The sequence below is a fragment of the Melioribacteraceae bacterium genome, from assembly GCA_019638015.1.
In the GTDB taxonomy this organism is placed as follows: Bacteria; Bacteroidota; Ignavibacteria; order Ignavibacteriales; family Melioribacteraceae; genus JAHBUP01.
In genome coordinates this window covers 3633300-3863985 of record JAHBUP010000001.1, presented here as the reverse complement: position 1 = coordinate 3863985, position 230686 = coordinate 3633300, and the positions used below count along the sequence as shown (strand labels likewise).

Below are 230686 nucleotides of genomic sequence, written 5' to 3'. Positions count from 1 at the left end.
TCTAGTTAGAGAATATTCACCTTCGTTGGAGATAAAAGAATTCTCCCAATAATTATATCCTTTCTCAACTTTTAATTGACTGCCAGGAGGCACATATAGATCAACACCGTATCGTAGTGTTAAGCCTCGGAGAGCATTAAGAATACCATCCACAATTACTCTTCCACCATTTTCAGTTTTATGAATGTTCAAATCACTATTTATTATTCCTCTTATATGTCTGTCTGTTCCATTAGTTGAAAGAACAATTGACCTAATTTGTGTTTTTCCAAATCCATAATAATTTCCTCCAATTAATTGGAGCGTAATTCCCCCATAGCCCGGCGTAGTTTGAAATGTACCATAATTTTTGATGCTACCATTCATCGTCAATGTTCTACCAGCACTTGCTTCATCTGAAAGAATTTTCCCCTCTGCAATTGTCATATTTCCACTAAATGTAACAGAACCAATTCTCATATTTCCGGTTCCACTTAAAGTATAATCACCCGCTAAACTGGAATTAAATCTTCCGGTGATATCTATTTCTCCATTAGAATTAATAACTCCGCCGTAAATATGATTTCCAGATTCAAGATCAACTTTTGATAATTTAGTGAACTTAAAATTCCCCATAACTAGTTCATCGCTCGAAAAATCTATTGTACTTGTCGAATCAAAAACTAAATCACTTGAAGCATTAATTTTACCATTCGGATTTTTCCAAACACTTGTACAACTGAACTTCTTAGTTCCGCCTATAGTTTGTTCATCATTACCAATAAACTGAAGACGGCTACTAAATATTCCATGATTTAAAATATTACCCTCGGCTCTAATCGTTAACCCACCCTGATTCTCTCCATTCCTAATGGTGCCATTATTAATCAAATTTCCTTTCAGAGTTATTTCTCTTCCGGCGCAGCACTCTTCTTCTATTATTTTTTCTGATGAAACTGTCATTGTGCCAAATATTTCATTACTGCCGGTAAATCGCATAGGTCTATTGCCAACCAAGGTAAAATTTCCATCTAAGTTTGATCCCATTCTACCGCTAATATCTATTTGACCGTTTGAAAAAATCTTTCCTCCGTAGATAAGCTCATCCGCATTTATATTAGCCCGGCATATTTTAGTTAATTTATAAGAACCCATATCGAGAATATCATCTCGAATATCAATAGTGGTTGTTGAATCAAAAGTGATATTACTTTGAGCATTTATTTTACCATTGGGTAATTTCCAAATGGTGAGATTACTAAAAATTTGTGTTCCCGAAATAGTCTGATTATCCCCTCCGGTAAATACCAGTCTCGATGTGAACACACCATTGTTTGAAACATTCCCCTCAACCTCAACTGTAAGTCCCCCTTGATTTGGGGCGTTCCGTATTGTGCCATTATTTACAATATTTCCTTTCACATAAATTGTTCTTCCTGCGCAGCATTCATCCTCAACAATTTTTCCTGCACCAACAACTAAATTACTCTCAATAATATTTCCTCCTGTAAAGCGCATTGGTCTGTTGCCAACCAATGTAAAATTACCATTGAGATTAGAGCCGAATCTTCCGCTAATATCAAGTTCCCCATTCGATAAAACCGTACCGCCGGTTATCATTTCACCGGCCTCAATATTTGCCCTGCACAATTTTGTTAGTTTGTAGCTCCCCATGTTCAGAACGTCATAATTCAAATGCACAGTGGTAACTGAATCAATAACAATATTTGATTGAGCGATAATATTACCATCAGGACTTTTATCAATTCTGTTTACCTTTATTAACTGATTACTGGTGATATTCTGATCGCCGCTACCACTGAACCAAATTCCATTACTTTCGAGTGTACCGTAATTAAACAGACTACCTTCTATACTAAGTGTAACGCCCGCATGACCCGGAGTTGTAAAAACCCGCCCATTATTAGTCAGATTACCTTTTATTGTTAATGTTCGTCCTGCGCTTGGCTCATCTGTTATTGAGCCGGCGGTGTTAATAGTTAAATTATTACAAGTGTGATTACTAATAACAATAGGACCGTTAATAACTACATCATTATTCTGATTAGGTACTGTACCCCCAACCCAAGTAGCGGCAGTATTCCAATGGCCTCCGTTAGTTGTTGATGTGATTGTTTGGCTAATTATTTTTGATGAGGAGGAGAGGAGAGTTAAAGTTAGTAGTAACAAAACAACTTTTTTCATATAACCTCCAAAAGTCATATTCTGTATTTGTTGTAAATTCAACTTAAGATAATGAGATACCTATGTCAAGAAATAATTTATTTGGAATAATTAGCTGTGTTATACTTAACAGTTAATTAATTACCGGGAATGAATGAAAAAACATAAATAAAACTTTTAATTGAAGAACAAAGTTTAGCCTTCAACAAATAATTGTTCGTAAACAATTTTATTCTGTGAACAACCCGGGTTTTATTTCGTCTAACAAATGGTTTTCTTTTAAATTTTATTTATATTTTTGGTAATCAAACCCCGCGAATAATAGTTAACAATAATTAGGAGCATTATTAATGAAGAGAAATCTATTTTTATTCACTTTATTAGCTTTTTCATTTGTCGTGACTGCTCAGTCCCGAAAAATTGAGTACACACAATATGCATTAGCTAACGGTATTAATGTAATATTACACAAAGACAACACTACGCCAATAGTGGCAGTAACAATGACTTTTCATGTCGGTTCAAAAGATGAAAAAGCGGATAGAACAGGATTCGCTCATTTTTTTGAACATCTAATGTTTGAAGGGTCCGCAAATATTCCCCGCGGTCAATATGATAAAATATCTCAGGGCGCAGGTGGGCAAAATAACGCCAGCACTTCTTTTGATAAAACTTTCTACTATCAAATTTTACCTTCAAATCAACTTGAACTTGGGTTATGGATGGAATCGGAAAGATTACTTCACTTAAAAATTGATAGCATTGGAGTTGAAACACAACGAAAAGTGGTTAAAGAAGAAAGAAAGCAACGTTACGATAATCAGCCTTACGGTTCATTAATCGAAGAAACATTTAAACGCGCTTATAAAGAATACCCATACAAATGGACACCTATCGGATCTGCTCAATATATTGATCAGGCTACTATTAGTGAATTTATGGATTTTTACAAACACTTTTATGTACCGCAAAATGTTACTCTTTCTATAGCAGGCGATATTGATATCGAATCAACTAAAAAATTAATTGATAAATATTTTGCTGATATACCAAAAGGTCAGCATGAAATTAAAAGAATTACAGTAAAAGAACCACCACTAGGTGGAGAAGTGAGAGACATAGTTTATGATAACATTCAATTGCCGCTAGTTCTTCATGCTTATAGAATGCCGGAACAGGGAACCCAAGATTATTATGCACTAAATATGCTTGCTAAATTATTAGCTGGGGGACAAAGCTCGCGCCTATACAAATCAATAGTTGATAAACAACAAAAAGCTGTAAATATTGGCTCAATCCCACTCGCTCTTGAAGGACCAGGATTATTTATTGTTTATGGAATAACAAATGTTGGAGTAACCGCGGAAGATTTAGAAAAAGCAATTGAAGCAGAACTAACTACAGCCAAAACTAACATGATAAGTGATAGCGAATTTCAAAAATTAAAAAATCAAACTGAAGCAGAATTTGTAAATAAAAACAGCACAGTCCTTGGTATTGCAAATAGTCTTGCTGATTATCATGTCTATTATGGTGACGCGAATTTGATTAACACGGAAATTAGCAGATACATGAAAGTTACAAGAGATGATATTAAACGGGTGGCAAACCAATATTTTACCGCAGATAACAGAGTTGCTTTAACTTATCTGCCTAAGGCGATGAAAAAAGATTAATAAGCAAGATTAATTAGAAAGAATAATTGGAGATAAAAATGAAAAGTAAAGTTTTAGTATTAATGTTGATCTTGTTTGTTTCGGGAATTTCGTTCGCGCAGTTAGACCGTTCGAAACAACCGGCTCCCGGCCCAGCACCCGAAATAAAAATTGCAGATTCAGAAAATTTTACATTAAAAAACGGATTAAAAGTTTTTGTTGTTAGAAACACAAAACTTCCGAGAGTTGCATTCAATTTGGTCATCGATCGTGATCCAATACTTGAGGGAGAGAATGCAGGTTATGTAGAAATCGCAGGACAATTACTAAGGACAGGAACAAAGACCAGAACAAAAGACAAACTTGATGAGGAGATTGATTTTATTGGGGCAAATCTATCTACATCGTCAACCGGTGTATACGCGGCATCACTAAAAAAACATGTTAATAAGCTATTAGAATTAATGTCGGATGTAGTGCTTAACTCAAACTTTAAGCAGGAAGAATTAGATAAAATTCAGAAGCAAACACTTTCGGGGCTTGCGGCCGCTAAGGATGATCCGAGCGCGATAGCAACTAGAGTTCGAGATGTTTTATTTTTTGGTAAAGATCATCCATACGGAGAAGCAACAACAGAGCAAACTGTAAAAACAATCAACCTTGAAATAGCAAAAAAATATGTTGATGATTATTTCCGTCCTAATGCCGCTTATTTAGCAATTGTTGGTGATATAACAAAAGCTGAAGCACAAAAACTTACTGAAAAATATTTTGGGAAATGGAAATCAAAAGAAATACCAAAAAGTACTTTCTCTGCACCTAAGTCCCCTGTTGTTAATAAAGTTTGTTTGGTCGATCGTCCGGCTTCAGTTCAATCCGTACTTACTATCGGATATCCGGTCGAACTCAAAAAGGGAAGCGAAGATGTTATTAAGGCTTCTATGTTGAATATGATATTAGGCGGTTCATTTTCTTCGAGATTGAACCAAAACTTGAGAGAGAAAAATGGATATACTTATGGGGCGCGTTCTGCAATAGCATCTGATAAATATATCGGACATTTCGAAGCATCTACTACGGTAAGAAATTCGGTTACAGACAGCGCGATTACAGAAATGTTAAATGAGATCAAAAAAATTAGAACAGAAAAAATTGAGGATGCTGAACTGCAATCAACCAAAAATTATATGACGGGAAATTTTGCCCGCGCTTTGGAAAGTCCACAAACCATAGCAAATTTCGCAATCGATATTGAGCGTTATCAACTGCCAAAAGATTATTATAAAAACTATCTTAAAAATTTGAATGCTGTTACTAGTGATGATCTGTTAGCAACAGCAAAAAAATATGTAAAACCAAATAATAGTTATGTGTTGGTGGTTGGTAATGGCGAAGAAATAGCAAAAAACATCGCCAAGTTTTCTTTAAGCAATAAAGTTGAATATTATGATATCTACGGCGAGAAGTATGATCCTTCTGTAAAAAAAGTACCCGAAGGAATTACCGCAGTTTCTGTTATTGATAAATATGTTGAAGCCATCGGTGGTAAAGAAAACGTTTCTAAAATTACAGATCAAACATTCAAATTTTCAGGCTCGGTACAGGGAATGACAATAACCGTAACAATGGCTAAGAAAGCTCCAAACAAATTTTATCAATTAGTTGATTTTGGTGTTGGTCAACAAAAAACTGTATTTAACGGGGAAAAGGGAATAGCAAGTGGTATGGGGCAGGAAGTAGAATTAACCGGTGCACAACTAGAAGCAATGAAAGTAGAAGCACCTCTTCATCCCTATTTTGAGTATGAAAAAATGGGAATCAAAGTTGAACTTGCCGGTATTGAATCAATTGAAGGAAAAGATGCTTACAACTTGACTATTACGGCTCCATCAGGAAAAAAATCAACGCAATATTATGATATTGAAAGTGGACTTATGGTTAGGACAATTACAACCGCGGAGACACCACAGGGTAGTTTCTCATCAACAATTGATATGAGTGATTACAAAGAGGTTGCCGGTGTAAAATTCCCGCATAGATTAAATCAGAGTACTCCAATGGGTTCCATTGAACTTACAGCAACGAGTATTGAGGTTAATACTAACCTTCCCGATTCGATGTTTGAGATAAAGTAATATTCTCAAATTATTAAACTTTATAAAGACCGCTATCTACTAGATTGCGGTCTTTTTTTTTTGTAAATACTTTAGTGATGGAAACGATTTAAACAAATATTGTTTCCAAAGGAACTTTTCGTTATAACTCCTGGTTTTGAAATATTATTTGAAATGGTTATGAAAACAGAAACTGAAATTAGAATACTTGAAAAAGCAAAAGAGTTATTTGAGCAATTTGGTTATTCAAAAGTAACAATGGAAGAAATTGCACTGTCTTTGGCAATCAGCAAAAAAACTCTATATAAGAATTTTAGCAATAAGGATCATATACTAAAGGAAATCATTCTAAAGCAAAAATGTGAAGCGGGCGATTTTATAGAAAAGTTGATAGTTGATGATTCAATTGACTTTGTTACTAAATTAAAAAAACTGATGAATTATATGGCCCAACTTTCAGAAAAAATGCAAAACCCAATGATACAGGACCTTCATAAAATCAATCATAACATGTGGTTAGAAATTCAAGATTTTAGAAAAAATAAAGCGATAAAAAATTTTTCTGAATTACTTAAAAATGGAATTGACGATGGAGTATTTAGAGATGACATTGATCCACAAGTATTAGTCCCGGCATATTTAGCCGCAGTGCACTCAGTTTCCAACCCATCATTTTTGAGCACTATTCCTTTAACCGCCGAACAAGTATATAAGGAAGTTGCAAAACTTTTTTTTGAAGGATTGTTTACTAAAGAGGGTAGAAAAAAATATAAGAATATTGAAAAGAAGGAGTTAAATAAATGAGCAGATTGCTAAATCATTTCCCCTTTGTGTTATTGCTGCTATTATCATTTAATTATATGAATGCTCAATCAAATTTAGAATTATCGGTTGACCAAGCGATCCAACTTGCGCTAAAAAATAGCAAGAGTCTAAATTCATCACTAATGAAAGTTAGAGGAGCGGAGGCCAAAGCTTCGGAAGCTAATACATTAAGTTTGCCATCTGTAAAGTTATCGGCCGCCTACAGAAGAATAAGTGAAGTGGATCCATTTACTATATCCACTCCCTTTGGAAATTTTGATATCGCCCCGGTAATTCTGGATAATTATTCGGCACAGCTTTCACTAACACAGCCTTTGTTTACCGGTTCAAGGATTAGCAGTGGAATTGAAATTGCTGAGTATTCAGCCGTTGCCGCCAATGAAGAATATATTAAGGATAAAGCTGAATTAGTATTTAGTGTACGTAATGCTTATTGGTCACTTTATAAGTCGGCTCAATTGAAAAAGGTATTCGACGAAACTTTAGAGATGGTTAAGGCTCATCTTGAGGATGCTAAAAATTTAGAGAAGGCGGGATTTCTAACGCGAAATGATATTCTTCGATTCGAAGTGCAGTATTCAGACGCAAAATTCAAACAAGCTGAAGCTGAAAATGCTCTCCAGATTTCTAGAGTATATCTAAACTCAATTGTAGGTATTCCATTGAATTCTTTAATTGAGACTAAATCAGAAATTAATTTATCCATTATAGAATCTGAAGAACTCACAAAATTGATAAATGAGGCATCAGAAAAAAGACCGGAATTGAAAGCCGCGTCATTAAGAGTTAGAGCGAGTGAATCTGCGGTTACAATGGCCAAATCATCCTGGTATCCTCAAATTGGAATGTTCGCGAACTTCTATTACAGTAAACCAAATCAAAGAATTTTTCCCGCACAAAATAAATTTAATGATACCTGGGACGCTGGGGTAAGTTTGAATATTAATGTTTGGGATTGGCTCTCAACCTCGTACCAAACTCAACAAGCCGAGGCACAATATTCTCAAGCTAACGACGCGGTCTGGATTATAAAAGATGCAATTACTCTTGAAGTTACTCAAAATTATCTTACTCTTAATCAATCGAAAAAGAAAATTGAATTAGCCGCACAAAGTGTTGAACAAGCCGAAGAAAACTTGAGAGTTACTAGCAGTAAATTTAAAAATGGTTTGGCAACATCATCCGATTTAATTGATGCTGAAACATCTCTTACTAACGCTAAATTTAATTACACGGTCTCATTAGTAGATTATGAATTGTCAAAAGCAAAATTAGATAAATCATTAGCAAAAGAAGTCTTATAAAGGAGTTTTAAATGAAAAAGTGGAAACTAATAATTCCAGTTGTTTCGCTAATTGCAATAATAGTATTAATACTTGTTTATAATAAATCAAAACTATCCACCCAGAAACGAGGTGGGGTAGAGCAGATATTTTACGTTAAAGTTGAAAAAGCGCAAAAGAAGATTTTGACCGAAACTATTTCGCTTACGGGTACAGTAACCGCAAACAATGATGTAAATATAATATCGGAAACGAGCGGACGGGTTACCGCTGTTTACGCCAATGTTGGAGATTACAAACCAGCAGGTTCTATTTTGGCGCAGGTTGATGATGAGTTAAAACGGGCAGCTTTTATAAGTGCTGAAACAAATTACAATAAAGCAAAAAAAGATTTGGAACGCTTCCTTCAATTATATGATCAAAAATCAGCGAGTGATTCACAGCTGGATCAGATTAAACTTGCGGCGGCAGTTGCTGAATCGCAGTACATTGTAGCTCGCAGACAATTAGAAGATACCAAAATTAAAACGCCGATTTCAGGTTATATAACCGCCCGTTACATTGATGTTGGTTCTATGGTTCAAGGCGCACCACAGCAAACATTAATCGCAAACGTTGTTGATATATCGAGATTAAAAATAAAAGTAAATGTTGCAGAAAAAGACGCGGTAACTCTTAAGCCTGGTGATAATGTTTCGGTAATGGTTGATGTTTTTCCAAAAGAAAAATTTGTTGGTAAAGTTGATTGGATTAGTTCTAAAGGAGATGATGCTCACACTTTTCCTGTTGAAATAAGTATTAAGAATGAGAGTGGCAGAAAATTGAAAGCCGGATTATTTGCGCGGGTCGAGTTTTCAAATCTCAAAAATCAAGAAGAGTTAGTTATCCCACGCGAAGCTCTAATTGGCAGCGCAAGAAATCCAAAAGTATATGTAGTTAATAATGGAATCGCCTATTTAAAACCATTAGTTATTTCTGGAATAATTGGAAATTACATACGGGTAATAGATGGAATTAAAGAGGGGGATGCAGTAGTTACAAACGGGCAAAGCAACCTATCAGATAAAACTGAAGTGAATATTCTTAATTAGTTTATAAAAAGGAAATTAGTATGACCATTACCGAACTATCGATTAAGCGACCTTCGTTGATAATAATAATTTTTGCCGCTCTGATAGCTGTTGGATTATTCAGCTATCAAACTTTGAAGTATGAATTACTGCCTCGGTTTTCTCCTCCAATTATAACAATCTCTACAATTTATCCAGGAGCTTCTCCATCAGAAGTTGAAACTGGAGTGAGCAAGGTAATTGAGGATGCTGTTTCGGGTATGGATAAAGTGAATGAAGTCCGCTCCACATCAATGGAAGGATTTTCGCTAGTTATTATTGAATTATCTTTATCGGCCAAGACAGATATTTCATTACAGGACGCGCAAAGAAAAATTGGCGAAGTAATAAATCAGCTCCCCACGAATGCGGAAACTCCGATAGTTTCAAAATTTGCTTTCGATGAAATTCCCGTATTGCGAATGGGTGTATCTGCCGATGTTGATTCGCGGGAATTATATCAATTCGTAAAAGATAAGATTCAACCTTCACTATCCCGGGTTGCGGGAGTAGGTCAAATTGCGATGATTGGCGGTGAGGAAAGAGAGATTAAAATTAATCTTGATATGCAGAAACTGAAAGCTTATGGAATTTCAATTCTGCAAATAACAAACGCAATAAAATCGGCAAATTTAGATTTCCCAACCGGTAGAATTAAGGATAGCCAAAATCAATTTATTGTAAGAATTGCCGGAAAAATTGAATCGATCGAAGAGCTTAAGAATTTATCAGTTGGACAATCGAGGCAAGGGGGAGAAATTAAACTTTCGGACATAGCAGAAGTTGAAGATGGAATTAAGGAAGGTACGAACATCACAAGAATTAATTTTAGAAATACGATTGGTTTGAATCTACAAAAACAATCTGATGCAAATGCGGTTGAAGTTGCGGACTTGGTTAAAAAGGAAATTGCAAGTTTGGAATCCCGATATGCAAACATAAACTTATCATTCGATATTGCGCAGGATGCTTCTCTATTTACAATTGAGGCGGCTGATGCGGTTAAAAAAGATTTGGCTATTGCGGTTATACTTGTAGCAATTGTAATGTTAATGTTTTTACACAGCTTTCGAAATTCGATAATAATTCTTGTAGCTATACCCTCCTCCTTAATTTCAACATTTATTGGAATATGGGCATTTGATTATACTCTTAATCTTATGACACTGCTCGGGCTTTCACTAGTGGTGGGAATATTGGTTGATGATTCTATAGTTGTATTGGAAAATATATATCACCATCTCGAAAAGGGAGAAGAAAAAAGAGCAGCCGCTCTTCGGGGTAGAAATGAAATAGGATTCGCTGCGCTCGCAATAACTCTGGTTGACGTGGCGGTATTCCTCCCACTTGCTCTTACGGGGGGAATTATAGGAAATATTATGAGGCAGTTCGCGATGGTAGTAGTTATTTCAACTCTCATGAGTTTAGTTGTATCTTTTACAATTACTCCAATGTTGGCGTCCCGATTTGCAAAGGTTGAAAGATTAACTTCAAAAACTATCTTGGGCAGATTTGCACTTTGGTTCGAAAAGAAATTTAAGGAGTTTACCGAGTATTACATCGAATTGTTGAAATGGAGTTTTGTTAATAGAGGTAAAGTAGCTATTGGAACATTAGTATTATTTTTTAGTTCGTTTACTCTGTTCCCATTGGGTTTAATAGGATTTGAGTTTATTTCACAAACGGATAGAGGTGAATTTGCGGTTACTTTGGAAATGCCTCCCGGAACCCCTCTCGAAAAGACTAATAAAATTTCGCAAGAGGTTGAACAAATGATTGGCTCGCTTCCCGAAGTTAAAAAGATTTATGCTAATGTTGGAGCATCAAACGAAGGATTAATTGGGTTTGCGAATTCCAACGCAACAGAAATTACAGTGTTCTTAATTCCCTCCGATGAGCGGTCGAAAACCACCGATGAAATAGGCGATGAAATAAAAATTATGGTGCAAAAAATTCCGGGATTAAAAACGAGAGTGAATCCCATCGGATTGTTTGGTGTAGCAAACCAAACTCCAATTCAATTAGTTGTAAGTGGACCAAATTATGATGATGTAGTAAAAGCCGCAAAAGAGGTAATCGATTCAGTAAAAACAATTCCAGGTACTGCGGACGTAAGATTATCTGCTGAAGAGGGAAATCCAGAAACAAGAATTACTGTCGACAGAAAAAAACTGCTAACACTGGGGTTAACGCTTGCTGAAGTTGGAACGGCACTAAGAGTTGCACTCACCGGAGACGATGATTCAAAATTACGGGAGGATAATACAGAGTACCCAATCCGAATAGTGCTTGATCAAATTGACCGCTCAAAAACTGATCAACTTGAGAATATGACTTTTTTGAATAGAAAAGGGCAAACTATTTATCTCAAACAATTTGCTGATATTGAGCTAGCTACCGGACCAACAAAATTATCACGCCAATCCAGAAATTCAAGTGTTACTGTTTACTCCCAGGCTGTAGGGAGAGCATCGGGTAATATTGCACAGGATATTGATAAAAAACTTAGCGGACTAAAATTTCCAGCTGGAATTACATTTACCTATGAAGGAGATATTAAAAATCAGCAACAATCATTCGGTGATCTTGGATTGGCGCTATTAGCAGGCATATTATTTACATATATGATTATGGTGGCATTATATAATTCGTTCGTTTATCCATTTGTAATATTATTCTCGATTCCTTTGGCACTTATCGGTGCATTTGTAGCACTGGCTCTAACTATGAAATCATTATCAATCTTTTCAATACTTGGCATTATTATGCTGGTTGGATTGGTTGGCAAAAATGCTATACTTCTTGTTGATAGAGCAAACGCTATGAGGGAACAGGGGGAAGGGGTAATGGAAGCGTTAATTGATGCGGGCAGAATGAGAATTCGACCAATTTTTATGACGACACTTACAATGATATTTGGAATGCTTCCAATTGCTCTTTCTCAAAGTTCGGGATCCGAATGGAAAACCGGACTGGGCTGGGCACTAATTGGAGGATTAACAAGTTCTCTATTTCTAACATTAATTGTTGTTCCGCTTGTATACATTAAAGTAGAAGAATTACGTGTATATTTCTCAAGTAAATTTGGGTGGTTAATAAAAAAGGTATTTGAATAATTATATGAATTGCAGCTGAAATTTTAAGAACTGTAATTTGTTATTTGGAATCATTGATGAAATCAACAAGTTTATCAAAGGCTTCATTTTCTTCTTTTGATAATTTATTCCTGTAAGCTTCTGCAACGTTTGAAAGCCAGCGAGTGTTTAATTCTTTTGTTGCGAGTTTGATTTGTTCTTCGTATTTGGTCAAGTTTCCAAAAAGAATTTCGGAAAATTTAATAGCGGCTTTAACATTAATTAATTGATCTGAGTTCTTTTGATTTGATATTTTGATAAGATTTTTAATAGCATAATCTCTTTGAGAACAAAGTTCTACAGCTACAATTCCAGCCTGGTACATCCACTCACGGCTGTTAAAATATGGTAATTCCTTATCCGACGTTATGGTTGTTAGTGTACTAATAGCCTCTTCTATATCCATTTTCTGTCTTGAAAAACGGTCTATTACTTTAATTATCAGATTGTTTACAGAGAGAGGAATTCCAGCTTTGGCTTTGGTTATTGATTCGGGGTTATAAGTTACATCTTTTGCTACTTTAATTAATTCTTTATACTTACCCTCATCAATTAATTTGTCAAGATTGTCATGTTTTTTATTAACATTCTTTTTTAAATCTAATGAAGCCGCATATCTTTTCAGTTCTTCCCGATACTTATCGTTAGAATTTTTTATAATCTCAATTATTTTTTCATCTGAAGATTCAATATAAAATCCATTGATCGTAAGTGATTCTACTAAAATATCAAGTTTACTACGGTAGGATACATGCAATGAATAATTTACATTTTCACTTTTTGGTTCAAATTCTGGTTCCGAAAGATCAAGATCCTTCATGATATAACTTAACCGCTCTATTAAATACTCAAGTCGCGATTTATCATCTTGATGCACGGTTATTCTAATGAACTTCTTACCTAATTTAGACATGTAACTATTCTGTTGCCGATATTATTAATATATTTAACTGTAAAAATAATAATTAAGAATTAAAAATCTTGTTTATTTAAAAACTTAAAAACAAATAAAAGCTAGACTTATCTCTTTTATTTCAGAAACGGTTAATTATCAAGGAGAATAAAATGCACAATTATTCAGTAATTGTCTTCGATTTGGGCAATGTACTAATTCCATTCGATTATTCTCCGACAAAAGAATTCTTGAACAATAAAAAAGAGGGGCTCGGCGATATATTTTTTCAAACCTATAAAAACAATTACAATATTCACCAAGATTTTGAAAAAGGACTATTATCTAGTGAGGAATTCCTTTCAATAATGATGAAGTGGACTGAAAATAAAGTTACTGGGAAAGAGTTTTGTGAAGTTTTCTCTAACATTTTTACTAAAAATGATGATGTAATAGCGCTTCTTCCAATATTAAAACAAGAATATAAATTGGTACTGCTTTCAAACACAAACGAAATACATAAAGAGTATGGTTATGGAAATTATGATTTTTTGACTCATTTTGATAAACTAATTTTGTCTCATGAAGTGGGAGCTATTAAACCAGAAAAAGAAATTTACCATGCAGTTGAGAAATACACTCAAAAGCCCGCTTCAGAGCATTTGTTTATTGATGATGTAAAAGAATATGCTGAAGGCGCGATTAACTGTGGGTGGGATGCAATTAATTTTATTGGTTACGAAAATCTGGTTAATGATCTGAAAAAAAGAAATATTATTTAATACTAGAGCCACGATTTCCAAATATCAGGTTCAAACCCAATAGTGGATAGTTTTCCGTTTCGAACAATGGGGGTTCTGAATAAAAGTGGATCACTCAACAATTCTTCCTCCACGTTATATGTCATATACTTTAGATTTCTCTTTGTAAACCGTTTCCCCTCTTTATCAATTAAATTTTCTAAAGGATGAACGCTCGAAATGTTCTCAAGTTCACCTTTAGATACCCCTTTTTCGGCTAAATTACGGAAATGAAATTCTATCTTTCTTTCCTTAAAAAAGCGTTCCGCCTTTTTTGTGTCGTTACAGTCTTTTCTTCCAAATATCTGAATATTCATAAAATAGCACTCATTTAATTCATTGTTTAAGGAAAACAAATGTTATATTTTTTCACCCAATTATCAACAAGTAAAAAGGTTTTTATGAACTTAAAGAATACTTTTTTAATAATTATTGCGGGATTAATTTTTATGAATTGTTCAACAAAAGAAAAGCAAGAAGACAATTTTAAGTATGTTACTGAGCAGTTTGCTGATCTCAGAATCCAGCGATATCAAGTACCCGGATTTGAAGACTTATCACTAAAGCAGAAAAAATTAGTGTATTATTTATACCAAGCAGCACTTTATGGCCGGGATATGATTTATGATCAAAACTATAAACACAACCTTTATATCCGACGTACACTTGAAGGGATTGTAAGAACATTCAACGGCGATAAGAGTACTCCAGAGTTTGAAAAGTTCTTGGTTTATACAAAAAGAGTTTGGTTTTCGAACGGTGTTCATCATCATTATTCAAATAAAAAATTTATTCCTGAATTTTCAAAAGAATATTTTAAGGAGTTGATTGACGGTTCCGATGACTTTGAATTACCTCTTCAGAATTATGAGACAAAAGAGGATCTGTACAAAAACCTTGTTAAACTGATATTTGATCCAACCGTTGATGCTGTAAAAGTTAATCTTGATACGAAATATGATTTGGTAAAGAGTTCGGCTGTTAATTTTTATGAGGGAGTTAATCAGAAAGAAGTTGAGGAGTTTTATAAAAATAAAATAGACCCGAATGACCAGCGCCCGGTTGAAATTGGGCACAACACAAAGCTGATAAAAGAAAAGGGAGAAATATTCGAGCGAACCTGGAAAGCTAACAGCATGTATGCTTTTTCAATTCAAAAAATTGTTTATTGGCTTAATAAAGCAATTGAGGTTGCGGAAAATGAACAGCAGGCAAAAGCCTTAAAATTATTAGTAGAGTTTTATGAGACAGGTGATTTAAAAAAGTGGGATGAATATAATATTGAATGGGTAAAAGATACTTCCTCTGTGATTGATGTGGTTAATGGATTTATTGAGGTTTATAATGATCCGTTAGGTTATAAAGGTACATTTGAAGCCATTGTTTCAATTAAAGATGAAGAAGCGACAAAAAGAATTGAAGCAATAAGCAACAACGCCCAATGGTTTGAAGATAATTCACCACTGTTTCCCCAGCACAAAAAGAAAAATGTGAAAGGAGTATCTGCGAAGGTTATCACAGTTGTTGTAGAATCGGGGGACGCTTCTCCCTCCACACCTATCGGAATTAATTTGCCTAATTCTAATTGGGTAAGAAAGGAACATGGATCTAAATCTGTTAATCTTGGTAATATTGTTTATTCATACAACAAAGCGGCAGAAACGAGCGGGGTTTTGGAGGAATTCGCCTATTCAAAAGAGGAAATTGAATTGGCAAAAAAATATGGAGCCCTCGCCAGTGATCTTCATACTGATATGCACGAGGTCATTGGTCATGCATCGGGACAAATAAATCCGGGCATCGGTATGCCTAATGAAACTTTAAAAAACTACTCTAACGCACTCGAAGAAGCTCGTGCCGATTTGGTAGCGCTATATTATATACTTGATAAAAAGTTAGTTGATATTGGAGTAATGCCTTCGCTTGAAGTTGGAAAAGCAGAATATAATTCCTATATACGAAATGGTTTGATGACACAACTTTCGAGAATTGAGTTGGGTGATAATATTGAACAAGCACATATGAGAAATAGACAACTGGTTTCTCTCTGGGCGTTTGAAAAAGGGAAAAGTGAAAACATAATTGAAAGGAAAAACAAAGAGGGCAAAACATATTTTGTAATTAATAATTATGAAAAGCTGCGAAGTATCTTTGGTGAGTTACTTAAAGAGATTCAAAGAATAAAATCAGAAGGAGATTATGAAGCAGGTAAAGCCCTCGTTGAAAATTATGGTGTTAAGATCGATCTAGAACTCCATAAGGAAGTATTAGAGAGATATAAAAAGTTGAACATTGCTCCATATGCCGGATTTATTAACCCTAAACTTGTGCCGGTTATGAATGGCGATGAAATTATTGATGTAAAGGTTGAGTATCCCGATGATTTTACAAAACAGATGCTTGAATACGCAAAAGAATATTCAACATTGATGACATATAATTAGTTTGAAATATTTGATACCACAAGGTTTTCGAGTAATTTTAAGTTAAACATCTAATGATCTATCTCTGAACGCCTCCTAGTGAGGCGTTCGTATCATCTGCCAGAGTCACTCACTATTATCAAAATAATTTTTATTTTGTTGGGTAAAAGTTTCAGCTACCACGTCATAAATGATAGTCAAATTAAGAATTTGTTGCTTCCAATAATTTCAGTCTACGTCAATTCAAATTAGGAAATAAATTATGTCCAGTTTAAGAAGTAAAATTATTATTGGTCTATTGAGAAAGAGACATCTGTTCAAAGGAAAGCTTCGAAAGGAAGTTTTTGATGATAACTCCTCGATTCAAAATTTTAGAGATGAATGTGAAAAAGGTGCGTCGAAGTATTCTAAAATTCCCGATGGTGTAAAAATAAAAGAGGAAATGATTGCCGGAATAAAAGGCGAGTGGATAATTCCAAAGGGATCGAATAAAGATAAACTAATAATGTATGTTCATGGTGGAGGATATGTATCCGGCTCATGCGCTGATCATAGAGGATTTGTATCTAAGTTCGCGGAAAGATGCGGGGTTATTAATTATCTCTATGAATACAGACTTGCACCTGAGCATCCATTTCCGGCCGCACTTGATGATTCGGTAAAAATTTACGAACAATTATTAATTATGGGAAAAAAAGCTGAGAATATAATTATCGCTGGAGAATCTGCCGGAGGAGGATTAGTTCTGGCAATTCTTTTAGCTCTTAAAGAAAAAAAGATTCCACTTCCAAAAGCAGCGGTTGCAATTTCACCTTGGACAGATTTAACCTGCTCAAGCCAATCATACACTTCTAAAAATAAAGTATCACTCGCGCCCCTTAACTCTTGGTTGGTTTTCAGTAAACACTATATTGGGAATGACAAAGCTGATAATCCATTTATATCCCCTTTGTTTGGCGACCTTACCGGATTACCCCCAATATTTATTAATTCTGGTGAAGATGACGAATTGTACGAAGACGGTGAAAAGTTTTATCTAAAAGCAAAGCAAGCAGGCAATGATATTATTTTTATAGCAGGGAAGGGGATGATTCACTGTTATCCCTTGTTAGCTCCAATGTTTAAGGAGGCTACCGAGGCAATGGATGAAATTTGCGGATTTATAAAAAAACAACTGATCGACGAATGAAGCAAAAATTGAGACGCAATTATTTGCGTCTCAAAATAACATTAATTTAACCCGCACATCCCGCTTGCGCATCCGCCGTAAGATGGAACTGAACAACTTCCATTGCTACAGTTGGAACTAGGAGAATAATTCGAAGAACTAACAGATGCAGCAAAGGAAGAAAATAATTTGTTCGCATTTTTGGAATGACAATCGGGACAAATAATTTCTTCGAGTGATGTTGATGATTTGTGAAGCACTTCAAATTTTTTGTTGCAATCTGAACATTTATATTCAAAAACAGGCATTATTACCTCTAATTATTTTTTAATCACTTCAGTTTTTATTTTTCCAATATTTTCCAATTCCGCCTCAATTAAATCCCCGGGTTTAACTCTTCCAACTCCCTCCGGTGTTCCGGTAAATATTAAATCACCTTTTTCCAGAGTTAATCTTGCGGAGATATATTTTACTATATCTACTGGAGAGAAAATCATATTATTAATTGAAGTATTTTGTTTTTCAATACCATTAACAGAAAGGGAGATAATCTCATTTCCTTTTAGCACGTAATCTTTTTTAAGAACTACATCCGATACAACAGCAGCCGTATCAAAACATTTAGCAAGAGTCCATGGCTCCCCCTTTTTCCTAAATTCATTTTGAAGATCGCGAAGTGTCATATCCAATCCTACAGCGTAACCATAAATTGCTCGTTCAGCGCTTGCATCATCTGCGTCTTTGACTTCTTCACCAATATAGAGTACTAGTTCAACTTCATGATGAAGATCATTCGAATATGGTGGATGCACAACTGTATCTCCATCATAAATCACCACGGAAGATGGTTTGAGGAAGATTATTGGAAAGTCGGGTACTTCATTCCCGAGTTCTTTTGCGTGAGCAGCATAATTTCTACCTACGCAAACCAGTTTACCAATTGGCACTTGTTCATTATGATTCTTGAATTTTAATGTTTTCATACTTTCTCTTAACTAGCTCGTTTGATGCGGTAATTGATAATTAGATTCAAGTTTTCTGTTCCTTTTTTTTAGCTGCTGGAAAGAGAATATTATTTAATATTAATCGGTAACCTGGAGAATTTTTGAACAAATTTAATTCGGTTGGGGGATCTCCAACAGCATGCTGGTAATCTTCGGGATCATGTCCTCCGTAAAAAGTAAACGTGCCTCTTCCGTAATTTCCATGAATATATTTAACTTGATCTGTACCGGGTCTCTCTGCCAGAATCTGAACTGAGTTTTTAATTAGATTTTTTCTAAACATTGTTGTTTGCCCCATAAAACCTCTAACTACATTAACATGGTTCTGAACCAACATAGTTGGAACAGGATCATATTTTGCAGAAAAATCGAATAAAGTAAAATAATCATTGTTTTGATCAGCAATTTCAAGGGGTTGAATATCGATATTACTATATTCGTAAACCATGGGATTCATTTCCAACTGAAATTTTTGGAAAGCAAATGTCCTATCAAAATTTAGATTTTCCTCGGCATTTGCATCCGGAGGATCTCCATCATACATTTTATCAACAATATCAATATCCAACGCCGCGAGAGCAATATCGTATGAATCGGTCGCAGAGCACATCGCAAATAAAAATCCACCTTGCGAAACATAGTTTTTAATTTCGAGCACAACAGCTTTTTCCATATCCGATACTTTTTTATAACCCAATTCGGTTGCTTCTTTTTCATAAAGATACTGCTGTTCTATATACCATTGAGCACCGCTGAATGCGGCATAAAACTTTCCATATTGTCCGGTGAAATCTTCATGATGCAAATGAAGCCAATCATATTTGCTAAGACTTCCAGCCAGCATTTCCCTTATCCAAATTTTATCATAAGGAACTTCGGCATAATTAAGGGCAAGTATAACAGCGTCATCCCAAGGTTGATAACCCGGAGGTACATAAACTGCGATTGTAGGAGCTTTTTCTAAACGAACTACATCGGAATTATTTTCTTCACTTTGAACCTCGGCATATATTTGCGCCACTGCGGATGCCGAAACGGTTTCGAAAGAAACTCCCTTAACCTGACACTGCAAAATAATCCGTTCTGAATAATCTAATAAAAACGATCCGCCCCTATAGTTTAAAAGCCAGTCGGCACTCGAACCAGTTTTAAGTGAATTAAATGTAATTCCATAAGCTTTCAAGTGATCCGTTTGGCGTATATCCATTGGTATCAATATTTTGGATTGACCCAAAACCTGCAATGTTATAGTAAAAAAGATGATTGCAATTTTCATTCTTTTATAAATTCCAATACTCTACTATCAAATTGACTAAAAATTTCGTTTAAAAAAAAGCCATGCTTTGCTGCATGGCTCCTTTAAAAAATTAATAAGAATACTATGCTGTTTTTCTGTCACTCTCAATATAAATAGGTTTTTCGTTATAAGTAACAACATCGCGGGTGATGAGGCATTTATCAATATTTTCCTTTGTTGGCAATTCATACATTACATCTAAAAGAATTCCCTCTACAATAGAACGAAGAGCGCGAGCACCGGTTTTTCTTTCCATTGCTTTTTTTACAATTTCGTTTAGTGCGTTTTCATCGAACTCCAATTCAACGCCCTCGAGCATAAACAATTTTTGATATTGTTTTACAATAGCATTTTTTGGTTCTATCAAAATATTTTTCAAAGCATTTTCATTCAACGAATTAAGCGGTGCGATAATTGGAAGCCGACCAACCAACTCCGGAATCAAACCATATTTTACAAGATCTTCTGGCTGGACTTTAGACATCAAGTTATCCTTATCAAGAGTTTCAGTATCTGCAGTGCTAGAATCAAAACCGATTGTGTTTTTATTGATTCGGCTGGCAATAATATTTTCAATTCCATCAAAAGCTCCGCCGCAGACAAACAGAATATTTTTAGTATTGACGTTTATTAAACTCTGCTCGGGGTGTTTTCTACCACCACGCGGAGGAACGCCGGCCACAGTACCTTCTAATATTTTTAAAAGAGCTTGTTGTACGCCTTCTCCTGAAACATCACGGGTAATTGAAGTACTCTCACTCTTACGTGAAATTTTATCAATTTCATCGATGTACACAATTCCTTTTTGGGCTTTTTCAAGATTATAATCAGCCGCCTGTAATAATCTAACTAGTACAGTCTCAACATCATCGCCAACGTAGCCTGCCTCAGTTAAAGTGGTTGCATCTGCAATGGCGAATGGTACATCGAGAATTCGAGCTAAAGTTTGTGCGAGAAGAGTTTTCCCCACACCAGTTGGTCCAATCAATAGAATATTGCTCTTTTCAATCTCTACATCGTCAAGATCAAAAAGTGAATTTGTTGCATTAATTCGCTTGTAGTGATTATAAACCGCTACCGCAAGTATTTTTTTCGCAAGGTCTTGATCGATTACATATTCCTCTAAACTCTTTTTAATCAGGTCCGGGGTTAAAGATGAGTGGTACGATTCTTTTTTGGTTGAGGCGGGTGTGATGTTGTTTTTTAGGATTTCAATACTTGTTTTTATACAGATGTCGCATATGTAAACATCCGGTCCGGCAACCATGCTCGAAACTTCGCTACCATCTCTTCCACAGAAGGAACATTTGACTGTTTTGGGTTCTCTTTTGCTCATTTTAGATTTAAATTTTTATTTAAAAAATTAATTTGAGTACGGGCACGGTCAAAATATAATGAGTTAGGGAATTTTGCAAGTAATTTTTGGTAATATTCAAGGGCTGCAGAATTGTCTTTTTTACAAAAAAAGAGTAATTGTGCTATTAAAAAAGTTGATTTATCGTCGAAAATCGTTGTTTTTTCATCGTCTATTAAAGATTTAAGTATATCTTCGGCTTCAATAAAATTACCCATTGCTAAAAAAATTTCTACAATTTTTATCTGAGCGAACTCATTTAGTATCAATAGATTAGGATTATCAGCTAAAGTTTTTAATTCAACAAGTGCTTCTTTGGGTTTATTTTGAAACAAGAAAAGGTCAGATTTAGCATATCCTAACAAGCTCAGTGAATCACTTTTTGCTGCGGTAATTACAGCCGTTAATTCGATTGCATCGTTGGTAAAATTCATTTGGAAATTTGACACAAGCTCAACCAACTTAATTGATGCGTCAGAAAATTTCCCCTCCCAGAAATCAATTTTTGCACTTATAAATTTAGCTTCATTTAATTCCTCAGCAGAATAACGGGAATTGCTAAACGCTTGTTCTAAAAAGTTACGGGCATGAGAAAGATTATTAAGAGAGATCGAATTTTTTGCAAGTCCAATGTTTGAATTTAAAGCAAAGATCGAAGTAGGAGATTCAATCAAAATTAGTTTATATAAAGAATCTGATTGTTCATAATCACTAAACTTAGTTCTTAATATTTCGGCCGCATTAAAAAGTGCTTCAACTCTGGCGGCATTCGATCTATAACTTTCGGCAAATAGTAAATACATTCTTATAACATTTTCGTAATCAACTCTAAATTTTGTATTCTCAAACCTGATGGGCAACCATTCATTTTCTGTAATCTCTTTTTCCTTAATTGAGGACTCTAAAGTTTTAGCATAACCAAGTTTTGAGGGCATTATATTTATCGATGCGGGATAGTTATCAATCAAATACTCAAATACTTTTGCCGACCATGAATAGACTTTGTTGCGATATAGCTCTTGGGCTAAAATATAAATCATTGTGCCATCTTTGCCTAGTTTTCTTTCCCCCTCAATTGTGGTTTTAAATGCTTCTTCGTAATTACCTATGGCCAAATAAACCGATGAAACAATGTCGTAAAGTGCATGAATAGAGTTTAAATTTTTCTTGAATATTTCAATAATTTGTTGGGCTGCATCGGGGCGCGTAATAAAATTTGTAATTCGCGATTTAATATATTGATTCTGATCAGGTCGCAATTTCAGAATTTCGCAATATTCTTCTGCGGCTTCACGATACTTCATATTGGCCGCGTAAATATTGGCAAGATCAAGGGAAAACATAAAAGATTCACCGCTATTTCTCTTCCCTCTTGTCAGTACTTCTATTGCCTTTGAGTAGTCTCTTGATTCAATTGCATAGTTTGAGATTACTCTATAGATAATTGACTGATTTGGGTTTGTTCTTATTCCAGCCTCCCAAATTGAATCTGCTTTTGCCGAGTTGTTTTGATATTTATAAACAAGTCCCATCATTCCATAAAGATTAATATCCATAGGATTTTCATTTAATCTCGTTTGAAGTAGATGAATTGACCGCTCATATTTTTTTTGGTTAATCAGTACCCGATTTAATGATTCAAAGAAAGTATAATTTGTTGGCTGAAGGGTGAATAATTCCAGGTAAAGTCGCTCAGCATTTTCTAATTGATTAGATCGCTCGTACGATTCCGCAAGTCTGTATTTATTATCCAGATTTTGCTGTTGAGCGATTACCTGCCATGAAAAAATTAGAAACGCAATAATAATTTTATAAATTAGACTTAAGTTCATCAATCAATTCTTCATTAAATAAATTCCCTGGCGAAAGAATGTTTTTGGGATCAAAATAGAGTTTTACTTTTGCCATCTCCTTAATTGTTTTCTCCCCATACATCATTGTTAAATAATCTCTTTTTGCTTTTCCTATTCCATGCTCAGCTGAAACAGTTCCGCCTAACTTAACCGCTTTTTTACAGATCTCGGTATAAATATTTTTTGCCTTCGCAAACTCATCATTATTCTTTGGCAGCATATTTAAGTGCGGATGACAATCGCCAAAGTGACCATAAATCACATAATCTATATTTTCCCTTTGAGGTAAGGCTTTCATGAAATTAAAGTAATCACGAAATGAATTAACTGGAACAGACGTATCGGTCCCCACTTTTCTAAAATTATGCCGTGTTATGTATTCATTCACTTTCCATGAAATTGAATGGCGAAAATCCTTAAATTTTTCAAGGTCAACGGCATTGGCGGCAATCCACGCCTTTTCTGCATCAGCATTATGTTTTATTATCAAATCCAACCATTTACCAAGCAGTTCATCGGTAAAATTCTCTTGTTCGAACCAAACTGCGCAACCAGCTTCATCTGGAATGTTGTTAAATTCATTTGAGAGAAATTTGAGAGAATTGCCATCAAAAAATTCCAGACCTCTGGCGGATAATTCTGATTCGGAATTTTCACTGTTGCGTGATGCGGATCGGGCTTCATCAATGAAATTAAGGCCATCATTCTCATCATCAAAAAATACAATTACTGACAAAAGTTCTTTAGGAAGCGCAATCAACTTAAGTTTTATTTCAGTAATAATCCCTAATGTACCTTCTGAACCAATGAATAAGTCAATCAAATCCATACCGGATTTAATAAAATAACCGGAAGCATTTTTTACAGTCGGCATTTGTACGTTTGGCAATTCTAATGAGTAACTATTTGTTTCGGTACTGAATCTTAATGAATTTCCATCAGCGATAAACTCACCACGACTAATACTAAGAATCTCACCGCAAGGTAAAATAACATTTAACCCAATCACATAATTTCTGGTAGCACCATATTTAAATGATTTAGCTCCAGAGGCATTTGTAGCTACATTACCACCAATAAAACAATTTCTCTCGGTTGGATCGGGAGGATAAAATAGTGATTTGCTCTCCACAAAATTTTGTAGCTCAGATAGAACTAATGCTGGTTGAACCCTAATCCATTTTTCTTTCTCATTAAACTCAATAATATTATTCAATTTTTGAAGTGAAAGAATTGAACCTGACAGAGGCACTCGTGATCCAGTGACACCTGTTCCGTTGCCGGCTACCGTAATTTTTTCTCCAGTAAGATTACAACTTGTTAGAATAGAACTGATATCTTTTTCGGATTCTGGAATATATAGTTTCTCGGCATCCCCTTTAAAGTTAGATGCGTCAACCAAAAAATCTAAAAATTCATCTTTGTTCGTTTTTTCAATCATGACCAGCTATACATTAACGTTATACTTTTTCATAACAGTTTCCCATTCATCAATGGAAAGTTGAACTGATTCTTCGATTAACATAATCGGGATATCATTTTCAATTCTATAACACCGCCTTGTTTTTTTATCCATTGAGACCAACCTTGAACCATCCAAAACCAAATCGGCCTTAGTTTGGGGGCAGCACAAAATATCCAACAATTCTTTTGCAATCATAATTACTCCGCTAAAATCGTTGTTCAAAATTTAGGAAGAAAAGTAGACAAATATATGGTATTGAAAAATCCCCTATCTTAGTAATGCTAATTTTCGAAAATAGATGAACGAAGAACTTTCATACAAAAAAATATTTCAATTTTGGTTCCCGCTTTCGGCAACCTGGTTAATGATGGCCGTAGAAGGCCCATTTTTAACAGCTTTAATAGCACGATTTGCCGATCCGGAATATAATTTAGCCGCCTATGGTGTGGCTTTTTCAATTGCATTAATTATTGAATCTCCGGTTATATTGCTGCTAAGCGCATCAACTGCACTTGTCGAAAATCGTGAAACTTATCAAAAACTTAAAAAATTTGTTTATATACTAAGCGCATTCACAGTTTTCTCAATTTTGGTTTTGCTGATTCCATCAATTTATAATTTTGTTGCTATTAATCTTATTAAGCTGCCACAAAGAGTTGCTGATCTAAACTATTACGCTCTTATAGTCTTAATTCCTTGGGCTCCTTCAATTGGATACCGAAGGTTTTATCAAGGGATAATGATTCGTTCCGGAAAAACAAAACTGGTGGCTTACGGAACTGTGATACGATTAGCAGCTATGGGTTTAACTGGTACATTACTATATTCATCCAAAATGGTTGATGGAGTTATGATAGGCGCTTGTGCTCTCTCGGCAGGTGTAATCACCGAAGCAATAGCTACTAGAGTTATGGTGGGGAAGTTACTAGTTAATTTTTTTGATAATAATTCAGAAAACAAAAAAAGTATTAATCAAAAGGATATATTTAAGTTTTATTACCCTTTGGCACTTACATCATTTATTTCTTTAGGAGTGCATCCAATTGTTACATTTTTTATGGGACAAAGCAGAATGTCTTTGGAATCGCTAGCGGTACTACCGGTTCTACATGGACTTGTCTTTATTTTCAGAAGTTTTGGTTTATCGTATCAGGAAGTTGGAATAGCGTTGATCAAAACACAAAAGGAATATATTAAACTTCGCAACTTTGCATTCGGAATGGCGGTTTTGGTTTTCACGGCGCTGGGGTTAATAGCATTAACGCCATTATCGATGTTGTGGTTAACAAATGTTGCTGGTTTAACCACGAAACTAGCTGAGTTTGCCAGAATTCCATTAATTATCTATTCGTTCTTCCCTGTTACAACCGTGTGGATTAATTTTCAGCGAGCCGTTCTTGTTAACACTAGGCATACTGAACCAATCACAATGGCGACAGTATTGGAAGTATTAGGAATAATTTTTGTATTAATAGTTTTTATTAATTACCTATCGGTTGTTGGAGCGGTAGCCGCTGTTTCAGCATATACCGTTGGAAGGTTGGCGGCAAATTTTTATTTAGTGAAACCTTTTAATAGATATCTAAAAGAAATTCCTAATTAATATTACTTTATTGTTAATCTGTAACCCGTACCATGAATGTTCTCGATCTCACAGCACTTATCTTCTTTCAAATATCCTCTCAATTTTGTTATATAAACATCCATGCTTCTAGCGGTAAAATAATTATCAATTTTCCAGATTTGATTTAAAGTCTCAGATCTTGAAACAATTTTACCTACATTTTTACACAAAATAAAAAGCAGATCAGCTTCTTTGGGGGTGAGTTTTTGCTCCAATTTATTTATCCGTAGAATTCTTGAATTATGATTGAAATAAAAATTGCTGATTGTAAATACCTCTGTTTCAATATTTAGTATGCCAGACGATGACCTCTTCAATATAGCATTTATTCTCAATACTAATTCTTCAACACTAAATGGTTTGGTTAAATAATCGTCGGCACCCAATTTAAATCCTTCAACTTTATCTGTTACTAATGATTTTGCCGTTAGGATTAAACATGGAGTCTGCTGATCTTCTCTTCTTATTTTTTTGAGAAGTGAAAACCCATCCATCACCGGCATCATTACATCAATAATGCAGATATCCGGTTTGTGGATATTGTAAAACTCGAAACCTTCATCTCCATTTATAGCATGAACAACTTGATAATTTTTTAGATTAAGAAATTCAACCAATATTTGACTTAAATTTTTATCATCCTCCACAAGCAATATTTTTACTTTTCGTATCATCTTGATATTGGCAGTTCAATTATAAATGTTGATCCTTTTCCTGGTTCACTATTTACCCTAATAATTCCACCGTGAGCAATCACAATTTTTTTTACATAGCTCAATCCTATTCCATTGCCTCTTACATTTTGAATATTACCCGATTGTACACGGTAGAATGAATCGAATATCTTGTTTATATGCTCTTTTGAAATACCAATCCCATTATCAGAAACCCTAATTATTATTTTTTGATTTTCATTATGTGTCGAAATATTAATTGTGGGGTTGTTCTGATTATACTTTATTGAATTATCAAACAAATTGGAAAACATATTATTAAGGTGGAACGAATCTCCCCAAATTGGACACACCGCAGCATTTAATTCTAAGTTAATCTTTAATTTACTATCCCTTTCTAAACTAGAAATTTTCTGAACCGACTGACGAATTATATCGTGAATATCCACCCGCTCATTTTTTAGATTAAATGATTCCTTTTCAGATAAAGCCGCATTTAGAATAGAGTCCACCATTGTTTGTAAACGTATATTTTCTTCCCTAATAATTGAAGCATATTTTCCGAGCGATTCAGAATTGTTTACCAAAGCAGGCTCATTTAACGCTTCACATGCAAGAGAGATTGTCGAAAGGGGAGTTTTAAATTCGTGTGTGATATTGTTAATTAAATCATTCTTAATCTCGGTTATTCTTTTTTGTTGCAGAAGCATTTGAACTGTCTTGTAAAAAACACCCGAAATCACAAGTGTTAACAATAATGCTACAATTAGCATCAAAGAAATTTTACTAATAATAAATGAATTGACATTCGGGAAATAAACCAGCAGTTGACTTGGCGTTCCTATTATTTCTTCAGGGAACAAAAATGTGCTGTGTTTGGAATTTGCGAGATTTAGCGAATCACTCTTGATAGGTAAAACGGAGAACAAATTATTACTTGTTGATTTAATGCCAAAACTGAATTGTAAATCTATTCCTCTATTTTCAAATTCATTTTTAAGAATATTATTTAACTCTTGCGGATTGATTCTTTCATGAATGGGTTTAAGTTTGTTTTCGTTTATTAACTCGGTTACTACCTCTTGAACCAGGATTTTTCTTCGATTCTTGTTTGTTTGTTGCTTTTTCTTCCCATTACCATCATCCAACATAATTTTTAAATTGGGACTTGGAGCAACTATTCGTATGTGCAGAGAATCTGTTTTCGGCTTCCCGTCTCCTTTTATCGTATCAATTTTTTTCTCAACTATATTTAAGTATTTCACTTTTCTGGAAGTGTCTTTGTAATTCCATGTGAAAGTAGTAGAATCTGCATTCTTTACAAAGAAGAGAAAATCTTTATCTCCACTAGCTTTTTGGGTGATTGCCTTAAACACTTCTTTCTTTTCAAGTTTTTGCACTGAATAAAAAAGTGCGTCGTTTACCGTTCTGTTAAATCGTTCCTCTTCAATCTTTATTAGGGTTACAATCCAATAAATTTGAATCGCTATTAAACCGGCAACTGCTGCAACCATTAAAGCAACAATGAATTTTAATTTTTTCCTATTCATGTATTCAAAAATATACTAATGTATTGAAGAATACATACTTTTAACACTTTTTAACATTTTTTAAGGACTCTTTAATACTATTTGAATGTACAAGATTCTAATTTTACTCAAAACAAAAAGGAGAATAACATGCAGTACAATTCAAACACTAAGCTGGTTGCATCCCTAACAATCATGATAATTCTTATAATTAGTGGAGCAATTCTAGCACAGGATAAACCGGAAGTAAAATCGAAGCTCGATGGTAAGATTGAAAAAATTACTGTTAAGGTCGATGGAAAAGATGTGGTTTATGAAGGTAAAGAGGCGGAAGAGCTTGGCAAATTATTGAGAGCAAAATCTGATAAGAAAATGATTTTTATTACCTCAGATGGCGAAGAAAACTTTTCGGGAGAGGCCCGTAAATTCAAATTTATTGCTGAAGAGGGAGATGCAAAAGAAATCAAAAAAACAGTTAAAGTTGAGCGGGTTGACGGGAAGAAAAAAATATTGATTACAACTGATAAGGATGGAAAAGTAGAAACCAAAGAATTAGAGGGAGATGAAGCCGATGCCTTTTGGAATGAAAAGGAAAGCGGCAAAGAATTCAAGATCAAAATTAATAAAGATGGAGATGATGAAAATGTAATGATTTTTAGATCCGCTCCAAGACACAGAGGCTGTTGTTGCTGTGGCGGAGGAAATATGCATTCACCCATGCACGAAAAAAGAATTGAAAAAATTATAATCGAAAAAGAGAAATCGGATAACAAAACTGATGATAAAAAAACTGAAAAAACGAAATAGTTAATTTAGAATGCCCGCTCTCTCAAAGCGGGCATTTTTACCCAATATCTTTTTTCTTTCCATTTATATTACCGTTCACTAAATTCACACCGGCATACAAACAAAAAAGTGTGGCATCATGAAATTAAAATTTCCTCACTCTTCACAAAATTGGATTTCTCTAATAGGGGCAACAATTGCGCTAATCAGCTTTTTTATGATTGTTTTCCTTTTTGTTGTAGATACATTCTTCGAAAAGGGGAATACCTATTTAGGACTAATTATTTTTATGGTTCTTCCTGCAGTGCTTTTATTTGGATTAATTTTAATTCCAATCGGCATGTATAGAAAGATCAGGAGAGAAAAAAGAGGCATAGTTACAGAAAAGCCGGGCTGGCCTGTAGTTGACTTAAACAATATAAGAACTAGAGGTGGTTTTATTATTTTTTCTGTTGGAACATCAATATTTTTACTTGCAACCGCAGTAGGGAGTTATGAGGCATTTCATTACACCGAATCGGTAGAATTTTGTGGTGAATTATGCCATGAAGTTATGAAACCAGAATTTGTTGCTTACCAAAATTCATCTCACTCTCGGGTAGCTTGTGTAAGTTGCCATGTTGGCGATGGTGTTGGCTGGTATGTAAAATCTAAAATGTCGGGGTTATATCAGGTTTACGCAGTAGCTATGAACAACTTTCCCCGCCCAATTCCCACACCAATTGCTAATTTGCGTCCAGCGAGAGAAACTTGCGAGGAATGCCATTGGCCCGAGAAATTTTATTTTAGAAAACTCCGTATTCAAAAGCATTATTTAAGTGATGAAAACAATTCTGAATGGGATATTAATTTAACCATGAAAATTGGATCGGAGTTAAGCGCGTTAGGTTTACAGGAAGGAATTCATTGGCATATAAATCCCGATATTAAAATCGAATATAAAGCCTCAGACAATCAGAGAAAAAATATTCCATGGGTAAAATATACAAACCTTAAAACCGGCAAAGAGACGATATATCTCGAAGAGGGTATAAAATTATCAGCACAGGAATTGGAAAACCTCGAAACCAGAACAATGGATTGTATGGACTGCCATACGCGCCCATCCCATAATTATCAGCCCCCAGCATTTTTTATTAATAATGCAATTACAGCGGGTAAAATTCCTAAAGAACTAAAACAAATAAAATTTGCCGCAATGGAAATTATGAGAAATGATTTCCCGACCAGCGATTCGGCAATGAAAGGTATTTCCAGGATGATTAATGATTTCTATAAAGATAACTATCCCGAGATATATGCGAATCAACAAAATTTAATTAAGAAAGCAGTTGTGGGAATCCAAGCCGAGTATTCAAAAAATATTTTTCCCGAAATGAAAGTTAAATGGAGTCATTATCAAAACAATATTGGGCATCTTGAGTTTAATGGATGTTTCCGATGTCATAATGACAGTCACAGTTCTAAATCTGGTGTAAAAATTTCTAAAGACTGCAATTTGTGCCACACAATTAATGCGCAAGGATACACGGATAAGCTGGAGATATCAAATATTAATTCTTCGCTCGAGTTTAAGCATCCAGGTAATTCTGTAACCGATGAATGGAAAACTATGTTGTGTGTTGAATGCCATACCGGATTGAATCCATAAAAATTACTCCTAATTAAATGAAGTAGTTTTTGATATAAAAGAGTTATTCATAGTCTGGATAACTCTTTTTTCTTTTCTATATTTCAGCTGTAATTAATCAATTTTAACAATGATCGAAATTAAAAGTCTTCATAAATCATTTGGCTCAAATAAAGTGTTACGCGGCGTCGATCTTTCGATTAACGAAGGAGAATCGTTAGCGATTATTGGGAGAAGCGGTTGTGGCAAGAGTGTACTTCTAAAACATATAGTTGGATTGCTAAAACCTGATGAAGGATTTGTAAAAGTTGAAGGGGAAATAGTTCATCAAATGAACGCAACTCAAATGTATAAAATGAGGCAAAAATTTGGATATCTTTTTCAAGGTGCCGCTTTGTTTGATTCTATGACCGTTGAGGAAAATGTTGCCTTAGCTTTAATTGAAAACCAATCCCAAATCTCGAAAAAACAAATTGATGAAATAGTTGATGAAAAGTTATTATTGGTGGGACTCCCTGGTACTCAAAAACTAAAACCTTCAGAATTATCGGGCGGGATGAAAAAAAGGGTTGGGCTTGCAAGAGCGCTAGTCACAAATCCAAAATATATTATGTATGATGAACCAACTACCGGGCTTGATCCGGTTATGTCCGACGCAATTGATGATCTAATAAAATCATTAAATGAAAAACTAACCGTAACATCAATAATTGTTACGCATGATATGTTTAGTGTGAAAAACACCGCTGACAAAATTGCAATGATGAATGAAGGACAGATATATTTTGTTGGAACTCCCGATGAATTACTAAATAGTCGAGATCCAGTTATTCAAAAATTTATTCAGAGAACCGGAATATAAATGAGCAAAAACAAAATTAAATATATTTGCTCTAGCTGCGGATTCGACTCACCAAAGTGGTTGGGAAAATGCCCTTCGTGCGAGGAGTGGAATTCATTTACAGAGGAATTAGTTGAAGAAAAAAAAGGAAGAAGCAAAAAAAATACTTCTCAAGTAAAAGTTCAAAAACTAAATGAACTTAGCTTTCAATTGGAAGAAAGAATTACTACAAATTTAGAAGAATTCGATCGTGTACTCGGCGGGGGATTAATGCCCGGCTCTGTTGTATTAATTGGGGGTGATCCCGGCATTGGAAAATCAACTTTGGTGATGCAGGCCGCTTCTAAAATTAAGGGGGATGTTCTTTATGTTACCGGGGAAGAATCGGCAAATCAAATAAATTTAAGAGCCAAGCGACTTAAAATAAATACCGATAGTTTATCAATTCTAACCGAGACAGATCTCGATTATATTTTAAACGCCATAAAGAGTGAAGAACCTAAAGTTGTTATTATTGATTCAATTCAAACAACATATAAATCCGAATTTGACAATGCCCCTGGGACAGTAACCCAGATTAGAGAATGTACTTATGAATTAATGCAGGCGGCAAAAAAGAATGGATTTGTTGTAATTGTAATTGGGCATGTTACTAAAGAGGGAGCAATTGCGGGACCTAAAATTCTCGAACATATAGTTGATACGGTATTACAGTTTGAAGGGGAAAGAAGTCATTCCTACAGAATACTGCGAGCTCAGAAAAACCGTTTTGGAAGTACCAATGAAATCGGCATTTTTGAAATGCACGACGATGGACTACGGGAAGTTACAAATCCGAGTGAAATATTCTTAAGTGAAAGAGATCATCAGATTACAGGTTCTGTAGTAACCGCGAGCATTGAGGGTACACGCCCCGTTTTGCTCGAAGTGCAGGCACTGGTAACCCCTTCGCCATATGGGATGCCTCAAAGAGTTGCAACCGGATTTGACTACCGGCGTCTTTCAATTTTACTTGCGGTGCTGGAAAAGCGTGCGGGTTTAAAATTATCATCCCAAAATGTTTTTTTAAATATCGCTGGAGGAATACGAATTGAAGAACCTGCCGTTGATTTGGCAATCTGTTGTGCGATAGCTTCAAGCTATACAGACAAATTTGCGAAAAATGATATTGTAGTTATAGGCGAAGTAGGTCTTGGTGGAGAAGTTAGAAGTGTGAGCAACATCGAGAAGAGAATTCAAGAAGCTATCAAACTTGGTTTTAAATCAATTGTTGTTCCCGTGAATAATATTAAATCTATTAAGCAGAATAATCAAATAAAGATTATTTCCGCCTCAGATATCAAAACAATAATTCAACAAATACTTTCATAGAAATAGAATCCAGTAATGAATCTTATTTATAACCGGGAAGAAAAACTTTCGGTAGAAGAGTTTGTTAATGTTTTAAATGAATCGGGATTAGGGGAGCGAAGACCTGTTGACGATAAAGACCGAATCGCCAAGATGGTGGCTAATGCCAATTTAATTATAACTGCGCGCTATAAAGGTAAATTAATCGGGGTTGCCAGAGCTTTAACAGATTTTACCTACTGCACTTATCTTTCAGATTTGGCGGTTAAAGTTGATTTTCAAAAGAGGGGAGTTGGTAAAGAACTTATAAAACTAACTTATGAGGCTTCAAAACCTGCTAAATTAATTTTACTTTCGGCACCGGCGGCTGTTGATTACTATCCTAAAATTGGAATGGAAAAGCATAATTATTGTTACATACTCTCCGATATTGTAAAGCTTAAATAATAATATGTTTTTAAATAAAAGTGACTCGATTGATTTGATGAACATTTATGGTGCAATGCATAAGCCATTTTTGTTTATAATTGATTTTGAACAAAAACACATTTTTATATCTGAACCTGAGAGTATTTCAAAAAGAGTTCTATTCGATTTAAACGGCATCAAAAATTATAATATAAATCAACAACATCATTCAAAAATTCGATTAATAAAATACCCTGTTTCATTTGATGAGTATAAAGAAGCGTTTGAAAAAGTGAGTAAAGAAATTTACAACGGTAACACGTATCTGCTGAATTTGACATTCCCGACTGTAATAGATCTGAACCTCACTATTGAAGAAATATATCATACGAGCAGAGCAAAGTATAAACTTCTGTTTGATGATGAATTTGTGGTTTTTTCTCCCGAATGCTTTGTAAAGATTAAAGATGGTTATATTTATTCTTATCCGATGAAGGGAACAATTGATGGCTCAATAGAAAATGCGGAAGCAATAATACTCGCCGATCCAAAAGAGGAGGCGGAACACTTTACCATTGTTGATTTAATTAGAAATGATTTGAGCCTTATTTCGAAAAATGTACACGTTGAAAAATTCCGGTACGTAGAAGAAATTAAAACTCATGAAAAAACGTTACTTCAGGTGTCATCATTAATTAAAGGAACACTTGAAAATAATTATCAACAAAATATTGGAAATATTATTTTTGAATTATTACCGGCGGGTTCCATAACGGGTGCACCAAAGAAAAAAACTGTAGAAATTATAAATGCGGTTGAAAAATGTCCACGTGGGTTTTATACCGGAATTTTTGGAATATTCGATGGCAATAATCTTGATAGTTCAGTTATGATTCGTTTTATAGAAAAGAGAAATGAAAAATATATTTTCAGAAGTGGTGGCGGAATAACGTATATGAGCAATGCCCAATCGGAATATCAAGAATTAATTGATAAAGTATATGTGCCTTTTAGTTGAATCTATAAAAGTTAAAGATGGAATAATCCATAATATTGAATACCATAATCGCCGTTTAAATTATTCTCGCTCCACTTTGTTCAATGCGATTAATAAAATTAATTTATCTGACTATATTGTAATTCCAGAGCAATATTCTGTGGGGTTGGTAAAGTGCCGAGTCCTATATAAAGAAAATATTAAAAGTGTGGAGTTTCATAATTACAATTTTAGATTAATTGAAGAGTTGGTTTTAATAGAGGATAATGATATTAATTATGAATTCAAATATACAGACAGGAAAAAACTAGATTATTATACCGCAAAAGTTGCACCAGCAATTCCATTGTTTATAAAAAATGGCGGTATTACAGATACCGCCTGGGCAAATGTTGTTTTTTATGATGGAACTAATTTTTTTACTCCCGCATTTCCATTATTGAGGGGAACAAAACGGGAGAAGTTAATTGAGCAGAAAATTATTATTGAAGAGGATATAAAAGTTGATCAGATTAATAACTACACTACTATCTTTATTATTAATTCGATGATTGATTTGGAAGATAAAATTGGCGTTCCAATTTCCAAAATAAAACAGGTATCAAATGAATTTTAGTTTTGTGAGAAATGAAAAAGTAACTCTGCTGATTAGAATTATTTTATCAGCTGTATTTATCTTGTCCGCGTATTCAAAATTAATTGTACCAGGATTAATAGAAATAATACTTATTGATCAAGGTATAGCGGCAACCCGAGAAGTTGCAGGCTACTATACAAGATTATTGGTGGGATTGGAATTATGTATCGGAATTCTATTCTTACTTCCTTATTATGTAAAAAAAATAACTATTCCACTTACAGTAACAGTAACAATTTTATTCTCAATCTATCTTATTTACACAGGATTTGTGCTTGGGGAAACTCAGAATTGCGGATGCTTCGGCGAGATGTTCAAAATGTCACCTCTGGAATCCTTGATTAAAAACATCATAATATTGGTTTTAGTGTTTATTCTTTATTTCATTATTAAAGAAAAAGAGAGAGGAATATTTATTAACGCGACTGTACTTATATTCTCCCTTGTTGCTGTATTTGCGGTATCTCCTCTAAAGGAGAAAAGTGAATCGATATTTTCACGATTTACAAGCTTTAATAATGGAGAGAGAGCGGATTTATTAAGCGGCAGAAAGCTTGTTGCAGTGTTTGATCCCGATTGTGAACATTGTCAAGAATCGGTTGAAGAGTTAAAAAGACTCAATGAAGAAAAAGTAGTTTTACCCTCATTATATATTCTTTTTCTAAATGAAAGTGGATCAACGCCCGAAAAATTTTTTGAAAAAACGAAGATTTCTTTCCCATTTCATGAAATTACTATAAATGAATTTTTTGATCTAATCGGAAACAGTCCCCCACGTTATTATTTGCTCGAAGAAGGAAAAGTAGTTGAAACTATAGACGACAGCTTTTATGTGAAGCTTAAAAGAATAACTTTAAAATAAAAACGGGTATTTCAATTAAGGTTTTCTTGAAATACCCAGTAAACATATCAACCATTTTTATAACTGAATATTTTTCTCAACATTCTCAGAAATTTCAGCGGCTATTAAAATTCTACCGCAAGATTCGCAGGAGTAAACTCTTTTGTTCTGTTTAATTTCTAATTGACGCTGTGGTGGAATATGATTATGACATCCGCTGCAAGCTTCACGAATAACTGTTACTACCGCTCTTCCGTTAAGTGCTTTACGGATTCTGGAATAGGTGTTGTAATCTGGTTTTTTAACTTTTGAGGCAATTTTTTCTCTTTTGTCCAAAAGTCGCGCTTCTTCTCTTTCGTTTGCTTTTATAATCTGCTTTAATTCGGTTTCCTTTTCCTTTAAGTCTGCTGAAAGAACTTCAAGCTGTGGTTGAACCTCATTAATTTCATTTTTCAATTTTTGAATCAGATCTTCGAGCGCATTACTTTCTGCTTCAAGTTTTTGAATCTGCTCTTCCGCATGATCAATTTCTTTTGTGAGAGCATCATATTCTTTATTATTTCTTACTTGATAAAGCTGGGCTTTGAATTTTTTAAGATTTGTTTTGAGCCTGTCAACATCCTCATCGTTTTGTTTCCGTTTATCAAGCGATTTTTTCTTTTCATCTTCTTTGGCTTTAACCTGATCTTCTATAGACTGCATCTGAAATTTAAGATCATTTACAGCCGCGGGAAGATCTCCCCGCAACTCCTCCAATTCATCAAGATGGTTATCGATTAATTGGAGTTCGTAGAGTGTCGAAAGTCTGTCAATCAATTTATTGCTCCTTATTGTTTATAAAACTTTATGGGGTTTGTTGAACCCCCAAACTCAAGGACTTTGGTACCTTTTATGTTCTTGAGATATTCTTCAATTTTTTCTTTTAATACTTTTAAGCCAAAAATTTCTGTTTCGAAATGACCGGCATCTATTAATAAAATTTTATTCTCTGCTTCCTGAAATTGGTGATATTTTAAGTCTGCTGTTATAAACGCATCAGCACCAACGGCAATTGACTTATTAAGCAAATCGCCGCCAGATCCACCACAAACCGCTACAGTTTTTATTTTATTTTTTCCTTGCGCGTAACGGAATGAAACACATTTAAGTGACGATTTTACATAAGCAAGAAAAGTTTTCTCATTCATCTCATCTTTTAAATGACCAATTGCACCAATACCATAATTAATATTTTTATTTTGCAGAGGGAATACATCGTAAGCAGGCTCTTCGTATGGGTGATTTCTTTTGATAGAATTTATAACTCTACTCAAATTCCATGAATCAACCACACATTCAATTTTTATTTCACTCACCGCTTCAAAATTGTTCCTCTTTCCAACGGCCGGTGTTGAATTGGTCGATCCTTTAAATGTGCCGGTCCCATTAGTTCTGAAACTACACTCAGAATATTCTCCAATAATTCCCGCACCCGATTCAAACATTGCTTTAGAAATTTTATCAGCGGAGTCAATCGGTGCAAATACAGCAATTTTAAATTGAGAAGATTGTACTGACTCAAGAAATTCTATATTCTGCAATTTTAGTTTTTTAGCGAGAGCAAAGGAAACTCCATTTTTTACGAAATCAAGATTAGTGTGCATTGAAAAAATGGCAATATTCTTGTTTAGTGCGAATTTTATTATTTGGGATTTTGAATCGGAATCGGTATCTAATTTTTTAATTGGGGTAAAAATGATTGGGTGATGTGAAATAACTAAGTTACAATTTTTTTTAGCGGCTTCATTAAGGACTTCAAGGCTGATATCGAGGGACAGCATTACATTTTTGATTTTTTGCTTTCGAGAGCCAACCTGAAGTCCAACGTTGTCTCTATCCCATGCAATTCCGGGCGGTGCAAAACCTTCTAGATATTTTGTCAATTCATCAACGGTCATAAATAAAAAAAAATGCACCCGTTTAGGAGTGCATTTAATAAGTTTTTAATTCTGTAAATCCGAACTACAGTATATTTTTGGTTTGATAGAAAATTCTCTCATAATTGCAGACAAAATATATCATATTTGTTTTTCATGTTCAAGGAGTCTGGCTTTAAATTTGTTAAGAATTTCTCCTACATTGGGTAAATATTAAGTATTATAGGTAAAAATTAAGAAAATCAGCGAAAAATATTCTCTGGTTCAAATATTAATCTTAAAGTTTAACGGGTTCTACCCAAACATTATCTTCTTTTATCAATTCAATCAACTCATCAAGCGCGTTTTCCGAGTTTACACTCCTCTTAATTACCTCTTTTCCCCTGTACAATGTAATTTTACCAACCCCCGATCCAACATATCCATAGTCGGCATCTGCCATTTCGCCGGGACCATTTACGATGCATCCCATTATCGCGATTTTTACCCCTTTAAGATGCTCTGTTCGATTTCTAATTTTATTGGTCACTTCTACTAAATCAAAAAGGGTTCTTCCGCAAGAAGGGCATGCAATATATTCTGTTTTGGAAATTCTTGTTCTAGCCGCCTGAAGAATTCCAAATAGTGTTCTATTTATAAACTCAATTCCGGAAGTTTCAATGGACTGAATCCATGCTGCATCACCAAATCCGTCAATTAGCAATCCGCCAAAATCGGTTGATGAATAAAGACGAAGATGCTCATCATCAATTCCACAATAACTTCTCTTTACTACAACGGGATTATCAATTCCACGAGCTATTAGCTCAAAAAAGAATCTTCTTAACTCCGGCATTGCACTTACATTTTCTGTAGCCGCTACTAAAATTACATTTTGCTTATTTGCTAATTTTGAAAAATCATCTTTAAATAAATCCTCAATCCCAACTTCAACGAAATTTGCGGCAAATGATTTTTCAGAGGCATTAATAAATTCATCATATTTGAAGTGGGGGAGTCCAATTGTCCGGTCACTGAACGCAAGCCATTTTTTGTAACTGAAGATTAATTTGAGATTATTAGGGCTATCGAATTGAAGTTCATTATCTCCAAGAAAAAGAAAATCGGAAGCAGTATCGTTCATATTCCATTTATCGGTCGGCTCATCATAATAATAACCGATAGACTTAAATGAATCATAGTTTATTTCATTCATCAGGCTGAAATTTGAAATTACTTTTGGTACTGTAGTTCCCCCAATTCCAACAACTTCAAATGATTTTCTTCTTTTATATTCGAAAGGATTTATGGGAGATTGTTCAATCTCGATAATGGCTTTATGATTTGCTCTATCATCATATCTTCTTGCGAGAGAGATAGCCACCGGCGCTTCATACTCCGGTTCTTCTGTTAATGATACTCTAATTGTATCTCCAATTCCATCTTCGAGAAGCGTACCTATTCCCAATGCCGATTTTATTCTTCCATCTTCACCATCCCCGGCTTCTGTTACGCCAAGATGAAGAGGATAATTCATCCCTTCCAAGTTCATTTTATTAATTAGAAGCCGGTATGCCTGAACCATAACCTGCGTGTTACTGGCTTTCATGGAGAGAACTATATTGTGATAATTTTCATCTTCACAGATTCTTAAAAATTCCAATGCCGATTCAACCATTCCAAGGGGAGTATCTCCGTACCGGCTCATAATTCTATCAGAGAGAGAACCATGATTTGTACCGATGCGCATCGCGGTTCCATATTCTTTGCAAATTTTTACGAGAGGTACAAACCGCTCTCTTATTCTTTCAAGCTCAAGCTGATATTCTTTATCGGTGTATTCAATAGTCTCAAATTTTTTCTTATCAACATAATTCCCCGGATTAACGCGAACCTTTTCAACTATCCGCGCAGCAAGCTCGGCGGCATTTGGTGTAAAATGAATATCGGCTATCAATGGAGCTTGATAGCCGCGAGCCCGCAATTCCTTTTTAATATTTTCCAGATTACGTGCCTCATTTATGCTGGGTGCTGTAATTCTAACATACTCGCATCCTGCATTTATCATTCTAATCGACTGCTCAACCGTTGCTAATGTATTCATCGTGTCGGTTGTTGTCATCGATTGAATACGTATTGGGTTTTTACCTCCGAGAGGAATATCTCCAATACTTACCTCACGGGTTTTGAGCCGTGTATATTTTGTGAGAGATTCACAATACTTCTTAAGGTTTTCTATTTTAGTTTCCATAAGTAATGAAACAAGTCTTATTTAAAAAGAGTTCTATAGTTTTTTTCTGAGAAAATTGATGACCGTATCGGCAAATTCTTTAGAAGAGGCGCTATCCTTCCCCGTAATTACATTTTTTGAAACAACAACAGAGTTATCGATAAATTCAATTCCATAAGATTCGAAAATTGACTTATCGGCTGGATAGCACACACCTTTTTCAAATTTTATTCCCACTTTGGCAAATATTATTGGCGCGCTGCAAATTGCCGAGATTAATTTTCCGGCATCATAAAATTTGGATGAAAGGCTATGCAGAATATGATTATCCCAATATTGCTTTATTCCGCTTCCACCAATAATTACTAATCCGGCAAAATTATTATGATTGGCATTTACCAGACTAATATCATTTTTGATTTTTTGTCCGTTTGAACCTATACATAAAGAATTAGCATCCGAGACAATGAATAAATTATACCCGGCTTTTTTTATTTCGTTAGAAATTAGGAGAAACTCGGTTTCATTAAATCCGGTTGATGGTAGAAACATTAAGATGCTTTTGGAACAAAACATAAAACTCTGTCAAATTTGAGGTAAAAGATAGAAATATAAAAGGGATTGGGCAATTTTGAATTGTGGTAGACTTTACTCTGCGAATCCTCAGCGTACTCTGGGCTTAAAGCTTTAACGCAGAGAGCGCAAAGTTTTTCGCAAAGGGTGCAGAGATAATATGCATTATCAACTATAATATTATTTGAGTGATGATTAAAAAACTGCCGGTAATAAACCGGCAGTTAATTCTACAATTCTAGTAAAAGTAATAAACCGCGAAGAGTAATCTCAAGTTTGAAATGCTTTTAATATTTTCAACCTTACCTTTGTTTAAATTATTTATAACTCCATAACCGGCAGAAGTATATTCAAGCTCAGTAGATAATCTCGCCTTACCTGAATTCCACTGTACTCTTGGTGAAAAACGAATTACATTTTCTATATTCGTTCCTCTGCCAAAATAAGTTCCAGTAGTGTTATCCGCCGCGCCAAGATTTTTTGTGTATCCTCCAAATAGTGCCAGCTCAATTTCCTTCCCGGTTGAAATTTCACCCCAAACAGAAAATACTGATAATGAAGTGTATTCTTCCTCACCGGTAGTATTGTCAATAGATTTAACCGCATATCCTCCGAGCATTAAATGATCGGCTAAATTATTTCCATAAACAGCCTGAGCTTTGATCAATATAGGATCAAAATTAAGTTTGGAATATCCCGTGAATGAAATTGAATTAATCGAATTATTCGTAACTATTTTTTTTGATGTAGCCAGCCTGGGTGTAAGTTTTTTAAAGTCTATTCCGGCTCCAAATAAATTGTTATCCTGATTGATTTGAATTTGTGCATGAAGATTTGGAATTACAGAATTTCTCAAATAAGTACTTGTGAATCCGTCCGGGCCATTGCTCTGAAAATCACGCTGAGATAAAGCCGCGAAAATTAATTTAACCTTATCGACTGAGTAAGTTAATTTAATTTGGGGATTTCTTGAGAAAGGCTGAAACGGAACTCCTGTATTAAATGAAACCACACCGGGAAACATTTCAAGAATAAACATTGGATGCCATGTTTGTCCGGCAAGCAATGATAAATTTTCCCAATCAAATTTTACGAATGCATGACGGAGTCTGAAACCATTAATGTCGCCATCAGATGTACCAAAAAATTCACCTTCAATTTGTCCCCCGGTTTTTGCTCCAAAAGCATCCGGACTGGTAATCCTTCCGGTTAATCTTGATTGAATGGAAAGTATATTAAAATTTGATTTAGCATTAATATCCTTTCCATTTACATCAAGGTTTTCACTTTGAGGATAAAGTAAAAAGTGTCCTTCCCTAATAGAAACTGTCTGCCTCGAATCAAAAATAAAATCCGATTTTACAAATCCTGAAAAAGTGATTCCGAAATTTTGCTTCTCGGATTGAGCGAAAAGAAGAGTACTAATTAAAACCAGAAAAATGATTTTTCTCATTTTGTTGCTCCTTGAATCATAGAAAAATTATTCTGCGCCAATTCCGAGATAAGTCCTAAGTTTTTCATCTTCAAATTTGTCTGCCGCGTCATTTTCTGTTGTGAGTAATGATACTATTATTCCGATTGCAAATGATGCGGTCATTGATATAATTGCAGGATTTTTTAAACCAAATATTGCTTCAGGATTGTGGAAGATATCTACCCAGACTGTTGGGCTCAGGATTATAAGAATAACCGCCAATGTAGAGCCTGTAATAATACTTGCGACTGCACCTTTAGTAGTAAACTTTTTCCAAATAATAGAAAGTAGAAGGGAAGGAAAGTTTGCGCTGGCTGCAATTGCAAATGCTAGTCCTACCATAAACGCAACATTCTGCCCTTTAAAGATTAACCCAAGGGAAATTGCCAATGCTCCAATAATTAATGTAGCAATTCGTGCAACCTTTACTTCTCCTACTTCATCAGTTTTGCCTTTTTTAATTACATTAACGTAAAGATCATGAGACAAGGTTGAAGCACCCGACAAAGTTAATCCGGCTACTACCGCAAGAATTGTCGCGAAAGCAACCGCGGCAATAAATCCAAGGAAAAATTGTCCACCAACAAATTCAGCCAATAATAGGGCGGCCATATTTCCCCCCTTATCAAAACTGCTAACAGTATCTTGACCGACTAACACCATGGCACCAAATCCAATAAAAAAGGTAAGTATGTAGAAATAGCCAATAAAACCAGTAGCCACAAAAACCGATTTTCTTGCTTGCTTAGCATCGGGTACAGTAAAAAATCTCATTAAAATGTGGGGTAGACCTGCTGTGCCAAGTATCAGGGCAATTCCAAGAGAAATTGCATCCCATGGGTTTGTAACAAATCCTCCCGGGGATAAAACGGCATCTCCATACTTTATTGCCGCTTGTTCAAAAAGAGTGATTGGGTTCATTCCAAATTGAGCCAAAGTCATAATTACTAAAAAAGTAGCCCCGCTGAGAAGCAATACTGCTTTAATTATCTGTACCCATGTTGTTGCAAGCATTCCGCCAAACAATACATATGCAATCATCACAATTCCAACAATTATAACAGCATACTCGTATGGAAATCCAAATAAAATATTTACTAAAGATCCAGCACCTACCATCTGAGCGATGAGATAAAATACTATGGTCATTAATGATCCAATTGATGAGGCAATTCTAACCGGTTTTTGTTTTAAACGATATGCAACAACATCGGCAAAAGTAAACTTTCCTAAATTTCTAAGTGGCTCTGCAATCAAAAACATCACTAAAGGCCAACCTACCAAAAATCCAATTGAGTAAATTAAACCATCGTAACCTTTAAGTGAAACCATACCGGCAATTCCCAAAAATGAAGCAGCACTCATATAATCACCCGATAAAGCTAAACCATTCTGAAATCCGGAAATACTTCTATCGGCGGCATAGAATTCAGAAGTAGTTTTTGTTTTTTTTGCTGCCCAATAAGTTATCGCAAGAGTTATCGCGACAAATGCAAAAAATATAATTACAGATGCAATATTAACCTGCCCGAGAGTTGATTGAACTGTATCCAACTTAATCCTCCATTATCTTTTAATTTTTATTATTTGGGGGTTATTTCTCAAGAATTTCGTTTCGTAATTCTCTAACCGATTTATCATATTTTTGATTTGCCCAACGGGTGTAGATGCCCGTTAGAATCCAAGCAAACAGAATAATACCGATTCCAATTGGAAGTCCGAGTGTGATATAGTCCCCAATTTTAATGGAGAGAAAATCTTTATAGAAGGCAATAGTAAGTATAAAGCCAAAATACACTATTAAAATAATAGCGGTAAGTGTCATTGAAACTACGAGTCTCTTTTTTACTAAATCTTTAAACTTTTCAGAACTTAGAATATCATTTACACGGTCAACTTTAATTCCCATAAATGTCTCCTATTTTGTTATGTTTATTTTGGTTTGATTTTCATCCGATCTGTTGATATAAATTATATTATTTTATTTGAATATAAAAGACAATTCCCTCTTTTAATTTGATATTTAATGCTCTTTGAATCACTAATTAATTTAATACTATCTTACCAGCGTTCCCTTAAAATCCAGATTGATTTTATCTTTTATCTCTTTTAATAACTCCATGTATCTTTTTAATATAAGAAAATGAATCTCAGAAAGATTTTGATTAGTTACTAAATTATTAACCGGCATATTCAGCGAATTCAGTTCCGCTTGGTGTAAAAAACGAATTTGCATGAAAAGTTTATAAGAAAAAAACAATTCATTATAAAGGGTAGTTGAAATAACTCCCTGTTCATGAATGCTATCCAACCTATCAATTGTGTTGCTTGTGCTCATGTTTAATTTTAACCCGTAGAGTCGTACAAAGTCAACCACGGGTAATAATAATAATTTTATATCTATTGGAAATTTAAGTTTAAGAATATTCTCAGGCAGTTCAGCCCGTAAAATACTTTCAGCGAGGTAAACAAAAAAAGTATCATAACTCTTTAAAAGATGATCGACATGTGTCTTTAAATATTTGGTTAAACTCTCATCCCCATAAACATATCTGAAATCAAAAAATATTTTGAGATCCAACAAATCTTGAGGTGAAGATGAAGTTATCCACCTTGTAAAATACTTTTTCCAAATAGATAATGGTTGACACCATTTAACGTTCATGGACATAATTTGTCCTTTACAGTATGAATACCCTGAAGCATTCAAGTTGTCTGAAATTATTCTTCCCAGTTTTAAAAAATAATTTTGAGTAATCTCAAATTCAGACTCTGGAACATCTTCAAAAATTATGGCATTATCCTGATCTGTGGATAGTGTTTGTTCTTCTCTGCCTTCACTTCCCATACATATAAATGTAAAATTGCATGGAGGGGTCCCAATTTCTTTAATTGCATTGTTAATAATTCTTTTGGTAATAGAATCTGAGGTAAGAGTAATGATTTTGGTAATACTTATAAGATCAACATTATTTTTAATCATTCCATGAACAAGATGCATTAAATAATTATGAAAGCCGGTCAAAGTTTTAACATTTTGGGCATTATTAATGTTTTCCATAAAGAACAAATAATTCGAGTATGAACCCTCAAATAGATCCTGGACATCAAGAATACCAAGCAATTTTTCTAAAGAATCCTTAACTAAAAGCTGCTTTATTTGATTCTCTTGCATTTTAAAGATAGCATCATATAGAGAAGCGGTTGATTTTATTGTTACAACTGGAGCTGTCATAATAGAATAAACGGCAACAGAATTGTTAATATTTTTACCCGTTACTCTTTCTCGCAGATCTCCGTCTGTAATTATTCCGATTTCTTCATGATTATCGCCTGAAACAATAATTGAACTACTTTTATATGCGGTCATTAATTTTGCTGCCTCTTCAACTGAAGAGAGATAATGACAAATTGGTACTTTTTTGATGTAAGGAGCGATTCGTTGACTTAGCACTATAATAGATGACTGCAGATTTGCAATTAGTTTTTCTTTTTCCTTGTCCGAACTTTGCTGTTCTGTAATATCCTCAATAATGCCATCAATTGATTGATTTTCCCCTTTCGAGTTTTTTACAAGAACAGCTGAAATAGAGGATATAAAATTTGTTCCATTTTCCTTGGTTATTCTAATGATTTTGTTCTTCAATACCTGCTGAGTAAATATATCTTTTATAAAGGGGGTTACATCATCCTGGTTTTCAAAATAATCAAGAAGTGATTTATTAATTAACTTATTACTCGATTCAGCTCCTAAAAGTTGAACAAGTGCCGGATTAATTTCTAAAATTTGCAATTTTTTATCAGCTTGTGCTCTAAATACCCCTATTGATATTTGATTTGTGAGTGCAAGATACTTTTCTTTTTCATAGCCCAGAGCTTCTTCAATTTCCTTATTTATGCTTACATCTTTAATACTAATTATAATTCCATTGTTATTCGAAAACGAAATGGAGGATAAATCCAGTATAGCATCAATAAATTCACCATTTTGTTTTATCAACTGTGCTTCAATTTTTTCATTGAATGATTGATTGTCGTTCAATTTTTTCAATGAAACAAAATCAAATATGTCCGACTTGGGAATTGTTCGAAAAATTTCGCTTAAATGAAATGCCTTGCCAGTCTCAGGATAGCCCAACATTGAATAAAAGGTTTTATTGTAAAATAATTGTCCATTATCAAGTACCATCACCAACCCTTCGCTCGAGGTTTCTACAAGTAGCTTGTATCTTTCACGCGACTCTTTAAGTTCATCTTCTACTAACTTTTTTCTTTTTTCACTTTTCATATTTTGAAAGGCTATATAAAAAAGGAGTAATGAGCTTAGTATTGTAATTAATATTGAAATGTTAATAATTTTTCTTTCTAGGCGTGCTATTTCGTCTTTTACGTCTTCGATATAAATACCGGTCCCAATTACCCAGTTCCAAGGGGTAAATAATTTTACATAGGATAATTTTGGAACGATCTTTAGTGAATCATCTTTCCATTGCCAGGTATAATCAACGTATCCTTCAGAGCTTTTTTTGACAACTTCAACCATTTCCACAAATAATTTTTTGCCGTGAGAATCTTCGAAATTATTAAGATTAGTTCCATCCAATTCTGGTCGGTATGGATGGACTACCATTTTAGGTAGAAGGTCGGTCACCCAGAAATAGTCTTTTTGCTCTGAACCATAACGTAAACTTCTAATTATATTGATTGCTGAAGATTTAGCCTCTTGCTCCGAAATTTTACCTTCACTTTGCAATTTATGCCATTTACTTATCATGCTGTGTGCAGAATTGGTAAGCTCCCTTATCATTTCTCTTTTTCTATCAATAACAATATTTTCAAATTGAGGAATGATAACAAAGAAAATTGCTGTGATAAACAAGGCAATAGTTAAAAATGTTGGAAGAAGAATTTTGGTGTATGAAACAGCACTCGAATTTTTTCTGAGTTGGTTCATTTTCTACCTTCAAAAATTATTCTAAAATATTTATACCAAGTCCTACTTTAAAGGCACAGTTCTAATTTCTTTCTCTAATGTATTCAAGAAAAGAATACCATTGGCTCGTGTAGTTCTTGCGACACAGGGAACAACTATCCATTGACTTTCATTAAGCAATTTGTGTTTTCCAAACTTCAATGAGGCAAACTTATCTTCTGTAACTCTTATCGCACCTTCCGGATGACCATGCCCCGAAAAACTTATCGAACATAAGTTTTCATTCATGAAATTAAAGTGTTTTTCGAGGTGAAAACTCTGAGATGGAAAAAAAATCGCCGATCCAGAAAAATCGGGATAGCAAAAATGTGAAACCATCAGTCGTAGTTCCCCGGCCTCAAAGAATTGGACTTCTTTTAGTGTTGACAAATAATCTTTTGATGCATCATTCAATTTGACTTTAATCTCGTTATCCTCATATAACCAAATTCTATTCTGTGCTTTTTTTGATCTATAATTATAATCCTTATCGTACCAGTCTTCTTCATAATTAAATCCTGATTTGAACTCGGGGATCTTTTTGATTCCAAATAAATCATGATTGCCTATCACTGCGGTCGTACAATTTTCTTTTATTAACTTTATACAAATATTTGCATCTCTATCATCGATATAACGGTAGAAAGGCAGAGCAAAACCAATTATATCACCCAGACAAATTATATGATCACAATTTTCTTCGGAAATTAGTTTTAAAGCTTTTTGCAAACTTTTGTAATCTTCATGTATATCGCTTATAAAAGCTATTTTCATATTATATTTGCTGCAGTAGTGAAAAAAAATAAAATGTAATTTTTATTGGTCTCAATTATAAACCTAATCTTCATTTTTGTTAAAAACAATATTTTTAAAGAGATATACAATTGAGAGAGCTTAATTTTGATGAGTTTTAATCAGTTATTACCGCTTCCTTTTTTACTTTCAAGTAAAATATTATAATTTGACAGGTCATCTAAAAATATTTAATGAAAATACCAGAAAGACAAATAGAAGAAATACGAAACTCGGCCGATATTGTAGATATTGTTTCCGGATATGTGCAACTCCGGAAAAGAGGGAAGAATTTTATTGGATTGTGCCCATTCCACACCGAAAAAACTCCTTCTTTTACCGTAAGCAATGAAAAACAAATTTATAACTGTTTTGGGTGCGGTAATGGAGGAAATGTATTTAAGTTTTTAATGGAATTTAAAAATATCTCCTTTGTTGAAGCGGTTGAGGAATTGGCCGATCATCTCGGAATAAAACTGGAAAGTGAATCCTCTTTTAATGATCAAAATGATGAACTCGAAATTTTATATGAACTCAATCTGTTTGCGGCAAGATTTTTTTCAGATAACTTGCTTAAAAGCAGTACGGGTGAAGAAGCTCGAGAGTACCTAAAGCAACGAAATATTAAACTGAATACTCAAAAAGTTTTTGGACTCGGTTACGCAATTCATGGATGGAATAATCTCCTTGATGCGGCAAAGGAAAACAATCTCAATCTTCAAAAAATGAAACAGCTTGGCTTAATTGATACTAACGATAGAAATGAGTTTTACGATAAATACCGAGGAAGAATTATTTTCCCGATTTTTTCTCCAAACGGAAGAGTAATTGCGTTTGGTGGAAGGATATTTCCCAATCAAGATAATGTTGCTAAATATTTAAACTCCCCAGAATCACCGGTATATTCAAAGAGAAGAGTGCTTTACGGCTTGTTTCATTCAAAAGAGGAAATTAGGAAATTCGACCGGGCAATCCTTGTAGAAGGTTACATGGATTTAATTTCGTTGTATCAGACTGGAATTAAAAATGTAGTAGCCTCTTCGGGAACCTCTTTAACAGAGGAGCAGGTTCAGCTTCTATCCCGCTTCACAAAAAATATTATTGTATTGTTTGATGCAGATGCCGCGGGAGAAAAAGCCGCGCTTCGAAGTATTGAAATATTGTTGAAATATGATTTTGATGTGAAAGTTATGACGCTTCCTAAGGGAGATGACCCCGATTCATTTATAATTAGAAATGGTAAAGAGAAATTTGAGGAACTTGCCCTAAAAGCAAAAGGATTTCTTGAATATCAAACTCAGCAATTTGAAGAAGCTGGAGCATTTGAAGATCCTATTGAAACTACAAAAGCAATTAGAGAATTGGTAAAAACTCTTGCAATTGTAAATGATGAGTTGAAAAGAAGTATACTTTTAAAGAGTATTACCAAAAAATTTAATCTTCGCGAAAAACTAATTGAATCGGAACTGAATAATTATCTAAATCAGTCAAAAGCGAGGCCTGTCCAGCAGAGTGTCAGCAGAACTTATGTACAAAACAGCAATCAACAGTTAAAGCTTTCACCAAAGCAAGAGAAAGAAAATCCCTTTGAAAGAGAGTTGGTCCGTATGCTCTACTCGGGTGCGCTCGAGATAATTGAACATATATTCGATAATATTTCTGTAGAAACATTTTCGAATAAGATTTTGAAGAATCTAGCTATGGTTGCCAGTGAGGGATATAATGTTAATAAAATATCACCGGCCTATTTAATTGATCAGATCAACGATGAAGAATCACGCAAATTTATATTAAAATTAACATTAGAAGATAGAACAATTAGTAAAAAGTGGGATGATTTTTCATTTAACGGAAAGATAGATAAAGATACAATTGAATACGCAAAAGATACTGTTCGGAATTTTCTTCTTTTCCAAAAGGATTTGGAAATTGAGGAGAATATTAAAATCATTTCTGAGTCGAAAGATGAAAGGCTTCATATTGAATTATTAAAAAGGAACAAAGAATTATATGAAGAGAAAAATGAAATTTTAAGCCATAAACCGGGAATTTAATAATGAATAATTCTGCCGCCTTGTACGAAATAAATACCCGTATCTGGTTTTCTAAATTTGATAAGCATAATGTGAAAAATTTGAGTGAAGTACCCGATGGATATTGGCAAAGACTTAAAAGTTTGGGGATTGATTATGTTTGGTTGATGGGAATATGGAAAACGAATGAATCTGTAATTGATAAGTACTGTTTTGAAGAAGGATTAGTAAGAAGTTATAACCATGCTTTAAAACATTGGTCGCGTGAGGATGTAATAGGCTCGCCATATTCAATAGATGCTTATGAGATGAATCCACATCTCGGAAGTAATAAAAATTTATTAGATCTTAAGGCAAAGCTAAATAAAATAGGAATAAAATTAATTCTCGATTTTATTTCAAATCATTACAGTGCTCATAGTTCATTAATTAAAACGCATCCTAAAATATTTCTTCAGGCCGATGAAGAGTCTTATTCGATTGATCCACATACATATTTTAAACCTTTTGAGGATTGTAAAAATTATTTTGCTCATGGGCGCGATCCATTTTTCCCGGCTTGGGGAGATACAATTCAGCTAAATTGTTTTGCAGAAGAATCAAGAGAGTTTTCAAAAAATGTATTATCAAACTTAACTCAATTATGCGATGGCGTTCGTTGTGACATGGCAATGCTTTCCATTAATAATGTATTTAAAAATACTTGGGTTGGGATAATTAATCGTAATCATATTGAAATTCCAAAAACCGAATATTGGGAAGAGGTAATTGGGCATACAAAGAAAATACGCCCCGATTTTGTCTTTATAGCCGAGGCATATTGGGATTTAGAGTATAATCTTCAACAGCTGGGCTTCGATTATACATATGATAAAAAATTAACCGATAGATTGAAATTTGCGCCAGTTTCCGAAATAATTTCGCACTTAAACGCAGAAAAGTCGTTTCAGCAAAAATCACTCCGGTTTCTTGAAAATCATGATGAAGAAAGAATTGTAACTGCAATTGGAGTAGAAAAATCTAAAGCTGCGGCTGTCGTAATTAGTACAATTCAGGGATTAAGATTTTTTCATGAGGGACAATTTGAAGGTAGAAAAATTAAATTACCTCTTCAGCTTGGGCGGGAGCCAGTAGAATCTGAAATTCCCCATCTCAATGAATTTTATGAAAAATTATTAAAGATTACCTCGCTTGATGTTATTAGAAAAGGAGAGTGGTCGTTACAAGAAGCTATAGCTTCTTGGCCCACAAACGAAACTTTTAAAAATTTTCTCGCGTGGAAATGGGAATTGGGAGATGAAAAAATTTTAGTAGTAATTAATTATTCCAATGTTAGCTCTGCGTGCCGGATTGTTTTAGATTTTGAGGGATATCCAGAGGAGTTTGTAATTACCGATTTACTCAATGATGTAAATTATCACCAAAATGGCGAAGAGGTCTCTCGTTATGGATTGTATGTTGATCTAAAGCCATGGCAAGCACACATATTCAGCTATTAGAATTTTATTGAGTATTAATGCATTAATATTGTAAAACATGATTGGTGGAGTAAAAATTGTTATGCAAAAAAGCCGCTAAGTTTAATAAGCGGCTTTTTCAAAAAGAAAAAATTAAAATGTAAATGTAACTCCAAGTTTGAACGTTTCGTAAGTTAGAGGGGTTTCGGTGCTAAATGGCCAGTTCATTTTGTCCTTCTTTAAGGTATAGAAAGCATAAGATATTCCATTCTTTAACACAAAATTTACTATTGGAGCGGCTGCCGGCGATGAATCAGAAATTTTGTTTATGAATTTATCTAATATTCCATTTGCCGCGCTTTCAATAATTAAGCTACCCATATGTTTCCAGAACATCCAGCGGGGAAATATAACTGCGGCTTCATATCCAGCATTTATTGATAATGTGTTTGCTATTTCAAATCGCACGCCAGTTTCATTGAGGGTACCGAATCTAAAATTCTCTTCATACCTATTTATAATTTCAACATCTTCCATTTCCATAACTTGTCCTGGCAGAGGAGGAAATATAGCCGGCCAAGCCCTATAAGGATAATCAAATTTTATACGGGACCATGAAATACCTTCTGTAGAGTAGGGAAGGATACGTGTGCTGCCTAATTCATATCCGTAGCCTTTGCGTTTTGCGAATCCGAAACGCCACATGTCAGTTCCTATTTCCATCGTTCCTAGTTTAGATGAGTAAATCTCATTTGAAATATTAGATACAAAGAAATATTTGTCGCTAAATTCAACTAAGCCCTTTCTCTGAAATTCTGATGAGTAGGTATAACCCAGTTTCAATTCTGCAACTCCAATTTTTGCAGGATCATTATTAAGTTTTTTGTGATAAGGATTACCAAAGCCGTAGGTTGCCTCAATTATTGGTGAACCAGAAAATTCTTGATTAACCCAGTTTTTATCCCATTTCCAATTCCATCCCCAATCCCATTCCTTATCATCATCTTCATCCCAGTCAACTTCAGTTGAATCTTCAACTTGAGCAAAAATTGCCATATTAAAGGCAAGGAGTGAAAAAAGAATAAATAGTAATTTGCGCATATGATCTCCTCATTTATTTTATGGATTTTTAGACGCAAAGAGAGAGCTGGATGTTACAGAAATCAGTAAATTTTTTAGTGTAAAAAGTTTTTTTTGAGATTATTCTAAATCGATGCCCCGTCTATCTTTCAATACTTTCAAAATGGCCGCGAGCAAAATATGATTCTGCACTGGTTTAGTTATAAAAACATCAACCCCGGCATTATAAGCATTATCTTTATCTCTCTGAAAAGCATGAGCAGATAAACACACAATTGGTAAATTTTTATAATTATCGCTACTTCTAAGCTCTTTTGTAAGTTGAAGTCCATCTTTTTTGCCTCGCAGTGAGATATCCATAATCAAAAGATCAAACTCATGTTTGGCTAGTTGTTCGTAGCAAGTATCGGCAGAATCGCATACATCAACATTGAACCTTCTTTGAAGAAATATTTTTAAAAACTTTTGATTTTCAAAATCATCTTCGACAACCAGAACCCAGGGTTTTGATGCTTCGTTCATAAGATATCACCATTTATTAACTCTAAAATACAATTTTCTTAATACTCATCCCAACTTTTAGGTTCGAGGTTCAACGGATCTTTATTTATAATAGCTTCAGCTAAGCGCATGGCAAGCTGGCGGTTTGTAATAAGGGGTATTTTATAATCAACTGCGGTTCTTCTAATTATATAGTCGTTCGTTAACTCTTCTGCTTGGAAATTTTTCGGAATATTTATAACTAAATCAACCTTGCGAGCTTTTATTAGATCCACAGCGGTTGATCCTTTGCCATTTAGGGGCCATTCGATTTCTTCCACTGGAATATTATGTTCTCTCATAAATTTTGCTGTTCCACCAGTTGCGTAAAATTGAACTCCGTTTTTATATAAATCTAAAGCAGGTTGCAGCAGTTCTGTTTTTGATTCAATTGTTCCCGATGAAATTAAAATTGATTTAATTGGGAACTTGAATCCCACAGAAGTCAGGGCCTTTAAAAAAGCTTCGTCAAAATCTTCACCCAAACAAGCAACCTCGCCGGTTGAAGCCATTTCAACACCGGTGGTTGGATCAGCGCCTTCTAGTCGTGTAAAGGAAAACTCTGGTGCTTTAACTCCAACATAATCATAGTTAAAAATTTCATCCGGGATCGACTCAACTTTCTGACCGATAATAACTTTAGATGCAATCTCAATAAAATTCCTTTTTAATGTTTTCGATACAAATGGAAAACTTCGAGATGCACGCAGGTTACACTCAATAACTTTTACTTTATTATCCTTCGCTAAAAACTGAATATTAAAAGGACCATTAATGTTAAGAGATTTCGCAATCTTTGCGGAAAAATCTTTTATCTGTCTCATAGTTTCAAGGTAAGTTCTTTGAGCAGGAAGTACTAAGGTAGCGTCTCCGCTGTGTACGCCGGCATTTTCAACATGCTCAGAAATTGCAGAGCAAACTATATTTCCGTTCTGAGCAACTGCGTCAAACTCAAGCTCTTTGGCATTAATTAAAAATTTGGAAATTACTACTGGATGCTCTTGAGATATATCAACTGCTTTCTGTAAAAATTTTGAGAGTTCCGCATCATCAGTTGCAATTGCCATTGCGGCACCGCTCAGTACATAAGAGGGACGAACGAGAACGGGATAACCAACCTTATCGGCAAATTTTAATGCATCCTGTATGGTGCTTAATTTACTCCATTCCGGCTGACCAATTCCAAGTTCATCGAGCATGGCCGAAAATTTACTTCTGTTTTCAGCTTTATCAATTGATTCGGGAGAAGTGCCAAGAATTTTAATGCCAATCTTTGCGAGTTTTAATGCAATGTTATTCGGGGTTTGACCTCCCATACTAACAATAACACCGCGGGCCTTTATTGCATTATAAATTTCCCAAATAGTTTCTGTAGTTAATTCTTCAAAAAAGAGTGCATCACTCTCATCGTAATCTGTTGATACTGTTTCGGGATTGCAGTTTATTATAACTGTTTTGCATCCTAATTCGCGGAGTGTTTTGCCAGTGTTAACACAGCACCAATCAAATTCAACGGAGCTTCCAATTCTATAAGGTCCTGAACCAAGAATAATTACAGAATTTTTTAGTTTGAATTCGAAATCATTAACTGTGCAATTATAAGTAAGATATAGATAATTAGTTTTTGCAGGATATTCCGCCGCAAGTGTATCTATATGCTGAATAAAGGGATGAATATTGTTTTTCTCTCTAATCTTATATACATCATGAGCATCTTTACCAATAACGTTTGCTATCTGCCGATCGCTAAACCCATGCTGTTTAGCTTCAAGAATTAATTGGGGGGAAAGTTTTTTGGAGGATTTTTCAATTCGCTTTTCAATCTCAACAATGTTCTGAATTTTATATAAAAACCATTTATTTATATGAGTTAAAGAATGCACCCACTCAACCGAGTAACCTTGTTTCAATGCCTGAACGACAGCAAACATTCTTTCCTCAGTAGGATTTTCGAGTGCTTCTTTTAATTCATCAAACTCAACTTTACGACGGCTTGCAGTTAATCCTTCAACGCCAATATCAAGCATGCGCATCGCCTTTTGAATCGCTTCTTCAAACTTTCTTCCTATTGCCATTACTTCACCAACAGATTTCATTGATGAACCAAGCTTTCGTTTTACCAGGCGAAACTTTTTCAAATCCCAGCGGGGAACTTTAATTACTATATAATCAAGTGCAGGTTCAAAAAAGGCTTTTGTGGTTTTTGTAATTGAGTTAGGAAGCTCATGCAGACCATAGCCAAGCGCAAGTTTTGCGGCAACAAATGCAAGCGGATAACCTGTTGCTTTTGATGCAAGTGCTGAACTTCTCGATAATCGTGCATTAACCTCAATAACACGATAATCTTGAGATTCGGGATCAAGCGCATACTGAATATTGCACTCACCTACAATTCCCAAATGACGAATAGTTTTTATCGCAACCTCTCTGAGCATATGATATTCTGAATTGCTCAATGTTTGACTGGGTGCAACAACTATACTTTCACCGGTATGAATCCCCATTGGATCAATATTTTCCATATTACAAACGGTAATGCAGTTATCATATTTATCGCGGACTACTTCATATTCAATTTCTTTCCATCCTTCGAGATATTCTTCAACCAAAATTTGAGCTGAATAACTTAATGCTTTAACAGCAAGTTTTTTCACTTCACTTTTATTTCTGCAAACTCCCGATCCAAGACCTCCGAGCGCATATGCAATTCTAATTATTACAGGAAAACCTAGTTCCTCCGCAGTTTCTAGAGCACCTTCTACCGTAGTAACGGCTTTACTTTGAGGAAATTTTACATCAATCTCTGCTAATTTATTGCAGAATAATTGACGATCCTCGGTATTTTCAATTGCGGATATTTGAGTGCCGAGTACCTGTAATTTATATTTTTTTAGAATTCCTTCACGATGAAGCGAAAGTCCGCAATTCAATGCCGTTTGTCCCCCGAAGCCCAGAATTATTCCATCCGGTTTTTCTTTCGCAATTACTTTTTCTACATAGTTTGTGTTGATTGGCAGAAGATAAACTTTATCGGCCAAATAATCGGAAGTTTGAATTGTAGCGATATTCGGGTTAATCAGAACGGTATATATTCCTTCCTCTTTTAGAGCTTTAATTGCTTGAGATCCTGAATAATCAAATTCTCCAGCTTCTCCAATTTTTAGCGCGGAGCTTCCAATAATTAATACTTTTTTTAGCTTCATTTATTTCCTTAAATTTTATTACACTAAGGGCGTACCAAATCGGGCACTATGTTAAAATTATTACTTCACATCTTTTAAAAATTCATCAAATATAAATTCGGTATCAACTGGACCAGGTGCGGCTTCGGGATGAAACTGTACGCTCCTAAAGGGTAATTTTTCATGTCTTATTCCCTCATTGGAATAATCATTTAAATTTTCGAACCAGGGCTGCCATCCGCGAGGTAATGTTTTTGTATCAACAGCAAAACTATGATTTTGAGAAGTTACATAACATCTATTTGAATCGACGGTTTTAACTGGCTGGTTTTGGCTTCTGTGTCCATACTTTAGTTTATAAGTCTTGGCACCAGCGGCAAGAGCCAAAATTTGATGCCCCATACAAATGCCCAATGTTGGTACTTGTTTCTTTATCAATTTTTTAGCTGATTCTACTAGTTGTGTGTACACTTCAGGATTGCCGGGACCATTTGAAAGAAGGACCCCATCAAAATCTTCATTTTCAATTTCATAATTATATGGAACTCTCATTACCGACACATTTCTTTGAAGAAGGTTTGTAAGAATACTTCTCTTACATCCGCAATCAATTAATAAAATTCTCTTTTTCCCCGAACCATAAAACTCCGCCTGCTTGGGTGTAACCTTCGAAATAAGATTATCAACGTCGGGGTTATAATATTTTACTTTATGCTCACCGACTTCAATTTTGCCGAGCATTGTGCCATGCTCTCTTAAAATTTTAGTAAGTGACCGGGTATCAATTCCATAAAGACCAGGTACGTTATGCCTTTTTAACCAGGAATCGAGACTCTCATTTGCGTTCCAATGATTGAATGCCTCTGATTCTTCTGAAACAACAAGAGCTGTAATTTGAATTTTATCCGATTCAAAATATTTTATAATCTTATCGGATTTAGTAAAGGAATCAAATTTTTTATCCATTGAAGGTACACCGTAATTACCGACAAGAGGATACGTAAGGACGAGTATTTGCCCTGTATAAGAGGGATCAGTCAAAGTTTCAGGGTATCCCATCATTCCAGTATTAAAAACAACTTCTCCGGCAACCGATTTATGAGCTCCGAAAAGTGTTCCTTCAATGGTTGTGCCATCTTTAAGTGTTAGTTTGGCTTTTTGTTTGTGAGTGATCTTATTGCTCAACTTAAATTCCTCGTATTATGGAATGTATTTTATGGGCGGAAAAGTGATTAAGGTAAGAGGTACAAAATTTGCCCGACAAACATAAAAAATATTTGGGCTTTTTCAAACGATTGAGGAGGAAGAACAGACTTTATGTTAATATTTATTCACGGGAAATTAATTATTTTAGAATAAATTCAATAAATCTTTCCCTTTGTCAAAAATATTTCCTTCAGGAAGTTTGCCTTCGGGAGTTAGCTTATCAATAATTCCGGGAAGAAAGCCAGCAAGAATAGATGGAACCGTTGATGAGGGAAATCCAATTGCATCAGCAATTTTCTCAATCTTTTCGCTACCCAGTACATCTGTTAGCTGGGAACTGGTGATTTGTGCGTTTTTCCCGGTTCCAACCCATGATTGAATAATATCTCCCAAACCTTTATTTGTGAATTGAGAAACAAGGTCGCCGAGATTTCCATTTTCGCCAATTACAATTTTTGCTGCATCAATAAAACTAGAACTGGAATCCTCTGATCTGCCACCTGAATTTAATAAACTATCAAAAATATCCATTAAATATCTCCTTTTATTTATACCACTTTTGTGTGTTTAATACCATTTCTTCTGTTCCAAATATAATTAGCGTATCATCACCCTTCAAAGTATAATCGGGCTGTGGAAACATTAATGATTCGCCTACATTATCTTCACTATATGGAGATGCGTGTTCCCTGATCATCAAAACTTGTACACGATAAACATTTCTTAGATTTAGTTCGCTTAATGATTTACCAACAAATTTAGGAGGGACTGATCTTTCCGCTATTAGAAATTCATCAAATAATTTAAACTGTTTCTCGGTGCTAATTTTTTCAAGCTCATGGCTAAATTCTTCGGCGCTATTTCCCTTTATACTCTCTTTATTATAAGCGGCAATTACATCCTTTCGTCTTATAGAGCCAATTACCAAATCGGGATTGATTGAACTTTTTACGGGAAACTCATCTGCATCCGTTTTCTCAAATAATTTCATTACATGATCAAGATTATCCGAATCGGCAACTGTAGTTACTTTTGACGAAGCTATATCTCGGGCAACCAATACTTCGCGCAGACTATCATATTCTGTAATGATGTACCGAAAATCATTTTCCGAAATGGTTCCAGTTAGTTTATCTGAACTATTAATTGTGTAGAATGTTCGATGATTGCTCTCCATTAGTAGGTTTAGCACTTTGGGGAGGGGAGTATCTTCGGGGAGAAGCACCACATCTCTTTTCATTATCTGAGAAACCAGGATAGACCTTAACAGCGAAACGTCACTATTGGAATTAAATTTATATCCTTGTTTCTCTAAATGCCGCTGATGTATTGATTTTTTAAGCGAAATTTGCACAACCATTGTGCTGCTTACAATAGCCAGCATTAGTGGGAGAATAAAAGTATAATCTTTTGTCATCTCAAAAATTATAAGAATAGATGAGATAGGAATAGAATTAATTCCTCCTAAAAACGCTCCCATTCCAACTAATACAAAGGCAGTTATATCAAGATTCAACCCGAAAAAGAAGTTAAGTGAAAACGCAAACAAGAAACCAAAACAAGCCCCCATAAAAAGAGATGGAGCAAAAACACCGCCAAATCCTCCTGAATTAAGTATTAACGGAACCAATAAAAATTTAAGAATTAGAAGGATCAAAACAACATTCCAATTAAATTTTATTGAGAGAACATTATTTATTCCTGAGTACCCGATTCCAAAAATATCCTCATAAAAATAACCGCACACCCCCACGATTAATCCAATAAAAGTCATCACGCTCCATTGTGGTAGATGCTTTAATATTTTCTTGTGAAAAATATCATCTAAAAAATTTGAATATTTTATAAAGAGAATAGACAAAAAGCCTGCACTGATTCCAAGCAATGCGTAGATATAAAAATGATGATACTGCCCAACATCCGGGGCAGAAAATATAAACACCGAAGAATTTCCTAAAAATATCCGGGAGATTGCGCTTGCTGTAACAGATGATAAAATTAGTGCCGAGAAGACCGATGTTTTGAAATCATTTAGCAAAACAATTTCTATTGCGAAGAAAATACCTCCGAGAGGAGTATTAAAAATTGCGGCAATTGCCGCTCCTGAGCCTGCGGCAGTAAAAATTCTTGTTCTGTTGTCGGAAAAATTTAATGATTGAGATATTTTATTTGCAACACCTCCACCAAGCTGAGCAGCAGGACCTTCGGGACCAACCGTATTTCCGGAACCAATTGAAATTACTGGCGCGAGAAAATGAAATAGTGTGGTTCTGAATGGAATTTTTGTGCCCCTCATAGATACTGCTTTAATAATTTCAGCAACACCCCTTTTCCTTGAAGTTTCAGGAGAGAGCATGATCATAATACTTTGAATTAACATCCCGAGCATAGGAAGTGCTATTACTGCAAAACCACCCAAGAAAAATAGTCCCTCGGCAGTCTGCTGAAAAAAAAGTTGATTAAAAAACTCGATTGAATGATGAAATAAAACTGATGATAACCCAACGGCAATACCAATTAATACAGAATAAATCGAGAATAAAGTATAATCTGGAAGATTAATATTTGAGAATAATTTATAAGTCTTTATATAAAGTCTGGATATCAGCGATCTTCGAATATCTATTTTATTTGCCGGCTCACCCATATTTAAGTAATCACTTGATTCGTTTAATAACCATTACAGTAGCGTCGTCTTCCCATTCTGTTCCGAAACCAAATTCAAGTGCGGCATCAAAAATAATTTTAAGCAGTTCATCGGAATCTTTTTCATAATTAGCCGCAATTACCTTTTTTAACTCTTCGGTAACAAACATATCGCCAATTCTATTCTTTCTTTCAATAATACCATCGCTGTATAAAACTAAAACGGCATTTACCGGAAGAAATGCATATCCACGGTGAATTTCAATCTCGGGAAGTGCTCCGAACACCAATCCAGTTGATTCCAACTCGGTAAATTTTTCACCATCATAAATTATAGGCGAAGGGTGCCCCGCGTTTACATAAACTATATTTCCATTCTTCTCAAGCTCACCATAAAAAATTGAAATAAAACTTGTTGAAAAAACGCTTCTATAAATAACGCTATTAAGTTTTTCAAAAGTGTAAACAAGCTTAAGGTGTTTTTCAAGCCCCATTCGTAAACCTGTAACAACATCGCGAACCAGAAGAGCTGCGGGTAATCCATGTCCGCTTGCATCTCCAACGCAAAATCCAAAAACTTCATCATCAAAATCAAAATAATCATACAAATCGCCGCCGACTAATTCAGCAGGAATAGATTTAGCCGCAACTGAGTATCTTTCTAGTTGAGGTGGCGATGAGGGTAATAAGCTTTGTTGAATATGCGCCGCTTGTTTTAGTTCGCTTTTTACTGAATCAGAAAATAACCGATGATCGATTGCCGTTCGTACAGCATTAAGGCAAAATTCAACTTCTTCTCTAATCCAACCGCTTTTTAGGTCGAATATAAATAACCATCTATCATTGGGGCTTTTAATTGAAATGGCTGCAGGAATTCGATATTCCGCAACTGAAGAATTAATATTCTCTTCAATTGAAAAGGAGGGATTATCAAAAATATAAGTACAAGATTTTAATAATGCTTTAATTGGTTTTGTGTTTCCATCAATAAACTTTATTAAACTCATATCGGGTTTGTCAACATTCGAAATAATCTGAAAACCATTATCTGTTTCCTGGTAAATTCTTCCATTTCCAATTTTTAAATCATAACCAAAAGTATTCTCAAGTTCAGTCAATATCTTTAGAAGGAAATCTTTGCCGCTCTTCTCCGAACCAATTTTGCTCAAAAGAGAATCAAGTTTTCTGTAAAATGTTTTTGGATCAAGCATAAGTATCTTCTTTATTTATTATGATTACCATGCAAATATACAAATGAACCGAAATAAAAATTGTTATGAAGGTATTAATTTAATTAGATGTGTGCACCGGCATTAAAGACGACGCGGTGATTTTCCAACTGCCCGATTTATCTTTTTCTAATAAAATAATTCCTCGATCGAGTGCAATCATCGGAGAATCGGCAAAGGATGGTTTGAATGACCAGCGAAGAATTACCTGGGCATTGCAAATATGATCTGAAATTGCAGAGTTAATGGTTTCGATTGTAAGTGAAGTTTTTAAATTCTTGTTTGAAAATATTGTTGTGAATTGCTGAACAACCGATTCATACGATTGTTCAGGTTCGCCAGGATAATACCCGGTAAAGCTCGGGGAATAAAAGGAGAGAAATCCATTTAAGTTGCTCTCATTAATATTTTTTGCGTAAGAATCAAAATATGAATCAATGTTAAAGTTTTCTTGGGCATACCCGATTTGGAACAACAGGATAATTAGTAGGAAGATTTTCATTTTCACCTTTCGAGGAGAGGATAAATAAATTAAAGTCAGCATCAAATTATGAATTTAGGGCAATATCTTTATTAATTTTATCCAGTACACGTAAGATTTCATCCCGTGTAAATGGCTTGGCAATATAATAGTTACATCCAGCTGCTAAAAATTCTTGCTTATCCCCACGCATTGCAAATGCTGTTTCGGCAATAATGGGAATATCTTTACACTCGGGTATAAGTCGAATTTCCTTTGTAACGTCTATTCCACTTTTACCCTTGCCAAGATTAATATCCATTAAAATTGCGAAATATTTTTTGGACTTTACCGCTTCAAGAGCGGCAATGCCGTTTTCTACTACATCAAGGTCATAATAATCCTGTACAAAAAATCTTATTACTTCTTGAGTAATTGTATCATCTTCAACTAATAAAACTATTGGCTTTTCCATACTATGTCCCAATTAAATTAAAACCAAGTAAATATTTATTCTAAAATAAATATACATCTAAATTTTATAAATCTCTTGGGAGAACAACACTAAAGGTTGAGCCCTCGTTCTCTTTGCTGATAATAGAAATCTTTCCACCTAAGAGATTGATATACTTATGTGTTATTGCAAGTCCGAGTCCCGTACCTTCAAAACTTCTTCCAAATCCTTCGCTAACTTGGCGGAATTGCTCAAAAATTAAGGATTGGCTTTTCTCTGGAATTCCAATCCCGGTATCAATTACTCTGATGTTTGAATAATTATCGAAAAATTCTGCTTCAATAGTAATCGATCCCGAATCTGTAAATTTTATGGCATTATGTACTAGGTTGTTGAAGATATCCCTAATCATTGTTCTATCAGAATTAATTTCCCATTTTTCAAAAGTATGATTAAATGTAAGCAATAAGTTCTTTTTTTCCGCCTCCGGTTTAAAAAGATTATACGTTTCTTCAATTAGTTCTACAAGATCGAATAGAGAAGCAGAAGGTATGTATAGTTTGGACTCAATTTTCGAAAGATTAAGTACTTTATTTAAAGTGTCGAGAAGTCGTTTCCCGCTTTTATTTATTACTTCTCCCATTCTTAAAAGTGTTTCATCACTCGTTTTTTCTAATAGCATTTGGGAATAACCCAAAATTCCAAAAAGAGGAGTTCTAAGTTCATGACTCATATTTGCAAAGAAGTTTTGTTGTGTCTTCTGCAGTTCCTCAACTCTTATTTTCTCATTCCGTAAATCGGATTCAATATTTTTTAATTCGGTAACATCTGTCGCAGAAAAGAGCATGATTAGCTCATTATTTATCAATGGCAGAGAATAATTTTCAGTAAATAATAAAATTTTCTTTTTTTGATCTTTAGTAATAATGGATCGTATGATGCCATAGTTAATAATCGTTTTTTGAAAACTATTTCTATGGTTGTCAAATCTTTCCTGCTTTTCTTCAGGAGGGACTAAAATATTAAACCAGTTTTTCCCAATTAATTCATCATCGTTATATCCTAATATTTCTAATCCTTTTTTGTTGATGAGCTTAATTTCACCCTCATGATCAAGAAGGCAGATTATTGCTCCAGCGTTATCTAGATAAAGTTTGGTTTGATTCTTCTCGTGCTCAATTTGTGATGTTGTAATTATTAATTCCTTAGTTCGCTCTGAAACTCGATCTTCCAAACTCGATTTAATTTTTAACAACTCTCTTTCGGTAGCTTCTCTTACTTTTACTTCTTCTCGCAACTTGTTTTGTTGCTCAAAATAATCTCTAATCAATTTAGCAAGCGCCCCAAACTCAGTCCTGGAAGACATAACTTCACCCAAATGAACCATACTTCCTGTGCTTAACGCTGAAGCGAGTAAGCTGATGGATTTGCCTATATTTAAATGAATCCAAACAGAAATTATAATTAGTATAAGTAATGCAACAATTAAGATTGTTGGAATGTAATTCGAAATAGAATTGAAGTATTCGTTAAGTGCTAAATTATTATTTAAAACTAAAAGGTATCCGGATTGTGAATTATTCCAATTCAAAAATGGATACGCGGCCCAAATTACCTTTTCATCGGTTGCTCGCCTTGTGATTATATTTAGTGAATCCAATTCTGCAATGACTGAAACGCTATCGCTATAGGTTAAATTCTTAATTTCATCAAGATAATTCTGATCAAACAATCTTGTTGTGATTAACCAACCTTGAGGAGTGCTCGTTCTTTCAACATCTTCTGATGGCTGAATGGGAGAAATGAAGACTTCAGTTATTCCCTGATTTGTATTGTAAAAAAAATGTGGGAACCACGTTTTCTTCAATATGTTTTTAAGCTCGGAAGGTGATATGAAAAATTTGTCTAATTCGTCATGGTTTTTTTTTGTAGTAGAATAGATTTGTTTGAAATCAACATTTATAACGTACGCTGAAGTGTAGCCATAAGTAGAAATTGGTTCTTCCAGATTGATTTTTGCCCACTCCGGATCCAGAGTCTTAGTAAACGAGACCATTTCACCCCAATAAGAATAGTCATAATTAAATTGAAATTGCCTTTTCCCAGAAGCATCTATCGAGCCCTTTAATAAAGAAGAAAGTTTTTCCCCTTCGAGTTTTGCTATGTAATCTGCAGTTTTATATGATTCTCTTTGAATAAAATATATTACAGCAAAGATCAATAGTAATAAAGTAGTAATCAAAAGGGTTAATCTTCGCTGTATAGTGTTAAACATTTTATATCTCTAAGTTAGTGGTGATTCCCATGTTGAAAAAATTGCTTTTAATAATTTCAGAAATTTGAGAATCCAATATTCTATAGTATTCTACAAATGGTTGTAATGCTAACTTCTCAGACAACAGATATTTAAAGGTAATATTTGTCTGAAAATAATTTGCAGCTAATTTCTCAATACCAACATGGTAGTTATTAAATTTTTTATCGGCCCAACCAACAGAAGCCATCACTGATAAGTTCATATATTCATTGAGAGTATTGTTATAAGTTAGATCATGCTGGAAAGAAAACGCACCGGTAGCTCCCTTAAAATCCATATTAACCGAGGAGGATAATTCGAATTCACCAAATGGATAATTAAAAGAAGTACCAATTGCACCGGTAGACTCGGCATCCTGTCCGGGATAAGTATAATACATAATTGTAGGAGAAATGACCATTTCACCTAATTGCAGATTGTACCACAAATAAAAATCAATTTCAATCTGAGAGGCACTCTGATTTAATTCATGAAGAGCTACGTTGCTCCATATTTGCGCGCCCCAATTATCTGCATTTACTGTTACTGCAGGCTGAAATACCAGTCCCTCGTTGTATATTATTCCCCACCAGACATATTTGGATGCAAATGTTGATTCAATGTCGAATAGGTAATTGTTTTCTTCAGTATCTTCTTTTTGTGCAAAGATTCTATCACTAATTAAGATAATTAGGGTTGATGTAATAAGAATTGGGAGAAACCTCCTCATGCAAAACTCACTTTTTGCCTATTATCGAAGATTTTAAAGTGAAATTAAGCAGAGGAAATAATATTTAAAGGCGCCTTGACTGACTCTCTTTAAAGTTTTCTATAAATGCATCTACCTTTTGATTATAATCATGATCTATTGTTCTAAGATTTGGATGATCCTCATAAAACTTAATCACTTCTTTTATTCCTTCATTAAAAGTAATCTCGGCTTTATACCCGGGAACGAGCGCTTTAATTTTGGAATTGTCAAAAACGCCATTATATGCCTTATCACCTAAAATTCCATCACCCCAATCGTCATTCATTTTTTTGATAAACTCCCCCGGAATGTGAACGACACTTAATTTAGCGCCCAGATTATTAGCAATTGTCTCGGCAATCTCATTCCATGTTAATGTTTCGTCTGAAGTAATATGATAAGCTTCTCCAAGTGTTTTAGGGTTACCGATTAAACCAATAAATCCCTTTGCAAAATCTTTCGAATTAGTTAATGTCCACTTGGAATTACCATCATTATGGATAATGATTTCTTTTCCTTTGATAATTCTGTCTAGAAATGAATAATCGCCGTTGAATGGAATTTTGGTATGGTCGTACGTATGTGAAGGTCTGCAAATTGTTACCGGAAATCCCTCATCTTTATAAACCTGCATTAAATAATTTTCACATTTTATTTTGTTGCGCGAATATTCCCAGAAAGGATTTTCTAGCGGAGTGCTTTCGGTAATTGGTCCTACGGGCAGAGGTTTTTGATAAGCTGATGCGGAGCTTATAAAAATAAATTGATCGGTTTTTCCCCTAAATAAATTATGGGCATACTTAATTTGATCTTCAGTAAATGCAATCCAATCAACAACCGTATCAAACTTTTCATTGGCGAGAAAATTTTGCATCGCGTCTAAATTCCGGTAATCAATATTTATATGTTTTGCGCCATCGGGTAATGATCTAATAGATTTTCCTCTATTTAGCAGATAGAGATCAAAACCTTGTTTAATGCACAACTTCGAAACTTCAGTGCTAATAACTCCGGTACCACCAATAAATAGTACTTTCATAAAATTCTCCACTTTATTTTTTCATGTATTTCCAATTTCTCGGTTTACCTTCAGAAATCCACTCAATCGCTGTTTTCATTCTTTTGTTCTTGGTTTCATCTGTTTTTGCTTCGACTATCCATTCAATATACTCCTTTTTATTTGAGTAGCTGAAATCATTAAATATTGAAAAGGCTTTTCTATTCTTTTTCAATAATTTTTCAAAGTAATCGGGTGTTTCAATTTCTCGTTTACCATTAGAAGTAGCTTTTGACGGCAGTTTTATCCCTTCATCATTCAATTTTACCGCTTCTTTAATGTATGAAATCAGTTTTTTATCTGAAGGTAAATCTTTAATTGATTTAATTTTTCCAAGATGTCCCATCGCCGTTTCAGATTTTGCATTTAATATGAGGAGGGGATCCTTCATTAGGGAAGCTTTCCAAAATCCAAAAGCACAATGCTGTTTAAATCCAGCCATATGGCATAGTGATCCCTTGTAATCAAAATGTGGCATTCCCCATTTAATTTTTTCTTCAACATCTGGACAAGCATTATGAACTAAATCCCTCAAGTGCTCTAAAATTGGTCTGGCAAAATCTGCTGATTTCGAGATATAAGAATCTATTTGGTTGTTGGTTTTCATAAAAAATTACCTTCCTACTTACAATTTTCTGTTTATTAAAATATTCATTGATATTTTCGTGCAATGAATTTCATAAAAATAACAGATGAAATATAAATTGAATTTAATTGAAATAGGATTATATGTCAAAATTTAAACTTTACATCGAATATGAAGGAACTCGCTACAGTGGTTGGCAAATGCAGAAGAGTGGAAAAACTGTTCAGGGTAAATTAATAGAAGCTGCAGAAAAGGTTTTTAAAACACGCGACTTTGAAATTTATGGAAGCGGAAGAACAGATGCGGGTGTTCACGCATTGTGTCAGGTTGCTCACTTTGAAATTAAAACAATGCTGGCGCCCGAAATTATACGCCTAAAATTAAATGATGAACTGCCCGCCGATATCAATATTGTTGAAGTTGAAAAAGCCCATCCAAAATTTCATGCGAGGCATGACGCGAATCTCAGAAGTTATATCTACCAAATTTCATGTAGAAGAACTGCATTCGGAAAACCATTCGTCTGGTGGATAAAAGATGAGTTAAATGTCAGCAGAATGTCGAAAGCCGCACAACTATTTGTTGGAATGCATGATTTTATTTCGTTTGCCGATAAAGATGGTGATGAAAAATCCACAAAAGTTCTTTTGAAAAATGTTGAGATTAAAAAAGAGGGAGACTTAATACTAATTAGAATTTCAGGTTCCCATTTTTTATGGAAGATGGTTCGAAGAATGGTTGGTGTACTTGTAGAAATTGGAAGAGGGAATATGAAAGAGAGTGACATCACATATTTTCTCGAACATAATTCTCCCACCCCAGCTCAATATACTGCTCCTCCATCAGGCTTATTTTTAGAAAATGTTCTTTACGATGAATCGCGTCAGTTAAAAGAGCTTGAACAGATTATTAGAATAGCAAATAAGAATTATTATATCCAATGATTAAACATCCCGCATCTCAAATATTGAATACGCTGAAATCATTCTGGAAACCATTAGCTACAATATTTTTTTGGGGAAACTCATTTATTGCCACAAAGTATGCGCTTGAGTTTTTAAATCCTCTTACAATAATATTTCTGAGAATGATTATCGCTGTCTTCTTTTTGAGTGTCGTCGCTATCTATACAAAACGCAATTTTTCTTTAAATCTTCGTGATCATGGAGGAATTTTTGTGTTGGCCTTAATAGCAACACTGCATTTGTGGATTCAAGTCGAAGGCTTAAACTTTACATCGGCGGCAAATACAGGGTGGATAATTGGATTCAGTCCGGTTTTTATAGTGTTAATTGGATTCTTATGGTTAAAAGAAAAATTGCTGACGCAGCAATTTATCGGAATTCTCATTGCGTTCGGAGGATTAGTTTTGCTTGTTAGCAAAGGTCATATAGAAAGTATAAGTTTTATTTCGAATAAAGGGGATTTCCTTGTTCTGGGAAGTACTCTCACCTGGGCGGTATATTCTATTGTTGGTAAAAAAATTACAGTTAATTATCCCCCTATAATGACAATACTTTTTCAGTTTTTATTTATGGCTATCATTATTTCGCCTTTCACGATCAACTCTCAAAATTTTGATGCGGTTGCAAACCTGGCGACTGATTACTGGGTTGCAATATTATTTCTTGGAATATTCTGCTCGGGAATCGCATATGTATTGTGGGCTCAATCATTGGCCGAAATGGAGGCATATAAGGTTGGAGCATTTTTGTATATCCAGCCATTTATTACTTTCTTTTCTGCATGGATATTACTTTCGGAAGAAATTACTCTTATTACACTTATAAGCGGATTAATAATTATTAGCGGTGTTATATTAGTTAACAGAAAATAAAATACTACAAATGAATTAGAGAGAAGAGATGTACAAAAAAGGAACGTTAATTTTGTTTATTACAATGTTATGTTTTACTCTGACTAGCAGTAAGATTTATAGTCAGGAAGAAACAAATTCGCTAACTGAAACTATACAAAAACTTATGAATGGAATATCAATATCGGGGCAGTGGTATTTGGGTTATCAGAGCGGAAGAAAAGGAGGTGTAACCGATAATGAATTTCTTTTGAAACGGGGATATATCACATTTAAAAAAACCTTTAATAAAAATTTATCAGCAAGATTTACTCAAGATGTTTCTGTTGATCGCGAAGGGGATGGGGAGGGAGATATAGAAATAAGATTGAAATATGGTTTTCTCAAGTATGAATTTGAGAATATTGGATTGCTGACTTCTCCGCAAATCGATTTTGGGCTTGTTAGCCGTCCTTGGATCGATTTTGAACAATCGATAAATCCATATCGGGTTCAGGGTTCAATGTTTTTAGAACGTTATGGAATATTAAGTTCTGCTGATTATGGGATTACTTTTCAATCATTATTTGGGGGCGAACTTGATGATGAGTACAAAAAAGAGGTTAACAAAAATTTCCCGGGTAAATATGGAAGTTTATCCTTTGGTATTTATAACGGAGGAGGATATCACGCAATTGAAAAAAATGAAAATAAATTGCTTGAAGGAAGATTATCAATAAGACCTCTTCCTGAATTACTAACTGGATTTCAACTTACGTACATTGGTGCCCTCGGAAAAGGAAACATTGAATCATCACCAAATCATAATCTTCATTCTCTATTTACTTCATTCGAAACAAAATTATTAACAACTACGGCAAGCATATACAAGGGAAGAGGTTTCGAGGATGGTAGAAATATTGATACAGATGGAATAGCACCTATAAATAGTGGTTATTCATTGTTCGGCAATTTTAATATCCCTAATCTTCCTTTTAGTTTATTTGCACGATATGATTATTTTAATTCAGAAATATCATCACGGGAAGTCATTTCAAAGCGGACAATAGTTGGCGCCGCATATAATTTTCTTCAAGGATCAAAAATTATTATTGATTACGATTTCATCAAAAAAAGCAACTCTTTAAAACCATACGATTATATTTTTGAAGCGGCAATTGAAATAAGATATTAGAGGAAAGTCATGAATACCAAAATATTTTCGAAAATAGCTTTATCATTACTATCAATAATTATGGTGGGATGTATGCAAAATAACAAACCCATTTTGGAAGCCGATTTAATCCTTACTAATGGAAATATCGTAACTGTTTCGGAGAAATACCCTATTGCGGAATCAGTAGCTATAAAAGAAAATAAAATTATTTGGATTGGCAGTAATGATGAAGCGAAGAATTATATAGGCGGTTCAACTGTTAAAATTGATTTAAAGGGTAAAACGGTTATTCCCGGATTTATTGAAAGTCATGCTCATTTTTTAGGATTGGGAGAATCTTTAAGAATTCTTGATTTACGAAATGCGGCCAATTGGGAAAGCATAGTAAAAATTGTTGAGGAAGCGGTTGCTAAATCCAAGCCGAATGAGTGGATTATTGGTCGTGGATGGCATCAAGAAAAATTTAGCTCGGCACCTAAACCAAATGTTCATGGATATCCCATTCATGATATGCTGAGTAAGATTTCTCCGAATAATCCAGTGCTACTTTCGCACGCAAGCGGACACGCGACTTTCGCAAACTTATTAGCTATGGAAATGGCCGGAGTTACAAGAGCAACAAAAAATCCAGAGGGGGGAACTATTATTAAAGATAATAATGGAAACCCAATTGGTGTATTTGAAGAAAATGCCGAACTGCTTGTAACTAAAGCATATAACAATTACCTAAATAAAAGAACAGATGAAGAAAAATTAGCAGATTATTATATGCAGGTTCAATTGGCTTCTGAAGATTGTTTAAAAAAGGGAATTACATCATTTCATGACGCGGGAGAAACTTTTGAGGTAATCGATATTCTTAAAAAGTTTGCCGATGAAAAAAAATTACCGATCCGCTTAAATGTAATGATTGGTGAAACTATTGAAAATATAGAGGCAAAACTTACCAATTATAAATTGATTGGTTATGGAGATAATTTTTTAACAGTTCGTTCAATAAAACAGTATAGTGACGGCGCTCTAGGTTCTCGCGGTGCTTGGCTGTTAGAGCCATATTCGGATCTTAAAAATCATATTGGCTCAAATGTAACTCCTGTAGAAACATTAAAAAAGATTAGCGAAGTCGCAGCAGCAAATGGTTTCCAGATGAGAATTCACGCAATTGGTGATAGAGCAAACAGAGAGGTTCTTGATATTTATGAGCAAGTTTTTAATCAGAATAAAGATATAAAAGATTTTCGATGGTGCATTGAGCATGCCCAGCATATTTCAAATGAGGATATTGATAGGTTTGCAAAACATGGAGTAATTGCGGCAATGCAGGCTGTGCACTGTACTTCAGATGCTTCATTCGTGGATGAAAGATTAGGAGACACAAGAGCAAAAGAGGGCGCATATGTTTGGAAAAAATTAATCGAATCGGGTGCTGTAATTTGCAATGGCACCGACGCCCCTGTGGAAGATGTGGACCCAATTAAATGTTTTTATTCAGCAGTTACTCGTAAATCGGCTGATGGATCAGTATTCTATCCCGACCAAAAAATGACCAGAATGGAAGCGCTGAAATCCTATACAACAAATGGAGCTTACGCGTCGTTCGAGGAAAATATTAAGGGGAAAATTGAACCCGGAATGCTCGCTGATTTGACTGTACTTTCAAATGATTTGCTCAATTGCAGCGATGAAGAAATATTAAATACAAAAGTTCTTTACACAATAATAGATGGCAAAATAAAATATCAATCCAAATAGAGAAAGGATTAAGGAGTGAAGAAAATATTATTATCCATTCTTGTTTTGTCGGTATCGATTTACGCGCAGACAATTAACAAACAGATGTCGGTTACAATTGACGATCTGCCCTTCAATTTTTCAAACCGTGTTTCCAATGAAGAAATGGATAAAATTGTTACCAAACTTATTAACAAAATTAAGGAAGAAAAAATACCCGCAACGGCATTCGTTAATGAGGGTAAATTGGTGGTTAACGGGATAATTGATAATGAACGAATCACAATTCTAAAAAAATGGATAGATGCGGAAATAGAATTAGGGAATCATACATATTCACATAGAAGCGCAAATCAAATTTCATTTGAGGAATACACAAAGGATGTTCTTAAAGGAGAACTAATTACGAATAAACTTCTTGAAGAAAAAAACACAAGAATGAGATTTTTCCGTCATCCGTTTCTTCAAACAGGAAGAACAATTGGTAAGCGTGATTCAATTACAAACTTTTTGCGTGACCATAATTACGAAATTGCCCCGGTAACTATTGATAATTCCGAATGGGTGTTTGCCGCCGCTTACTGGAACGCAGTAGAAAATGGCAAAATATCCGAAGCTAAAAAAGTGGCCCAAGAATATCTTATTTATCTGCGTGATAAAATCCGTTTTTATGAATCGCAATCGCAAAAACTTTTCTCAAGAAATATTTCACACATATTGTTAATTCATTCCAATACATTAAACGCCGACTATTTTAATGAGCTATGTAAAATGATTCGAGATGAGGGTTATCGTTTTATAACATTGGAAGAATCCTTGAAAGACGAAGCGTATAAATCGGAAGATGAATTTACCGGCGGCGCCGGAATTTCGTGGATTGACAGATGGGCTTTAACAAGGGGTGAAAATAGGGAGTTTTTTGCCGGTGAGCCTAGAACTCCAAAATATATTTTGGAACTTGCCGAAGTTGAATACGAATAATGTTTGAAGAGTATCTGAACGAAGAAGCTAAACTGCCTTTCCAGGAGGTTAAACTTCCTGGGGAAATTTCTCTTAATAAAGTTTATATAAAAAGACTCGATTTAATCCATCCATTTATCTCTGGTAACAAATGGTTTAAACTAAAATACAATTTGAGTGAAGCGCGTAAACTCGGATTAAAAACTATTTTAACTTTCGGTGGCGCTTATTCAAATCATATATACGCAACTGCGGCGGCCGGGAAAGAATTTGGATTTGATACAATTGGGATCATTCGCGGTGAGGAACACCTTCCATTAAATCCAACATTACAATTTGCCGCGAGCTGCGGAATGAAATTGGTTTATATAAATAGAAGCAATTATAGATTAAAGCACACAAATACTTTTCAAGAAAAATTAGTTGAACAGTTTGGTAAAGTTTATATCATTCCGGAAGGGGGAACAAATTGTCTCGCAGTAAAAGGGTGTTCAGAAATTCCAGCATTAATCGACATTGATTACAATTACATATGTACCGCGTGCGGAACCTCCGGAACAATTTCTGGAGTGATAGCCGGATCATCAAATGATAAAAGAATAGTCGGCTTCTCCGCTTTAAAAGGTGGAGACTTTTTGATTGAACAGACAAAGCAAAATTTATCAAATTGTGAAAAACAAGATTTCGGGAATTGGGAAATCAAGTGTGGTTATCATTTTGGAGGATATGCCAAAATTAATAATGATTTGATAATGTTTATCGAAGAATTTGAGAAGTTAAACTCAATTCAACTCGATTATGTTTACACCGGCAAGATGATGTTTGGAATTCAAGATCTATTAAAAAAGGGTTACTTTAATAAGGGATCAAATATCGTTGCACTTCATACCGGGGGGCTGCAAGGAAATGCCGGTATGGAATCAAGAATAAAATTGATGACAAAATTAAACCATGATGAATCTTCCTAGTCATAAAATATTTTCATTATTAATCTTACTTCTTCTTGCAGGCTGTGAAATTCAAAAAGAAGAAACTCGATCGGTGGTTAATAACACCAACTCCAAAATCTGGTTCCGCCAGGCAAAGGTTGACCTTGGTGCAAAAATTATAATGATCAATGAAGATTATGGTTACGCTATTTCGCGGGGTAAGGGCTTTAATATTAAGGGAAAGGCAATGATCTTTAAAGATGGGAAATGGAATTCCTTTGCCGAATATGATTACTCTGATTTTCCATTAATAGAAAAAAGAATTGACGGATCAATTTGGTTTATTCATCATGGCACTCATTACGAATCATATAAACCACATTTAAAATCATTTAAAGAAAATTTAATTAAAGAGATGCCCCTTCCAAAAGTAATGTGGGATAATATTGATTGGGCGATGTGGCTTGGAATTTCAACAACTCAAACAGGAAAAGCATTTTTAGTTGGGCAGCGGGGTAACATCATTTATTATGACGGATCATCTTGGAATGAATTCCAGAGTCCAGTAAAAAATGATAGTGGTTCTAGCTATTTGATGGGAGATTTGCACGATGTTCAAATGCTTTCAGATACTTCTGGCTGGGCAGTGGGGAAAAAGGGAATAATTCTAAAATTCATGAAAGGGCAGTGGAATTTAGTTGAATCTAATGTTAGTCGCGACTTATTTAGTATCGCGATGATTGATGAAAACAATGGATGGATAGTTGGTGAACAGGGAACAATTCTTCAATATAAAAATGGCGAGTGGAAGCAGATTGAATCGGGAGTAAGGGTTGCTCTAAATTCTGTTGTTGCTTATGATAAAATGAATGCATGGATTTGCGGTAATCGGTCAACTCTTTTAAAGTATGATGGTGAAAATTGGAAGCAGGATAATTCAATAAATACCATCGATGATATATTTGTTGATCTTGATGTTGTTAAAGAAGCTGGCGGTGCATTTAGAATATGGGTAATTGGGGATAATGGAATATATACTAATTCCCAAAACTTAAAATTTTCATTTTCTGAAATAACAGCGCAAGCCTCAATAAGAAAAGAGGGAAGAGCAGCTACATTTTTGGATTATGATAATGATGATCTTCCCGAACTATTTGTTTTGTCGGAAGATGGTCCAAATATTCTATACCAAAATAAATCGGGTAACCAATTCTCGGAAATTGATAGAGAGACTGCTTCAAAAGAAAATGGTTATAAATATCCAATTGCAATGACTGGCGATATAAATAATGATGGTTATAATGATTTTATTGAGGTGCTGGACGATATCAATTACAGTGTCAAGTTTGGTGAGAGTGGTTTTGGATTTAGTGATAATACAACGAGCAGCAAACTTCCGCTAAAAAATATCTCAACAGAAAATACAATCGCATCGGGATCCTTGATTGATTTTAATAATGATGGGAATCTCGATGTTTATATCGCCAATTATAATTATGAAGATATTATTCTAAAGAATAATGGAGCCGGAAGATTTACAAATGTATTTAATTCGAGCGGTATTAAAAAATTAATCAATCATAGATCGTATAGCGCAACATTTAGCGATTTAAATAATGATGGACTGGTTGATATTTTAATAAGTTATAAAGCCTCGTTAGAAGGACAGCATCTATTTCTATACCTCAATAAAGGTGATTTTAAATTCGAAGAAAAGCGTGATGCAGCTTTTTTCTCTAACACTTCATTGAGTACTTACAGTGTGGTGGCAAATGATATCAATAACGATGGTCATTCCGATTTGATTGTATTTAATAATGAAAAAAGGCTCCAGCTTTTGTTAAACAATGGAGATGCTTCATTTTATGATGTAACGGAGGCGGCAGATTTATCGGAAGTACAATTTCATCCAGAACCTACAAATGGTATTATTAATGTAGCTGACGTAAACAATGACGGATGGCGAGATATATTTGTTGGAAGCAAACTTTACTTAAATTCACCGCAATTAAAATTTATGGAAGTGAGTGAGCAGGTTGGAATTGGGTTTGTGGGTTCCCCCTCGTTTGCAGATATTGATAAGGATGGGGATCTTGATTTGTATATCGGAAGTTCGAGATCAGCGCTAGGTTCGGGGGATAGAGCGGTTTTATATCGCAATAATTCTTACAATAATAACTACATAAAAGTAGAACTTAATAGTGATGTTAGCAATCGAACGGCAATTGGTACTAAAATTATTTTAGAGGCATTTTATACTAATGGTAAAACGGCTTATTCATCACTGCAAGAATTTGGAATTGGTTCAAGTGCAATTTCACAGCAAAATTTATTTGAGACTCATTTTGGTATTAATCCACAACTAAATTATAAATTGAAAATTATTTTTCCTTCCGGCATTATTAAACGAATTGATGAAGTTGAGAAGAATAAAAAATACAACGTAGTCGAATCAAGTTTTTTTGCCCACCATTTTGTTTTATTAAGAAAATCGTTGATGCGTACCATTATTCTTGTTGAATGGAGAATTGAAACCGTAAAGTTTTTTATTTCCTTACTTATTATGAGTTTTATGATTTTCTATGGCAGAAAGACCAAAGCAAAAAATATTGTAGTAAGCTGGTATTTTGTATTCTGTTATGTAACGATCTATCTTATTCTGGTTCATCTTAATGTAGAGAGAGAATTACTAACTTCTCTAGCATTTACTTTTATACCTATTAGTTTGTTGGGCATGGGATTTATTTTTGTGATGTCCAAATTTATTGAAGAACGAGAAAGTAAATTTATATCGCACTATAAATTATTGGAAACTCTGGGTGTTGGGGGAATGGGGAAAGTATTTAAAGCAATAGATACACAGACAAATAATATTGTTGCAGTAAAAATTCTAAACTCTCATCTCCTAAAAGATGAAGAAAACCGTAAGAGATTAGCGGCAGAGGGAAGACTGCTCTCATCTTTAGAGCATCCCCACATTGTGAAAATATATGAATATGGTGAATCGAAGGAACATTCATTTATTGCCATGGAATATTTAGGTGGCGGAACATTACAAGACTTTATCGAAAACAATTATCCAGTAAAAATTGAGGATGCAATTAATTTTGCTCAACAAATTTGCTCGGGGCTGGATGCGATTCATTCTAATGATATAATTCATAGAGATTTGAAATCCTCGAATATTATGTTCGACAAGAATAATCAATTAAAAATTATGGACTTTGGATTATCGAAATCACCGCTGGTAACAACAATGACGTCGCTCGGAACAGTAATTGGAACTCTTGGATATGTTGCGCCTGAGCAAGTCACTAATCTTCAAGTTGATCAACGTGTAGATATTTTTTCGTTTGGTGTTATTCTTTATCAGCTTGTTGCAAATAAGCTACCTTTTACCGGTGAAAATGAAATAGCGCTTATTCATTCTATTTTTAATACTCAACCTGAATTACCGTCAAAATTAAATCCTGCGGTTACTAAATCCTTGGAGGCAATCATCATGAAGTGTATTGAAAAAGATCAGGAGAAACGATACAAAAAAACAAAGGAAATACTTGCAGATATAAGCAATATTGTTTTGTAAAAAGTTAACTTTAAATAATTAATAAATATTAAAATGAATGAATTATCGAACCAGCCAACAATAAGTATTGATGAAATTATCCGCCCAACACATTTGGTCATTAACCTTACAACTTTAAAAGAGAATTTTAATAAAATAAGCTCATTCGTCGCACCTGCCAAGGTTATGCCAATTTTAAAGGCAAATGCATATGGACACGGTTTGGTTAGAGTTGCTCAACTAATGCAGGAATTAAATGCCGCAAGTCTTGGAGTTGCAGTCCTTGAAGAAGGAATCCTTTTACGCCAACGCGGGATTACTATCCCAATATTAGTTCTTGGCGGAATACTTGGTAATCAAATACCTTTATTTCTTAAACACGATCTTTCAATAACCGCATCCTCAATTGACAAATTAAAACAGATTGATGAAGCGGCGGGTATTATAAATATTAAGGCAAAAGTACATTTAAAGATTGATACTGGAATGGAGCGGCTTGGTGTTCATTATTATAGCGCAGAAAAATTTATTGAAGCGAGTTTAAAATATAGAAATGTAATTGTTGAAGGTATCTATTCTCATTTCGCTAATGCTGATAAAGCAGATGCGTCATATTCCAAACTTCAACTTGAAAGATTCGATGAGGTATTATCATACTATGATAAAATATCTCTTCCTGCCCCAATAAAACATATTTCGAATTCAGGAGGAATTGTTCAGCTTTCAGAAGCAAACCTGGATTTGGTACGCCCAGGTATTATGCTTTATGGTGTTATGCCATCTAACGAGGTGAATAATATTTTGGGGGTAATTCCGGCATTAACTTGGAAATCACACGTGGTTTATTTTAAAGTTATTAAACCAAATCATCCGGTTGGGTATGGATCTACGTGGCAGACCGATCATAATGTTAGGGCAGTTACAATTCCGGTTGGATACGGGGATGGATATTTTAGAAGCATGAGTCACAAGGCAAAGGTATTGCTTCGTGGGGTAAAATATCCTGTAGTTGGTTCAATATCGATGGATCAAATAGTCGTTAATATTGAGAGTGGGACTGCGTATAATAATGACGAAGTAATACTAATAGGTAAAGATGGAAACAATCTAATTTCAGTTGAGGAATTAGCTGATTGGGCAAATACAATTCCTTATGAAATCCTTACCAACATAAATACGAGAGTTCCGAGATTATATACTGAATAAAAAACAGGTACAAAATCAACTTTGATTTTATCTGTTGGTGCTTCACTTCTAGCTTTATTTCACTCTTCTTTTTTCTTTCTAAAGAGAGAGAGTCCGCCGAAACCGCTGATAATGGAAGCATAAAAACCTAAATCGTACCACCATCCGGTGTTATAAATTTCGTAAATACGAACTTCACTTTCAAAGAAACCAACAATTAATGAAATTGGAGCAATCCACCCATGCCATACACCAGTAAAAAAACCAGCCGGATTATTTTCGCTAGAGTTACCTGACCCCGGCATGCATGCTTGTAGTGCGAAATTGATTAATACGAGTAGTAAAACATTGAAAAGCTTTTTGTTTTTCATTGTTCAGCCATCTTTTTCTTATAAGAATTAATGCAATTTAGTAATGAAAAACATAATAATATAATCTTTGTGAGAAAATCGTCAGAATGAATTTCTATATTCAAATTCTTTTCTTGAGATATGAAATTATTATCACGCCGAGACAAAAGAAAAGGAGTGTAATTTTTGTTCAAGTAAATCCAATTCTTCTCTAATAGATTTGCGAACTTTATCGCTCTCCTCAATTATCTCGGGAATTAAATTTTGATAATACTTAATTCCTTCCGCAAGGTTTTTGTGGAATGTTAAAATAAACTCATCCTTATGAGCAGTAACGTTTCTAACCTTTTCGTCAATCTTATTTTCTAGATAATTTATATAAAGCGAAAGTTCTTTAATAAATAAATTTGGACGGTTAGAATGAGTAATCAAATTAACACGCCCATAAATATGATCAACCATTTCTTTCAATGTTGCAACTTTCGAGAAATACGCGAGGTTTGGTCCGGGACATACAGATACCGCCAAACTTTGCTTTACCATTTCTATCTTCTTTACTATTAAAGCGGTAGAAGTTAATCCTTCACATAAACATGCTTTTTCAATAGCATTATCATAAATTCCTTGATAACTCTCAGCTTCATCCGGATCTTCTTTTAAATTATCCACCTTCTTATTATAAGTTAAGGATGCTGTACAAATTGGTTTATCAGTATAATCCCTATTAGATACTAAAAACTTTTTAGGACAGGGACTGCCTGGTTTTCCTTCATCAATTCTTGCTTGCTTTTCATTATCCTTGCTGTTCCCCCTTAAATTATTAAAAGGTACTCCGAGCGGTGATACATTACTTAAATAATAATCATCTTCCTTTGCGTTACAAATAAGCTGCAATGTATAGTCGTCAATATTCATTACTTCAGGAACTAAAAGAAAAGGACTTCCCCAGCCAACAGAATCAACTCCATAATGCCTCAGCAAAAAGTCGTGTTCCGATTTTTTACCAACTCCTCCCTGCACAGTAATTTTAATATTCAACATTAAATCATTGATTAAAATCTCTTTTCGGAGAAGTGATTGAGTATATATCTCTCTTAAACTCTCAAACAGTTCGTTTTTCCTGGTTTTAAATTCCTCAAGAATAGGGCCTAGTAGATAACCATCAGTCGCAAAAGCATGTCCACCGCAGTTCAAACCAGATTCAACTCTAAACTCCGATACCCATATTCCTTTTTTTGCTAAAAACTTTCCCTGAATTAGCGCCGAACGGAAATCGCTCACCTTAATCACAACCCGTTTCTTAAATTTTGAATTTCCATCAGGATAAAATGCCTCCAACGATTCGAGATAGCTATAAAGACGAGGATTCATTCCCGCAGAAAATATTATTGAGCTGTCGAGTGTACTGTTTGCATAGCCACGTAATGCAGAATGAGCGTCGTTATATTGCACCGACAATTCATTATTAGATTTATCATAATTAGTTTTATCAAGCTTGGTCATAATATTAACATCAATAGAACCAGGTGTTATCATAGGTCGAAGCATACGCTGGGCTTCATCCTTCTCGGATAAATTATTTGTAGCCAGCATTAAATTATATTTTTTCTTAAGTATTGAGTACTCGGGGAGCATTTCAAAATATTTACTTATCTCGGTTCCTTTTTCGAAGGGAGAGTTTTTGAGATCAGCAAAACTGTATTCAACTATTTTGTCAACCATATTTAGATAAGCTGTAATTCTTCTGGCTCTCGAATCCTCCTCGTTGGCTTTTATCTGTATGTATTCTTGATTGTTTAATTCAAGATAATATTTTCGAAGGAGTTCCATAAGTCCATCATCAATAATTGAAATGACTGAAGAAATCCCATATTTAGCTACCTTTATTGGAGCATCCACCGAATAGGCAACGCCTAAAACCGGAATGTGAAACGAGTGACCTAAGAAATTTTTCATATATTCTTTATAACACAAATGAGAAAATCATCTATTTGATAGAATACTGTTGCGAGCAAAAAGATGGTGGGTTGTGCTTATATTTCCTTTCAGAGAATGTATTGATGATATTTTTATTACTGGCTTATTCTTTAATAAGCCAAATACAAATTACAAAAATTTTGGGGTAATTCATCCTATACTTAAAGTGTGAATCTTTTGATTTGTAATTCATTATTTCAACACTAATTCAAGTATTAATTAATAATTATTGATAAAGTAAATATTCGGTATTCTATATCAAGTTTGGAAGACGAAAGTATGATCAAGATATCCAGCTGCGACTTCTGGCTAATTTTCAATTAATAACTCTTATTTAGTTTTCCTAGACTCCAATATCTTCATTCCACAAGGCTGGGTTATCTTTTATAAAGTATGTCATTAGTTCAATGCAATTTTCATTTTGAAGAACTTCTACTTCAACACCACGTGATTTTAAAAGTTCTTCCTCGCCCATAAAAGTTTTATTTTCACCGATTATTACTTTTGGAATTCCGTAAAGTAAAATTGCACCGCTACACATTGGGCAGGGGGAAAGAGTAGTATAAAGGATACATTCTTTGTAAACAGAAGCTGGTTGTCTTCCCGCATTTTCAAATGCATCCATTTCGCCATGAAGGATAACGCTTCCGCTCTGAACACGCCGATTATGTCCGCGCCCAATTATTTCTCCCTTATAAACAATTACTGAACCAATAGGTATTCCTCCTTCATTCAAACCATTTACAGCTTCATCAATTGCAGCCTGCATAAATATGTCCATAATCATTCCTCTCTATTTAAAAAAGTTTCATACGAAGAACTCACAGCAATAGAATGGGCGTCATTTATTTCACTTTTATCTGAAACACATATACCTAGGTCATTTAGGAGTCCATCATGTAATCCATAAATCCACCCATGAACCGTAAGGGTTTTTCCTCTTTCCCAAGCATCCTGAACGACTGTTGTTTGGCAAACATTAATTGCCTGCTCAATCACATTTAATTCACAGAGTAAATTTATCTGATTTTGTTTATTTACTCCCTTATTAATCAAATTTTTATGCTTTTCCTGAATATCACGAATATGCATGAACCAGTTATCAACCAATCCATGTCTCTCATTTCTAAATGCAGCTTCAACGCCGCCGCATCCGTAGTGTCCACACACAATTATATGTTTAATGTTTAATACATCAACTGCATATTGAATTACAGAGAGGCAGTTGAGATCTGTGTAAACAACAACATTAGCAACATTTCGGTGAACAAACAACTCACCCGGAAGTAAATTAACAATCTGGTTAGCGGGCACCCGGCTGTCCGAACAGCCAATCCATAAATATTCGGGATTTTGCTGATCAATCAATTTTTCAAAAAATAGTGGGTCTTGTGCTCTAACAGAATTTGACCACTCTCTATTATTCTTGAAAATATTTAACAGTTTATTCATGTTGTTTTATCAATGATAATGCAAAGTGCTTCCGCCAATAAATTCCCTCAGCACAGAATCTCCAGGAATTGGAGAATCATCCTCAACCGGTTCAATTGCTTTTAGCATTTCCATAGTACGTTTAGCCCTAATAAATGCATCTTCTCTTAGAGGATTCCCCTCATACTTTTTAGTCCACTCTTCAAAATAAATTAACAGTTTAGGTCTGTATATTGGCATTTCGTATGCCATCGATGTATTTACTATATAATCGGCGCTATTACAATATGGAAGAATTGTTCTTTTTTCTGAAGAACGAACATAGTGCCAATGAAGTAAGGTTTGCTCCGGATTATATGCCCGATGTACAGAATCTCGAAGCATGCGTCGGATTAATCTTAAATCTGTCCAGCGAATATATTCGCCATGTGGTTGTTTCATTTGAAGAAGCGGCTCAAGGTATAATTTGAATTTTTGAGATGCCGGAATTTCTTTGCTGAATTCAGGATATAAGCCATGCAGACTATCAATCAACAATACTTCATTTTCCTTTATTTGCAGAGGTGATTGTTCTAAGTGTCTTTTCCCGGTTTTGAAATCATAATAAGGAATTTTAACAAGTTCGCCGGCGGCTAGTTTTTTTAAGTGATCATTAATCATTTCGAGATCGAGAGCTTGCGGAGTTTCAAAATCATAATCACCAAATTCATCTTTTGGGTGGAGTTCGAGATCAAAAAAGTAGTGGTCAACAACAAGCGGAACGAAGCTCATTCCCATTTTTTTAAGCCGTTGTTCCAGTTTTAATGTTGTGGTAGTTTTTCCTGAAGATGAGGGTCCGCTCACCATCACCATTTTTAGTTCGTTACTTCTTTCTTTAATAAGTTCCGCTCCCAAATCTAATTGAGCTTCATAAGCAGTTTCGGATTCATGCACGATTTGTGCAAATTCCCCCTTTTTAATTCTCTCGTTCAGGAGTTCTGTTTTATGAAGATCGTGAGATACAGCCCAATCGAGAGAGCGCCATACTTTTCCCCAGGGGATATACTCGGATGGTTTAGAAAAGTGGCGGTAATCTTCGGCCCTTCTTCTTGCGGCTTCTTCTCTGTATAAAATAAATTCTTTGGCAACTTTGGCATGTCCCTGTTCTATTAATACTTTTTCCACGATATCCTGAATTTCTTCAACGTGAGGTTTGTACCCATCATCAAATTTTTCATTCATCATATCAATTACTTTATGTGACAGTTCTTCAGCCCTTTCTTTATCTCTACCGCCGACAGCTACGGCGGCTCTATAAATAACATTAGAAATTCTTTCGGTATTAAATGGAACAACCGCTCCGCTCCGCTTAATTACAAATTTGAACTTGCTCACAAATACTCCAGTAATTTTTACACAAAATTAAATGAAAATTTGGTTTATAACACAATTTATAAGTTTTGATAGGATTACTGAGATGAGATAATAAAATAAGACAAAATTATTCTCTTGGATATTTATGCATAATAATGTATAATTATTCCCTCAATTTTGGAAAATGCGTAAAATGATTAAAGTTGGTATAGTTGGAGCCGCAGGTTATTCAGGGTCTGAATTGATTAAAATTCTCCTAAATCATTCAGAAACTGAAATTGTAAAACTCTTCGGGCATTCAACTGTTGGTAGCAGAATTGAAAATGTTCACTCAAATCTGCGTGGAATAATCTCACATGAAATTGAATTATTTGAAGAATCAAAACTTACCGGACTCGATATTGTATTTGTAGCTCTTCCGTCCGGGCAATCGATGGAAATTATTGCAAAAATTTACAATGCTGGAATTAAGGTTATTGATCTTGGTGGAGATTTTAGACTTGACGATACAACCATCTATAAAAAATATTACAAGCATGAACACACAGCTCCTGAACTATTGAAATATGCCGTTTATGGATTAAGTGAATGGAATTCAAAACTAATAGAGAGTGCTCGGTTAGTGGCAAACCCGGGGTGTTATCCGACAAGTGTTCTTTTACCGTTACTTCCACTAATTAGGGAAAATATACTTGCTGATGAATTAATCAGTATAGTGTCTTACAGCGGAACTAGCGGTGCGGGAAAATCACTCTCCTCGAACATGCTTTTCAGTGAAGTTAATGAAAGTGTTCGAGCTTATAAAGTTGGCACTCATCAGCACATCCCTGAAATTGATAAATACATAAATGATATTGGGAAGAAAAAAGCTTCCTTCTCATTTATTCCGCATCTGCTTCCTGTAACACGTGGAATATACACAACTATTCATGCAAAATTAAACTCGGGTAATAATTTTCAAACTATAAAGAATATTTATTCAAAATATTATTCGGATAAAATGTTCATAAGATTATCAGAACAAAATGTACCGGAACTAAAAGATGTCAATTACACGAATTTCTGCGATATAAGCTGGTCGGTTCTTGATGACGATACTTTAGTACTAATATCTGCCATTGATAATTTAATAAAAGGTGCCGCCGGGCAAGCGGTTCAAAACATGAACATTATGTTCGGATTAATGCAAAATGAAGGTATAATGAAATGGAAATTGAATCAATAATGGAAACCTCAGTAAAAAAGGGAATAACCGCTCCAAAAGGATTTAAATCCGCAGGTATTCATTGCGGTATTAAAAAAATGAAAAAAGATTTAGCTCTAATTGTTTCAGATTTTCCAGCAACAGCAGCCGGAATTTTTACACTTAATAAGGTGCAGGCAGCGCCTGTGATTGTTTGCAAGGAGTACTTGGCTAAAACTCCAAAATTTCGCGCAATATTATGCAACAGCGGAAATGCAAATGCTTGCACAGGTTTACAAGGATATAATGATGCAATTACAATGAGTGAAGCAACTGCAAGAGTGCTAGGAGTTTCTGCGAGAGAAGTTTTTGTATCTTCCACTGGAGTTATCGGTGAAAATTTACCGATGGATAAAATTATAAGTGGAATACCACAAGTTTATGAAACTCTGAGCGATGATGATAACTTAACAGCCGCCGAAGCAATTTTAACAACCGATACTTTTATAAAATCCTATTCTACAACTTTTGAAATACTTGGTAAGCAAGTTAGCATTGGAGGAATTTCGAAAGGTTCGGGAATGATTCACCCTAATATGGCTACAATGCTTGCATTTTTAACTACGGATGCCGCAATTGAAAATACTGTTCTTCAAACCCTTTTAAAAAATACATGCGATAAAACTTTTAACAGAATAGTTGTTGATGGTGACACCAGCACTAATGATATGGTACTAATATTAGCTAATGGAGCTTCCGAAGTAGAAATAAGCGAAGGAAGCAATGAATATCAAATTTTTGAAAACCATCTTTATGAGCTTCTAAAAAAATTATCTATTGATATTGTAAAAGATGGAGAGGGCGCTACAAAGTTAGTTGAAATTACAGTTGAAGGCGCATTAACAGAAACAGATGCAGAAAAGGCTGCCAGAACAGTTGCTCTCTCACCTTTAGTAAAAACTGCTATTCACGGGGAGGATGCTAATTGGGGAAGAATACTCGCAGCAGTAGGTTATTCAGGTATTAATTTCAATCCGGATGATTTCCAAATCTATATTAATGGAATAAAAATTCTCGATAAAAATTATAATGTTATGCTCTCTATTCCTGAAGCTAATGCAACCCTCAAGTCAGATAAAATTTTTTTAGATCTAAAAATAAATGCAGGAACCGGAAGCGCCACCGTTTGGACTTGCGATTTCTCGGAAGAGTATGTTAAAATTAATGGGAGCTATAGATCATGACAGCCCCTTCATACAGAAAAGAAGATGTGTTAATAGAAGCGCTTCCATTTATTCAACAGTTTGAGCATACAACTTTTGTGATTAAATATGGCGGTGCAATTATGACCGAAGAAAATTTAAAAGCAATGGTTGCTCAAGATGTAACTCTTCTTCGTAAAATTGGAATTGAAGTAGTTGTAGTTCATGGAGGTGGCAAAGAAATTACTAATCTCGCAGATAAATTAAGTATAGATACAAAATTTGTAAATGGACAGAGATATACAGATGAGGATATGCGCGACGTTGTTCAAATGGTTCTGGCAGGTTCAATAAATAAAGATATTGTTAGAAGAATAAATATTCATGGCGGACGGGCAGTAGGCATAAGTGGAATTGACGCGAACACAGTTCAAGTTAAACAAATTAATGAAGAACTTGGACTTGTTGGCGAAGTTAAAAATATAAATACAACACTTATAAGAAATTTGTTAAATGATGGATTCCTTCCGGTAATTGCTCCCATTGGCGTTGATGACCTTGGAACAATATATAATGTTAATGCGGATATAGCCGCCGGTCCAATCGCTGCTTCGCTAAACGCGACAAAGCTTGTATTTGTTACAGATATTGAAGGTGTAAAGGATAATCAAGGAAATTTAATTTCACATTTAACTCAATCGGAAGCTCAAGAGATGATATCAAATGGCATCATTAGTGGTGGTATGATTCCAAAAGTTGAATCGGCTCTCGCAGCCTTAGATTCCGGAGTACAAAAGATTCATATAATTGATGGACGTGTCCCCCATGCATTACTACTCGAAATATTTACTCAAGAGGGAATAGGTACAGAAATAGTATCCGAATAAAAATAAACAAGAGGAATTATGAGCAAGAAATTGGAAGAAATTCAAAAACGGCATGGGCTAATTAAAAACTTGATTTCATCATTGGAAATTTCAAATCAAGCTGAGCTTCAAAAATTATTAGAGCAGAAGGGAGTGGAGGTTACGCAAGCTACATTGTCGCGTGATTTAACAGAATTGGGGATCGCCAGAGTTCCTTCGCCAAGTGGTCATATTTATAGAATAAGCGCTGTAGGAAATGAAGCCACATTAAAATTTCATATTGCCGATGAGGTTTTATCAATCTCTTCAAATGAAACATTAATTGTTATTAAAACTTTTCCTGGAAGAGCACAAGGTGTAGCCCTCTACCTTGATAAACAAAATAACAGTGCAATTATGGGTACGATTGCTGGCGATGATACGATAATTGCAATCCCTCACTCAATTAAAAAAATTAACAAAGCAATCGAAGAATTAAAAACAATATTAGGAATGAAGTAATGGCTAAAAACAAAATTGTAGTAGCGTATTCCGGCGGACTTGATACATCTATCATGGTTCATTGGTTAAAAAATAATTACGATGCTGAAATAATTACAATTACAGGAAACTTAGGACAGAAAAAAGATTTAATTGGGCTTGAATCGAAAGCACTAAAAAGCGGAGCTTCTAAAGTTTATATTCAAGATTTAAGAAAAGAATTTTTGGAGGATTTTGTTTTCCCCGCACTAAAAGCCGGCGCAATGTACGAAGAAGCCTATCCAATGGCATGTTCTATTGGCAGACCACTATTAGCAAAGGCACTCGTTGAGGTTGCGAAGAAAGAGGGAGCAAATATGATTGCTCACGGTTGTACCGGAAAAGGAAATGACCAAGTTCGATTTGAAGTGACCGCCGCGGCACTGGCTCCAGATCTAATTAACTTAGCACCGTTACGAATGTGGGAATTTAAAAGCCGTGAAGAAGAAATTGATTATGCCGCAAAACATAATATCCCGGTTTCTGTTACAAAAGAAAATCCCTATTCAATTGATGAAAATATTTGGGGAATTGCTATTGAATGCGGTGTGTTGGAAGACCCTATGATGGAACCACCAGCTGATGCTTATCAAATAACTGTATCTCCCGAAGAAGCTCCCAACAAAGTTGAAGAAGTGACTCTTGAATTTGTTAAAGGAATACCGGTTTCATTAAATGGAAAAGAGACGGACTGCGTTTCGTTAGTTGATGAGCTCAATACAATTGGCGCAAGAAATGCTGTAGGTAGAATAGATATGATTGAAAACAGATTGGTGGGAATAAAATCAAGAGAAGTTTATGAAGCACCTGCCGCTACAATTATTCATTTTGCTCATGTAGAATTGGAAAGACTCACTCTCGATAAATCGGTTGCTCATTATAAATCATTAGTGGCACGCGAGTATTCTAACCTAATATATAATGGGCTCTGGTACACTCCTCTGAGAGAAGCGCTTCAAGCGTTTGTTGATAAAACCCAAGAAAATGTTACCGGAATGGTTAAACTAAAACTCTATAAAGGAAATGTAACAATATCGGCGAGAACTTCCCCGTATTCATTATATGATCCGGAGCTTGCCACTTATACCGCAGCTGATCAATTTGATCATACAGCTGCCGAAGGGTTTATTAAAATATATGGTCTTCCCTATAAAACCATTAATCGAGTTATGCAAAAAGCCGATGAAACAGTAAAAGTTTAATCTTCCAATTGTTGGTTATGAAAGGGAGTCATGTCTTATTTATAAGGCATGACTTTTTTATTCCAACTCCTACAAATTAAAGCTAAATTCAAAGATTTTTGAAACTATATGATCTCAAACCTTAAGTTCGACTCAATAATTCCGATAATATAATCTAAAAGGAGTTTATATAGTTTTTTGCTATATTAAATTAGTGTTAATTATTAAACCAATGCCATATGTCGGACGAAGTTAAAAATATTTCAAAGACCGCAAAGGTGGAAATTCTTGAAAAAAGAATGAAGGCTAATATTGTCTTAAAAGATTCTGAGCCTGATCAAGCAATTCCATTAACAATGGCTTATTTAAAAAGTCTGCTTGATACCGCCGATATAAAATATGGGATAATTGAAGAGGCATTAAATAAAATTGTCAATGGTGAAGTTGATGAGGAAAGAGTTCTTGTTGCTGAAGGTAAACCTCCTAAAGTAGGTGAGAATGGATATCTTGAATATTATTTCCCCACTGAAAAATCTTTAAAACCTCAAATTAGGGAAGATGGACACGTAGACTACAAAGAGGTAAATTTAGTTCATAGTGTCGAAAAAGATGCTCCTTTATTAAGAAGAATTCCGGCTGCACTTGGTGAGTCGGGGACTGATATTCATGGAAATTTGTTACCCGGGATTAGGGGTAAAGAAGCAGATTTAGTAGCCGGTTCGGGTACATATAGAGATCAGAATGATGCTCAGCTAATAAAATCTACTATTGAAGGGGTTGTACTTTTTGATTCCAGGACAAGTACAATTGAAGTGCAAAAACTTTTCATGGTGCATGGTTCGGTCGATTATTCCACCGGAAATATTCATGTTAAAAGTGCCGTTGAGATAAAAGAGGATGTTAAACCGGGATTCTCAGTAGAAACTCCATATAATATTGATGTTAGAGGCGCGGTCGAAAATGCAAATATTAATTGTGGCGGAACCCTTAGAGTTAAGGATGGAATTAAAGGGGAAGGAAAAGCACTAATAAAAGTGGGTGAGGATTTACATACAAGTTATATAGCCAACGAAAATGTTAAATGTGGAGGGTGTATTTATGTGCAGAATGAAATACGAAATTCCAATCTGGAATGTGAAGATGAAATTACAATAGTCAAAACCAATGGTGTAATTTTCGGAGGCAGATTAACAGCTACTAATAAAATTATAGCCGCAACAATTGGCAATACATACAATGTTGTTACTGAAATTGAGGTAGGAATTGTTATGAAATACCGAGAACAATTTTTAAAAAAGAAAGCGGAAAAAGCTGAAACTTTTCGGCAAATGGAAGAGCTGAAAAAGAAAATTTCTGAAATAGCCCAAAAGCCGGACGGCAAAGCAAAAAATTTACAGTTGCTCACTATCAAAGATATTTGGCAAAGAAATGTCAGTCAACTTCAAAAATTGGAAAAAGAAGTTAAGGAAATTGAAGAAGCTTATTATAATGTAGATAAACCTGTAGTGGTTGTTTCTAAAACTGTTTATCCGGGAACAATTATTACTATAAAGGGCAAATCATTCGAAGTAAAAGAAGAATTAAACCGTGCTGTTTTTAGTCTGGTTGATAATGCTGTAGCTTATAAAGCCGCTAAAGGATAAAACTGTAATCATTCTCCAAACTCAATTCAATCCCCACAAATAATAAATCTACTTATTTAGGGTAATAATTTATTCACTTAAAAACTTTCACCATCAACTTCCGTCTTATCTCACAAAAAAATGGAGATGTGATGAGACATCTATTACTATTAACTATGTTGCTAATATCATGTTCCGCATTCGGATTTAATGGAGATGCTAAAAAGTCAACATTAAAGGGGCTAATACTTGACTCCAAAACCAACGCTCCGGTTGAATACGCAAATGTTGTTCTTAAGCATTCTTCCGATTCCTCATTTGTTAATGGAACTGTAAGCGGAAACACCGGTGAATTTATACTCACGAACCTTAATAAAGGTGAGTACTACTTAGTTGTAAGTTATATCGGTTATGATAAAACGAATATAACCGGCATTATTATTAAAGATGGAGAAAATGAGAAAAGTGTTGGAACTATTAAACTTTCACAAAAAGCGGTAGAAATTGAAGCCGCACAAGTTGTGGGTGAAAAGTATAGCGAGGAATTCATGCTCGATAAAAAAGTTATCAACGTTTCCCAAAACATTAATAATTCCGGCGGTACCGCGCTTGATGTGCTTCAAAATCAGCCTTCAGTTTCAGTAGACGCTGAAGGTAATATTTCAATTAGAGGTAGTTCTAATTTTACGGTTTTGGTTAATGGCAGACCTTCGGTTTTGCAGGGTAATGATGCGCTCAGACAAATTGCCGCAAATACTATTGATAACATAGAAATAATTTCGAACCCTTCCGCAAAGTATGATGCTGAAGGCACATCGGGAATAATTAATATAATACTGAAGAAGGATGTCGCGAGTTCATTGAGTGGTATTGCAAATGGAAGTGTGGGAAGCAGAGATAAATACAATGGCGATTTTACATTTGGTTATAACCTTATTTCAACCCGGTTAAATGGAAATGCTAGCGCTAGAAGATATTCCAATTTAATGGATCAGGAAGTTGATATCTTTTCTAATGCCGGTTCCTCTCCTGTTAATAATGGAGGATTTCTGAAAAGAAGAGATGTCCGTGATCAGTTCGATGGAAGATTTGGCATTGAACAGGATTTATCAGAAAACAGTATGCTCTCCATTTCCGGCAATGCGGGAAGAGTAGATTTTAACAGGAATTATGATTGGTATATTAATCAAAATACAAATGGAGCTAAATTATATTCTCTTATAAATAATAAAGTGGGCCTATCAGCTAAATATTTTAATTCTACTTTATACTATAACTGGAAGATTGAACCGAAAATTGATGAGATTAGCTTAGAAGCGATTTACACTAATGTTAATTTACCCAGCACACAATTAACAGATGAATTTAAAACGGATGATCGGTTTAAGGTAAAAGAATCAAATCCAAAACTTGCTACATTTATAAATAATGTTAACCGTAATGAGGGAAGAATTAAACTGGACTACACACATAACTTCGATCCGAAAATTATTCTTGAAGCCGGATTGCAAACAAATATTTCAATTAGAAATATCGATAACTCAAATACAATTTATGATTGGGTAGAGCTGGGATGGAAAACTGATCCGGTTTATACCAATAAATTAGATTTTAAAAACAATGTTTATTCGAGTTATGTAAAATATTCGAACTCCTTTTATGATATTGGATTTCAATTAGGGTTACGTGCTGAATATACCGATAGATTAATGACTCAGATAAGTATGGCAAAAGATTATAAGTATGAGAAATTGCATCTTTTCCCGAGCGGGAGTATCTCAACTAAATTATTTGGCGATCATCTGTTTCAATTAAGTTATAGCCGTCGAATTAATCGTCCCCACGAAAATTTGCTTAATCCATATCCTTTCTGGAATACATCATACGCCATAATTTATGGCAATCCAGATTTAAAACCAGAATTTATCAATTCATTTGAACTGAATTATCAGAAACAGATCGCAAGCGTTTTCCTATCAGTTCAAACTTATTTTAGAGAGCAGAACGATATGATTGCCGAGGCTGAAGATGTTGATGCAACTGGTAAGTATATCTCATATTTCAGCAATTTTGCCAGTTCAAAAACTTATGGTGCTGAGATCTCGGCTAGCTATTCCCCAGCAGTATTTTTAAGATTTGACCCGGCAGTTAATTTATATAACAATGATTTATCGGGAAGTTTTGGTGATAAAATAATTAACTCTGAGAAATTTACATGGAATGCAAGGTTGAATGCCAATATCTTTTTCTCAAAAGATACTCGATTTATGATTACCGGTTTTTATGCAGGCAGGCAACAAGACCCACAATCAGAAATTGAACCAATGCTCTTTCTGAATCTTACACTCAGACAGGATTTATTCGATAAAAAGTTGAGTTTAACCCTTCAGGCCAGAAACCTATTAAATACTTCAAATTATGACTATACAACATTTGGCTCTAATTTCAGTAGTAGAATGCTGGTTAAGCCAGAAAAACAAATTGTTACACTCAATATCAGCTATAATTTTAATTCATATAAAAGAACAGAAAAAAATAATGAAGGGGTTGATATAAATGTTGGCCCATAATAATCAATGAATTAATGAATGATTCAATTTGGGAAAGCATCTTAAAATGATGCAAACCTAAAACTTTAAAGCCTCTTTTTAGAACAAAAAGAGGCTTTTTTGTTGGCACATCGATTGTTTATATAGTACCAAATAATACATCTTCAAAATGAGAAAGCAGTAACCCTCAAAAAGCTTTCTGGATGGCGGCGGTGATTTTAGTTAAAGGTACTTCGGCTGGGCCTTTAGCGAAAAATCCCGCCCTTTCGTTTTTAAAGGATTCTGCGATTTATGGGGGAGCAAATCTTGGTTATGTTAACGTAAATGTTTAATTTTGCAAACTTTCAAAAGATTATTAGGTAAAAAGAGGTTATAAAATGAAACGTACTTTTCAGCCAAGCAACAGAAAAAGAAAAAACAAGCATGGCTTCAGAGAAAGAATGGCAACTAAGAACGGACGTAAAGTTCTTTCACGCCGCAGAGCTAAAGGGAGAAAAAGTTTAACAGTAAGCGACGAACGTTAACTTGAAAAAATTTGGTCTTTCTAAAAAAGAAAGAATCAAAAGTAAAAAGGATTTTCAGTTAATATACTCTGCCGGAGAAACGCTTCTTTCTTCATCGCAAAAATTAAAAGCTGTTTTTATCATTCAAAGTAATTCTGAAATGAGTGAAATAAAAACGGCTTTTGCTGTTTCAAGGAAGTGTGGAAACGCGGTGTGGCGCAACCGGGTTAAAAGACTCTTAAAAGAATCTTTTAGACTCAACAAAGAAATTTTGACGAATAGTGTTCATGACAAAGGGATAAATCTTAAAATAGTTTTTTCTCCTTATAATTTTAATCAGAAAAAGATTCCAAAAATCCATTTGAGTGAAATTATGCCCAGTGTAATTGAACTGATGAATATGATTGAGAAGAAATTATAAAATGCGAATGATTTTCGTTTCCCTTATAAAAGTATATCAAAAAATTATTTCGCCGTTATTTCCTCCGTCGTGCCGTTTTTATCCAACTTGTTCTGAGTATGCAGTTCAATCAATTACAAAGTATGGCATATTTAAAGGTGGAATAAAAGCTGTTTGGCGTATACTAAGATGTAACCCGTTTAATAAAGGCGGGATTGACCCAGTAGAATAAAATAGGACTTTTCATGGATAGACAGACTTCAATTGCATTTGTACTTATTGGTTTAGTTTTAGTTGTTTGGCTTTATTTTAATTCCCCAACTCCTCAGGATATTCCAAAAGATAAACCGGCACCGGCAGTAACCGAGAAAACAGACAGCACCGAGAATAATGATTCCCTTAAAGAATTAAGTGCTCCCGTCACAGCACAAATCCCGCTTGAACAAACCCCTTTTGGTACGTTACAAAACTCAATGGAAGAATTAATTACGGTTGAAACTGATTTAGCACGCATCGAATTTACGAATAAAGGGGGCAGAATTAAACGTTTCTACCTCAAGCAGTATAAAACTTGGTATCACTCCGATGTAAAAGACACCAGCTATTATACTCAGCAAGTTCAGTTAGTAAGTTCGAAATCAGGCGGCGACCTAAGTGTTATCTTCTTAACTAAAGAGGGAAAGCTTGTAAATACTTCAATCCTGGATTTTACTCCTTCTCTGAATAATTCACACTATATTATTAGTGGTAATGACTCTCTTTCGCTCTCCTACATCTTTTCTACCGATAATGGAAAGACTATTAAAAAGAATTTTAAGTTATTCGGCAATAATTATGCTTCGAAGATGGATCTAGAATTTGAGAATATGGATGATATTATAAGCGGATTTAGGTATGATTTGGTTTGGAGCAGCGGATTAAATTTTGTTGAAAAAAATGCTACCGATGAAGCAACCCATTCAAATGCGAGCGCATATATGGGAGAAGAGCAGGTTATTGTTGATGCTGCTTCAGACGGCTCAAAAATTACAAAAGACTTAAATGGCAAAGTTGACTGGATATCAATTAGAAATAAATACTTTACAATGTTAATTGCACCTGATAATCCTAAAAGCGAGGGAGGTGCATACTTTGAGGGTAATTATTATAAAAATAAATGGGGTGATCGGGAAACTTACAGTGCCAGTTTAAAAATTCCTTTCAATGATCAAAAGTATCAGAAAGACTCATTTACTTTTTATCTTGGACCTATTCAGTATGATATCCTCAAAGCATATAATCTTAATTTTGAAAAAGTTGTTGATTTTGGAAGTTTCTTTGGCTTGAAGTTTATTATTCGCCCGATTTCAGAATATGTTTTGCTTCCTCTGTTCAAGTTTCTTCACAGTTTTGTGCCAAATTTTGGATTTGTAATTATTCTCTTTTCAATAATAATTAAAATAGCATTGCATCCACTTACTCGTCAAAGTTTATACTCAATGCGTAAGATGCAGTTGCTTCAGCCAAAAATTAATGAGATGAAGGAGAAGTTTAAAGATAATCCGCAAAAGCAGCAGCAAGAAACAATGAAGCTTTATTCTACTTATGGAATAAATCCGATGGGAGGATGTTTACCCATGATACTTCAGATGCCAATATTTATTGCGTTGTGGAGCTTGTTTAATAACGCGGTTGAAATTAGACAGCAGCCATTTATGTTCTGGATAAATAATTTATCAGCACCGGATGTGTTAGTAAGACTCCCGTTTACTATCCCACTATTTGAGATTAATATAATAAGCGGTTTGGCTGTTCTAATGGGCGTAACTATGTTCATTCAACAAAAAATGAGCATCAAGGATCCATCTCAAAAAGCACTAGTTTATATTATGCCTGTAATGTTTACATTAATGTTTATGACTTTTCCTTCGGGATTAAACCTCTACTATTTTATGTTCAATTTACTTTCGATAATCCAGCAATATTATGTAACACACAAGAAAGGTCAGGAAGAACTTGTACCAGTAGCCGATCCAAATAAAAAGAAAGGTTTTATGGCAAGGATGATGGAAGCCGCCGAAAAACAGGCGCAAGCACAAAAAAAATTGAGCGGTAAGAAAAAATAAATTTTAGAGCGGTAAGAATTATCTGATGATACAACAAATAAAAAAGATTCTTTTTGCAATTGTGTTCAGTACAGGGATTCTTTCCGCTCAAATAAATACAACCATTGAGTTACAACTCACCGAAAAAACATTACCCTTTGGAATTATAGAAAAAGTACCTGTAAATTTTCCTAAAATTGGATTAGCCCTAAGTGGCGGAGGTGCCCGCTCAATTTCACAACTTGGAGTGCTTAGGGCATTCGAAGAGGAAAATATTCCTATCAACATGATTCTTGGAACAAGCATGGGAAGCATCGTTGGGGGATTATACTCAGCGGGCTACTCACTAACCCAACTGGATTCAATTCTTAAGATCGTTGATTGGAATTCGTTTTTCTCACCGCAACAATCGGGACGTAATGAATTATTTATTGATCAAAAAATAACTGAGGATAGAGCAATTGTTACTTTTAGATTGGATGGATTTAATCTAATATTACCAACAGCTGTGTCAACAGGACAACGAGCCTCAAATTTTCTAAATTTATTAGCGGTTAACGCTCCAATTCAAAATTATTCTGATTATGACAAATTGCTTTATAAGTACAGAGCAATAAGTAGTGATTTAGTTTCCGGTAAAGAGGTAGTACTTAATAAAGGTCCACTTGGTACTTCGATGAGGGCTAGCTCAAGCGTAACACTTTTACTTCCTCCTGTTAAAAGCGATACACTTTTATTAGTGGATGGTGGACTCGTTGCAAATGTGCCTGCACGCCAAACAAAAAAAATGGGAGCCGATATAATTGTAGCCGTAAATTCTTCCAGTCCTTTATATACTCAGCCCGAGCTTAATTTTCCATGGATAATAGCTGATCAGCTAGTAAGCATCCCTATGAATATATTAAACGATCAACAATTAGAAGTAGCTGACTTCGTAATAACGCCATCGTTAAATGGAAGAAAAAATAATGATTTCAGTGACTTTGATTTCTTGGTTGAACAAGGTTACAAGGCAGGAAAGGCTGCTGCTGTTGAAATAAAAAAAGATTTCATACAAAAGTTTAAAAGTTCTCTAGAGCTGGAAGAAAGATATTTCAGAAATCTTACAATAAGTAATGATGCTGATGAAATAACAAAAGAAATATTTGATAAAATAAATTTGCGGGATTCAGTATCTATAGAAGACCTTTATTATAAGCTTTATGAATTTCAAAGGACTGGCAGGTGGTCAGAAATTAAATTTCATATTGAAGAACAAAAGACGAATAATATATTCTCAGTTGTTGCAATTGAAAATCCATTAATTGAAGATATTATTATTGCAGGTGCTTATGGTTTGGATTTAGTCTGGCTGGAAGAATTTATTGCAAGTAATATCAACAAATACTTCTCCGGCAACTCAATTTTTTCTATTTGCTTAAATCTAATACGAGAATACCGCAATAATGGATATTCTCTTGCGAACATCAAATCAGTTAGTTTTAACAATGAAAATGGTACTTTGATTATTTCGGTAGAAGAGGGGGTTGTTGAAAGTATAAATGTTTCGGGTAATAGAAAGACAAATCCGGTATTAATTTTGCGGGAACTACCAATGAATCCCGGTGAAATATTTAAGTATGAATCTGCTGAAAAAGGATTGGTGAATATTAGAAGTACCGATCTTTTTGAGAATGTTGAACTAACCGCTGATTTAAAAGATGGTAAGGTAAATGTTAATATTAACATTACAGAAAAAGTAACCGGAATTTTGCGCGCCGGCTTTCGGATTGATAACGAAAATTTTAATCAACTATCGCTAGATATACGTGAAGAAAATCTCTTTGGCTCAGGTACAGAAATTGGGTTTACAGCTTCAGGTGGGTCTCGAAATAGGTCTTTCAGTCTTGAGCAAAAATCTAACAGAGTATTTGAAACTTACCTAACTTACAAACTGAAATTCTTTCATGATTTTAATGATGTTAATGTTTATAAAAATATTCAAACAAATACATTATCAAAATTTAGACGTGATAAATCGGAGGAGTACAGACAAATATTTTATGGCGGTTCCTTTGGAATTGGTTCTCAGGTTCAAAAATTTGGAAATCTCTTATTTGAAGCGCGTTATCAGAGGGATGAAATAAAAAATAAATCAGATTATTCGGGTCAAACTTATAAAATTGACATATCTAGTTTTAGAATCTCTTTGTCGGTAGATTCACAAAACGATTATCCTTTTCCCACTTCGGGAATACAATTTAAAGGATACTATGAGACAGCTCAAACTGCGCTTGGCGGTGATATCGGGTACGCGAAAATATTTATAGATTATAAAAGTATTCTTAGCCTAAGTCCAAATCATGTTTGGGGATTTAGAACAATGGTTGGATTTGCCGATAATACACTTCCTCTTAGCCAGCAATTTTCACTTGGCGGACAAAATTCTTTTTTTGGTATGCGAGACTACGAGTATCGAGGTAGACAAGTTATCTTGGGGTCTCTTGAATATCGGTATAAGCTTCCATTCAAACTATTCTTTGACAGTTTTGTAAAATTAAGATATGATTTAGGTTCTATTTGGGAAAATCGAGAAGCAATCAGATTTAAAGATTTACAACATGGAACCGGGGCTACTTTATCTATAAAAACTCCAATCGGTCCGGCAGATTTCTCCGTTGGGAAAAGTTTTCTACTGCAGAAAAATATAAGTAATAATCCAATACTCTGGGGACCAACATATTTTTATTTTACGATTGGTTATTATTATTAGTAGAGGTTGTAATTTTAATAGATGAACCCACAAGATTGTGAACATCTCAACAAAACCTCCTCAACTTTTTTTTCTTCGTTCCTCCTCTGCCGCTTTAATGCCTAATGATAGATATTTTGCTTCCAGTTGTGAATCTTTTAATCTTTTATAATGATTTGCCAATCCAAAATAGACTTTACTTTTAGATTCCACATTATGCACGCTTGATAAAACTTTGTTTATAATATCTTGATTAAAGGATGTGTCAAAATCGTAGTTAATAAGTTTTAATAAACTCAGGTATGGAATGAATACATCGGGTTTTGAATCTAAAGCTCTCGAGTAGTAATTAAAAGATTCCTCCATTCTAATTTGTTCTTTTTGAAAATTCTCAAAAATATTGGCTGTCCACATCAATAAATCATATCCAAATCTGGGAAATGTTGTAATAAGTTTTTCGGTGTACATTTTAATTTCGTCAACAGACAACGCTTGATTAGCGATGAGAGCCTTATAAATATCAATAGATTCAAAATTATACTTTATCGACTCGGCAAAAGCATCGAATAACTCGTTGTTATCGGAAGAGTAAAGAAATATTCTTTCAATTTCTTTTTTAAGATCCATTAGCTTAAATTCTTTTTCATTAACATTAGCAGGTTATCCTTCGTGAATCTTGGCACATCCTCATTAAACATTACTGTTTCATTTTTATCCCATTGAAGTAATTCACATTCAATGAAATTATGAAATCCAAGTCGAACAATTCTTCGGTCACATAAACTAAATTTATCATCAAAAACTATAAACGCAAGAAAAACAGGCATACCGGTTTTTGCTTCCCACCTGATATATGATTCAATAGCGCGTTTATTAGCAATAAATTTATTTGATTTCTTCCCCTTCCAATCTAACAGTGAAAATTTTCCTTTATGCTCAATAATTATATCTGGTTTATCATTCCCTTTTTCCCATGACTTTTCTAGTCTTCTATCCTCACCGAATGGAATAAAACTTATTCCCCATTGAGTTAGCAGATTATTTCCGTGAGTTTCAGCAAGATCATGCAACTTATAATTACTTCGAAATTTACTTTTCTCTTTAAATGGTTTAAAAGATAACGTTTCCATCATTTTAATATTTCTCGAACAATACTAATACTGCCCCAGCTGGATCCTCAATTACGCAGTACTTTCCCATATTGGCGTAGTTTTTAACTTCATCAATTATTTTACCACCATAATTAATAACCTGAGCAAGACTTTGATCGAGGTTTTTGACAGTGATGTATATTAACCATTTTGAGGGGAGATTACTATTGAAACCGAGTTTATGACAAATTCCGGCGACCGGCAAATTATTTTCCGATTTCATTACATAATCATTATAATCCCCCATAGCATGTTCCTCGAAACTCCATCCCACCACTGATGAATAAAAATCTCTAATTCCGGAGGCATCCTCTACGGTTAAATCAATCCATCCAATTGTTCCAACTTCACTTTTATTATCGCTCATACTATTCCTTTCTTTTTTATTATTCTTGTGTTAAAGAACTCTTCTTCTAAAAATTATAATCGAACAACTACCAATGCCGGGAAAAATTAACCCTTGCTGTAAAATAAAAAAATATGATTAGGTAAGTGTAAAAAAAATACCCCTATAAAAATTCCGATATTCCAATAGATTTTCTAATAAAATGAGAAAATTTGTTGAAAATATTTACGTAACCTTAATAAGGGTCGCAAGTCTAAAGTAGCGTTAATTGAAAGAGAATTTGATGAAAATAGTATTTGCCATTATTCTAATAATCCCAATTATTTTACTAGCCGAACGCAAAAGTACAAATCATAAAAGTGTGCCCGCTTTTAAAATTTCGAGAACGGAAATAGAAGTTGATGGAAAATTAAATGAGCCATTCTGGAATGGTGAGGCGGTCACCGGTTTTGTCCAGAAAGATCCCCAAGAGGGGAATCCGGCAACAGAAGAAACTAATGTTTGGGTGGCTTATGATGAAGATTATATCTATGTAGCTGCCCGGCTTAAAGATTCCCAGCCAAATATGATCGATCTAAGTTTAACAAGAAGAGATGCGGGATATGAGTCGGATAAATTTGCATTCTTTGTCGATCCATATAATGATAAAAAGACAGGCTATTTTTTTGTGGTTAATGCAAGCGGTTCAATATCAGATGGTATTTTGTTTAACGATAGTTGGGATGATGATACCTGGGATGGTGTGTGGGAGGCAAAAACTTCAGTTGATGAATTTGGCTGGATAGTGGAAATGAAAATTCCATTCTCTCAACTACGCTTTAATAAAGCTGATGAAATGGTTTGGGGAGTTAATTTCGGGAGAGAAATTAAAAGATTAAAAGAGCAATCATATTTTGTGATGGTTCCAAAAAATGAAAGTGGTTTTGTTTCCCGTTTCGCCGAACTAAAAGGACTCAAGAATATAAACCCAAGTCAAAGATTCGAAATTCTTCCTTACATTGTTCAAAAGGCTCAATACTTAAAACATGAATCGGATGATCCTTTTTATAAATCCAATCAATATAAAACCACCCTTGGCGCCGATCTTAAAATTGGGCTTGGAAGTAGTTTAAATATTGATGCTACAATTAATCCCGATTTTGGGCAGGTTGAAGTTGATCCTGCAGTAATTAATCTTTCCGCCTTTGAATCTTACTTTCAGGAAAAGAGACCCTTTTTTATCGAAGGCTCGAGCACATTTATGTTTGGAATTGATGGGGCTAATAACAATTGGGGCTTCAACTTCGGCTGGCCGGAATTGTTTTATTCCCGTAGAATTGGCCGTTCTCCGCAAGGTTCAACATCTGATGCTAATTATATAAACTACCCCACTGAATCCCGAATATTGGGAGCGGCTAAGTTAACCGGCAAAATTGATGAGCAAACTACCATTGGGGCTATCAGTGCTGTTACAGAAAGAACATATGCAAAACTTTACAATGATGGATTGAAAACAAATGAAGAAGTTGAGCCCTTTAGCCATTATGGAATTATTAGACTAAAAAGAGAATTAAATGGGGGAATGCAATCTGTAGGTTTAATAGCAACCAGTGTAAATCGTGATTTAAGTTACACTCCTCTTAGTGGATCACTTGCAAAAAACGCGTTTACTTTTGGCTTGGACGGATACACATTCTTGGATGATAAAAAAATATACGTCGTTACTGGAGCTTTCGCTGGTTCTTATATACATGGTACAAAAGAATTTATGGGGTTATTACAGAAAAAGGAATACAGATATTTTCAACGTCCTGATGCGACTTATGCAACATTCAATCCTAATTTAGAATCACTCGGCGGGTGGTATGGTCGATTGATGCTCAACAAGCAGGAGGGAGATTTTTATATTAACGCTGCACTTGGTGCTGCTTCACCCGGGTTTGAGCATAATGATCTTGGATTCCAATTTGCGGCAGATAGAATAAACTCGCATTTAGTTTTAGGTTATAGATGGTTTCAGCCGGATGGAATATTTAGAAGAAAAATGATTTATGTAGCTCACGCAAGAACTTTTGATTTTGAAGGAAATTTACTTAGTAATTTTATTTGGGCAAATACAAATTTTCAGTTCGAAAATTATTGGGGATTTGGATTAAGGGGAAATTACACATTTGAAACATTTGATAAGTTCAGTACCCGGGGAGGTCCATTAATGCTAAGACCTTCAGAATATGTTTTAGATTTTAACAGCTATTCAGACAGTCGTGAAAAATTAATTTTTGAATTATATGGCACTTATGCAAAAGATAAAATTGGTGGAAGCTATAAACAATTTGAGTTGGATTTCGATTGGCGCCCAAATTCTCAAATTCAATTTAGTATTGGTCCCGGAATACAAATAAGTAGAGAGCAAAACCAATGGGTTGGTAATTTTGATGATGTTTTAGCCTCAAAAACTTATAACACGCGCCATGTATTTGCCAGATTAGATCAAAAAGTAATTTCAGGAAATATAAGATTAAATTGGACTTTTACGCCACAACTATCACTTCAGTTATTCATGCAGCCCTTATTTGCAGTTGGAGATTATAGCAATTATAAAGAATTGGCAAAACCTCGCTCTTTAGACTTTTTCTACTTTGGACAAAATGGATCATCTATAAATTATGATAAAACTAAAGAAGAATACACTGCTGACCCTGATGGACAGGGCGGTGCCTCACCAATTGTTTTTAACAATCCTAATTTTAATTTTAAATCGCTCAGAGGTAATGCAGTATTGAGATGGGAGTTTATGCCTGGTTCAATATTCTATTTTGTGTGGTCTCATAATCAGCAGAATTATGATGATCCCGGAAACATGGATTTCAGGAGAGACTTCAAAAATCTGTGGAATGCCAAAGGGGATGATGTGTTTATGATTAAATTCTCTTACTGGTTTGATGCCTAATTAATTATTGGGATATGACAAAATCTGTCCTCTTTTCTGCAACGCTAATCAGTTGTGCGAAGCTATATCTTTCATTCAAAAGAATTACTCAATTGGTAAATACCAGTTTGTAATATAATATCGTAAAAGAAATCTATTAATTTCAAATAAATGATTGATTTTCTTTTTCTTATCAAATAAATTCAATTCATTATCTCATAAAAATGTTCAGGTATGAATAGACCATTCAGAATTAAGCTAGTTATTTTAATTCTCTTAATCAGTTGTGATATTTACTCACAAGACAAAAAGTTCGGGATTGTAATACATGGTGGCGCCGGGAAAATTGTTAAGGAGAATTTTAGTGATGAGCAACAAAAACAATATAGAGAAAAATTAGAAGAAGCCCTCCAATCAGGTTACTCAATCCTAGAAAAAAATGGTAATAGCCTCGACGCTGTTATTGCCGCAATTAATATTTTAGAAGATTCACCACTCTTTAATGCTGGTAAAGGTGCGGTTCTTACAAATGAGGGAAAGGCTGAACTAGACGCGTCAATTATGGATGGTAAAACTCTTGCGGCAGGAGCTGTTGCAGGGCTTTCACATATTAAAAATCCTATAAATCTTGCCCGGTTGGTTATGGAGAAATCATCCCATGTGTTTTTAATTGGAGATGGAGCCGAATTATTTGCAAAGGAAAACAATGTTGAGATGGTCGATAATAATTACTTTATTACCGAGGAAAGATGGAATAGTTATAAAAGAATGAAAAAAAATGAAGAGGAAAAAAAGAAAGCGAGCAAATCTGGTACGGTTGGTGCGGTGGCTTTAGATAAAAATGGTAATCTCGCCGCCGGCACATCAACTGGCGGAATGATGATGAAGCGATATGGCAGGGTGGGGGATGCGCCAATAATTGGGGCCGGTACCTACGCAAATAATAAAACTTGCGCTGTTTCAGCTACCGGTTATGGAGAGTATTTTATACGTTTAGGAATTGCAAAAGATATTTCTTCTATTATCGAATATAAGAATTATACCTTGGAACAAGCCGCAAATGAAGTAATCAATGAGAAGTTGACATCTTTGGGAGGATATGGTGGAGTTATTTGTATTGATAAAGATGGAAATATTTCCATGCCATTTACAACCGAGGGAATGTTTAGAGGATTTTATTTAAGTGGTATTAACCCAACCGTTCTATTATTTAAAAATGAATAAGAGTTTTATTAGTACAGGAAATTAAATATGACTGACGCGAGCATTAATTATTTAGCGGTACTTGTATGTGCATTAATTTCTTTGGGATTAGGATATTTTTGGTACAGCCCTTTTTTATTCGGAAAGATATGGATTGAATCAATAGATAAAACTGAAGAGGAAATTGAAAAGGAGCACAATCCTTTAAAAACTTACCCGTTGCTTTTTTTAGCCCAACTCGTGATGGCTTATATACTTGCAAGATTAATGGTTTATGCCGATGCTACAACTTTAGCCGAAGGAGTGAGAATTGCTTTTTTATGCTGGATTGGATTTACTGCGGCAACAATGTATGTTAATTCAATATTTGAGGGAACAAAACTAAAAAAACTTGGAGTGGATTCAGGTTACCACCTTGTTGTGTTTCTTACTTATGGAGTTATTCTTGGAATTTGGCATTCTTAATTTAAAATATTTTATGATTCATAAATGAAAATTCGACTTGCAGTTTTTGATCTGGATGGTACAATTATAAAATCGCATGAAAATATTTATAAGGCCATGATTGCTTCACTTCTAAAAATCAACATATTTGTTACAGTGGATAAATCTAAATTTTATCAAATGATTGGCGCTCATTTCGAGGATATATTTAAAGAAATGAAAATTCCTGTAACCGATTTTAATTTGTTCATAAAATATTACAAAGAATTTTATTTTCATTTTATAGATTCTTCTACACTTTATCCCAACGTGAATGATACAATTAGATTGCTAAACCAAAATAGTATATTAGTAGCATTGTTAACTACAAAAGGCCAAGACCAAGCAGAGTTGAATCTAAGGCATTTTAAGTTGTTTGAAAAGTTTAACTATGTAATGGGAAGAAGACCAGGATTGCAGCACAAACCTTCACCCGAACCTCTATTGAAAATATGTGCGGATTTGGAGATATCACCAACCGAGACTATTATAGTAGGTGATTCTGAGTTGGATATTCTTTGTGGTAAAAATGCTGGAACAAGAACTTGCGCTGTAACTTATGGATATAGAACAAGAGAAGAATTAGAAAAATATACGCCAGATTTTGTAATTGATGATTTTGCTGAAATAGTTGACGTCATAAACTCCTAATTAAATGGAGGCAGCATGGAAAAGGGTAAAGTTGTTGGAAGTCTTGTTAATGGAGTAGCAACCATAAATTTTAGCCATCCCAAAAGTAATTCCCTTACGGCAGATCTCGCAGATGAAATTACCGCGCTAATAGAGAAATATTCCTCCGAAGTAAAAGCTCATGTAATTATTATCAGAAGTGAGGGTGAGAAGATATTTTGCGCAGGCGCTTCGTTTGATGAGTTGCTAAATATAAATGACGAAGAGAGCGGGAAGAAATTTTTCATGTGTTTTGCAAGATTGTTAAATGCGATGAGAAATTGTTCAAAGTTTATTATTGCAAGAGTGCATGGGAAAGCTGTTGGAGGAGGGGTTGGAATTGCCGCCGCCGCCGATTATACTTTCGCTATGAGTGAAGCTTCAGTTCGACTTAGTGAATTGCAATTAGGACTTGGACCATTTGTAGTAGGACCAGCTATTGAAAGAAAAATTGGTAAAACGGCATTTATAACAATGTCTATTGATGCTGAATGGCACGACGCTTTTTGGGCAAAACAAAATGGGTTGTTCACAAAAGTATTTCCTTCCAAGCACGATCTTGATGAAGCAGTCGCAGAGCTATCCAGAAAAATCTCAATTTGTAACCCGGAAGCAATTGAAAATATGAAAAGAGTATTTTGGGAGGGAACTGAGAATTGGGATAAACTTTTGGAAGAGAGGGCGGAAATAAGCGGGAAATTAGTGCTATCCGACTTTACCAAGAACTACTTGAAAAGTTTTAAGCAACTCTGATGATTTAAAGGTCGTAGTGCTAGTGAACTTTTTCGGATTACAAACCGGCAATTCCTTTGCAAAACACAAATGATGTGAATCTTACTTGGGCATCCCACTAATGTTACATTTTATTAAAAAGTATAAAGAAGTAATAATCTTAATTGCGGTTTATATTTTAAGTACCGCTGTTCGACTTAAAATTAATTTTGCCACTGAATTTATTCCGGGAAATATAAGTGCTTATTATCTATTACAGGTGCGCTCAATAATTGAGGAGGGTAGAATACTCTTTAATGATTTTCCAATCTTGTTCTGGATACAAGCTATTCCAACTTATCTATTCACACAATTTGAATTTACCTCAATAGACAAAATTATTGACTATTCAGTTCGAACTTTTGATTCGATTGTTCCGCCAATGCTGATTTTTGTGACATTTCACTTTTCAAAAAAAAATATGCCCGGCGAACAAAATTGGACTTGCCGTTTAATCATTTCGGCATTCGCGGTATCCTACATCGCTTTTTTCGAACTGATATCAGATTATCAGAAAAACTCATTTTCGTTAATCCTAATAATGGCTGTAATTACAGTAGTAAGTCAGTTGAGATATTATGGCAAAAGAAAAAACCTATTCACAATCGTTCCGCTAGTTGTTGCTGCGGGACTTACACACTTTGGGTCTTTTATTGTTGTTATGCTACTTCTAATCGCTTATATATTGATCGATTCGGTAATGGCAAAAAGTATAAGAAAATTATTTTTGATGCTATTGGGAGCGAGTATAATATATACTATTACTTATCTCTTCATCTATTTAACCAGCCCGCATCGTGCCGGAGAGTTTTTGAAAATTCCTTTAACCATTTTTGATAATTCAATTTTAATTTCATGGATTAAAGGAAAGCAGATTATTACTACTTCTGCTCTTGCAACCTCAATCATAATGAATGGGATTGCTTTACTCTCAATTGTTAAACTGGTTAGAAATTATAATAAGATTGATTATAGTAACCGCATTTCAATTATGTCATTTATTTTTATTGCTCTGCTTCTTTCGAGTCCACTCATAGGAATTACCACAGCAGACAGAATACAATTCATCGCATATTTATTCGGAATACCTCTGGTTGTGTTTATGTTAAATTATACAATGATCAAGAAGAAGAGGGTAATAAAGATTATTCTGACACTCATCTGTGTTGTATCTGTTTATTCTGCATACATGAGAGAAGTTAACAGTGTAATGAATAAATATATTTATGCTCAACTTAATGAAATGAGGATATTGCTCAATGATAACAAACGAGAGCTATTTGTCGCGCGACACGGAATGGAGTTTTGGGTTTCGATGAGTCTTAGAGAAGATGTTGCGAGAGAGGATCATTTAGCTCCAGGTTATTGGAGCGCTTATGACGATGTGCTCTTCATTCACCAAAAGAAAGGAATTCCTAATTATAGAAACGCTGGAACAATTGGAATGCAGTTCAGAGAACCATTTCTTCCCCCAAACTCAAAATTAATTTTCAGTAATGAATATTTTGATGTTTATAAATCATATTTTCCGCCAGATGATTTTTCTGTTTTTAAAATTGGAGAGTAGTGATGATAGGCAAAAAAGTTTTAATACTATTGTGCGTGTTTAATTTGGCTGTAATTGCAGAAAAACATGATTCTACTTTTGTTAAAAAATTGTTTGAAGATACTGATGCAACCATGTTAATTTGTGATCAAGATGGTAGTGCTGTATTTCTATATAACGAGGAAAGATCGAAGCAAAGGTATGTGCCCGCGTCAACTTTCAAAATCCCCAATTCAATAATCGCGATTGAAACAAAAGTGCTTGCTGATACGAATCAAATTATTAAATGGGATGGAATTAAGCGGGATATGCTGGAATGGAACAGAGATCATAATTTATCTTCTGCATTGAAGTACTCGGTGGTACCTTTTTATCAAGAATTCGCTAGACAAGTTGGAGCAAAAAAATATATGGAATATTTAACATCTATGAATTATGGTAACAAAGTAATTGGAAATAGAGTTGACTATTTCTGGCTTGATAACTCACTGCAAATTTCAGCAATAGAACAAATCGATTTTCTCAGAAAATTATTGCATCACCAGCTTCCATTTGAAAAGAAGAATATAGAAATAGTAAAGAATATTATGTCGATTAGAAAATATGGAGAATCATCAATTAAATTTAAAACTGGAACGGGAAAATTAAATGATACATCTTATGTGGCCTGGCTGGTTGGTTTTGTAGCGCATGAAAATAAAACATATCTATTCGCGTTTAATTGTTCGGGAAAATCATTTGCTGAAGTTAGCGATCTAAGAAATAGACTCCCTTATTCGGTAATCGAGAAAATTATAATTGGAATTTAAGTATGTACAAATTAACTGAAATAAATATTTATCCTGTTAAATCATTATCCGGTTATTCAGTTAAGAGCGCGGTTGTAACTGATAGAGGATTACAGTATGACAGACGCTGGATGCTCGTAGATGAATCTGGAAAATTTTTAACGCAGAGAAGCTTGCATAAAATGTCACTCCTCAAAGCAGAAATTAAAGGAGAAGAGGTTGAGTTATGGAACAAGATTAATAATGAAAAAATATCATTTAGTATAGATCAAAAAACAGATAAAATCATAAACGCCATCATTTGGGATGATATTGTAACTACAGATCAAGTTAGCGAGCTGGTTGATCAATGGCTGTGCGATAATCTGAATACTAAATGTTCATTAGTTTATATGCCGGATAGCAGCAGACGCATGGTTGATAAAAAATATTCACTTAATAATGATATAACAAGTTTATCTGACGCATATCCATTCCTAATTATTGGAGAACAATCATTAAATGATTTAAACTCGCGATTAACACAAAAAATAAGCATGGATAGATTTAGGACAAACTTCGTATTCAGCGGCGGAATTTCTTTTGATGAAGACAAGTGGAGAAAAATTCAAATTGGACAAATCATGTTTTATCCGGTTAAACCATGTTCTCGTTGTGCCGTCCCTACGATCGATCCCTCTACCGGTGAAAGAGGAAATGAACCTTTGACAACCCTATCTTTGTTTAGGAAAGTAGATAATAAAATTTATTTTGGACAAAACATGCTTCACTCTGGAGTGGGGGAGATAGAAATTAACACTGAGATTAAAGTTTTAGAATGGAAGCCTTAAATAACTTATAGAAAGGAACTACAATGTCTAACGTATTAAATTGGTTTGAAATTCCGGTTATTGATATGGAAAGAGCCGTTAAATTTTATTGTAGAATTTTTGGTCATGAATCCATGTACATTACACACATGGGTGGGTTTGATATGGCCTTTTTCCCGATGGAAGGGGATGGCGTTGGGGGAGCGCTGTGTAAAGGTGAGTGGTACAAACCAACTCAAGATGGTTCTCTAATTTATTTGAATGGTAACCCAGATTTGGCAAATATTCTTGATAAAGTTGAAGAGGCGGGAGGAAAAGTAATTATGCCTAAGAGAATAATCACAGAAGAAATTGGTTATATGGGTTTATTTATTGACATTGAGGGAAACAGAGTGGCGCTTCATTCAAATAATTAATTAAAGAAATTATGAATGTATTGATAATTCATGCTCATCCCGAGTCTAAATCATTTTGCTCAGCATTGAAAGATTATGCCATAAATTTTTTTATATCAAATGGGCATAATGTAAAAGTCTCTGATTTATATCTCATGGGCTTTAACCCGGTTGGTGGAATTAATGATTTTACGGGATTGTTGAATGTTGATTACTTCAAGTATCAACTCGAACAAGTTCATGCACATAATAACAACTTGTATGTTGATGAGATTAAAAGTGAGATGGAAAAATTTGAGTGGGCAAATTTAATAATCTTTAATTTCCCTCTCTGGTGGTTTTCTATCCCCGCAATTCTTAAAGGATGGGTGGATAGAGTATTTGCGATGGGATTTGCCTATGGTGCCGGAAAAGGTGTATATGAAAAAGGTTTTTTCAAAGATAAAACGGCATTTTGCTGTATTACTACTGGTGGACCTGAAAACTCGTATGGGGAAAATGGCCGAAATGGGGATATGGATAAAATCCTATTTCACTAAATCATGGCATGTTATACTTTGTGGGGATGAAAACATTAGAGCCCTTTATTGCTTTTAGTCCGGTTAGGAAAACAGAGGATGAAAGAAAGGAGCTGTTGAATAGTTATCAAAAATATTTGACAACTATTGAATTAAAGAAAAATTTGTTTAACCCCGATTATACTTCTTAAACTTAACTGTGAAAGTTGAACCTTTTCCTTTTTCGCTTTCCAGGGAAATCTCCCCATCGTTCAATTCTACAAATCGTTTAACGATGGTAAGGCCTAAACCGGAACTCGATTCGCCTGCGGTAGGCAACGAGGATAGTTTAACAAAAGGTTTATAAAGATTGTTTAAATCCTCTTTGCTGAAGCCTGCCCCTTCATCTCTTATTGCAATTTGCACTTCAGAATCAATTTCCTTAACAGAAACAAAAATACTCTTCCCGTTCTTTGAGTACTTAATAGAATTACTCAGTAAGTTTTCAATAATTTGCGAGAATAAGGTGGGATCAACGAACAATGAAATAGAATTCGTGGGAAATTCAGAAATAATAGTTTGTTCCTTTTTATCTGCGGTTCGCTGGTATCGAGAAATGATTTTATTTACTTCATTTACAACATTTATCTCTAATTTATCAATAACAAATTGACCACCTTCAAATCGGCTGAAATTGAGGAGTTGAGTAATTAGTTCTTTTAATCTTTCGGATGCGTCATGAATCATTTCTACCGACTGATGATCCTCCTCGGAAAGATTGCCATCTTCTAATAACATCTCCGAAAATCCTTGAACTGCGAATACAGGATTTTTTAGGTCATGAGAAACTATTCTAAGAAGTTCTATTTTTTGTCGATTTTCTTCTTCTGATTTAGATCTTAAAAGTTTTTCTTCATGGGCTAATTGTTCTGCCGCTTCTTTAGCAATCTTTAAACTCTCTGTTCGCTCAGAGACAATTTGTTCTAATTTAGCTTGGGTTCTTTTAGCTGTTTTCAATCGCACAAAGAAAAATAGGAACACTGAGAGAATTACTAGCAATGATGCTATTGCATAAAAATAGGGGGTTTCCCAAAATATGGCTTGTACAGTAAATTTAATACTCGCCGGGGTTGATGACCAATTTCCATAACTATCTGAGGAAATAACTTGAAATTCGTAATCACCAAATGGCATTTTCTGAAAATGCACCCGCCGCCTTCTGCCGATATCGATCCACTCATCCTTACCCCCAACAAGTCGATATTTAAACCTTACATTATTTGGTGATGAAAAAGAGGATGAATAAAAATTAATTGTAAACTGAGAGTAATCATGAGGAAGGACAATATTATCTCCGGGATAATAAATCGAATCTTGATAAACAAGATCATCGATAAAAACTTTTGGAGAACCCTTTGAAACTTTTAATGATTTTATGTCAACTACTACAGGACCACTAAAGGAGGGAAACCATAAATTCCCTTCGTCATCTCTCATCCAACTTGGCTGGCATCCACCATTAAATTCAATATTAGATAGCCCCTCGTCAATTCCATAATTGATCGATGTAACTGTTTTAACGGTGCCATTGATAAACCGGTTAATCTCATCCTCGCTAACCTTAAATAACCCGGTGTTCGTTGTAAACCAAAAATATCCTTTATTGTCCTCAACAATTGCCGAAATAATATTGCTGAATAAACCATCCCGGGAAGTTAGTTTTAAGTATTTTCCCCCAATCTTGATTCGAATTCCATTTCCATATGTTCCAATCCATAGCCGATTATTTTTGTCGATATAAAGTGAGCGGGAAAATTTTGCATCAACCGAGTCTAGAATTGTGAATGAATCATTTTCATATTTTACTAAGCCAAAATCGGAGGCGAACCATAATATACCTTTTTCATCCTCAAGTATATTCCGGTAAATATTATCGCACAGATTTAAAGGAGAGTATTGATGGAATTTCTCATTTTCAAAACGGAGGATTTTTCCGATGGTCCCAAACCATAGCCGACCTTTTTTATCTGTATATGCTGAAAAAAAGATATTACCAATTTCAGGATTCTTTAGTGATAAATTCTCAATGTTTTCTTTTGGGTCTATTTTGTATAACCCATGAGCATTTGTGCTCATCCATATGTTCTTATTCTTATCCTCGGTAAGTCCCCAAACATAAGGAAGAACAGATTTATCACTACCATAAGTAATTAGTTTTCCATTTGATATTTTATTTAAACCGGGATTTTGCCCAATCCAAATATCATTTGTTGAGCTTCTAAAAATCGCGTATGTATTGGAGCTTTGTAATCCGTAAGATTTATCGAGTGTAAATAAGAATTTCTTTTTTGCATATATCAAACCGTCTAATTGAGTTCCAACTAAATAATTACCCTCTTGATCAATTAATAAACTTGACCAAAAAGTGAGAGTAACATTTTTCAGATTAAAAAGAGTTTGATAGGTAAAATTCCCATTTATTTTTATGATTCCTTTATTTAATGTAATTGCGTGCAGGTTATTATTAATGTAACTGAAGTTTAATGATGTCACATCGTTAAATAGTGGCTTTGCATTTGGAATCCCATCGAATGTTCTAGAATGGTAAATCCTAAAATCATTATGAAACCAAAATCCAGATGGTGTAAAAATTGGAGAGGCATTCCCTGCAATTTTAATTTTTACGGAAACACTTTTAATCCACTTTCCCTTATGAACAAGGGAGAATGTGCCTGGGCCTGAAACCAAAAGTGTATCGTTTACTAAATATGGCGAGGAATCGTAGAATATATCTAACGGTTGGCCATCCGTGTTAAATACCTTTACGGGCTCTAGTTTTCCTTTTGAATAGTAGAGTAGAGAAGTGCTTGTTTTAAGATATAGGCTTCCTTCTGAATCCTCAATAATGTCTTTTGTTAGAATAAAATTGTAATCATATTTTGATGAAAAATCGGTAAACTTCCTTCCATCATAGATTATAATTTTACCATTTTCAGTACAAAGCCACAGATTATTCTTGCTGTCAATAAAAAGAGAATAAATTCTATCGGATGATAAATCGGGATAATTTTTAACCGAAAAGGTTTTGAAATTTGCGCCATCAAACCTTACAAGGCCACCATAAGTTGCTAACCAGATAATTCCGTTTTTATCCTGAGCGATTTTATTAATACTGTTTTGTGGTAGTCCATTATTTGAATTCCATGATTTTATGACATAGGATTCCTCAGGAAGATGGTTGCGAAGTTGCTTTAATATTTGTGGCTGAGCTAAGGATTGTCCCCAGTAGAGAAGAATTAGGATGTATGCAGTTATTAATTTTATGATCATTAACAATTATTTTAAATGGTATGCCTAATTATCGAAATTTATTTGATATAATAAAGAGTTTATAGAATAATATTTCGTAATCGATAAAAAAACAGGATAGATTAACAAGATATAATTATTGATCCCAATCACCCAATTTTGCGTAACAATAATCATTATAAGTCTCAGCTATTTCTTCCTCGGTATTCATCACAAATGGTCCTCGCGCTACAATAGGTTCATTATGTGGCGGTGAGTGCCCCAAAAGAATCATTGAATTTTCATCAAAACAAAAATCTACTTCATAATTGTCATTATGAAACTCAATCAAATCCAGCTTTAATTCTAATTTTCCTAGACCAAACAAACGTCCCGGGTTAGATGTTCAGTATAGTATCAATAGATAAAAATAATAGTATGATTGGGTTATAAAAATTTCTATCAGCTCTAACTCGGCACACAACTAAATTATTTTACATTTTCCTCTATTAAGGAATCAAAATATTTCCTGATTATATCCTCGTAATCTTTTTTGTAACCTTCTCTAATCGCGTTCAATAGTTGATCACGCAATAATTCTAAGTTTGCCTTCGAATTAATTGTTGATGTAGGGGAGTTTCTTTTAATATTTTCTCCGGTGTTCGAAGTTCGGTTATCTTCAAAATCCCTTTCGCTAATTGATTTTTGAGCATCGAGAAGCCGTGATAATATTTTATCCTGCTGTTTTACAATATCATCATTAACATTGTTTGATGATAAATCGGTAACTACTTCCTTCATTTCCTCAAGTATTTTTTCCAGATTTGAGGCAAGTCGTTTTGACTGCCCGGCCTCTTTAGCTTCTCTGTTTAATTGTTCAAGCGATTTACGAATCATTTCCTGCTGTTGAGATAGTCTTTGCATTTGCTGCGCCATCTCAGGAGATAAAGCGCCTTGATTCATCATCTGGGTTAATTGATTTAAACTCATTTGCTGCTGCGATAATTTTTGTAACTGTTGGAACAATGACATCATTCCACCCCCCTGTCCTCCACTCATCATTTGCTGCATCGAGCCCTTTAATAAAGAAGCTGCTTCATTAATGTATTTCATGGCATTTGTTTGCTCAACAGCGGAGGCTTGTGTGTTTTGATTAATTAGATGAGTAATTGCCATATCCATCGAATTGTGAGCATTCCCAATTGCTTTTCCCATCTCTGGAGTAATAGCAAAAGTTTTTTGAGCAGTTTCGCTCATACTTTGCGCAACTCTACGTAAATTATCCTGAATTAAACTTTGCTCACTTGCCAACTGAGATAACTTCGACGATGTTGAACTCATTTCGCTTGTTAAATTTTTTAGTGATTCTTCATCTTTAGATAATTCAATCAAACTATTGAGAGATTTTGCCATCTCTAAAAATGTTTTAGTTTGATTCATTTGTTGCATAGCTTTTTGAATACTCTGAAGCTGATCACTGAATTGCATCATGTTGTTCTGCAATGACTCAAGCTTATCCATTGAAGTCTGTTTGTCCGACTGTTTTAATGCGCTTTTTACATCGGATGATAATTGCTGATTCTTCTGTTCTGAAAGTTTTTGGCTCAATTCAGACATAAGTTCTTTCGGCATATCTTGCATCGATTTCATCATCTCATCAAGCTTTTTAACTATTTCTTCTGATTCTTTAATATTATCAGATATTGATTCCTGCTTTTGCTCAAGTGATTTTCCGGCTGACTTATCATTCAATCCATTTTTCTTTATGTTTTCTGCCTGCTCATTAAGCTTTTCTGTAAGGTCATTAGCGCGCAAAACAAGCTCATCTATTTTTTGTTCAATTTGAATTCTCTTTAAAAGATTTAGTGTTCTTTCAATACTTTTTTTGATCATTTCCTCATTTGCCTTTAGATCCTCCAATGACATTTGGGCATTTTGCCTTGATACACTTTGTAAGGCATCCTGCATTTTTTTTAGTGCGGCTTGGAGTTCTTCACTATTCAAATCCTCTAATAATTTTTGCAATTCGTTATATTTTTCTAAAGTTTCATTACTCAGTAAATTATTATTCATCAAATCCTTTTTTAATGATTCTAGTTTTTCGGCGGCATTATTTGTCTTTTCTAACAGCTCTTCAATCTTTTTTACGCCGGATTCGAGTTTCTCTTTTTCCTGCCAGCTAAGCTCTTTTGAATCCTGTTTTAACTCATCACTAATCTTTTGAAGTTCTTTCGATAACTTTTCGGTCTCACGTAAAGTGTTTTCCAGGTCTCTTTGTAAATTGTCTTGACTTTCATCCGCCGCTGCAAACATGTCTTTTAATGAAGGAACAGTTAAAAATCTTAATTGTGATTTGGAAGATTTAGGCCCGCTTATAAGATCATTGTCGAATATTTCTAAGAAAAAGCTGACAGTTTCTCCCTCAGCTAAATAGAGCCCGCCCAAATCCCAATTGAAATAAATATCATCTTCCTTAACTTGATTCTTCAAATTCAATGGTGTGCTAGTATAGTTTTGATCGGGTGATCTATAATTTGAAGATTCAAGTCGGTAGTTAAAGATCAACTTTGAGAATCCATAGTCATCCTTAATTTTTGCTATGACCGGTAGAATATTAATATTACCGCTGGTTGTTTCATCTTGTGGGGCAACAATCTCTATCTTCGGAAACTCGTCCGAAATAATTGAGAGTTCATACTCAATAGGATTTAAGTTCGCTATTCCCTTTTTATCTTTTATCAAAATTCTGTAGTTATCATTTTTTGATGCGGTTATTATACCCTCCGCTTTATTGAGTACTACATTTAATGGCTTTGAAGCACTATCCGAAAAAACGATCTTTGCTTCACTTATATTCCTGGATGACTCCAAATTAATTTTTATTGCTGAACCTTTAAGTACACTAAGATTTCCATTATCACTCTGTACAAATGCAGCTAAATTAGAATAGCGTGGAGGAGTTACAGATAAATCCAGTTTTTGAATTACCGGATTGCTTATCACAGAAATCTGAAAAATTTCGCTTTTGTAATTACTAGTTGCAGCATAGTAAGAAAATGATTGAGTGACTCCGGTTTCAACGATGTTAAAATTATTGAGTGAATCTCTCTTTACCTGTTTAGCTGAATACTCCGGCTGATCCTGGTTTCTTTTATACAACTGGATGAATTCGGGATTACCTCCTCTAACTCTAATTTTTATGGTAATAGTTGAACCCTTTGAAATTTCTGAGTTGCCTGGAATAATTTCAAATGTAATACCAGGAGCCTCAAATTCAGTATTAAAGTGAAGCACTCTAATAAAGGCATTATTGATAGCCGGAACAGCCAATAAAACCAATGAGGAAATAGCGACGAATGAAAAATATTTACGCAGATAAAAATGAAATCCTTTATAATCTACAACTTTCGTAAAGTCTTTATCTTTGCAAAGTTTATAGACTCTATCAAATGCGGCTTTTATCAATGAATCTGAATAATAACCTGAATTGTTAATATAAAGTTGAAGTGAGTTTACCAGTTCATCTTTTATTTCGGGGTAATTTATTCCCACCTCATCGGCAATTATAAAATGTGACTTATCCGATGGAATTTTTTTTTGCCTCATTATTACATAAAATATTCCAACTAAAAAAACTAGAAGTGTTAATGTAATTCCGGTAAAAAGTAAAATTGTTCTGATGGATGCTGAAAAATAAAAAAATGATTCGACGATGGAGAATAATAAAAAGTAGAATACTAAAAATCCGATTGCTAGCACAATCATCTTGTAAAATTCTAATTTCATTCGAGTCCTCAGAACCGACTCAATTTTATTTATTATATGTTCAAATTGATTATTCATGAATTTAATTTGATAACGCCCACACTATGATATTTGCTCCAAATTGGAGTGCTTCATTTCTTTTTTCTGGCGGATTATTATGTACAGTAGGATCAGCCCATCCATCGCTCGGATTGCTCTCATAGGTAAAGTATAAACACAATCTACCATTTATAAAGATACCAAAACCTTGTGCCGGTTTATTATCATGCTCGTGAGTTTTTGGAGGACCATTCCGGAAATCAAAGAGACAATTATAAAGCCCATAATTAAATGGAATCTCGACTAATTCATCATTTGGAAAAACTTTTTTAATTTCTCTTCGAAATGCCTTATCTAATCCATAATCATCATCAACATATAAAAACCCGCCATTCACTAAATATGTTCGTAATTTTTTTGCATCCGATTCAGAAAAAACTACGTTACCATGACCGGTCATAAATAAAAAAGGATGCGCAAATATGTTGCCGGTAGACAGGTCAACAAAATTATAAACCGGATTGGTTTTAATTCCTGTAGACAACTCAACAAACTTAAGTAAATTTACTTCCGCAGAAGGATCATTGTACCAATCACCCCCTCCATTATATTTTAAGCGGGTAATTGTAAAACCGCCTTGCTGGGAAATGACTGTCGAGCTAGCAAAAACGAATATTATGAGTAAGAATTTGTTCATTTATTCCATTTTAGGTTGAGCGAAAATAACTAATTGAGATTCCCTTTGCACATGTAAAAATGGAGAACATGAGTTAATTTGAAAATGAACCATTTTACTACAATCATTGTAACTAAAAGTAAGTTTATATATAATCGTTTATTAATAAGATTGAGGTGAGGTTATGGAATCTTTAACCGGGAAAAGAGTACTAATGTTTGTTGATCATGTTTATGAGGATCTCGAATTATGGTATCCTAAACTAAGATTAATTGAAGAGGGCGCCGAGGTAGTAGTTGCGGGACCCGAAGCAGGGAAAGTCTACGAGGGGAAGAATGGATATCCGTGCAAGTCGGACGCTTCCTATGATTCTATTGATGAAAAAGATTTTGACGGACTTGTAATTCCGGGGGGATTTGCACCCGATAAATTGCGGCGGGTTGCCAAAGTTCTTGAATTAACAAAACAATTTAACACTAACAAAAAATTGGTAGCGCATATTTGTCATGCCGGCTGGATAACAATATCTGCAAAAATTATGAGAGGATATAAATGCACATCCACTCCCGGAATAAAAGATGATATTGAAAATGCGGGTGCAATATGGGTTGATGAGCCATTGGTTATTGACCGGAACATGGTCTCGAGTAGAAAGCCGGATGATCTGCCTCAATTTTGTAAAGGTATTATTGAAGTCCTTTCAAAACAAAAAAGTATTTAACTTCTATTTCATATATTGAATGTGCAAAAATTGTGAGACTTATTTGAAAGTATTTTTACTCGTAAACCCTGTTGCCGATGGGGGAAATGCAAATAAACAGATGTTCAGAATTAAAGAGGAACTTAAAAAGAGAAAGATTGATTTTGATTTTGTTTCTACTAATTATGCGGGCGAAGCTGTTGATATTATTAAGAATTTATCGTTCGAAAAGTATGATGCGATTTCTGTATGTGGGGGGGATGGAACTCTCTTTGAAACAATAAATGGTTATATGGAAAATAATTCTGAACTAAAAATTCCGGTCTCAGTTTTCCCTGTTGGTAGAGGAAATGCTTTTGCCCGGGATATTGGTTTAGAAGCCGGGGAAATAGAAAAGTCTGCCGATTCAATACTTAAAAACAAAACTAAATTAGTTGATATTGGATTTTGTAAAACTCCAGAAAAATCGTTTTATTTTATAAATATACTAGGACTTGGTTTTGTTACCGATGTGGCGGCAACAGCATTTAAGTTAAGAGCATTTGGACATTTATCATATATACTTGGGGTTCTATATCGAACAATATCACTAAAATCGTTTCCGTTAAGAATAGAAATTGATGGCAAGTTGATAGAGAGAGATAACATATTTGTGGAGATATCTAATACTCGTTATACAGGAAAAGATTTTATTATGGCTCCCAACGCCGTAATTGATGATGGTTTCCTCGACATTACATTAATGAATAAAATGGGGAGATTAAGACTTCTTCAATGCCTTCCTAAAATATTTGATGCTTCGCACCTCAGCATGGAAGAGGTTGAAACCTTCAAAGCAAAAAAGATTAAAGTGGAGACATCCCCAACTAAAATACTAACACCGGATGGACAATTAATTGGAAATACTCCGATTGAAGTTGAATGCCTACAAAGGCAGATACCATTTTTTATTTATAATTAGATATTATCGTTAAATAATTAATTACATTTGAAACATGACTTTACTTTTTACATATCTATTCTTAGCGTTAATCACTTCTTTTATTTGTTCTGTGATGGAAGCTGTACTGCTTTCATCCCCATATTCCTATTTAAAAGCAAAATCTGATCAGGGAATTACAGCGGCTCGCGATTTCATTAATCTTAAGGAAGATATTGATAAACCCTTATCGGCTATTCTTTCTTTGAACACAATTGCCCACACTGTTGGTGCCGCCGGAGTTGGCGCTCAAGCAACCATTGTGTTTGGAGAAGCTTATTTTGGATTGGTGTCTGCAATACTAACAATTTTAATTTTAGTTTTAACCGAGATTATTCCCAAAACAATAGGTGCTATTTATTATAAAAAGTTGCTTGTGCCATCAGCTTTAATTATTAAGATGATGATTTTTATTACCTATCCTTTAGTGTTGGCTTCAGCATTTTTGACGAAGTTATTATCAAAAAATGAAACGGAACTAACAACTAGCAGAGAGGAAATTTCGGCCCTAGCAAATATTGGAACCGAAGAGGGAGTATTTGGCGATAAGGAAAATAAAATCATACAGAACTTGATTAGATTAAAGGGAATTAAAGTATCTGAGATTATGACTCCGAGAGTAGTAGTTGTTGTTGCCGATGAAGAGATGACTCTTGAAAATTTTCTTAAGAATAAAGACTTTCTACATTTTTCTCGAATTCCGATTTATCATAATAATCGTGATAACATTACCGGTTACGTTTTTAGAGAAACAGTTTTTGAAAAGCTGGCAGAAGATCAGTTTAATCTAAAATTAAAAGACATAAAAAGGAATATTGTAGCGCTGCCTGAATTTACTCCTTTATTTAATGTTTGGGAGGAGCTCCTAAATAAGAAAGAACATATAGCCCTAATTTCTGATGAATATGGGGGCATGGATGGAATTGCGACATTAGAGGATATAATTGAAACTCTGCTTGGTTTTGAAATTGTGGACGAAAAAGATCAAATTGAAGATATGCAGAAATTCGCTATGGAAAGGTGGAAAGCCCGTCAAAAGAAATATGATATTCTCAGAGAAACGGAAAAAGGGGAATAGTCCTCAACTTCAACATTTTTAACCATTCTTAGATTTTACCATACTTATTATTTAAGAAATTTAGGACAGCTTCTATCCGAAATTCCTTTTTTAGTACATATCTCTATATTATTTTTAACGCCATAATTCATTAAATAATGGAAAATTGTATGAAGAAATTCTTAATCATAATTCTGATACTCGCATCATATGCGGCTAATCAAAGTATTGCTTGCACTAACTTATTGGTAACTAAAGGAGCTTCAAAAGATGGCTCCACAATGATAACCTACACTGCGGATTCTTACAATCTCTATGGAGAATTATATCATTACGCCGCAGCAAGATACCCCGCTGGAGCTATGCTCGAAGTTTATGAATGGGATACCGGAAAATTTTTAGGGAAAATATTACAAGCCCGCCAGACTTATAACGTTGTTGGAAATATGAATGAGCATCAACTTGTTATTGCCGAAACTACATTTGGCGGAAGAAGTGAGCTGGAAAACCCTCAAGGAATAATTGATTATGGAAGTTTAATATATATTACGCTTCAACGTGCTAAAACAGCGCGCGAAGCAATTAAAATAATGAGTGAGCTTGTTGAAGAATATGGATATTACAGTTCGGGCGAATCATTCTCTATTGCAGACGCAAATGAAGTTTGGATGATGGAAATGATTGGTAAAGGTCCCGGAGTTAAAGGAGCAAATTGGGTAGCAATTAGAATTCCCGAAGGATATATCGCTGGTCATGCAAATGCCTCACGAATTACAACATTTCCATTGAATGATCCCGAAAATTGTCTCTATTCAAAAGATATAATTTCGTTTGCACGTGAAAAAGGTTACTTCACTGGTAAAGATTCCGAATTTAATTTTTCGGCCGCATTTGCTCCTTTAGATTTTGGCGCGGTTCGTTTTTGCGACGCTCGTGTTTGGTCGATGTTCAGAAGATGTAATTCTACAATGGATAAATATCTCTCCTACATTAAAGGTGAGAGTATGGAGAGAATGCCTCTATTTATTAAGCCCGATAATAAACTTGGCGTTGATGATGTTATGAGTTTAATGCGTGATCAATATGAAGGAACAGAATTGGATATGTCTAAAGGACTTGCCGCCGGTCCTTACAGTATGCCATACCGCTGGCGACCATTAACATGGGAGTTTGAAGGAGAAAGATATTTTAATGAGCGCCCTATCTCTACACCTCAAACCGGATTTTCATTTATCACACAATCACGTTCATGGATGCCGAATGAAGTTGGCGGTTTATTGTGGTTTGGAGTTGATGATACAAGAATGACTGTCTATACTCCTATATATTCTTCAATCACAAAAATTCCATATAATTTTCAAAAGGGACTTGGTTCATTAGCTCATTTTACCTGGGATTCAGCATTCTGGGTGTTTAACTTTGTTGCTAATTCAGTTTATCCTAAGTATAGTTTAATGATTGACGATGTTAAAAACGTACAATATGAGTTAGAGGGAACATATCTATCTCAGCAGCAGGAAATTGAAGCTAAAGCATTGGCGCTCGCAAAAATTTCTAAAAGAGATGCAATTGAATTCCTCAATAATTACTCAATAGAATCTGCCACAAATACAGTTTCGAGATGGAAAAAATTAGGTGAGTTTTTAATTTTAAAATACATGGATGGCGTTGTTAAAAACGAATATTTCCAGCCGGTTAATGTTGGTTATCCAACCGAATTTAAACGGGCTCTCGTTGAAACTGAAGGTGATCAAATTAGGATGAAAAAACTCCCCGTTGAAATTGAAGAAGCTTTTAATGATAATTTCCAAAAAGGGGAAAATTTTCTTAAAGAAAAAAATTACGCCAAGGCAAAACAAAGTCTGCAAAAAGCATTTGAGCTGAAGCCGGATAAAATTGAATTGAAAGAGAAGATTGAAAAGATTGATGTAATTATGAAACAGATCGAAGAAATTCACGGAAAGGAATTTGGTAAGTAATTGAATTAGAAGGCCGGGGTTAAACCCGGCTTTTTTATACCGCATTTTTCATCCACCCAACACTAAATTAAATCCCCCTATTTTGTAATTAAATGCTTTGAAATTAAATACATATTTATTTTTATTCTTCATTTGAAAACTGTTAACTAATTCACTTTTGTAGCGATAATAGTCCAAAAATATGAAAGGACTATGCACCGCTATAGATTTATCTTCAGCCTCATACTGCTTTTAGCAGTTGAAACCAACTATTCGCAAGTTGATACCACAATAATTTTAGCTCAATTTTCATCTTCTTCATTATTAACGGATAAAGCTTTTTACGCGACATCGGGAGAGGAGAAAGATGAAGCGAAAAGTTTATCCTTCTATGAGTGGGAATTTCTGACCGGTCAATGGAACGGTTATAGAAATCAATTAATCGATTACGGTATTGATTTAGTTGTAGGTTACAAAGCAGATTTCCTTAGTAATTTGCGAGGCGGGACAAGAAGTGGCTCGGTCTTTCTCGATAATACTGATATAATACTATCATTCGATCTTGAAAAATTTGTAGGATTATCGAGTGCTAGTTTAGTTACACAATTTCTTGGAAACAGCGGCGGATCTCCCAATGAACTAGTTGGTTCATCTATGGGACTTAGTAATATTGAAACTACACCTACCTGGAAGCTATATCAACTACTTTTTGAACAATCATTCTTTGATAATAAATTCTCAGTTGCGGCAGGACTGTACGATTATAATTCTGAATTTGATAATAGAGAGAGCTCAGCTCTATTTATAAATCCCTCTCATGGTATTGGTGATGACATTTCAAAGAGCGGAGTAAATGGACCATCAATATTCCCAACAACGTCAGCCTCCCTAAGATTGAAATACCAGAACCAATCATTCTATCTTTTATCGGCAATTATGGATGGCGTACCCGGTCACGCCGATAATCCTTATGGCACGCATATTATTTTCAACAAACGTGATGGATTACTTACCGCCATGGAATTTGGTTTTGTTAATTCAATTGATGAAAAACTTAATTATAAATTAGGAATAGGTGCATGGAGGTATTCAACTAAATCACTAAATAATAACTTTTGGTCAAGCGGTGAAATAGAATTAAGTAACCCGCAGAACAACTTTGGAATTTATATAACGGCAGAAAGGAATCTTTTCTCTTCTTCTACAGGAGAGGATATGATGCTTTTTGGAAGAATAGGATATGCAAATAAGAATGTGAATCCAGTTACTTTTTATGCGGGTTCAGGATTATATTTTCGAGGATTCAACTTGGTTGGTAAGGACAATGAATTTGGCATTGCGTTCGCATTCTCACGTAATTCCGATTCATACAGAAATTTTATTTTTAATACTGAAGGCGATGACATAAAACCTTTTGAATTAAACATCGAGGCAACTTATCTGTTTGGTATTACACCATGGATGAAGTTACAGCCCGATATTCAGTACATAATTAACCCATCTTATTGCCCAAGCACAAATAACTGCGTTGTTGTTGGCTCAAGATTACTAATAAACTTTTAATAAATGGCACATTAATGAAACTTACGGTTGGTAGAAAAATTTTCGGGGGATTTGCAATAATATTATTTCTTATTTCTATAGCACTATTTTTGTTAAGAGGTGTGCTGGTGGAATATAAATCAGATGTAACAATAATCTCAAAACAAAATGAAAAAATGATGCTGGTGCAGAATTTGGCATTCCACATAATGCACCTTGGAGAAATATTTACTGATGCGGCGCTCACAAAAGAGAGAAAAGTAATTGATGAAGAAGCAATTGCAATATATGATGAAACAAAAAATATTATAATAAAACTGGGAGAAGATTTTAGCGATGATATTGAATTAGTAAACACAATGAAAAGTATTACTGCTCTATCCAATAGATATAAATTAACTGGCGAAGAGATGTTCGCTGAGTATTTGATTAGCGTTGAAGCCGGAAATATGGTGATGGATAAGTTTGATAAATTGACCGAAGAACTTTCGGAGATAACAGCAAAATTAGTAGAAAAAGAAAAACAAAATTATTCTTTAGCTTCCACTGAGTTGATTACGATGAGTGATGACTCATTAAATCAAATGTATATTAGCTCAAGCTTATTGGTAGCTATTGTGCTATTCTTCTCAGTGTTTATTAGCAATAAAATTGGCGCTCCAATCCGGGAATTGAACAGCGCGGCAGAAAAATTGGCGGGAGGTGATTTTTCCGTAAGAGTTAATGTTAAATCCAATGATGAAATTGGAAATTTAGGTGCAACCTTCAATAACATGGCAAAGAGCATTAGTCTTGACCGAGAAAATATAAAAGAAAAAACAATAATCGCGGAAAGATCGGCAGAAGAGGCTAAAATTGCTCACCAACAAGCAAGTGATGAACATGAATATCTTGAAAGAAATACAAACGTCATTTTATTGGAGATGAATAAATTTGCTAAGGGAGATTTAAATGCATTTGTTAAAGCAGAAAAAGAGGATGATGAGATTGGAAAACTTTTTAACGGATTTAATTTAGCTGTAACGAATACAAGAGAACTGATTGAAAAAATCTCAGAGGCAATTGAAGCTACAGCAAGCGCCAGTTCACAAATATCATCATCAGCGGAAGAAATGGCAGCGGGGGCTCAGGAGCAAGCCGCACAAACTAATGAAATAGTTCGCTCGATTGATGAAATGACAAGAACCATATTTGAAACAACAAAGAACACAAACCAAGCCGCAGAGACAGCAAAAGACGCACATGAGAAAGCGAGAACAGGGGGACATATTGTGAGCGAAACCATCGTTGGTATGAACAAAATTGATCTGGTAGTTAATAAAAGCGCCGATGTTGTTTTTACTCTTGGAAAGAACAGTGAAAAAATTGGTGAAATAGTTGAGGTCATTGAAGAAATCGCTGATCAAACAAATTTATTGGCGCTTAACGCGGCTATTGAAGCCGCAAGAGCCGGTGAACAGGGAAGAGGGTTTGCGGTTGTAGCCGATGAAGTGAGAAAACTGGCTGAACGAACCTCCAAGGCAACAAAAGAAATTTCCAGTATGATTGTACAGATACAAAGTGAGACAAACGAAGCTGTAAATTCAATGAAAATTGGGAAATCAGAAGTTGAAGAGGGAAAGAAACACGCGCATAAAGCCGGAGATGTACTAAACGAAATTGTAGAAAACTCAGATAAGTTAACAGATCTTGTTGTACAAGTTTCTGCGGCTAGCGAAGAACAGAATGCCACAGCCGAGGAGATAAGTAAAAATATTGAAAGTATTAATAATGTTACGTCAGAAAGTGCCGCTGGAATTCAACAGATAGCCCGTGCAGCGGAGGATTTAAATAATCTTACTAACAATTTAATGAACTTAATAAGCCATTTCAGAATTGATTCTGAATCATCTTCAATAACTAGTAAACTAAGTCAACAAAGAAGATTGCAAGGATAAAAAACTTACCAAGCAATGTAATTAAATATTCCAGGGCAACTTGTTCAAATCAACATTGCCCCCTGTAAGTATTAAGCCAATTTTTGCATCTTTAAATAATTCTTGATTTTCCATCACAACTGCCAATGTTACCGCGCAGGATGGTTCAATTATAATTTTCATTCTTTCCCAAATCATTTTCATTGATGAAATAATTGACTCTTCTGTCACTGTTATAATTTTATCTACATTTTCATTTATAATTGCAAATGTTCTCTCGCTTAGCTGAGTTAAAAGTCCGTCGCATATAGTTTTGGGATTAATACTGGGATAGATAATTCCGTCACGAATGGAACGAAATGCGTCATCCGCGCCCTTTGGTTCAGCACCAATGACTTTTGTTTTAGGGGAAAAATATTTAGCACTCAAGCAGGTCCCGCTCAATAAACCACCTCCGCCGGTTGGAGCAATCAAGTAGTCTAAATCATGCTGCTCTCCAAAAATTTCATAAGCGCAAGTGGCTTGTCCGGCAATAACGGAATAATCATCATAAGGATGAATAAAAGTAGCCCCGGTTTCTTCAACAATTTTAGCGAGTGTCGATTCTCGAGCTTGTAGAGTAGGTTCGCACAATATAATTTTTGCCCCGTACCCCGCGACTGCATCTTTTTTAATTTGAGGAGCGGTTCTCGGCATAACAATATATGCGGGAACGTTTTTCATTTTTGCCGCAAGTGCCAATGCCGCCGCGTGGTTGCCCGATGAGTGTGTCGCTACTCCGTTTTTGAGCATCTCATTATCAATTGAAAGAAGAGCATTGCTTGCGCCTCTAAATTTAAATGCGCCGACTTTCTGAAAATTTTCACACTTAAAGAATAATTTACACCCAAATATTTTATTTAATGATGTTGATGCTAATATTGGGGTATGGTGAATCTGATTTTTAATACGTTCATAAGCTATAACTATATTTTGTTGTGAAGGTGTCTCGTTCAGCATCTTTAGTCTCCAATTATCTGCAATAATCAATAACTCATATTATCTAATTTTACCTTTCCCCTAAATACCCAATAAATACTTATTGTGTAGGCCAGTACAAAAGGAACGCCGATTGCCGCAACAATAAGCATAATGTTTAGTGTTTTTTGGGATGAAGCCGCGTTATAAATATTTAGAGAAAATTCTGGATTGGGATTTGAAAGCACAATGTTGGGGAATAAGCCAATTGCAAATAAAATTAGTAATGCGGCAATACTTGCGCATGAAGAGAGAAAAGCTAAAAAATCTCTTTTGTGAAATATTTCTCTCGGAATATTTGCTATTGCCAGCATATTTAAAATCGCAACTACAAAAAACAAAGGCTGCTCTTTAAAATGCTGAACCATGTGGGGATAATAAATTAAAGTGTACATTGTTGTGGTTACATAACATATTACAAAAAATATAATAGTATTATTAACCCATCCTCTAATTTTTGATTGAAGAGAACCTTCGGTTTTCATTACCGCATATATTGAACCATGCATCATAAACAGTGCGACAGTTGTAATACCAACCATTATTGTATAAGGATTGATCAAACTTAAAAAGCTACCGGCGAATTCCTTTTCCGCATCTAACGGAATCCCCGCAATTAAATTTCCTAGCGCGACTCCCATTAAAAACGCAATTAAGATACTTGATACACAGAATGCGGTATCCCACATATTCCGCCACCATTTCATCTTTTCTTTACTTCTAAATTCAATTGCAACCGCTCTAAAAATCAAACCAAATAATAGAAGCATAAAGGCAGTATAAAAACCGGAGAACACCGTTGCGTATACATGAGGAAACGCCGCAAACAAAGCTCCCCCTCCAGTTACAAGCCAAACTTCATTGCCATCCCAAACAGGGCCAATTGAATTTAACATAATCCTTCGTTCAGTATCATCTTTTACTAAAAGGTGAAGCGCTCCAACACCAAGATCAAATCCATCCAGTATTGCGTATCCCGTGAGCAACACACCAATTAGAATGAACCAAATTGTATTTAAGTCGAATGTGAATTCCATAAAACATCTTCCTTAATTAAAAATTATTTCAGTATTGATTTTTGATTTTGGTATTCCGAACTAATTAATTCTGTATGCTCGGGGCCATGTTTAATTTTTTCGTTAAGAAGATATATGAACAACACAAAAAGAAGAGAATATATAATCATGAATAATATTAATGAGAACATGATTTGTTCGGCTGATACTACTTTTGAAAGCCCTTCAGATGTTCTCAATAAACCATATACTATCCATGGTTGTCTGCCCACTTCGGCCGAAATCCATCCAAGTTGATTTGCGATTTGAGGTCCCAGAACTGCGAAAATAAAAATTCTCATCAACCATTTCTTACTAAACATTTTATCAGAGCGCCACGAAAATACGGCTATTATCCCGAGGGCGATTAACATAAATCCAATAGCAACCATCACATGATAACTTTGAAATACTATATTAACAGGAGGTCTGTCCTCCGGTTTAAAAGAATTTAATCCGGTAATAGGTTTTTTTGAATCGCCATAAACAAGATAACTCAACATTCCGGGAATTCTAGCGCCAAATTTTACTTCCTGCTGTTCTTCATTTACCCATCCGAATAAATATAAATCACCTGCGGCTGATGAATCGAAGTGAGCTTCAAACGCCGCAAGTTTTGCCGGTTGAGTCTTGCTTATACCAACTGCGCTTTGATGTCCCGTATATAATTGAAAGAGGGAGGCAAATAATGCTAATCCAGCGGCAATTTTGAATGAAGATTTCGCGAATTCAATATGCTTGTTTTTAAGAATGTAATAAGCGCTCACACTTAAAACTAAAAAGGCACCCGCAAGCCATGCCCCGGATAGTACATGCGCTAATCTTTCCATTGATGAAGGATTAAAAACCATTTCCCAGAAATCTGTTATTTCAGCTCTGGCGTTTATTCCTTCTCCCACAATATGAAATCCAGCAGGGGTTTGCTGCCAAGAATTTGCAATAACAATCCATACAGCACTCATCATTGATCCAAGTGAGACCATTATAGTTGAAAAGAAGTGAACTTTTGGGGATACTTTATTCCATCCGAAAACTAATATTGCTAAGAAACCAGATTCGAGAAAAAAGGCAAATATTCCCTCTGCGGCTAACGCGCTTCCAAACACATCGCCAACAAAACGAGAATAGGTTGACCAATTTGTACCAAATTCAAATTCCATAACAATACCGGTTGCTACACCAATCGCAAAGGTTAACGCAAAAACTTTAACCCAAAACCTTGTCATATTTTCGTAAAGTTTGTTTTTTGTTTTGAGATACATCGCTTCCATAACTACGAGCAAAACTCCTAGTCCAATACTTAATGGCGGATATATGTAATGGAATGCGATTGTGAAGGCAAACTGAAGTCGTGCAAGTATTTCAACATCCATGGCAATACCTCATGAATTAACAGATTGTAATCTAAATAAAATTAATATTGCTTTTACATCCTAAACAAAATTATAAAACCAATAGATATAAAACCAATAATTGAATTAGCCTCAAAAAAGTTTTAAGCCATAAGGGTATCTATTATTTTCAAGATTAGTGAAAATGTAAAATTGAATAAGGTAGCGGATGAAATTATGATCGGGCAAAATTAGATTTCTTTATATATTTAATATCATGAATAAAAAATTTTTCAAATACTTATCGATTGGGTTGATTGTTATTATATCAGCATGTTCGGGAAAAATTAACTCTCTCTATTTTTCCGATTACCCTCTCACAAGCGGTAAAGTATCATCACAATCGGGCGCAATCTCTGTGATTCTTCCAAAGGGTTGGTTCATTGCAGAGGATAATGAATTTCGAATCAATGAAATATGGCTTATCAAAGAAGATTATTCGGCCTCTATTAGTTTTATACCAATCAATGTGGATTCTTCCACTGCCAACCAATTAGTGATTGGGGGATTGCCAGAATTAAAACGATTAAATTTTGCTTTTCGCAAAGCAAAGGTTGGAAACGCACCTTTATCTTTTTTGAATGAAGAGTTCTTCCAGGTGAATCACACCAAATTTTTAGCCTATGAGTATACAGGTCAAGGCAATTCCAAAATTCGAGTTGTGCTGTTCAAATTCAAGGACAAATTCTATGAATGCACTGCTAGTTCCTCAAACTCACAGAATTCAGAAGAATTGTTTAATGTTCAAAACACCATTCTTGCCACAATTCAATAAATTATTCTAAAATTATTAATTTCTACCGGCAACATTTTCTGTGTTGAAGCATCTTTTATAAAAAGAAAAAGAAACTTTGAAGAATAATTCGCAAAAAATAATTGAATTTACTCTGATTTATAATCAGCATAAAAAGCGATTATACAATTATGCGATTCGTATGCTGTACGATAAAATGTTATGCGAGGATTTAATTCAAAATGTTTTTATACGGTTATTTGAAAATTTGGATAAAATTAGGGATAAAGAAAGAGTTGAGTTTTGGCTTTTTACCTCAATTAGAAATGAAATCTATTCGTACTTCAGAACTAAAAAAGTACATGTTGATAAGTTCAATGTTTCTGATTCTGCAGAAGTAGAAATTGACTCGGGGGAGGATGTTGAACTGCAAGTAGAGTTAAATGAAATACGAAATATTGTATTAGAGGAGTTAGAGAAGATTCCTCTTGATCAAAAGGAAGTTTTTGTTCTCAAAGAATATGGACAATATTCATACAAGGAAATTTCTGAATTATTGGGAATTCCGGAGGAGTTAGTTAAAAGTAGGTTGCACAAGACAAGAGTAAAATTAGTATCAAGACTCACAAAGAAAATAATTTAGATATAAATGGGAATGGTGAATATTATGAATGAGCAAACTAAAAATACTATTGAGCAATATTTTGACAAGGAACTGCATAAATCAATGGAGCCCCAGCTATTCCAGTTATTAGCTGTTGATGAAAAAGCGCGCGATTATTTTAAAACTATATATGAATTGAAAAAATCATCTGAGGAAATAATCGAGGAATATCCACATCAGTTGGATAAAAAAATCTTGAATACACTTTATGAAAAAACAGCTAAACATAAATTTACTCTGCCAGACTTTAAGTTTTCCACGCTTTTAGCCTATTCATTTGCGCTGGTAATGTTTATAGTTTCCATACTGTTTTATTATGACCTTCGCACTTATCAACATCAATTGGATCAATCAATAGAGCAGATAAATTATAAACAAAAAGAAGTTGAACTTCTTCTTAATAGTATTCCGGTTGTACAGATCGAAGCGAATAATCTAAAACAGACAGCAATAAAAGCAAATTTATGAGGTGCATAATGAAAAAACTATTCTTTCTTTGGTTGATGATCGGTTTGGCAAGTTGTAATAATAATAAAGAGGAAAAGCTTCCTCCAAAGGAAGATTTTTATTTTGTGTCTGTTGAAGAAACACCAATGCCTGTGGGAGGAATTCAAGCATTAATGAAAAATGTTGTTTATCCAAAAGAGGCAAAAGAAAGTGGGATTCAGGGTAAAGTTTTTGTTAAAGCATTTATAAATGAAGATGGTGATGTGGTTAAAACGGAATTGCTAAAAGGTACTAATACAGCATTGGACAGCGCCGCTGAGAATGCCGTTAAAAGAACAAAATTTTTGCCAGGCAAACAAAAGGGTAAACCTGTAAAAGTACAGGTCGCAATACCAATAGTATTTAAATTACAATAGGAGTTAGTATGAAAAATATCAAAATACTTTTTCTAATAATTATTTTAGTTGCTTCTTTTACCTCACACTATGCTCAGGAGAAAGAAGGCGAACACCCAATGCCGGTAGGAGGAATGAAAGCCATACTGCAAAATGTTGTTTATCCTGAATCAGCAAAAGCAGAAAAAATTCAGGGTAAAGTATTAATAAAGGCAGTTGTGGGAGAAGATGGAAAAGTTATTAACGCCACATTGGCAAATGATGGGAATCCAGTATTGGCTGAAGCGGCAATTGCTGCTATAAAAGCAACAGAATTTTTACCGGCAATTAAAGATGGCAAGAAAGTAAAAGCAGAAGTTACAATCCCAGTGATGTTTAAGCTGGACGATAAAAAGTAGCAATGAACATAATTTATGAATGCCGGTTTGTTGCCGGCATTCAATCTTAATTTGATTTATCGGATAAGTGAAATTTCACACCCGCGCTAATTAACCTACCTGGTAAAGGAATTCCGCTTAGATCAAAATTGCTTGAATTGAATATGTTTGAGAGAAGTATATATATATCGAAATGATTTATTTTTTTTGTGAATTGAGTGTTGATAATAAAATTTGAATTGAAGTGTTCTCTCTCTTCAAACCGCAAAATCCAATTTTGATTAACTGAGAATGGTAGCTTGTTAGATATGCTAAGTACAAAGTGATGTTTAAGATGATCTAACAAATAACGCGATTCATAAATTCCCGCCTTACGATTTGAATTTAGATACGTGTAACCGAAGTTAATATTTCTAATAGGCTCATAATCAAAAATATAGCTTGAGTCCAATGAAAAAGAAAGCTCGATTCCTCTTGTCTGAATCTCAGTAACATTTTCAACTCTCCATGGTTCATCATAAGACCTTCTCACCCAATCAATAATATTATTACCATTTTTAATAAATAGAGCAAAATTTGCTTGTATATAATTATTCTTATATCTGGCGCCAATTTCAAAATTATTAGTTTGTTCATGAATAAGAAGAGGATTTCCCATGTTGGCGGGACTTGTGTAGAAAAGTTCTGTAAAAGTCGGAATTCTGAATGCTTTACCATAAGAACTAAAAATTCTCACTTCATTACTTAATTGGTAGCCGGCATTAATTCCCGGCCATATCTGCCAGCCAATATTGGTATAATTATACGCAAACCCGCCAATCGAAATTGATATTTTTTCAAGCGGTTCAAAAATATTTTCGAGAAATAAACCTCTTTTGCTCCTTTTGTGATTCCCCAAATTCGAACTGATAATCTCATCCCAGGCGACCTCTGCACCAAAGCTAATTTTTCCTATCATACTTTTGAATGTTGATTGAATCTCGAAACCATAAGAATTTGTCTTATGAATATTGCGATACCATTCGGGTCTATTGTTATCTAGTCGGTAATCATCATCATTTTCGCGCCAATAAATTTTTGGAGAGATAATTATTCCAGAAAGTTCAACCTCTGAGGTTAAGTGCGCCATCTTGGTTTTTGTATGTTCCCATTGATCAGGAAATCGGTCACTGTAAAAACTATTTGCATCAAATTTTTTGTCTATATAGCCAGTGAACAAATTAAGAACAGCTTTATTAAAGGACAAAGTTTGATTAAAAGTGAAATTGGTTATATCGAAATTCGTGTTGTGCCTATATCCATCCGACTTCTTTTTACTCAATGAAAAATTGTTAGTGCTAAAAAAAATAGGTAATGAGCCGCTAACGGCAGTTTCAAATAGATTATTTTGACCGCCGAGAATTGATATTGAAAGTGTACTAGACTTTTCTTTTTTGGTAATAAAGTTAATTGCTCCGCTGAATGCGTTTGCCCCAAAACTGCGGGATCCTTCTCCCTTTAGAATTTCAATTCTATCAATGTTATCAATCGAAAGGGGGAGATTTAAATTGTGGTGCCCAGTTTGTGGATCGCTAATTTTTACTCCATCAATCATAATTAAAGTTTGTTCAAAATTTCCACCTCTAATAGATATATCAGATTGAACTCCTTCAACTCCTCGTGATCTTAAATCAACGGATGAAATAAATTTCAAGATGTCAATAATATTTGTGGCAGGTAGCTTACGCAAATCTTTATTAGTAATTACGAATAAATTTCTATTTAAATCAGAGGAGGGGATCGATATTCTTCCGGAAGTAATTACTATTTCATCAATTTGATATTCTTTTTCAGATTGGGGATAGATCAGAAAATTTAATATGAAGAGGAGGTATAGCGAGATGATTTTTTTCATCATTAAATCCGTTCTATATAAAAAAGGCTCTTCACAATGGAAGAGCCTCGAAGCAAATTAGAGACTTATAAGATCATTATAAATAATAAACGCCATTAATAACAATAGAATAGCGAAGCCAGTATTTTGAATTACGATTTTTACCTTTAGAGGCAATTCTCTTCTGAACAATCCCTCAATTAAAATTATCACAAAATGTCCACCATCTAAAACAGGGAATGGAAGTATATTAATAATAGCAAGGCTCAAACTTAGCATAGCTAAAAAGTATAAGAAAGCGATTATTCCGGTGTCTGCACTTTTAGCTGCAAACTGCGCAATTTTAACTGGTCCACCAAAGGCTTGCTTAAATTCAATTTTTCCGGTTATAACATTCTTTAGCATAGAGAGAGTTAATACTGTATAATCGGCTGCGTTTGCAAAGCTTTGAGTAATTGAAGTTAAGAACCCATATGTCTTGTATGTAATGTTTCCCGTATAAGCTAATGAATGTGAAATTCCAATTTTACCTTCCATGCTTGGTTTAACCATCGTTCTGATTGTATCAAGATCTCTCAGTAATACAATAGAAATTTCAGAAGTTTTATTTGAAGTAATAATATTGTTTATCATTAATCCATCAGTTAAAACCTCATTATTCATTTCAAGAATGATGTCGCGGGGTTTTAATCCGGCGTCTTCTGCTGGCGAATTTTTTACCACCTCAATTATTACCGGTTGTGATGGTGACGGAACTAAGAAAAAACCCTCTTGAGCCGAATCGTTTATAAATTTTCTTGGAATGTTCAAATTCACTTTCGCGCTATCGCGGTAAACAGTAACCGTAGCGTCGGTAGTTAAATTTTTGGCGATAAGATTTTCTACTACATCATCCCAATTATTAACAAAGACACCATTAATCTCAACTATAGAATCGCCCGACTTAAATCCAACCTCAGCGGCTTTACTATCGCTTTCAATTCTATGAATTGTGGTAGTATTAAATACCTGTTTACCTTGAAAGAAATTAATACCCCAAAATATTACTAATGTCAGCAGTAGATTCATTGCAACACCGGCAGTAATAACAAATAATTTAGCGATAGTAGATTTGGCTCTAAACTCATACGGTTTTGGTTCAGATTCTAGTGATTTTGTATCAAGACTTTCATCAACCATGCCTGTAATTTTTACATATCCTCCAAAAGGAAGGAGACATAATCTGTAATCAGTATTTCCTTGTCCATCGAAATCGGTAGGAAGGTTTCCAAAAGTGAACCCGGTTAGTTTATTAAAGCCAAAGAGTCTTTTACCAAACCCAATAGCAAATACATCCACCCTCATCTTAGAGATTTTTGCCGCGGCAAAATGTCCGAACTCATGAACAAAAACCAGTATTGCTATAGTGACAATAAAATATATTAAGTAGTCCATTTAGTTCTCTTTTAGTTAAATATTCTTTTCAGATAATCTCGTGTTAAAAAATCTGCTTCGATAATTGTTTCCAGAGATGCTGATTTTTCAATTTTTATTTTTTCAAGCGCTTGTAAAATTATTTCGGGAATCTGTAAAAATTTTATTTTGCCCTCTAAAAATTTTTCTACAGCAATCTCATTAGCGGCATTCAAGACACAAGGAGCAGTACCGCCAATCTCAATTACATCATATGCCAGTTTTAAACACCTAAATTTATTAAAATCTGGCTCAAAAAACGTCATTTGATTTATTTTTTTAAAGTCAGTAGCTACACCATTATAACTTAATCTATCTGGATAAGTTAGGGCGTACAAAATGGGAAGTTTCATGTCGGGCGTGCTAAGTTGTGCTTTTATGGAGCCGTCAATAAATTCTACCATTGAGTGAATTATAGATTGCGGATGAATCACCACTTCAATTTTTTCTTTAGGAAGATTAAATAACCAATAAGCCTCAATCACCTCGAGACCTTTATTCATCATACTTGCCGAATCAATGGTTATTTTATTTCCCATTTTCCAATTTGGATGATTTAGTGCCTCTTTCACAGTTACCTTATTTAACTCACCAATTGGTTTCTCACGAAATGGTCCGCCTGAGGCGGTCAAAATTATTTTATTGATTCGACGTCTATTCTCTCCAACAAGGGACTGAAAAATGGCGCTATGCTCAGAATCGATTGGAAGTAAATCAACATCGTATTCATTACAAAGTAAAGAAACAATTTCTCCTGCAACAACCAATGTTTCCTTATTTGCCAAAGCAATTCGTTTTTTCTTTTTTATCGCTTCAATTGTAGGCGTTAAACCTGCAAAACCAACAAGAGCTGAGACGAAAACATCATAATCAGAATTGCGAGTTATTTCTAAAATTCCCTGATCCCCCGAGAGAATTTCACATTTATTGCCTACCATTTCTCTTAATATTTTTGCTTTTTCAACATTTCGAACTGCGGCTTTATGAGGATTGAACTCTAATATTTGTTTATGAAGTTCATCAATATTTTCATTAGCGGATAAACCGGATATCGAAAATTTATCGGGGAATGTTCTAACCAACTCAAGGGTATTTAAACCTATAGAACCAGTTGAACCAAGCAGCAAAAGCTGTTTCATTTTATCCTATAAAATTATGAGTAATCGCAAAAAGAAAATTAATAAGCACTATAAAGTTAATGATTGTATTTAGTTTAAAAAGTTTTTTCAGATTACTGTAAACGCCCGCAGAGAGTGTATCAGAATTATCGCTATTTGCTTGAAGCCCCAATCTTAATTTTCTTGCTGTGGGAATAAGGAAAGCTCCCAGAACTATTAAAAGAATAACCATTAATATTTGTTTTGATGCAAGCCAGTGATTTGCGCTCATTTGAAAAAAATTGTACCCGGGATTTAATAATACCAGCGAAATTCCGGTAACTAAAATACCAATTGCGCCTATCATACCAAGCAGATTGATTAAATAAAGGTATATAGATATATAAGTTTTTTGACTGACACTACCGGCAGTATTTTTTATCATTTTTCTTATGGGAAAATCCAAAATAAAATTTACAAGCCAGATTCCGGCAAATATAATATGTAAAGTCAAAATTGCTGGATACGATTCCATAAAGAATTCCTTCTTTTTAGTTAAAATAGCTATAATTAATTAGAAAAGTGAATCTCCTCAATACAATATAACCCAAGTTTGTGGGGGATAGTTCAACCCCAAACCAGTATCGGACCTTCAAATTTTCTGAATATTAATTGATATCTATGGCATAATAGTGAGGGGTGAAAAGAAAAACTATTCACTTTTCTTGGTAGGTTTCAACCACTCAGAAAATAATGATTCCATTTGGGTGAAGTCGTCATCATCTAAATTAAATGTAACAGAGAGAGCAAAGGTATCAAGTATCACCAAACCATTTATAGTTGCGTCGCTCCGCTCAATTTCTTGAATTTTTTGGGCAGACAATCTATTAATTACCTGTATTTCAGCATATAATTCTTTTAACTCATCGAAATTTTCTGATACTGTTAAACCGTTGCGTTCCTTAAAATATTGAGCAAGTAAAAACATCGAGAAAACACGAAACTCCGTTTCTTCTAAAGTTGAAAATGGAAGATGAAATCTAACAAGTGGTTTGAGTTTACCAAGAATTGGGCAGCCACAAGTACTCATAAGTATGCCGGAAATACTGGATACCGCCTGCTGAAAGGATGTTTCCTTAGAATATATCCTATCATTTGAGATTACTTTTACCGCAACTCGAACAGTTGAAGAAATATCATGAAAGTGACTTATTAATTTATTTGTAGTGAGAGCTATCGGGCAATAATCATCAGGTTTTAGATCGCACTTATCATTAACACATCCAAATTCTTTGCGAAGAGCCCAGTAAGGCTTAATGGGTTCTGTTTTTTCAACCAGATTTAAATCATTCTTATCAATAAGAAACTCAAAATTTTTTATCTCTCCGCTTTCCAAACGAAGTTCATAACGGTATGAAATATATTTATTCTTCATCTAATATTGGCCATTTCATTTATTCTTGCTAGGTTATTATCGAAATCTTCAACTAATAAATTTATAGTATCCCTAACAGTGCTTATTTTTTTTATTAGGCCAGAACCCTGACCAGCTTCAAGTAATCCCTCAATAGTATCTCCCTCAAAAATACCATGCATCTCTCTTTTAGAACCAAGGAGTAATTTCAAATCATCAGCTTTAATGTTCTCGGATTCGGCTTTTTGAATAACAGTGGTGAAATTGTTCTTTAATGCACGTACCAATCCAATTTTTTTGAGAATTAGTACAGAGTCAGTATCAGAGGAATTTATAATAGCATTTTTATAATTAATATGCGCGGATGACTCTTCCGTGGCGGCGAACAAGGTTCCAATCTGAACTCCTTCAGCGCCTAATGATAAAGCTGCTAATATACCGGCACCATTAACAATACCACCAGCCGCGACAATAGGAATTTTTAAATTTGATGAGAGCTGAGGGATCAAAGAAAATGTAGTAATTTCATCGGTGCCATTATGACCTCCGGCCTCAACTCCTTCACCAACCACCGCGTCGCATCCAACGCTTTCAGCTTTTAAAGCATATTTTAAAGTAGGGACTACATGTACTACGATGATATTATTTTTTTTGAGTAGATCAATATATTTACCAGGGTGACCAGCTGATGTGAATACAATCTTAACATTTTCATTTATTACAGTATTTATTAAATCTTCAGCATCACCTCTTAATAGTGGAATGTTGACTCCAAACGGTTTATTAGTTGCGGCGAAACACTTTTTAATATGTTCTGAAAGCAGCAACGGTTTCATTGAACCGGCACCAATTAAACCCAATCCACCATTATCAGAAACTGCCGAAGCTAATCTCCATCCGCTAACCCAAACCATTCCCGCCTGAATGATTGGATAAGTAATTCCAAATAATTCAGATATACGATTCTTGATATGCACTGGTTTTGTACACATGGCTATTTATTCTTAGCGCAAGTTAGAAATAAGGTTAATAACATTAAACAAGAATTTTACTTATCTCTTGCCCATGTTTGATTAAAGCAACGGTATTAAGTAAATTTGAAACCAATTTAATTATAAAGGTAGTAATGAGGGCAGTAATACCGGTTGCAGGTATTGGTACACGTCTAAAGCCGCATACATATTCTCTTCCAAAAGTATTATTAAATGTTGGTGGTAAACCCATCATCGGTCACATTATTGAAAAACTAATTGCTGAAAAAATATTTAAAGCCACCTTTGTTATAGGTTACCTTGGTGAAAAAGTTGTGGAATATGTAACAAACACATATCCTGAGTTGGATGCAAAGTTCGTTACTCAAGAAATTGCACTGGGATTAGGTCACGCTATATCCGTGGCGTCAGAAACATTTGATGATGAAGAGATCTTTATTATTCTTGGCGATACAGTTTTTGATGTTAATCTGTCTAAAGTATTTCAAAGTAAAACTAGCGCTCTAGGTGTTAAAAGCGTAGAAGATCCTTCCCGCTTTGGTGTGGCGATTTGCAAAGATGATCAGATCGTTCGCTTAGTTGAAAAACCCAAAGAACCAATTTCTAAGCTTGCTCTGGTAGGTTTGTATTATATTAAAGATTCGAGATTACTTGTTGAATCTTTAAACGAATTATTTGACAAAGATATTAGAACAAAAGGGGAGTTCCAGCTTACTGATGCGTTGCAGATAATGATTAACAAAGGTGAATATTTTACTACATTTCCAGTTGAAGGCTGGTATGATTGCGGGAAACCAGAAACTCTTCTTAATACAAATCAATTTTTACTAAAGAATGGTGGAACTCACAAAATATACGATAGTGTTGTAATTGTTGATCCAGTTTATATAGCAGAAAGCGCCATTGTTGAAAACTCAATTATTGGACCATTTACTACAATTTCGGATAATTGTGAGATCATAGATTCAATCATCAAAAATACCATAGTTAACTCGGGCGCAAGAATTGAAAAAGCTATGCTTAAGGATTCAATAATCGGCAATAACGCTTTAGTAAAAAGTAGTTTTAAAAAACTTAATGCAGGCGATTCATCAGAAATAGAATTTAACTAATTATAAAAAAGAGGAATAAATGTCATACTTATTTACTTCAGAATCTGTTTCGGAAGGGCATCCGGATAAAGTATGTGATGCAATTTCGGATGGAGTTTTAGACGCGATCTTTTCCCAAGACCCTAATGCCCGTGTTGCGTGCGAGACTTTTGTAACAACCGGATTAGTAGTAGTTGGTGGTGAAGTTACAACTAAAGCATATATAGATATTGAAAAAGTTGTTCGAAACACAATTAAAAATATAGGCTATACTAAAGCTGAATATAAATTTGATTCCGAATCTTGCGGCGTTCTCAACGCAATTCATTCTCAATCTCCAGATATCGCCATGGGTGTTGATAAAGGCGGTGCCGGAGATCAGGGAATTATGTTTGGTTATGCATGCGATCAAACGCCGGAATATATGCCAATGCCAATTGTTTATGCCCACAAACTAGTAAAAAAACTTTCGGATGTTAGAAAGAAAAATTTAAAATTAATGCCATACTTAAGACCCGACGCCAAATCTCAAGTAACGATTGAATATGATGATAATGGAAAACCATTACGAGTGGATACTGTAGTAATATCAACTCAGCATGATGGAAATGTAAGTCAGAATAAAATTAATGCAGATGTTATTCAGCATATAATTAAAGCAATTATACCTTCGAAATATCTAGATAAAAAAACAAAGTATTATGTTAATCCTACCGGTCGTTTTGAAATTGGCGGTCCTCATGGCGATAGTGGGTTAACTGGAAGAAAGATTATTGTAGATACTTACGGTGGATGGGCACCACATGGCGGTGGTGCTTTTAGTGGTAAAGATCCATCTAAAGTTGATCGAAGCGCAACTTATGCCGCCCGTCATATTGCTAAGAATGTTGTTGCGGCAAAACTAGCTAAAGAATGTTTAGTGCAAGTTGCTTATGCAATCGGAGTTGCTGAACCTGTTTCAATATTTGTTGATACTAAAGGAACCGGTAAAATTTCCGATATCAAAATAGCGGAGATGATTAAAAAGGAAGTTGATTTAACTCCTAAAGGAATTATTACAAGATTAAAATTGAGAAGACCAATTTACCAAAAGACTTCTTCCTATGGTCATTTCGGAAGAAATGATAAGGATTTCACATGGGAACAATTGGATCTTGTTTCGACATTTAAGAAATATATTTAAGAAAGAGGAAAAAAATGAGTCAAGCATTAGATACAAAACAACTAAATTATAAAGTAAAAGATATGTCACTTGCCGAATGGGGAAGAAAAGAAATATCATTGGCTGAAGCTGAAATGCCCGGATTAATGACGCTTCGTGCGGACTATGGAAAATCAAAACCCTTAAAGGGTGCCCGCATTGCCGGTTGTTTGCATATGACGATTCAAACTGCAGTATTAATTGAAACACTCATCGAATTAGGTGCCGAAGTAAAATGGTCATCATGCAATATATTTTCTACTCAAGATCATGCCGCCGCCGCAATTGCAGCAGCGGGAATTCCTGTTTATGCTTGGAAGGGAATGAACCTGGAAGAATTTGATTGGTGTATTGAACAAACATTATTCTTTGGTGAAGATAAAAAACCGCTAAACATGATTCTTGATGATGGAGGTGACCTTACTAATATGGTACTTGATAAATTTCCCGAATTAATTTCCGGTATCAAGGGAATCTCAGAAGAAACAACTACTGGTGTTCATCGTTTATATGAAAGAGTTGAAAAAGGTACTTTACAAATCCCGGCAATTAATGTAAACGATTCTGTTACCAAATCAAAATTTGATAATAAATATGGATGCCGTGAATCATTGGTTGATGCGATTAGAAGAGCAACCGATTTAATGATGGCTGGTAAAGTTGCAGTTGTAGCCGGTTATGGTGATGTTGGAAAAGGATCTGCCCAAAGTTTGAGAAGTGCTGGCGTTAGAGTAATTGTAACGGAAATTGATCCAATATGTGCTCTTCAAGCGGCAATGGACGGATACGAAGTTAAAAAAATGATTGACGCTATTCCGCGTGCTGATATTGTTGTAACGGCAACCGGTAATGTTGATATCATTTCGGAACAACATTTCAAAAAAATGAAAGATAAAGCAATTGTTTGTAACATCGGTCATTTTGATAACGAAATTGACATGGCCTGGCTTAATGATAATTATGGAAACACAAGAGATACAATTAAACCGCAAGTTGATAAATATACAATTGATGGTAAAGATATAATTGTATTAGCTGAAGGAAGATTAGTCAATCTTGGCTGTGCAACGGGTCATCCTTCATTTGTGATGTCGAATTCTTTCACGAATCAGGTTCTTGCTCAAATAGAATTGTGGAATAATTCAGATAACTATGAAAATAAAGTATATATGCTTCCTAAACATTTAGATGAAAAGGTAGCAATGCTTCATCTATCAAAAATTGGCGTTGAGCTTGATTTGTTGAATGAAAAGCAGGCTAAATATATTGGGGTTAAAGTAGAGGGACCATTTAAGCCCGATTACTACCGTTATTAAAAATTAAGCCCGGGTTTAGCCGGGCTTTTTTTATGATGTGCAATAACATTCAGATTCGGAAATTCCATTACCATATAATATTTTTCCCTTAGATTCCAGAAGCTGAAACATCGATTTAAGCAGATACTTTATGTCCGATGGCTTGCTTATATAAATATCGCATCCCGCATCAAGAGCATTTAATCTATCTATATTATATGCATGAGCTGTGTAACAAATTATTGGCGTATCGAGATACTTTGGGTTTTGCCTCATTTCGCGTGTAAGGTCCAATCCATTTTTCTTCCCCTTAATTGAAATATCCATTAAGATAATGTCATACTGCTCGTTGTTGATATGAGCATAAAATGTTTCGGATGAGTCGCACATATCTATAGCAAAATATTTTTTTAAAAATAAATTGAGAAATTTCTGATTCTCGTAATCATCCTCAGTAATTAGAAGTTTGGGTTTTTGAATTGCTGTGCCCATTTATATCCTTCCTTTAATAAAACGGTAAATGTTGTACCTTTATTTATTTCTGATTTAACGTGAATTTTTCCCCCGTTCTGATCAATATAATTTTTTACGATGGCCAATCCCAATCCGGTGCCATCATACTTTCTTGTATACCCCATTTCTTCCTGAGTAAACGGAGTGAATAGTCTATCAATATATTCCTTCCCCATACCTTTCCCGGTATCTTTAAAATCAACGCAAACATATTTATCATCTCGCCTGATTCTTATTTCGATTTTGCCGGAATCGGTGTATTTGATGGCATTATCTAATAGATTAGAAAACGCGTGAATAATGCTGTAGTAGTCTATTAATATTGAAAATTCGGGCTGTAGTTCATTTACAAATTCAATATTTAATTCTTTTTCCTGAGCAAGTGAATTATACTCCTCGAGTATGGTAAGTATTAAAGCTTGCAGATTTACTTTTTCGAAGCGTGGTTCATACTTACCCGCATGAATTTGGGACATGTTCAGTAGAAGATCAAAAGTTCTATAAAGTCGCTTGCTGTTATTTTTTATTGCCAAAAGAATTGGAGAATAATCGGGGATGCCTTCTCTTAATAATTCATCTTTGAGGTAATCAGAATATCCAACAATAACATTTAGGGGAGATCTTATCTCGTGTGAAATTTGAGCTAAGAAAAACTCTTTAAGTTTTTTTGATTCCTCGGCTCTGCCAAGCGCGTCAATAAGATTCTCCTCAGTTTTTTTGAGCTGTGAAATATCTCTCCCGTAAACCTGGCAAACATTAAACTTTGCAACTCCCGCAAGTAAAAATTGAAAGTGAGAATTATTTAGTTGATAACTGTAATCGGTAATTATATTATTATCAATAATCTGCTCTATATTTACATCTATTAAGAAGGGAAGTAGGTTTTGAATTTGCTCACCGAGAAGCTGATGACTATGGTGAAACGCTTTATGAGCGGTATTGTTAGCAAGAATTATTTTTCCCTCAACATCAACACGCAAAATTATGTCGGGGGAAAACTCGGCAAATTTTGCCATCATTTCAGCCTGCTGAAGCCGCAGCTTTTCTTCCTGGATTAAATGTTTTACCCTCATCGGAATAATTATAAACCGGTAAAAGATAAACATTACAACCAGAACAACTACAACCACAATGAGTGCGAAGAATAATGGATTCTCAAAGCTTAGTAATAAATTCCGATCGATCCGCTCTAACGATTGAAAAGTAGAGTCCAAAGATGATTTGGGCAATGCTTGTAATAATAAAGAAAGCTGCTGCATCTGCAAATCCTATTGCCATATTTAAAACTTTGAAAAGAATAGTGGTCTGATAAAACAATAACATTAATAAAAAGAAATTAATTTTTGAATAATTAACGTAACTCATTATGAATAATTTTAATATCATAATAAAGATTATTGAATGCAATAGAGCAACTAAAATGAAATAATAACTAGTTTCTAATCTCACATTAAATAGACCGATGACAAGCATAACCCAAATAGCTAAGATCAAATACTTGTGCCTCATTAAAACAACTTTATCAGTTAGTGAAATTATAAGGAGAAAACTAATTGCAACAAAGTATCCTAACGGAATACTTTTGCTAAGAAGGAAGCTATATCCCAGGCTAAACGTATCTCCAATCGCCAGTATTAAAAAAAAATAAAAAAGTGGAGTTCTGAATTGCCTGATAGGAGGGAAAATCCAAATAATGAATCCGACTGAATAAATTATTCTAAAAAAATCAGCTAATCCCATATTCAATCAAGACAATATGGTGGGCACATTGTAGACATTTCAAGTACATTATTTTCAGTTGAGAGTGAAATAACGCCTCCTCTTCTCTCAATTAGTACTACTTGTAAATCATCAAGTGCCAAAAATTCTTCAACAACCTCGGTACTATAAACCGCGTAAATTTCATTTTCATTAATCGACGTTTCGGGGGTTCTAAATTCTCCTATTGAGTTGGAATTAATTGATGTTGAAATGGAATGTTCATTTATTCCTATTGAGTTATCAATTAAAGATCTTCTTTTTGCATCAACAACCACCGGCTTGCCATTCTTTAAATTAAAGTACATATACTTTCCGGCTTTTTTAACTGCCTTTAAAAGATCTGCTTTAGATATTTCGGCAGTGCCAAATACTCTTCCAAAAAGAGCATGCGCCTCGGCTTTCTTGAATATCTTTCCGATTCTTTCTGATTTTTGAGCTGCGGATTGGGTTGTTAAACCGAATGAAATAATTAGCAACAACCCTAAAAAAGTGATTAGGTTTTTCATGTTTACTCCTGGCTGGTTATGTGAGTTTATTTTGAGACAATCATTGCCCCGTTAAACCGTTCCAAAATTCCAAATTGTAGGAGTAAGATGCAACAGAAATCACATAAATATCCCGGGAATTATGGCACCACACTTTGGGCATTGATTGGATTTAATGTTGTTTTGGATTATTGAATGCCAGTCTCGTTCTATAAGTAAATGTTTACAGTAGTGGCAGTAAGTTGAACTACCTGCTTCATTATGAATATTTCCCAGATAGCAATACTTTATTCCCCCCTTTAGGGCAATTTCTCTGGCTCTAAAAAGAGTTTTGTGGGGAGTCCTTGGTTTTGAGAGCATTTTAAAATCGGGATGGAATGCAGTAAAGTGAAGAGGAACTTCATCTCCTAAATTTTCAACGATCCAATTGCACATTAATTTTAATTCGTCATCGTTATCATTTTCATCGGGAATAAGTAGAGTAGTAATCTCCAGCCAAATATCGGTTTCCTTCTTTATCCAAATTAAAGTATCAAGCACCGGATTGATATGAGAAGCGGTAAGTTTATAATAAAACGATTCTGTAAATCCTTTTAAATCAACATTGGCGGCATCAATATATTCAAAGACTTCACTTCGAGCATTTTTATCAATATAGCCGGCAGTAACCATCACATTTTTAATATTTACCTCTCTGGCAATCTTAGAAATATCAATTACATATTCGCCAAAGATTACCGGATCGTTGTACGTGTATGCGATTGAAGGTACTTTGTTGTTTATTGCTAATTCAACAACTTGGGTTGGAGTTACATCTAATGAATGAATATTATCGAGCTTTGTTTTACTCATTGACCAATTCTGACAAAACTTGCAACCAAGATTACACCCGGCAGTACCAAAACTTAATATTTGTGTACCGGGATAAAAATGGTTTAATGGCTTCTTCTCGATTGGGTCAATCGCAAATCCGGTAGGATGACCATAACCGGTTGAATAAAGTTTTCCATTTATATTTTGGCGGATATAACAAAATCCCGCTTGAGATTCGCCAATTGAACAATAACGGGGGCATAACGTACATAATAACTTTCCGTTATTATCTTCGGTCCACCATTTTGCCAGATGTAGCGAATCTTTTATCATAAAATTATATTACTTCAAATCGAATCCAGTTTTCCCGTACATTTTTAATTTTCAAACCACCTTCAGTAAAAATAACGAGGTCCCCTTCCTCAAGTAAATTTTCTTTCAACATAATCTCTCTAGCTTTTACAGCGGCTTTTTGCCGGTCACTTATATCCTCACAAAAAACTGAAACTACTCCCCACTTTAAAGCAAGCTTGTTCATCGCGTCAAAACTATCTGATACAGCAATAATTTTTGCGTGTGGTCTGAATTTAGATAGATTAGTTGGAGTATCACCTTTAGCTGTAAACGCAATAATTGCTTTTGCGTTAATTTGCTTACTGATTGAACATATCCCCTGGTTCATCGATTCAAAAAGATTTCTATCAATGAATTCCGGTTTCACAAAATCAATTTTCCTTTCAAACTCATATGCCTTTTCGGAGTTTATGATTATTTCCTTCATAACCTTTACTGCTTGTTCGGGAAATTTACCAACAGATGTTTCCGCGCTAAGCATTACAACATCAGTTCCATCCCACACAGCATTTGCTACATCGGATGCTTCAGCTCGTGTTGGGACCGGATTATTAACCATAGATTCAAGCATCTGTGTAGCGGTTATAACTAGTTTACCTAACTCGTTGCATCTTCTAATAATTCTTTTTTGAATTATTGGGACTTCATGCGGTTGAAGTTCAACTCCAAGATCACCGCGGGCAACCATTATTCCATCTGCTACATTTAGTATCGAATCGAAATTGGAAACTGCTTCCGGCTTTTCAATCTTTGCAATAATTGGTTTTTCATATCCATTGCTTTCTAACCATTTTCTTAGATCTGTAATATCCTGTGCATTTCTAACGAATGATAGGGCTATATAATCTACTCTATACTTGAGCGCGAATTCAAGATTTGCTAAATCTTTTTTAGTGAATGAGGGAGTGCTTAATTGCATTCCAGGGAGATTCATTCCTTTTTTGGGTTTAAGAATTCCCCCATTTATTATTGTGCAGGTTACAGAGATATCGCTCTTCTCAATAATTTTTAATTTGATAAGCCCATCATCTATTAATATTAAATCACCGATCCTCGCGTCCTGTGGTAAATTCTTATAACTTGTTGAAACTTTTTGGTAAGTTCCTAAAACATCCTCGGTTGTTATCTCTATAGTCTCGTTATTGTGCAATTCAATTGATGGAAGCGACAATTCACCAATTCTTATTTTAGGTCCCTGAAGATCAATAAGAATAGGAATTGGTAGTGATTTTTTTACACAAATTTTATTTATAGTATCAAAGACCTTCTCAAAATATTCAAAGCTGCCATGCGAAAAATTTATTCTTAAACCGTCAACTCCCGATTCTATTAATGGAAGAAGCGTTTTTTCTGAGTCGCAAGCCGGCCCTATCGTGGCCAGTATTTTTGTCTTTGCGAATGGTTTTATCATTTTATTTTTTTCTCGATTTAATGAAAATATAATTTACTTGTGCAAACTTAAAATAGATTAAAAAAATTTATCATTTTTTATTATGCTTTTTTACCTGGATATCACTCGATTGCTGATTGTTTTTGTTGTTGTTCTTTTTTGTTGACGCCGGTTTTAATCTATTTCTCATTGAATGAAGTTCTTTTTCAACAAGTCCAAATAAAGTATTCTGCTCATACTTCCCGTTTTTTGATTGTTTACCGGCTTTAATTCCAGTTAAAATTTCAACGGCTTGTTCAACTGTTGATACAGAATAAATGTGAAACAATTTATTTCCAACAGCTTGAATTATTTCATCGTTCAGCATTAAATCCTTTACATTTTGAAGAGGAATAATAACACCGTTAGAACCATTCAATCCGCGATTTTTACAAATCTCGAAGAATCCTTCAATTTTTTCATTCACTCCTCCAATAGGTTGAATTTCACCTTTCTGATTTACAGACCCAGTAATTGCCAACGATTGTTTTATTGGTACTTTTGATATTGCAGAGACAAGTGCGGCAATTTCGGTAATAGAAGCGCTGTCGCCATCAATCATTCCGTAACCCTGCTCAAAACCGATACTTGCGGTGAATGATAATGGAAAACGCTGACCAAATTTTTCTTTGAAGTATCCCGAAATTATCAACATACCTTTATTGTGAGTGTTTCCACTCATTCCAGCTTCTCTTTCAATATTTATAATGCTTCCATTACCAAGAGCGACGCTCGCAGTAATTCTTGTTGGTTTGCCAAATGCGTAGTGACCGCTTTCATAAACAGCTAACCCGTTAATTGTACCAATACGCAATCCATCTGTATCAATTAAAATAGTTCCTTCAGTAATCATTTCTGTTACTTTTGATTCGTACAAACTATGTCTCTCTTTTGAAGATTTGTATGCGTGTTCAACATGGTAATTAGTAACAAATTTACTTCCATTATCACGAGCCCAAAAACTTGACTCACGAGCAAGATCGGCGATATATGCAAAACGGGTTGTAAGTTTATTTTTTTCTCCCGCATAACGTGCGCCAAATTCAACAATTTTTGAGATTGCGGATTTATCAAACTCCAAAAGTTTTTCAGATTCAATCAGCTTCTTAATAATTCTAGCATATTCACCAACTGCGCGTTCGGTTCTCTTCATCTCATAATCAAAATCGGCTTTTATCTTAAATATTTTATTGAAGTCCCCCTCATATGATGAAAGAAGCGAATAGATATAATTATTGCCAATAAATATTACTTTAGTATCAATTTGGATTGGCTCCGGTTTTAATACAGATGGGGAGAGCTGATAAAAATTAGCAATATCCTGTATTTCAAGCTGTCCGAATAAGAGCACTCTTTTTAATGTTTTCCAAACTCCTGGTTCGCCGAAAGCGTCAATTGCATTAATTACTAAATAGCCGCCATTAGCGCTTAATAAAGAGCCCGATTTTATTCTGGTAAAATCGGCATACCAGCCCCCTTTGCCGTCACTATATTTTTCAATTGTGCCGAATAAATTATTGTATGTTGGTGAAGTCTCAACAATCACCGGGCATTTTTTTGTCCTCGAATTATCCAAAATTATATTTACTTCATATTCTTTTAGATAATCTATTATTACTCCATCTTGGGTTTCTTCCCGAACCGGTTTTTTACCTTTAAATACATCCAGATTCTGAACAATATTTTCAGCAACATCATCAAGGTATTTCTTTACTTTAGAAATTTTATATTTCTTCTTGATATCATCGATTGTCACTGAAACAATATCCATTACAGATTCAGTTTCAAGGTTCTGAATTTTCTCCTGAAACTCCTGAGTTAAACGAAGACTCTCTTTAAATACGGTTTGAAGTTCATCCTGATATGAGGCGTATTTTTTTATGATTTCATCGGCATCATCTCTTTTAACTTTCTGTGTTCTCACAAGATCATCGAGCTGATAAACAAAAACCGGTTCATCATTAATTACCGCGAGGATTTCGGGACGAGCCATTTCACCTACTTTTACTTGCCCTAGAGTAAAATTATCGCTGCGAAGTTTATCCTCAAATTTATTCATCATCGCTTGTTGTGTAGTACCGTAAAGCGCAATCATCGATTTCTTTTTAGATAAAAATGGTTCGGTGGTTAATACTTTTGGTATTCGCTCCTGCAAAAACTTAATATGCTTTAACAAATCCTTTCTAAACTTTATAGCGGATCCCGCCGGAAATTTTAGCAATGTAGGTCTGTCGGTATCTTTAAAATTATTTACATATGCATAATCAAAAAGGTTAATATTGTTCGGTGAAATTGATTCGAGCATTATTTTGATTGTAGTAAACTTTCCGGTTCCTGAGAGTCCGCATACAAAAACATTATAGCCCGGGCTTTTTAATTCAACACCAAGTTTAAGAGCTTTTATTGCTCTCTCCTGGCCGACTATTCCATCTATCGGTTTAATTTCTGTTGTAGAATCCACTTCAAAAACATCGGGGTCACAAGTCCATTTTAAATCTTCTGGTTTTAACTCAATTGCGGGACGGGCTTTTTTTAGGGACATAAGTTTTCCATTAATGATATGGAGCTAAAATAATAAAAATTAAAAAGAAGGGCTCTATAAAGTTATCAATTATGAATGGATTGTTGAATTTTAGAACTGTTATTGTAGTGAAAGTTCTACCGATTACAATCAATGTTCGCCAATAAATAATAAGAGTATAATTACTTTCACGGCTTTAATAATTCCATTAACTTTGAGAAGTCTTTTACGGAAATTCCCTGGCCGCGTTGCGGTACGGGGTTTTCTATATTTTAAAAACAAATAAATATTATGAATAAAACTCTCGAGAATATCTTATCAGCAGTACCGGCTTTTGAAGTAATTAAAAAAGAACTTTATCAAAAAAATAAGCAGATAGTTGTCTCGGCATTTGCCGGGTCTTCCCGACAATTTTTTATCTCAGACATAAACCGTATTGAAAAACAAATTGTATTACTTTGCCCCTCGGTGCAATTAATCAATGAAACAAAAGTCGAGCTAGCTATTCTTGGTCTTGATGAATATGTGATAACTCTTGATGATTATCATCCCGAAACTATTCAAGAAAAACTAACCGATCTTGGTAAACGGAAGCGGTTTATATTAGTTACAGGTTATGAAATTCTAAAACTCCGGCTTCCTTCTAAAAACGATATTGAAAAAAACACAACGAGAATTGAAGTTGGGGGCACTCTAACATTTGATGATTTAATTGATTACCTAAATTCAATTAATTATACACGCGATAAGTATGTCGAAAGTCCCGGAGATTTTGCTGTCCGTGGTTCAATCATTGATTTTTGGTCATATAGTGAAAAACAGCCGGTACGGTTAGAATATGATGGCGATTTTCTTGAATCAATACGTCATTTCGATCCTGATAGTCAGCGCTCTCAAGATAAAATTGAAAATGTAACATTGGCTGCAGCCGTTGCCGATGATGAACAATCCTTTAGTGATATTATTGATTATCTCGATACTCCTTTAATCTTCGCCCTACAATATGAGCTTAGAAAATTATTCAGCAATAAGGAAGAGCAGAAAGGTATTGAAACATTTGAGGAAATTGACCCGGACTTAGTGGAGGAATTGTATGAAGGGGGAATTAAAGAAACTCAAAAAGTAGATGCAGATATAATTGCCGGTCCTATTGATAGTATTGAAAAACTTTACTCAAAAAACGCCAGATGGCTGATTGAGGAAGTTATAGAAAGCATTGATAATAGAATTGAATTGAATCTCGCCTCAGCACCAATAGTAAATTCCAATTTCGAACTTTTATTTAATGTACTCAAGGACTACTCAAAAAAGAATTACCAGATAATTATTACTGTTGAAAATGAATTACAAAGTAAAAGAATTAAAGAATTACTTTCGGAGTTCAGAGAAGAACTTGCCAATCTAATTGAGGAAGGTAAAATAAAAATTGAGGTACTTGCTATTAAATGTGGCTTTATCTCAAAAGAGGGAAAGCTACTACTCTTAACAGATTACCAAATTTTTAATAAACCCTATCGTTCTAAAATTTCCTCAAAACAAAAAATTAAAAAATCACGCGCTAAGGAATTTGCGTCTATTCAGCGGGGCGATTATGTGGTTCATGAAAATTTTGGTATTGGACAGTATGCAGGATTAGAGACAATAAAAATTGGTAGCGTTGAACAGGAGTCAATCAAAATATTATACGCCGAGGGGGGAATAGTTTATGTAAATATGAATTATCTCGCACTCGTAAAGAAGTTCTCTTCTAAAGATAATGTACAGCCAAAATTATCTGTATTGGGAGGAAATGAGTGGAAGAATACAAAGAAAAAAGTAAAAGCGAAAATAAAGGAAGCCGCACGTGAACTTATAACTCTTTACGCAAAGAGAAAAGCTTCTCAAGGATTCGCGTTTAGACCCGATTCTATTTGGCAGAAAGAGCTCGAAGCTTCATTCTTGTATGAAGACACTCCCGATCAGGCAAAAGTTACTGAAGATGTAAAACGGGACATGGAAAATCAGAACCCAATGGATCGGCTGGTTTGCGGCGATGTTGGATTTGGTAAAACAGAGATTGCAGTTCGCGCGGCTTTCAAAGCTGTGAATGATGGAAAACAAGTGGGACTTCTTGTTCCAACCACAATTCTCGCCGAACAACATTACAATACATTTACCGATAGACTTTCCCAGTTTCCTGTAAAGGTAGAAGCAATGTCACGCTTTCAAACTCAAGCTGAGCAAAAAATAATTGTTGAAAGATTAAAATCGGGTGATCTCGATATAGTAATTGGAACTCATCGACTGCTCTCGAAAGATATTCAGTTTAAAGATTTGGGATTGTTAATAATTGATGAAGAGCACCGATTTGGAGTAATGGCAAAGGAAAAACTTCGCGCATTTAAAGCAAATGTAGATACCCTCACATTAACTGCAACCCCAATACCTCGTACCTTAAATTTATCATTACTCGGTGCGCGTGATCTTTCAATTATTGCTACGCCTCCTCCAAACCGCCAGCCGATTTATACCAAGGTTGATATTTTTGATATTGTTAAAGTTCGTGAATGGATATTGACGGAACTTAGAAGAAACGGACAAGTTTACTTCGTTCATGACAGGGTTCAATCAATTCAAAAAATTGCGGCGTATATTCAAAAATATCTACCCGATTTAAAAATTGGTGTTGCACATGGACAAATGAAACCTGCCGAATTGGAAAAGGTAATTCATGAATTTCTCAGTAAAAAATATCACATGCTCATTTCAACAAAAATAATTGAGAGCGGACTGGATATTCCTAATGTGAATACTATTATAATTAATAGAGCAGATAGATTTGGTTTGGCAGAGTTGCATCAGTTGAGAGGTAGAGTTGGAAGAAGCGACAGACAGGCATATGCCTATTTTTTAATTCCATCAATGGAAACCATTACAAAAAAAGCGGTAAAACGATTGGCCGCAATTGAAGAATATACCGAATTGGGAGAAGGATTTAGTCTCTCAATGCGTGATCTGGAAATTAGAGGATCGGGAAACCTTTTAGGAACAGAGCAGAGTGGTTATATGGATTCTGTTGGATTTGATCTCTACTTAAAAATGGTTGATGAAGCGGTTGAGGAATTGCGGCAGGATGAATTCAAAGAAATCTTTAAGGATTTACCAAAGCAAATTGAACGGTCCGAGCCCACAATTGATACATATTTTGAGATTGGAATACCTAGATCATTTATGCCTGAGCAATCTGATAGATTAAGTTACTACACCGCTCTCTTTACTGTATTAAATGCTGTCGAAATTGATGAAGTTGTGGATGAACTTAAGGACCGGTTTGGCAAACTTCCTGGAATGGTTTCAAGACTTATAATGGCGGCTACTCTAAGGTTTCATGCATCCACCGCATTACTTGAGAGAATTATAATTCAAGAAAAGAAAATTATCATAATACTTCCAAAAGGGGATAGAGAGGACTTTTACAAGAACAAATTTATGGGAGTATTGACCTTCATCAATTCAAAATACTCTAAAGATATTAAATTTGTGCAGTCGAATGATGTGCTCAAACTTGAAATGATGAATAAATTTCACTCGCCTGAAGATTCGATGCTGTTCTTAATTAAATTTTGTAAAGAGGTGGAAGAACTAATTTAGCACAAACAAAAAATTCTGCATGAACCTAAATAATGAGTTTATTGTTGGTAAAAATATCAGACTGTTTTTAACTTTAAAATATATTCATGAAAGCTGAGGATTAAGTGGGTAAAATTATATTTTACATTTTTGTTATTGCATCAATAGGAATACAATTCATAAAGGTTGAGAAATCTAATCCCCCTGTTACGGCAGATTTAAATGCGCCAAGTGAAATTAAAGCTATATTAAAAAATTCATGTTATGATTGTCATTCCAACGAAACTAAATATCCTTGGTATTCTTCAGTTGCTCCAATTTCATGGATGATCGCAGACCATGTGAAAGAGGGAAGAGCAGAGCTAAATTTTTCTGAATGGGAAAAATTATCCTATCAAAATAAATCCAACTTAAAAAAGAAAATTTGGGAAGAAGTGAATCATGATAAAATGCCCCTTTCCGGTTATTCAATTGTTCATCCAACCGCACAAATGGATGAGATGAAAAAATTGGCTATTAAAGATTGGGCACTTAAAAATGGTTATAGATAAATATTAGTATGGCAACTTTACGAATAGGTACATGCAGCTGGAAATATGATTCGTGGAAAGGATTAGTTTACAGCGATAATCCGGAAATCAATTTTCTTGAAGAATATTCCAAAGTTTATAACACTGTGGAAATTGATCAATGGTTTTGGTCGTTGTATGGAATTAATAAAATCACTCTTCCCAAAAGCGAAGTAGTTACTAATTATAAAAATTCGGTAAATAAAAATTTTCAGTTTACCATTAAACTTCCAAACAGCATTAGTCTAACGCATTTATACCGGCAGGAAAAAGACGCGCCACTAATTCCGAATTCTCATTTTCTATCATCAGAGTTGCTTACAGAATTCATTCGCATCATTAAGCCATTAAAACATAATCTTGGACCTTTAATGCTTCAGTTCGAATATCTCAATAAGCAAAAAATGAAATCCCAGTATGAGTTCCAAGGATTGTTTCGAGAGTTTGCTAAAACACTTCCGCCCGAATATCAATTCGCAATCGAGATCAGAAACCCAAACTATATCAATGATAAGTATTTCCAGTTTCTCAGAGATCTAAATATTGGACATGTTTTTCTGCAAGGTTATTATATGCCGGATATTTTTGAAGTTTATTCGAGATACAGAGATTTTATAAAAAATTATGTGGTTATTAGACTGCACGGGGATGATAGAAAGGGAATTGAACAGCGAACCGGTGGAATGTGGAATCAAATTGTTGATGCTAGAGATAGTGAAATTGAAAATCTTGTTAAGATGATCTTGGAGCTACTTGAGAGAAAGGTTGACGTTTACCTGAATGTTAATAATCATTATGAGGGATCGGCACCGTTGACAATAAAGAAAATTAAAACATTACTGGAATCGGTATAGATTTCTGATTTTAAATTGTAAGATTTACTAATGAACCGTTATCTTTGAAAATTTTTGTATGGTAGGTTTTTTCGAGACGTTCTTTCCAAATATCAACTTTGCCTGTTAGAAGTTTTAACGAGGTAGTTTTCTTTTCATTATTTAAAACAATATAGTAACCGACAGGTTTGGACTCATCAATTATGGCTTCAGTATTCTTTTCTTCGTTTGGAGTGTCTAACTCATCCCCAGCCAAAATTTCAATACGACGATTCTTATTAACTTCATTAAATTGCTTTATAGTTTGAAGCAATTTAGCAACTGGGGTGTTTTCGTATAATCGAAAATCATTTCTAGTATCTGGGATTTCCTCATCGAGTTTTTCTGTAATAAAATTGTCAACAATTGGTGCCGGGGTTTTTCGAGGAAAATTTTGCTGGGCCTGCTCATTTTTTAATTGAGCAATTTCACGAATTCTTTCCGCTTGCTGGTTGGCTGTAAGTACCTGACTAACAATCGGGTTACTATTTAAAGATACTGATGTCATATTCTGAATTATTTACAAAACAACAATAAATGTTCATAGGAAAGAATGCAACTTTAAACTTTGAATAGATTATCCAAATCACAATAGAAACTAAAGTAGTTGGTAATACAGAATACCCCTTTATTCCAGATCTGCCAAGATTGACTGTAGCTTTTCCAAAGCTTTCTGCCAATCATCCATCTTCATTCTTTCTCTCTCAATTACTTCAGCGGGAGCTTTGGATACAAAGTTTTCATTCTCAAGTTTTTTGCGTACACCTTCAAATGAACCGAGTAATCTTTTCATCTCTTTTTGAATGCGCACCCTTTCAAGTTCGACGTCTATTAATCCTTCAAGCGGAATAAATATATCGCATCCTTTAACAACAGCTGAGGCACACGCTTTTGGCTTGTCAATTTTCTGGTCAACAGTTAATTGATCAATTCTAACAAGTGTTTTTATGTAGCGCTCTTGTGCCGAAGTTACCGCTGAACTTTTCAAGAAAACATTTATTTGTTTTGAAGGAGCAATATTCATTTCACCGCGGATATTACGAATGGCAGTTACTACATTTTGAACGAAATCAATTTCAGCTTCAGCGGTATTGTCAATTAGGGATGCATTAAATTCAGGAAATTTTGATGTTGAGATACTTTTGCCAGAATCTCTCTTATCCAACAGTTGCCAAATTTCTTCTGTAATAAATGGCATAAAAGGATGAACCAATTTTAGCATATCTTCATATAGCGAAATTGCGCGTGAGAGTACAGCTGATTTTACCTCATCACTTCCATGATACAATCGGTTTTTTGAGAGCTCGATGTACCAATCACAGAAATCATTCCATACATAACTGTAAATCAATTTTGTAGCGGCGTTAACATCAAATCGATCTAACGCGTCATTCACATCTTTAATTGTTTTATTAAACCTGCTGATTATCCAATTGTCTGTAAAATCGAGATGCTTATTTTTTAGGAATGGATCAAGCTTGATATTCTGAGCGTTCATTAAAAGAAATCTTCCGGCGTTCCACATTTTATTGGCAAAATTTCTTCCAATCTCACATTTATCAGAGCTAAATAAAACATCCTGCCCTAAAGGAGCTATATATATAATCGAAAATCTTAACGCATCGGCTCCATATTCCTCAATTAAATCAAGTGGATCGGGAGAATTGCCCAATGATTTGCTCATCTTTCTTCCGTCACTATCACGAACTAGTGAAGTAAAGTAAACATCTTTAAATGGTACTTTCCCCATAAAATGAAGTCCGGCAATAATCATTCTTGCAACCCAGAAGAAAATAATATCAGGTGCAGTTACAAGCAGATCAGTTGGGTAATAATATTTTTGATCTTTTTCAGTAGTGAATACATCCTGTGCCCATAACCAGCTCGAAGCCCATGTATCGAGAACGTCATCATCCTGATACCAATTCTGAATGTCTTGTGGCGGATCAACCTCGCAGTAAATTTCTTTAGTTTCTTTATGATACCAAACTGGAATTCGATGCCCCCACCAAAGTTGACGTGAAATACACCAGTCTCTAATATTGCTCATCCAGTGTTCGTAAGTTTTTACCCAATGTTCTGGATGAAATTTAACTTGTCCCTGCTGAACAACTTCGATAGCCGGTTTGCAGAGTTCATCCATTTTCATGAACCACTGTTCGGAAAGATAGGGTTCAATTGGAACATTACCTCTTTGCGAGTAACCAACTTTATTTGTGTAATCTTCTATCTTGTGGAGAAATCCAAGCTGCTTCATTCTTTCAACAACTTTCTCTCTTACCTCATATCTATCAAGTTTTCTAAAATCGCGCGGCACATTTCCATTGGTTGTTGCATCGTCATTAAAAATATTTACCATTTCAAGATTATGACGAAGCCCCATATCATAATCGTTGATATCGTGAGCAGGAGTAACTTTTACAGCACCGGTACCAAATTCTTTATCCACATACTCATCAGCAAATATTGGAATTTCTCTTCCAACAATTGGAAGCACAATCATTTTGCCAATCAAATTTTTGTATCGTTCATCTTCCGGATTAACAGCAATTCCGGTATCACCCAGCATTGTTTCCGGTCTAGTTGTTGCAACTATCACAAATTCGGTTGAATCTTTAACGGGATACTTAAAATACCAGAGTTTACCATTTACTTCTTTATAAAAAACTTCTTCATCAGAAATTGCAGATTTAGAAGCCGGATCCCAATTTACCATTCTGTAGCCACGGTAAATTAATCCTTCCTTATATAATTTTACAAAAGCTTCAATAACTTTTTTATAATAATGCGCATCCATTGTAAAGCGTTCTCTATTCCAATCGCAACTAATGCCAATTTTTCTTAATTGCTGAAAAATTATTCCGCCATATTTATCTTTCCATTCATAACAGTATTTTAAAAATTCTTCTCTAGTTATATTGTCCTTATGCATTCCTCTTTCTTTCAGCATTCCAACAACTTTTGCTTCGGTAGCAATTGATGCGTGATCAATACCTGGTACCCAACAAGCGTTAAATCCTTTCATTCTTTTATAACGAATAAATATATCCTGCAGCGTGTTATTTAAAATGTGACCGATATGAAGTATGCCGGTTATGTTGGGCGGAGGTATAACAATTGTATAGGGGTTTTTTTTACTATCAACTTCTGAATGATAAAGACTATTTTCTTCCCAGTATTGGTACCACTTATCTTCGGTATCTTTTGGATTATAAGCTTTCGGAATATCTTCAAGATTTTTAGGCTGCATTAATTGCTCTAATTTTTTAATAATTAGCGCAAATATAATGAATTTGACTGGTATTCATGTGTTGAATTAATTCAAAAATAAAATAGAATTTAACAAACCATTTTATTTTGACTTTAACCAATCATAAGCATCTTCGGAATTTGTGAATAATTTTACTTCGAGACCGAAATCGGAATAAAGTTTTGAGTAATGTTTTAAAAACATTTGAGCATGAATTTCTTCAGGCAGAACTACCGCCCAAAATTTCCATCCTTCTGCTAATACTTTTGGGAACCACTCTTTTGTTGCCCATTCATAATCTACACCTGAAAACCGGGGATTTTTTTTATCATCAGACAACCATTTAACCGCTTTTTTTTCTTTCATCAAATTTAATCCCCTGGTGAGTAAAGTTTTGAATGGATCGCCAACAATTAATTTGTGCATTACATGATGGACGATCATCTCTTCTTCATGAAAGTAGAGGGAGTAGAGTTCATTTTCAATGATTGTAATTTTTCCCATATTTGCCTCGTGGTAAAAAATTAAAAGTAAAATTACACAGTTATATTATCGAATAATTTATTAAAAATTTAAAATTCAATTATCTCAAAACCGGATTTTGAGACTGCTCCATTTTACCCGACCCGAGTATTTCTTTTATTTTGATTGTTCCCAATTTTCTGGCTTTTAGGAAGCCAAACCAGGCGTTTTCAGCTAAAATTCCCTTATTGAGCCAATCAAAAAGCCATTGATCGGTGTATTCGGGTTTTTCTTGCTTTCTGCCGGCTCCAATTTCAATAAGCCATTTACGATTAAATTTTTCCTGAGAACCTATTGGGGGCGTCATAATTATTGGAATGCCGAGCCCGCAATAAAATGAAAGCTCGCTCGGTTTTGTCCACAATATATCTGTTCCCAAAATTGCTTTATTGAACAGATCGAAATAATTATATATGTTGGAAGAATAAACCACTTCAATTTTTGATGAGTCATCATCTCCAAATTCTCTTTTAATGGTATCGAAATATTTTTTCACCGATTCTTTTACACCCGCAACAAGTATTAACTTAACCTCATCATTCTTAATTTTATTTTTTAAGCTTATCGCAATATTACCGCCAATTTCCGAAAGAGCCCCGGCTCCGCCAACCGCATAAGTAATAGTAAGTTTTTTCCTTGTCGCTACAGGGTAATTTTCAATTCCTAAAAAGTGACTTACATTTTGTCCATGCCTAATTCCAAACTTATTTTTTGGATCAAGCACTGCTAATCTCTCACCAAGGTTTTTCCTTAATATTGATAAATCTTCTCCACCTGTAAGTTCTTCGGGAAGAGGGAAACCGGTAATGTAAATTCTATCTTCGGGAACGCCATAAGCTTTTAAACGTTGCGCAGCTTTACCGCATGGGGCAAAATAATAAATACGACTCTCCCATGGTTCCCGCGCTACCCAAACTCGGTTTAGGTCTGCATCGCAAATAATACAATACACATTTTGAAATCCTCCCATATCGGCGGCAATTGCCGGAGCGTAAAAAGATGTTACTATAGGAAGATTTTTGGAACGGACCTTATCAAGCATTGACGCGCATAATCCTTTTTTAATACTTGATTCTAAAAGATCTACTTGAAAAGTTTTGTTGGAAAGATCCCGCATAGGATAATAGGAAGGTATTCGGAGAAAAGTATCGAGCAGATTAAATAATGATTTTCCAATGAAGGGAAGTCCTCTGGCCCGCGATAAATACTCGTATGCACGCAGAACTCTTCTCCATAATACTTCTTCATTCTTGGAGGCAACATCATCTGCCCCAACAGTAATAATTTTTTCTTCGGCAATATCTCGAAGAGGATAAACCGCGCGTTGATGACCATAACCCATAGTAGCGGTAACCAGCCAGACTTTTTCATTAATACTCATAAAAGCGCATGTTTAGTCAATAGTAGTTTTAAAATTGGAAAAGCTGATCTTTCTATTTACCCATATTTTAAAGTAAAGTGTTGTTTTCAAAAGGATAAGTATTTACTTTAAAATAGCTTTAAGCAAAGTAATTGATTATGAGATTCAATCAAAATTAAATTAAGAGGTAGAGAAGATGGAGGAGAAAAAGTTAAAAGAGTTTTCGAGAAGAGATTTTCTTAAAGTTTCAGCTATAGCGGGTACCGGCGCAATGTTTGCAAACAGCAGTTACGCAAATATTATTAGTTCAATGAACAGCAAGAAGAAGTATGTTTTAGTGGGACTTGGACACCGTTCTCAACTTTGGCAGGACGCTATTTATAAATCATTCTCTGATTCCAATGAAATTGTTGGCTTCTGCGATACAAATATCGGAAGAATGAAATATTACCAAGAATACGCTAACAAAATAACAGGTAAATCAATATCTATCTATGCAGCCAACGATTTCGATAAAATGATAAAAGAAACAAAACCAGACACAGTAATTGTAACAACGGTTGATGCGACACATGATTATTATATAGTTCGCTCTATGGAGCTTGGATGCGATGTAATTACTGAAAAGCCGATGACAACAGATGAAAAAAAATGCCAGCAAATAATTGATGCTCAAGCCAAATATGGCAAGAAAATTATTGTGGGCTTTAATTACCGCTATTCCCCTTCACGCACACAGGTTAAAGATATTTTAATGAGTGGTGAAATTGGAAATATACTTTCGGTTGATTTTCATTGGATGCTCAATACACATCATGGCGCCGATTATTTCAGAAGATGGCACAGCCAGAAAAAATATTCGGGCGGTTTGATGGTTCACAAAGCAACCCACCATTTCGATTTAATTAATTGGTGGCTCTCTGCTGTACCAGTATCTGTATATGCCAATGGCAAAAGAGAATTCTATACCCCGGAAACAATAAAGAGATTTGGATTGAGCGGTTATCATGAACGATGCCATACTTGCCCGGAGAAACAAAAATGTGGGTTTGAATTGGATTTATCAAAAAATGCCAGACTCAAAGCTCTTTATCTCGACAATGAACAATATGACGGATATTATAGAGATAAATGTGTCTTTCGCCCCGAGATTGATATTGAAGATACAATGAATGTAATTGTTAAGTATAATACTAACGCTACACTTAGTTATTCGTTGAATGCGTTTAATTCTTGGGAAGGTTACTATGTAATATTTAATGGTACGAATGGGAGGCTTGAGCACAAAATCGAAGAAAAAATTTATATTGCAGGAGATGGAACGGAGCAGGGGGGAATAAAAGAAGGTGGCGAATACACTAAAGTATTTCCATTGCGGGGACCAGTTAAAGATTATAAAATTCCAAAAGCTGAAGGAGGGCATGGAGGCGGTGATAATGTCATGTTAAATGATATTTTTAATCCAAATAAATCGACAGATAAATATATTCGTGTAGCAGACCAAAAAGGGGGTGCATATTCTATATTAACTGGAATAGCGGCTAACAATTCAATTGCTTCTGGCAATCAAATTATGATTGATGATCTTGTCAAAAATATTGGTTTACCCGATTATCCTAAAATGCCAAATAATAGTGACGCTCTGCCGATGCCAAATAAATAGATATACTCAAAAATTAGTTATTCGAATAAACAAGGAGGCATTCATAGAAATGCCTCTCTACTTTTTATTTAGAATTAGTGCTAATTATTATTTTACAGTCTCTAAAATCCACTTGCTCATAATTTCCAATACTTCTGGAGATATAGTTTCTTCGATTTTTGCATATTCCGAAACAGCACCAGTTTTAGCATTTTGAAATAAATGGTTTAAGCCGGGAAGTGATTTGATGGTGAATTTTGTATTGCCCCCCATTTTTAATGCTTTTTCAATTTCGGGTAAGTTTTGTTTATACTCAACTTGAAGGTCTAATTCGCCATTTAATGCCAGGACTGGAATTCTTAAATTTTCAAGATAAGGACGCGGATCAAACTTGAGGAATAACCGGAACCAAGGACTCAAAATCTGCCGACTGGTTCTTTCAAACATCTCTGGTGAATTTTCCGGTTTAGCTTTTTCATCATCACTTAATTTACTCATCTCCTCTTTATATAGATCTTTCAATTTCTGATATGCTTTTGCGCTGTCAGGTTCATCAATAATTATTTGATATGCTTTACTGCTCGATTGAACCTGTTCCTTAATCTTTACCTCCTCCATTCCGTTAGCCCGTAAAATTAATTCGGTCTGCAATTTCAAAATATCCACACCAGGGACTCCCGGACCAGCAAGCATAATAATAAATGAAATGTCATCAGATTGGTTTGCGGTGAAAGGTGCAATTAACCCTCCCTCGCTATGGCCAATAATTCCAATTTTATTAGCGTTAATCTCTTTTCTGGTTTTCAGATACTCGACGGCCGAAATAGCATCTGATGCAAAATCTATTGTTGTTGCTGCTGAAAAATTACCTTCAGATTTCGCAGTTCCTCTATCATCATATCTTAAAACAGCAATTCCATTTCTTGTAAGATAGTCTGCAATCACCAAAAATGGTTTATGATTCATTAACGTCTCATCTCTATCTTGAGGTCCTGAACCAGAAACCAGTACAACCGCTGGAAATGAGTTACCATTTTGGGGAAAAGTTAAAGTGCCGGCTAATTTTATATTTAATTCTTTGTTTTCAAAAATTATATCTTCACTAATGTAGGGGAATGGGGGTATCGGTAATTGGGGACGTTTCACTTCAGAAGGTTTATCAACTTTGGATAGATTCAGAGGGAGACTCATTCCACCTTGTGTAAAATTTCCCTTTACATAACCACTATCTTTAATAATCTCCCCAAAATATTTTGCTCCAATAGCCGCACACTCAAAATTGAGACTATCGGGTGTAATCGCAATTTTACTGACTGGTATATCCTTTGCCCCTTGATCGGGGCTGTCCAGCTTTGCTGTGGTTATTCCACCTTCATTCTCCAACACTTTTAATACCAATCTTAATTCCTGTACCTGAATTTTAAGTTTGCCTTCATAGTAACTTTCTCTTTTATTTTGAGCAAAGGTCGATTCATTAAAAATTTGTAGCAATAAAAATAATGTAATAGCTAAAGTCATTCTGCTTTTCATCTTAATACCATTTTTTATTTGAAATATAACTATTCTGACGTATCCTATATATGAATGTTTTTTTTGTGAGAACTCAAATATCAGCATAGATTAAAATAAGTTTTATATTTGTTGGCGTAACATTAAATTCGGCACTCCAAAAATAAAAGTTAAATTATCTGGAAAAAAGGGTGGTAGTAAATGGCACTACAAAATAACATAGTTAATGAGCAGACGAAATTAAATTACAAGTATGAACCGTTTATACCTCCAATTAATTTTGAGGAAGCGTTAAACCAAGCAGAAAAAATTTTGTCCCAAATGTCGTTGGATGAAAAAATATTATTTGTTGGCGGACATAATTTCTTCTTTATAAAAGGATTTGAACAATATCGAATTCCACAACTTTATTTGGCAGATGCTACCTCCGGAGTACATATCCGAAAAGAATTAAGCGGGTTAATGGAAAAATCAGTTGCATTTCCTAATCCTTTAGCATTAGCTGCTACATGGAATATTGAATTGGCAAATCAATTTGCAAAATGCATTGGTGAAGAGTGCAGAATAGGTGATGTTGCAATTCTTCTGGGTCCGGGAATGAATATTTATAGAAATTCACAGTGCGGAAGAAATTTTGAATACTTCGGAGAAGACCCTTTTTTGGCGGCTAGAATGATTGAAAATTATGTAACAGGAATGCAAAGCACAGGAACAATTGCAACCCTCAAACATTTTCTAGTTAATAATCATGAATGGCACAGAAGAACTACAAATGTTATTATTGATGAGAGAACACTTCATGAAATTTACTTACCCGCTTTTAAAGCCGGAATTGATGCCGGTGCAATGGCTGTAATGACTTCGTATAATTTAGTAAATGGGGAATGGGCAGGGCAAAGTAAAAAAGTAATTGCTGATTTATTAAAAAGTAAACTTGGATTTAAGTGGCTTGTAATGAGTGATTGGTGGTCAACCTGGGATCCGGAAAAGACTATAAAATCGGGGCTGGATCTTGAAATGCCTGGTGATATTTTGAATAATTCTACTTTCAAAAAAACTGGTGATATTACAATTAAGCATAACGCGAAACGATTAATTAATGAAAGTAAAGTTAGCGAAGAAGATATAAATAGAATGGCCAAAAATATTCTTTGTACAATTATTTCTATGGGTTTAAATAAAAGACCAATAACAGGTGATAAGTGTATAAAAAATTTTCCGACACATGAAAAAATTGCATTGCAAACAGCCCGTGAATCAATTGTCCTTCTTAAAAACAGAAACAATATTCTTCCTATAAATAAGAATACTAAAATTTTATTAACAGGAGAATTCGTTGAAAAAATTCCTTTTGGTGGAGGTTCCGCCGCTGTTGAAGGTTACAACCATGTTTTAATGATTGACTCTTTAAAGAGCGAATTCGGTGATAATATTGAATATATAAAAGATCCTTCAATTGATAAGATAAAAGAAGCATCAATCATACTTTTAAGTACTGGAACTATGGACAGCGAGGGTTGGGATAGAAAATTTGAACTTCCCGAAAAGTTAGAACAACAGGTTAAAAAGATATCCTCATTAAATAAAAACACTATTGTGATAATAAATTCCGGCAGTGGAATAAAAATGATAGACTGGGTCGAAAATACCGCGGCAATTCTGTATGCGTGGTATCCAGGTCAAACTGGATATATAGCACTAGCAGAAATTTTAAGCGGTAAGGTTAATCCATCCGGTAAACTGCCTATGACAATTGAGAAAAACTTTGAAGATTCCCCCGCATTTGGTTATATCCCCCAAGGTGAAAATATCAACACAAATTGGGATGATGATTTTAATGTCAGCTTCCCAATACACAATGTTGAATATAAAGAGGGAGTATTTGTTGGTTACCGCTGGTACGATTCAAAAAAAATAGAACCATTATTTTATTTTGGGGAAGGATTATCATTCACCACATTTATTTATGATAACCTCAATATTTCTAAAAGCATAATTAGTGGCGAGAATATAATTGCGGTCGATTTTACTATTACTAATTCAGGTAAGACCGATGGCGCTGAGATTGCCCAATTATATATTAGCGATATTGAATCTTCCGTGCCGCGTCCCACTAAAGAACTAAAAGGATTTGTAAAAGTATTTTTAAAAGCGGGAGAAAGTAAAAAGGTGAATATTACCCTAACTAAAAAAGATTTTGCGTTCTGGGATATTAATTTAGAAGATTGGAAAGTAGAACCGGGGGAATTTGAGATTTGTGTTGGTGCTTCGTCGAATGATATAAGACTAACATCAAAAATATTATTTGGATGATGTTATAAAATAAAGACTTAGAGCCGGGGTCAGCTCTAAGTCTTAATTACAATTGAATTATAAATTGTTCATCTATTAATAATTATTAGATCATATTTCTTTTATAAGTAAATCGTAAGCTTTTTCAATTGTCATTTTTTTTGCCCCAGCCCATCGTTCCTTTAATCCCTCGAAATTAGGAATAGCTTCAGCTGTAATAATATCATCTCTAGTTTTTCCTTTCTTTATTTCTCCCGACACAAAATTAACTAGAGAGTCAATAAAGTCTTTCGCGTAATGTAAGTCTGCTCGTGATCCAGTTAATAAGGAATCATCTGCACCATGCCCAAAAATGAAAAGTGTATCTTTATCGAAATGTTTAGCCGCACTTTCAATAACTTTGATCCAGTTTCGTAAATCCCCGCCACCATTGAGATCGATGAAGGGATAAGTTTTATTAAAAACTAGATCTCCCATATGAGCAATATTAGCTTCTTCAAAATGAATTATTGAATCACCGGCAGTGTGTGCTCTACCAAAATACATTGCTGTGGCTTTTTCATCACCAAGTTTCTCGCCCCATGTATTTTTAAAAGTAGCTGTGGGATAAGCCTGTGGTTTAGCTGGGTCATTTCCATTATTCTTTTCTTGTAACATTTTTGAATTTTCGTGAGCAACAATTTTAGTAGCAAATTCTTTTAAATGAATATTCCCTGATGTATGATCGCCATGATGATGGGTATTAAATAGAATATCAATGTTTCTCTTTGTTTTCGATCTTAAACCGGTAAACATATTTTGAGCTTGCTCGGGATATTGGGAGTCAATAATTGCAACAGCGTCATCATTAATATACCAGCCAATTGTTCCTCCCCGTTCTGTGAAAATACCAATATTGTTTCTAAGTGGTGTAAAGCCTTTCGGCTCAGTTGATAGCGAGGCAAAAATATTTCTATTAGGTAGTATTAATCCCCCGGCCAGTACAGATACAGTTTTAAGGAAATTTTTTCTTGTTAGATTCATCTCTTCGCTCCATATTTTCTTTGTAAGCTAAACTGTTTAATTTTGATATAACAGTTTGACTACTGAATTAATAACTTTAGAAACCTTAATCAATATAAAAATAGTTCAAAAATTTCTTAACAAAACAATAATTGAATATGAAAATTACTTTTTCTAACAGTCGTGAGAAGTTTGATGTAAACTTAATTCACAATTTTTTAGCTAATTCATATTGGTCACAAGGGGTAGCTAGGGAAAGAGTTGTTAACGCAATTGATAATTCCTTCTGTTTCGGTGTTTTTGATAATCAAACCCAGGTTGGTTTTGCGAGGGTAACAACAGATTTTACATTTTTCGCATACATAGCTGATTTATTTATTATCGAGGAGTACAGAGGAAGGGGATTATCAAAACAGCTTATGGAAGAAATACTAAATCATGATAAATTAAAAAACATACGTTCATGGATGCTGGCCACCTGGGATGCTCACGGGCTTTATGAAAAATTTGGTTTTACGAAAATTGAAGATAATAATAGATATATGATAAAAAGGAAATTGGACTAACAGCGTGTAGCTTTTTTCTATCTTTTAAAAAATTATTTTTCATTTTCGATGACAGATTAATATTAATAAACGCACTAATACTATAAATTCAACCATGCTATCTAACCAATCAATATTAATTTGTGCGAATCACCCAATGACTTTTTGCTTACGAACTGAATCGCCTTAGTGAACGATTTTGTATCTTTGTTTAACAAATTACACAATATATATGATGAATAGAGAAAATTATTTTCAGTTTATAGTTGTTGGTGGCGGTTTAGCAGGAATTAATGCCGCACTTGAAGCTTCAAAACATGGAACTGTAGCTTTGATAACAAAAACCAGACTGGAATTTGGTAATTCATTTTGGGCTCAGGGTGGAATTGCCGCTGTAGTTGACCAGAATGATTCATTTGATTCGCATATCAATGATACACTTGCCGCTGGAAGAGGACTATGTAACAGATCCGCGGTCGAAATTCTTGTTAATGAAGGCGCCCAAAGAGTTAATGAATTAATTAAAATGGGTATGCCCTTCGAATGGGAAAATGATGAAATTGTTGTTGATTCGGAAGTCGGTCATTCACAAAATAGAATTTTATATTCGGGGGGCGACTTAACCGGAAGAGAGATAATTAATTTTTATATCGACCTTGTTAAAAAAAATAAAAACATTAAACTAATTGAGAGCAGTATAGTCTATCACTTAATTGTAGAGAATAAAATATGTTCAGGTGTTCATGTTTATGATTGTGAGAGTAAAAAATCTTTTACACTGTTCGGCTCATCAATTATACTTGCTACCGGGGGCGCTTCCGCAATTTACCAGCAAAAAACTAATCCTTACTCTTCGTTGGGGGAGGGAATTTCTCTAGCCTACAATGCGGGGGCGGATGTTGAGAATATGGAGTTTATACAATTTCATTCTACCGCGTTTGTTTCTACGAATGGAGATACATTTTTAATCAGCGAAAGAGTCCTAAAAGCGGGAGCGTATCTTTTAAATCATGAATTAAATCGTTTTATGGTTGAAAATGATGAAGCGGCTGAAATGGCGGATAGGGATGTTGTGGCAAAATCGGTTTATGTTGAGTTGAAAAAAAATCTCAAACCAAATATATATTTGGATATGAGACATCTTGATTCGGAAAAAATTAGAAATCATTTCCCAAATATTTATAATGAAGCATTAAAATATGGCATTGACATCACTAAAGATTTAATTCCGGTGGCCCCGACAGCATATTATAATATCGGGGGAGTTAAAACTGGTCTCTGGGGAGAAACAAATATTAGAGCATTGTATGCGGTCGGAGAAGCAGCTTCAAGCGGTGTTCATGGTGCAAATAAGCTTGCCGGTAATTCCCTTCTGGAATGTTTAGTTTTTGCGAAGAGAGCAGTGGAGCATTCGATAATGAATAAAGCAAAAGAAGTTTCTTTTGACAATAACATTGTTGATTATTTTATAAATGAGAGCAGATTGAGTTGGTTCAATAAATTGAAAAATCAAGTTGCGATGATAATGATGAACAATGTTGGCGTTGTTAGAATTCAGGAAGAATTAAATTCAGCTATCAATAAATTAAGTATGCTTCGAGAAAATATTCCAGATAATGAAAACGAGTATTACGCTAGCTCTGCAATTAACTTTGTTAACGTGGCACTTCTTATAACTACTTCAGCGTTAATTAGAGAGGAAAGTCGAGGATGTCACTTTCGTGATGATTTTACAAGCGAAAACGAGAAGAATTATATGATTATCCAAAATAAATTTAGTGGGCTAAAATTAACAGAAATAATAAAGGAATAATAACAAACATAATTTGTATTAATTGTGCTGAAGTTATGTTCATCAAAAATATTTAAAGGAATCGAATGTTAAAAAAAATATTTTTCGCTTCATTACTGATATTTAATTTATTCTTAGCACAGAATCAAAATAATATAACCGGAAGTGTAATATTTATTCATCCAGATGGAACCGGTTTAGCAGATTGGAACGCGCTTCGTATATTAACAGCGGGTCCAGATAACGAAATTAATTGGGATAAACTTGATGCGGTAGGTTTATACCAAGGACATATAAAAAACAGAATTGCCGCCTCATCAAATGCTGGAGCCACAATTCACGCATATGGAATTAAGGCAGATTATGAATCATTTGGAATGGTCGATAATGAAATTCCATTGGCACTATCCGGCAAGCAGTTGAGCATAATGCAAGAAGCAAAAGCCGCTGGAATTTTTACTGGAATAATAAACTCCGGTTCTATAATTGAGCCTGGGACTGCAGTGTTCGTATCCAGTAATGTCAAAAGATCAAATCATGAAATTATTACTAAAAAAGTTATTGAATCGGGAACCGATCTTATTTTTTCCGGAGGTGAAATCTGGATGCTTCCTGAAGGTACAAAGGGGAGATTCACTAAAAGCGGAAAAAGAAAGGATGGTAATAATCTAATAGAATGGGCAATAAAGAATGGTTATAAAATTATCTATACAAAAGATGAATTGTTGAATCTCGATCCCAACGAAAAAAAGGTACTGGGAGTGTTTGCCGAAGAAAATACTTTTAACGATAAATCAGAAGAGGAACAGCAAAAACTTAATCTGGCTAATTACAATGCTACGTCACCAACACTTAAAGAAATGACAGACTTTGCTCTTAAATTTTTTTCGAGTAAAGGTAAATTTTTATTAGTGGTTGAAGAAGAAGGCACCGATAATTTCGGAAATAAAAATAATGCACAAGCAAAACTTGAAGCTCTTAAACGTGCGGATGAAGCGATTGGTACGGCAATTAGATTTGTTGAAAATAATCCAAATACATTATTGGTTACCGCATCCGATAGTGAAGCTGGGGGAATGGAAGTTGTTGGTTTTGATCGATCACTACTAACCGAGAATAAATTGTTACCCACAAATGATTCAAACGGCGCCCCGATGGATGGAATTAAAGGAACCGGCTCTTTGCCTTTTGTTTCTGCGCCGGATAAAAATGGTAATGTTTTCCCTTTTGGACTTGTATGGTCGAGTTATGGCGACGTTGCAGGTTCGGTCATTGCCCGGGCTCACGGTTTAAATTCAGAGAGAATGAGGGGGAAAATTGATAACACATTTATTTATCGATTAATGTATTTAACACTTTTTGGAAGATGGCTCTGATAATTTCTAATAACAAAGATTACCGGAGTTAACTATTAATTTTTACGAAAAAATTTCGATAATCAGATTGGAGGATGATTATCATGAAATTTTATAAAATATTAGCACTGGTTCTTGTTGTTTTAATTAGTTCAGCATGCTCAACGGTTTTAAATACAACTACACAAGATGTTGTAATAAAAACTACCCCGGAGAACGCGAAAATTTCAATTAATGGAAAACGATTCGGCAATAGCCCCCAAACTATTAATATTGAAAGAGGCACCAATCATAATCTTAAAGTTGAATTAGATGGTTATGAACCTTACGAAACCCAAATTACCAGAAAAATTTCATTCTACTTTTGGCTCAATGTATTTAATGGAGTTCTTCCCGGAATGCTGATTGATATGTTTACTGGATCGATGTACAATCTTTTACCCGAAGATATAAATGTAGAACTCGTTCAGAAAAAAGAAGAACCTAAAAAGAGCAGATAATTATTCCTAGAAATTACTAGGTAGCAAAAAACAGAATATTTAATCTTTAGCGCACTCCGTGAAAACTCAGCGTTCTCTGCGTTAAAAAACAATTCGCAATTCGGCTGACCTTTCTCTTATTAGTCAGTTCCTCAATAACAGATAATTCCCTGTAATCGGGTTCATTTTAAATCTCTCAGCAGATAAGACTTTACCTTTCTCAATAAATCTTGCCAAATCCTTTTCAGACTTAAAATTGACTATTGAAGTAGAAGAGATTGGATCGTGATATAAAGAATAACCACTAAACTCCTCAAATAAGCCGCTCAATTCTGGAAATCCATTCTGTATACCTAAATTTCCTTTCGCCAATTTGATGTTTAGCAAATTATCTTCTAAAAAATTATCTCCTACTAATTTTGGTAGTTCATATGGCTGTTCAGCTGATTTCCGATTAATAGTTGAAAATAACTCTATCGTAAGTTTGGTAGCTTCTTTTGTCCCCTTATTATTTGCAATTGAGATATAGAAACGCCCCAACGCCGATTGAACTTGATAGGGAGAAATACACACATACCTTGAAATTGTATCACGTTTTGAACACTTAAAAATTGAAGTGGAATAAATTCCAAACGCGGATTCGGGACTCTTCATTCTATAGTACTCAACCCGAAAATTATGATCCTTCCAATCTATATCCTGAAAAAGCAATTTATCAAAACCATATTCGAGATATAAATCGGCACCGCCATTAATATGCCCCCAAAGCCCATCTCCATCAAAATACGAACTCTTTGAAATGATTCCACCTGGAATATCTTGCTGTGCGATTGAGGGAAAATCTGTATCCATTTGAGGATACAGATTAATAGTACTAATCAGTATAATTAAAAATATATAAAGGAAGATTTTTCTTGTCATCATTTTAAGTCAATATTTTTTAATTGAATTTTTTTGATATCAGCGGTGCCGAGTCCTAATTTTTCCGCAAGCTCCATAAAAATTCTACCTCGAGGGTTATCCTCTTTTTGAATGTTTTCTTCTATTCTTTTTTTGATGACGATATCATAACCAATTCTATCAACAGCAACCGGATCGGTACCAATTAGTACAGTTTTATATTCTGTAAAAAATTGTGGATTAGCGCCCGGTCCTCCATTAAAACATCCCTTAATACCATCAACAATATTAAGCACAACCTTGTCACGGAGAGGAGGAAACGCATTAACTTCAGCTGTGGTTTCAGCCCAAAGTTGTTTGTGTAATCTGCCTGTGTTTGTAGTTACGCCATATGCCAAATTTTTCAAACAAAGAGTAACAGAGGAGCCAGCGTTTTTGAGTATTGGTATGTTGATAATTTTATCAACCATTTGTGTAGCAATTTTTGAGAAGTAGGAATACTTACCTTCATTAATCATATATGGAATTGTAGCGCTGTCATATTTTTCCTCACAATCAGCCCAATAGTACCAATCCTTATCTATCATTCTTTCACCATAGAGAACACCCTTCTCATCGTACATCGATCCATTCTCTCCTCGCTCAGTGCCAATAATCTTGATGCCGGGAAACTTCTCCTGAGTAAATCCGGCTTCGAGAAGCTGCTCTTCACGTCTATCCCAAATAAGTATGTTCTCTTTGGGAATACCAGACTCGACCAATTGATTAATAATTACCGTAGTTATTTCTGTACTGGTTGTTAATGTTGGCCCCGCAACTGGATTTACTTTTAGTCCTACTTTTTCATTTGGCTTAACAAATTTAAGCCATGCTTTTTTTAACGATGATTCATTTGTTAATTGAAGCAATCCTTTACTTACCATTTCATAAACGGCGTCGTAATTAATTTTGTTTTCTGATATAGAATTTTCGTGATTAACTTGAACAACTTGTGCCGGAAATAAACCGGGCATTGAGTTTTCTGTTCTGGGATATTTTAGGGCATCCTTGATATTCGTTGCCGGTTTTTCGGCAGATTGAGCCGTTGCGGTAATTATCATGACAAATAAAAATATAACAGTCAAAATTGATTGGGATGAAAAAATTTTTGATTTCATAATTATGCCATTAGATTGTTGAAATAAAATTAGCAATCTGAACAAACAAACAACAGTAGTATTGTCTATGTTTTTAATGCAATAAATTAGTAGGAGTTTTGATTTGTTATTATAGGAGTAAATGTCTTTAGGTGAAAATTTTACGCAGATTGGAATACAATAAATCATCAGTAGGAATGGCGCCATTGATGGTACAGATTTGTGACGCAAAATTATTGGCATGAATATTAATTTTCTCGATTGGTAATTTGTAATAATAACCAAGACACAAAACCGCGGCGAAGGCATCCCCGGCTCCTAATGTATCAATTACTTCCAACTGCGGTGGGATGTAATAATCGGTTGCATTTTTTGTAGTGAGTATTGCTCCTTTCTCTCCTTTCGTTACCGCAATCAAATCAATTGAATATTTATCAATCAACTCGGATACTGGATCATTCCCATTTAGGTTCAAGATTTTGATCAGTTGATTTAATTCATCTTCATTCATCTTTAGAAGATGTATGGTAGATAATGCTTTCTCGATCATCTCTTTGGTAAAAAAATTATGGCGTAAATTCAAATCGCAAAAGTATTTGATGTCAAAATTGAGCAAAGAATCAATCGTCTCTTTCGCGATATTGCCTCTTTGAGAAAAAGTACCGAAGTAAAGTATATCTGTGTTTTTCTCAATATCATCTTTCATCTCTTGAGATATAGCTAAAAAGTCAAAACTACATTCGGAGGAGATTTTAAAACGGGGCACTTTGTTCTCATCAATTGTAACATTTACCGCCCCGGTAGGATAATTATTGTCTATTACTATTTTAGAAACATCAAATCCGATATTGCTTAAATGAAAAAGTAATTCTTTACCATTCTCATCATTTCCCACACTAGATACAAACTGAGCTTGTCCAATAATTTTCCAAACATGGTAAATAAAATTAAATGGCGCCCCGCCCAATCTTTTCTGATCGGGGTAAACATCATAAAGAATTTCACCAATTGAAGTCACTCTTGGTTTTGGCATTTCATCTCATTTTCAAAATAATTAATATAACTGCAGAAATTTGCATACCACACGAAAATATTTCGCACGAATATAATGCTAAAGTTGTTTTAACGGGAATAAAAGAACAAAAAAAACGGCACGTTTATTGGGGCTTAAGCACTTTATTAACATATAGAAATTAGGAAAGGATAATCAACAGAGTATAAACTAATATAAGGGGGAATTTATGATTCCTAAGAAGTTACATTTATTGCTCGTCACTATTTTCATCGCTTCAACTTTACTATCACAAAACTCACTTTATGTAAATGACCCTCAAGCTACATGGCGGAATTATCGCGGCAACATTGAGGAAGCTGTAATTTCTGTTGGTCAAAGAGGATTGTATAGCCAGGTTAGTATGTATCTCACATTTTCAGCCGACCCAAATTATTATATCGCAAATTCCCAGCTAGAAGTAGTAATGAATTTCAACCTCCCCGCTGGAAGTCTAATTACGGATTTATGGCTCTGGCTCGATGACACAAAAATTAGCAAGGGAGCACTGCTTGACACATGGACAGCTTCTGCAATTTACGAATCGATTGTTAACCGAAGAAGAGACCCGGCCCTATTAAGAAGAATGTGGGAAAATAACTACGAACTCCGCGTTTATCCAATGAAACCTAATGAAACCAGAAAAGTGCGCGTTACTTATTTAGTGCCGAATATTTGGACAAACAGTTCCGTATCGGTTCCGCTTCCTGTGCAAATCCTAAAAACATCTAACAAAAAAATTCCTAAGGTACAGGTAAAATCATGGACGGAAAATGAATGGACTAGTTTATCTGCCGCAAACATTACAGGAGTTTTCAATACAATTAAGGATGATTTTTTTGGTAATCACCGTTCAATAAGTTTTGATAATTATCAATCTGTTGCTGATGCATCGCTGGATTTTAATAATCCCATGGTCAATGGGGTTTATCTAAAAATCTTTAAGGAAAATGATCAAGGTTTTTATCAGCTTTCAATATTACCATCAAACTCATTATCAACACTTAAAAAGAATGTGCTATTCTTGATTGACTATGATTCCCGAAAAAGTAATGTAACAAGAACCGAGGTGGTAAATTCATTAAAGAATTTTATGAAAAATAATTTTGGTGAGGGAGATAAGTTCAATATTTTCTATTCGGGATTAACTATTGGAAAAGTAAATTCCGATTGGATGGACGGCACTTCCCAAAAAGTTGAGGAAGTATTTAATACTTTTAGTCCCAACTCAATTTCTACTTACAGCAATTTACCTACACTGCTAAAAGAAGGTTATGAATATCTACTGGCCAAAAAAGTAGGGATTGTATTTTTAATTTCAAATTCGGATCAATTAGGGAGCAATACAACAGCTAATCAGGTTATTACTGATTTAAGAAAAATCTCCTCAATTCTGCCTGCAACGCATATTCTTGATTATAACGATAAGGATTTCTCATACTACTACTTTAATAACAGATCATATACTGGGAACGAATATTTTTATGAGAATTTGTCAAGGATTTCTGGTGGGCAATTTGCGAGGGCAACTAGCTCTTTAACAGCTTCCATGAATTCAATAGGGGGAAATTTGAGCGGTAGTGTAAGTTCATTTGATTTATACACAACGCTCGAAAATGGATTTTGCTTTAGCAGGCAAACGCTAACAGGAAATTTACAGAGTATGGCAGTAAATACAATCATTAAACAAGTAGGTAAATATATAGGGGATTTCCCATTTTTAGTTAAAACTTCCGGAATTTATAATTCGCAACCATTTACCCAAAGTGTAATGTTTCAAGATGAAATTGCAAGAGTAGGTGATAATACAATATCGCAAATGTGGGCTGGTCATTACATAAATGAATTGGAAAAGCTTTCACAAAATAATTCGACTGTGAGTGAGATAATTAATTATAGCAGAGCTTTTAGAGTTCTTTCACGCTATACTGCATTCCTTTCCGTTGAGGATGATTCAGCTATCTGTCATGATTGTTATAAAGATGGTGGCGGGCAAAATACTGATGTTGAAGAGGAGGTAATTCCAACAGAGTTTTCATTAACAGCGTACCCAAATCCATTTAATCCGCAGACCACAATCACGATCAAACTTCCAAACAATATGGTTGCCTCGGAAATGAGTTTTAAGATTTATAATGTTCTCGGTCAAGTAATAAAGTCTTTTAGTGTTGATGAATTAGGAAACAGTAAAGTAATTAATCTGAATTGGAATGGAATTAGTGACAGCGGCGAAAGAGTTGCAAGCGGTATTTATTTATTTACCGTAAGCGGCAAGAATTTCACCAAAACTCTTAAGCTTATGTTAATGAAGTAGTAGATTAAACTAGTTTAATTATAGGGATAAGGTATGAATAAAACCTCATCCCTATTTTATTATAAAATAGTTTACAATTCTCCTACTTGCCCAGAAAAAGTTTTATAGCATAGACAAATAGAAATACTGCAAATATTTTTTTAAGAATATCATCAGGCAAGTTGATTGCAAATTTTGAAGAGAGATAGCTTCCAATAACAAATGTTGTAACCATCGTTAATACTGCTTTGATATTTATCAAATCAGCTTTGTAATAATTAGCCACAGCCAGCAAGCCAATTGGTAATAATAGCAAACCCAGTGAAGTACCTTGCGCTTGTTTCTGTGTGTAACCTAATATTCCAACTAGCATAGGTACAATAATTATCCCTCCGCCTATTCCCAATACTCCGCTCATTAATCCGGCCGCCAATCCAATTAATAGTAGAATAATTATTTCTTGCATATTTATCCTTTCGCTTTTAATCTAATTTATTGTATTCAATTTCCATTAATATCGATTCTTCCGGATCAATAAGTAATTCAGATTCTTCCGGAATCACAATAGAATTTGTACCCTTTCTCATATCAACTAATAAAATTTTATTTGCAAGTTTTATAGGGACTGATAAAAAGAATGGAATGTTTTTTTCTGTTTCCCATTTCAACTCAACTAAGTTTTTACTCTTACTTACGATTAGTTTTGGAAGTTTAGTACTTCTTAGATACACTTCCCAAAACCAGTCGAGTTTTTTCCCAGATATGTCCTCGGCCATTTTTAGAAATTCATCGGTAGTAACTAATCGGCATTGTTCCCCACTAGTTATTTTTTCCAACTCCTCGGTTGGATATGCCCATTTTCTTAATAATTTAAAGAATGATTCATCGCCAATATAATTTCTTAATGTATGAACAATCCATGCCCCCTTATTATAAATATCGGGCTGATAAGCTTCGCTTGCAGTTATCTGCCCACGCGGCGCAACCGGTTTTAAATTTTGAATTTTTTTATACTTTCTCAAATATCCGATATAATGCTCTCTACCGTAAATTTTTTCAAGATATAATGGCTGCATATAAAGTCCAATTCCTTCATGTATCCAGAAATCGCTCCAATCTTTAGCGGTTACTAAATTACCCCACCATTCGTGCGAAAATTCATGATGATGCAGCCAATCGATTGGGAAATCCTTATCATCTTTCCAACCAAAACCATACGCCGTAGCGGTTTGATGTTCCATCCCAAGATGCGGTGATTCTACAACTGCATATTTATCAGCTCGAAAAGGGTATGGTCCGCATAGATCCTCATTTATTTTCATGTGAGTTAGAAACTGAGGGGAGTGAGTTTTTGCTTTTTCAAAATTTTCTGGTAGAACCCAAACCGTAAAAGGAATTTTTTCACCCGCAATGCTTGTGTAATCGTACGCAATGGATTTATATGGCCCCAAATAAAACATAATGTTATAATTATTGATAGGAGTAGAAACAAACCACTTAGAGGTTTGTGTGTTATCATTATTGATATGCTCAGAAATTAGTTTTCCGCTTGCAATACATTTTAAATTTTTTGGGAATGTGAATGATAATGAAACTGAATCGGGTTCATCACTTGGATGATCTTTACATGGAAACCAAATATCGGCACCTCCTCCTTGGCAGGTAAGAGTAATCCAGTCAATTCCATCACTAGTTTTCGTCCAAATAAAACCATCATCCCATGGTGCTCTTTTGGCAATTCGTGGCATTCCCCCATATTCAATACTTATTGAAAATATATTCCCTTTTTTAATTTTTGCCGGAATATCAATATTTATTAACCCGTTACTGTGCAAAAAAGTTAACCGCGAAACTGAATTAGGTTCTATATAGTCAATCGAATAAACAGTCATCGTGGTATCTAGGTTTAATACAAAACTGCTGAAGTCTTCTGTTGCAAAAGCCTTCATGATAAGTTTACCAGAGATAGCTTTAACCGACGGATCAATATTCAGAGCCAAGTCATAATAAGTCACATCAAAACAAGATTGCTCCTTAATTAAAAAACCGCCCGAATCTTGACTTCCAAATTGGGCAAAACAAATTGAATGAGTAATCAATAGTAGTAGAATTATTCTTTTCATTTTACCTCTCGCTTATATTTTGTTTTTGTGTATGATGCTCACAAAATTTAGAAACAAATTTAGCCAAATATTTTTGAAGAATGAGGATATAGTTATTTTTTGTTTAATAAAATGTATTTTAGCAATAAAGTTAGAAGGCGCTATACAAATGAATAAAATGCAAAGTAAACATATCGATGTTTTTGGTTTTCCAATGGATTTGGGTGCAGATCGGCGAGGAGTTGATATGGGTCCCTCGGCATTGCGCATCGCGGGGATTGAAAATAAACTAGAAACACTCGGTTATACCGTTACAGATCATGGAGATGTCTTTATTCGAAATCATGAAAAGAAGAAATTTAAAAACCCCAAACTAAAATACATTGAAGAGATTGTGAGAACTTGCGAACTTCTTGCTAAGCGGGTTGAGAAGTCTTTATTGTTAGGAAATTTTCCTCTTTGTTTAGGGGGAGATCACTCAATGGCAATTGGAACTCTTGCCGGAATTTCTGCTTACTGCAAAACATCCAAGCAAGAACTCGGATTAATTTGGATTGATGCTCACGCAGATATGAATACTGAAGAAACGACTCCATCCGGAAATATTCATGGAATGAGTGTGGCGGCATCCCTTGGATTAGGCGCTAATTCATTAACAAAAATTTACGGCTTCACACCTAAAGTTAAACCGGAGAATACTGTATTAATTGGATTGAGAAGTATTGATCCGGAAGAAAGACTTTTAATAAAAAAGTTGGGAATTAGTGTTTATACCATGACTGATATTGACAGAAAAGGAATTAATTTTATCATCAATAAAGTGTTGAAAGATTTTAAAGAAAGAGTACAGCACATTCATGTTAGTTTTGATACCGATAGTATAGATCCAACAACTGCGCCCGGAGTTGGAACACCGGTAAGCGGTGGATTAAGTTATCGTGAAGCTCATTTATTGATGGAAACTATTGCCGAATGTGGATGCATGTCTTCACTAGAAGTTGCTGAAGTAAACCCAATTCTCGATAATCAAAATAGAACTGCTGATGTAACTGTTGAGCTTATTGCTTCTAGCATGGGTCTTCGCATTTTATAGCATATTAATATAAAGTGTTGAAAGATGTCGTTAGTATGTCTATTTTGTAACAAAACCTAATAAGGATAGAGCACATGAAATTAAAAACTTTGATTTCGAAATCCGAAGTTAGAAACATTGTTCTTAAAAGAAGAAAAGAAATCGAGGATATAGAACTTGCCGCACATACCAAAAAAATTATTGAAAAAGTCTCTGCGCTAGACGAGTTTGTTTACGCTAAAACAATTCATGTTTACATTTCAACAAGGAGCGGGGAAGTTGATACACGCGGATTGATTAATTTTATGGAGGGACAGGGTAAATCTATTGTTATTCCCAAATTCAATATTAAATCAAGAAAATTTAGCCGTGGTAATTTTATCGATTGGGACCATCTGGAAAAAAATAAAGAGGGTTACTTAGAACCGGTTGTTGGGACTGACGATGATTTAAGCGATATAGACCTGATGATAGTACCGGCCGTTGCAGTCTCAACTTTAGGACAAAGAGTTGGTTATGGTGGCGGTTATTACGATAAATTGCTAAAGTTAACACGAGCTCCCAAATTCGTTCTGGCATTCGAGTTTCAAGTATTTGATTCTATTGAAACCGACCTGCATGATGTGAGAATTGATAAAGTAATTACTGAAAGGCGAGTTATTTCAACAAGAGAAATTATGCCAAGAACAACCGAAGTAATTTAATTAATTTATTAGGCGGCTCTCTCAAATTTAAATATGAATAGACTAACAAATGAGTGATGAAAATAGTTTTGATCCGGGAAATATATTTAATGAAAATGAAGGCGAGCCAGAATATAAATCCCGCAGTTTTCTAAGATCAAATTCAAATGTTGTTATAGCTGGAGTTTGTGCTGGAACTGCTCGCTATTTTAGTGTTGATCCAGGTAATGTACGACTTCTCGTAATCTTATCAACATTGTTTGGAAGTCTGCCAATTTTAATTTATATAATTGCCGCGCTTATTATACCAAAAGAAAAAGGAAATTTCACACTTTCTGAAACGGAATTAATTTTACTCAGAAAGGAAAACACAAAAGTCGTTTTAAGCGGAATTTTACTACTTATAGGTACTTATTTTGCATTAAGTATTTTAGGACTTAATGACGGCAATCATCTACTTATAATTAAAAATGATTGGCTTGTTGCCGTAACTGCCATTTCTGCAGCCATTTACCTTTATGCTAGTGATGAAAGTTCTTTTTTCCCTAATAATAAAACTTATCCATTCTTTAATAAAGTTAATGAAGGTAAATTAATTTTTGGTGTGTGCAAGGGTTTGAGCGATTACACATCAATAAGCACCGATATCATTAGAGTACTCTTCGTTATTTGTTCTTTGTTAACCTTAGGAATTTTTGCATTCCTATATATTTTGCTTGCGGTATCCACAACACATGGAATCGATAATAATGTTAAATAAGAAATATAATTTAATTACTGCCGTTTCATTGTTTTTGTTTGGGTTAATTTACCTATTGGACACGATTGGAGTTGTATTATGGCGTGGCAATATATTAATAACAATTCCTCTTGTAATCTGGAGTATTATTACCACTTTTTTCGCTTTTGAGGATAACCGAAAAGACATATTAGTAATATCATCAATAGTATTTTTTGTATGCATTTTTCTATACGTAATTGATTCAAATGAAATTCTAAAAGTTCGAGAAGTAATAATTATTTCAATATTCTTTGTATTTGCGGGGACAATGTTGATGTTGTATTTGAACGATTTGCGTCAAACAACTTTTTTGATTTCAGCTCTTGGTTCAATTCTTTTAGGATATTTAACATTAACAATATTTAATGAGTATGGTTTATTCCGTTATGTAAATATTATTGCAGATTTATTCGAAATTTTTTGGCCGGTTTTCTTAATGGTATTGGGGATAATTCTGTTTATAAGAAGAAAAAAGTAATTAGCGATATCTTCCGGTTCTCGGTACTTCAACAGTACTTATTAAATAAGTATTTGGAGAAGGAGTAGCGGCACCCTCAGCTTGTTCAATTGTAATTCTGAATGATTCAACCTGCTCTTTTGGTATAGCAGGGAAGTCGTTTGATTTTTGGTATAGATTATTATTAGTAGTGTATGTCCCTAATGAATAGGGCTGTCCATTTGAAAAAATCCACAATTGGTATTTTTGACTCGATGGCAATTCTTTAACCCCTTTTAATTGAAGTAATGCCTCCTTCATCCTAAAAGAAACCAATAATCTAGCTGAAGCTTTTTCAAGGGGATCAATGCTTGTAAAAGTATAGGTGGAAATATCTTCGTAGTTAAAGAAATCGATTATGGCAGAATAATTTTTAATAAAATCACTGGATGAATTTAATTTGGTCTGCAGAGAAACATAATCAGTTTTTAATCCTTGAATTTCCTTCTCTATTTTACCCGTTGAATAAAATGTATAAAGAATACTAATACTACCAGTAACAATTGCTGCAACTAAAGCAATTATACTTAATAAAGGGGTCTCTTTTTTATAAACAATAGTTGGTGAATCTTCTTTTTGAGGTGATATCGGTTCGGTAACTGGGTCTATGGTTGGAGATTTTACGGGAGCCTCTTCCTCAACTTTCCTGCTTTCTTGAAATTTATCAAAACCGGTACCACCTAACGACGGAGGATTCATTCGTAAAAAGTTTTTAGTTCCGGTTACAGGAAGCTTAATCTGATCTTCATCAAAATTAAATTCTTTGCTAGTACCCGACTTGCTTCGGCTTACAAATGTTAGTGTATTCTGTTTTGGTCTTACAACAGGGGGAACATTACCCGATTGAAAAGTTGAGGTTAGTGCAGTTTTTCTCTCATTAATAATCTTAGTTTTAAACTCATCCTTCATCCCTATAAGTTTTTTAGCAACTGTATCCTTTAACTTTGCATCGGGATTTTCCAGATCTAAAATTATTGGAATCATGGCCACAATATTCTGTAATTCTCCAAGTTCCCCTTCAGGAAGTTCTCCACCAGCTTTAACATAATCCTTAAACTGAATAAAGTTCTCTTTATCAATACAGCCGGCGGCAAAGGCAGAAATCATTTCATGTATAATTTTATCGGCCATATTAATCATTCCTTCACAAGAAAGTCTCTTAAACTGTGGAGGGCGGTCATTACTTTACCCCTTACCGTTTCAACCGGAACATTTAATCTATCTGAGATTTCATCTGCAGTATATCCTTCATAATAGGCCAGGTGAAGCACATATTTCTGAGTATCGGTTAATTTTGCCAAGGATTTTTCAATTTTCGGTTTGAGTGTTTGCGCTGTTTTGAAATCGAGTGCATCCATTCCTTTTGTAAAAGTCGGAAGGATAAAATAATCCTCATAATCATCATCATAAAATTGAACAGTTGATTGCGCTGCTCTTTCACGTCTAAGTGTATCAATTGCTTTGTTCCGCGTAAGGGTAACAAGCCAGGTATAAACATTTCCTGAGTGGAAATCAAAACGGCCAGCTTTACGCCAAATAATAACGAATACTTCAACTATAATTTGATTGGCGATTATTTCATCGGGGGCAATTTTTTTAATTATAGTATAGAGCAAAGGAGAATATCTGTCGTACAACTCCTCCAGCGCACGAGATTCGAATTGCGAAATCTCTCTCATTAATTCCAAATCAGATAATTCTCTAAACTTGCTCAATTCGGTACCAACTTTTTTAAAATTATCGCTCTAAAAGTATCATTACTATTAGAAAATAACAAGGCAGATTACACCAATAAACATTATCTGTACAAACTTTGACATAAATATTATGGGAATTGCGAGATGAACTCAAGTAAATTTTCTCTTTGAATGAAAGCTTTATCTGATTTTCTTATATTTAGCCCCAATAAAAAATAGAAAAGGCTATGACTTCGAACCAAATAAGAGAACAATTCTTAAATTTCTTTAAAAATAAAGATCATAAAATAGTCACCAGCGCTCCTGTTGTTCCTCATGGCGACCCAACCTTGCTATTCACAAATGCGGGAATGAATCAATTTAAAGATTTATTTCTTGGTACCGGAAGCAGAGATTATAAACGTGCCGCAGATACCCAAAAATGTATTCGGGTTTCGGGTAAGCATAATGATCTCGAGGAAGTTGGACACGATACTTATCACCATACCTTCTTTGAAATGCTGGGTAACTGGTCATTCGGAGATTATTATAAAAAAGAAGCTATTAAATGGGCTTGGGAATTATTGACTGAAGTATGGAAATTGCCTAAAGAAAGAATTTGGGCTACTGTATATAAAACTGATGATGAGGCCTTAGAGTTTTGGAAATCAGAAACAGATATCGATCCAAATCATATCTTAAAGTTTGCCGAAAAAGATAACTTCTGGGAAATGGGAGATAGTGGTCCATGCGGGCCCTGCTCGGAGATTCACATTAATTTAAGTGATGATTTGAATGCCGCACATTTGGTAAATGCTGGTTCCCCAAAATGCATTGAAATATGGAATCTTGTATTTATTCAATATAATAGAGATGAAAACGGTAAACTTCATGAATTACCGGCTAAGCATGTTGATACTGGAATGGGCTTTGAACGAGTTTGCGCTGTTCTTCAAAATAAAGATTCCAATTATGATACCGATGTATTCACACCAATAATAAATGCGATTGAAAAACTGGCTAATATAAAATATGACTATTCACTTCCTGCCGATGATAAGAGTACAGTCGGAAAAACAAATGTTGCGATGAGAGTTATCGCGGATCATATTCGCACATTAACCTTTGCAGTTGGCGATGGAGCCACGCCGGGGAATGATGGGCGCGGTTATGTTTTAAGAAGATTATTGCGCCGCGCAGCTCGATATGGTCGTAATCTTAATTTGAATGAACCATTTTTATTCAAGCTGGTTGATATAGTAGTAAATAATTTTTCACACGTGTTCCCGGAGATAAAAGAGAATCAAACAACTATTGAAAAAATAATTAAAGCTGAGGAAGAGAGCTTTAACTCCACTCTTGATAGAGGAATTGATCTCTTTGAAGTGCTCGTGAAAAAATTAGAAGAGAAAAATGAAAAAACAATATCGGGAGAAGATGTATTTAAACTTTATGATACATTCGGATTCCCTGTTGATTTAACGGCGGTTATGGCTAGAGAGCATGGATTTTCGATCGATGAGGCAGGCTTTGAGAAATTGATGAATGATCAAAAAGAGAGAGCGAGAAAATCTACAAAAGATAAAATTTCATCCGCTCATGCGGTTGTTGAAAGCGCAAAAGATTTTGAACTGCTGAATGATGAACAAACAATTTTTACTGGTTATGAAAGTTTAACTTCGAATGCTATAATAATTGGACTAAAAAATGAAGGAACTACATCCTTTGTTATACTTGATCATACACCTTTTTATGCTGAAAGCGGCGGACAGACCGACGATCATGGATGGATTGTAATTGGTAGAGAAAGATTAGCAGTAAACGGATTATCAAAAATTAATGGGCAAATTGTTCATGTTTTAGATAATCCGAACTTGGTTGATCTGAAACTTGGAGCTGAGGTAACAGCAATTGTTGATTCTCAGCGCAGGTGGGATATTATGAGAAACCATTCGGCAACTCATTTTTTGCATAAAGCATTAAGACAAATATTAGGAAATCATGTTCAGCAATCGGGTTCTTATGTGGGGCCGGAATATTTACGCTTCGATTTTTCCCATTATGAAAAAGTCAGCGAAGCACAATTACATGAGATAGAAAAAAATGTAAATGAAAAACTGCGGCAAAATTATCCTTTAATTCATCACCGCGATACTCCATTTGAAGAAGCAAAAAAAATGGGGGCATTAATGTTTTTTGGTGATAAATATGGGGATAAAGTTAATGTTGTTCAGTTTGGCGAGTATACAATGGAATTCTGCGGAGGTACTCATGTTCAAAACAGTTCACAGATTGGCTTATTCAAAATATTAAGTGAATCATCAATTGCGAGCGGAGTAAGAAGAATTGAAGCTGTAACGGGATCAGGCGTTGAAAAGTATCTCGAAGATCAGCAGAAAAAAATTGAGAATTTAGAATTGAGAATGAATCAATTAAGTGAGGAGAAGAAAAAAATTGAGAAAGAATTGGCAGAATTTAAATTGAAAGAAAAACTGGGTGGTCTGGATGTTATTTTCACATCACCCCAAATAATTAGTGGAATTAATATTTATAAGGGAAGAGTTGATGCCTCGAGTATGGATGAGTTAAAATCAATGGGGGATGAACTTCGCGAGAAAGCAAAGAGCGGTATTGGAGTTCTTATAGCTGAGTTGGAAGGAAAAGTTGGTATTGTGGCTGTTGTTTCAGATGATTTAATTAAAGAGAAAAAGCTTCTTGCCGGTAACATCGTAAAAGAAATTGCTAAAATTGTTGGCGGAAATGGGGGCGGTAAACCTCATTTGGCAACTGCCGGAGGAAAAGATGTTTCAAAAATTGATGACGCTCTGGACGCAGTATCCAAATTGTTTTAATTACTTATAATAATTATTACATGTCTCTGTGGTATTAAGAATACTACAGAGACACAATCTTTTTAGCGAGACTATTCTTAATTTTTACCTAATTTAATATCTATTGAATGATTAATTGCTTCTGGCATTTGAAATGCACGGGGCATCATGTTTGTCCCCTGGCGCATCCCGCTGCCTTGTCCCATCCCGCCAAATTTAAATTCATCAACCTCAATCCGAATACCAAAATCTTCACCCGGTAAGGTACCTAATGCAAATTGATGATCATCAGTTACCATTAAAGGTATCTGCAATTCATAAACAAAATTTTGATTGCTGTATCCAAGCTTTGCTTTAATTCCCATATTATTTTCAATCGGCATTGCGGCAATTGGGTATTTGTCTGGATTTATAATCTCCAGCTCATTTTGTTTATCTAAAAATGATTTGAATAGGTTTTCAAGATTAGCCGGATTCAACATATCTCGATTCACCCCTCTCAGCTCTGCTAAATCAGTTTGCTTTGCAATTGGATATTTGATGCCAAACACATCTTTATCATATCCATAAGGTTTAATCCAGATTGTAATACCATTCCGTAGCATTTGCATCATCGTCATTCTGTTATCTGTTGTGAGTAATAGATAAAAGAATTTATCATCATTAGAGATGCCAAGTGAATAATTTTTCCCTTCTTCTTTTTTTATTGCATTATTCCAATCTGAAATGTCTCCATCAACAGATACATTATTTGATCTCCAATTACTCAAAGTATGCTTCTGAGTTGAACACCCTGATATCAAAACAATTGTAGATAAGAAATAAATAGTAAGTAAATTTTTTGTATAAAATTTAATTTTCATTACAGTAACCTCATTTTATTTTTAATAAAAAAGATTCAAAAACAAAAAAATATAGTTGAACAAGCAACACAAAAATTTGTTATTTAATCCATACAGTTTTTATGTTCAAAAATTCTTTTATTCCATAATTAGAGAGTTCTCTTCCATAACCAGAATTTTTAATTCCTCCAAATGGAAGTCGTGGATCAGATTTAACCATTCCATTTATAAACACTGAGCCCGATTCAATCTGCTTGGCAAAAATTTTCGCTTTATTAATGTCTGAAGTCCATATTGATGCACCAAGCCCAAATAGAGAATCGTTAGCAATTTTAATTGCGTCACCCTCATCATTAACATGAATTAAACTTGCGACAGGACCAAATATTTCATCATCATAAGCTGGCATTCCTTTTTTTAGATTAGAAAGTATAGTAGGCTCAAAGTAGAATCCTTCACGCTTAATAATTTTTCCACCACATAGAATTTCAGCTCCTAATTCAACAGATTTTTTCACCTGTTCCTCAAGTTCATATAGTAAATCTTCTCGTGCAATTGGTCCAAGTTCAGTATTTGAATTCATAGGATCTCCCACAACAATACTATTCATTCTCTTCACGAATAACTCTTTAAACTCATCAAATACAGAATCAACTACTATAAATCTTTTTGCGGCAATGCAACTCTGACCATTATTTATGATTCGTGCAGTTACAGCCACATTAACGGCATTATCAATATTCGCATTATCAAGTACTATAAATGGATCACTTCCCCCTAATTCTAAAACAGTCTTTTTTAAGTTTGTCCCGCAAAGTTGCGCTACATGTTTTCCAGCAGGCTCGCTCCCGGTTAAAGTAACAGCTTTTACTAAGGGATCTGAAATTAAATCATCGACAAGATTAGAACCAATTAAGAGAGTGGTGAAAACATTGGGTGGGAACCCTGCTTTGGTAAATATTTCTTCAATGGCTAATGCACTCATAGGTACATTACTTGCATGTTTTAGCAATGCAGTATTTCCGGCCATGATTGCTGGCGCGGCAAATCTAAACACTTGCCAAAAGGGAAAATTCCAGGGCATTACAGCAAGTATAACTCCAAGTGGATCAAACCGAACATAACTTTCAGAGGCATCTGTTTTAATTACCTCTTCCTTTAATATTTCTTCAGCATTATCCGCATAATACTTGCATACCCACGCGCATTTTTCTACTTCGGCGATTGCTTGTGTTATTGGTTTTCCCATTTCTAGAGTTAAAATCGATCCATACCTCTGTTTGTCTTTCATTAAAATTTCGGAAGCGCAATTCATTAATCTCCTGCGCTCAGAAAAATCAGTATTTCGCCACTGTAAAAAAGTATTGTGGGAATTATTAATGAAGCTTTTAACTTCTTCTGAAGTGTGACTGGTAAATTCTTTAATAATTTTCCCCGTTGCAGGATTCAATGTTGTAATAGGCATAAATTTACTCCATTAAGATCAATTAGAAAAAAATTCAAAGGCAAAACTATAGATGGCCGGTGCATTAGATTCGTTGTCATGTAAAATGAAAAGATTTTAAGTAATAATAACCGTTTCATTATTTTATTGCTACAATATTTTTACTTGCATAATTAAATTATCATGAAAAATCAAAACATTTGCTCAAATATTAATTTTATCATAGTTTCAATTAAGGATCTGAATTATTTGTAGATCACAATACTCTTCATCAATTTGGAGAAATGATGGATAAGTACTTCAAGTTTGGGGAAAATCAAACAAACTTTAAAACGGAAATTCTTGCCGGTGTAACTACCTTTTTAGCCACGATGTATATAATTGTTGTTAATCCCGCAATTATTTCTGCAACGGGAATGCCTTTCGAAGGAGTTTTAACCGCTACAGTTTTAGTAAGCGCTTTCAGCAGTATAGCTATGGGTATATACGCAAAAAATCCAATTGTAATTGCGCCGGGCATGGGGATCAATGCGTTTTTTGCTTACTCGGTTGTGATTGGGATGGGTGTTAAATGGGAAATTGCTCTTGGCGCTGTTTTCTGGAGCGGAATTGTGTTTATAATTTTATCAATAATAAATGTGCGCAAGTTAATTATTCAAGCTATTCCCAAACAATTAAGATACGCAATCGCTGCCGGCATTGGCATATTCATAACATTTATAGGATTTGAAAACGCGAAGTTTATTGTTGATAATCCAGTCACACTTGTCAGTATCGCAAAGATGAATTGGATAGTTGTTACATTCCTTATTGGTCTGATGGCTATGAGTATCCTTGTTGTAAAGAAAATTAAGGGAGCTATTATTCTTGGGATCATTTTTACAACAATTTTATCTATTCCAATAGGGAGATTGTATGGCGACGCTTCTGCAATTAATAATGGTTTATCAACTCTTGTAACCTATAAGGGAATATTCTCAGCACCCGATTTCAGTTTATTCTTTAAACTAGATTTGATCGGATCATTACAATTTGCTCTTCTCCCCGTAATCTTTTCTTTTTTATTTACAGATATGTTTGATTCGCTTTCAACTTTTATTGGAGTTGCCGAAGCCGCAAACTTAGTTGATAAAAATGGAGAGCCTCGTAATGTAAAAGAATCATTATTAGTTGATGCCTTTTCGACTACTATTTCGGGAGTATTTGGGACAAGCGCGGGAACAGCGTATATCGAAAGTGCAACCGGGATTAAAGAGGGAGGTAGAACCGGTTTTACAGCTATTGTAGCCGGATTTTTGTTTTTACCCTTTATGTTCTTATCTCCGCTTTTATCAATTGTTCCTTCAATTGCAACAGCTCCTGCGTTAATACTAGTCGGTGTTTTTATGATGACACCGGTAACTAAAATTAATTGGAGCAGTTTTGATGATGCCGTACCTGCGTTTCTGGGAATGGTGTTAATTCCATTTACTTATTCAATAACCCAAGGAATTATTTGGGGATTTCTGAGTTGGACTTTAATAAAAATCGCCACGGGTAAAAAAGAAGAAGTAACACCTATGCTTTTAATAATTGATCTCTTTGCGATACTTGCGCTAATTGTTTAGAATGATGTTAAACCAGGTTATGTAGTAACTTGTCAAAGCAAATGAAATTATAAATGGAGTAATTATGTGTTTCAGAAAAGATTTATTTGTAATACTTGTTCTACTTTTATCTTCAGTATTGATTACCGCTCAGAATAGAATGAGTCCACAAGAAAGAACAAAACAACTTGCGGAACAACTAAAACTGGATGAAGAACAAACACAAAAGGTGGAAGAAATCTTTACCCGGTCTCAGGAAAAAATTATGGAGATTATGCAGTCGGGCGGAATGGGTGATCCATCCACTAGAGAAAAAGTGATGGAAATTCGTGAGCAATCTAATAAGGAAATAATGAGTTTATTGGATGATACGCAGAAGGAGGAATTCCAAAAAATTCTAGAGGAACAGCGGAACCGAATGATGCAGAGGATGAATAGAAATTAAAATTTCAATAAATACGTTTAATTAGAAACCCTTTCGAGGGGCTTTTTATTTTACTGTTAATTATATTGATTGTGAATGAAATTAATTTTTAGTGAGGAAACTATGGCTCAATTTCAATTAGAGGTAAATAAAAATAAGTATAGTGTTGATGTTGATCCCGATACACCTTTATTATGGGTATTACGCGATACACTTGGACTTACTGGTACAAAGTATAGCTGCGGTGAAGGTATCTGTGGAACATGCACAGTTCTTATTGACGGAAAAGCAGAACGCTCATGCGCCCTCGAAGTGCAAAATGCAGTAGGAAAAGAGATTACTACAATTGAGGGATTTGCTGAAAATCCAACTCATCCAATATTCAAAACATGGATTGATCTAGAGGTCTCTCAATGCGGTTATTGCCAACCCGGCCAAATTTTAACTCTTGCCTCTCTTCTTAATGAAAAAACAAAACCATCGATTAAACAAGTTGAAGATGTGATGGATTCGGTTTTGTGCCGATGCGGTACTTATCATCGAATTAAAAAAGCGGTGGTAAAATTGGTTGAGGAGGAAAAATAAAATGAGAAAGCATACACGAAGAGAGTTTGTAAAAATAGTTGGATTGAGCGGAAGCGGATTACTGCTTGCTGCTTATGTACCTGCATCAATTTTAAATGCAAAACCGGATGGAGAACCAAAAATATTTTCTCCAAGCGTATATCTTCAAATTGACTCGAATGGAATAGTAACAGTTTTTGTTCATAGAACTGAAATGGGACAAGGTGTGCAAACATCTCTTCCTATGCTGGTAGCGGAAGAGTTGGAAGTTGAAGTTGATAAGATTAGAGTAATTCAAGCCAATGCCGATTCGAAGTATGGAAGTCAATCTACCGGTGGAAGCTGGAGCATCAGAAGTACTTTTGAACCTTTTAGAGTAGCGGGAGCTACCGCAAGAATGATGCTTATTTCTGCCGCCGCTTTAAAATTTGGTTTAGATGAATCGAAATGTTTCGCTGAAAATGGATATATCAAAAATTCAGTTAATAATAAATCGTTTAGTTATGCAGAACTCGTGGATGATGCGGCTAAATTAACTGTACCCAAAGATGTTAAATTGAAAGATCCCAAGGATTATAAAATAATTGGCAAGCGTGTTCCTCGTACTGATACTCCCGACAAACTTTTTGGAAAAGCTAAATTTGGAATTGATATTGCTCTTCCGGGAATGTTCTATGCGGTTATTAAGAGACCTCCAGTTTATGGGGCGACATTAAAAAATTTTGATGACTCGAAAGCAAAAAAAGTTAATGGTGTTGTTGAAGTAATCCAAATATCTAGAGGTGTTGCAGTTATTGCGAGTTCAACATGGAGCGCGATTAAAGGAAGAGATGCGCTTGTAATTGACTGGGATTTAGGAAGTAATGTTAATGTAAGTTCCGATTCAATTAAAAAAGAAATGGAATCTCATATTTCAAGCGATGGATTTACATTGGAAGAATATGGAAATCCCTTTAGTGGAAATAGTAAAGACGCAAAAGTAATTGAAGCGATTTATGAAGTGCCATACATTGCCCACGCTCCAATGGAACCGGTAAATGCGGTTGCAAATATTACAAAGGATAAAGCTGAAATGTGGGTTTCTTCTCAAAATCCTCAAGATGCTCAAAATAGAGTTGCACAATTACTTAATAGAAAGCCTGAAGACGTTGTGCTTCATGTTACATTTGTTGGAGGAGCGTTTGGTAGAAAACTTAGAAGTGATTTCGCCGTCGAAGCCGCCGAGATTTCAAATGTATCGGGAAAAATTATAAAATTGATGTGGACTCGGGACGATGATATGAAGTATGGGTATTTTAGACCCACAAGTATGCACAGCATGAAAGGAATTGTAGCCGAAAATAAAGTAATGGAATTTAAGCATCATATTATTGCAACCTCAATAAGGGCACAGGATCAGGGAATGCCAAAAACCGCACGCGAATATGATATTGCCGGGAGCGCAACAGGCTGGAAATATAAATTCCCATATAATAGAGTCAGCGGAACAGTAGTTAATACTCCTGTATTAATTTCGTGGCTGCGGGCTGTTTATGGAACTCAAAATCCATTTGCAATTGAATCGTTTATTGATGAATTAGCTTTCGCGGCCGGAAAAGATCCTCTTGAATTACGAAAAGAATTATTGGTTGAAGACTCACGATTAAAAAATGTTATGCTGGTTGCCGCTAATAAAGCCGAGTGGAACAAAAAATTAGAACCGGGGAGAGGTAGAGGAATAGCCATTTATGAAGGTTATAATAGCTTCTGCGCTTTAGTTGCTGAAGTTACCGTAACTGGCAGTAAACTTAAAGTTGATAAATATGTTGCTGTAATTGATTGTGGAATTGTAGTAAACCCAGATACATTGGAATCGCAGATTGAAGGATCAATCGCTTTTGCTCTATCAGCGGCACTTAAACAAAAGATTACAATTAGGAATGGAGCAATTGAACAGAGTAACTATGATGATTTCCCAATGCTAACACTTTCTGAGATGCCTGAAGTTGAAGTACACATAATCCCTAGTGTGGAGAAAGTTGGGGGAATTGGTGAACTTGCTATAGCTCCGGTTGCACCCGCCTTATGTAATGCAATATTCAATGCATCTGGAAAAAGAATTAGAAAACTGCCAATTGAATTAATTTGATTTTTCTGATAAAATCTTAAAAACGAGAGACGTCAATTATGGCGTCTCTTTTTTTATTATTTCTCGTAGAATTCACGACACAATTGTTTAAGATGAATTGTTATATTTGCTCATTAATTATTAAGGATTTCTGATGAGCAAGAAATATACAATTGGATTATTACAACTCGCATTCTCTGAAGATATTGATGATAATCTGAAAAAAACATTATCGTGGGTTGAAAAAGCGGCTAAAGAGGGGGCAAATATAGTTTGTCTGCCTGAACTCTACCGCTCACAATACTTCTGCCAAAAGGAAGATTCTTCACTATTCGATCTTGCCGAAACAATTCCGGGTCCTTCAACAAATTCATTTCAAAAATTAGCTGTTGATCTGAAAATATCTATAATTGTTCCTTTATTTGAAAAAAGGGCACCCGGTGTTTATCATAATAGCGCGGTAATAATTGATGCGGGAGGAGAAATTTTAGGCACATATAGAAAAATGCACATCCCTGATGATCCTTCATATTATGAAAAATATTATTTCACTCCCGGGGATTTAGGCTTCAAATCATTTCAAACAAAATTTGGTAAAATTGGAACATTAATTTGCTGGGATCAATGGTATCCAGAAGGTGCGCGTCTTACATCACTTCAAGCGGCGGAAGTATTATTCTATCCAACAGCAATTGGCTGGCATCCGGCCGAAAAAGAAAGATATGGTTCTGCTCAAAAAGATTCATGGATTACAATTCAGCGTTCACACGCAATTGCCAATGGTGTTTATGTAGCGTCGGCAAATAGAATAGGTTTGGAAAAACCAATTCCAGATAGCGATGGAATACAATTTTGGGGATCCTCATTTATATGCGATCCGCAAGGAGTATTCATCGCGCAAGCTTCTGAGGATAAAGAAGAAATTTTATTAGCAGAAGTTGATTTAAAACATCTTGAAACAATAAGAAGAAATTGGCCATTTTTAAGAGATAGAAGAATTGACGCGTATAATGATATTACAAAAAGGTATATAGATTAAAACTCTGCGGATTCTTTGCGTTCTCTGCGATTAAGCTTTTTACTTTTAATTCTTGGACATTAAATGAAATCAAACATCACTTATAGACTTCCCGCCGAATGGGAAGAACACAAATCAACAATAATTTGCTGGCCACACCAAAAAGAAGATTGGCCTGGTAAGTTCGAACCAATTCAGTGGGTATATGTAGAAATAGTAAAAAATATTGTGGATGGAGAGCTTGTTAGAATAATTGTTCAATCTCAAAATGAAAGGAAGAAAGCTCAAAAATGTCTTGAACGAGCCAATGTTGATTTGAATAATATAGAATTTATTATCAATGAAACTGATCGAGGATGGATGCGTGATTCTTCTCCAACATTTGTAAAAAGGGGAAGTGAAACAACAGCAATCAGATTTCAATTTAACGGCTGGGCAAAATATTCTAATTGGAAAAAAGATAAATATATTCCACGAACTCTTTCAAATGTTTTGAGTGTTGATTTGATTGATGCCGAATATAAAGATAGAACAGTAGTTCTGGAAGGGGGAGCGATTGATTCCAATGGATGCGGTACATTACTAACTACAGAAGAATGTTTGATGGATAAGATAGTTCAAGTGCGCAATCCAGGATTCACAAAAAAGGATTATGAAAAAGTGTTTGATAAATATCTTGGAATTAAAAATATAATATGGTTGGGAAAAGGTATTGCTGGAGATGATACACATGGACACGTTGACGATTTATGCAGATTTGTAAATAAGAATACTGTTTTACTTTGCAGAGAAACAGACAGTAAAGATGAGAACTATTCTATACTTGAAGAAAATTATGAGCGATTGCAAGATGCCCGCCTTGAAAATGGAAGTAAGTTAAATATTGTATCCTTACCAATGCCTGCGCCAATAGAATTTGAAGATTTACGGCTCCCCGCAAGTTATGCCAATTTTTACATTTCAAATAATGCGGTACTTGTTCCAACCTTTAATGATCCTAACGATAGAATTGCCCTGAATATTATAAAAGAGTTTTTTTCTGACCGTGAAGTAATAGGAATCCATTCGGTGGATCTCGTTTGGGGGCTGGGAACGATACATTGTTTAAGTCATGAAGAACCATTGTAAATAACTTTTAAGCTGAGTAGGGCACACTCATAAAGTCCTTATTAAAATAATAATTGGGCTTATTATTCTAATAAGAAGTTTTAGAACCAAAATCACAGTTCATCTTTTCTTTTGTTTTTGGGTGAAAAAATAGCTTTTGATAAGGAGTAGTTTTGTTTTTAGAGGCACAGTATTTGTTAAATAATTGGGTTTAATTGTTAAAATAATTCATAAAACTGTGCAGAGAATTGAATAATGGAAATTAAAAAAGTTGTTGCCGGTGTAGATATCGGCGGTACAAATACTGTTTTCGGATTTATTGAAGAAAATGGAAATTGTCTTTATGAATCATCACTTCCCACCTTGGCAGAAAAATCAGCGGATCAATTTTTTGAAAGATTGTTTAAACAAGTGATGGATTCATTTCAAAACTATGTGGGAACTCATGAGTTAGTTGGAATTGGGATTGGCGCACCCAATGCTAATTATTATAAAGGAACTGTCGAAAATCCTCCAAATCTAAATTGGGGTATGGTTGATGTTAAAAATATTGTAAAGAAATACACCCACTTGCCCTCAGCAATAACAAATGACGCAAATGCCGCAGCCTTGGGCGAATTGTTATTTGGTGCTGGAATTGGGCTGAAGGATTTTGTGGTGATAACATTAGGAACCGGATTGGGCAGCGGAATTATTGTTAATGGTGAATTAGTATATGGTCATGATGGATTTGCAGGGGAAATTGGTCATTCAATAGTTGAGAAAAATGGAAGGGATTGCGGTTGCGGCAGAAAAGGTTGTTTGGAAACTTATGCATCAGCAACTGGAATCAGAAAAACCGCAATAGAAATATTAAATCGTTCTGAACAAAAAAGTCAACTTAGAGATATTCCGGAGGATGAGATTACATCCAAACATATCGGCATTGCCGCGGCAAATGGTGATGAACTGGCTCTCGAAGCTTTCGATTATACAGCCAAAATTTTAGGGTTCGAATTAGCAAATACAGTTGCATATCTGAGTCCGGAAGCAATTATTTTATTTGGCGGACTCGCAAAAGCGGGGGATATTCTTTTTATCCCTGTAAAAAAATATATGGAAGAAAATTTACTCGATATTTTCAAAAATAAAGTTAGAATAATTCCATCGGGACTTCTTGATAAAAATACTGCGGTTCTTGGTGCCGCGGCATTAATCTGGAATGAATTGAAAAAACATTAGTCGGCATTCAAATAAATTTTTCACTTCCGCTAATTCATTGATAATAAGAGTTATATAATTTTCATCTCGGCGGATATAATAAAGGGAATATAAAATGAAATTTGGTTATTTCGATGACACTAACAAGGAATATGTAATTAACAATGTAAAGACTCCCTATCCATGGATCAATTATCTGGGTAGTGAAAGCTTTTTTTCTTTAATCTCAAATACAGCCGGCGGATACACTTTTTATAAAGATGCGCTATTAAGAAGACTTACCCGTTACCGTTATAATAATGTGCCAATAGACAATGGTGGAAAATATTTTTACATAAATGATAATGGTGATGTTTGGAATCCGGGTTGGAAACCTGTGAAGGCCAAACTAGAAGATTATTCATGCAGACATGGAATGGGTTATACTATTATTAAGGGAAAGCGTAATTCTATCGAAGCAGAGGTAACTTTTTTTGTGCCTATAAAGAGCAATTGCGAAGTGCAGAAATTAAAACTAATTAATTATGGAAGTACTCCTAAATCAATAAAATTATTTTCATTAATTGAATGGTGTTTATGGAACGCTCAAGATGATCAAACAAATTTTCAGCGTAATTTTTCCACCGGTGAAGTAGAAATTAAAGATTCGGTTATCTATCATAAAACAGAATATAAAGAGAGAAGAAATCACTTTGCGTTCTATTCTGTCAATACTCCGATTAATGGTTTTGATACCGACCGGGATTCATTTATAGGATTATATAATGGATTTGATAAGCCCGATGTAGTATTTGAGGGAAGACCTAAAAATTCGGTAGCCCATGGCTGGTCCCCAATTGCCTCTCATTATATCGAAGTTGATTTAAATCCAGGGGAAATGAAGGAATTTATTTTCATCCTCGGTTACATCGAAAATGAAGATGACAATAAGTGGGAATCAAAAGAGGTAATCAATAAAACTAAAGCTCTCGAAATGATTGACTTATACTCTGATGCAACTAAAGTTGATGCGGCATTCAGCGAATTAAAAAATTATTGGGAAAATCTGCTTTCTATTTATCAATTAAAAAGTGGTGATGACAAACTTGACCGCATGGTTAATATCTGGAATCAATATCAATGTATGGTTACTTTTAATATGTCGAGGAGCGCTTCATATTTTGAGAGCGGAATTGGTAGAGGAATGGGATTCCGAGATTCAAACCAGGATTTAATTGGATTTGTGCATCAAATTCCTCAGAAAGCAAAAGAAAGAATTTTGGATATTGCCGCAACTCAGTTTGAAGATGGAGGAGCTTATCATCAATATCAACCATTAACAAAAAAGGGAAATCATGCTGTTGGCGGAAATTTTAACGATGACCCGCTATGGTTAATTCTCTCTACATCTGCATACATAAAAGAAACGGGTGACTGGTCAATTCTTGATGAATCTGTTCCGTTCGACAATGATGAATCAAAAGCGAAATCACTATTTGAACATTTAAAACGATCATTCTATCATGTGGTGAATAATTTAGGTCCACACAAACTCCCCTTAATAGGAAGAGCGGATTGGAATGACTGCTTAAATCTTAATTGCTTTTCAAAGAATCCCGATGAATCATTTCAAACAACTGAAAATAAAAGTGGCGGTGTCGCCGAATCTGTAATGATTGCCGGTTTGTTTGTTCTGTATGGTGGTGAGTTTGTAAAGTTATGTGATGAGTTAAAAAAGGAAAGTGAAGCTACTGAAGCGCGAAAACATGTAGCCGATATGATTGAGGCAATAGAAAAACATGGATGGGATGGGGAATGGTTTTTACGGGCTTATGATTATTTCGGAGAAAAAATAGGGAGTAAGGAAAATGAAGAGGGGAAAATATTTATTGAATCGCAAGGATTTTGTACGATGGCCGGCGTTGGTCTCGAAGATGGAAAAGCTGAACTTGCTCTCAATTCAGTTAAAAAATATTTGGATTGTGAATATGGAATTGTGTTAAATAACCCCGCTTTTACGAAATATTATATCAATATGGGGGAAATTTCCACATACCCAGCCGGATATAAAGAAAATGCGGGAATATTCTGCCATAATAATCCTTGGATAATGATTGGCGAAACATTGGTTGGAAATGGGGATAGGGCATTTGAGTATTACAAGAAGATTGCGCCTGCATATCTTGAAGAAATTAGTGATTTGCATAAAACCGAACCTTATGTTTACTCACAAATGATTGCCGGAAAAGATGCATTCAAACCGGGGGAAGCAAAAAATAGTTGGCTTACAGGTACCGCTTCATGGAATTATTATACTATTACACAATATATTTTAGGAATTCAGCCCCAGTATAATGGATTAAAAGTTGATCCATGCATTCCAAAAGATTGGAGCGGTTTTGAGATTGTTCGGAAATTTCGAGAAGCTGTTTATAATATTAAAATTAGTAATCCAAACCATGTTTCAAAAGGTATCACATCTTTAAAAATAAATGGAAAGAATCATGAAGGAAACATGATACCTGTAATGCCTCCAAATTCTATTAATATTGTTGAAGTAACAATGGGATAAAAAATTTTGAGGAGTATTTATGAAGTTAAGACAAGTTTTACTTTTTATAATCTTTTTGATCATAACAGTGTTTAATCACAAAGATGTTATGGCGCAAGAAGAAAAAAATGTTCAAATGGAAAACCGGTTGACCACAGTTTATAAACAGAATATTGATATAAGCTATCTCCTCTACCTTCCAAAAAATTATGAATCGGGAGAAAAATTTCCATTAGTACTGTTTCTTCATGGTGCAGGAGAAAGAGGCACTGACCTTAATCTTGTTAAAAAACATGGACTTCCAAAATTAATTGAGCAGGGAAAAGATTTTCCATTCATTGTCGTATCTCCACAGTGTCCATTAAATGTTAGATGGGACACAAAAGCATTGATTTCATTGATTGATGAGTTGATTGATAAACTTAATGTTGATGAAAAGAGAATTTATATAACCGGATTAAGTATGGGGGGCAATGGTACATGGCGCTTAATTTCTGAGATTCCCGAAAGAATTGCCGCGGCAATTCCAATTTGTGGATGGGGTGATGCATTCGAAATTTGCAATGCGCGGAATGTTTCGATTTGGGCTTTCCATGGTGCTAAAGATATGGTTGTGCCCGTAGTCGCTTCTCAGCAATTAATTGATAGGTTAAAATATTGTAACGGAAAAGCTGAGTTTACAATTTATGACGATTTAGATCATGATTCGTGGACTGTAACATACGAAAATGAAAAAATCTATGAATGGTTGTTGGAAAAATCATTACCATAAATAAATTTTTTTTACTAATCAGCACAGAAGACTAAAAACTTTTTGTGCTGATTATTTTTTTTGATTTAAAAAACAGTTAATTCACTTCAAAAAACTAATTTCAATAAAAGTCCACTATTAAATTTTTCATTTTAAAAAATTTTTTGTTGCGTACAAAAATCAAATGTAATAAGTTGCACAAAAAGTTAATATTCTTTTAACAAATAAATCTATTCGTTTATTAAATGCTTCCAATAACACTAGACCTGCAAAATTTTGAAACAGTTAAAAATGTTTCGCATACAGTTGAACAGTGGTACGAACAAAAAACAAAGTCAGATAACGCATTACCCGAAATCCGTTTAAATTTTGGGGAGCGAAAATCTTTTCAGGCAGTAATTCAAAACAGTAAAACCAACCCTAGCGATATTCAGCTGCAACTTCTTTAAAAACTCCTAAATCTTTATTTTTTTTAAAAAGACATAAAACTTCCATTCTAAACGGTCGTCTAATGAACCATGTTAAATAAAAGAATGTCGAGTTTTGAAAATGACTAATTGGTTTATTAAACGAATGATTAGTATCTTTGTCGACTTAAAAGTCAAATAAAAGAGTAAAAATGGAAAATATTAATAATTTGAGCAGAAAAGAGAGAGAAAAGCTTCAGAAACGGGGTGAGATATTAAAAGCCGCCAAAAAGCTGTTTGCCTCCAAAGGATTTAACTCTGCCACTCTCGACGACATCGCGATGGAAGCCGAGTTTGGAAAGGGGACAATCTATAATTACTTCTCCAGTAAAGATGAGATTATCAAGGTCATTATAGAAGATGTGCTGGTATCAAATCTTGAAGCCATAAAAAAGGCTGATGGTGACGGTAAGAATTTTGAGGAGTTCATTACCATTTATACACGAGAAATGTTCAGCTATTGCTTGGAAAACCAGGAAGCATTTATCCTTTTAGCCGAGCACTATATCAATCAAATGAAGGTCAATAATTTTAATAAAGATCGGGGTGAATTTATTGAGTATATCCATCAGACCAATAAAATAATGCAAACCCGAATTTTGAAAGGGATTTCAGAAAATGAAATAATTGAAGTTAATCCACTTCACTTTTCGATATTGTATCAAAACATGGTATTCCCTTTTATACTCGATTTAATATATCACAAACAAATAGAGAGCTTAAGCATTGATCAACATGTAGCAATGCTCAGGGAAATAATATTTAAAGGAATTTCGAAAGATAATTAGAGGAAAATGTGAAACAACTACTAATCCTATTTTTAGCGGCGTTACAAATTCTAACCGCGCAAAGTGTCGATCAACAAAATAAGTCAGTCGAGGTATTAGAGCTTACTTTGGATGCTGCGATCGATAGAGCATTAAAAAACAATTGGGATATAAAATATTCCGAGAAGGAGATGCAAAAAGCTGAGGAGCAGATTAATGAAGCGTATGCCAGTGCTTTCCCAAGAATTGATTTTGCCGGAAGATATACCAGAAATATAAAACTTCCGGTTTTATTCATTGGACCAAATACGGCTTTTAATAATACCGACCAAACCCAGACATTTGAGATTGGAGCTAAAAATAATTTTGACGCCTCGGTTTCAATTAGTCAGGTCATCTACAGTCAAAAAGTGAATACCGCTATTCAAATAGCTGATGAATATGCCGAAATGTCGAAAGAAGGAAATGCTTACGCAAAACAAGATATTATTCTAGCTGTTAAAAAAGCATTCTATACAGTTTTACTGATGGAAGAACTTGTTGAAGTAACAGGTAAGAATTATGAGGTTGCAAAAGCCAACTACGAAAATGTTTCTTCAATGTTTAAGCAAGGTGTAGCTTCTGAATATGATAATTTAAGAGCGGAAGTTCAGTTGGCGAATACAACGCCGGCACTAACCCAAACAAAAAACAATCTTGCGATGGCTAAAAATCTTCTCAAAAATATTGCGGCAATCGACGTTAATCAGGAAATATCCTTAAAAGGAAAATTTAGTTACGAGGAATTGCCACAATCAACAATTGATGAAATGAGTATTACGGCTGTGTACAATCACCCGGCTGTAAAGCAACTGGCAATTCAGGCCTCATTGCTTGATAAGAATGTAACTATCGAAAAGTCAGAGTATTATCCAGTCCTATCGGCATTCGGGCAGTATGCATTTCAGAGCCAGGATAACACTTATCAATTCAAAAACTATAATTGGGCAAAAACTTTTATGGTTGGAGTAAATCTTCAATATACATTGTTCGATGGATTTAGAAGAGGCGCTAGAATTGAACAAGCAATAATTGATAAAGAGAAAGTAGAAATAACAAAAAACAAATTGATTGATGGACTAAAAATTCAAGTATTGCAGGCAAAATTAAATATGGAAGAGGCTAAAAAAAGAATTAAAGCCCAGGAGAAGAACTTAGAGCAAGCAGAAAAAACTTTGAAAATTGCGCAAAGCAGATTTAAAAATGGAGTGGGAACTCAATTAGAATTAATTGATAGCCAAGCCGCCCTTGCATTTGCGAATACTAATTATGCACAGGCTGTATATGATTACTTGATCGCAAAAGCGGAATGGGAAAATGTAGTAAGTCTAAATATCGTGAACGAATCAAAACAGAATTAGGAAAAATAAAATGAGAAATCTTAAAAAAGTAAAATTATTAATGAGTTTTGCAATATTGCTTTTTGTAATCGGTTGCGGCGCTAATGGTGATGATAAAAATACCGATAAACAAAATGTAACAGATACAATTGCTGTATCCCTTGCCAATGTAGAGATAAAAGATATAGCAGTTGTAAAATCATTTAACGGAAACCTGGAAGGGGAAGAGCAGGCAAATATTGTTGGAAAAATTCCCGAGAGAATTACCGCTGTTAATGTTAAAGTGGGGGATTATGTTAAAACAGGTCAGTTGTTAATTCAATTAGATAAATCGGGTGCTTCATCACAGTATTATCAGGCAGAGGCAGGTTTTCTAAATTCGCAGAAAGATTTAGAAAGAATGAAATCTCTTTATTCTGAGGGGGCTATCTCTCAGCAAATGCTGGATGGAGTACAAACTCAATTCAATATTGCCAAAGCAAATTTTGATGCGGCAAAAAGCAGTGTTGATTTAACCAGCCCGATCTCAGGAGTAGTTACAGAAGTTAATGTAAATATTGGTGATTTGGCTTCGCCTGGTATTCCTTTAGTGGTTGTTGCAAATATTTTCAAGATGAAAGCGATAATTAATGTTGGTGAGTCGGATATTCCAAACTTTGCGGTTGGGCAATCTGCAGAAGTATATTCGGAGCTAAAACCCGAATTAAAGGTAAAAGGAAAAATCATTCAAATTTCGAAATCGGCAGATGTTAATTCGAGAAGTTTTGAGGGAAAAGTACTTTTTAACAATACAGGTGATAAATGGTTTAAGCCGGGAATGTTTTGCCGTGTAAATGTTGAGTTGTTCACTAAAGATAAATCGCTCGTAGTGCCAAACTCAGCAATAATCAACAAAGATAATGATAAAGGAATTTTTGTCGCCGAAAATGGTAAAGCCGTTTTTAAACTGGTTAGTATTGGAATTACTAATGGAGTTTCTACCGAGATAAAATCCGGTATAAATAAAGAAGATAAAATTATTACACTCGGCAACGCCAATTTAAAAAATGGGCAGCCAATTCAAATTTCATCCAATTAATCAAGTAGAGATAAAAATGAAATTAGCAGATGTTTCGATAAAGCGCCCGGTATTTGCCACAATGATGATAGTATCACTGGTTGTATTGGGTTTATTCTCATTCTATAAATTGAATGTTGATTTATATCCGAATGTAGATATTCCATTTGTAATGATTACAACAATACTTCCCGGTGCTGGTCCAGAACAAATTGAGACCGATCTTTCAAAGAAAATTGAAGATGCTGTAAATGTTGTAGAAGGTGTGGATTGGGTTCAATCAACTTCACAAGAAAATGTTTCAATTGTTGTGATTGCATTTAAACTGGAAATTGATGGTAAGCAAGCCGCTCAAGATGTTCGAGAAAAAGTTGCCGCTATTAGAGCCGAATTACCGAAAGATGTTGAGGATCCCGTCGTTCAAAGATTTGATTTTGCTAGTCTGCCAATTATGCAGTTTACTGTTTCGGGGCAAAGATCGGATAAAGAGATTACTACTTATTCTAAAGATGTAATTAAAAGAAGGCTGGAAAGCATCCCTGGAGTTGGCGCTGTAAACTTAGTCGGAGGTTCTGAAAGAGAAATTCAAATTGAAGTTGATGCCGCTCGATTAAAAGCATATAATCTTTCAATTGAAGATGTGATTTATAATGTGGGAGCCAGCAACGTCGAAATTCCCGGTGGAAATTTAATTAATGGTCAAAGACAGGTTCTACTTAGAACAATGGGAAAATACCGTTCAATAGATGACTTTAATAATGTTATTGTTGCTACACCTAATGGAAAAACGGTCTATTTAAGAGATGTAGCGAAAGTGATTGACGGCGTTAAAGAAAAAACTAGTTTAACAAGATTTAATGGTAAATCTGCAGTTGGACTTGATATTGTTAAACAATCTGGAAGTAATACTGTTGAAGTTGCCAATGAAGTAAAGAAAGCAATTGCCTCGCTAGAAAAGGAGATGCCTCAAGATATAGAGATTTACTTGGCTCGCGACAACTCCGTATATATTGAAAACTCAATTGATGATGTGTTGGTAGACATTTTTTATGGTGGATTGCTGGCAGTGTTTATTATTTATCTGTTCCTGGCAAATTTTAGAGCAACAATTATTACCGCGTTAGCGTTGCCATCTTCAATTATTGCAAGTTTTATTATGATGTATGCCCTTGACTTCACACTTAACATGATGTCTCTTCTGGCACTTTCATTAGCGGTAGGTTTGTTAATTGATGACGCGATTGTAGTAATTGAAAATATTTACAGGCATCTTCAAATGGGTAAAAAATCTGTTGACGCCGCAAAAGATGCCACCGCAGAAATTGGACTGGCGGTGCTGGCAACTACATTTACAATTGTGGCGGTATTTGTACCTATAGCATTTATGGAAGGAATTGTGGGCCGATTCTTTTATCAATTCGGATTAACTATTTCCGCGTCGGTGCTGGTTTCATTGTTTGTAGCATTTACTCTAACCCCAATGTTATCCGCTAAATGGCTGAGGAAAGATGATGAGACTCTCAATCCCGAAGGTAATTTATTAAATAAAATACTCTATTATTTTAATCACTCGTTTGATTTTCTTAGTGCAAAATACAAGACAGCGTTAAAATGGTCTCTAAATCATCGTAAAACTGTTTTTGTATCAGCAATAATTGTATTCGTTCTAAGTCTTGGGCTAATGGGATCACTCGGTTCGGAATTTTTCCCTCAAGCTGATCAAGCTGAATTTATTGTTGATGTGAAAGCAAATCCCGGAAGTTCGCTAGAACAATCAAGTGAGATTTGCGAAAAAGCAGAAAGCATCTTTAAAAAGAATAAAGAAGTAACAACAGTGTTAACCACAATCGGCTCAGCAAATAATCCCGTTACTCAAGCCACAATTCTTGTTAAGCTCACTAAAAAAAGGGAGCGCGACGTTTCAGTTTTTGAGTTAATAAAGGGTTTTAGAACTGAACTAAAAAAAATACCCGGTGCAAAGTTTAGCTTCCTTCTTGAGGGAGGTCCCGGCGGCAATGAAAAACCGGTAACATATAGCATACGTGGGGAAAATATTGATACAATAAAAGCATTGGCGGCAAAAGTTGAAAACATCGTACATAATACATCCGGCACCGTTGATGTTGATAATAGTCTCGAGCTTTCGAAACCTGAGGTAAGATTAGTTCTTGATAGAGAAAAAGCTTCTGATCTGGGGGTAAATCCTTATGCCATCGCATCTGCAGTTCGTTCAATGGTTGATGGCAATGTTGCAACTCAATATCAAGAAGGAGATGAGCAATACGATGTGAGGGTTAGATTACAAAAAGAAGATAGAAGTGATTTTATAAATATTTCCACACTCAATATTAAAAGCACTAAAAAAGATAATCATGGAAATAATTACTTGATTCCAATTGGTGATATAGCAAAAATTGAGGAGGGCACAGGCCCATCAAAAATTAATAGATACACCCGACTTAAAGAAATTAGAGTTGATGCGAATATCTCTGATCGATTTTTAGGTGAAGTTCTCGGTGATGTTCAAAAAGAAATTGATAAAATAGATCTCCCACAAGGGTATATGATTAATGTTGTGGGCCAAGGGGAAGAACAGACAGAGTCATTTATTAATATGCTGCTTTCACTAATGCTCGCGATAGTGTTTGTTTATATTGTTCTCGCCATGCAATTTGAGAGTTTGGTACATCCACTATCAATTATGCTCTCTCTGCCAATGGCGGTTGTGGGAGCGGCTTTATTCCTTCTTATTTTCGGCAACTCGGTCTCAATAATCTCATTAATCGGAATAATAATGTTAATGGGTATTGTAACAAAGAACGCGATACTATTGGTTGATTATACTAATCAGCTGCGTGAACAGGGTAAAACAAGAATGGAAGCGTTATTGCAATCTGGCCCAACAAGATTAAGACCGATATTAATGACTACATTTTCTACAATTGGTGGAATGCTTCCGGTAGCAATTGGAGTTGGGGAAGGAGCTGAATGGAGAGCCCCAATGGGACAAGCGGTAATTGGTGGTTTGATAACTTCAACAATTCTTACATTATTTGTTGTGCCGGTTGTTTATACAATTTTGGAAGATATAGGAAAGTTTAATGTTTTTTCATTCGCTAAAAAATTATTTGCTAAAAAAGCAAAATCGGTAGAGCCTGCTGCAGAAGTTGTATCATAATTATCGTTTGAATTTATAATTACTCTGTGCCGTAATAAAGAATCATCACATTAGGGCACAGAGTTTTTTATTGCGCAAGTTCAAGAATAATTTAAAAGTAATGAAACTATAGTTATTCTCATTCATCTAAAGACTCAAATAAGAGAGGAATAAAATGAGCGTTGAGTTTAAGGTAAATGGCAAAGATTTGCTGGCAAAAATTGAAGAGCTGATTCGAGAAGGCAACATCCGTAGAATAATAATTAAGGATGAAAAGGGTAATACATTTATTGAAATACCAGTAAATATTGGAATCCTCGGTGTAATTTGCGCACCCATACTTGCGGCAGTTGGAGCAATTGCCGCTCTAGTTTCAAATTTTACCGTTGAGGTAGTCAAAAGAGATGATACCGAAGAAATAAATAGTGATGTTACTAATCTCTAACATGATGAACCATATTAAATGGTATCTCAATCGATAATTCTATTAGTCCCTTTAATTCACCATTATCATACCAGGGCATTTGGTGAATTAATTTTTTGATACCGCGTTTCTCAATAGTATAAGTATTTGTTTTATTCTCTCCGATTAATTGCTTAATAATATCAATCGATTGATTATTATGGCAGTCAAATAAACTTTTACCAATCAAATTATACCCGCCCTCGTCTTTGAAAACTTCCGCCGATTTTTTATTCATATAAATAATGATTCCGTTAATATCGCTTATTGTAACGGCGGAATTTATTTCATCAAAAAAATTATCCATGGAATTAAACATTTAGTTAGAAAAATATTTCGGTGCCAATACTGTAATTTCTTAATGGGGCAATGTTCCCCATAAATTCAACGTAATTGTAATTAAAAAGATTTTTGACGTTGAGTTGAATTTTAACAGGGTAAGTACTTACGAAAAAATTATAGATAGCGGAAAAATCGGTTACAAACACGGGGACTCTTTTGCTGCCATCAACGATAAGAGCAAAAGGGGGCTGAGTTAGATTGAAATCAATCTGCTCAACCTTACTCAAATATCTAAAATTAAAGTTAAATGAAAAGGGATAGAAATTTAGATCGGCTGAAGTATTAATAGTATGACGCGGTCGATATTTCATTGCAATGTTATTATCGACATCTCTTGCCCACATGTAATTATATCCAAAATTAACAGAAATAGTTTGCGGGATAATCTGCCAATCAGCTATTATCTCTGCACCCTGAATCCTAGCGTTTGTAATATTTGTAAATTGAATTTTTCCTTCGCGAGTTAAAAGGGGTTCAATAAACTGGTCATACTCTGTTTGGTAAAGTGCTGCGTCGATATTAATCTGATCTGAAATAATGATTAATGATCCCAACTCGAGTGAAACACTTTTTTCCGGTTTAAGGTTTGGATTTTCTTTTACATCAATTCCGCCCCCAACACCTGCGGTTGTAAATACTTCCGAAGGAGTAGGAGCTCGAAAGCCTGTGCCAACCGATCCTCTCATTATTATTTGGTCGCTCAGCTTATAATTTAAGCCGGCTTTGGGTGTAATTGCTGATGCGCCATCAATTGTATCTAACTTCATATAATCGAAACGCATCCCAAAATTAGCCGAAAAACTTTTACTGAATTTATAATCAAAGTTGGTAAAAACGCCGGCACCAAAAAATGTTGGATTCTTAAAAATGTTGGATTTGACCGATGTATATGATGCCTCTATACCCGAAGTGTTATCCATGCTGTTTGTTAAATTGGAATTAAGAATGGCTTCAAGTCTTGAAAGATTTGCGGTTGAGGTTGTAACTTCCAATCCAATCCCGGTGAATTTCGTGTAGTAATTACTTGCTTTTATATCTAAAGTTGTGGTTTTGGAAATGTTATTATGATATGTGAATCCGCTAAATAATCTATCGGATTTAACATAATTACCATTATCTTCATCCTTAGGTACAAGCGCATTACGAGAATCCTTCCAATAAAGAAAGTTACCTCGATTCATATTTAAATAGTTTGTGAAAAATGAAATCCGGCTCTGGTCATTTACTTTGTAGTTCAGGTTAAGATAAAGAAGATTTCTTTTAAAGTAATTATTCTGACGGTATCCATCATTATCGAATTTCTTGGCAGAAAAAGTATAACTTAAATCGCTAACAGAATTAGAATGAGTAAATGCTAAACCATAAAAATTTCTTGAAGATTCAGACCAATCCCATATATTATAACTTGGTTTATCATACATTCCAAAATAAGATTGAAATTGTGTGATTGGGTATTTCGCAAAACTTTTTGTGATAATATTTATAACACCGCCAATTGCGGATGAACCATACAATGAACTGGCTGGACCCTTTATAACTTCAACTCTTTCTATATCAGTGACGGGAATAATTTCCCAAACAATATCCCCTGAATCGCCGGAGTAAAATGGAATTCCATTGATAGCTACTAAAACTCTAGTACCAGCACCTTTTGTATATCCGCTTGATCCTCTAATACTTACCTGCTCAAGATTTACCTGTACGCCGGCAACAGTTCTCAACATTTCATCAAAGGTTTGATAATTTCTATTGCTTAAAATTTCAGGAGAAATTACTGCCGTGCTCACACTCAAATCTATTTTATTTTGAAGATGTTTTGCAGCGCTAACAATAACTTGATCGGTTTGCAGTGTGATTTCGGAGAGAAAAATTTTAATAAATCTGGAATAATTAGTTTTAGTTATGCTGTAAATCTTTTTTCCATAACCGATTAGAGAAGCCTGCAAAGTATAATCTCCTATGGGTACAGATTTGATTTCAAAAATTCCATCCGAGTTTGTCGCGTCGCCAAAATTTGTTCCAAGCAATACAATATTAACACCTTCCAATGGTTCATTCCGGGATGTAACAACCTTGCCAGTAAGTGTGATATTTTGAGCATTTAATGCCGAAGTGAATAGAGTTAAAAAAAACAAAATTGTAAAATATTTTTTCATCATAAAACCTTTCAAATTTTAGGCGTACATTACATTGGGGGTTGAGGCGGAGGCGAATTGAAATCAACAATAATATTAACTTCTTTGAGCATTTTCCCTTCTTGCATAGTTAGCGTTCCGGGTTCAGAATTGTTTCCGGGATTGTAATAAATGCCAGCAATAAACCAATCCTTTCTATCAAGTGAGATTTCGGGAGTTTTGCTTTGCGCTATAACTATGTATTTATAAGTGGCTGGTTCAAGTTGGAATAATGGTATAAAATTATTTTCGTTTGAATTGTATTGAAATGATCTGGTTTGATAAGGTATTGAATCAACAACAAAACTTAAGTTTGGTGGAAAGAAATCAGCAGAAGTTTTGATAGCTTCTTTGAATACCACAAGATGAGTCCTTTTTATTCCTGCAGGCCAATTACCAATAAATTCAACCTTTCCTTCGAATCCCATTTTTTCATTATATATTGGTTTCTCTGGTTCGGGTTCTATTCCTTTATCGCATGCGGCAAAAGTGCCAATCACCAATAAAAGAGATATTAGAAAAAGTATTCGTTTCATAAAAACTTTCTTCATATTTATAATTAAATATAAGTTTTGTTTCTGAGGAATTCATCATGTCATTATAAATTTATTCTAACAATACAAATCATAAGTGCAAGGCCAACTAAAAGGTGATTTTGTAGATCAAATTAATTAGATTCTTAACCAACATTTCAATTAAATAATAATGAATTCAAGATTCCTCCAATTAATAGTGTTAATGATTTTTTTTGCCGGGCTTCATTATTCTCAAAACTCATTCCGCAAAGATAATCTACAAGTTTTATCTATTGGAGTTCACGATGGATTATCACAAAGCAGCGTTAAATGTATAATTCAAGATAGGAAAGGATACCTCTGGTTTGGTACGGCAAACGGTTTAAATAGATATGATGGCTATAATTTTTTAGTCTTTGCAAATGATCCTCTCGACTCCAGCACCATATCCGATAATGGAATACTTAGTTTGTATGAAGATAGGGTTGGTAATTTGTGGGTGGGTACTTCGGGAGGAGTATTAAATAAATATGATAGAAAGAGGGGAACCTTCACTCGTATTCATTTAAACAGACAGTTAAAAAGTTTATTCGATTTCATAGAAAACTATTATGATTTACCACTTCCCTTTTCCCGCAACAGTGATAATTCTATAACCGCGATTACAGAAGATAAATTAGGGAATTTATGGATTGGTACCTGGGGTAAAGGATTAGTAAAATATAATCCTGATAATGGAGTAATAAAACAGATAAGTATTGATCGGCACAGAAATCCTTCTTCAAATCGTATTCAGTCTATTTTAATTGATAACAATGAAAATATTTGGGTGGGAAGCATTGGGGGAGGTTTATTTAAAGTCGTAGAAAAAAATGATCGCGTCGAAATTCAAAATTATAATCTTGACAATAAATTTGCATCGAAGAATGAAAGTCGAATCATTTCACTCTGTCAGGATTACGAAGGCAATTTGTGGATTGGTACCTATGGTGATGGACTTTATAAGTTAGAAATGAAAGATTTTAATAAAAAACCGAGTGAATTAAAATTTCAAAAGTATATGAAAGGAAGTGGGCGCAATTCACTTCCCGGAAATTTTGTGATGTCAATTTCAAATGATCTTTCAGGCAAATTGTGGATTGGTACATCCGAAGGGGGAATATCATTATTTGATCCAAACACAAATTTGTTTCAGGATGTAGTGGGGGACCCAGTTGAGAAAAACTCTCTTATTAAAAATGATATACTAACAACCTTTGTTGATCATTCAGGAATTGTTTGGATTGGTACAAACCTGGGTAAGGGGATAAACAAAATTGAGCCCAACACATCAAAATTCAATACCATCAATAGAAGCACCGGGTTGAACGATGATATAGTCTGGTCAATTTATGAAGATAAAAATTCAATATTGTGGATTGGCACTTATAAAGGTGGATTAAACCGATTTGATAGAAAAAATAATAAAATCACCTATTTTAAAAATAATCCCGCAGATTCATTGTCATTAAGCGATAATCATATTAGAGCAATTAAAGAAGATAAGAATGGAAATTTGTGGATTGGGACTTATCACGGTGGATTAAACCGACTAAACGTAAAAAGTAATTTCTTTACAAGATTTGTTCATAATAAAAACGATAAAACTTCATTAAGCTCGGATCAAGTTCAAACACTTCTTATAGATTCAAAAGATAATTATTGGGTAGGAACATTCGGCGGGGGATTGTGCCTTTTTAATAGTGACCAAGCGGAAGCATCCGAGATAAAATTTAAGAGATATGTTCATAATCCCAAGAATCCGTCAAGCCTGAGCGATAACAGAGTATATTGTATGCATGAAGATAGAGAGGGAATAATTTGGGTAGGCACTTATGGTGGAGGATTAAATACTTTCGATTATATATCGGGTAAGTTTACGTCATATAAAAATAATCCAGATGATGAAACAAGTATCAGCGATAACAGAATTATGTCAATGCATGAAGATAAAGAGGGATTTCTTTGGATTGCCACCTATGGGGGAGGATTAAATAAGTTTGATAAGAAACTTTCTAAATTCACTAGGTTTCATAAAAAAAATAACCTTCATAGTTCAGTTGTGTATGGAATTTTAGAGGATAATGTAAATCAATTATGGATAAGTACCGATCAAGGGATATATAAATTTAATAAATCCAACCAGCAGTTTACTCAATATGAATTAAATGATGGTGTGCAGAATCTTGAATTTTCCGGTGGAGCTTTTTTTAAGTCGGAGAAGGGAGAGATGTTCTTCGGAGGAATTAATGGACTGAATAATTTTTTCCCCGATAAAATAATTGATAATACAAATGTGCCTTCAATAGTAATTAGTTCAATCTCAATTTTTAATGAAACTATAAAAGGAGAGCCGGATACATTAATACTGAATTATGATCAGAATTTTTTCTCATTTGAATTTGCCTCGCTTGATTATCTTAATCCTCGTGATAATAAATATGCGTACATGCTTCAGGGTGTTGATAAGGAATGGAACTTTGTTGATTCAAGAAGAAGGAGAGCCAACTATACAAATCTTTCTCCGGGAGATTATATTTTTGTAGTAATTGGTTCCAACAACGATGGAATATGGAACTACGAGGGTTCGCTTCTGTACATAAAAATTTTGCCCCCATTTTACAAACGCTGGTGGTTTATCCTTCCACTTGCGTTAATTATTCTCACAATAAGTTATTATATAATCTCTTTGAGGTTCAGAAGTTTGCTAGTAATTGAAAAACTTAAATCGCGGTTGGCTGCGGATTTACACGATAATATAGGTTCGGGATTAACGGAAATTTCTATACTTAGTGAAATTGCTTCCAATCAATTAAAAAATAAACACGAGGGAGCTCTAACAAATTTAAATTCTATCAGCGAGAAAGCAAGAATACTTATTGATAATATGAGCGATATTGTTTGGATAGTAAATCCTAAACGTGATTCTTTTTATCATCTCATCTTAAGGCTGAAAGATTCATATTCGGAATTATTACATGCCACCGGAATTTCATTTAAGTCAGTAAATCTCGAAAATATTGAAGACTTGAAATTACCTCATGATTATAAACAGAACTTGTTTTTAATTTTAAAAGAGGGAATTAATAATGCAATAAAACATAGTTCATGCAGAAAAATAATTTTATCTGCAGAGATACAATCAAATAAACTCTTCATTTCACTTAAGGATGATGGAAATGGAATAGATAATTCGAGATTTGAGTGTGGTAATGGCATTCTGAATATGAAGAGTAGAGCAAAATTGCTGAATGGTGAGCTGAAAATTAATTCTTCAGATCAGGGGACTGAGATAATTTTTGAATGTGATATTAAAAAGTTTAAAAAACCACTATTTCCTAAAAATATATAAAGTATTTTTATAAATTTCTTTAACAAATAATTCTCAGAGAGAAATGATCAAAATAGCCATAATTGAAGATAACACTGTTATTCGTGAAGGTTTATCTGCATTGATTAATGGTACTCCCGAGTACAGCTGTGTTGGCGCATTTTCAGATTGTGAATCATTTCTTGCTAAATTAGAAAAGCTTGACGTAAATGTTGCGTTGATGGATATTGGTTTACCCGGTATGACCGGAATAGAAGGAATAGAGAAGGCTAAACGTAAAAAACCGGAATTAAACATTTTAGTTTTGACTGTATATGAAGATAACAACACAGTGTTTAAAGCGCTTTGCGCTGGAGCGTGTGGTTATCTTGTAAAAAAAACAACCCCCAGCCGATTACTTGAAGCTATTAAAGATGCTAATGAGGGAGGTTCGCCAATGAGTTCCTTAATTGCCCGGCAGGTAATTAATGTATTTCAGCAGAATCAAAATAAAAAAAATGATAATGATGAAGATCAGCTTTCTCAAAGGGAAATTGAAGTTTTAACATCTCTCTCCAATGGAAATAATTATCAAGAAATAGCTGATTCCCTTTTCATTAGTGTTGATACTGTTCGACATCATATTAGAAATATATACCGGAAATTACACGTTCATTCCCAGTCTGAAGCCGTAGCAAAAGCAATAAGAAAAGGAATAATTTAGAAATTTTTCTACCTACCGCATGATTATGTAGGTCAATCCCATTATTTCCCCCCTTTTAAATTAAAACTACATAGATGTGCTGTTTCCACTATTGTATTTTAAGATTATTTAGTAATCGGAAACTAAACGAATACTAACTCGTCTAAAAAAACAATTACGGAGGGAAGTATGGAAAATCTAAATATTAACTCGGGAAATCCGCTTGCCGAATTAATTAGCGATGATATCTATTCGCTGCTTACAAGCAGAGGATTGATCGACGAAAAATCGGTTCGAGATTATATCATCAGGAAGAAATTTAAATCCTTAAGACAAAAAAAAATTAGTGCAAGTGATGCAATAGAAAACCTTCGTTCAGAATATCCTTATCTTCAATTCGACACAATCCGCAAAATAGTTTATCAACCTAAGAATTAATAATTAATTTGAATAGTGCCGGAGTTAAATTATTCTCCGGCATTTTCTCCATCGCGCCATCTTTATCAATAAATTCTAAGCAAATTCTTAATTTTAACTCACTACACAAGATATAAATCAATTAAATTATGACTAAAATTAATAGGATAATTTCATCTCCATTTTGTATTTTGAGCGCCAAGTTTTAACGGTTCGGTACAACTTCAGAATTAGAAAGAATTTGGCAAGATTTTTATTATAAAATAAAGCTACTTTTTTCAATTCTTTTCCAGTTTTCTCACGAAGTTACCAACCTGCATCATTTCTCTACACAAGAAGAATTTCTGAACTATTAGTTCGGGATATAAATTTTACACTAATTTATTAACGTGGAGGAGTAACAATATGACTGACTTATTTTGGGTTGTTCCAATTTCCTCTCTCATCGCGTTATTTTTTGCCTGGTTTTTCTTCAAGCAAATGATGAAAGAGAGTGAAGGAACAGCAAGAATGGCTGAAATCGCATCTTATGTACGCAAAGGAGCCATGGCTTATCTCAGACAGCAGTACAAAGTTGTTGGGATATTCTTTATAATCATTACTGCAATTTTTTCTATTCTGGCTTATGGATTTAATCTGCAAAATGGATGGGTTCCATTTGCGTTTATTACCGGCGGATTTTTCTCCGGATTATCTGGTTTTTTTGGCATGAAAACGGCAACTTACGCTTCAGCACGTACGGCTAATGCCGCAAGAGAATCCTTAAATAAGGGTTTGAGAGTTGCATTTAGAAGTGGTGCTGTAATGGGGTTAGTTGTGGTGGGTTTAGGATTATTAGATATTTCAATTTGGTTTATGGTTTTAAATGCTGTTTATCCTGCCGCAAGTGATGCTCACAATCTTGTGATTATTACTACAACAATGTTAACATTCGGCATGGGTGCATCTACTCAAGCATTATTCGCAAGAGTTGGCGGTGGTATTTTTACTAAAGCCGCTGATGTTGGAGCAGATTTGGTTGGTAAAGTTGAAGCTGGTATTCCTGAAGATGATCCAAGAAATCCAGCTACGATTGCAGATAACGTTGGCGATAATGTGGGTGATGTAGCCGGCATGGGTGCTGATTTATATGAATCATATTGTGGTTCAATATTGGCAACAGCCGCACTTGGCGCTGCTGCTTTTTTAGATACTCCAGCATTACAATTAAGAGCTGTAATTGCACCAATGCTTATAGCGGCTATTGGTATAATACTTTCTATTGTTGGAATTTATGTTGTTCGAACTAAAGAAGACGCTACTCAAAAAGATTTACTTGGCGCGTTATCGAAGGGAATAAATTTCAGCTCAGTGCTCATAGTGATCTTTTCGTTGGTAATCGTTAAGATGTTAGGATTCGAAAATGCGTGGGGAATTTGGGGATCGATTGTAACTGGATTAGTTACAGGTATTGTTATTGGTAAAGCTACAGAATATTATACTTCTCATTCCTACAAACCAACTCAAAAAATTGCCGAAAGTTCTTCTACCGGTCCTGCAACTGTTATCATCTCTGGTTTAGGCGTTGGAATGATTTCTACAGCTATTCCAGTGGGCGCTGTTGTTGTAGGTATCATCCTTGCGTTTTTATTTGCTACAGGCTTTGATCTTGCAAATGTAATTACAAATATGAATATGGGCTTATATGGTATTGGTATAGCCGCAGTTGGTATGCTCTCAACATTAGGAATCACTCTTGCAACAGATGCTTATGGTCCTATTGCTGATAATGCAGGTGGAAATGCTGAAATGGCTGGACTCGGCAAAGAAGTGAGAAAAAGAACAGATGCCCTCGATTCACTTGGAAATACCACTGCAGCAACAGGTAAAGGATTTGCTATTGGCTCAGCGGCATTAACAGCATTGGCTCTTTTAGCTTCTTATGCTGAAGAAATTAAAATTGCTATGCATCATGCCGGACTAACGCTATTAGATGTACATGGTAATGTAATACAAGCTCAGCAAGCAAAATTGATTGATATAATGACTCATTTTAATGTGAATCTTATGAATCCATACGTACTCGTTGGTATTTTCATTGGTTCAATGATGGCATTTGTATTCTGCGGTTTAACAATGAATGCCGTTGGCCGAGCAGCCGGTAAAATGGTTGATGAAGTAAGACGTCAATTCAAAGCTATTCCTGGTATACTTGAAGGTAAATCAACTCCCGATTATGCTAGCTGCGTTGAAATTTCAACTAAAGGTGCTCAAGCAGAAATGCTCGTTCCTTCATTGTTAGCGATTACTGTTCCAATAATTACCGGTATAGTTTTTGGTGTTGCTGGAGTTATGGGATTGTTAGTAGGGGGGCTTGGAGCAGGATTTGTATTAGCTGTATTCATGGCAAACTCTGGTGGTGCCTGGGATAATGCTAAAAAATATATTGAAGAAGGAAATCTTGGTGGTAAAGGTTCAACTGCTCATAAAGCAGCTGTTATTGGTGATACTGTCGGCGATCCTTTTAAAGACACCTCAGGTCCAAGCTTAAATATCCTAATTAAATTAATGAGCATGGTTGCTATTGTTATGTCTGGTTTAACCGTTGCCTTTCATATTTTATAATTAGGCAGGAACCATTTTAAAGCATGGCAATTATAATCTGCCATGCTTTAATTATTTTAAACCAACCAAAATATGAGGTTTTAATGAAATCATTATTCACAATGTTATTTATGTTATTTGCACTCAATCTTAGCATTTATAGTCAAGATGCTAAAGATCATGAAGTTTCGAGCGATGTAAAAGAATTATCAGATTTTCATGAAATCATTTACCAAGTATGGCATACCGGATGGCCCAATAAAGATATCAAATTGCTGGCCTTACTTCTTCCAGATATTGAAACGGGCTTCGACAAAATTAAAAAGGTTGAATTACCTGGCATTTTAAGAGACAAAAAAGAAAAATGGGATGCAGGTTTGGTGAAATTTGAGAAGAGTGTAAATTGGTATAAAAAATCTACCGCAGAAAAAGATTCAATCGGTTTGTTAAATGCCGCAGAAAAACTTCATTCTGATTTTGAAAGTATGGTTAGGATTATCAGACCCCTATTAAAGGAAATCGATGAGTTTCATCAAGTTTTGTATATGTTATATCATTACTACGCACCAGAAAAAAATATGGCAAAGGTGAAACAATCGGCAGTAGATCTGAAAGAAAAAATGGAATTGGTGAAAAAGGCGAAACTTTCAAAAAGAATTGAACAAAGGAAAGAAAAATATGAATTAGCTGTAGCTGAACTAAATACCGCGGTAGAAAAATTTAATGAAGCTGTTAAAGGTGACGAAGTTAAAATAATTGAAGACTCAGTTGATCTAGTGCATACAAAATATCAAGGATTGGAAAAGATATTTGATTAAGTATTAAAAAACGAATGCAGAGTTTGTAAAATTCTTAACAGAAGTTTTATCGACTCTGCATTTTCATAATTAAAAACAACTACAGAATATATTTACTTAAATCTCTGTTTTTCACAATCTTATCAAGCTTGTCATTTACCATTGCACCGGTAATGGTAACATCTTCACTTGGCATTTTATCGGGGACTTCAAAAAGAATATCTTCCAACAGCGTAGTTAAAATAGTATGTAATCTTCTGGCCCCAATATTTTCAACCTGATCATTTACTAATGCCGCGGTTTTCGCAATTTCGGAAATAGCTTCATCATTAAATAATATGTTAACTCCTTCAGTTTCAAGCAGAGCTGAATATTGCTTCAATAGAGCATTTTGAGGAATTGTAAGAATTTTAATAAAATCCTCCTCAGTCAAACTTTTTAGTTCCACTCTAATTGGGAATCTACCCTGCAGTTCGGGGATAAGATCGGATGGTTTTGAAACGTGAAAAGCCCCGGAGGCAATAAATAATACATGGTCAGTTTTTACCGGTCCATATTTTGTATTGACTGTAGAACCCTCCACAATCGGTAGTAAATCACGTTGAACACCCTCACGCGATACATCGGGGCCCTGCTGACTTTTAGCACCGGCAATCTTATCAATTTCGTCTATAAAAATAATTCCGGTTTCTTGAACTCTTTTAACGGCATCACGCTGAACAGCATCCATATCAATTAACTTTTCGGCTTCTTCTTGGGCAATAATTTTCTTTGCTTCACTAATTTTTGATTTTCTTTTTTTCTTTTTCTTTGGGATCATAGAACTCATAATATCCTGAAGATTTGAAGCCATATCATCCATACCTTGGGGACCCAATACTTGCATTCCAAATGCTGGGGAAGTAACATCAAATTCAATTAACCTGTCGTCAAGTTCCCCCGATCTCAACTTTTCTCTAAACCATTCTCTAGTTTTTTCATTCTGATATTCTTCGGAATTTTCATTTTCTTCCTCACCTAAACGACTATTCTTTTTCATTGGAGGAATTAGCTGGTCCAAAATTCTATCTTCTGCAAGTCTCTCGGCTTTTTCTTGGACAGCTTCTGTCTGTTCGGATCTTACCATATTTACACCAATTTCGGTTAAATCGCGAACCATAGATTCAACATCTCGGCCAACATAACCAACTTCGGTATATTTGGAAGCTTCAACTTTTATAAAAGGAGCACCCGAGAGTTTAGCTAATCGACGCGCGATCTCAGTTTTACCCACTCCCGTTGGTCCAATAAGAATTATATTATTCGGCATTATTTCTTCTTTGATACTCTCAACTACTTGCTGGCGTCTCCATCTGTTACGCAATGCAATTGCTACTGCGCGCTTGGCATCATTTTGACCAATAATAAAACGATCCAATTCAGCTACAATTTGTGAAGGTGTTAAATTTTTTAAATTATCAGACATGCTCATTTAGATATTACCTCAACTGAAATATTATTATTAGTATATATACAAATTTCCGCAGCATTTTTGAGAGACTCTATTACAATTTCCTTAGCACTTAATTCAGTATACTTTTTTAACATTTTTGCTGAAGCTAAAGCATACATTCCGCCGCTACCAATAGCAACAATTCCATCTTCCGGTTCTATAACATCACCGGTCCCAGATACAATGTAAGCTTTATCAGCAGATAATATCGCAAGCATTGCTTCAAGTCTGCGCAAATACTTATCGGTACGCCAATCTTTTGCCAATTCCACTACTGCTCGATTTACATTTCCGCTGTAAGCTTCCAGTTTTTCTTCAAATCTCTGTAGCAAAGTAAATGCATCTGCGGTTGAACCAGCGAAACCAGTTATAACTTTACCATTTAGGAGTTTTCTTATTTTTACAGAATTGTGTTTCATTACCGTATTACCTAGAGTTACCTGGCCATCGCCGCCGAGAGCAGCTTCGCCATCTTTTAATACACCTATAATTGTAGTTGATCTAATTTTCATATAAACTTTTTACCTCATAAATAATTTAATTGGGAACATTCTTGGTACTTTTTGTTGATATTCGACGTATTGAACACCAAATATGTTTACAAGTTTCTTTTCTTCATAGATAGAACCAACATAAAAATATATTACTATTAAAATAAACATTACAAAATAAAAGAGGTCCATTGAGGGCCTAAATCCTAAAAACAATATTGAAAAGAAATATATTGGATGCCTGACATATTTGAATGCATACTCAAATTGTAACTTTGGCTTTTCGTCAAGTTCATCGGAGCTATAATTATTTTGCAAATAACGAAGCACCTGTTGTAGTCCTAAAAACTCTTTTAAGTCTATAGGTCTTAGTGACCACCATAATCCGAATAACGAGAGCACTTGAAAAAAAATCATCGCAATATCGAACGGGTAATCTAAATCATAAATAGTAACTGCCGGTTTTGGAGAAATTATATAGAAGAGATAAAATGAAACCAGCGCAAACAAATTGTAGAAGATCCGGTAAAATGCAATTTTGGTTCCAATTCTCTCTTGCATTTTTTTCTTAAAATTTAATGACGCTAACACTGAATGGGGAAGAGAGAACAACACGAACAATAAAATTATTATCAACACATCAACAAATATCATAATTCCTTTCTAAGGCGGGCTACAGGTATCATTAGTTGTTCGCGGTATTTTGCAACTGTTCTTCTGGCAATATTTATTCCCTTTTCCTGAAGTATACTTGCTATTTTATCGTCACTGTAGGGATTATCTTTTGACTCGTTATCGCAGATCTCTTTTATTATTTCTTTGATGTGCTTATTCGAAATCTCATCTCCGCTAGTGGTCGATAGTCCTTCACTGAAAAAATATTTCAACTCATGAATGCCTTGAGGACTTTGCACAAATTTACCATTTACCACCCGACTTATTGTGGAAATGTCCATCAAAACTTCATCGGCAATATCCTTATAAATCATTGGTTTTAAAAAGCGGGGGCCACTCTCAAAAAATTCAAATTGTTTTTCAAGAATAGACTGCATTATTCTCATTAGTGTATTTCTTCTCTGCTGGAGTGAAGCTATAAACCACTTTGCCGATTCAAATTTTTCACGAAGAAATTTGTGGGTTTCCTTCTCTCTCTCCGATATTTTTCTCTTCCTCTTGTTGGAATCGAGAAGTTCAAGATAAGTCCGACTTATAGTAACCGAAGGAACGCTTCTATCATTAAGAGTAACAATATAATTATCTTCATTTTTTTCAATAACAAAATCGGGAGTAATTTGATTCATCTCCTCCGAATCAATATTTCCTTCTCCCGGTTTTGGGTTTAATCTTTGAATTAATTCAAGTGTGGTACGAAGAGTTTCAATGGAAAGGTTTAATGTCTTTTGAATAGAATCATATCTCTTATTAGCAAAATCTTCCCAGCATTCTCTTAATATTTTTTCGGCGAGATAAGAATAATAAGGATCGTACGAAGAATTCTTAATCTGAATTAATAAACACTCTTGCAAATCGCGAGTTGCTATGCCAACCGGTTCAAGCAATTGAATTTTTTTAAGAATTTTCTCGGCATGATCTATAGAAATTTCTATATGTTCAAAAAGCTTAAGCTCATCAACAATTTTCGCAAGATCTTGTTTAAAGTATCCATCTTTATCGAGTCCTCCAATAATATTTTCACCGAGTATGGTTTCCTCTTCACTCAAATTCAGCATATGGAGCTGATCAATCAAGTTTTCCCGCAAAGATTTTCTCTGAGGAGCAAGAGGTTGTAATTTTTCTTCATCATTCGATCGGTTGATACGGTCAAATTCATATTCAGATTCCTGATCATTCATAAAATCTTCAATTTCAAACTCATCTTCCTTGCTGTCATATTTTTCATCTTCATCAGCAGTGGTTTCGGGTGTGTCGTCGTCAGAATCTTGTTCTGTATTCAGTTCAATTTCTTCGTCGAGAGTTTCTTCAAGAATTGGATTAAGCTCTAATTCGGTCTTAATTCTCTGTTCAAGGGCAAGAGTATTCAGCTGAAGCAATTTTTGATATTGAATTTGCTGTGGTGAAAGTTTTTGCTGTAAAGCCAATTTTTGATGAAGAGATAACATAATTAACTTCCAGTTACTTTTTTAGTTTTATTGAACCAATCACTGCCGAATTCTCTTTTAAGTGAATCTTTACAAAATTCGAAAACTGTTGTATTACACTTTTCCCCCTTCGTGATTGCAGGCTGACACTCCTCATATTTTTCGAAACGAAGAACTTCGCCACCGAAATTTGAAACCCGTATTGGGAAAAGGTGACAGGAGATGGGTTTCTGAAAATCGATTTTACCATCGAAAAAAGCTTTTTCAATTGCACACTTTGCGATATCTCCATCATAATAAACAAATACGCATTGTCTATTGTTAATGCTTCGGGTCATCAAATCCCCCTGTCTGTTGATCCAAAACCCATTTTTCTCAATTTCCTTTAAATGCTCTTTTGGGAGATATATCTTTATCGCTTCAAAATATTTATTGATTATATCTACTTCTTCTTCTTTAAGAGGAGCCCCTAATTCACTTTCCATTGTACAGCACGCACCTTTACATTTGCCGAGATCGCATGTAAATTTAGTCTCAAATATTTCGGTGTTAACCGCAATATTATCAACTTCAACTAAGTCTAACTTTTTAAACATAAGTCTCTGGAATAATTTTTGCTAAAAATACAAATTTTTATCTTATCAAAAAAAAGTGCTTAGAATTTGTTGAATAATGTATTGTAGATTTACACAGCGAACCAAAATATTGGGAATGCTGTTATCTAAAGAAAGGAAAATCGAGTGAAAATGAGAAATCTTATTATTGGGTTATTGTTTTCGGTAATTATTATTTCATGTGATAAATCGGATAATCCTGTTGAACCTGTTTCGAAGGAGCAGGGAGCGCTTATAAGTACCTCTTATCTCGGAACTTTCGGTGCTTCACTAATTAAACAACTTGTTAGTAGTTACGATCCTACTGGATTCGGATCCGTAATGTTTACTTATGATGTTGATGTTTTTAAGATTGTTTACAATACAGTTGACACTAAGGGGCAAATCACTATAGCATCCGGTGCGCTGTTTTTACCTACAGGTAAAAATAATTTGTCGATTGCCAGTATTCAGCATGGAACACAAACAAAGAGAACGAGTGTTGCTTCAGTTAATCCGCTAAATGGCGCTGAGGGATTAATTGGGGCGTCTTTAGGTTATTTCGTTGTAATGCCCGATTATTTAGGTTTGGGGGAATCGGTGATGGTTCATCCATATCATCATCAAAAGACTTCGGCGGCAACAGTTATTGATATGATAAGAGCCGGCAGGGCGTATGCATCTTCAAAAAACATTTCCCTTAACGGGCAGGTTTTTTTGCTGGGATACTCTGAGGGAGGATATGTAACAATGGCTGCCCAAAAGGAAATTGAAAAGAAATATTCAAACGAGATAAAACTAGCAGCATCTGCACCTATGGCTGGAGCTTATGATCTGAATTTGACAGCTCAAAAAATAATTGCTCAATCAACTTACAACCAACCTTCATATTTAGCCTACTTTATGGCTGCTTATGATCAGATTTACGGTTGGAATAAATTAGCAGACATTTTTAATTCACCCTATGCAGAAAGAATGAATTCACTTTTTGATGGAACAAAAACCACTACCGAAATTAATGCACAACTTACCTCAAATATTGCTCAACTCTTTAAACAATCATTTAAAGATTCATACTTAAATGGGACGTTCAAGTTATTAACAGACGCGTTTAACGAAAACAGTCTGCTAAATTTTAAACCGGTAACACCAACAAAATTATTTCATGGGGATGCCGATGAATATGTACCATACGAAAATTCCGAAAGAGCAAGAGATTATTTTGTTTCGCAGGGAGTAAATGTTGAATTGATAACCGTAAAAGGGGGCACGCATCTTTCTTCAGCCGTACCAAGTGTAATTGCGGCTATTCAATGGTTCGAAAGTTTGCGGTTAAAAAAAGAATATAAATTAGCGGGTAATTGGTAATTATGGACTTCAAAGGTAAAACAATATTAATCACTGGGGCATCATCCGGTATCGGTAATGCTCTCGCAAAAATTCTAATTGATGAAGAATGCAACTTGATTTTGACTGCACGCCGCATTGAACTGATGGAGAAAGATTTCGGTCATTTAAATAGAGAAAGAATACTAATACTAAAATGTGATGTAAGTAAAAAAGGGGATGTTCGTTATGCCTATCTAGAATCAATAAATAAATTTGGTAAGATTGATATAGCAATATTGAATGCGGGGTATGGACAACCGGTGACTGTTAATAATTACAATTCCGATTTTGCCGAAAATACATTTGGAGCTAATGTATTTGGATTAATCCATTGGGTTGAGCAGCTTCTCCCTGCATTTATAAAAAACAGAAATGGAATTATTGCCGGCATTTCTTCTTTAGCAGATAACCGTGGATTTTCGGGCAGTGGATTTTATTGCGCGAGTAAAGCCGCAGCCACAATTTATCTCGAAGGATTGCGCGTTGAGTTAAAGCCCTACAACATAAAAGTAATTACTATTAAACCAGGGTTTGTTAAAACACCAATGACCGATAAAAATGAATTTAAAATGCCTTTGTTAATGAGTGCAGAGCAAGCCGCTTTAATAATTATTGAGGGAATAAAAAAAGAGAAACGGATTATTCAATTTCCTTGGCCGACTGTATGGCTTACAAGATTTGTCGGATTATTACCCGGGTCAGTTTATGAATTTTTAGCAGTCCGTTTTGGAAAAAAATAGAATTATTCTGTCTCTGTTTGATGAGGGAAACATTTTCGTATCATCTTATGAAGACTGATTCTACTAATTCCAATATGTTCAGCCGCCTTTGTAATATTGCCATCAAATTTTTTCAATAAATTCTCAACAAAAACTTTTTCAACTTTTCTTGAAGCTTCTTCCACAGCCTCCTTTCTCAGTAAGTCCATTTCTTCCCAAGTATTGGGGACTATTATGTTTGTTTGAGGTTGGGGTGACTCAATTCTTAAAATGGCACTGTTAATTTCTTTTCCGTTTGAAAGAAGCGCGGAATGTATAACTACATTTTTTAATTCTCTAACATTGCCGGGCCAATCATAATTTGTCATTTTGGTCAGTGCTTCCTCTGAAAACATAAGGTCTTTTTTCTTTAATTCAATCTCAGCCAGTCGTAGGAAATATTCTGCTAAAATTGGAATGTCCTCACGCCTCTCTTTCAAAAGAGGTACGTTGATCGGAAGTACATCAAGTCTGTAAAACAAATCTTCTCTGAAATTTTTTCTTAAGACTTCATTTTTTAAATTTTTATTTGAAGCAGCAATTATTCGCGTATTAGTTTTTATGCTTGCAAACCCACCCACTCGGTCAAATTCCTTTTCCTGCAAAACGCGTAAAATTTTAACTTGTGAATCGGGATCAAGTTCAGAGATTTCATCTAGAAATATTGTGCCCTCTGACGCTATTTCAAATTTGCCTAACTTTTTAGAAACCGCACCGGTAAATGCGCCTTTTTCATGACCAAACAATTCACTCTCAATTAAGTTTTTTGGAATGGCTGAACAATTTATAGCAACAAAAGGCTTGTTTTTTCTGTTGCCTAAAAAATGAATTTGCCGTGCCACCAACTCTTTACCAACACCACTATCACCAGTAATTAATACAGTGTGATTATTTTGAGAGTACAAATAAATTTGCTCTTTTAATTTTTTTATTGCTTCACTTTCTCCAATGATTTTTTGATAAGGGAGGTTAATCGATTCTTCTAAATATTTAGAATGAATATTTCTCAACTTCATTTTTAATGAACGCTCAACAAGAGCTTTCAATTTATCGAGATTTGGGGTTTTTGTGATATAGTCCAGTGCCCCCAATTTAATTGCATCAACAGCCGTACTGGTCGAAGCATAGTCTGTTATCATAATTACCGGAAGATTCTCATCTTCAGCCATTATTTTTCTTAGAAAATCTAGCCCGCTTGTTCCATCATTAAGCATTAAATCAAGCAGCACCACATCAGGAGACTTTTCATGGAACATATTGAGTCCATCGTAACTGTTATTGCTAGTGATGCAAAAAAAATCATTTTCCATCAAGAGGATAAAATCAGATGCGAAGTTTTTATCATCATCAACTAGCAGAAGTGTTGGCTTCATTTTTAATCCCTTCATTTAATTCAATATTAATAGTAGTTTTAAAATGAGCTTTGCTTTCAGAGACATATATACGTCCACCATATTTGTTCAATATTTCGCGAGACTGGAATAAGCCAATACCAGAACTGGAATTCTGCGTAAAACCACTTTCAAATATTTTATCCCATAATTCTTTAGAAATTCCCTTGCCATTATCTGAAATAGCAATTCGAATTTTGGGTGTAATTTTTTCCAGCTCTATCTCAATCTTACCCTGGTCTAATTCTATTGCCCGAATTGAATTTTGAATACAGTTTCCAATTACTTCGGCTAATTCGAAACCCGATGCAAGTACCCATATTTCTTCGGAATAATTTTTTGTTTTTGTGATTGTGATATTACTCTCTTCATTATCAATTAATAAAGGATTTACAATTGAGTTAATTACCTCCTCAGGTAAAACAGAATATTCTTTAACTATTTTATTCCTAATGGAAATAATGATTTTTTTTATCAGATAAAATCTTTTTAAAATCGAGTTCCTATTCCGAAATAATGAATGGGGCGATAAATCAATCTCAGTAGACAATTCAACTTCGGAATCATCCAATTCATTAAGCTCATCTTTATCATAGAAAGGAGGAATTAATTTGGCCGTTTCAATCATCCGTTGAAAATTCTTATTTGCTAATGAATTAAAAGAATTCATACGATTGATTAACTGGTCATATATTTTATGATTTTCACTCAAAGGCATGGGAAGATTTTCAAAGAGTAATATTAATCCATTTAAGTTGGTTAATGCCCATTCACCGTGAAAAAAAGCTATACTATATTTTAGAAGATTATTCTTATGCTGGTCAATCTCTTTAGGAGTGAGAGGTTTCTCTCTCTGAAGAAATGAAATATAGAGGGGAATTGCTGTACCAATAAACATTACCGATGCAGGTAATCCATATTTAATAATCATATTTGTTTGAAGTGAAGTAATTGTTGTTATTATCCAAAATGCGGATATATTAGTTACAGATAAAATTACTACCGATTTAGTGTCCCATCCGTAAACCTTGTACCCATATTTCAATCCAAAAAGAAAAATCCCGAAGGAGATAGTAATTAGTACCATATAGATTTGAATCTCGGTAGTCGAGAAAAACCGAAAAAGAGTACCAGGTAAGTTAATTATGGTAGCATATATATTGTTTTCTTCCTTCACCTTAATTGTTTGTCCGGGGGTCAAATTCTGAACATAAACCGTTTTACCTCCATAAAATTTTACCTTCACATCATAACGGCTTGAATCTTGAATCCCAAAATGCGAAATAATACTACTGAAATAATTTTTGGAGCTTTGAATGTTTCCCGTTTGGCGGAAACCAACCAGGGCATTTGCGCTAAAATTTCCTCCGCTCTTAAATAGATATATCAGTGAACCTCTGGCGTCATATGAAGCGTGTGTACCGGTGAGCTGAACCTTTAAATAATTACTATCATCGAGGTTGTTGATCAAAAGACGAAAATTGGAATTATCATATCCGAGTATATCTAAATCGCCATCGATATCAATATCTGCCAGCACAACATTATTAAGTAAATAATTATCGAGCATAAGGTCTGCTCTGTTTTCTTTAAATTGTTCTCCCTTCTCGTTTAATAAAACTAAATTGTGAAGCGTGCTATTCGATTTAATCACTATTATAATATCTTGAAAACCATCATTGTTTAAATCACCAATAGCGATATCGGCAGAATTGATCATCAGATAATTATCCAATAATTGATCTAACTTTATTCTTCGACTGACATTGGTAAAAAAAGCCTTCCCATTGTTCTCCAACAACTGAATTACAGGAGAATCAGAAATAACTAGAATATCTAAATCTCCATCATTATCGTAATCGAAAACTGAAGCTGAGTGGGAAATAGTTTTTGTTTGTTCGTTAAAATAGGTATCAGTCCTATTTACGAAGTTATCATTCATTTTTATGAATAATTTGTTCTTTCCCCATTTGTTTACAACGTATAAATCATTCTTCCCATCGTTATTGAAATCCGCAAAAATAGCTTGTTTGTTCCACCCATTAAATTCCTTTTGTTGACTGGTTTTAAGAAGAGAATATCTTCCCCAAAGAGAATTTTCGAAAAATAATAATGTCCCGGTCTCTGATCCTCTACCTAAATAAAAAACCACAGCTAAATCGAGATCTCCATCACTATCCAAGTCGGCTAATGATAAATTCTCCACAGCTCTTTCGTTTATGAAAGAAGGAAGCTCTAATCTACCACCATAGTCAAAATCAAGACCGTTTCCATAAAACATCTCTAAATAACTCTTCCCATTTTTGAATTGCGCCGTAACCAGATCCGGAAATCCGTCACCATTAATCTCCCCAATAACATGTGTGAACCAGCTTTGTTTATTAATAAGTGTATCAAATGAAAGTCTGTTTTGAGAAAAAATATTAGTTGTTGAATTTAGATAAGCTGATGCGGGAGAGTTACCGAACATGAAAAAAATGTCTTCAAGCCCGTCCCGATTAATATCCGCAACACTAATAGCTTCCGGCTTACTAAGAAAGAAGGGATTTATATTAAAATGATGTGTCTGGTCGGTAAAATAATTACCTTGTGACCCACTCCCGATGTAAATTTTTGAGCTAGTTGAAGTCATAATTAGTTTATTTTCACCTAAACTGTATAGAGAAAGAGGGTTGTAACTTTTTGGAATATCTACTTGCTGTCTATAATCCGGGGGCACAGAAAGTTTAACAACACCAGGACCATTTTGAGTAAGTATTTGTTGAGGTTTATCTATTATTCCATTATTGTCATGGTAGAATTTATTACCATTCAATCTTAAAACTATTCCATGGGTAGTTTGTGCGTAAAATTTATCCCCGTTATAATAAAATTTAGTTAGCTCATGAACATCGGATTCTTCACACTCATATTTTGTAAAGCTCTTTCCATCAAAAAAAAATATTCCATCGCTTTTTGTGCCGAGCCAGTATCTATTTCCTCCGGCAGAATAAAAAACATCAATATGACTCTTAATCGGATTTTTAATAATCTTGAATGTAGAACCATCATATTTCACAAGACTCCCAAATGCACCTGCCGCATAAATGTTTGCAGAGTCAACAATTGAGAAAAAATTAAAAGGATTTGTGTGAATTAATGGATGTTTCGTAAGTCTATCATTTTGTAAAGTGAAGAAATGTGCATACCATTTTTGATCCATTGCTATTATTAACACACTATTCTTCGAATGATAAGTTGTTATATAATATATGTAATCATCTTTATGGGGGATAGAAATCTTTTTCCAATTTCCAGAATTGAATTGATAAAAATTACCTCGATCATCAAAGAGTAGATATTCGTTAGCTGAACTACTTCCAATAATTTTTAATGGTAATTCAGAGGGAGACTTAATTTCTGTCCACTTGTATTTTGTTGTTTGCGCTTGAAGAATGCACAAACTTAAAATCAAGATTAATGTAGTGGCTGACTTAAACATACCTCAAAATAGAATAAATATTAAATAATAGCATGTGAAAACTAATGGGGCTACAGTGTTGCCCTTGGCAACTACTATTCTTCAAAAAATCTGCATTTTTCGGCAAATAGGCGACTTTAATTCTGGTATGATATTGGACTAATAGAGTATAATGATATTATGGGATTAGTAATCTTGATTAACGAATACAAAATATGTCCCCACTGCAGTTACTTTAGCCATATATCTGAACAAGATAAATATTGTAGTTTGTGCGGAAGCGAGCTGCTTGTAAAATGCACTGATTGTGGTCATCCCTATGATAACCCCTACGCAAAGTATTGTAAACATTGTGGGCGATTGATCAAAAATGTGCATGATAAAGAAAATCAAAAAATTCACTTTTAAGGAGAAATAAAAATGAAGAAGTGCATTGGCGCTGTTCTATGTTTAATTCTTTTTGTGGCTTCATCATGCAATAAAGATGATGCAACTGGACCAGAAGATGGAATCAAAAAATTGACAGTTACACATTGGGGAGTGGATTGGTCGGAGGGAAAAGTCGGTACACAAGGGAATGAAGTTGAATGGGAAAAATCGGATGGTGAAACAATAAGCTGGTGTGCTTATGGATCGTCTCAAAGTTCAGGAAATGGCGTTTGGTTTCGCCCATACGTAGATAAATTAAAAAAATTATCCACCTCCGACTTATCGGCTGCAAGTCTGGCGGATACGACAAATTGGTTAACGGATGTATGTTCACAACCTCTTCAAAATGGTCAAATATGGATGGCAAAATGCCGCGACGGTTATGTTGTTTTTAGAGTTGCTAAACAGCCCGATATAAATGCTCAATTTTGGCCTGTTGAGGTTGAGTACAGATACTTCAAAAAGTAGGAGATTATTATGAAGCTTATAGGATATTTTTTACTTGGGATTGCGCTCGCACTTATGGTGGATGGTGTAACTTCATGTAAAAAAAGTGAGAACAATCCTGTGGAACCCGAACCATTAAAACCGCCAATCGAAAATGAAGTAATTAAAGATTTGGAAGATGATTCTCAAAAAGCCGAATTAGCTTTTAAGAGCGGTAATACAGCAGAAGTTAAAAAAGTAATAAGCGAAACTGCCGCAAAAATTTATGGAGCTGAGCTGGAAAACGTTAAACCCAAATTCAATGCATTTGCCGACGCATTAAAAAATAAAAAGCTTATCGCCTATAGTGAACTGTATGCTGAATATGAAATTACAGTCGATGGCAAAAACTATTTTATTGCTTTCGGAAGGCAAAATGAGAATGGGGATTGGAAACTGGTAAGGTTTTGAGGTGAAAAATGAAAAAAGTGATTTCAGCGGCAATAGGATTTGCGACATACTTTTTATTAATTCTAATTGTTAGCGGTTATGAAAATACAAAGATGCACACAAGCATTAACGAGGCGGTTGTTGATTGGTTTTGGTATAGATCACCAACAAATTATTTACCTAATAATACTCTGATAAAATTTGGTGATTTAACTGTTGAGGGGAATA

The 230686-nt window shown here is 34.7% G+C and carries 192 protein-coding genes (2 of these 192 only partly in view); 106 read left to right on the top strand and 86 right to left on the bottom strand.

The annotated features are described in order from the left end of the window. Positions 1–2184: the 5' portion of a T9SS type A sorting domain-containing protein gene (locus tag KF816_16535; protein MBX3009632.1), read on the bottom strand. Its footprint begins 2133 nt before the window's first position; the window shows 2184 of its 4317 coding nt (coding positions 1–2184); it begins with the start codon at positions 2182–2184; the stop codon falls past the left edge of the window. A 329-nt stretch (positions 2185–2513) separates the two neighbouring features. Here KF816_16535 and KF816_16530 point away from each other — a divergent pair, with 329 nt between their 5' ends. The 6 genes from KF816_16530 (at position 2514) to KF816_16505 (ending at position 12265) form a co-directional block, all read left to right on the top strand. Beyond that, positions 2514–3839: an insulinase family protein gene (locus tag KF816_16530; protein MBX3009631.1), complete on the top strand. Its 1326-nt coding sequence runs from the start codon at positions 2514–2516 to the stop codon at positions 3837–3839. Positions 3840–3877: 38 nt separating this feature from the next. Next, entirely contained in the window at positions 3878–5953 is a 2076-nt protein-coding gene (locus KF816_16525) for an insulinase family protein (GenBank protein MBX3009630.1), read from the top strand. Positions 5954–6112: 159 nt separating this feature from the next. Beyond that, a complete protein-coding gene (locus tag KF816_16520; GenBank protein MBX3009629.1) occupies positions 6113–6736 on the top strand; it encodes a TetR/AcrR family transcriptional regulator in 624 nt (207 codons plus the stop codon). Further along, positions 6733–8061 (top strand): TolC family protein, encoded by a 1329-nt coding sequence (locus KF816_16515; protein ID MBX3009628.1) that lies wholly within the window; start codon positions 6733–6735, stop codon positions 8059–8061. The genes KF816_16520 and KF816_16515 overlap by 4 nt, the downstream gene beginning before the upstream one ends. A gap of 11 nt (positions 8062–8072) precedes the next feature. Then, positions 8073–9131, top strand: a complete 1059-nt coding sequence (locus tag KF816_16510) for an efflux RND transporter periplasmic adaptor subunit (protein MBX3009627.1) — start codon at positions 8073–8075, stop codon at positions 9129–9131. Positions 9132–9151: 20 nt separating this feature from the next. Further along, positions 9152–12265 (top strand): efflux RND transporter permease subunit, encoded by a 3114-nt coding sequence (locus tag KF816_16505; GenBank protein ID MBX3009626.1) that lies wholly within the window; start codon positions 9152–9154, stop codon positions 12263–12265. A gap of 40 nt (positions 12266–12305) precedes the next feature. Here KF816_16505 and KF816_16500 read toward each other — a convergent pair whose 3' ends face one another. Beyond that, positions 12306–13196, bottom strand: a complete 891-nt coding sequence (locus KF816_16500) for a hypothetical protein (protein MBX3009625.1) — start codon at positions 13194–13196, stop codon at positions 12306–12308. Positions 13197–13348: 152 nt separating this feature from the next. Between KF816_16500 and KF816_16495 the strand changes: the two genes are divergently transcribed. Further along, positions 13349–13957: an HAD family phosphatase gene (locus tag KF816_16495; protein ID MBX3009624.1), complete on the top strand. Its 609-nt coding sequence runs from the start codon at positions 13349–13351 to the stop codon at positions 13955–13957. 2 nt (positions 13958–13959) lie between these two features. Here KF816_16495 and KF816_16490 read toward each other — a convergent pair whose 3' ends face one another. Further along, entirely contained in the window at positions 13960–14292 is a 333-nt protein-coding gene (locus KF816_16490) for an ArsC family transcriptional regulator (GenBank protein ID MBX3009623.1), read from the bottom strand. Positions 14293–14376: 84 nt separating this feature from the next. On the opposite strand from KF816_16490, the gene KF816_16485 reads away from it, so the two are divergent. Together KF816_16485 and KF816_16480 are read left to right on the top strand one after the other, a co-directional pair. Next, on the top strand, positions 14377–16419 hold the full coding sequence (locus KF816_16485) for a dihydrofolate reductase (protein MBX3009622.1): 2043 nt from the start codon (positions 14377–14379) through the stop codon (positions 16417–16419). Between the two features lie 241 nt (positions 16420–16660). Further along, positions 16661–17587, top strand: coding sequence for an alpha/beta hydrolase (locus tag KF816_16480; GenBank protein MBX3009621.1), 927 nt, complete (start codon positions 16661–16663; stop codon positions 17585–17587). Positions 17588–17628: 41 nt separating this feature from the next. On the opposite strand, the gene KF816_16475 is transcribed toward KF816_16480, so the two are convergent. From KF816_16475 to KF816_16445, 7 genes are all read right to left on the bottom strand, one after another. Beyond that, positions 17629–17874 (bottom strand): zinc ribbon domain-containing protein, encoded by a 246-nt coding sequence (locus KF816_16475; GenBank protein MBX3009620.1) that lies wholly within the window; start codon positions 17872–17874, stop codon positions 17629–17631. A gap of 12 nt (positions 17875–17886) precedes the next feature. Continuing rightward, complete coding sequence (locus KF816_16470; GenBank protein ID MBX3009619.1) at positions 17887–18549, bottom strand: fumarylacetoacetate hydrolase family protein; 663 nt, start codon at positions 18547–18549, stop codon at positions 17887–17889. 46 nt (positions 18550–18595) lie between these two features. After that, positions 18596–19777 (bottom strand): asparagine synthetase B, encoded by a 1182-nt coding sequence (locus KF816_16465; GenBank protein ID MBX3009618.1) that lies wholly within the window; start codon positions 19775–19777, stop codon positions 18596–18598. A gap of 172 nt (positions 19778–19949) precedes the next feature. After that, a complete protein-coding gene (clpX, locus tag KF816_16460) occupies positions 19950–21203 on the bottom strand; it encodes an ATP-dependent Clp protease ATP-binding subunit ClpX (protein ID MBX3009617.1) in 1254 nt (417 codons plus the stop codon). Beyond that, a complete protein-coding gene (locus KF816_16455) occupies positions 21200–23053 on the bottom strand; it encodes a tetratricopeptide repeat protein (protein MBX3009616.1) in 1854 nt (617 codons plus the stop codon). The genes clpX and KF816_16455 overlap by 4 nt, the downstream gene beginning before the upstream one ends. Continuing rightward, positions 23031–24515, bottom strand: a complete 1485-nt coding sequence (locus KF816_16450) for an FAD-binding oxidoreductase (GenBank protein MBX3009615.1) — start codon at positions 24513–24515, stop codon at positions 23031–23033. The genes KF816_16455 and KF816_16450 overlap by 23 nt, the downstream gene beginning before the upstream one ends. 6 nt (positions 24516–24521) lie before the next feature. Continuing rightward, complete coding sequence (locus KF816_16445; GenBank protein ID MBX3009614.1) at positions 24522–24734, bottom strand: hypothetical protein; 213 nt, start codon at positions 24732–24734, stop codon at positions 24522–24524. 103 nt (positions 24735–24837) lie between these two features. Between KF816_16445 and KF816_16440 the strand changes: the two genes are divergently transcribed. Continuing rightward, on the top strand, positions 24838–26142 hold the full coding sequence (locus tag KF816_16440; GenBank protein MBX3009613.1) for a hypothetical protein: 1305 nt from the start codon (positions 24838–24840) through the stop codon (positions 26140–26142). 2 nt (positions 26143–26144) lie between these two features. On the opposite strand, the gene KF816_16435 is transcribed toward KF816_16440, so the two are convergent. Together KF816_16435 and KF816_16430 are read right to left on the bottom strand one after the other, a co-directional pair. Then, positions 26145–26837 carry a response regulator transcription factor gene (locus tag KF816_16435; GenBank protein MBX3009612.1) on the bottom strand — a complete coding sequence of 231 codons (693 nt, stop codon included), beginning with the start codon at positions 26835–26837 and terminating at the stop codon, positions 26145–26147. Further along, positions 26834–28387 (bottom strand): HAMP domain-containing histidine kinase, encoded by a 1554-nt coding sequence (locus tag KF816_16430; GenBank protein ID MBX3009611.1) that lies wholly within the window; start codon positions 28385–28387, stop codon positions 26834–26836. The genes KF816_16435 and KF816_16430 overlap by 4 nt, the downstream gene beginning before the upstream one ends. A gap of 129 nt (positions 28388–28516) precedes the next feature. On the opposite strand from KF816_16430, the gene KF816_16425 reads away from it, so the two are divergent. From KF816_16425 to KF816_16390, 8 genes are all read left to right on the top strand, one after another. After that, positions 28517–29173, top strand: a complete 657-nt coding sequence (locus KF816_16425; GenBank protein ID MBX3009610.1) for a hypothetical protein — start codon at positions 28517–28519, stop codon at positions 29171–29173. Between the two features lie 118 nt (positions 29174–29291). After that, entirely contained in the window at positions 29292–30803 is a 1512-nt protein-coding gene (locus KF816_16420; GenBank protein ID MBX3009609.1) for a NapC/NirT family cytochrome c, read from the top strand. 109 nt (positions 30804–30912) lie between these two features. Further along, a complete protein-coding gene (locus KF816_16415) occupies positions 30913–31644 on the top strand; it encodes an ABC transporter ATP-binding protein (protein MBX3009608.1) in 732 nt (243 codons plus the stop codon). Next, positions 31645–32994 carry a DNA repair protein RadA gene (radA, locus tag KF816_16410; protein ID MBX3009607.1) on the top strand — a complete coding sequence of 450 codons (1350 nt, stop codon included), beginning with the start codon at positions 31645–31647 and terminating at the stop codon, positions 32992–32994. It abuts the gene before it with no gap. Positions 32995–33009: 15 nt separating this feature from the next. Next, entirely contained in the window at positions 33010–33420 is a 411-nt protein-coding gene (locus KF816_16405; GenBank protein ID MBX3009606.1) for a GNAT family N-acetyltransferase, read from the top strand. A 4-nt stretch (positions 33421–33424) separates the two neighbouring features. Continuing rightward, positions 33425–34399, top strand: coding sequence for an aminodeoxychorismate synthase component I (locus KF816_16400; protein ID MBX3009605.1), 975 nt, complete (start codon positions 33425–33427; stop codon positions 34397–34399). Beyond that, positions 34383–34994 carry an aminotransferase class IV gene (locus KF816_16395; GenBank protein ID MBX3009604.1) on the top strand — a complete coding sequence of 204 codons (612 nt, stop codon included), beginning with the start codon at positions 34383–34385 and terminating at the stop codon, positions 34992–34994. Before KF816_16400 ends, KF816_16395 begins: the two co-directional genes overlap by 17 nt. Further along, positions 34984–35877 (top strand): hypothetical protein, encoded by an 894-nt coding sequence (locus tag KF816_16390; protein MBX3009603.1) that lies wholly within the window; start codon positions 34984–34986, stop codon positions 35875–35877. The genes KF816_16395 and KF816_16390 overlap by 11 nt, the downstream gene beginning before the upstream one ends. Before the next feature lie 57 nt (positions 35878–35934). Here KF816_16390 and KF816_16385 read toward each other — a convergent pair whose 3' ends face one another. From KF816_16385 to KF816_16345, 9 genes are all read right to left on the bottom strand, one after another. After that, positions 35935–36672: a hypothetical protein gene (locus KF816_16385; GenBank protein MBX3009602.1), complete on the bottom strand. Its 738-nt coding sequence runs from the start codon at positions 36670–36672 to the stop codon at positions 35935–35937. An 11-nt stretch (positions 36673–36683) separates the two neighbouring features. Then, positions 36684–37793 carry a Nif3-like dinuclear metal center hexameric protein gene (locus KF816_16380; protein MBX3009601.1) on the bottom strand — a complete coding sequence of 370 codons (1110 nt, stop codon included), beginning with the start codon at positions 37791–37793 and terminating at the stop codon, positions 36684–36686. A 256-nt stretch (positions 37794–38049) separates the two neighbouring features. Beyond that, a complete protein-coding gene (gene ispG / locus KF816_16375; protein MBX3009600.1) occupies positions 38050–40002 on the bottom strand; it encodes a (E)-4-hydroxy-3-methylbut-2-enyl-diphosphate synthase in 1953 nt (650 codons plus the stop codon). A gap of 33 nt (positions 40003–40035) precedes the next feature. After that, complete coding sequence (locus tag KF816_16370; protein MBX3009599.1) at positions 40036–40533, bottom strand: DJ-1/PfpI family protein; 498 nt, start codon at positions 40531–40533, stop codon at positions 40036–40038. A gap of 259 nt (positions 40534–40792) precedes the next feature. Then, the gene (locus KF816_16365) at positions 40793–42007 is read right to left on the bottom strand and encodes a hypothetical protein (GenBank protein MBX3009598.1); all 1215 of its coding nucleotides are present in this window, start codon (positions 42005–42007) and stop codon (positions 40793–40795) included. A gap of 27 nt (positions 42008–42034) precedes the next feature. After that, entirely contained in the window at positions 42035–43582 is a 1548-nt protein-coding gene (locus tag KF816_16360) for a sodium/solute symporter (GenBank protein ID MBX3009597.1), read from the bottom strand. A gap of 40 nt (positions 43583–43622) precedes the next feature. Continuing rightward, entirely contained in the window at positions 43623–43937 is a 315-nt protein-coding gene (locus KF816_16355) for a DUF485 domain-containing protein (GenBank protein ID MBX3009596.1), read from the bottom strand. Positions 43938–44084: 147 nt separating this feature from the next. Then, on the bottom strand, positions 44085–46982 hold the full coding sequence (locus KF816_16350) for a cache domain-containing protein (GenBank protein MBX3009595.1): 2898 nt from the start codon (positions 46980–46982) through the stop codon (positions 44085–44087). A 42-nt stretch (positions 46983–47024) separates the two neighbouring features. Continuing rightward, on the bottom strand, positions 47025–47774 hold the full coding sequence (locus KF816_16345; protein ID MBX3009594.1) for a metallophosphoesterase: 750 nt from the start codon (positions 47772–47774) through the stop codon (positions 47025–47027). A gap of 212 nt (positions 47775–47986) precedes the next feature. Here KF816_16345 and dnaG point away from each other — a divergent pair, with 212 nt between their 5' ends. After that, a complete protein-coding gene (gene dnaG, locus KF816_16340; GenBank protein MBX3009593.1) occupies positions 47987–49846 on the top strand; it encodes a DNA primase in 1860 nt (619 codons plus the stop codon). A gap of 2 nt (positions 49847–49848) precedes the next feature. After that, positions 49849–51324 (top strand): glycosidase, encoded by a 1476-nt coding sequence (locus tag KF816_16335; protein ID MBX3009592.1) that lies wholly within the window; start codon positions 49849–49851, stop codon positions 51322–51324. Positions 51325–51435: 111 nt separating this feature from the next. On the opposite strand, the gene KF816_16330 is transcribed toward KF816_16335, so the two are convergent. The 13 genes from KF816_16330 to KF816_16270 form a co-directional block, all read right to left on the bottom strand. Continuing rightward, positions 51436–52383 carry a hypothetical protein gene (locus tag KF816_16330; GenBank protein ID MBX3009591.1) on the bottom strand — a complete coding sequence of 316 codons (948 nt, stop codon included), beginning with the start codon at positions 52381–52383 and terminating at the stop codon, positions 51436–51438. A gap of 99 nt (positions 52384–52482) precedes the next feature. After that, positions 52483–52884, bottom strand: a complete 402-nt coding sequence (locus KF816_16325) for a response regulator (protein ID MBX3009590.1) — start codon at positions 52882–52884, stop codon at positions 52483–52485. A 38-nt stretch (positions 52885–52922) separates the two neighbouring features. After that, entirely contained in the window at positions 52923–56105 is a 3183-nt protein-coding gene (gene carB, locus KF816_16320) for a carbamoyl-phosphate synthase (glutamine-hydrolyzing) large subunit (protein MBX3009589.1), read from the bottom strand. A gap of 60 nt (positions 56106–56165) precedes the next feature. Further along, positions 56166–57269 carry a glutamine-hydrolyzing carbamoyl-phosphate synthase small subunit gene (carA, locus tag KF816_16315; protein MBX3009588.1) on the bottom strand — a complete coding sequence of 368 codons (1104 nt, stop codon included), beginning with the start codon at positions 57267–57269 and terminating at the stop codon, positions 56166–56168. A gap of 165 nt (positions 57270–57434) precedes the next feature. Next, positions 57435–57821 (bottom strand): DUF937 domain-containing protein, encoded by a 387-nt coding sequence (locus KF816_16310; protein ID MBX3009587.1) that lies wholly within the window; start codon positions 57819–57821, stop codon positions 57435–57437. A 13-nt stretch (positions 57822–57834) separates the two neighbouring features. Continuing rightward, positions 57835–59937, bottom strand: a complete 2103-nt coding sequence (locus KF816_16305) for a chloride channel protein (protein ID MBX3009586.1) — start codon at positions 59935–59937, stop codon at positions 57835–57837. 10 nt (positions 59938–59947) lie between these two features. Continuing rightward, complete coding sequence (locus KF816_16300) at positions 59948–61147, bottom strand: serine/threonine-protein phosphatase (protein ID MBX3009585.1); 1200 nt, start codon at positions 61145–61147, stop codon at positions 59948–59950. A gap of 79 nt (positions 61148–61226) precedes the next feature. Beyond that, entirely contained in the window at positions 61227–61667 is a 441-nt protein-coding gene (locus tag KF816_16295) for a hypothetical protein (protein MBX3009584.1), read from the bottom strand. Positions 61668–61713: 46 nt separating this feature from the next. Beyond that, positions 61714–62100, bottom strand: coding sequence for a response regulator (locus tag KF816_16290; GenBank protein MBX3009583.1), 387 nt, complete (start codon positions 62098–62100; stop codon positions 61714–61716). Positions 62101–62164: 64 nt separating this feature from the next. Next, complete coding sequence (locus KF816_16285; protein ID MBX3009582.1) at positions 62165–64354, bottom strand: PAS domain S-box protein; 2190 nt, start codon at positions 64352–64354, stop codon at positions 62165–62167. 1 nt (position 64355) lies between these two features. Beyond that, the gene (locus tag KF816_16280; protein ID MBX3009581.1) at positions 64356–65105 is read right to left on the bottom strand and encodes a hypothetical protein; all 750 of its coding nucleotides are present in this window, start codon (positions 65103–65105) and stop codon (positions 64356–64358) included. A 64-nt stretch (positions 65106–65169) separates the two neighbouring features. Then, entirely contained in the window at positions 65170–66165 is a 996-nt protein-coding gene (locus KF816_16275) for an SDR family oxidoreductase (GenBank protein MBX3009580.1), read from the bottom strand. Positions 66166–66178: 13 nt separating this feature from the next. Then, the gene (locus tag KF816_16270; protein ID MBX3009579.1) at positions 66179–66790 is read right to left on the bottom strand and encodes a DUF1801 domain-containing protein; all 612 of its coding nucleotides are present in this window, start codon (positions 66788–66790) and stop codon (positions 66179–66181) included. Positions 66791–66912: 122 nt separating this feature from the next. On the opposite strand from KF816_16270, the gene truA reads away from it, so the two are divergent. The 8 genes from truA to alr are packed head-to-tail and all read left to right on the top strand — an operon-like array spanning position 66913 to position 78132. Further along, complete coding sequence (gene truA, locus KF816_16265; GenBank protein MBX3009578.1) at positions 66913–67713, top strand: tRNA pseudouridine(38-40) synthase TruA; 801 nt, start codon at positions 66913–66915, stop codon at positions 67711–67713. 32 nt (positions 67714–67745) lie between these two features. Then, positions 67746–68606 (top strand): DMT family transporter, encoded by an 861-nt coding sequence (locus KF816_16260; GenBank protein MBX3009577.1) that lies wholly within the window; start codon positions 67746–67748, stop codon positions 68604–68606. Between the two features lie 28 nt (positions 68607–68634). Then, entirely contained in the window at positions 68635–69759 is a 1125-nt protein-coding gene (locus KF816_16255) for a hypothetical protein (GenBank protein ID MBX3009576.1), read from the top strand. Positions 69760–69768: 9 nt separating this feature from the next. After that, a complete protein-coding gene (locus KF816_16250; protein MBX3009575.1) occupies positions 69769–71493 on the top strand; it encodes an amidohydrolase in 1725 nt (574 codons plus the stop codon). Positions 71494–71508: 15 nt separating this feature from the next. Further along, complete coding sequence (locus tag KF816_16245; GenBank protein MBX3009574.1) at positions 71509–72453, top strand: polysaccharide deacetylase family protein; 945 nt, start codon at positions 71509–71511, stop codon at positions 72451–72453. Then, positions 72453–73400, top strand: coding sequence for a 1-aminocyclopropane-1-carboxylate deaminase/D-cysteine desulfhydrase (locus KF816_16240; protein MBX3009573.1), 948 nt, complete (start codon positions 72453–72455; stop codon positions 73398–73400). Before KF816_16245 ends, KF816_16240 begins: the two co-directional genes overlap by 1 nt. Then, positions 73384–76947, top strand: a complete 3564-nt coding sequence (locus KF816_16235) for a protein kinase (GenBank protein MBX3009572.1) — start codon at positions 73384–73386, stop codon at positions 76945–76947. Before KF816_16240 ends, KF816_16235 begins: the two co-directional genes overlap by 17 nt. A gap of 33 nt (positions 76948–76980) precedes the next feature. Further along, positions 76981–78132 carry an alanine racemase gene (gene alr, locus KF816_16230; protein MBX3009571.1) on the top strand — a complete coding sequence of 384 codons (1152 nt, stop codon included), beginning with the start codon at positions 76981–76983 and terminating at the stop codon, positions 78130–78132. Positions 78133–78191: 59 nt separating this feature from the next. Here the strand turns inward: alr and KF816_16225 are convergent, their stop codons facing one another. The 5 genes from KF816_16225 to KF816_16205 form a co-directional block, all read right to left on the bottom strand. Then, a complete protein-coding gene (locus KF816_16225; GenBank protein MBX3009570.1) occupies positions 78192–78482 on the bottom strand; it encodes a hypothetical protein in 291 nt (96 codons plus the stop codon). 132 nt (positions 78483–78614) lie between these two features. After that, positions 78615–80417, bottom strand: coding sequence for a hypothetical protein (locus tag KF816_16220; protein ID MBX3009569.1), 1803 nt, complete (start codon positions 80415–80417; stop codon positions 78615–78617). Positions 80418–80781: 364 nt separating this feature from the next. Further along, positions 80782–81219 carry a nucleoside deaminase gene (locus KF816_16215; protein ID MBX3009568.1) on the bottom strand — a complete coding sequence of 146 codons (438 nt, stop codon included), beginning with the start codon at positions 81217–81219 and terminating at the stop codon, positions 80782–80784. Between the two features lie 2 nt (positions 81220–81221). Then, positions 81222–81890: a carbonate dehydratase gene (gene can, locus KF816_16210; GenBank protein MBX3009567.1), complete on the bottom strand. Its 669-nt coding sequence runs from the start codon at positions 81888–81890 to the stop codon at positions 81222–81224. Between the two features lie 9 nt (positions 81891–81899). Further along, positions 81900–83243 (bottom strand): response regulator SirA, encoded by a 1344-nt coding sequence (locus KF816_16205; protein MBX3009566.1) that lies wholly within the window; start codon positions 83241–83243, stop codon positions 81900–81902. A 163-nt stretch (positions 83244–83406) separates the two neighbouring features. On the opposite strand from KF816_16205, the gene argC reads away from it, so the two are divergent. From argC to KF816_16145, 12 genes are all read left to right on the top strand, one after another. Beyond that, positions 83407–84447 (top strand): N-acetyl-gamma-glutamyl-phosphate reductase, encoded by a 1041-nt coding sequence (gene argC, locus KF816_16200; protein MBX3009565.1) that lies wholly within the window; start codon positions 83407–83409, stop codon positions 84445–84447. Next, complete coding sequence (gene argJ / locus KF816_16195) at positions 84429–85649, top strand: bifunctional glutamate N-acetyltransferase/amino-acid acetyltransferase ArgJ (protein ID MBX3009564.1); 1221 nt, start codon at positions 84429–84431, stop codon at positions 85647–85649. Before argC ends, argJ begins: the two co-directional genes overlap by 19 nt. Continuing rightward, complete coding sequence (argB, locus tag KF816_16190) at positions 85646–86494, top strand: acetylglutamate kinase (GenBank protein ID MBX3009563.1); 849 nt, start codon at positions 85646–85648, stop codon at positions 86492–86494. Before argJ ends, argB begins: the two co-directional genes overlap by 4 nt. An 18-nt stretch (positions 86495–86512) precedes the next feature. Further along, entirely contained in the window at positions 86513–86974 is a 462-nt protein-coding gene (gene argR, locus KF816_16185; GenBank protein ID MBX3009562.1) for an arginine repressor, read from the top strand. Beyond that, on the top strand, positions 86974–88194 hold the full coding sequence (locus tag KF816_16180; protein MBX3009561.1) for an argininosuccinate synthase: 1221 nt from the start codon (positions 86974–86976) through the stop codon (positions 88192–88194). Before argR ends, KF816_16180 begins: the two co-directional genes overlap by 1 nt. A gap of 218 nt (positions 88195–88412) precedes the next feature. Next, positions 88413–89816: a DUF342 domain-containing protein gene (locus KF816_16175; protein ID MBX3009560.1), complete on the top strand. Its 1404-nt coding sequence runs from the start codon at positions 88413–88415 to the stop codon at positions 89814–89816. Between the two features lie 131 nt (positions 89817–89947). Further along, positions 89948–92365: a TonB-dependent receptor gene (locus KF816_16170; GenBank protein MBX3009559.1), complete on the top strand. Its 2418-nt coding sequence runs from the start codon at positions 89948–89950 to the stop codon at positions 92363–92365. Between the two features lie 356 nt (positions 92366–92721). Continuing rightward, on the top strand, positions 92722–92868 hold the full coding sequence (gene rpmH / locus KF816_16165) for a 50S ribosomal protein L34 (protein ID MBX3009558.1): 147 nt from the start codon (positions 92722–92724) through the stop codon (positions 92866–92868). Between the two features lies 1 nt (position 92869). Further along, a complete protein-coding gene (gene rnpA, locus KF816_16160; GenBank protein MBX3009557.1) occupies positions 92870–93268 on the top strand; it encodes a ribonuclease P protein component in 399 nt (132 codons plus the stop codon). A 1-nt stretch (position 93269) separates the two neighbouring features. Continuing rightward, complete coding sequence (gene yidD / locus KF816_16155) at positions 93270–93479, top strand: membrane protein insertion efficiency factor YidD (protein MBX3009556.1); 210 nt, start codon at positions 93270–93272, stop codon at positions 93477–93479. Positions 93480–93492: 13 nt separating this feature from the next. After that, entirely contained in the window at positions 93493–95352 is a 1860-nt protein-coding gene (gene yidC, locus KF816_16150; protein MBX3009555.1) for a membrane protein insertase YidC, read from the top strand. 25 nt (positions 95353–95377) lie between these two features. Beyond that, positions 95378–98083: a BamA/TamA family outer membrane protein gene (locus KF816_16145; protein ID MBX3009554.1), complete on the top strand. Its 2706-nt coding sequence runs from the start codon at positions 95378–95380 to the stop codon at positions 98081–98083. A gap of 60 nt (positions 98084–98143) precedes the next feature. Here KF816_16145 and KF816_16140 read toward each other — a convergent pair whose 3' ends face one another. From KF816_16140 to KF816_16130, 3 genes are read right to left on the bottom strand one after another with little or no spacing between them, the layout of a single operon-like run. Beyond that, entirely contained in the window at positions 98144–98689 is a 546-nt protein-coding gene (locus KF816_16140) for a hypothetical protein (GenBank protein ID MBX3009553.1), read from the bottom strand. Next, entirely contained in the window at positions 98689–99195 is a 507-nt protein-coding gene (locus KF816_16135) for a hypothetical protein (GenBank protein MBX3009552.1), read from the bottom strand. The genes KF816_16140 and KF816_16135 overlap by 1 nt, the downstream gene beginning before the upstream one ends. 1 nt (position 99196) lies before the next feature. After that, the gene (locus tag KF816_16130) at positions 99197–99580 is read right to left on the bottom strand and encodes a VOC family protein (GenBank protein MBX3009551.1); all 384 of its coding nucleotides are present in this window, start codon (positions 99578–99580) and stop codon (positions 99197–99199) included. Between the two features lie 262 nt (positions 99581–99842). Between KF816_16130 and KF816_16125 the strand changes: the two genes are divergently transcribed. From KF816_16125 to KF816_16075, 11 genes are all read left to right on the top strand, one after another. Then, complete coding sequence (locus KF816_16125) at positions 99843–102488, top strand: carbohydrate binding family 9 domain-containing protein (protein ID MBX3009550.1); 2646 nt, start codon at positions 99843–99845, stop codon at positions 102486–102488. 213 nt (positions 102489–102701) lie between these two features. Continuing rightward, the gene (locus KF816_16120) at positions 102702–103691 is read left to right on the top strand and encodes an isoaspartyl peptidase/L-asparaginase (protein MBX3009549.1); all 990 of its coding nucleotides are present in this window, start codon (positions 102702–102704) and stop codon (positions 103689–103691) included. A gap of 27 nt (positions 103692–103718) precedes the next feature. Beyond that, positions 103719–104135, top strand: a complete 417-nt coding sequence (locus KF816_16115; GenBank protein MBX3009548.1) for a DUF1761 domain-containing protein — start codon at positions 103719–103721, stop codon at positions 104133–104135. A gap of 24 nt (positions 104136–104159) precedes the next feature. Further along, positions 104160–104804 carry an HAD-IA family hydrolase gene (locus KF816_16110; protein ID MBX3009547.1) on the top strand — a complete coding sequence of 215 codons (645 nt, stop codon included), beginning with the start codon at positions 104160–104162 and terminating at the stop codon, positions 104802–104804. 15 nt (positions 104805–104819) lie between these two features. After that, positions 104820–105575, top strand: a complete 756-nt coding sequence (locus KF816_16105) for an enoyl-CoA hydratase/isomerase family protein (protein ID MBX3009546.1) — start codon at positions 104820–104822, stop codon at positions 105573–105575. A gap of 100 nt (positions 105576–105675) precedes the next feature. Continuing rightward, positions 105676–107160: a hypothetical protein gene (locus KF816_16100; GenBank protein ID MBX3009545.1), complete on the top strand. Its 1485-nt coding sequence runs from the start codon at positions 105676–105678 to the stop codon at positions 107158–107160. Positions 107161–107162: 2 nt separating this feature from the next. Beyond that, the gene (gene blaOXA, locus KF816_16095) at positions 107163–107948 is read left to right on the top strand and encodes a class D beta-lactamase (GenBank protein ID MBX3009544.1); all 786 of its coding nucleotides are present in this window, start codon (positions 107163–107165) and stop codon (positions 107946–107948) included. A gap of 2 nt (positions 107949–107950) precedes the next feature. Beyond that, positions 107951–108757: an MOSC domain-containing protein gene (locus tag KF816_16090; GenBank protein MBX3009543.1), complete on the top strand. Its 807-nt coding sequence runs from the start codon at positions 107951–107953 to the stop codon at positions 108755–108757. A gap of 23 nt (positions 108758–108780) precedes the next feature. Next, positions 108781–109152: a VOC family protein gene (locus tag KF816_16085; GenBank protein MBX3009542.1), complete on the top strand. Its 372-nt coding sequence runs from the start codon at positions 108781–108783 to the stop codon at positions 109150–109152. 11 nt (positions 109153–109163) lie between these two features. After that, complete coding sequence (locus KF816_16080) at positions 109164–109670, top strand: NAD(P)H-dependent oxidoreductase (GenBank protein ID MBX3009541.1); 507 nt, start codon at positions 109164–109166, stop codon at positions 109668–109670. Positions 109671–109696: 26 nt separating this feature from the next. Beyond that, positions 109697–109840, top strand: coding sequence for a hypothetical protein (locus KF816_16075; protein MBX3009540.1), 144 nt, complete (start codon positions 109697–109699; stop codon positions 109838–109840). On the opposite strand, the gene KF816_16070 is transcribed toward KF816_16075, so the two are convergent. The 4 genes from KF816_16070 to KF816_16055 form a co-directional block, all read right to left on the bottom strand. Next, positions 109818–112958 (bottom strand): hypothetical protein, encoded by a 3141-nt coding sequence (locus KF816_16070; protein MBX3009539.1) that lies wholly within the window; start codon positions 112956–112958, stop codon positions 109818–109820. The genes KF816_16075 and KF816_16070 overlap by 23 nt on opposite strands. A gap of 115 nt (positions 112959–113073) precedes the next feature. Further along, positions 113074–113304, bottom strand: a complete 231-nt coding sequence (locus KF816_16065; protein ID MBX3009538.1) for a hypothetical protein — start codon at positions 113302–113304, stop codon at positions 113074–113076. Between the two features lie 101 nt (positions 113305–113405). After that, the gene (locus KF816_16060; protein MBX3009537.1) at positions 113406–116702 is read right to left on the bottom strand and encodes a hypothetical protein; all 3297 of its coding nucleotides are present in this window, start codon (positions 116700–116702) and stop codon (positions 113406–113408) included. Positions 116703–116763: 61 nt separating this feature from the next. After that, positions 116764–117417 carry a DUF4159 domain-containing protein gene (locus tag KF816_16055; GenBank protein ID MBX3009536.1) on the bottom strand — a complete coding sequence of 218 codons (654 nt, stop codon included), beginning with the start codon at positions 117415–117417 and terminating at the stop codon, positions 116764–116766. Positions 117418–117580: 163 nt separating this feature from the next. Between KF816_16055 and KF816_16050 the strand changes: the two genes are divergently transcribed. The 6 genes from KF816_16050 (at position 117581) to KF816_16025 (ending at position 125569) form a co-directional block, all read left to right on the top strand. Further along, positions 117581–118117 (top strand): type 1 glutamine amidotransferase, encoded by a 537-nt coding sequence (locus KF816_16050; protein ID MBX3009535.1) that lies wholly within the window; start codon positions 117581–117583, stop codon positions 118115–118117. A 43-nt stretch (positions 118118–118160) separates the two neighbouring features. After that, positions 118161–119057 (top strand): diacylglycerol kinase family lipid kinase, encoded by an 897-nt coding sequence (locus tag KF816_16045; GenBank protein MBX3009534.1) that lies wholly within the window; start codon positions 118161–118163, stop codon positions 119055–119057. A 34-nt stretch (positions 119058–119091) separates the two neighbouring features. Continuing rightward, positions 119092–120153 carry a DUF21 domain-containing protein gene (locus KF816_16040; GenBank protein ID MBX3009533.1) on the top strand — a complete coding sequence of 354 codons (1062 nt, stop codon included), beginning with the start codon at positions 119092–119094 and terminating at the stop codon, positions 120151–120153. 149 nt (positions 120154–120302) lie between these two features. Then, positions 120303–122111, top strand: coding sequence for a C69 family dipeptidase (locus tag KF816_16035; protein ID MBX3009532.1), 1809 nt, complete (start codon positions 120303–120305; stop codon positions 122109–122111). A 192-nt stretch (positions 122112–122303) separates the two neighbouring features. Further along, positions 122304–123653, top strand: a complete 1350-nt coding sequence (locus tag KF816_16030) for a carbohydrate porin (protein MBX3009531.1) — start codon at positions 122304–122306, stop codon at positions 123651–123653. A 14-nt stretch (positions 123654–123667) separates the two neighbouring features. Next, positions 123668–125569, top strand: a complete 1902-nt coding sequence (locus KF816_16025) for a HAMP domain-containing protein (protein ID MBX3009530.1) — start codon at positions 123668–123670, stop codon at positions 125567–125569. Between the two features lie 21 nt (positions 125570–125590). On the opposite strand, the gene KF816_16020 is transcribed toward KF816_16025, so the two are convergent. Genes KF816_16020 through KF816_16010 form a run of 3 tightly spaced genes read right to left on the bottom strand, consistent with a single transcriptional unit; the run spans position 125591 to position 128993 of the window. Then, on the bottom strand, positions 125591–126547 hold the full coding sequence (locus KF816_16020; GenBank protein MBX3009529.1) for a pyridoxal-phosphate dependent enzyme: 957 nt from the start codon (positions 126545–126547) through the stop codon (positions 125591–125593). Between the two features lie 26 nt (positions 126548–126573). After that, positions 126574–127602, bottom strand: coding sequence for a cytochrome d ubiquinol oxidase subunit II (cydB, locus tag KF816_16015; GenBank protein ID MBX3009528.1), 1029 nt, complete (start codon positions 127600–127602; stop codon positions 126574–126576). Between the two features lie 23 nt (positions 127603–127625). Continuing rightward, on the bottom strand, positions 127626–128993 hold the full coding sequence (locus KF816_16010) for a cytochrome ubiquinol oxidase subunit I (GenBank protein MBX3009527.1): 1368 nt from the start codon (positions 128991–128993) through the stop codon (positions 127626–127628). Positions 128994–129228: 235 nt separating this feature from the next. On the opposite strand from KF816_16010, the gene KF816_16005 reads away from it, so the two are divergent. The 5 genes from KF816_16005 to KF816_15985 all read left to right on the top strand — a co-directional run bounded on the left by KF816_16005 (position 129229) and on the right by KF816_15985 (position 131648). Then, positions 129229–129786 carry a hypothetical protein gene (locus KF816_16005; GenBank protein ID MBX3009526.1) on the top strand — a complete coding sequence of 186 codons (558 nt, stop codon included), beginning with the start codon at positions 129229–129231 and terminating at the stop codon, positions 129784–129786. A gap of 76 nt (positions 129787–129862) precedes the next feature. Continuing rightward, positions 129863–130387, top strand: coding sequence for an RNA polymerase sigma factor (locus tag KF816_16000; protein MBX3009525.1), 525 nt, complete (start codon positions 129863–129865; stop codon positions 130385–130387). 24 nt (positions 130388–130411) lie between these two features. Beyond that, the gene (locus KF816_15995) at positions 130412–130876 is read left to right on the top strand and encodes a hypothetical protein (GenBank protein ID MBX3009524.1); all 465 of its coding nucleotides are present in this window, start codon (positions 130412–130414) and stop codon (positions 130874–130876) included. Between the two features lie 8 nt (positions 130877–130884). Further along, positions 130885–131271 carry an energy transducer TonB gene (locus tag KF816_15990; protein MBX3009523.1) on the top strand — a complete coding sequence of 129 codons (387 nt, stop codon included), beginning with the start codon at positions 130885–130887 and terminating at the stop codon, positions 131269–131271. A gap of 8 nt (positions 131272–131279) precedes the next feature. Beyond that, positions 131280–131648, top strand: a complete 369-nt coding sequence (locus tag KF816_15985; protein ID MBX3009522.1) for an energy transducer TonB — start codon at positions 131280–131282, stop codon at positions 131646–131648. A gap of 46 nt (positions 131649–131694) precedes the next feature. Here KF816_15985 and KF816_15980 read toward each other — a convergent pair whose 3' ends face one another. The 6 genes from KF816_15980 to KF816_15955 all read right to left on the bottom strand — a co-directional run bounded on the left by KF816_15980 (position 131695) and on the right by KF816_15955 (position 138440). Next, on the bottom strand, positions 131695–133524 hold the full coding sequence (locus KF816_15980) for a TonB-dependent receptor (GenBank protein MBX3009521.1): 1830 nt from the start codon (positions 133522–133524) through the stop codon (positions 131695–131697). A 54-nt stretch (positions 133525–133578) separates the two neighbouring features. Then, entirely contained in the window at positions 133579–134934 is a 1356-nt protein-coding gene (gene rseP, locus KF816_15975) for an RIP metalloprotease RseP (GenBank protein MBX3009520.1), read from the bottom strand. Between the two features lie 11 nt (positions 134935–134945). Next, positions 134946–136091 carry a 1-deoxy-D-xylulose-5-phosphate reductoisomerase gene (gene dxr, locus KF816_15970; protein MBX3009519.1) on the bottom strand — a complete coding sequence of 382 codons (1146 nt, stop codon included), beginning with the start codon at positions 136089–136091 and terminating at the stop codon, positions 134946–134948. A gap of 1 nt (position 136092) precedes the next feature. Then, complete coding sequence (locus KF816_15965; GenBank protein MBX3009518.1) at positions 136093–136584, bottom strand: hypothetical protein; 492 nt, start codon at positions 136582–136584, stop codon at positions 136093–136095. A gap of 177 nt (positions 136585–136761) precedes the next feature. Then, positions 136762–137484 carry a hypothetical protein gene (locus tag KF816_15960; GenBank protein MBX3009517.1) on the bottom strand — a complete coding sequence of 241 codons (723 nt, stop codon included), beginning with the start codon at positions 137482–137484 and terminating at the stop codon, positions 136762–136764. After that, the gene (locus tag KF816_15955; protein MBX3009516.1) at positions 137481–138440 is read right to left on the bottom strand and encodes a nitronate monooxygenase; all 960 of its coding nucleotides are present in this window, start codon (positions 138438–138440) and stop codon (positions 137481–137483) included. The genes KF816_15960 and KF816_15955 overlap by 4 nt, the downstream gene beginning before the upstream one ends. A gap of 149 nt (positions 138441–138589) precedes the next feature. Here KF816_15955 and KF816_15950 point away from each other — a divergent pair, with 149 nt between their 5' ends. From KF816_15950 to ahcY, 3 genes are read left to right on the top strand one after another with little or no spacing between them, the layout of a single operon-like run. Continuing rightward, complete coding sequence (locus tag KF816_15950; GenBank protein ID MBX3009515.1) at positions 138590–139567, top strand: nucleotidyl transferase; 978 nt, start codon at positions 138590–138592, stop codon at positions 139565–139567. Positions 139568–139586: 19 nt separating this feature from the next. Continuing rightward, positions 139587–140729, top strand: a complete 1143-nt coding sequence (metK, locus tag KF816_15945) for a methionine adenosyltransferase (GenBank protein ID MBX3009514.1) — start codon at positions 139587–139589, stop codon at positions 140727–140729. A 14-nt stretch (positions 140730–140743) separates the two neighbouring features. Further along, positions 140744–142063, top strand: a complete 1320-nt coding sequence (gene ahcY, locus KF816_15940; protein MBX3009513.1) for an adenosylhomocysteinase — start codon at positions 140744–140746, stop codon at positions 142061–142063. 30 nt (positions 142064–142093) lie between these two features. Here ahcY and KF816_15935 read toward each other — a convergent pair whose 3' ends face one another. From KF816_15935 to KF816_15910, 6 genes are all read right to left on the bottom strand, one after another. Beyond that, positions 142094–142534, bottom strand: a complete 441-nt coding sequence (locus tag KF816_15935; GenBank protein MBX3009512.1) for a response regulator — start codon at positions 142532–142534, stop codon at positions 142094–142096. Continuing rightward, a complete protein-coding gene (locus tag KF816_15930) occupies positions 142501–143814 on the bottom strand; it encodes a GHKL domain-containing protein (GenBank protein MBX3009511.1) in 1314 nt (437 codons plus the stop codon). The genes KF816_15935 and KF816_15930 overlap by 34 nt, the downstream gene beginning before the upstream one ends. A 483-nt stretch (positions 143815–144297) precedes the next feature. Then, positions 144298–144822, bottom strand: coding sequence for a hypothetical protein (locus KF816_15925; protein MBX3009510.1), 525 nt, complete (start codon positions 144820–144822; stop codon positions 144298–144300). Between the two features lie 99 nt (positions 144823–144921). Then, entirely contained in the window at positions 144922–145947 is a 1026-nt protein-coding gene (gene amrS / locus KF816_15920) for an AmmeMemoRadiSam system radical SAM enzyme (GenBank protein ID MBX3009509.1), read from the bottom strand. A 4-nt stretch (positions 145948–145951) separates the two neighbouring features. Then, complete coding sequence (gene pyk, locus KF816_15915) at positions 145952–147379, bottom strand: pyruvate kinase (GenBank protein MBX3009508.1); 1428 nt, start codon at positions 147377–147379, stop codon at positions 145952–145954. 70 nt (positions 147380–147449) lie between these two features. After that, positions 147450–149939 (bottom strand): AAA family ATPase, encoded by a 2490-nt coding sequence (locus KF816_15910; GenBank protein MBX3009507.1) that lies wholly within the window; start codon positions 149937–149939, stop codon positions 147450–147452. A gap of 270 nt (positions 149940–150209) precedes the next feature. Here KF816_15910 and mfd point away from each other — a divergent pair, with 270 nt between their 5' ends. The 3 genes from mfd (at position 150210) to KF816_15895 (ending at position 154950) form a co-directional block, all read left to right on the top strand. Next, entirely contained in the window at positions 150210–153548 is a 3339-nt protein-coding gene (mfd, locus tag KF816_15905) for a transcription-repair coupling factor (protein MBX3009506.1), read from the top strand. Between the two features lie 104 nt (positions 153549–153652). Continuing rightward, positions 153653–154078, top strand: coding sequence for a heme-binding domain-containing protein (locus KF816_15900; GenBank protein MBX3009505.1), 426 nt, complete (start codon positions 153653–153655; stop codon positions 154076–154078). Positions 154079–154086: 8 nt separating this feature from the next. Then, positions 154087–154950, top strand: coding sequence for a DUF72 domain-containing protein (locus tag KF816_15895; GenBank protein ID MBX3009504.1), 864 nt, complete (start codon positions 154087–154089; stop codon positions 154948–154950). 10 nt (positions 154951–154960) lie between these two features. Here KF816_15895 and KF816_15890 read toward each other — a convergent pair whose 3' ends face one another. The 4 genes from KF816_15890 to KF816_15875 form a co-directional block, all read right to left on the bottom strand. Next, positions 154961–155476, bottom strand: coding sequence for a hypothetical protein (locus KF816_15890; GenBank protein MBX3009503.1), 516 nt, complete (start codon positions 155474–155476; stop codon positions 154961–154963). A gap of 120 nt (positions 155477–155596) precedes the next feature. Further along, on the bottom strand, positions 155597–158218 hold the full coding sequence (locus KF816_15885) for a valine--tRNA ligase (GenBank protein MBX3009502.1): 2622 nt from the start codon (positions 158216–158218) through the stop codon (positions 155597–155599). A gap of 102 nt (positions 158219–158320) precedes the next feature. Further along, the gene (locus KF816_15880) at positions 158321–158722 is read right to left on the bottom strand and encodes a hypothetical protein (protein MBX3009501.1); all 402 of its coding nucleotides are present in this window, start codon (positions 158720–158722) and stop codon (positions 158321–158323) included. Between the two features lie 79 nt (positions 158723–158801). Next, positions 158802–160121 (bottom strand): hypothetical protein, encoded by a 1320-nt coding sequence (locus KF816_15875; protein MBX3009500.1) that lies wholly within the window; start codon positions 160119–160121, stop codon positions 158802–158804. A gap of 175 nt (positions 160122–160296) precedes the next feature. Here KF816_15875 and KF816_15870 point away from each other — a divergent pair, with 175 nt between their 5' ends. Further along, a complete protein-coding gene (locus KF816_15870) occupies positions 160297–161763 on the top strand; it encodes a Gfo/Idh/MocA family oxidoreductase (protein MBX3009499.1) in 1467 nt (488 codons plus the stop codon). 87 nt (positions 161764–161850) lie between these two features. On the opposite strand, the gene KF816_15865 is transcribed toward KF816_15870, so the two are convergent. After that, positions 161851–163272, bottom strand: a complete 1422-nt coding sequence (locus KF816_15865) for an alpha/beta hydrolase (protein MBX3009498.1) — start codon at positions 163270–163272, stop codon at positions 161851–161853. A gap of 180 nt (positions 163273–163452) precedes the next feature. Between KF816_15865 and KF816_15860 the strand changes: the two genes are divergently transcribed. Then, on the top strand, positions 163453–165564 hold the full coding sequence (locus KF816_15860) for a glycoside hydrolase family 3 C-terminal domain-containing protein (GenBank protein ID MBX3009497.1): 2112 nt from the start codon (positions 163453–163455) through the stop codon (positions 165562–165564). Between the two features lie 90 nt (positions 165565–165654). Here KF816_15860 and KF816_15855 read toward each other — a convergent pair whose 3' ends face one another. Then, on the bottom strand, positions 165655–166566 hold the full coding sequence (locus KF816_15855) for an MBL fold metallo-hydrolase (protein MBX3009496.1): 912 nt from the start codon (positions 166564–166566) through the stop codon (positions 165655–165657). 137 nt (positions 166567–166703) lie between these two features. Here KF816_15855 and KF816_15850 point away from each other — a divergent pair, with 137 nt between their 5' ends. From KF816_15850 to KF816_15835, 4 genes are all read left to right on the top strand, one after another. Next, positions 166704–167111: a GNAT family N-acetyltransferase gene (locus KF816_15850; GenBank protein ID MBX3009495.1), complete on the top strand. Its 408-nt coding sequence runs from the start codon at positions 166704–166706 to the stop codon at positions 167109–167111. 211 nt (positions 167112–167322) lie between these two features. Then, positions 167323–168903 (top strand): L-aspartate oxidase, encoded by a 1581-nt coding sequence (gene nadB / locus KF816_15845; protein ID MBX3009494.1) that lies wholly within the window; start codon positions 167323–167325, stop codon positions 168901–168903. 65 nt (positions 168904–168968) lie between these two features. Continuing rightward, entirely contained in the window at positions 168969–170258 is a 1290-nt protein-coding gene (locus tag KF816_15840) for an alkaline phosphatase (GenBank protein ID MBX3009493.1), read from the top strand. 83 nt (positions 170259–170341) lie between these two features. Further along, positions 170342–170737, top strand: coding sequence for a PEGA domain-containing protein (locus tag KF816_15835; GenBank protein MBX3009492.1), 396 nt, complete (start codon positions 170342–170344; stop codon positions 170735–170737). 123 nt (positions 170738–170860) lie between these two features. Here the strand turns inward: KF816_15835 and KF816_15830 are convergent, their stop codons facing one another. From KF816_15830 to KF816_15820, 3 genes are all read right to left on the bottom strand, one after another. Then, positions 170861–171568 (bottom strand): hypothetical protein, encoded by a 708-nt coding sequence (locus tag KF816_15830; protein ID MBX3009491.1) that lies wholly within the window; start codon positions 171566–171568, stop codon positions 170861–170863. A gap of 68 nt (positions 171569–171636) precedes the next feature. After that, positions 171637–172773, bottom strand: coding sequence for a DUF362 domain-containing protein (locus KF816_15825; protein MBX3009490.1), 1137 nt, complete (start codon positions 172771–172773; stop codon positions 171637–171639). Between the two features lie 127 nt (positions 172774–172900). Then, the gene (locus tag KF816_15820) at positions 172901–173785 is read right to left on the bottom strand and encodes a hypothetical protein (protein MBX3009489.1); all 885 of its coding nucleotides are present in this window, start codon (positions 173783–173785) and stop codon (positions 172901–172903) included. A 208-nt stretch (positions 173786–173993) separates the two neighbouring features. Between KF816_15820 and KF816_15815 the strand changes: the two genes are divergently transcribed. After that, on the top strand, positions 173994–176117 hold the full coding sequence (locus tag KF816_15815; GenBank protein ID MBX3009488.1) for a T9SS type A sorting domain-containing protein: 2124 nt from the start codon (positions 173994–173996) through the stop codon (positions 176115–176117). 82 nt (positions 176118–176199) lie between these two features. Here the strand turns inward: KF816_15815 and KF816_15810 are convergent, their stop codons facing one another. Together KF816_15810 and KF816_15805 are read right to left on the bottom strand one after the other, a co-directional pair. Then, positions 176200–176562, bottom strand: a complete 363-nt coding sequence (locus KF816_15810; GenBank protein MBX3009487.1) for a sulfite exporter TauE/SafE family protein — start codon at positions 176560–176562, stop codon at positions 176200–176202. 16 nt (positions 176563–176578) lie between these two features. Beyond that, positions 176579–178219, bottom strand: a complete 1641-nt coding sequence (locus KF816_15805; GenBank protein MBX3009486.1) for a M1 family metallopeptidase — start codon at positions 178217–178219, stop codon at positions 176579–176581. Between the two features lie 148 nt (positions 178220–178367). Between KF816_15805 and rocF the strand changes: the two genes are divergently transcribed. The 4 genes from rocF to KF816_15785 all read left to right on the top strand — a co-directional run bounded on the left by rocF (position 178368) and on the right by KF816_15785 (position 181212). After that, positions 178368–179291 carry an arginase gene (gene rocF / locus KF816_15800; GenBank protein ID MBX3009485.1) on the top strand — a complete coding sequence of 308 codons (924 nt, stop codon included), beginning with the start codon at positions 178368–178370 and terminating at the stop codon, positions 179289–179291. Between the two features lie 74 nt (positions 179292–179365). Then, positions 179366–179974, top strand: a complete 609-nt coding sequence (locus KF816_15795) for a 5-formyltetrahydrofolate cyclo-ligase (protein ID MBX3009484.1) — start codon at positions 179366–179368, stop codon at positions 179972–179974. Between the two features lie 49 nt (positions 179975–180023). Beyond that, positions 180024–180713 (top strand): PspC domain-containing protein, encoded by a 690-nt coding sequence (locus KF816_15790; GenBank protein MBX3009483.1) that lies wholly within the window; start codon positions 180024–180026, stop codon positions 180711–180713. After that, positions 180703–181212 carry a hypothetical protein gene (locus tag KF816_15785; GenBank protein ID MBX3009482.1) on the top strand — a complete coding sequence of 170 codons (510 nt, stop codon included), beginning with the start codon at positions 180703–180705 and terminating at the stop codon, positions 181210–181212. The genes KF816_15790 and KF816_15785 overlap by 11 nt, the downstream gene beginning before the upstream one ends. Here KF816_15785 and KF816_15780 read toward each other — a convergent pair whose 3' ends face one another. Continuing rightward, the gene (locus KF816_15780) at positions 181213–182361 is read right to left on the bottom strand and encodes an anti-sigma factor (protein ID MBX3009481.1); all 1149 of its coding nucleotides are present in this window, start codon (positions 182359–182361) and stop codon (positions 181213–181215) included. It lies immediately after the preceding gene. A 5-nt stretch (positions 182362–182366) separates the two neighbouring features. After that, positions 182367–182945 carry a sigma-70 family RNA polymerase sigma factor gene (locus tag KF816_15775; protein MBX3009480.1) on the bottom strand — a complete coding sequence of 193 codons (579 nt, stop codon included), beginning with the start codon at positions 182943–182945 and terminating at the stop codon, positions 182367–182369. A 209-nt stretch (positions 182946–183154) separates the two neighbouring features. Here KF816_15775 and alaS point away from each other — a divergent pair, with 209 nt between their 5' ends. Beyond that, entirely contained in the window at positions 183155–185758 is a 2604-nt protein-coding gene (gene alaS, locus KF816_15770; GenBank protein MBX3009479.1) for an alanine--tRNA ligase, read from the top strand. Between the two features lie 77 nt (positions 185759–185835). On the opposite strand, the gene KF816_15765 is transcribed toward alaS, so the two are convergent. Together KF816_15765 and KF816_15760 are read right to left on the bottom strand one after the other, a co-directional pair. Continuing rightward, entirely contained in the window at positions 185836–186600 is a 765-nt protein-coding gene (locus tag KF816_15765; protein ID MBX3009478.1) for a hypothetical protein, read from the bottom strand. A gap of 79 nt (positions 186601–186679) precedes the next feature. Next, the gene (locus KF816_15760) at positions 186680–188044 is read right to left on the bottom strand and encodes an NAD-dependent succinate-semialdehyde dehydrogenase (GenBank protein MBX3009477.1); all 1365 of its coding nucleotides are present in this window, start codon (positions 188042–188044) and stop codon (positions 186680–186682) included. Between the two features lie 266 nt (positions 188045–188310). On the opposite strand from KF816_15760, the gene KF816_15755 reads away from it, so the two are divergent. From KF816_15755 to KF816_15685, 15 genes are all read left to right on the top strand, one after another. Beyond that, entirely contained in the window at positions 188311–189630 is a 1320-nt protein-coding gene (locus KF816_15755) for an NCS2 family permease (protein MBX3009476.1), read from the top strand. A 64-nt stretch (positions 189631–189694) separates the two neighbouring features. Next, on the top strand, positions 189695–190054 hold the full coding sequence (locus tag KF816_15750) for a hypothetical protein (GenBank protein MBX3009475.1): 360 nt from the start codon (positions 189695–189697) through the stop codon (positions 190052–190054). 102 nt (positions 190055–190156) lie between these two features. Beyond that, complete coding sequence (locus tag KF816_15745; protein MBX3009474.1) at positions 190157–190618, top strand: (2Fe-2S)-binding protein; 462 nt, start codon at positions 190157–190159, stop codon at positions 190616–190618. A gap of 1 nt (position 190619) precedes the next feature. Next, positions 190620–192725 carry a xanthine dehydrogenase family protein molybdopterin-binding subunit gene (locus KF816_15740; GenBank protein ID MBX3009473.1) on the top strand — a complete coding sequence of 702 codons (2106 nt, stop codon included), beginning with the start codon at positions 190620–190622 and terminating at the stop codon, positions 192723–192725. Between the two features lie 133 nt (positions 192726–192858). After that, positions 192859–193743 (top strand): carbon-nitrogen hydrolase, encoded by an 885-nt coding sequence (locus KF816_15735; GenBank protein MBX3009472.1) that lies wholly within the window; start codon positions 192859–192861, stop codon positions 193741–193743. 63 nt (positions 193744–193806) lie between these two features. Further along, entirely contained in the window at positions 193807–194850 is a 1044-nt protein-coding gene (locus KF816_15730) for an agmatine deiminase family protein (GenBank protein ID MBX3009471.1), read from the top strand. A 234-nt stretch (positions 194851–195084) separates the two neighbouring features. Next, entirely contained in the window at positions 195085–196050 is a 966-nt protein-coding gene (locus KF816_15725) for an ROK family protein (GenBank protein MBX3009470.1), read from the top strand. Between the two features lie 94 nt (positions 196051–196144). After that, positions 196145–198580, top strand: coding sequence for a glycosyl transferase (locus tag KF816_15720; GenBank protein MBX3009469.1), 2436 nt, complete (start codon positions 196145–196147; stop codon positions 198578–198580). A 19-nt stretch (positions 198581–198599) separates the two neighbouring features. Continuing rightward, complete coding sequence (locus KF816_15715; protein MBX3009468.1) at positions 198600–199331, top strand: dienelactone hydrolase family protein; 732 nt, start codon at positions 198600–198602, stop codon at positions 199329–199331. A 224-nt stretch (positions 199332–199555) separates the two neighbouring features. Then, positions 199556–199759 (top strand): hypothetical protein, encoded by a 204-nt coding sequence (locus tag KF816_15710; protein MBX3009467.1) that lies wholly within the window; start codon positions 199556–199558, stop codon positions 199757–199759. Positions 199760–199929: 170 nt separating this feature from the next. Further along, positions 199930–200565, top strand: a complete 636-nt coding sequence (locus KF816_15705; GenBank protein ID MBX3009466.1) for a TetR/AcrR family transcriptional regulator — start codon at positions 199930–199932, stop codon at positions 200563–200565. Positions 200566–200573: 8 nt separating this feature from the next. Further along, positions 200574–201944, top strand: a complete 1371-nt coding sequence (locus KF816_15700) for a TolC family protein (GenBank protein MBX3009465.1) — start codon at positions 200574–200576, stop codon at positions 201942–201944. Positions 201945–201954: 10 nt separating this feature from the next. After that, a complete protein-coding gene (locus tag KF816_15695) occupies positions 201955–203001 on the top strand; it encodes an efflux RND transporter periplasmic adaptor subunit (protein MBX3009464.1) in 1047 nt (348 codons plus the stop codon). A 16-nt stretch (positions 203002–203017) separates the two neighbouring features. After that, positions 203018–206158: an efflux RND transporter permease subunit gene (locus KF816_15690; GenBank protein MBX3009463.1), complete on the top strand. Its 3141-nt coding sequence runs from the start codon at positions 203018–203020 to the stop codon at positions 206156–206158. Between the two features lie 154 nt (positions 206159–206312). After that, a complete protein-coding gene (locus KF816_15685) occupies positions 206313–206582 on the top strand; it encodes a DUF4342 domain-containing protein (GenBank protein ID MBX3009462.1) in 270 nt (89 codons plus the stop codon). Here the strand turns inward: KF816_15685 and KF816_15680 are convergent. The 3 genes from KF816_15680 to KF816_15670 are packed head-to-tail and all read right to left on the bottom strand — an operon-like array spanning position 206572 to position 209652. Then, positions 206572–206919 carry a PAS domain-containing protein gene (locus KF816_15680; protein MBX3009461.1) on the bottom strand — a complete coding sequence of 116 codons (348 nt, stop codon included), beginning with the start codon at positions 206917–206919 and terminating at the stop codon, positions 206572–206574. The two genes, KF816_15685 and KF816_15680, sit on opposite strands and share 11 nt — an antisense overlap. Before the next feature lie 4 nt (positions 206920–206923). Beyond that, complete coding sequence (locus KF816_15675; protein MBX3009460.1) at positions 206924–209101, bottom strand: TonB-dependent receptor; 2178 nt, start codon at positions 209099–209101, stop codon at positions 206924–206926. Between the two features lie 26 nt (positions 209102–209127). Beyond that, positions 209128–209652: a hypothetical protein gene (locus KF816_15670; GenBank protein MBX3009459.1), complete on the bottom strand. Its 525-nt coding sequence runs from the start codon at positions 209650–209652 to the stop codon at positions 209128–209130. A 169-nt stretch (positions 209653–209821) separates the two neighbouring features. Between KF816_15670 and KF816_15665 the strand changes: the two genes are divergently transcribed. From KF816_15665 to KF816_15645, 5 genes are all read left to right on the top strand, one after another. Beyond that, positions 209822–213022 (top strand): hypothetical protein, encoded by a 3201-nt coding sequence (locus tag KF816_15665; GenBank protein MBX3009458.1) that lies wholly within the window; start codon positions 209822–209824, stop codon positions 213020–213022. A 43-nt stretch (positions 213023–213065) separates the two neighbouring features. Next, the gene (locus KF816_15660) at positions 213066–213704 is read left to right on the top strand and encodes a response regulator transcription factor (GenBank protein ID MBX3009457.1); all 639 of its coding nucleotides are present in this window, start codon (positions 213066–213068) and stop codon (positions 213702–213704) included. A gap of 168 nt (positions 213705–213872) precedes the next feature. Next, the gene (locus KF816_15655) at positions 213873–214121 is read left to right on the top strand and encodes a hypothetical protein (GenBank protein ID MBX3009456.1); all 249 of its coding nucleotides are present in this window, start codon (positions 213873–213875) and stop codon (positions 214119–214121) included. 384 nt (positions 214122–214505) lie between these two features. Next, entirely contained in the window at positions 214506–216704 is a 2199-nt protein-coding gene (locus tag KF816_15650) for a sodium-translocating pyrophosphatase (GenBank protein MBX3009455.1), read from the top strand. A gap of 83 nt (positions 216705–216787) precedes the next feature. Beyond that, a complete protein-coding gene (locus KF816_15645) occupies positions 216788–217501 on the top strand; it encodes a hypothetical protein (protein MBX3009454.1) in 714 nt (237 codons plus the stop codon). Between the two features lie 79 nt (positions 217502–217580). Here the strand turns inward: KF816_15645 and hslU are convergent, their stop codons facing one another. The 5 genes from hslU to KF816_15620 all read right to left on the bottom strand — a co-directional run bounded on the left by hslU (position 217581) and on the right by KF816_15620 (position 222158). Next, positions 217581–218945: an ATP-dependent protease ATPase subunit HslU gene (hslU, locus tag KF816_15640; GenBank protein ID MBX3009453.1), complete on the bottom strand. Its 1365-nt coding sequence runs from the start codon at positions 218943–218945 to the stop codon at positions 217581–217583. A 2-nt stretch (positions 218946–218947) separates the two neighbouring features. Beyond that, positions 218948–219484, bottom strand: a complete 537-nt coding sequence (hslV, locus tag KF816_15635; protein MBX3009452.1) for an ATP-dependent protease subunit HslV — start codon at positions 219482–219484, stop codon at positions 218948–218950. 9 nt (positions 219485–219493) lie between these two features. Further along, entirely contained in the window at positions 219494–220024 is a 531-nt protein-coding gene (locus KF816_15630) for a hypothetical protein (protein ID MBX3009451.1), read from the bottom strand. An 89-nt stretch (positions 220025–220113) separates the two neighbouring features. Beyond that, positions 220114–221583, bottom strand: coding sequence for an RNA polymerase factor sigma-54 (rpoN, locus tag KF816_15625; GenBank protein MBX3009450.1), 1470 nt, complete (start codon positions 221581–221583; stop codon positions 220114–220116). Between the two features lie 2 nt (positions 221584–221585). Next, entirely contained in the window at positions 221586–222158 is a 573-nt protein-coding gene (locus tag KF816_15620) for a DUF3109 family protein (protein MBX3009449.1), read from the bottom strand. Positions 222159–222308: 150 nt separating this feature from the next. Between KF816_15620 and KF816_15615 the strand changes: the two genes are divergently transcribed. Then, a complete protein-coding gene (locus tag KF816_15615) occupies positions 222309–223523 on the top strand; it encodes an alpha/beta hydrolase (GenBank protein MBX3009448.1) in 1215 nt (404 codons plus the stop codon). 2 nt (positions 223524–223525) lie between these two features. Further along, entirely contained in the window at positions 223526–224284 is a 759-nt protein-coding gene (locus KF816_15610; GenBank protein ID MBX3009447.1) for an SDR family NAD(P)-dependent oxidoreductase, read from the top strand. Between the two features lie 2 nt (positions 224285–224286). On the opposite strand, the gene KF816_15605 is transcribed toward KF816_15610, so the two are convergent. Both KF816_15605 and KF816_15600 read right to left on the bottom strand, forming a co-directional pair. Beyond that, positions 224287–225675, bottom strand: a complete 1389-nt coding sequence (locus KF816_15605) for a sigma-54-dependent Fis family transcriptional regulator (protein ID MBX3009446.1) — start codon at positions 225673–225675, stop codon at positions 224287–224289. Further along, entirely contained in the window at positions 225650–229174 is a 3525-nt protein-coding gene (locus KF816_15600; protein MBX3009445.1) for a VCBS repeat-containing protein, read from the bottom strand. Before KF816_15600 ends, KF816_15605 begins: the two co-directional genes overlap by 26 nt. Positions 229175–229333: 159 nt before the next feature. Here KF816_15600 and KF816_15595 point away from each other — a divergent pair, with 159 nt between their 5' ends. The 4 genes in view from KF816_15595 to KF816_15580 are tightly spaced (at most 12 nt apart) and all read left to right on the top strand, a layout consistent with a single transcriptional unit that may run on beyond the window. Continuing rightward, the gene (locus KF816_15595) at positions 229334–229561 is read left to right on the top strand and encodes a zinc ribbon domain-containing protein (protein ID MBX3009444.1); all 228 of its coding nucleotides are present in this window, start codon (positions 229334–229336) and stop codon (positions 229559–229561) included. A gap of 12 nt (positions 229562–229573) precedes the next feature. After that, the gene (locus KF816_15590; GenBank protein ID MBX3009443.1) at positions 229574–230050 is read left to right on the top strand and encodes a hypothetical protein; all 477 of its coding nucleotides are present in this window, start codon (positions 229574–229576) and stop codon (positions 230048–230050) included. 9 nt (positions 230051–230059) lie between these two features. Continuing rightward, positions 230060–230479, top strand: a complete 420-nt coding sequence (locus KF816_15585; GenBank protein MBX3009442.1) for a hypothetical protein — start codon at positions 230060–230062, stop codon at positions 230477–230479. 8 nt (positions 230480–230487) lie between these two features. Continuing rightward, positions 230488–230686 carry the 5' end (the start) of a hypothetical protein gene (locus KF816_15580; GenBank protein ID MBX3009441.1) on the top strand. The gene runs 1784 nt beyond the window's last position, so only the first 199 of its 1983 coding nucleotides appear in the window; its start codon is at positions 230488–230490; its stop codon lies off the right edge, out of view.

Excerpts from the sequence above, each read along its gene's own strand:
- KF816_16530 (MBX3009631.1), top strand. The coding sequence starts at position 2,514 with ATGAAGAGAAATCTATTTTTATTCACTTTATTAGCTTTTTCATTTGTC.
- KF816_16525 (MBX3009630.1), top strand. The coding sequence starts at position 3,878 with ATGAAAAGTAAAGTTTTAGTATTAATGTTGATCTTGTTTGTTTCGGGA.
- KF816_16520 (MBX3009629.1), top strand. The coding sequence starts at position 6,113 with ATGAAAACAGAAACTGAAATTAGAATACTTGAAAAAGCAAAAGAGTTA.
- KF816_16515 (MBX3009628.1), top strand. The coding sequence starts at position 6,733 with ATGAGCAGATTGCTAAATCATTTCCCCTTTGTGTTATTGCTGCTATTA.
- KF816_16510 (MBX3009627.1), top strand. The coding sequence starts at position 8,073 with ATGAAAAAGTGGAAACTAATAATTCCAGTTGTTTCGCTAATTGCAATA.
- KF816_16505 (MBX3009626.1), top strand. The coding sequence starts at position 9,152 with ATGACCATTACCGAACTATCGATTAAGCGACCTTCGTTGATAATAATA.
- KF816_16500 (MBX3009625.1), bottom strand. The coding sequence starts at position 13,196 with ATGTCTAAATTAGGTAAGAAGTTCATTAGAATAACCGTGCATCAAGAT.
- KF816_16495 (MBX3009624.1), top strand. The coding sequence starts at position 13,349 with ATGCACAATTATTCAGTAATTGTCTTCGATTTGGGCAATGTACTAATT.
- KF816_16490 (MBX3009623.1), bottom strand. The coding sequence starts at position 14,292 with ATGAATATTCAGATATTTGGAAGAAAAGACTGTAACGACACAAAAAAG.
- KF816_16485 (MBX3009622.1), top strand. The coding sequence starts at position 14,377 with ATGAACTTAAAGAATACTTTTTTAATAATTATTGCGGGATTAATTTTT.
- KF816_16480 (MBX3009621.1), top strand. The coding sequence starts at position 16,661 with ATGTCCAGTTTAAGAAGTAAAATTATTATTGGTCTATTGAGAAAGAGA.
- KF816_16475 (MBX3009620.1), bottom strand. The coding sequence starts at position 17,874 with ATGCCTGTTTTTGAATATAAATGTTCAGATTGCAACAAAAAATTTGAA.
- KF816_16470 (MBX3009619.1), bottom strand. The coding sequence starts at position 18,549 with ATGAAAACATTAAAATTCAAGAATCATAATGAACAAGTGCCAATTGGT.
- KF816_16465 (MBX3009618.1), bottom strand. The coding sequence starts at position 19,777 with ATGGATATACGCCAAACGGATCACTTGAAAGCTTATGGAATTACATTT.
- clpX (MBX3009617.1), bottom strand. The coding sequence starts at position 21,203 with ATGAGCAAAAGAGAACCCAAAACAGTCAAATGTTCCTTCTGTGGAAGA.
- KF816_16455 (MBX3009616.1), bottom strand. The coding sequence starts at position 23,053 with ATGAACTTAAGTCTAATTTATAAAATTATTATTGCGTTTCTAATTTTT.
- KF816_16450 (MBX3009615.1), bottom strand. The coding sequence starts at position 24,515 with ATGATTGAAAAAACGAACAAAGATGAATTTTTAGATTTTTTGGTTGAC.
- KF816_16445 (MBX3009614.1), bottom strand. The coding sequence starts at position 24,734 with ATGATTGCAAAAGAATTGTTGGATATTTTGTGCTGCCCCCAAACTAAG.
- KF816_16440 (MBX3009613.1), top strand. The coding sequence starts at position 24,838 with ATGAACGAAGAACTTTCATACAAAAAAATATTTCAATTTTGGTTCCCG.
- KF816_16435 (MBX3009612.1), bottom strand. The coding sequence starts at position 26,837 with ATGATACGAAAAGTAAAAATATTGCTTGTGGAGGATGATAAAAATTTA.
- KF816_16430 (MBX3009611.1), bottom strand. The coding sequence starts at position 28,387 with ATGAATAGGAAAAAATTAAAATTCATTGTTGCTTTAATGGTTGCAGCA.
- KF816_16425 (MBX3009610.1), top strand. The coding sequence starts at position 28,517 with ATGCAGTACAATTCAAACACTAAGCTGGTTGCATCCCTAACAATCATG.
- KF816_16420 (MBX3009609.1), top strand. The coding sequence starts at position 29,292 with ATGAAATTAAAATTTCCTCACTCTTCACAAAATTGGATTTCTCTAATA.
- KF816_16415 (MBX3009608.1), top strand. The coding sequence starts at position 30,913 with ATGATCGAAATTAAAAGTCTTCATAAATCATTTGGCTCAAATAAAGTG.
- radA (MBX3009607.1), top strand. The coding sequence starts at position 31,645 with ATGAGCAAAAACAAAATTAAATATATTTGCTCTAGCTGCGGATTCGAC.
- KF816_16405 (MBX3009606.1), top strand. The coding sequence starts at position 33,010 with ATGAATCTTATTTATAACCGGGAAGAAAAACTTTCGGTAGAAGAGTTT.
- KF816_16400 (MBX3009605.1), top strand. The coding sequence starts at position 33,425 with ATGTTTTTAAATAAAAGTGACTCGATTGATTTGATGAACATTTATGGT.
- KF816_16395 (MBX3009604.1), top strand. The coding sequence starts at position 34,383 with ATGTGCCTTTTAGTTGAATCTATAAAAGTTAAAGATGGAATAATCCAT.
- KF816_16390 (MBX3009603.1), top strand. The coding sequence starts at position 34,984 with ATGAATTTTAGTTTTGTGAGAAATGAAAAAGTAACTCTGCTGATTAGA.
- KF816_16380 (MBX3009601.1), bottom strand. The coding sequence starts at position 37,793 with ATGACCGTTGATGAATTGACAAAATATCTAGAAGGTTTTGCACCGCCC.
- ispG (MBX3009600.1), bottom strand. The coding sequence starts at position 40,002 with ATGGAAACTAAAATAGAAAACCTTAAGAAGTATTGTGAATCTCTCACA.
- KF816_16370 (MBX3009599.1), bottom strand. The coding sequence starts at position 40,533 with ATGTTTCTACCATCAACCGGATTTAATGAAACCGAGTTTCTCCTAATT.
- KF816_16365 (MBX3009598.1), bottom strand. The coding sequence starts at position 42,007 with ATGAGAAAAATCATTTTTCTGGTTTTAATTAGTACTCTTCTTTTCGCT.
- KF816_16355 (MBX3009596.1), bottom strand. The coding sequence starts at position 43,937 with ATGGGAATTAAAGTTGACCGTGTAAATGATATTCTAAGTTCTGAAAAG.
- KF816_16350 (MBX3009595.1), bottom strand. The coding sequence starts at position 46,982 with ATGAACCAACTCAGAAAAAATTCGAGTGCTGTTTCATACACCAAAATT.
- KF816_16345 (MBX3009594.1), bottom strand. The coding sequence starts at position 47,774 with ATGAAAATAGCTTTTATAAGCGATATACATGAAGATTACAAAAGTTTG.
- dnaG (MBX3009593.1), top strand. The coding sequence starts at position 47,987 with ATGAAAATACCAGAAAGACAAATAGAAGAAATACGAAACTCGGCCGAT.
- KF816_16335 (MBX3009592.1), top strand. The coding sequence starts at position 49,849 with ATGAATAATTCTGCCGCCTTGTACGAAATAAATACCCGTATCTGGTTT.
- KF816_16330 (MBX3009591.1), bottom strand. The coding sequence starts at position 52,383 with ATGCGCAAATTACTATTTATTCTTTTTTCACTCCTTGCCTTTAATATG.
- KF816_16325 (MBX3009590.1), bottom strand. The coding sequence starts at position 52,884 with ATGAACGAAGCATCAAAACCCTGGGTTCTGGTTGTCGAAGATGATTTT.
- carB (MBX3009589.1), bottom strand. The coding sequence starts at position 56,105 with ATGAAGCTAAAAAAAGTATTAATTATTGGAAGCTCCGCGCTAAAAATT.
- KF816_16310 (MBX3009587.1), bottom strand. The coding sequence starts at position 57,821 with ATGGATATTTTTGATAGTTTATTAAATTCAGGTGGCAGATCAGAGGAT.
- KF816_16305 (MBX3009586.1), bottom strand. The coding sequence starts at position 59,937 with ATGGGTGAGCCGGCAAATAAAATAGATATTCGAAGATCGCTGATATCC.
- KF816_16300 (MBX3009585.1), bottom strand. The coding sequence starts at position 61,147 with ATGCTTGATCCAAAAACATTTTACAGAAAACTTGATTCTCTTTTGAGC.
- KF816_16295 (MBX3009584.1), bottom strand. The coding sequence starts at position 61,667 with ATGAAAATCTTCCTACTAATTATCCTGTTGTTCCAAATCGGGTATGCC.
- KF816_16290 (MBX3009583.1), bottom strand. The coding sequence starts at position 62,100 with ATGGAAAAGCCAATAGTTTTATTAGTTGAAGATGATACAATTACTCAA.
- KF816_16285 (MBX3009582.1), bottom strand. The coding sequence starts at position 64,354 with ATGTTTAACACTATACAGCGAAGATTAACCCTTTTGATTACTACTTTA.
- KF816_16280 (MBX3009581.1), bottom strand. The coding sequence starts at position 65,105 with ATGAGGAGGTTTCTCCCAATTCTTATTACATCAACCCTAATTATCTTA.
- KF816_16275 (MBX3009580.1), bottom strand. The coding sequence starts at position 66,165 with ATGAAAGTACTATTTATTGGTGGTACCGGAGTTATTAGCACTGAAGTT.
- KF816_16270 (MBX3009579.1), bottom strand. The coding sequence starts at position 66,790 with ATGAAAACCAACAACCAAATAGATTCTTATATCTCGAAATCAGCAGAT.
- truA (MBX3009578.1), top strand. The coding sequence starts at position 66,913 with ATGTCAAAATTTAAACTTTACATCGAATATGAAGGAACTCGCTACAGT.
- KF816_16255 (MBX3009576.1), top strand. The coding sequence starts at position 68,635 with ATGTACAAAAAAGGAACGTTAATTTTGTTTATTACAATGTTATGTTTT.
- KF816_16250 (MBX3009575.1), top strand. The coding sequence starts at position 69,769 with ATGAATACCAAAATATTTTCGAAAATAGCTTTATCATTACTATCAATA.
- KF816_16240 (MBX3009573.1), top strand. The coding sequence starts at position 72,453 with ATGTTTGAAGAGTATCTGAACGAAGAAGCTAAACTGCCTTTCCAGGAG.
- KF816_16235 (MBX3009572.1), top strand. The coding sequence starts at position 73,384 with ATGATGAATCTTCCTAGTCATAAAATATTTTCATTATTAATCTTACTT.
- alr (MBX3009571.1), top strand. The coding sequence starts at position 76,981 with ATGAATGAATTATCGAACCAGCCAACAATAAGTATTGATGAAATTATC.
- KF816_16225 (MBX3009570.1), bottom strand. The coding sequence starts at position 78,482 with ATGAAAAACAAAAAGCTTTTCAATGTTTTACTACTCGTATTAATCAAT.
- KF816_16220 (MBX3009569.1), bottom strand. The coding sequence starts at position 80,417 with ATGAAAAATTTCTTAGGTCACTCGTTTCACATTCCGGTTTTAGGCGTT.
- KF816_16215 (MBX3009568.1), bottom strand. The coding sequence starts at position 81,219 with ATGGACATATTTATGCAGGCTGCAATTGATGAAGCTGTAAATGGTTTG.
- can (MBX3009567.1), bottom strand. The coding sequence starts at position 81,890 with ATGAATAAACTGTTAAATATTTTCAAGAATAATAGAGAGTGGTCAAAT.
- argC (MBX3009565.1), top strand. The coding sequence starts at position 83,407 with ATGCGTAAAATGATTAAAGTTGGTATAGTTGGAGCCGCAGGTTATTCA.
- argJ (MBX3009564.1), top strand. The coding sequence starts at position 84,429 with ATGGAAATTGAATCAATAATGGAAACCTCAGTAAAAAAGGGAATAACC.
- argB (MBX3009563.1), top strand. The coding sequence starts at position 85,646 with ATGACAGCCCCTTCATACAGAAAAGAAGATGTGTTAATAGAAGCGCTT.
- argR (MBX3009562.1), top strand. The coding sequence starts at position 86,513 with ATGAGCAAGAAATTGGAAGAAATTCAAAAACGGCATGGGCTAATTAAA.
- KF816_16180 (MBX3009561.1), top strand. The coding sequence starts at position 86,974 with ATGGCTAAAAACAAAATTGTAGTAGCGTATTCCGGCGGACTTGATACA.
- KF816_16175 (MBX3009560.1), top strand. The coding sequence starts at position 88,413 with ATGTCGGACGAAGTTAAAAATATTTCAAAGACCGCAAAGGTGGAAATT.
- KF816_16170 (MBX3009559.1), top strand. The coding sequence starts at position 89,948 with ATGAGACATCTATTACTATTAACTATGTTGCTAATATCATGTTCCGCA.
- rpmH (MBX3009558.1), top strand. The coding sequence starts at position 92,722 with ATGAAACGTACTTTTCAGCCAAGCAACAGAAAAAGAAAAAACAAGCAT.
- yidD (MBX3009556.1), top strand. The coding sequence starts at position 93,270 with ATGCGAATGATTTTCGTTTCCCTTATAAAAGTATATCAAAAAATTATT.
- yidC (MBX3009555.1), top strand. The coding sequence starts at position 93,493 with ATGGATAGACAGACTTCAATTGCATTTGTACTTATTGGTTTAGTTTTA.
- KF816_16145 (MBX3009554.1), top strand. The coding sequence starts at position 95,378 with ATGATACAACAAATAAAAAAGATTCTTTTTGCAATTGTGTTCAGTACA.
- KF816_16140 (MBX3009553.1), bottom strand. The coding sequence starts at position 98,689 with ATGGATCTTAAAAAAGAAATTGAAAGAATATTTCTTTACTCTTCCGAT.
- KF816_16135 (MBX3009552.1), bottom strand. The coding sequence starts at position 99,195 with ATGATGGAAACGTTATCTTTTAAACCATTTAAAGAGAAAAGTAAATTT.
- KF816_16130 (MBX3009551.1), bottom strand. The coding sequence starts at position 99,580 with ATGAGCGATAATAAAAGTGAAGTTGGAACAATTGGATGGATTGATTTA.
- KF816_16125 (MBX3009550.1), top strand. The coding sequence starts at position 99,843 with ATGAAAATAGTATTTGCCATTATTCTAATAATCCCAATTATTTTACTA.
- KF816_16120 (MBX3009549.1), top strand. The coding sequence starts at position 102,702 with ATGAATAGACCATTCAGAATTAAGCTAGTTATTTTAATTCTCTTAATC.
- KF816_16115 (MBX3009548.1), top strand. The coding sequence starts at position 103,719 with ATGACTGACGCGAGCATTAATTATTTAGCGGTACTTGTATGTGCATTA.
- KF816_16110 (MBX3009547.1), top strand. The coding sequence starts at position 104,160 with ATGAAAATTCGACTTGCAGTTTTTGATCTGGATGGTACAATTATAAAA.
- KF816_16105 (MBX3009546.1), top strand. The coding sequence starts at position 104,820 with ATGGAAAAGGGTAAAGTTGTTGGAAGTCTTGTTAATGGAGTAGCAACC.
- KF816_16100 (MBX3009545.1), top strand. The coding sequence starts at position 105,676 with ATGTTACATTTTATTAAAAAGTATAAAGAAGTAATAATCTTAATTGCG.
- blaOXA (MBX3009544.1), top strand. The coding sequence starts at position 107,163 with ATGATAGGCAAAAAAGTTTTAATACTATTGTGCGTGTTTAATTTGGCT.
- KF816_16090 (MBX3009543.1), top strand. The coding sequence starts at position 107,951 with ATGTACAAATTAACTGAAATAAATATTTATCCTGTTAAATCATTATCC.
- KF816_16085 (MBX3009542.1), top strand. The coding sequence starts at position 108,781 with ATGTCTAACGTATTAAATTGGTTTGAAATTCCGGTTATTGATATGGAA.
- KF816_16080 (MBX3009541.1), top strand. The coding sequence starts at position 109,164 with ATGAATGTATTGATAATTCATGCTCATCCCGAGTCTAAATCATTTTGC.
- KF816_16075 (MBX3009540.1), top strand. The coding sequence starts at position 109,697 with ATGAAAACATTAGAGCCCTTTATTGCTTTTAGTCCGGTTAGGAAAACA.
- KF816_16070 (MBX3009539.1), bottom strand. The coding sequence starts at position 112,958 with ATGATCATAAAATTAATAACTGCATACATCCTAATTCTTCTCTACTGG.
- KF816_16060 (MBX3009537.1), bottom strand. The coding sequence starts at position 116,702 with ATGAAATTAGAATTTTACAAGATGATTGTGCTAGCAATCGGATTTTTA.
- KF816_16055 (MBX3009536.1), bottom strand. The coding sequence starts at position 117,417 with ATGAACAAATTCTTACTCATAATATTCGTTTTTGCTAGCTCGACAGTC.
- KF816_16050 (MBX3009535.1), top strand. The coding sequence starts at position 117,581 with ATGGAATCTTTAACCGGGAAAAGAGTACTAATGTTTGTTGATCATGTT.
- KF816_16040 (MBX3009533.1), top strand. The coding sequence starts at position 119,092 with ATGACTTTACTTTTTACATATCTATTCTTAGCGTTAATCACTTCTTTT.
- KF816_16035 (MBX3009532.1), top strand. The coding sequence starts at position 120,303 with ATGAAGAAATTCTTAATCATAATTCTGATACTCGCATCATATGCGGCT.
- KF816_16030 (MBX3009531.1), top strand. The coding sequence starts at position 122,304 with ATGCACCGCTATAGATTTATCTTCAGCCTCATACTGCTTTTAGCAGTT.
- KF816_16025 (MBX3009530.1), top strand. The coding sequence starts at position 123,668 with ATGAAACTTACGGTTGGTAGAAAAATTTTCGGGGGATTTGCAATAATA.
- KF816_16020 (MBX3009529.1), bottom strand. The coding sequence starts at position 126,547 with ATGCTGAACGAGACACCTTCACAACAAAATATAGTTATAGCTTATGAA.
- cydB (MBX3009528.1), bottom strand. The coding sequence starts at position 127,602 with ATGGAATTCACATTCGACTTAAATACAATTTGGTTCATTCTAATTGGT.
- KF816_16010 (MBX3009527.1), bottom strand. The coding sequence starts at position 128,993 with ATGGATGTTGAAATACTTGCACGACTTCAGTTTGCCTTCACAATCGCA.
- KF816_16005 (MBX3009526.1), top strand. The coding sequence starts at position 129,229 with ATGAATAAAAAATTTTTCAAATACTTATCGATTGGGTTGATTGTTATT.
- KF816_15995 (MBX3009524.1), top strand. The coding sequence starts at position 130,412 with ATGAATGAGCAAACTAAAAATACTATTGAGCAATATTTTGACAAGGAA.
- KF816_15990 (MBX3009523.1), top strand. The coding sequence starts at position 130,885 with ATGAAAAAACTATTCTTTCTTTGGTTGATGATCGGTTTGGCAAGTTGT.
- KF816_15985 (MBX3009522.1), top strand. The coding sequence starts at position 131,280 with ATGAAAAATATCAAAATACTTTTTCTAATAATTATTTTAGTTGCTTCT.
- KF816_15980 (MBX3009521.1), bottom strand. The coding sequence starts at position 133,524 with ATGATGAAAAAAATCATCTCGCTATACCTCCTCTTCATATTAAATTTT.
- rseP (MBX3009520.1), bottom strand. The coding sequence starts at position 134,934 with ATGGACTACTTAATATATTTTATTGTCACTATAGCAATACTGGTTTTT.
- dxr (MBX3009519.1), bottom strand. The coding sequence starts at position 136,091 with ATGAAACAGCTTTTGCTGCTTGGTTCAACTGGTTCTATAGGTTTAAAT.
- KF816_15965 (MBX3009518.1), bottom strand. The coding sequence starts at position 136,584 with ATGGAATCGTATCCAGCAATTTTGACTTTACATATTATATTTGCCGGA.
- KF816_15960 (MBX3009517.1), bottom strand. The coding sequence starts at position 137,484 with ATGAAGAATAAATATATTTCATACCGTTATGAACTTCGTTTGGAAAGC.
- KF816_15950 (MBX3009515.1), top strand. The coding sequence starts at position 138,590 with ATGAGGGCAGTAATACCGGTTGCAGGTATTGGTACACGTCTAAAGCCG.
- metK (MBX3009514.1), top strand. The coding sequence starts at position 139,587 with ATGTCATACTTATTTACTTCAGAATCTGTTTCGGAAGGGCATCCGGAT.
- ahcY (MBX3009513.1), top strand. The coding sequence starts at position 140,744 with ATGAGTCAAGCATTAGATACAAAACAACTAAATTATAAAGTAAAAGAT.
- KF816_15935 (MBX3009512.1), bottom strand. The coding sequence starts at position 142,534 with ATGGGCACAGCAATTCAAAAACCCAAACTTCTAATTACTGAGGATGAT.
- KF816_15930 (MBX3009511.1), bottom strand. The coding sequence starts at position 143,814 with ATGCAGCAGCTTTCTTTATTATTACAAGCATTGCCCAAATCATCTTTG.
- KF816_15925 (MBX3009510.1), bottom strand. The coding sequence starts at position 144,822 with ATGAAAAACCTAATCACTTTTTTAGGGTTGTTGCTAATTATTTCATTC.
- amrS (MBX3009509.1), bottom strand. The coding sequence starts at position 145,947 with ATGATAAAAGATTCGCTACATCTGGCAAAATGGTGGACCGAAGATAAT.
- pyk (MBX3009508.1), bottom strand. The coding sequence starts at position 147,379 with ATGATAAAACCATTCGCAAAGACAAAAATACTGGCCACGATAGGGCCG.
- KF816_15910 (MBX3009507.1), bottom strand. The coding sequence starts at position 149,939 with ATGTCCCTAAAAAAAGCCCGTCCCGCAATTGAGTTAAAACCAGAAGAT.
- mfd (MBX3009506.1), top strand. The coding sequence starts at position 150,210 with ATGAATAAAACTCTCGAGAATATCTTATCAGCAGTACCGGCTTTTGAA.
- KF816_15895 (MBX3009504.1), top strand. The coding sequence starts at position 154,087 with ATGGCAACTTTACGAATAGGTACATGCAGCTGGAAATATGATTCGTGG.
- KF816_15890 (MBX3009503.1), bottom strand. The coding sequence starts at position 155,476 with ATGACATCAGTATCTTTAAATAGTAACCCGATTGTTAGTCAGGTACTT.
- KF816_15885 (MBX3009502.1), bottom strand. The coding sequence starts at position 158,218 with ATGCAGCCTAAAAATCTTGAAGATATTCCGAAAGCTTATAATCCAAAA.
- KF816_15880 (MBX3009501.1), bottom strand. The coding sequence starts at position 158,722 with ATGGGAAAAATTACAATCATTGAAAATGAACTCTACTCCCTCTACTTT.
- KF816_15875 (MBX3009500.1), bottom strand. The coding sequence starts at position 160,121 with ATGAGTATTAATGAAAAAGTCTGGCTGGTTACCGCTACTATGGGTTAT.
- KF816_15870 (MBX3009499.1), top strand. The coding sequence starts at position 160,297 with ATGGAGGAGAAAAAGTTAAAAGAGTTTTCGAGAAGAGATTTTCTTAAA.
- KF816_15865 (MBX3009498.1), bottom strand. The coding sequence starts at position 163,272 with ATGAAAAGCAGAATGACTTTAGCTATTACATTATTTTTATTGCTACAA.
- KF816_15860 (MBX3009497.1), top strand. The coding sequence starts at position 163,453 with ATGGCACTACAAAATAACATAGTTAATGAGCAGACGAAATTAAATTAC.
- KF816_15855 (MBX3009496.1), bottom strand. The coding sequence starts at position 166,566 with ATGAATCTAACAAGAAAAAATTTCCTTAAAACTGTATCTGTACTGGCC.
- KF816_15850 (MBX3009495.1), top strand. The coding sequence starts at position 166,704 with ATGAAAATTACTTTTTCTAACAGTCGTGAGAAGTTTGATGTAAACTTA.
- nadB (MBX3009494.1), top strand. The coding sequence starts at position 167,323 with ATGATGAATAGAGAAAATTATTTTCAGTTTATAGTTGTTGGTGGCGGT.
- KF816_15840 (MBX3009493.1), top strand. The coding sequence starts at position 168,969 with ATGTTAAAAAAAATATTTTTCGCTTCATTACTGATATTTAATTTATTC.
- KF816_15835 (MBX3009492.1), top strand. The coding sequence starts at position 170,342 with ATGAAATTTTATAAAATATTAGCACTGGTTCTTGTTGTTTTAATTAGT.
- KF816_15830 (MBX3009491.1), bottom strand. The coding sequence starts at position 171,568 with ATGGATACAGATTTTCCCTCAATCGCACAGCAAGATATTCCAGGTGGA.
- KF816_15825 (MBX3009490.1), bottom strand. The coding sequence starts at position 172,773 with ATGAAATCAAAAATTTTTTCATCCCAATCAATTTTGACTGTTATATTT.
- KF816_15820 (MBX3009489.1), bottom strand. The coding sequence starts at position 173,785 with ATGCCAAAACCAAGAGTGACTTCAATTGGTGAAATTCTTTATGATGTT.
- KF816_15815 (MBX3009488.1), top strand. The coding sequence starts at position 173,994 with ATGATTCCTAAGAAGTTACATTTATTGCTCGTCACTATTTTCATCGCT.
- KF816_15810 (MBX3009487.1), bottom strand. The coding sequence starts at position 176,562 with ATGCAAGAAATAATTATTCTACTATTAATTGGATTGGCGGCCGGATTA.
- KF816_15805 (MBX3009486.1), bottom strand. The coding sequence starts at position 178,219 with ATGAAAAGAATAATTCTACTACTATTGATTACTCATTCAATTTGTTTT.
- rocF (MBX3009485.1), top strand. The coding sequence starts at position 178,368 with ATGAATAAAATGCAAAGTAAACATATCGATGTTTTTGGTTTTCCAATG.
- KF816_15795 (MBX3009484.1), top strand. The coding sequence starts at position 179,366 with ATGAAATTAAAAACTTTGATTTCGAAATCCGAAGTTAGAAACATTGTT.
- KF816_15790 (MBX3009483.1), top strand. The coding sequence starts at position 180,024 with ATGAGTGATGAAAATAGTTTTGATCCGGGAAATATATTTAATGAAAAT.
- KF816_15785 (MBX3009482.1), top strand. The coding sequence starts at position 180,703 with ATGTTAAATAAGAAATATAATTTAATTACTGCCGTTTCATTGTTTTTG.
- KF816_15780 (MBX3009481.1), bottom strand. The coding sequence starts at position 182,361 with ATGGCCGATAAAATTATACATGAAATGATTTCTGCCTTTGCCGCCGGC.
- alaS (MBX3009479.1), top strand. The coding sequence starts at position 183,155 with ATGACTTCGAACCAAATAAGAGAACAATTCTTAAATTTCTTTAAAAAT.
- KF816_15765 (MBX3009478.1), bottom strand. The coding sequence starts at position 186,600 with ATGAAAATTAAATTTTATACAAAAAATTTACTTACTATTTATTTCTTA.
- KF816_15760 (MBX3009477.1), bottom strand. The coding sequence starts at position 188,044 with ATGCCTATTACAACATTGAATCCTGCAACGGGGAAAATTATTAAAGAA.
- KF816_15755 (MBX3009476.1), top strand. The coding sequence starts at position 188,311 with ATGGATAAGTACTTCAAGTTTGGGGAAAATCAAACAAACTTTAAAACG.
- KF816_15750 (MBX3009475.1), top strand. The coding sequence starts at position 189,695 with ATGTGTTTCAGAAAAGATTTATTTGTAATACTTGTTCTACTTTTATCT.
- KF816_15745 (MBX3009474.1), top strand. The coding sequence starts at position 190,157 with ATGGCTCAATTTCAATTAGAGGTAAATAAAAATAAGTATAGTGTTGAT.
- KF816_15740 (MBX3009473.1), top strand. The coding sequence starts at position 190,620 with ATGAGAAAGCATACACGAAGAGAGTTTGTAAAAATAGTTGGATTGAGC.
- KF816_15735 (MBX3009472.1), top strand. The coding sequence starts at position 192,859 with ATGAGCAAGAAATATACAATTGGATTATTACAACTCGCATTCTCTGAA.
- KF816_15730 (MBX3009471.1), top strand. The coding sequence starts at position 193,807 with ATGAAATCAAACATCACTTATAGACTTCCCGCCGAATGGGAAGAACAC.
- KF816_15725 (MBX3009470.1), top strand. The coding sequence starts at position 195,085 with ATGGAAATTAAAAAAGTTGTTGCCGGTGTAGATATCGGCGGTACAAAT.
- KF816_15720 (MBX3009469.1), top strand. The coding sequence starts at position 196,145 with ATGAAATTTGGTTATTTCGATGACACTAACAAGGAATATGTAATTAAC.
- KF816_15715 (MBX3009468.1), top strand. The coding sequence starts at position 198,600 with ATGAAGTTAAGACAAGTTTTACTTTTTATAATCTTTTTGATCATAACA.
- KF816_15710 (MBX3009467.1), top strand. The coding sequence starts at position 199,556 with ATGCTTCCAATAACACTAGACCTGCAAAATTTTGAAACAGTTAAAAAT.
- KF816_15705 (MBX3009466.1), top strand. The coding sequence starts at position 199,930 with ATGGAAAATATTAATAATTTGAGCAGAAAAGAGAGAGAAAAGCTTCAG.
- KF816_15695 (MBX3009464.1), top strand. The coding sequence starts at position 201,955 with ATGAGAAATCTTAAAAAAGTAAAATTATTAATGAGTTTTGCAATATTG.
- KF816_15690 (MBX3009463.1), top strand. The coding sequence starts at position 203,018 with ATGAAATTAGCAGATGTTTCGATAAAGCGCCCGGTATTTGCCACAATG.
- KF816_15685 (MBX3009462.1), top strand. The coding sequence starts at position 206,313 with ATGAGCGTTGAGTTTAAGGTAAATGGCAAAGATTTGCTGGCAAAAATT.
- KF816_15680 (MBX3009461.1), bottom strand. The coding sequence starts at position 206,919 with ATGTTTAATTCCATGGATAATTTTTTTGATGAAATAAATTCCGCCGTT.
- KF816_15675 (MBX3009460.1), bottom strand. The coding sequence starts at position 209,101 with ATGATGAAAAAATATTTTACAATTTTGTTTTTTTTAACTCTATTCACT.
- KF816_15670 (MBX3009459.1), bottom strand. The coding sequence starts at position 209,652 with ATGAAACGAATACTTTTTCTAATATCTCTTTTATTGGTGATTGGCACT.
- KF816_15665 (MBX3009458.1), top strand. The coding sequence starts at position 209,822 with ATGAATTCAAGATTCCTCCAATTAATAGTGTTAATGATTTTTTTTGCC.
- KF816_15660 (MBX3009457.1), top strand. The coding sequence starts at position 213,066 with ATGATCAAAATAGCCATAATTGAAGATAACACTGTTATTCGTGAAGGT.
- KF816_15655 (MBX3009456.1), top strand. The coding sequence starts at position 213,873 with ATGGAAAATCTAAATATTAACTCGGGAAATCCGCTTGCCGAATTAATT.
- KF816_15650 (MBX3009455.1), top strand. The coding sequence starts at position 214,506 with ATGACTGACTTATTTTGGGTTGTTCCAATTTCCTCTCTCATCGCGTTA.
- KF816_15645 (MBX3009454.1), top strand. The coding sequence starts at position 216,788 with ATGAAATCATTATTCACAATGTTATTTATGTTATTTGCACTCAATCTT.
- hslU (MBX3009453.1), bottom strand. The coding sequence starts at position 218,945 with ATGTCTGATAATTTAAAAAATTTAACACCTTCACAAATTGTAGCTGAA.
- hslV (MBX3009452.1), bottom strand. The coding sequence starts at position 219,484 with ATGAAAATTAGATCAACTACAATTATAGGTGTATTAAAAGATGGCGAA.
- KF816_15630 (MBX3009451.1), bottom strand. The coding sequence starts at position 220,024 with ATGCAAGAGAGAATTGGAACCAAAATTGCATTTTACCGGATCTTCTAC.
- rpoN (MBX3009450.1), bottom strand. The coding sequence starts at position 221,583 with ATGTTATCTCTTCATCAAAAATTGGCTTTACAGCAAAAACTTTCACCA.
- KF816_15620 (MBX3009449.1), bottom strand. The coding sequence starts at position 222,158 with ATGTTTAAAAAGTTAGACTTAGTTGAAGTTGATAATATTGCGGTTAAC.
- KF816_15615 (MBX3009448.1), top strand. The coding sequence starts at position 222,309 with ATGAGAAATCTTATTATTGGGTTATTGTTTTCGGTAATTATTATTTCA.
- KF816_15610 (MBX3009447.1), top strand. The coding sequence starts at position 223,526 with ATGGACTTCAAAGGTAAAACAATATTAATCACTGGGGCATCATCCGGT.
- KF816_15605 (MBX3009446.1), bottom strand. The coding sequence starts at position 225,675 with ATGAAGCCAACACTTCTGCTAGTTGATGATGATAAAAACTTCGCATCT.
- KF816_15600 (MBX3009445.1), bottom strand. The coding sequence starts at position 229,174 with ATGTTTAAGTCAGCCACTACATTAATCTTGATTTTAAGTTTGTGCATT.
- KF816_15595 (MBX3009444.1), top strand. The coding sequence starts at position 229,334 with ATGGGATTAGTAATCTTGATTAACGAATACAAAATATGTCCCCACTGC.
- KF816_15590 (MBX3009443.1), top strand. The coding sequence starts at position 229,574 with ATGAAGAAGTGCATTGGCGCTGTTCTATGTTTAATTCTTTTTGTGGCT.
- KF816_15585 (MBX3009442.1), top strand. The coding sequence starts at position 230,060 with ATGAAGCTTATAGGATATTTTTTACTTGGGATTGCGCTCGCACTTATG.